The organism is Microbulbifer maximicatervae (SeqCode) (assembly GCF_052467825.1).
Genome location: NZ_CP174327.1, coordinates 63,622 through 294,307, shown reverse-complemented (window position 1 = coordinate 294,307; position 230,686 = coordinate 63,622). Strand labels below are relative to the sequence as shown.

The 230,686-nt window shown below is 49.5% G+C and carries 195 protein-coding genes, 4 tRNA genes and 1 other RNA gene (1 of these 200 cut by a window edge); 113 read left to right on the top strand and 87 right to left on the bottom strand.

Annotated elements, in window-relative coordinates:
* The first annotated feature begins 18 nt into the window (after positions 1-18).
* From pgl to ACJJII_RS01325, 6 genes are all read left to right on the top strand, one after another.
* On the top strand, positions 19-729 hold the full coding sequence (pgl, locus tag ACJJII_RS01350; protein ID WP_444915690.1) for a 6-phosphogluconolactonase: 711 nt from the start codon (positions 19-21) through the stop codon (positions 727-729).
* A 21-nt stretch (positions 730-750) separates the two neighbouring features.
* Positions 751-1,377 carry a bifunctional 4-hydroxy-2-oxoglutarate aldolase/2-dehydro-3-deoxy-phosphogluconate aldolase gene (locus ACJJII_RS01345; RefSeq protein WP_444915691.1) on the top strand — a complete coding sequence of 209 codons (627 nt, stop codon included), beginning with the start codon at positions 751-753 and terminating at the stop codon, positions 1,375-1,377.
* Between the two features lie 75 nt (positions 1,378-1,452).
* Positions 1,453-2,487 carry a type I glyceraldehyde-3-phosphate dehydrogenase gene (gene gap, locus ACJJII_RS01340; protein WP_444915692.1) on the top strand — a complete coding sequence of 345 codons (1,035 nt, stop codon included), beginning with the start codon at positions 1,453-1,455 and terminating at the stop codon, positions 2,485-2,487.
* A 118-nt stretch (positions 2,488-2,605) separates the two neighbouring features.
* Positions 2,606-4,042: a pyruvate kinase gene (gene pyk, locus ACJJII_RS01335; protein WP_444907446.1), complete on the top strand. Its 1,437-nt coding sequence runs from the start codon at positions 2,606-2,608 to the stop codon at positions 4,040-4,042.
* Between the two features lie 879 nt (positions 4,043-4,921).
* Complete coding sequence (locus ACJJII_RS01330; RefSeq protein ID WP_444918048.1) at positions 4,922-9,796, top strand: RHS repeat-associated core domain-containing protein; 4,875 nt, start codon at positions 4,922-4,924, stop codon at positions 9,794-9,796.
* Between the two features lie 15 nt (positions 9,797-9,811).
* Positions 9,812-10,837: a hypothetical protein gene (locus ACJJII_RS01325; RefSeq protein ID WP_444918047.1), complete on the top strand. Its 1,026-nt coding sequence runs from the start codon at positions 9,812-9,814 to the stop codon at positions 10,835-10,837.
* A gap of 1,030 nt (positions 10,838-11,867) precedes the next feature.
* Here the strand turns inward: ACJJII_RS01325 and ACJJII_RS01320 are convergent.
* Positions 11,868-12,077: a hypothetical protein gene (locus tag ACJJII_RS01320; protein WP_444918046.1), complete on the bottom strand. Its 210-nt coding sequence runs from the start codon at positions 12,075-12,077 to the stop codon at positions 11,868-11,870.
* Positions 12,078-12,899: 822 nt separating this feature from the next.
* On the opposite strand from ACJJII_RS01320, the gene ACJJII_RS01315 reads away from it, so the two are divergent.
* The 3 genes from ACJJII_RS01315 (at position 12,900) to ACJJII_RS01305 (ending at position 15,352) form a co-directional block, all read left to right on the top strand.
* A complete protein-coding gene (locus tag ACJJII_RS01315; RefSeq protein WP_444918045.1) occupies positions 12,900-13,193 on the top strand; it encodes a hypothetical protein in 294 nt (97 codons plus the stop codon).
* 808 nt (positions 13,194-14,001) lie between these two features.
* A complete protein-coding gene (locus ACJJII_RS01310) occupies positions 14,002-14,916 on the top strand; it encodes a zinc metalloprotease (protein WP_444918044.1) in 915 nt (304 codons plus the stop codon).
* A 34-nt stretch (positions 14,917-14,950) separates the two neighbouring features.
* Complete coding sequence (locus ACJJII_RS01305; protein WP_444918043.1) at positions 14,951-15,352, top strand: hypothetical protein; 402 nt, start codon at positions 14,951-14,953, stop codon at positions 15,350-15,352.
* 78 nt (positions 15,353-15,430) lie between these two features.
* Here ACJJII_RS01305 and ACJJII_RS01300 read toward each other — a convergent pair whose 3' ends face one another.
* From ACJJII_RS01300 to ACJJII_RS01290, 3 genes are all read right to left on the bottom strand, one after another.
* Complete coding sequence (locus tag ACJJII_RS01300) at positions 15,431-16,294, bottom strand: DUF4396 domain-containing protein (RefSeq protein WP_444918042.1); 864 nt, start codon at positions 16,292-16,294, stop codon at positions 15,431-15,433.
* A gap of 47 nt (positions 16,295-16,341) precedes the next feature.
* On the bottom strand, positions 16,342-16,941 hold the full coding sequence (locus ACJJII_RS01295) for a class I SAM-dependent DNA methyltransferase (RefSeq protein ID WP_444918041.1): 600 nt from the start codon (positions 16,939-16,941) through the stop codon (positions 16,342-16,344).
* A 364-nt stretch (positions 16,942-17,305) separates the two neighbouring features.
* Entirely contained in the window at positions 17,306-18,319 is a 1,014-nt protein-coding gene (locus ACJJII_RS01290; RefSeq protein ID WP_444918040.1) for a Vgb family protein, read from the bottom strand.
* 409 nt (positions 18,320-18,728) lie between these two features.
* Here ACJJII_RS01290 and ACJJII_RS01285 point away from each other — a divergent pair, with 409 nt between their 5' ends.
* On the top strand, positions 18,729-19,910 hold the full coding sequence (locus tag ACJJII_RS01285; protein WP_444918039.1) for an MFS transporter: 1,182 nt from the start codon (positions 18,729-18,731) through the stop codon (positions 19,908-19,910).
* A gap of 197 nt (positions 19,911-20,107) precedes the next feature.
* Positions 20,108-20,182: transfer RNA gene (locus ACJJII_RS01280), tRNA-Cys, on the top strand.
* Positions 20,183-20,263: 81 nt separating this feature from the next.
* Here the strand turns inward: ACJJII_RS01280 and ACJJII_RS01275 are convergent.
* Together ACJJII_RS01275 and ACJJII_RS01270 are read right to left on the bottom strand one after the other, a co-directional pair.
* Positions 20,264-20,824 carry a disulfide bond formation protein B gene (locus tag ACJJII_RS01275; RefSeq protein ID WP_444918038.1) on the bottom strand — a complete coding sequence of 187 codons (561 nt, stop codon included), beginning with the start codon at positions 20,822-20,824 and terminating at the stop codon, positions 20,264-20,266.
* Between the two features lie 10 nt (positions 20,825-20,834).
* The gene (locus tag ACJJII_RS01270; protein WP_444919245.1) at positions 20,835-20,987 is read right to left on the bottom strand and encodes a DUF5993 family protein; all 153 of its coding nucleotides are present in this window, start codon (positions 20,985-20,987) and stop codon (positions 20,835-20,837) included.
* 431 nt (positions 20,988-21,418) lie between these two features.
* Between ACJJII_RS01270 and ACJJII_RS01265 the strand changes: the two genes are divergently transcribed.
* Both ACJJII_RS01265 and ACJJII_RS01260 read left to right on the top strand, forming a co-directional pair.
* The gene (locus tag ACJJII_RS01265; RefSeq protein ID WP_444918037.1) at positions 21,419-22,126 is read left to right on the top strand and encodes a SapC family protein; all 708 of its coding nucleotides are present in this window, start codon (positions 21,419-21,421) and stop codon (positions 22,124-22,126) included.
* 139 nt (positions 22,127-22,265) lie between these two features.
* Positions 22,266-23,348, top strand: a complete 1,083-nt coding sequence (locus ACJJII_RS01260; RefSeq protein WP_444918036.1) for a sulfite exporter TauE/SafE family protein — start codon at positions 22,266-22,268, stop codon at positions 23,346-23,348.
* A gap of 118 nt (positions 23,349-23,466) precedes the next feature.
* Here the strand turns inward: ACJJII_RS01260 and ACJJII_RS01255 are convergent.
* The 11 genes from ACJJII_RS01255 to ACJJII_RS01205 form a co-directional block, all read right to left on the bottom strand.
* Positions 23,467-23,541: transfer RNA gene (locus ACJJII_RS01255), tRNA-Gln, on the bottom strand.
* Positions 23,542-23,580: 39 nt separating this feature from the next.
* Positions 23,581-23,657, bottom strand: a tRNA-Met gene (locus ACJJII_RS01250).
* Between the two features lie 92 nt (positions 23,658-23,749).
* Complete coding sequence (locus ACJJII_RS01245) at positions 23,750-24,703, bottom strand: DMT family transporter (protein WP_444918035.1); 954 nt, start codon at positions 24,701-24,703, stop codon at positions 23,750-23,752.
* A gap of 58 nt (positions 24,704-24,761) precedes the next feature.
* Positions 24,762-25,853, bottom strand: coding sequence for a redox-regulated ATPase YchF (gene ychF / locus ACJJII_RS01240; protein WP_282933944.1), 1,092 nt, complete (start codon positions 25,851-25,853; stop codon positions 24,762-24,764).
* A gap of 207 nt (positions 25,854-26,060) precedes the next feature.
* Entirely contained in the window at positions 26,061-26,657 is a 597-nt protein-coding gene (pth, locus tag ACJJII_RS01235; protein WP_444892988.1) for an aminoacyl-tRNA hydrolase, read from the bottom strand.
* Positions 26,658-26,662: 5 nt separating this feature from the next.
* Positions 26,663-27,283, bottom strand: coding sequence for a 50S ribosomal protein L25/general stress protein Ctc (locus ACJJII_RS01230; protein ID WP_444915710.1), 621 nt, complete (start codon positions 27,281-27,283; stop codon positions 26,663-26,665).
* A 189-nt stretch (positions 27,284-27,472) separates the two neighbouring features.
* Entirely contained in the window at positions 27,473-28,402 is a 930-nt protein-coding gene (locus tag ACJJII_RS01225) for a ribose-phosphate pyrophosphokinase (protein ID WP_282934570.1), read from the bottom strand.
* A gap of 355 nt (positions 28,403-28,757) precedes the next feature.
* Positions 28,758-28,832: transfer RNA gene (locus ACJJII_RS01220), tRNA-Gln, on the bottom strand.
* Between the two features lie 11 nt (positions 28,833-28,843).
* Complete coding sequence (ispE, locus tag ACJJII_RS01215; RefSeq protein ID WP_444918034.1) at positions 28,844-29,767, bottom strand: 4-(cytidine 5'-diphospho)-2-C-methyl-D-erythritol kinase; 924 nt, start codon at positions 29,765-29,767, stop codon at positions 28,844-28,846.
* A 68-nt stretch (positions 29,768-29,835) separates the two neighbouring features.
* Positions 29,836-30,483 (bottom strand): lipoprotein insertase outer membrane protein LolB, encoded by a 648-nt coding sequence (gene lolB, locus ACJJII_RS01210; protein ID WP_444918033.1) that lies wholly within the window; start codon positions 30,481-30,483, stop codon positions 29,836-29,838.
* Positions 30,467-32,284, bottom strand: coding sequence for a tetratricopeptide repeat protein (locus tag ACJJII_RS01205; protein WP_444918031.1), 1,818 nt, complete (start codon positions 32,282-32,284; stop codon positions 30,467-30,469). The genes lolB and ACJJII_RS01205 overlap by 17 nt, the downstream gene beginning before the upstream one ends.
* A 237-nt stretch (positions 32,285-32,521) precedes the next feature.
* Between ACJJII_RS01205 and hemA the strand changes: the two genes are divergently transcribed.
* Genes hemA through ACJJII_RS01185 form a run of 4 tightly spaced genes read left to right on the top strand, consistent with a single transcriptional unit; the run spans position 32,522 to position 36,698 of the window.
* Positions 32,522-33,799 (top strand): glutamyl-tRNA reductase, encoded by a 1,278-nt coding sequence (hemA, locus tag ACJJII_RS01200; RefSeq protein ID WP_444918030.1) that lies wholly within the window; start codon positions 32,522-32,524, stop codon positions 33,797-33,799.
* The gene (prfA, locus tag ACJJII_RS01195) at positions 33,796-34,878 is read left to right on the top strand and encodes a peptide chain release factor 1 (protein ID WP_444918029.1); all 1,083 of its coding nucleotides are present in this window, start codon (positions 33,796-33,798) and stop codon (positions 34,876-34,878) included. The genes hemA and prfA overlap by 4 nt, the downstream gene beginning before the upstream one ends.
* A gap of 50 nt (positions 34,879-34,928) precedes the next feature.
* Positions 34,929-35,756: a peptide chain release factor N(5)-glutamine methyltransferase gene (prmC, locus tag ACJJII_RS01190; RefSeq protein ID WP_444918028.1), complete on the top strand. Its 828-nt coding sequence runs from the start codon at positions 34,929-34,931 to the stop codon at positions 35,754-35,756.
* A gap of 42 nt (positions 35,757-35,798) precedes the next feature.
* Positions 35,799-36,698: a cation diffusion facilitator family transporter gene (locus ACJJII_RS01185; RefSeq protein WP_444892994.1), complete on the top strand. Its 900-nt coding sequence runs from the start codon at positions 35,799-35,801 to the stop codon at positions 36,696-36,698.
* 11 nt (positions 36,699-36,709) lie between these two features.
* On the opposite strand, the gene ACJJII_RS01180 is transcribed toward ACJJII_RS01185, so the two are convergent.
* The 3 genes from ACJJII_RS01180 to ACJJII_RS01170 form a co-directional block, all read right to left on the bottom strand.
* Positions 36,710-38,176 (bottom strand): succinylglutamate desuccinylase, encoded by a 1,467-nt coding sequence (locus ACJJII_RS01180; RefSeq protein WP_444915717.1) that lies wholly within the window; start codon positions 38,174-38,176, stop codon positions 36,710-36,712.
* Between the two features lie 121 nt (positions 38,177-38,297).
* Positions 38,298-39,728 carry an MATE family efflux transporter gene (locus ACJJII_RS01175; protein WP_444918027.1) on the bottom strand — a complete coding sequence of 477 codons (1,431 nt, stop codon included), beginning with the start codon at positions 39,726-39,728 and terminating at the stop codon, positions 38,298-38,300.
* Positions 39,729-39,900: 172 nt separating this feature from the next.
* Positions 39,901-40,614, bottom strand: a complete 714-nt coding sequence (locus ACJJII_RS01170) for an alpha/beta fold hydrolase (protein WP_444918026.1) — start codon at positions 40,612-40,614, stop codon at positions 39,901-39,903.
* A 132-nt stretch (positions 40,615-40,746) separates the two neighbouring features.
* Here ACJJII_RS01170 and ACJJII_RS01165 point away from each other — a divergent pair, with 132 nt between their 5' ends.
* The 4 genes from ACJJII_RS01165 to ACJJII_RS01150 all read left to right on the top strand — a co-directional run bounded on the left by ACJJII_RS01165 (position 40,747) and on the right by ACJJII_RS01150 (position 46,192).
* The gene (locus ACJJII_RS01165; protein ID WP_444918025.1) at positions 40,747-41,376 is read left to right on the top strand and encodes an HvfX family Cu-binding RiPP maturation protein; all 630 of its coding nucleotides are present in this window, start codon (positions 40,747-40,749) and stop codon (positions 41,374-41,376) included.
* 47 nt (positions 41,377-41,423) lie between these two features.
* Entirely contained in the window at positions 41,424-42,938 is a 1,515-nt protein-coding gene (gene rhlB / locus ACJJII_RS01160; protein WP_444918024.1) for an ATP-dependent RNA helicase RhlB, read from the top strand.
* Positions 42,939-42,961: 23 nt separating this feature from the next.
* A complete protein-coding gene (locus ACJJII_RS01155) occupies positions 42,962-44,977 on the top strand; it encodes an acyltransferase family protein (protein WP_444918023.1) in 2,016 nt (671 codons plus the stop codon).
* 129 nt (positions 44,978-45,106) lie between these two features.
* Positions 45,107-46,192, top strand: coding sequence for a hypothetical protein (locus ACJJII_RS01150; RefSeq protein ID WP_444918022.1), 1,086 nt, complete (start codon positions 45,107-45,109; stop codon positions 46,190-46,192).
* A 53-nt stretch (positions 46,193-46,245) separates the two neighbouring features.
* Here the strand turns inward: ACJJII_RS01150 and cysZ are convergent, their stop codons facing one another.
* The 5 genes from cysZ to gatC all read right to left on the bottom strand — a co-directional run bounded on the left by cysZ (position 46,246) and on the right by gatC (position 50,750).
* Positions 46,246-47,076: a sulfate transporter CysZ gene (gene cysZ / locus ACJJII_RS01145; RefSeq protein WP_444918021.1), complete on the bottom strand. Its 831-nt coding sequence runs from the start codon at positions 47,074-47,076 to the stop codon at positions 46,246-46,248.
* Between the two features lie 43 nt (positions 47,077-47,119).
* The gene (locus ACJJII_RS01140) at positions 47,120-47,416 is read right to left on the bottom strand and encodes a PA4642 family protein (RefSeq protein WP_444918020.1); all 297 of its coding nucleotides are present in this window, start codon (positions 47,414-47,416) and stop codon (positions 47,120-47,122) included.
* A 66-nt stretch (positions 47,417-47,482) separates the two neighbouring features.
* Positions 47,483-48,934, bottom strand: coding sequence for an Asp-tRNA(Asn)/Glu-tRNA(Gln) amidotransferase subunit GatB (gene gatB, locus ACJJII_RS01135; protein ID WP_413663059.1), 1,452 nt, complete (start codon positions 48,932-48,934; stop codon positions 47,483-47,485).
* Between the two features lie 11 nt (positions 48,935-48,945).
* Positions 48,946-50,391 (bottom strand): Asp-tRNA(Asn)/Glu-tRNA(Gln) amidotransferase subunit GatA, encoded by a 1,446-nt coding sequence (gene gatA, locus ACJJII_RS01130; protein WP_444918019.1) that lies wholly within the window; start codon positions 50,389-50,391, stop codon positions 48,946-48,948.
* A gap of 71 nt (positions 50,392-50,462) precedes the next feature.
* The gene (gene gatC, locus ACJJII_RS01125) at positions 50,463-50,750 is read right to left on the bottom strand and encodes an Asp-tRNA(Asn)/Glu-tRNA(Gln) amidotransferase subunit GatC (protein WP_444896336.1); all 288 of its coding nucleotides are present in this window, start codon (positions 50,748-50,750) and stop codon (positions 50,463-50,465) included.
* Positions 50,751-51,107: 357 nt separating this feature from the next.
* Between gatC and ACJJII_RS01120 the strand changes: the two genes are divergently transcribed.
* The 7 genes from ACJJII_RS01120 (at position 51,108) to msrB (ending at position 60,640) form a co-directional block, all read left to right on the top strand.
* Entirely contained in the window at positions 51,108-52,142 is a 1,035-nt protein-coding gene (locus tag ACJJII_RS01120; protein ID WP_020412569.1) for a rod shape-determining protein, read from the top strand.
* Between the two features lie 140 nt (positions 52,143-52,282).
* Positions 52,283-53,125, top strand: coding sequence for a rod shape-determining protein MreC (gene mreC / locus ACJJII_RS01115; protein WP_413663056.1), 843 nt, complete (start codon positions 52,283-52,285; stop codon positions 53,123-53,125).
* Entirely contained in the window at positions 53,112-53,591 is a 480-nt protein-coding gene (mreD, locus tag ACJJII_RS01110; RefSeq protein ID WP_413663055.1) for a rod shape-determining protein MreD, read from the top strand. The genes mreC and mreD overlap by 14 nt, the downstream gene beginning before the upstream one ends.
* Positions 53,592-53,688: 97 nt before the next feature.
* Entirely contained in the window at positions 53,689-54,300 is a 612-nt protein-coding gene (locus ACJJII_RS01105) for a Maf family protein (RefSeq protein WP_444918018.1), read from the top strand.
* The gene (rng, locus tag ACJJII_RS01100; protein WP_413663053.1) at positions 54,297-55,784 is read left to right on the top strand and encodes a ribonuclease G; all 1,488 of its coding nucleotides are present in this window, start codon (positions 54,297-54,299) and stop codon (positions 55,782-55,784) included. Before ACJJII_RS01105 ends, rng begins: the two co-directional genes overlap by 4 nt.
* Before the next feature lie 36 nt (positions 55,785-55,820).
* Complete coding sequence (locus ACJJII_RS01095; RefSeq protein WP_444918017.1) at positions 55,821-60,023, top strand: YhdP family protein; 4,203 nt, start codon at positions 55,821-55,823, stop codon at positions 60,021-60,023.
* A gap of 74 nt (positions 60,024-60,097) precedes the next feature.
* Positions 60,098-60,640 (top strand): peptide-methionine (R)-S-oxide reductase MsrB, encoded by a 543-nt coding sequence (gene msrB, locus ACJJII_RS01090; RefSeq protein WP_444918016.1) that lies wholly within the window; start codon positions 60,098-60,100, stop codon positions 60,638-60,640.
* A 59-nt stretch (positions 60,641-60,699) separates the two neighbouring features.
* Here the strand turns inward: msrB and yjgA are convergent, their stop codons facing one another.
* From yjgA to ACJJII_RS01030, 12 genes are all read right to left on the bottom strand, one after another.
* Positions 60,700-61,215, bottom strand: a complete 516-nt coding sequence (yjgA, locus tag ACJJII_RS01085) for a ribosome biogenesis factor YjgA (protein WP_444918015.1) — start codon at positions 61,213-61,215, stop codon at positions 60,700-60,702.
* Positions 61,216-61,261: 46 nt separating this feature from the next.
* A complete protein-coding gene (mgtE, locus tag ACJJII_RS01080; protein ID WP_413663049.1) occupies positions 61,262-62,629 on the bottom strand; it encodes a magnesium transporter in 1,368 nt (455 codons plus the stop codon).
* A 99-nt stretch (positions 62,630-62,728) separates the two neighbouring features.
* The gene (locus tag ACJJII_RS01075; RefSeq protein WP_444918013.1) at positions 62,729-62,998 is read right to left on the bottom strand and encodes an HPr family phosphocarrier protein; all 270 of its coding nucleotides are present in this window, start codon (positions 62,996-62,998) and stop codon (positions 62,729-62,731) included.
* 19 nt (positions 62,999-63,017) lie between these two features.
* Positions 63,018-63,878: an RNase adapter RapZ gene (rapZ, locus tag ACJJII_RS01070; protein ID WP_444918012.1), complete on the bottom strand. Its 861-nt coding sequence runs from the start codon at positions 63,876-63,878 to the stop codon at positions 63,018-63,020.
* A gap of 105 nt (positions 63,879-63,983) precedes the next feature.
* Positions 63,984-64,445, bottom strand: coding sequence for a PTS IIA-like nitrogen regulatory protein PtsN (gene ptsN, locus ACJJII_RS01065; protein WP_444918011.1), 462 nt, complete (start codon positions 64,443-64,445; stop codon positions 63,984-63,986).
* 3 nt (positions 64,446-64,448) lie between these two features.
* Positions 64,449-64,739, bottom strand: coding sequence for a ribosome hibernation-promoting factor, HPF/YfiA family (hpf, locus tag ACJJII_RS01060; RefSeq protein ID WP_108734230.1), 291 nt, complete (start codon positions 64,737-64,739; stop codon positions 64,449-64,451).
* Between the two features lie 196 nt (positions 64,740-64,935).
* Positions 64,936-66,402, bottom strand: a complete 1,467-nt coding sequence (locus ACJJII_RS01055) for an RNA polymerase factor sigma-54 (protein ID WP_444918010.1) — start codon at positions 66,400-66,402, stop codon at positions 64,936-64,938.
* Positions 66,403-66,596: 194 nt separating this feature from the next.
* Positions 66,597-67,322: an LPS export ABC transporter ATP-binding protein gene (gene lptB / locus ACJJII_RS01050; protein ID WP_444918009.1), complete on the bottom strand. Its 726-nt coding sequence runs from the start codon at positions 67,320-67,322 to the stop codon at positions 66,597-66,599.
* A gap of 92 nt (positions 67,323-67,414) precedes the next feature.
* Complete coding sequence (gene lptA, locus ACJJII_RS01045) at positions 67,415-67,972, bottom strand: lipopolysaccharide transport periplasmic protein LptA (protein WP_444907486.1); 558 nt, start codon at positions 67,970-67,972, stop codon at positions 67,415-67,417.
* Positions 67,959-68,528: an LPS export ABC transporter periplasmic protein LptC gene (gene lptC / locus ACJJII_RS01040; RefSeq protein WP_444918008.1), complete on the bottom strand. Its 570-nt coding sequence runs from the start codon at positions 68,526-68,528 to the stop codon at positions 67,959-67,961. The genes lptA and lptC overlap by 14 nt, the downstream gene beginning before the upstream one ends.
* Entirely contained in the window at positions 68,525-69,061 is a 537-nt protein-coding gene (locus ACJJII_RS01035) for a KdsC family phosphatase (RefSeq protein WP_444918007.1), read from the bottom strand. Before ACJJII_RS01035 ends, lptC begins: the two co-directional genes overlap by 4 nt.
* A gap of 69 nt (positions 69,062-69,130) precedes the next feature.
* On the bottom strand, positions 69,131-70,102 hold the full coding sequence (locus tag ACJJII_RS01030; RefSeq protein ID WP_444915731.1) for a KpsF/GutQ family sugar-phosphate isomerase: 972 nt from the start codon (positions 70,100-70,102) through the stop codon (positions 69,131-69,133).
* Between the two features lie 408 nt (positions 70,103-70,510).
* Between ACJJII_RS01030 and ACJJII_RS01025 the strand changes: the two genes are divergently transcribed.
* The 5 genes from ACJJII_RS01025 (at position 70,511) to hisD (ending at position 74,806) form a co-directional block, all read left to right on the top strand.
* Entirely contained in the window at positions 70,511-71,164 is a 654-nt protein-coding gene (locus ACJJII_RS01025) for an MlaC/ttg2D family ABC transporter substrate-binding protein (RefSeq protein WP_444915732.1), read from the top strand.
* Between the two features lie 87 nt (positions 71,165-71,251).
* Positions 71,252-71,485 carry a BolA family protein gene (locus tag ACJJII_RS01020; protein ID WP_444896351.1) on the top strand — a complete coding sequence of 78 codons (234 nt, stop codon included), beginning with the start codon at positions 71,252-71,254 and terminating at the stop codon, positions 71,483-71,485.
* Positions 71,486-71,529: 44 nt separating this feature from the next.
* On the top strand, positions 71,530-72,792 hold the full coding sequence (gene murA / locus ACJJII_RS01015; protein WP_444896352.1) for a UDP-N-acetylglucosamine 1-carboxyvinyltransferase: 1,263 nt from the start codon (positions 71,530-71,532) through the stop codon (positions 72,790-72,792).
* 50 nt (positions 72,793-72,842) lie between these two features.
* The gene (gene hisG / locus ACJJII_RS01010) at positions 72,843-73,481 is read left to right on the top strand and encodes an ATP phosphoribosyltransferase (RefSeq protein WP_413663036.1); all 639 of its coding nucleotides are present in this window, start codon (positions 72,843-72,845) and stop codon (positions 73,479-73,481) included.
* A gap of 14 nt (positions 73,482-73,495) precedes the next feature.
* A complete protein-coding gene (gene hisD, locus ACJJII_RS01005; protein WP_444918006.1) occupies positions 73,496-74,806 on the top strand; it encodes a histidinol dehydrogenase in 1,311 nt (436 codons plus the stop codon).
* Positions 74,807-74,843: 37 nt separating this feature from the next.
* Here the strand turns inward: hisD and ACJJII_RS01000 are convergent, their stop codons facing one another.
* Entirely contained in the window at positions 74,844-75,278 is a 435-nt protein-coding gene (locus ACJJII_RS01000) for a nuclear transport factor 2 family protein (protein WP_444918004.1), read from the bottom strand.
* 20 nt (positions 75,279-75,298) lie between these two features.
* Positions 75,299-76,441 (bottom strand): S1C family serine protease, encoded by a 1,143-nt coding sequence (locus ACJJII_RS00995; protein WP_444918003.1) that lies wholly within the window; start codon positions 76,439-76,441, stop codon positions 75,299-75,301.
* A gap of 391 nt (positions 76,442-76,832) precedes the next feature.
* Here ACJJII_RS00995 and sat point away from each other — a divergent pair, with 391 nt between their 5' ends.
* A complete protein-coding gene (gene sat, locus ACJJII_RS00990; RefSeq protein WP_413663032.1) occupies positions 76,833-78,023 on the top strand; it encodes a sulfate adenylyltransferase in 1,191 nt (396 codons plus the stop codon).
* 86 nt (positions 78,024-78,109) lie between these two features.
* On the opposite strand, the gene ACJJII_RS00985 is transcribed toward sat, so the two are convergent.
* Positions 78,110-78,550, bottom strand: a complete 441-nt coding sequence (locus ACJJII_RS00985; protein WP_157954137.1) for a Z-ring associated ZapG family protein — start codon at positions 78,548-78,550, stop codon at positions 78,110-78,112.
* A 350-nt stretch (positions 78,551-78,900) separates the two neighbouring features.
* Between ACJJII_RS00985 and zapE the strand changes: the two genes are divergently transcribed.
* The 9 genes from zapE (at position 78,901) to ACJJII_RS00940 (ending at position 87,283) form a co-directional block, all read left to right on the top strand.
* Positions 78,901-80,025, top strand: coding sequence for a cell division protein ZapE (zapE, locus tag ACJJII_RS00980; RefSeq protein ID WP_444918002.1), 1,125 nt, complete (start codon positions 78,901-78,903; stop codon positions 80,023-80,025).
* Between the two features lie 114 nt (positions 80,026-80,139).
* Entirely contained in the window at positions 80,140-80,568 is a 429-nt protein-coding gene (gene rplM / locus ACJJII_RS00975) for a 50S ribosomal protein L13 (RefSeq protein WP_108734214.1), read from the top strand.
* A gap of 15 nt (positions 80,569-80,583) precedes the next feature.
* Positions 80,584-80,976, top strand: a complete 393-nt coding sequence (rpsI, locus tag ACJJII_RS00970; RefSeq protein WP_413663030.1) for a 30S ribosomal protein S9 — start codon at positions 80,584-80,586, stop codon at positions 80,974-80,976.
* A gap of 301 nt (positions 80,977-81,277) precedes the next feature.
* Positions 81,278-81,877: a ubiquinol-cytochrome c reductase iron-sulfur subunit gene (gene petA / locus ACJJII_RS00965; protein ID WP_444918001.1), complete on the top strand. Its 600-nt coding sequence runs from the start codon at positions 81,278-81,280 to the stop codon at positions 81,875-81,877.
* Positions 81,874-84,075 carry a ubiquinol-cytochrome c reductase gene (locus ACJJII_RS00960; protein WP_444918000.1) on the top strand — a complete coding sequence of 734 codons (2,202 nt, stop codon included), beginning with the start codon at positions 81,874-81,876 and terminating at the stop codon, positions 84,073-84,075. Before petA ends, ACJJII_RS00960 begins: the two co-directional genes overlap by 4 nt.
* A 107-nt stretch (positions 84,076-84,182) precedes the next feature.
* The gene (locus tag ACJJII_RS00955) at positions 84,183-84,809 is read left to right on the top strand and encodes a glutathione S-transferase N-terminal domain-containing protein (RefSeq protein WP_108734210.1); all 627 of its coding nucleotides are present in this window, start codon (positions 84,183-84,185) and stop codon (positions 84,807-84,809) included.
* Between the two features lie 25 nt (positions 84,810-84,834).
* Entirely contained in the window at positions 84,835-85,230 is a 396-nt protein-coding gene (locus ACJJII_RS00950) for a ClpXP protease specificity-enhancing factor (protein ID WP_108735312.1), read from the top strand.
* Positions 85,231-85,364: 134 nt separating this feature from the next.
* Entirely contained in the window at positions 85,365-86,552 is a 1,188-nt protein-coding gene (locus ACJJII_RS00945; protein ID WP_444917999.1) for a GGDEF domain-containing protein, read from the top strand.
* A gap of 107 nt (positions 86,553-86,659) precedes the next feature.
* Positions 86,660-87,283 carry a Yip1 family protein gene (locus ACJJII_RS00940; RefSeq protein WP_444917998.1) on the top strand — a complete coding sequence of 208 codons (624 nt, stop codon included), beginning with the start codon at positions 86,660-86,662 and terminating at the stop codon, positions 87,281-87,283.
* A gap of 39 nt (positions 87,284-87,322) precedes the next feature.
* Here the strand turns inward: ACJJII_RS00940 and ACJJII_RS00935 are convergent, their stop codons facing one another.
* A complete protein-coding gene (locus ACJJII_RS00935) occupies positions 87,323-89,230 on the bottom strand; it encodes a M48 family metallopeptidase (RefSeq protein WP_444917997.1) in 1,908 nt (635 codons plus the stop codon).
* 2 nt (positions 89,231-89,232) lie between these two features.
* Entirely contained in the window at positions 89,233-89,829 is a 597-nt protein-coding gene (locus ACJJII_RS00930) for a LemA family protein (RefSeq protein WP_444917996.1), read from the bottom strand.
* Between the two features lie 174 nt (positions 89,830-90,003).
* Between ACJJII_RS00930 and ACJJII_RS00925 the strand changes: the two genes are divergently transcribed.
* A complete protein-coding gene (locus ACJJII_RS00925) occupies positions 90,004-91,194 on the top strand; it encodes an acetyl-CoA C-acyltransferase (protein ID WP_444917995.1) in 1,191 nt (396 codons plus the stop codon).
* Between the two features lie 70 nt (positions 91,195-91,264).
* On the opposite strand, the gene ACJJII_RS00920 is transcribed toward ACJJII_RS00925, so the two are convergent.
* The 4 genes from ACJJII_RS00920 to ACJJII_RS00905 form a co-directional block, all read right to left on the bottom strand.
* Positions 91,265-91,855 carry a BON domain-containing protein gene (locus tag ACJJII_RS00920; protein WP_413663022.1) on the bottom strand — a complete coding sequence of 197 codons (591 nt, stop codon included), beginning with the start codon at positions 91,853-91,855 and terminating at the stop codon, positions 91,265-91,267.
* Between the two features lie 3 nt (positions 91,856-91,858).
* Positions 91,859-92,449 carry an SIS domain-containing protein gene (locus ACJJII_RS00915; protein WP_108734203.1) on the bottom strand — a complete coding sequence of 197 codons (591 nt, stop codon included), beginning with the start codon at positions 92,447-92,449 and terminating at the stop codon, positions 91,859-91,861.
* Between the two features lie 64 nt (positions 92,450-92,513).
* Positions 92,514-92,876 carry a YraN family protein gene (locus tag ACJJII_RS00910; RefSeq protein WP_413663021.1) on the bottom strand — a complete coding sequence of 121 codons (363 nt, stop codon included), beginning with the start codon at positions 92,874-92,876 and terminating at the stop codon, positions 92,514-92,516.
* Positions 92,863-94,776 carry a penicillin-binding protein activator gene (locus ACJJII_RS00905; protein ID WP_444917994.1) on the bottom strand — a complete coding sequence of 638 codons (1,914 nt, stop codon included), beginning with the start codon at positions 94,774-94,776 and terminating at the stop codon, positions 92,863-92,865. Before ACJJII_RS00905 ends, ACJJII_RS00910 begins: the two co-directional genes overlap by 14 nt.
* Before the next feature lie 39 nt (positions 94,777-94,815).
* Here ACJJII_RS00905 and rsmI point away from each other — a divergent pair, with 39 nt between their 5' ends.
* The 21 genes from rsmI to mutT all read left to right on the top strand — a co-directional run bounded on the left by rsmI (position 94,816) and on the right by mutT (position 119,992).
* Complete coding sequence (gene rsmI / locus ACJJII_RS00900) at positions 94,816-95,658, top strand: 16S rRNA (cytidine(1402)-2'-O)-methyltransferase (protein WP_444911383.1); 843 nt, start codon at positions 94,816-94,818, stop codon at positions 95,656-95,658.
* A 59-nt stretch (positions 95,659-95,717) separates the two neighbouring features.
* An RNA gene (gene rnpB, locus ACJJII_RS00895) (RNase P RNA component class A) lies at positions 95,718-96,074 on the top strand.
* Positions 96,075-96,529: 455 nt separating this feature from the next.
* Positions 96,530-96,973 (top strand): division/cell wall cluster transcriptional repressor MraZ, encoded by a 444-nt coding sequence (gene mraZ, locus ACJJII_RS00890; RefSeq protein WP_282933875.1) that lies wholly within the window; start codon positions 96,530-96,532, stop codon positions 96,971-96,973.
* A 12-nt stretch (positions 96,974-96,985) separates the two neighbouring features.
* Positions 96,986-97,918: a 16S rRNA (cytosine(1402)-N(4))-methyltransferase RsmH gene (rsmH, locus tag ACJJII_RS00885; RefSeq protein ID WP_444917993.1), complete on the top strand. Its 933-nt coding sequence runs from the start codon at positions 96,986-96,988 to the stop codon at positions 97,916-97,918.
* Between the two features lie 4 nt (positions 97,919-97,922).
* Positions 97,923-98,198 carry a cell division protein FtsL gene (gene ftsL, locus ACJJII_RS00880; RefSeq protein WP_413663017.1) on the top strand — a complete coding sequence of 92 codons (276 nt, stop codon included), beginning with the start codon at positions 97,923-97,925 and terminating at the stop codon, positions 98,196-98,198.
* Positions 98,199-98,386: 188 nt separating this feature from the next.
* On the top strand, positions 98,387-100,147 hold the full coding sequence (locus ACJJII_RS00875; RefSeq protein ID WP_444917992.1) for a peptidoglycan D,D-transpeptidase FtsI family protein: 1,761 nt from the start codon (positions 98,387-98,389) through the stop codon (positions 100,145-100,147).
* On the top strand, positions 100,144-101,676 hold the full coding sequence (locus ACJJII_RS00870) for a UDP-N-acetylmuramoyl-L-alanyl-D-glutamate--2,6-diaminopimelate ligase (RefSeq protein ID WP_444917991.1): 1,533 nt from the start codon (positions 100,144-100,146) through the stop codon (positions 101,674-101,676). Before ACJJII_RS00875 ends, ACJJII_RS00870 begins: the two co-directional genes overlap by 4 nt.
* Positions 101,669-103,048 carry a UDP-N-acetylmuramoyl-tripeptide--D-alanyl-D-alanine ligase gene (locus ACJJII_RS00865; RefSeq protein ID WP_444917990.1) on the top strand — a complete coding sequence of 460 codons (1,380 nt, stop codon included), beginning with the start codon at positions 101,669-101,671 and terminating at the stop codon, positions 103,046-103,048. The genes ACJJII_RS00870 and ACJJII_RS00865 overlap by 8 nt, the downstream gene beginning before the upstream one ends.
* Positions 103,048-104,133 (top strand): phospho-N-acetylmuramoyl-pentapeptide-transferase, encoded by a 1,086-nt coding sequence (mraY, locus tag ACJJII_RS00860; RefSeq protein WP_444893034.1) that lies wholly within the window; start codon positions 103,048-103,050, stop codon positions 104,131-104,133. The genes ACJJII_RS00865 and mraY overlap by 1 nt, the downstream gene beginning before the upstream one ends.
* A gap of 8 nt (positions 104,134-104,141) precedes the next feature.
* The gene (murD, locus tag ACJJII_RS00855) at positions 104,142-105,524 is read left to right on the top strand and encodes a UDP-N-acetylmuramoyl-L-alanine--D-glutamate ligase (RefSeq protein WP_444917989.1); all 1,383 of its coding nucleotides are present in this window, start codon (positions 104,142-104,144) and stop codon (positions 105,522-105,524) included.
* Complete coding sequence (ftsW, locus tag ACJJII_RS00850; protein ID WP_444917988.1) at positions 105,521-106,744, top strand: putative lipid II flippase FtsW; 1,224 nt, start codon at positions 105,521-105,523, stop codon at positions 106,742-106,744. The genes murD and ftsW overlap by 4 nt, the downstream gene beginning before the upstream one ends.
* Positions 106,744-107,841 (top strand): undecaprenyldiphospho-muramoylpentapeptide beta-N-acetylglucosaminyltransferase, encoded by a 1,098-nt coding sequence (murG, locus tag ACJJII_RS00845; protein WP_444917987.1) that lies wholly within the window; start codon positions 106,744-106,746, stop codon positions 107,839-107,841. The genes ftsW and murG overlap by 1 nt, the downstream gene beginning before the upstream one ends.
* Positions 107,842-107,870: 29 nt before the next feature.
* The gene (murC, locus tag ACJJII_RS00840; protein WP_444917986.1) at positions 107,871-109,334 is read left to right on the top strand and encodes a UDP-N-acetylmuramate--L-alanine ligase; all 1,464 of its coding nucleotides are present in this window, start codon (positions 107,871-107,873) and stop codon (positions 109,332-109,334) included.
* Positions 109,335-109,467: 133 nt separating this feature from the next.
* Positions 109,468-110,154 (top strand): cell division protein FtsQ/DivIB, encoded by a 687-nt coding sequence (locus ACJJII_RS00835; protein ID WP_444919244.1) that lies wholly within the window; start codon positions 109,468-109,470, stop codon positions 110,152-110,154.
* Positions 110,155-110,269: 115 nt separating this feature from the next.
* Positions 110,270-111,505 (top strand): cell division protein FtsA, encoded by a 1,236-nt coding sequence (ftsA, locus tag ACJJII_RS00830; RefSeq protein ID WP_282933862.1) that lies wholly within the window; start codon positions 110,270-110,272, stop codon positions 111,503-111,505.
* 88 nt (positions 111,506-111,593) lie between these two features.
* The gene (ftsZ, locus tag ACJJII_RS00825) at positions 111,594-112,835 is read left to right on the top strand and encodes a cell division protein FtsZ (protein ID WP_444917985.1); all 1,242 of its coding nucleotides are present in this window, start codon (positions 111,594-111,596) and stop codon (positions 112,833-112,835) included.
* A 394-nt stretch (positions 112,836-113,229) separates the two neighbouring features.
* A complete protein-coding gene (lpxC, locus tag ACJJII_RS00820) occupies positions 113,230-114,144 on the top strand; it encodes a UDP-3-O-acyl-N-acetylglucosamine deacetylase (RefSeq protein ID WP_282933860.1) in 915 nt (304 codons plus the stop codon).
* A 157-nt stretch (positions 114,145-114,301) separates the two neighbouring features.
* Entirely contained in the window at positions 114,302-115,237 is a 936-nt protein-coding gene (locus ACJJII_RS00815; protein WP_444917984.1) for a M23 family metallopeptidase, read from the top strand.
* A 163-nt stretch (positions 115,238-115,400) separates the two neighbouring features.
* Positions 115,401-118,151 (top strand): preprotein translocase subunit SecA, encoded by a 2,751-nt coding sequence (gene secA / locus ACJJII_RS00810; RefSeq protein WP_444917983.1) that lies wholly within the window; start codon positions 115,401-115,403, stop codon positions 118,149-118,151.
* 230 nt (positions 118,152-118,381) lie between these two features.
* Positions 118,382-119,584: a bifunctional glutamate N-acetyltransferase/amino-acid acetyltransferase ArgJ gene (gene argJ, locus ACJJII_RS00805; protein ID WP_444917982.1), complete on the top strand. Its 1,203-nt coding sequence runs from the start codon at positions 118,382-118,384 to the stop codon at positions 119,582-119,584.
* Between the two features lie 9 nt (positions 119,585-119,593).
* Complete coding sequence (gene mutT, locus ACJJII_RS00800; RefSeq protein WP_444917981.1) at positions 119,594-119,992, top strand: 8-oxo-dGTP diphosphatase MutT; 399 nt, start codon at positions 119,594-119,596, stop codon at positions 119,990-119,992.
* Positions 119,993-120,047: 55 nt separating this feature from the next.
* Here mutT and yacG read toward each other — a convergent pair whose 3' ends face one another.
* The 5 genes from yacG to pilB form a co-directional block, all read right to left on the bottom strand.
* Complete coding sequence (yacG, locus tag ACJJII_RS00795) at positions 120,048-120,263, bottom strand: DNA gyrase inhibitor YacG (RefSeq protein ID WP_108734183.1); 216 nt, start codon at positions 120,261-120,263, stop codon at positions 120,048-120,050.
* A gap of 52 nt (positions 120,264-120,315) precedes the next feature.
* Positions 120,316-120,924: a dephospho-CoA kinase gene (gene coaE, locus ACJJII_RS00790; RefSeq protein WP_444917980.1), complete on the bottom strand. Its 609-nt coding sequence runs from the start codon at positions 120,922-120,924 to the stop codon at positions 120,316-120,318.
* Positions 120,925-121,035: 111 nt separating this feature from the next.
* On the bottom strand, positions 121,036-121,920 hold the full coding sequence (locus ACJJII_RS00785) for a prepilin peptidase (protein ID WP_444917979.1): 885 nt from the start codon (positions 121,918-121,920) through the stop codon (positions 121,036-121,038).
* A gap of 3 nt (positions 121,921-121,923) precedes the next feature.
* Positions 121,924-123,138 (bottom strand): type II secretion system F family protein, encoded by a 1,215-nt coding sequence (locus ACJJII_RS00780; protein ID WP_444917978.1) that lies wholly within the window; start codon positions 123,136-123,138, stop codon positions 121,924-121,926.
* Between the two features lie 172 nt (positions 123,139-123,310).
* The gene (pilB, locus tag ACJJII_RS00775; RefSeq protein WP_444917977.1) at positions 123,311-125,017 is read right to left on the bottom strand and encodes a type IV-A pilus assembly ATPase PilB; all 1,707 of its coding nucleotides are present in this window, start codon (positions 125,015-125,017) and stop codon (positions 123,311-123,313) included.
* A 396-nt stretch (positions 125,018-125,413) separates the two neighbouring features.
* On the opposite strand from pilB, the gene ACJJII_RS00770 reads away from it, so the two are divergent.
* The 5 genes from ACJJII_RS00770 (at position 125,414) to ACJJII_RS00750 (ending at position 131,819) form a co-directional block, all read left to right on the top strand.
* A complete protein-coding gene (locus ACJJII_RS00770) occupies positions 125,414-125,905 on the top strand; it encodes a pilin (protein WP_444917976.1) in 492 nt (163 codons plus the stop codon).
* A 1,407-nt stretch (positions 125,906-127,312) separates the two neighbouring features.
* Positions 127,313-127,864, top strand: a complete 552-nt coding sequence (locus ACJJII_RS00765) for a hypothetical protein (protein ID WP_444917975.1) — start codon at positions 127,313-127,315, stop codon at positions 127,862-127,864.
* A 3-nt stretch (positions 127,865-127,867) separates the two neighbouring features.
* Positions 127,868-129,745, top strand: a complete 1,878-nt coding sequence (locus ACJJII_RS00760) for an AMP-binding protein (protein WP_444917974.1) — start codon at positions 127,868-127,870, stop codon at positions 129,743-129,745.
* The gene (locus tag ACJJII_RS00755) at positions 129,745-130,659 is read left to right on the top strand and encodes a sulfotransferase family protein (protein ID WP_444917973.1); all 915 of its coding nucleotides are present in this window, start codon (positions 129,745-129,747) and stop codon (positions 130,657-130,659) included. Before ACJJII_RS00760 ends, ACJJII_RS00755 begins: the two co-directional genes overlap by 1 nt.
* A complete protein-coding gene (locus ACJJII_RS00750) occupies positions 130,656-131,819 on the top strand; it encodes an MBOAT family O-acyltransferase (RefSeq protein ID WP_444917972.1) in 1,164 nt (387 codons plus the stop codon). The genes ACJJII_RS00755 and ACJJII_RS00750 overlap by 4 nt, the downstream gene beginning before the upstream one ends.
* A gap of 1,377 nt (positions 131,820-133,196) precedes the next feature.
* On the opposite strand, the gene ACJJII_RS00745 is transcribed toward ACJJII_RS00750, so the two are convergent.
* The 3 genes from ACJJII_RS00745 to imuA all read right to left on the bottom strand — a co-directional run bounded on the left by ACJJII_RS00745 (position 133,197) and on the right by imuA (position 138,681).
* Complete coding sequence (locus ACJJII_RS00745) at positions 133,197-136,364, bottom strand: error-prone DNA polymerase (RefSeq protein WP_444917971.1); 3,168 nt, start codon at positions 136,362-136,364, stop codon at positions 133,197-133,199.
* An 82-nt stretch (positions 136,365-136,446) separates the two neighbouring features.
* Positions 136,447-137,952, bottom strand: a complete 1,506-nt coding sequence (locus ACJJII_RS00740; protein ID WP_444917970.1) for a Y-family DNA polymerase — start codon at positions 137,950-137,952, stop codon at positions 136,447-136,449.
* Positions 137,953-137,973: 21 nt separating this feature from the next.
* Positions 137,974-138,681 (bottom strand): translesion DNA synthesis-associated protein ImuA, encoded by a 708-nt coding sequence (imuA, locus tag ACJJII_RS00735; RefSeq protein WP_444917969.1) that lies wholly within the window; start codon positions 138,679-138,681, stop codon positions 137,974-137,976.
* A 206-nt stretch (positions 138,682-138,887) separates the two neighbouring features.
* Between imuA and dcd the strand changes: the two genes are divergently transcribed.
* From dcd to ACJJII_RS00720, 3 genes are read left to right on the top strand one after another with little or no spacing between them, the layout of a single operon-like run.
* Positions 138,888-139,457, top strand: a complete 570-nt coding sequence (gene dcd / locus ACJJII_RS00730) for a dCTP deaminase (protein WP_282933840.1) — start codon at positions 138,888-138,890, stop codon at positions 139,455-139,457.
* 33 nt (positions 139,458-139,490) lie between these two features.
* The gene (locus ACJJII_RS00725) at positions 139,491-140,699 is read left to right on the top strand and encodes a BaiN/RdsA family NAD(P)/FAD-dependent oxidoreductase (protein ID WP_444917968.1); all 1,209 of its coding nucleotides are present in this window, start codon (positions 139,491-139,493) and stop codon (positions 140,697-140,699) included.
* Positions 140,699-140,884, top strand: coding sequence for a hypothetical protein (locus tag ACJJII_RS00720; protein WP_413662993.1), 186 nt, complete (start codon positions 140,699-140,701; stop codon positions 140,882-140,884). Before ACJJII_RS00725 ends, ACJJII_RS00720 begins: the two co-directional genes overlap by 1 nt.
* Positions 140,885-141,081: 197 nt before the next feature.
* Here the strand turns inward: ACJJII_RS00720 and ACJJII_RS00715 are convergent, their stop codons facing one another.
* Positions 141,082-143,364, bottom strand: a complete 2,283-nt coding sequence (locus tag ACJJII_RS00715) for a nitric-oxide reductase large subunit (protein WP_444917967.1) — start codon at positions 143,362-143,364, stop codon at positions 141,082-141,084.
* Positions 143,365-144,149: 785 nt separating this feature from the next.
* Here ACJJII_RS00715 and ACJJII_RS00710 point away from each other — a divergent pair.
* Positions 144,150-144,617: an RrF2 family transcriptional regulator gene (locus ACJJII_RS00710; RefSeq protein ID WP_413662991.1), complete on the top strand. Its 468-nt coding sequence runs from the start codon at positions 144,150-144,152 to the stop codon at positions 144,615-144,617.
* Between the two features lie 457 nt (positions 144,618-145,074).
* On the opposite strand, the gene ACJJII_RS00705 is transcribed toward ACJJII_RS00710, so the two are convergent.
* Entirely contained in the window at positions 145,075-145,344 is a 270-nt protein-coding gene (locus ACJJII_RS00705) for a YMGG-like glycine zipper-containing protein (RefSeq protein WP_108734168.1), read from the bottom strand.
* A 148-nt stretch (positions 145,345-145,492) separates the two neighbouring features.
* Here ACJJII_RS00705 and ACJJII_RS00700 point away from each other — a divergent pair, with 148 nt between their 5' ends.
* Positions 145,493-145,702, top strand: coding sequence for a DUF3820 family protein (locus ACJJII_RS00700; RefSeq protein WP_282933831.1), 210 nt, complete (start codon positions 145,493-145,495; stop codon positions 145,700-145,702).
* Positions 145,703-146,070: 368 nt separating this feature from the next.
* On the opposite strand, the gene ACJJII_RS00695 is transcribed toward ACJJII_RS00700, so the two are convergent.
* From ACJJII_RS00695 to gltA, 5 genes are all read right to left on the bottom strand, one after another.
* Entirely contained in the window at positions 146,071-146,619 is a 549-nt protein-coding gene (locus tag ACJJII_RS00695; protein WP_282933830.1) for a Tll0287-like domain-containing protein, read from the bottom strand.
* Between the two features lie 11 nt (positions 146,620-146,630).
* On the bottom strand, positions 146,631-147,983 hold the full coding sequence (locus tag ACJJII_RS00690; protein ID WP_444911362.1) for a cytochrome c3 family protein: 1,353 nt from the start codon (positions 147,981-147,983) through the stop codon (positions 146,631-146,633).
* Positions 147,984-150,011, bottom strand: a complete 2,028-nt coding sequence (locus tag ACJJII_RS00685; protein ID WP_444917966.1) for an FAD-dependent oxidoreductase — start codon at positions 150,009-150,011, stop codon at positions 147,984-147,986.
* Between the two features lie 489 nt (positions 150,012-150,500).
* Positions 150,501-151,037 carry a hemerythrin domain-containing protein gene (locus tag ACJJII_RS00680; protein ID WP_413662988.1) on the bottom strand — a complete coding sequence of 179 codons (537 nt, stop codon included), beginning with the start codon at positions 151,035-151,037 and terminating at the stop codon, positions 150,501-150,503.
* Between the two features lie 316 nt (positions 151,038-151,353).
* Positions 151,354-152,643, bottom strand: coding sequence for a citrate synthase (gltA, locus tag ACJJII_RS00675; protein ID WP_413662987.1), 1,290 nt, complete (start codon positions 152,641-152,643; stop codon positions 151,354-151,356).
* Between the two features lie 439 nt (positions 152,644-153,082).
* On the opposite strand from gltA, the gene sdhC reads away from it, so the two are divergent.
* The 16 genes from sdhC to ACJJII_RS00595 all read left to right on the top strand — a co-directional run bounded on the left by sdhC (position 153,083) and on the right by ACJJII_RS00595 (position 171,326).
* Positions 153,083-153,457, top strand: a complete 375-nt coding sequence (gene sdhC, locus ACJJII_RS00670) for a succinate dehydrogenase, cytochrome b556 subunit (protein ID WP_282933825.1) — start codon at positions 153,083-153,085, stop codon at positions 153,455-153,457.
* On the top strand, positions 153,451-153,819 hold the full coding sequence (gene sdhD, locus ACJJII_RS00665; RefSeq protein WP_444917965.1) for a succinate dehydrogenase, hydrophobic membrane anchor protein: 369 nt from the start codon (positions 153,451-153,453) through the stop codon (positions 153,817-153,819). Before sdhC ends, sdhD begins: the two co-directional genes overlap by 7 nt.
* A 3-nt stretch (positions 153,820-153,822) precedes the next feature.
* A complete protein-coding gene (gene sdhA / locus ACJJII_RS00660; RefSeq protein ID WP_282933823.1) occupies positions 153,823-155,595 on the top strand; it encodes a succinate dehydrogenase flavoprotein subunit in 1,773 nt (590 codons plus the stop codon).
* Between the two features lie 19 nt (positions 155,596-155,614).
* Entirely contained in the window at positions 155,615-156,319 is a 705-nt protein-coding gene (locus ACJJII_RS00655; RefSeq protein WP_444917964.1) for a succinate dehydrogenase iron-sulfur subunit, read from the top strand.
* A gap of 211 nt (positions 156,320-156,530) precedes the next feature.
* Positions 156,531-159,362 (top strand): 2-oxoglutarate dehydrogenase E1 component, encoded by a 2,832-nt coding sequence (locus tag ACJJII_RS00650; RefSeq protein WP_444917963.1) that lies wholly within the window; start codon positions 156,531-156,533, stop codon positions 159,360-159,362.
* 46 nt (positions 159,363-159,408) lie between these two features.
* Positions 159,409-160,608 (top strand): 2-oxoglutarate dehydrogenase complex dihydrolipoyllysine-residue succinyltransferase, encoded by a 1,200-nt coding sequence (odhB, locus tag ACJJII_RS00645; protein ID WP_282933820.1) that lies wholly within the window; start codon positions 159,409-159,411, stop codon positions 160,606-160,608.
* Between the two features lie 65 nt (positions 160,609-160,673).
* Positions 160,674-162,116, top strand: a complete 1,443-nt coding sequence (lpdA, locus tag ACJJII_RS00640) for a dihydrolipoyl dehydrogenase (RefSeq protein WP_020412682.1) — start codon at positions 160,674-160,676, stop codon at positions 162,114-162,116.
* A gap of 161 nt (positions 162,117-162,277) precedes the next feature.
* Entirely contained in the window at positions 162,278-163,444 is a 1,167-nt protein-coding gene (gene sucC / locus ACJJII_RS00635) for an ADP-forming succinate--CoA ligase subunit beta (protein ID WP_282933818.1), read from the top strand.
* A 2-nt stretch (positions 163,445-163,446) separates the two neighbouring features.
* On the top strand, positions 163,447-164,319 hold the full coding sequence (gene sucD / locus ACJJII_RS00630) for a succinate--CoA ligase subunit alpha (RefSeq protein WP_108734154.1): 873 nt from the start codon (positions 163,447-163,449) through the stop codon (positions 164,317-164,319).
* 479 nt (positions 164,320-164,798) lie between these two features.
* A complete protein-coding gene (locus tag ACJJII_RS00625) occupies positions 164,799-165,518 on the top strand; it encodes a M12 family metallopeptidase (protein WP_444917962.1) in 720 nt (239 codons plus the stop codon).
* A 436-nt stretch (positions 165,519-165,954) separates the two neighbouring features.
* Entirely contained in the window at positions 165,955-166,854 is a 900-nt protein-coding gene (gene mtnP, locus ACJJII_RS00620) for an S-methyl-5'-thioadenosine phosphorylase (protein ID WP_444917961.1), read from the top strand.
* A 5-nt stretch (positions 166,855-166,859) separates the two neighbouring features.
* Positions 166,860-167,807 (top strand): arsenosugar biosynthesis radical SAM (seleno)protein ArsS, encoded by a 948-nt coding sequence (gene arsS, locus ACJJII_RS00615; protein ID WP_444917960.1) that lies wholly within the window; start codon positions 166,860-166,862, stop codon positions 167,805-167,807.
* Between the two features lie 32 nt (positions 167,808-167,839).
* Positions 167,840-168,523: a TVP38/TMEM64 family protein gene (locus ACJJII_RS00610; protein ID WP_444917959.1), complete on the top strand. Its 684-nt coding sequence runs from the start codon at positions 167,840-167,842 to the stop codon at positions 168,521-168,523.
* A 7-nt stretch (positions 168,524-168,530) separates the two neighbouring features.
* Positions 168,531-170,006: a dihydrolipoyl dehydrogenase family protein gene (locus ACJJII_RS00605; RefSeq protein WP_444917958.1), complete on the top strand. Its 1,476-nt coding sequence runs from the start codon at positions 168,531-168,533 to the stop codon at positions 170,004-170,006.
* Complete coding sequence (locus ACJJII_RS00600) at positions 170,006-170,680, top strand: TIGR04283 family arsenosugar biosynthesis glycosyltransferase (RefSeq protein WP_444917957.1); 675 nt, start codon at positions 170,006-170,008, stop codon at positions 170,678-170,680. Before ACJJII_RS00605 ends, ACJJII_RS00600 begins: the two co-directional genes overlap by 1 nt.
* A complete protein-coding gene (locus tag ACJJII_RS00595; protein WP_444917956.1) occupies positions 170,673-171,326 on the top strand; it encodes a TIGR04282 family arsenosugar biosynthesis glycosyltransferase in 654 nt (217 codons plus the stop codon). Before ACJJII_RS00600 ends, ACJJII_RS00595 begins: the two co-directional genes overlap by 8 nt.
* A 25-nt stretch (positions 171,327-171,351) precedes the next feature.
* Here ACJJII_RS00595 and ACJJII_RS00590 read toward each other — a convergent pair whose 3' ends face one another.
* Both ACJJII_RS00590 and mltF read right to left on the bottom strand, forming a co-directional pair.
* Complete coding sequence (locus ACJJII_RS00590; protein WP_444917955.1) at positions 171,352-171,756, bottom strand: hypothetical protein; 405 nt, start codon at positions 171,754-171,756, stop codon at positions 171,352-171,354.
* 84 nt (positions 171,757-171,840) lie between these two features.
* On the bottom strand, positions 171,841-173,319 hold the full coding sequence (mltF, locus tag ACJJII_RS00585) for a membrane-bound lytic murein transglycosylase MltF (RefSeq protein ID WP_444917954.1): 1,479 nt from the start codon (positions 173,317-173,319) through the stop codon (positions 171,841-171,843).
* Positions 173,320-173,732: 413 nt separating this feature from the next.
* On the opposite strand from mltF, the gene purL reads away from it, so the two are divergent.
* The 3 genes from purL to ACJJII_RS00570 all read left to right on the top strand — a co-directional run bounded on the left by purL (position 173,733) and on the right by ACJJII_RS00570 (position 179,406).
* Positions 173,733-177,599: a phosphoribosylformylglycinamidine synthase gene (purL, locus tag ACJJII_RS00580; RefSeq protein ID WP_444917953.1), complete on the top strand. Its 3,867-nt coding sequence runs from the start codon at positions 173,733-173,735 to the stop codon at positions 177,597-177,599.
* A gap of 395 nt (positions 177,600-177,994) precedes the next feature.
* Positions 177,995-178,318 (top strand): TfoX/Sxy family protein, encoded by a 324-nt coding sequence (locus tag ACJJII_RS00575; RefSeq protein WP_282933807.1) that lies wholly within the window; start codon positions 177,995-177,997, stop codon positions 178,316-178,318.
* A 203-nt stretch (positions 178,319-178,521) separates the two neighbouring features.
* On the top strand, positions 178,522-179,406 hold the full coding sequence (locus tag ACJJII_RS00570; RefSeq protein WP_444917952.1) for an aldo/keto reductase: 885 nt from the start codon (positions 178,522-178,524) through the stop codon (positions 179,404-179,406).
* On the opposite strand, the gene ACJJII_RS00565 is transcribed toward ACJJII_RS00570, so the two are convergent.
* Both ACJJII_RS00565 and ACJJII_RS00560 read right to left on the bottom strand, forming a co-directional pair.
* Positions 179,403-179,903 carry a TrmH family RNA methyltransferase gene (locus ACJJII_RS00565; RefSeq protein WP_282933805.1) on the bottom strand — a complete coding sequence of 167 codons (501 nt, stop codon included), beginning with the start codon at positions 179,901-179,903 and terminating at the stop codon, positions 179,403-179,405. The genes ACJJII_RS00570 and ACJJII_RS00565 overlap by 4 nt on opposite strands.
* A gap of 74 nt (positions 179,904-179,977) precedes the next feature.
* Positions 179,978-180,574 carry an SLATT domain-containing protein gene (locus ACJJII_RS00560; protein WP_413662971.1) on the bottom strand — a complete coding sequence of 199 codons (597 nt, stop codon included), beginning with the start codon at positions 180,572-180,574 and terminating at the stop codon, positions 179,978-179,980.
* A 396-nt stretch (positions 180,575-180,970) separates the two neighbouring features.
* On the opposite strand from ACJJII_RS00560, the gene ACJJII_RS00555 reads away from it, so the two are divergent.
* The 3 genes from ACJJII_RS00555 to ACJJII_RS00545 all read left to right on the top strand — a co-directional run bounded on the left by ACJJII_RS00555 (position 180,971) and on the right by ACJJII_RS00545 (position 185,592).
* Positions 180,971-182,350, top strand: a complete 1,380-nt coding sequence (locus ACJJII_RS00555; protein ID WP_444917951.1) for an SLC13 family permease — start codon at positions 180,971-180,973, stop codon at positions 182,348-182,350.
* A gap of 84 nt (positions 182,351-182,434) precedes the next feature.
* A complete protein-coding gene (locus tag ACJJII_RS00550) occupies positions 182,435-184,618 on the top strand; it encodes a S9 family peptidase (RefSeq protein WP_444917950.1) in 2,184 nt (727 codons plus the stop codon).
* 305 nt (positions 184,619-184,923) lie between these two features.
* Positions 184,924-185,592: a DNA-3-methyladenine glycosylase I gene (locus tag ACJJII_RS00545; protein ID WP_444917949.1), complete on the top strand. Its 669-nt coding sequence runs from the start codon at positions 184,924-184,926 to the stop codon at positions 185,590-185,592.
* Positions 185,593-185,660: 68 nt separating this feature from the next.
* Here the strand turns inward: ACJJII_RS00545 and ACJJII_RS00540 are convergent, their stop codons facing one another.
* Entirely contained in the window at positions 185,661-186,449 is a 789-nt protein-coding gene (locus ACJJII_RS00540; RefSeq protein WP_444917948.1) for an SIMPL domain-containing protein, read from the bottom strand.
* 373 nt (positions 186,450-186,822) lie between these two features.
* On the opposite strand from ACJJII_RS00540, the gene ACJJII_RS00535 reads away from it, so the two are divergent.
* Positions 186,823-189,033: a hypothetical protein gene (locus tag ACJJII_RS00535; protein WP_444917947.1), complete on the top strand. Its 2,211-nt coding sequence runs from the start codon at positions 186,823-186,825 to the stop codon at positions 189,031-189,033.
* Between the two features lie 137 nt (positions 189,034-189,170).
* On the opposite strand, the gene ACJJII_RS00530 is transcribed toward ACJJII_RS00535, so the two are convergent.
* A complete protein-coding gene (locus ACJJII_RS00530; protein WP_444917946.1) occupies positions 189,171-189,779 on the bottom strand; it encodes a class I SAM-dependent methyltransferase in 609 nt (202 codons plus the stop codon).
* A gap of 639 nt (positions 189,780-190,418) precedes the next feature.
* On the opposite strand from ACJJII_RS00530, the gene ACJJII_RS00525 reads away from it, so the two are divergent.
* Positions 190,419-191,636 (top strand): hypothetical protein, encoded by a 1,218-nt coding sequence (locus tag ACJJII_RS00525; RefSeq protein ID WP_444907544.1) that lies wholly within the window; start codon positions 190,419-190,421, stop codon positions 191,634-191,636.
* Between the two features lie 86 nt (positions 191,637-191,722).
* Here the strand turns inward: ACJJII_RS00525 and ACJJII_RS00520 are convergent, their stop codons facing one another.
* Positions 191,723-192,649, bottom strand: a complete 927-nt coding sequence (locus ACJJII_RS00520) for an alpha/beta hydrolase (protein WP_444917945.1) — start codon at positions 192,647-192,649, stop codon at positions 191,723-191,725.
* A 72-nt stretch (positions 192,650-192,721) separates the two neighbouring features.
* On the opposite strand from ACJJII_RS00520, the gene ACJJII_RS00515 reads away from it, so the two are divergent.
* Entirely contained in the window at positions 192,722-193,252 is a 531-nt protein-coding gene (locus ACJJII_RS00515) for a redoxin domain-containing protein (RefSeq protein ID WP_444917944.1), read from the top strand.
* Between the two features lie 92 nt (positions 193,253-193,344).
* The gene (locus ACJJII_RS00510) at positions 193,345-193,677 is read left to right on the top strand and encodes a hypothetical protein (protein WP_444917943.1); all 333 of its coding nucleotides are present in this window, start codon (positions 193,345-193,347) and stop codon (positions 193,675-193,677) included.
* Between the two features lie 263 nt (positions 193,678-193,940).
* Here the strand turns inward: ACJJII_RS00510 and ACJJII_RS00505 are convergent, their stop codons facing one another.
* Positions 193,941-194,327, bottom strand: a complete 387-nt coding sequence (locus ACJJII_RS00505; protein ID WP_444917942.1) for a DUF2750 domain-containing protein — start codon at positions 194,325-194,327, stop codon at positions 193,941-193,943.
* Between the two features lie 436 nt (positions 194,328-194,763).
* Between ACJJII_RS00505 and ACJJII_RS00500 the strand changes: the two genes are divergently transcribed.
* From ACJJII_RS00500 to ACJJII_RS00490, 3 genes are read left to right on the top strand one after another with little or no spacing between them, the layout of a single operon-like run.
* Complete coding sequence (locus ACJJII_RS00500; protein WP_444917941.1) at positions 194,764-195,480, top strand: hypothetical protein; 717 nt, start codon at positions 194,764-194,766, stop codon at positions 195,478-195,480.
* Between the two features lie 13 nt (positions 195,481-195,493).
* Entirely contained in the window at positions 195,494-196,507 is a 1,014-nt protein-coding gene (locus ACJJII_RS00495) for a sensor histidine kinase (protein WP_444917940.1), read from the top strand.
* A 12-nt stretch (positions 196,508-196,519) separates the two neighbouring features.
* Positions 196,520-197,266 (top strand): LytR/AlgR family response regulator transcription factor, encoded by a 747-nt coding sequence (locus tag ACJJII_RS00490; RefSeq protein ID WP_444917939.1) that lies wholly within the window; start codon positions 196,520-196,522, stop codon positions 197,264-197,266.
* A 1,106-nt stretch (positions 197,267-198,372) separates the two neighbouring features.
* Here ACJJII_RS00490 and ACJJII_RS00485 read toward each other — a convergent pair.
* The 5 genes from ACJJII_RS00485 to ACJJII_RS00465 all read right to left on the bottom strand — a co-directional run bounded on the left by ACJJII_RS00485 (position 198,373) and on the right by ACJJII_RS00465 (position 204,493).
* Positions 198,373-198,621: a hypothetical protein gene (locus ACJJII_RS00485; RefSeq protein ID WP_444917938.1), complete on the bottom strand. Its 249-nt coding sequence runs from the start codon at positions 198,619-198,621 to the stop codon at positions 198,373-198,375.
* A gap of 163 nt (positions 198,622-198,784) precedes the next feature.
* Positions 198,785-199,357, bottom strand: a complete 573-nt coding sequence (locus tag ACJJII_RS00480; RefSeq protein ID WP_444917937.1) for a condensin complex protein MksE — start codon at positions 199,355-199,357, stop codon at positions 198,785-198,787.
* Positions 199,350-200,693, bottom strand: coding sequence for a hypothetical protein (locus tag ACJJII_RS00475; RefSeq protein WP_444917936.1), 1,344 nt, complete (start codon positions 200,691-200,693; stop codon positions 199,350-199,352). The genes ACJJII_RS00480 and ACJJII_RS00475 overlap by 8 nt, the downstream gene beginning before the upstream one ends.
* 103 nt (positions 200,694-200,796) lie before the next feature.
* On the bottom strand, positions 200,797-203,787 hold the full coding sequence (locus ACJJII_RS00470; RefSeq protein ID WP_444917935.1) for a hypothetical protein: 2,991 nt from the start codon (positions 203,785-203,787) through the stop codon (positions 200,797-200,799).
* Positions 203,780-204,493 (bottom strand): hypothetical protein, encoded by a 714-nt coding sequence (locus ACJJII_RS00465; protein WP_444917934.1) that lies wholly within the window; start codon positions 204,491-204,493, stop codon positions 203,780-203,782. Before ACJJII_RS00465 ends, ACJJII_RS00470 begins: the two co-directional genes overlap by 8 nt.
* A 231-nt stretch (positions 204,494-204,724) precedes the next feature.
* Between ACJJII_RS00465 and ACJJII_RS00460 the strand changes: the two genes are divergently transcribed.
* Positions 204,725-205,624: a BrxR family helix-turn-helix transcriptional regulator gene (locus tag ACJJII_RS00460; RefSeq protein ID WP_444917933.1), complete on the top strand. Its 900-nt coding sequence runs from the start codon at positions 204,725-204,727 to the stop codon at positions 205,622-205,624.
* A gap of 506 nt (positions 205,625-206,130) precedes the next feature.
* Here the strand turns inward: ACJJII_RS00460 and ACJJII_RS00455 are convergent.
* Together ACJJII_RS00455 and ACJJII_RS00450 are read right to left on the bottom strand one after the other, a co-directional pair.
* Positions 206,131-207,129: a hypothetical protein gene (locus ACJJII_RS00455; RefSeq protein WP_444917932.1), complete on the bottom strand. Its 999-nt coding sequence runs from the start codon at positions 207,127-207,129 to the stop codon at positions 206,131-206,133.
* A gap of 398 nt (positions 207,130-207,527) precedes the next feature.
* Positions 207,528-208,352 (bottom strand): metallophosphoesterase, encoded by an 825-nt coding sequence (locus ACJJII_RS00450; RefSeq protein WP_444917931.1) that lies wholly within the window; start codon positions 208,350-208,352, stop codon positions 207,528-207,530.
* 1,178 nt (positions 208,353-209,530) lie between these two features.
* Between ACJJII_RS00450 and ACJJII_RS00445 the strand changes: the two genes are divergently transcribed.
* The 4 genes from ACJJII_RS00445 (at position 209,531) to ACJJII_RS00430 (ending at position 211,917) form a co-directional block, all read left to right on the top strand.
* On the top strand, positions 209,531-210,460 hold the full coding sequence (locus tag ACJJII_RS00445; RefSeq protein ID WP_444917930.1) for a restriction endonuclease: 930 nt from the start codon (positions 209,531-209,533) through the stop codon (positions 210,458-210,460).
* 63 nt (positions 210,461-210,523) lie between these two features.
* Complete coding sequence (locus tag ACJJII_RS00440; RefSeq protein ID WP_444917929.1) at positions 210,524-210,910, top strand: hypothetical protein; 387 nt, start codon at positions 210,524-210,526, stop codon at positions 210,908-210,910.
* Positions 210,910-211,509 carry a hypothetical protein gene (locus ACJJII_RS00435; protein WP_444917928.1) on the top strand — a complete coding sequence of 200 codons (600 nt, stop codon included), beginning with the start codon at positions 210,910-210,912 and terminating at the stop codon, positions 211,507-211,509. Before ACJJII_RS00440 ends, ACJJII_RS00435 begins: the two co-directional genes overlap by 1 nt.
* Positions 211,510-211,608: 99 nt before the next feature.
* Positions 211,609-211,917, top strand: a complete 309-nt coding sequence (locus ACJJII_RS00430; protein WP_444917927.1) for a hypothetical protein — start codon at positions 211,609-211,611, stop codon at positions 211,915-211,917.
* A gap of 90 nt (positions 211,918-212,007) precedes the next feature.
* Here the strand turns inward: ACJJII_RS00430 and ACJJII_RS00425 are convergent, their stop codons facing one another.
* From ACJJII_RS00425 to ACJJII_RS00410, 4 genes are read right to left on the bottom strand one after another with little or no spacing between them, the layout of a single operon-like run.
* Positions 212,008-213,852 carry a TniQ family protein gene (locus tag ACJJII_RS00425; protein WP_444917926.1) on the bottom strand — a complete coding sequence of 615 codons (1,845 nt, stop codon included), beginning with the start codon at positions 213,850-213,852 and terminating at the stop codon, positions 212,008-212,010.
* On the bottom strand, positions 213,849-214,805 hold the full coding sequence (locus ACJJII_RS00420; protein ID WP_444917925.1) for an AAA family ATPase: 957 nt from the start codon (positions 214,803-214,805) through the stop codon (positions 213,849-213,851). Before ACJJII_RS00420 ends, ACJJII_RS00425 begins: the two co-directional genes overlap by 4 nt.
* A gap of 2 nt (positions 214,806-214,807) precedes the next feature.
* The gene (locus ACJJII_RS00415) at positions 214,808-216,880 is read right to left on the bottom strand and encodes a TnsB C-terminal domain-containing protein (RefSeq protein ID WP_444917924.1); all 2,073 of its coding nucleotides are present in this window, start codon (positions 216,878-216,880) and stop codon (positions 214,808-214,810) included.
* Positions 216,881-216,882: 2 nt separating this feature from the next.
* On the bottom strand, positions 216,883-217,680 hold the full coding sequence (locus ACJJII_RS00410) for a TnsA endonuclease N-terminal domain-containing protein (protein WP_444917923.1): 798 nt from the start codon (positions 217,678-217,680) through the stop codon (positions 216,883-216,885).
* 210 nt (positions 217,681-217,890) lie between these two features.
* Here ACJJII_RS00410 and ACJJII_RS00405 point away from each other — a divergent pair, with 210 nt between their 5' ends.
* A complete protein-coding gene (locus tag ACJJII_RS00405; RefSeq protein WP_444917922.1) occupies positions 217,891-218,637 on the top strand; it encodes a helix-turn-helix domain-containing protein in 747 nt (248 codons plus the stop codon).
* 278 nt (positions 218,638-218,915) lie between these two features.
* Here the strand turns inward: ACJJII_RS00405 and ACJJII_RS00400 are convergent, their stop codons facing one another.
* The 5 genes from ACJJII_RS00400 to ACJJII_RS00380 form a co-directional block, all read right to left on the bottom strand.
* Positions 218,916-220,160, bottom strand: a complete 1,245-nt coding sequence (locus ACJJII_RS00400; RefSeq protein WP_108734126.1) for a ribonucleotide-diphosphate reductase subunit beta — start codon at positions 220,158-220,160, stop codon at positions 218,916-218,918.
* Between the two features lie 71 nt (positions 220,161-220,231).
* The gene (locus ACJJII_RS00395) at positions 220,232-220,369 is read right to left on the bottom strand and encodes a hypothetical protein (RefSeq protein ID WP_444917921.1); all 138 of its coding nucleotides are present in this window, start codon (positions 220,367-220,369) and stop codon (positions 220,232-220,234) included.
* A 203-nt stretch (positions 220,370-220,572) separates the two neighbouring features.
* Complete coding sequence (locus tag ACJJII_RS00390) at positions 220,573-223,512, bottom strand: ribonucleoside-diphosphate reductase subunit alpha (protein WP_444917920.1); 2,940 nt, start codon at positions 223,510-223,512, stop codon at positions 220,573-220,575.
* An 805-nt stretch (positions 223,513-224,317) separates the two neighbouring features.
* Positions 224,318-225,232 (bottom strand): ornithine carbamoyltransferase, encoded by a 915-nt coding sequence (argF, locus tag ACJJII_RS00385; RefSeq protein ID WP_444917919.1) that lies wholly within the window; start codon positions 225,230-225,232, stop codon positions 224,318-224,320.
* Between the two features lie 22 nt (positions 225,233-225,254).
* The gene (locus tag ACJJII_RS00380) at positions 225,255-226,439 is read right to left on the bottom strand and encodes an aspartate aminotransferase family protein (RefSeq protein ID WP_444917918.1); all 1,185 of its coding nucleotides are present in this window, start codon (positions 226,437-226,439) and stop codon (positions 225,255-225,257) included.
* A gap of 317 nt (positions 226,440-226,756) precedes the next feature.
* On the opposite strand from ACJJII_RS00380, the gene grxD reads away from it, so the two are divergent.
* Entirely contained in the window at positions 226,757-227,089 is a 333-nt protein-coding gene (gene grxD / locus ACJJII_RS00375) for a Grx4 family monothiol glutaredoxin (protein WP_282933784.1), read from the top strand.
* 111 nt (positions 227,090-227,200) lie between these two features.
* Here grxD and bfr read toward each other — a convergent pair whose 3' ends face one another.
* Together bfr and ACJJII_RS00365 are read right to left on the bottom strand one after the other, a co-directional pair.
* Positions 227,201-227,692: a bacterioferritin gene (gene bfr / locus ACJJII_RS00370; RefSeq protein ID WP_020412720.1), complete on the bottom strand. Its 492-nt coding sequence runs from the start codon at positions 227,690-227,692 to the stop codon at positions 227,201-227,203.
* A 1,105-nt stretch (positions 227,693-228,797) separates the two neighbouring features.
* Entirely contained in the window at positions 228,798-229,028 is a 231-nt protein-coding gene (locus ACJJII_RS00365) for a bacterioferritin-associated ferredoxin (protein WP_413662956.1), read from the bottom strand.
* A 314-nt stretch (positions 229,029-229,342) separates the two neighbouring features.
* Between ACJJII_RS00365 and ACJJII_RS00360 the strand changes: the two genes are divergently transcribed.
* Positions 229,343-229,945 (top strand): peroxiredoxin, encoded by a 603-nt coding sequence (locus ACJJII_RS00360; RefSeq protein ID WP_444896448.1) that lies wholly within the window; start codon positions 229,343-229,345, stop codon positions 229,943-229,945.
* A 240-nt stretch (positions 229,946-230,185) separates the two neighbouring features.
* Positions 230,186-230,686 carry the beginning of a serine hydrolase domain-containing protein gene (locus tag ACJJII_RS00355; RefSeq protein WP_444917917.1) on the top strand. 702 nt of this gene lie beyond the right edge of the window, so the window shows 501 of its 1,203 coding nt (coding positions 1-501); its start codon is at positions 230,186-230,188; the stop codon falls past the right edge of the window.

Here is a 230,686-nt window from a genome sequence, read left to right as displayed (position 1 = left end):
AGAGAAATGGAAGAATCCATGGCTGAAGAAAAATTTTTCCAAGATCGCGAGCGTCTGGTGCAGGCTCTAGCCCACGATTGTGCTTGCGAACTGCAAAAAGGCATTAAAGAAAATAATCACGCAAGTTTCCTGGTATCTGGCGGCAGTACGCCGGAACCAGTATATCGCGAGCTATCCAAACGCCCGCTTCCGTGGTCACAAATTACAGCGGCTCTCGTTGATGAGCGCTGGGTAGAAAAAACCGAAAGCGGTAGTAACGCAGCTTTTATTGAAAAGTCGCTCTTACAGAACTTTGGAGCTGAAGCCAATTTCCTGGGTATGAAAAACTCACATGCAACAGCCTCTGAAGGTGAAGAAGCCTGTGAGCGCGCATATTGTGAGTTACAGAAACCGTTTGATGTTTGTCTGCTGGGTATGGGCAGTGACGGCCACACCGCATCACTATTCCCCCATGCACAGGGCTTACAGGATGCACTAAATCCTGAATCACAGAAGTTGTGCAAGGCAATTACTGCTAATCAAAGTGAAGTTACTGGCTCCAATACCGAGCGTATGACTTTGACTCTGAGTGCAATTTTGCAAGCGCGCAATATCAAGTTATTGATCACTGGCGAAGAGAAGCTAAAAGTTTATCGCGAGGCGTTGCTCGGCAGTGATGAGTTAGAAATGCCGGTGCGCAGTATTCTTAAGCAGGGGCTGAAACCAGTCACTGTTTACTGGGCGCCTTAACGAAAGATTTGGAATTATCTGATGCAGAAAAATATCGCCGAGATTTTGCAGGTAGCTGGCGTTGTCCCAGTACTGGTTGTAGATAAAGTTGAAGATGCCCTCCCTCTTGCCGGCGCTTTGATTGAAGGTGGCCTGAAAGTACTTGAGGTAACCCTGCGCACTGAGGCAGCCCTGGAAGTTGTTGAACAAATTGCAAAACACCTGCCGGAAGCCCATGTGGGAACTGGCACGGTGCTCAATGGTGATGATCTGCGTCGCTCTATCGAAGCCGGCGCCAGCTTTATGGTGAGCCCCGGCGCAACCGACCGTTTACTGGATGCTGCTGAAGGCAGTGAAGTACCGCTGCTGCCCGGTGCTGCCAGTGTTTCAGAAGTGATGCGCCTCTACGAGCGTGGTTATCGCTACCAGAAATTTTTCCCAGCCCAGGCGGCAGGGGGAGTGCCTATGCTGAAATCCATTGGCGGTCCGCTACAGGACGTTCGCTTTTGTCCCACCGGTGGTATAGGGCCTCAAAATGCCTCGGACTTTCTGGCTCTGAACAATGTGGTCTGTGTCGGTGGTTCCTGGATGGCGAGCAGCACTCTGGTTCGTGAAAAGAACTGGGCAGAGATTACTCGTCTGGCAAAACAAGCTGCGGAATTGAAATAACACACACTCGGTATGGTGCACTCGCAAGCGGGTGCCACTTGAAAAACCAGAAGCATATAAAGAGGGTAAAGCGAGATGAAAATTAAAATTGCCATTAATGGTTACGGTCGTATCGGTAGAAATGTCACCCGAGCTATCTATGAATCAGGCTACAGCGATCGTGTTCAATTGGTCGCGATTAATGATCTCGCTCCGGTAGCTTCTAATGCTCACCTTACTCGCTTCGATACTATTCACGGTCGCTTTGGTACAGACGTCAAAGTCGATGGTGATTCTCTGGTTATTGGTGGTGATCGAGTTCAGGTTTGCCAGGAGCGCGACCCTTCCAAATTGCCTTGGAAGCAATTGGGTGTGGATTTAGTCCTGGAGTGTACAGGCCGCTTTACCGATCGCGCTTCCGCTTCTGCCCATATTGAAGCCGGTGCCGCTGCAGTGCTGATTTCTGCACCCTCAAAAGATGCGGATCTCACAGTTGTTTACGGTGTAAACGACAGCAATCTCACTGCGGATCACCGTGTGGTATCCAATGCATCCTGCACTACCAACTGTCTGGCACCTGTAGCTCAAGCACTGCATCGTGAATTGGGTATTGAGCGCGGCTTTATGACCACCGTGCACGCCTATACCAACGACCAAAATACCCAAGATGCGGTGCACGCAGATATTTATCGTGCCCGTGCGGCGGCGGATAATATGATCCCTACCAAAACAGGTGCGGCTGCAGCGGTTGGTTTGGTATTGCCTGAGTTAAAAGGTCGCCTCGATGGTATGGCCGTCCGTGTACCGGTAAGCAATGTGTCTCTAGTGGACTGCCAGTTTATTGCCGGCCGTGACACCACCGCCGAAGAAGTTAACCGCATTATGCAGGAAGCTGCTCAGGCCAGTGGTGGTGTACTGACTTACTGCGATCAGCCCTTGGTATCTGTGGACTTCAATCACACCAGTGCCTCCAGTCACTTTGATGCGAATCACACCCGTGTGAATGGTAACTTGGTGAAGGTCATGGCCTGGTACGATAACGAGTGGGGCTTCTCCCACCGTATGTTGGATACCAGTCTGGCAATGGCTGAGTCACTTCAGTTGAAGCAGCCTGTTGCTGAATCCGCCTGATCCCCCCTCATTTACCATATTTTGGTAATTCAATTACTGAGGGCCATTAAATGGACATAGAATTCCTGTTTGATAGCCCTCTGAACCTCCTTCTCAAATTATTAGATGACGGGATCTTATGATTCGCCATACAAAAATCGTAGCAACCTTAGGCCCGGGTACGGACAAGCCTCGCGTAATTGATGAAATGATTCGCGCTGGGGTGAACGTTGTACGTCTGAACTTTTCTCACGGATCGGCGGAGGATCACCGACGCCGCGTTACAGAGGTGCGCAATGCCGCCGAAGCGCAGGGAAAAATTGTTGCGGTTTTGGGGGACTTGCAGGGGCCCAAAATCCGCATTGCCCGTTTTGCCAAGGGCAGTGTACAGCTTGAAAACAATGACGAATTTACCCTCGACCTGGATTGCCCGGTTGAAGGGGGAGATGAGCACCGCGTTGGAGTGGATTATCCAAGCCTGATCAGCGACTGCCAGTCCGGCAATATCCTGCTGTTGGATGACGGCAAGATTCGCCTTGAAGTAACGGGCACTACGCCAAGCAAGCTCTATTGCCGGGTTTTACAGGGCGGTAAGCTGTCGAATAACAAGGGCATCAACTTGTTGGGCGGCGGCCTGTCTGCACCGGCTCTGACAGAAAAAGACTACCGGGATATCAAGCTGGCAGCAGATCTCGAAGTGGATTTCCTCGCGGTCAGTTTTCCGCGCTGTGCAGAAGATCTGGATACGGCTCGCAAAGCCATGGCAGAGGCTGGTAGCCAAGCAGCGATTGTCGCCAAAGTTGAAAGGGCCGAAGCTGTTGCCGATGATGAGCAAATGGACAGCCTAATCCTGGCTTCCGATGCGATTATGGTAGCTAGAGGTGACCTGGGGGTAGAGATCGGTGATCCCGCTCTGGTCGGGGTGCAGAAAAAACTGATCAACCGCGCAAATGCTCTCAATCGTGCCGTAATCACTGCAACACAAATGATGGAGTCGATGATTACCAGCCCGACTCCCACCCGTGCTGAGGTGATGGATGTTGCCAATGCGGTGCTGGACGGTACCGATGCAGTTATGCTGTCGGCGGAAACAGCTGCAGGCGATTACCCGGTTGCCGCTGTGGAATCTATGAGTGAAGTGATTATCGGCGCTGAACAGTATTTGGGCAGTGTTCCCTACACTGCAGAGGACCACGGTTCTTCAGCTTTAATCGATACTGTAATTGCCCAGGCGGCGATTGATGTTGCAACGCGCGTGGAGAATCTCTGTGCTGTAGCCGCACTGACCGAGTCTGGCCGCACACCGAGAATGATGTCCCGTGCAAATACTCGCTTGCCGATCTATGCACTGACCCGGCACCCTAAGATCGCGCGCCAGCTGATGCTGTTAAGGGGAGTAGAGACAGTGAGCTTTGATCCGGCTTCAGTTCCCCTGGGACATTTAACTGAAGCGGTTATCGAGGTATTAAGCTCTAGAATCGATTTGCAGAAAGGGCAGCGGGTACTAATTACCCAGGGGGAGCGCCTCAATATGGGTGGGCATACCAACTCCATGCGGATCAAAGAGATCGAATAGGCTTTCTGAAAAAAGGCCCGGGCACCTGATAATGAGGTTACTGGGCCTACTTCAACCCATACGCGCTTTATTTGCAGTTAACGCTATTTTCCAGCTATTCATATTTGCTGATTTTCCCCTTTCCCTCAGTCTGTAACTGAATTATTTTGTGATAAGTGTCACAAATTTAAAAATTCAATTTCACGGTCCGCCAAACGCTATCTAATTAGATACTTTTATCAATAACGGAATATTGATACTCGCTGTTGGGAAATTATCCAATTACTGTAATCAACTGGACAATAATTGTTCATAGAAATTGTATTGCGGGATATTTTTCTAATACGCAGGTACTATATTTATTTGATTATCAAAAATTAATCGATGATAGTTTTGATCTAATTTTTCATTACTGAAGTTTTGATCACTGTTCCCGAAAGCTTCGCGACTCAGCTTAACACTTGCTATCTACCGTATTTACCTAATTTGCGGTAACCTCGCGAAGTAGATCTCAGCCCTATGTTTTATTCGGCGCCACCTGGGTTCTTAACCTCTTTAGATTGACAACGAAGATAAGAACCTAATCGTTAGTATTCTTCTAGCACGGTAGCCCTTAAGCTCCCTTTTTTGGATAGAGAATGTTCTTCTCAGCGGCTTCGTTGTGTAATGGCGTGGTATTGGCTGGTCTTTCAATTTCGATTTTAATCGACGCCGACAAAGCCCGGAGGAATTATCAGTTGAAGTCACGCTGGTTTCAGCTTAAGGGCATTTTGTTCGAAAAATAGACGGAATCGAAAGCTTACCGGAGTTCTTTGGGGCTTCCCTAATGTTCGCGGGTGAGAGTTAACTGAATTAGGTCCCGACTAGGTCCAGATAGGCGTAAGTGTTTAAAGGATTATCATGCAGCTACGTGTTGAAAATAAGCAAGGCATCCAGTACGAAGTGAGAGTAGGGTGGACGTACCCGCTGGGGATTCCGATGCAGGTCGATGCCGGCCACTTGCTTTCGATGTTCGACGATGCGGTTATTGAGAAAATTTACCAGCACTTTTTCAGCCTGGGAGGTAGCTCCTGCAATTTGCTCAGTACCAGTATTCAAGTGGGTACCTCGGGCACAATCTTCCTGGGGCCCCTATCTGAGCCGCCCGGCCATTTGTCCTCTTCTGAACGAGAGATTTATCGCGCTTTAATCCAGAATCGACTGATTATTGAAGAAGCGCCAACAGCAGCTACCGTAATTGCTGACAAACAGGCTGAGTTGATTGCCAAGATTCGTATCGGCCTACAGCAAATTATTGCCCAGGAGAGGGCAGAGGCGGCCCAAATCCAGCAGCAGCATGAGAAGCGCTCAACGCTGGAAAAAGTGGGTGCCTATATTGAAAGTGGCGCGACCGGTTTTGGCAATGCCGCCTGGGGCTTGGCGGTATGGACAAAAGATGTGCTTGAAGTGGCACAAATGCTTAATCCCATGCGCCAGTCTCAAAGGCTGGGTGTTGCCACAGCAAATTACTTCTGGAATGACAAAAGCTTTACAGAATCTGGCCAAGAATACGTCACAGACTTACAAAAGGAAGTGGTGGATGTACTCGGTTTTGACCCTTCAAAGATCACGAAACAGCAACTGGATTTGGCATTCGACGTTGCTCAAATTATTTACGATGATCCGGCCTTGCGCGAGATTATTTTCCGCTTTGCCCAGGATTATGTAAAAGCACAACACAGCCTGGAAATTACCGAAATAGCCGGTGGTGGTGCCTTTGAAATTATCCTCACTATCGTCCTAGCGGCGATTACTGGAGGCGTAGGCGCCGCTGTAGCTATGGCCAAAAATGCACGCTTGCTGAAGTCCTTTAAAAATGTCGGCGAGCTGATGTTGGACTGGGCCAAACTGAAGAAGCAGCAACAGTTAGTTTCCAAGAAAAAGGGTGGCAACGCTAAGGGAGGAGAAGGCGCTAACTTCTCCGATTTGAGTTCCTCTGAAGCGGCGGCACCCACCAGTTCTAGTGGTACATCTTCAAGCAGCTCTAGCACAAGTAACTCGGGCAATAGTTCAGCTTCAAACTCCAGCCAAAGCAGCAGTAACTCCAATAGTGATTCAAATGGAGCAGAGAATAACCAAGCGAACAATACTGACGAGCCCGATAATACCACTGAAGCAACGGGGCAGACCCCGGAAGGTGATGAGGCGCAATGTGAAGCGAATACCTGTTTCGGCGGTGAGCCAGTCAACTTAAAAACGGGGGAAGAGAACCTCTCCTTGGTAGATACGGTACTGGATGGCCCATTGCCGTTGACCTTAACCCGTACGTATCGCAGTAGTAACAGTAATGACTTTGGCTTGGGCCATGGTTGGACTTATACATTAAGTGAGCACTTACTCTGGCGTCCAGGCAAAGCGGTACAGTTTTACGATGCAGAAGGCCGGGTAATTAGTTTGCCTGCGCCAGGTAATAGTGGCCGAAGCCACAATGTGGTGGAAAAGTTATCGCTGACTCGCATCAATGATGAGCACTGGGTTGTAACTCCTTACGGTGTTCTAAATGGTATTCAGAAACACTTTAAGGCTACGGGTAATAATGCTGCCTTAAAGTTGTCCGAGATTCGCGATGGCTATGGTAACTATTACCTCTTCCACTATATCGATGAGCGTCTGATTTGTATCGAGAGCAGCCTTGGTGAAGCTCTGCATATCAGCCCGCCCGAAGGGCAGTCGAATAGTCTGCGCATTGGCGAACTGAAGAAAGAAACTCGCGATGGTCGCATTAAAATACTGGCTAAGTACGAATACAGTGATGAAGGCGATCTGATAAAAGCCACCGATGCGGATGGCTACAGTGAGCAATATGAATATCATCAGCATATTATTTCGAAGCGTACTTTAAAAACCGGTTACCGCTTCTACTTTGAATGGGATAGAGAGGGCCCTTCTGCCCGCTGTGTACGCCAATGGGGCGATTCTATTGATGGGCAGGCCACCTACAACTACGAGTTTGACTGGGATGAGGATGGTCACGGGGTTACCGTTACGGATACCCGTGGCGGACAGGAACGTTACCGCTTTAACGATCGAGCCCTACCGATTTATCACCGCGCCCCTGAAGGCGGAGAGACCCTCTACAGCTACAACGAGCTGGGCCAAGTTACCAAAGTACAATTGCCCAGCGATGATGGCAGTCGGCGTGAGGAGTTCTATAAATATGATGACCAGGGTCGCCTGATACAAAAGACCGATGCCGCCGGCAATAGCCACCGCATCGAATACAATAGTGAAGGCCTGCCAGCCAAAGTTACTGACCCCAGTGGTAACACCTGGCAACGTGAATACAACAAGAAAGGCCAGATCGTCACGACCAAAGACCCTCTTGGCAGTAGCACCCGATATAGCTATAACCCGGTAGGATTGATCGGCAGTGTTACCGATCCCTTGGGCAACGCCACCCGCTATCTATGGAACCCCGAAGGCAAGTTGGCAGCGGTCAAAGACCCCATGGGCCGCACTCAGCACTACCGCTACGATGGTGCCCGCCGTCTGGAAGAAGTGCAGCATGCCCCAGGCCAAATTACTCGCTATGAATACGACGCCCAAGACCGTATCCACGCGGTCATTACCCCGGATGGTGCCCGCACTCAATACAGCTACAACCCCCAAGGATTGCTCGCGGAAATTACTGACTCCGAAGGCCGTAGCACTTGTTACGCTTATGATGGTCTCAGCCAGGTTAAAACACGCACCAACCCGGATGGTAGCCGCCTGGAATACCACTATGATGGTGAGCGCAACTTAATCGGCCTCACCAATGAAAATGGTGAGCGGTACCAGCTGAAATACGACCTCAATGAACGCCTGATTGAAGAAGTGGGCTTCGACGGACGCGTGACTCGCTATGCGTATAACAACGCTGGGCACCTGATTAGTTCCAGGGCAGTCACTGATGCTGATACCGGCAAGGGTATTGATACCATCTTCGAGCGCGACCCCTTTGGCCGCCTGTTGGAAGAAGTCACCCCTGATGGTGCAACCAATTTCCGCTACAACCGCAGTGGCCAGCTGATCGAAGCGGAAAATACCCATCGCAAACTACGTTGGGAATATGATGCCAACGGCCGTGTAACTGCGGATTGGCAGGGCAAAGATAAACTTACCCATAACTACGATGCCGCAGGCAACCGCATCGCCACGACCTTGCCCGATGGTGAAGTCCTCAGCTTCGCCTTCAACCCCGCAGGCCAATTCCAAAGCCTGCACCGTCGGCCGGCAGGCAGCAACTTTGATCAGCTGATTACCTGTATTAATCACGATGAGCAGGGTAGAGAGAGTCAGCGCCAGCACGGCAATGGGCTGGAGAGCCAGCGAGATTATGATCCTCAGGGGCGCCTGCAAAAACTGTGTCTGGGTAAAGTCAGCGGTCCGGTATCAGATCCAACCCTAAGTACAAACTCAATTCTGGAGCGTAGCTACCAGTACAATAAAGCTGGTCAGATTGCCAAAATCGAGGACAGTCTCCGTGGTACGCGTAGCTACCACTACGATGCCCTGGATCGTCTAACCCAGGTTGATGGCCCCAACCCAGAGTATTTTGTGCACGACCCTGCACACAATATTCTTGCTGCCGCTAATTCGAGAGATGAAGCCAAACAGCAGGCCAATGCTACTCAGGTTAAAGGCAACCGGCTAGCTTTCCGTGGAGATATCCACTACCGCTACGATATCTACGGCAACCGTATCGCAGAGCTGCGTGGTAAAGGGCAGAAGCTACAGACCCGCTACCACTACAATGCTCGTCAACAGTTGGTGCGGATTGAAAAACTCAAACTAGAAGAAGGTGCTGAACAGCTTCAGCAAGAGATTCATTACCTATACGACCCTTTAGGGCGTCGCATTGGTAAAGCCACTAATAGCGAACAAGCTAGCTTCCTCTGGGATGGGGATGTCCTGCTTCGCGAAAACAAAATCGATATCCACACCCAACAAGATCTGAACACTCGGACATACTATTTCGAGCCGGGGACTTTCAAACCGTGTGCACTGAAACAAGATGAGCAAGTTTACCATTACCACCTGGATCATCTGGGAACGCCTGATATTCTTACCAATCCGGAAGGTGAAGTGGTATGGAGTGTTGCCTACAAGAGCTATGGCAGCATCGCCTTAGCCCATGAAAATCAGATAGAGCAGCCTATTCGCTTTCAGGGACAGTACTTCGATGAAGAAACTGGACTGCACTACAATCGCTTTAGGTACTATGATCCAAAGATTGGGGAGTTTATTCAGCAGGACCCGATTGGACTATTGGGGGGCTCGAACAATTATCAATATGTACCAAACCCTTTGGGATGGATAGATCCTTTTGGGCTCTCATGTAAGGAAGATGCAGAGAAACTGAGAGTTAATATGTTAGAAGAAGGGCAAGATGTGCCAGATTTTGAACATGCAGCGCACCACATTGTGCAATCTAATTCAACTGATTCTATCTCAGAAGCTACTAGGAAGCATTTAGCAGACTCTGAAGTTGACATAAATAACCCTGCAAATGGTGTATTTCTTCCAACGGGTACTAGCGTAAAGGTTGCTGCTGGTACAGATAGCTTGCCCCATTCGAGAATGCATTCAGATGCCATTAGAAAGACTATTAATGAGCGAGTAACATCTAAAGTTGGTAAAAAAGAGATTACTAAAGAGCTTAGAATTATTGGTGCGGAGATGGAGAGTGGAACATTTAAACCATATAAAAAATATATTACTGATCCAAAGCAAATGGAATATTGGCATGAATAGCGAGAAATTTTAAAAATGTTTGCAGTGAATAAAGATTTGGTTGAGGTGTTTGATAATGGCGATGCTCAATATGGGGCAATTGACAAATCTTTAGCCTCCGACATCGCATACGAACAGTATTCGAAAGGGCCGATATATAATGTAACTCCATTTTTCAATGAGATAAATGAAGTTTCACTGGGGGAGATAGTCCAAAAGCCTGACAAGACATTAGGGGGAGAGTATAAGTATGGATTTAACAGTAAAAATCAGATTGTTTGCATAACGGAATATACAAGAACTCCTGGAGTTTATTACAAAACTTTCTACATTCGACGTTTAGATCTTACTGAAATTAGAAAATACAGTTGCTCAAATCGTGACTTTGAATTAAGTATAGTTTCCTTCCTGTATGAGAAGGATGGTCTGCCAGATAAGGTGGAGACTTATTCTGAGGCGGCAGCTATGCTGCAAGAGTTTCAATATAAAAGAGGTCAGGTTTCAGAGGTTTTAGTTAAGAAAAGGGGAAACTATACAAAGAAAGAATCGGTAAATCTTTATTGCTTTAACTATAATGAAGGAGATCTATCTTCAATAGTAAAAAAAGATTTAAATGGGGTTGAGTTAAAAGTTATAGAGATTGATGGTTATAGAAATAAATTTTATGAATCTGAAAAATTAATAAAATTACTATATGAATCTGTTGTTTCAAAGCTATACTCTTTGCCTAAGGAGGAGGCTATAGCTGTTGTTGGATTAATTGATGACTGTGCAGCGAAAGATTTCCCCGTGCCCCTTCTGGCTATTGGAACAGTAGATGATATTAATGATGGCGTTTTTGATGTCAATAGCTTTAGGTATTATGATATTGAAGCTCTAGATTTGAATACGCCTGAAATTAGCGATATATATTGCTTAGCTAATAAGAGTAAGCTATCTAGTGAAGGGCTACAGGTGATATATAAGAAGTTGGTAAAGCAACTGAAAAATACTAATTTCATAGGTTTGTCTACTGCTGAATCTGGAGTGTACTTCTTTTGTAAAGATGTCAGTGAGCTTTAGTTAAGCAACTTTTACTAGAGGAAGTTAGCTATTATTTAGGGAGTCTCTGAAAGTGTAGCTGATTCATGGCGAGTTGGATTGGTGTGGAATAAATGGTCGTATCGTAACAAAAAAATTAGATTTTCTTAAAGTGGCTCTGAACTTTTACCCCAGGTTAGGTTGTTATAAATTTTCGTGTGCTCTCCTAAGGAAACCCAAAATTGTATCATTAATCTCGGGCATGTAAAAAATGGAGACGGGTATGAGCAATGTTACTGCTTTCAGTTATAAGGCTTACTTGCTTTCAGAGCTTACTAGACATCCGTAGTTTGAAAAGAGCTTCTGATTGTGCTGCCGGGATCAAAGCTAATGTGATTTCTATTCGATTTTGTGATTAAGGGTGGTAAAATACTTAAGAAATTATATCTTAGCTTTAAAGCCTATTATTTAGGGCAAAAACTTGAAGGGCTATATCGAGGGATGGTGTTGAAATTATTGGGGTGTGGCAGATAGAAAGTATCAATAATCGCTTACTCCATGTACTCAGTTTTCCTTGGGTTCAAGACAGGTCCGCTATTTCACCTCCACTAATCCTAGTAACTAGGTCGAGTGTATTCGGTAATATTTCCTCGTTTTTTTTGGTTCAAGTTTCGGCCACCCCAGCCCTCATGTCTCAAAAAGTGATCCGGTTGGAAGGGCAGCTCCTTATGCCTATTTAAGTGTTCAACGCCGGCGAATGGTAGAAGCTCTTTGGTCTGATAGGCTAAGATTGCCTCATGAATATGTTGTTGAATTGAAGTGTGTTCAAGCTTTTAGGGCGTGTTTACCATATTGTCAGGGAAAGGATTTAGATCGATATAGGTCATGCATGCAGTATGCATTCTTTCATCCGATAGGATCTGGAACTTGAAACGGCCTTCCCAAAAATGACCGGTGAAATTGTCTTTGCGAGCAATAGATTAGTTTAAACAAAAAATAAAGTAGCTAAGATCTGTCAGACGATCTCACCTAGAGCAATGACTTCTTTTAATCTTACCAACTTATAATGCTCCTAAGATTCCCCTTGAAGGTAATGGAGGGCTAGATATAAGGTGTTAAATAGATTTTGCCAGCGCAGAATTACCTGGTTGTCTGAACATTTCATCGCAACGTCTTTATTGGTATTAAACACAAGGTAGTAGAGGTCAATCATTACTACATATACAGCAATATTAATGGAAAAATCGAAGTTAAGATGCAATCCACTTACGGCGATCCCCATAGTTTTCGCTAGACTCTATCTTGAGTGCGCCGGGAGGCTCTTAGTATACGGGAAGAAGTGTAGGAGTAATAAGGTGTAACTATTAATTACATTTGAGGGCTGCGGGGAATCGTGATTAGTCACCCGAGGCTATTTATTTAGATAGTATTTGATCGCCCATTTTATGTGATTTCAATATAGGTGAGCTTGAGGTTACAAGTTTAATAGATGGCCAAGGTAAGAAGGGGCGACTTGAAACTACTTCTAGTATTTTTCGATATTCTTCAACATAGTTATCAGGTGAGTAAGGTGTCTCCTGTCTTTCACTCACAGAAAAGTGTACCTTCTCTCTATAGATGAAAGAGTATCTTAATCGTGCTAATCTGAATCTTGGCTTTAATATATCAGGGAGTTATCTTTTGTTTTTAAAGGAGCTTTCCTGTCATATGGAAGTTTAGCTTCCCTTAAAGCGTATGGTCATAAAATTACATGGTTGTTGATATAGTCTTCGATAAAATTTTAACCTTTTATCCATATTTTAAAATGTGCGTAAAAAACCCCTTAATTTAAATGCTGGAATTTTATTAGGTGTTTGAGTGGTATTTATTTTGATAGTGCATGTTTTTTATTTGTTCTTATTATGATTTTGCTTAGATGTAGCTTTAGAGCTGGCGACTAAATGATAGCTGCTTCCATGTTATTTACTTCCATTGATCTAAATCTGTTTATCTGCAACCATTAAAGACAGTTAAGCCTAGCTTGAAGCGAAGAATCTAAAATTTATGGCCGAGCCTTGGTGTTGCAGTCAAAAATTGGTTCTATAACCTTTGAACGATAGGAAATATGATAAAAACTGTTCAATTTGGGAAAGTAATAATTCATAAAAAAGAACAAGCCAGTGGTAATGAGGCGATCCTTTACGCACATGGTTCATTTGGTAACGGCTCTTTTGGTAAGGCTGAATTGCCAGAGAATTTGGCTCTATACCTCTATCCATTTCATGGTTCGGCATCTTATGATCATGCAGTCAGGGGTTTGATAAAAACAGGTAAGCCTGCCAGTGAGGAAAATGGTAAAGAGAAATTTGGAACTTTAGAGTTTCTAAACATGGGGGGTCAGGAAAGGTTCACTCTCTAGCTGGTGGCGCGAGCGTTTATAATTATAATCTTTCATATAATGAAAAAAGTCCTAGTTATATGGATAATATAATAAGGCATGTCAGAGTGGTCTTCATGATTTGATTTTGGTTGAAGATGGGGCTCATATTCATTTGGATGATGTCCTAAAAGCCATTGATGCAAATAAGCTAGGTTATAACAAACTTCACTACACTGCCTGCCGATCGTCGAGCAGCGGAAATGATCTTAGCTCTCAAAAACAGTGGGGTTAATTTAGAGTAGAGTGTTCACTCTAGTTTAAAAGCTGTAGAATTTATAAAGGCCACTTACCTCCATGGCTACAGGAGGTAAGTGGCCTTTGTTATTTGTGATTGGCCTTTTTAATCAGGTGCTCTAATGATTGGGATATCTTTTTATTGTTAACCCCAGTTGGTGTGAGCTGTTTTTATGATGATGTATCATAAAAATATTGTCGTCCGCTTTATTGGAATAAAATTCGGTATTTTTTATTGGAATTTTACCTGTCAGTAATTTCAGGTTCCGAGAATTTTCATTCGCATTTTTAAGTGAGTTGCACCCTGTTTTTTCCGTGAAAAAAATTTCATATGTAACTAATTTCAGAGAAAAATGTATCTGTATTTTATTTTTTTGAGTTTATATTTTTTTTGGATTTGCATTTTTTTGTTGAACGTTACGCCTTATTAAAGAGTTTGATGTCATTATCATCAATTTAAGAATTGGTGCTATTGACAAAAGTTTATGGAAGCGTGGAAAGTTGGCGGGCTCTTATGGGAGTGTAAATAAATAATAAAATTAAGGCTTAGGTTATGAGAAAGACTGTTTCCAAGATCTCGATAAAAACTGCTCTATCATTGTGCGTACTTGCGTCATCAACTATAGGTTTTGCTCAAAGTGTTTCTTCGGTTGAGGCTGCCAACAATGGTGTTGGGCTAAAGCGCTGCGGTACAGACCACCCATCAATTCAGGAAGCCGCATTAAAAGAGCAGCATTTTTCTACTCTGCGTGGTGTATCAAGTGATAGAAGTGTGGCGCACGCATTGCGCCCCGCAGGTTCTGTAGAAGTTGATGTTTACTTTCATGTAATTACTGACACAGCTAATAATGGAGCGCTTTCTAATAGTGAGATTAATGCGCAAATGGATGTGTTAAATGATGCTTACGCAAATACTCCATTTACCTTTAATTTAGTTTCAGCCACTGTTACAGCAAATAATTCTTGGTATAACGTTGGTTACAATTCTTCGGCTGAGCAGTCAATGAAATCTTCCTTGCGAGTTGGCGATGCAGGGGATTTGAATATCTATGTAGCTGAAATTAGTGATGGCCTACTTGGGTGGGCTACATTCCCAAGTAGTTACTCCTCTGATCCACTTGATGACGGCGTGGTAATTTTAACTGGTTCTGTACCTGGAGGTGATGCTGCGCCCTACAATGAGGGGGACACCTTAACTCACGAGGTTGGCCACTGGTTGGGTCTTTATCATACGTTCCAAGGAGGATGTTTTGGCCGGGGGGACTACGTCTCAGATACCCCTGCGGAGAGATCGGCTGCTTATGGCTGCCCTGTTGGTCGGGATACCTGTACCAGGGGAAGAAATGCTGAAGGGGAAGATCCGGTAACTAACTTTATGGATTACACTGACGATAGCTGTATGTACGAGTTCACTGAAGGTCAGGCCACTCGCGCAGATGAACAAAGCGCGACTTATCGTGGTCTTTAACAGTTAGGGGGGGCTTGTCCCCCCTTCTTTAATTATGAATAAAGAACATTATTTATTTTTAGTGCTGAGCTTATTTGTTTTTGCTAGCCCGAATCTTTTGGCTCAAAGGCTAGCTGTTCCAGAGTACGTAACTTGTGATCGAAACCAATTAACTTCATGGCAGGGGGAGATTACAAAACTTGTGCGGGTGAAAGATGGAGTTAAGCTTTGGGTTGCTACTGACCATGGAACAAATGAGTTTCTAAACCTGACTATGCCAAATTGGAAGGAGGTTCTCGGGCAGTTCCGCATCCATGGCCGTTCTTTTCATTCCAGCGATTGGGAAAAGCTCATTGATACTAAGGGGAAGCTTAAGGTTGGCATAAAAGCGATTGTTTGGTTATGTAATACTGAAGGAGTAAGCCCGGTAATCAATTGGCAACCAGCCTCAGAATGAAATCTTACTATAGGCGGAGAAAGAAATTTTTTGAATCTTATGCTTAAGCGATTATTTTGAGTGCATAAAGTTCTGAGATCAAAAGTATATTGGTGTGATTTTATCTGTGACATAAATTGCAAGAAAAAGAGCTATAAAAGTGCCCATTATCCATATACTCGATTCCATTAAAGATAAAGAATGCATCTCCATTTTAGGCGTTTCTGCTTGTGAGATAGCCTGGATGTGCGGTGCTGAATTTGAGGCGCATTCATGAGAGCAATGACCAAAATTGGGCGCGACTCCATCTTTTCCCGGGAGGGTCATACAGCCATGTTTTAAGTGATTTTTTACCAGCCAATAGTTAATAGGGTAAGCAATGATGCCCCCAACAATGGTTGCCAAGCTCATACGAAACCAAAAGGTAGCATTTGTTGGGTCTTCAGAATTTGGCCATATGGAAGTCAGTATTACCATAGCGGGTATCATGCCAGCCATAACTATATTCATAGATACAGTTTCAGCAAAGAAAGTTTTACCCACTGCTTTTAAGTAGTTTCCCTGATACATACTTCGCATCATCAATGCCTGAAAAATAAACAAACCACAAACAAAGCCAGCCAAGTACTCAATTATGGAGTCCCATCCATTGGTGAGGCCCAGTGTGGGTACAATAGATGCTGCGATAAGGATCCCAGTTGCATCACCTGCAAGACAATGCATTTCGCTATTTACACTTTGCTTCCATGTGGCCCTAGTGAATTGATCGTGGCCGCCAGGAAAAGGACGGCGACAGGTGAGCAGGTAGAAGATTAAGCCGATAACACCGGTATAAAGAATCACTAATATCCAAGCCAGGCGCTGAACCCAGCTGGTTGGCGCATTAGTGATTGAGTCCCAAATAACAAAAACTAGGCTGAGACAGGTAAGAATAAACCAAACAAGCATTGCTCCGGTTAACATATAGGCTACCCATGATTGAGGGGGCGGGGTCCGTGTATATAAAATAATTATATCTTCTGAGCAATCAAGTAGGCGTGTAATTCTGACGGTTGATCGTACTCCAGATGTCTACAAATACAACCAGATGAAATAAGGAGTTGTACAAATTTATTTGTGCCTAAGGTGGAGTAATATAATTCCGGTCCCATCGCATCATTCGTATGATATTCCTCTTTATCTGTTCCACCAAAGGAAAATATTAGAACGCCTTCCTTGTTTAAGTAAGACGCTAGATTCCTTATTGTTTCCTCTTGTTTTTCAATTGGTATATGCCAGATGCTATCCCACGCACTTATAAAGTCATATTTTCTTGTGGCTTTCCACTTACATATATCCTCTAGATAGAAGTTGACTTTAGGGTGCTTATCCCTGGCGATCTCTATCATTTTCTCAGAAACATCAATTCCCTCGGGAGAAAATCCTTCAGTTAGCAGAAGCTCGATATGCCTTCCTGTGCAGCCACACCCTACATCTAGTGCGGAGCCTCTATTTTTTACAAAGCCAAGTGCCCGCTTATACTGGCTAATACCGTTGTTCCTGTTGAACTCTTTACGTTCCCATAGATGTGTGATGGTATCGTATGCTATCCCGGTTTGTTTCGGTTCCATAATTGTAAATTCTGTTTATGAGCTTTATTTAATGATTGCTGCACGCTTTTTGTTTTGTAGATTCGTTAGAGTTTGATTTATTTGAGGCGAATACTTCAACACCTATAATTATAACGGTCGCCACGAGTATCCACACGAGCCACTTCATGCCATTTTAAGCTAGTGTAACTTGTAGTGGGTTGCCAATAAGGTAATCCATCAATGGTTGCCTCATTAGGGCGCCGTGAATGGCTGTTAGTAAAGCTGAAAAAATTAGAATTCTAAATGGAAGTCTGTATTTGAATAGTTTGTCCTGTATCAAGATATATAGAACTATTGCAGTGACGCCATACATCGATTGATATCAATAGAGCTATATATACTTCTATTTTGGTATTCCCTGGTCGATAAATCCAGAATCAACACCAAACCAAAAGCTTCCATCCATATTGTTAAAATACATATATCTTATATTTCCACCACTTGGAACTGGGGTCTTGCTTGTAAATTTCTCTTTTTCTGTGTTAAAGGCAAAAATGATATTTGGAATCTCTCCAGTATCAGCGAGCCAAAGTTGGTTATTGTTGTCCAGTGCTGTTCCGTAGGGGCGTGGATTCTTACTGGGTAGCTTCCACTCTTTAAACTCCTTGGTCGTCGGAGTATAACGCCCCAAATAGCCTTCTGGATAATCAACGTACCAAATATTGCCGGTAGGATCGATTTCCAGTCTGCGAGGGCGAGCATTTGGGCGTGGCAGGTTAACCTCATTTATGGTCATGGTTTTTGCGTCTACGCGAGCTAACTTATTGGTGCCGAATAGCGCTACCCAGGGGTTTCCCTGGGCATCAATCTTAATACCATAGGGGCGGGCATTAGCGATTGTTGGGGTGACACTTAGAACTTTGCCACTCTGTACATTTAGCAGGCCTATGCGGTTACTTTGCTGGGCTGTGAACCAGATATTTCCCTCTCGATTGAAGACTAGCGTATGTGGGTCTTTGATACCTTCAGGCATTGGATATTGTTTAATTTGTCCATTATTGGTGTCTAATCGCCCAATATGCGCATTTCGATTACCTGCATACCAAACAATATCGTTTGAATCCACAATCAGGTTATGAGGGTGAGTACCTTCAGGTATTTCATACTGCTTAAACTCTTCAGAGGTGGGTGTAAACTTCCCGATGTAGTTACCCGCTTGTCCACAGAACCAGATATTACCTCTACTGTCTACATGCGGGTCTCTGGGGAGTCCCTCCCAGGGCACCTTCCATTCGTTTAATTTAAGTTTGTCAGGTAAATTATCTTCTTGAGCAACGGCGTTCGCCAGTAGGAAAGGAAGTGTGGTAAATAGCATGACTAAGGGAAGATGATAAATTCGCCAGGAATGAATACGCATTTTTCTCTCCAAGAGTTATCTATGTCGGTAATCAGTCATGCTGTGGTATAAGGCGCCTAACTATATAGCAGTTAAAGCATAGGTGAATTTAGGTTAGAGTTGTCTGACTTCAGTCATTATATGTAGTGAGCTGAGCTTCCTCATCTCATTAAAAATACATGATTTGCGGGAATTTATACACAATTAGATTGCTTGCTAATCTGCCAATTGGTTCGTCTTGTTCACCGATTTTTCGGGTAGTTAAGCAAGTTGTTGGTCTGTGTTACCACTATTTAGCAGTTTAATTAGTATTTAATTTCATGAGCTGCAATATTCTCGAAAAAAAACTCATTCTTCAGTACTATTTTTATAATTTTACAGTTGGATATTGAGGGCGTATATTGCGGGCCTTAGCTATAGGAGGTCATTTATGCTACCGCGTCTTCGCCGGCCTGAAATTCTTTTGCTTATTCTGGCAGCTTCGATGCCGCTCTCATTTGCTGTTTGGAATACGTTACTTAATAACTTTGTTATTGAAAAGGCAGCATTTACCGGTGCAGATATTGGTTTGTTGCAAAGTGTGCGTGAGATACCTGGCTTTTTGGCCTTCCTAGTGGTCTTTGTATTACTTTTTGTCAGGGAGCAGAGACTGGCGATAATCTCCCTGGTAGCAACTGGCCTTGGGGTAATGCTAACGGGGCTGTATCCTTCATTGACCGGGTTGTTACTCACTACACTTTTAATGTCTACGGGATTTCATTTTTATGAGACCTTGCAGACTTCCCTGGCACTCCAGTGGTTTCCCAAACAAACAGCAGCAGTTTGGATGGGGCGTATGGCTGCCGCAGGTTCCTTTGCTGCGCTTCTGGCTTATGGTTTGGTATGGGGATTAATGAACTTCGCAGGCCTGGACTATTCCTGGGTTTATCTAATTGGTGGTGGCATGACAATAGTCATTGCCTTAGGAGCCTGGGCTCTTTTCCCTCAGTTTGCTCAGCCCCACAGCCAGCATAAGAAGCTTATTCTGCGGAAACGCTATTGGCTCTATTATGCGCTCACGATGATGAGTGGGGCTCGCAGGCAGATCTTTATAGTATTCGCTGGTTTTTTGATGGTGGAGAAATTTGGATACAGTGTGGGGGAGGTTGCTGCTCTCTATACGGTAAATCATTTACTTAATTTGTATATCGCACCGAAGATCGGACAGTTCATCGTTCGGTTTGGCGAGCGCCGTATCCTCACTTTGGAATATATTGGGCTGATACTGGTATTTGCGGGTTATGCGCTGGTAGAAAGTGCTGCGCTGGCAGCGGCATTATATATTATTGACCATTTGTTTTTTTCTATGGCAATTGCGATTAAAACCTACTTCCAGAAGATAGTCGATGAGCGGGATATCGCGGCTTCGGCTGGAGTCAGCTTTACTATTAATCATATTGCCGCAGTAGTTATCCCTGTAGTATTTGGCTTGCTGTGGCTTGTCTCTCCGCCAATGGTATTCTTTGCGGGGTCTTTAATGGCCTTAATTTCTCTTGGGTTGGCACAGCTGGTTCCAGAGCAGCCGTTGCCCGGTAATGAGGTTAGGGTTGGGCAGTATTCTGGGGCTACCTAGAAAGAGTTGAAATGGAGTTTTTGTTCCATTATCCTTGGCGGCAACTTAAACAAGACTGTTTACTATGAAATACGCGCAAGAACTTCTTTCTATATGTTGCTGCCAGGCAACCTGCGTGCTTCTGTAAATTTATTCGGAAGCGTTTTTTGCTTCCGTAGAGTCAAAGAACCCGGAGCGGAAGCGCCGGGTTTTTTTATGGCCAGGTGGCAGAGAGGAAATGCGACGGTCTGCAACACCGTTTTTCACCGGTTCGAATCCGGTCCTGGCCTCCATCTATTCTGTTGATCTATGGATATATGCTTGGCAAGCTGTCGTTTGTATAGCCATACCCCTTTTCTTTTCTCAGCTTGCTTTTAAATTCCGTCGATAGCGCCAAAGAGCCAATAGTTGTCTGGATTATCCGGGCAGACAGTAGGTCCACACTCTGCGAAAGTTATAAATATATTAAGTACGGTAATTGAAAATGCAGTTACTATGGCCATTTTTCCGAGAGCTCCCTGATCGCGGAAACTGATAAATATGGGTTTTCCATATTGCTTATCAAATGCACCGATAATCGCGATGCCAATAACTGTCATGTAGAAGATAATCAGTGCCCAAGTGTAATAGTGATATCCCATTAATGGATCGCCATAACCTGGTGTTCCGGGAATAACATGTAGGCTGACTTGGCGCAGTGCGGTAGCGGCGCCAAATAGCGCTGAGAATGTTGCCAGGCTGTAGTGTAGAGGGCGGTTGCCATAGAGTACATTTAGCATCAGGCCAAATAAGACTCCTGTGAGCCCAATTCGTTGAAGTAAACAGAGAGGGCAAGGCATTTCTCCATTCACTAATTGAAAGTACTCTGCGGCGACGAGTACGGCACATACGGCAAGTATGCCCAGTGCATTAAGCTCTCGAAATATTTGCCCCATTCACCCTCCCCTACAAGGCTAAGTTGAGATTGTCGCCGGTGTGATAGCCCAGCCAGGCGATGCTTGATATCAAGGCAAAAATGAATGTTGCGGTTGCTAGGGTGTGGTAATTCTTCACAGCTAGAGACATTGCTAGGAGGTAAAAAATGAATAGTAGGCTCATCATAGTGAGGCGCGCCTCGGTTTTGACATCAAACTCACTCCAACCACTTCTTCAATCGTATAAAAAAGCACCACTTGTTACGATAGCTGTAGAGGTGGGGGAGGGCTGATACAGGTAATGCGCTACCTGTCAGGGTTGGCTAACTAATACTCGATTCGTTGATTTTGAAGATTGCCGAGTCGTTTTTAGGGGGGAGCAGTGAATTTAATTGGTTCGACAGTCTTGAATTGTGTGAATTTAACCAAATAAATTTGTCTTTAGGCTGTTGTTGGTGGACTTTGTTTGCCAGTTGGGCTTCTTCCCTGTTTAATGCTGGCTTTGGTTTCCGGCGACTGTCGGGAAGCACTTGTCATCGTAGATGCGTAGAAGAGTGGTACGTTAGGGTATCTCTGAAAATTTAGTAACTATAAAAGTAGCTAGGAGTTGTACTTATGGCACAGATCAAAGCTTTGGATAAAAAGGCACATGCCAACCTGAAACTCACCCAGGACATTACTTTTGACCATGTAAGCGGTAATCACATTTTGCCGCTGGTGGTTCAGGAAATCGTACAGGCAGCCCAGAGCTACCCGATCCTGTTCGTTAAAGACCAGAATACTGACCAGTTTAAAGTTGTGGCGCTTACCGGTCTGCGCCCCGGTGAAAACCTGTTCTCTGGCGCTGATGGCTGGAATGGGAGCTACATTCCTGTACAAGTGCGCACTTACCCGTTTGTTTTGGTGAAGAATCCAGACAACGCTGATCAGGCTGTTCTGTGCATCGACGAAGACTCCAAGATGCTGAGCGACTCTGAAGGTGAAGCGCTGTTCGATGGGGAAGGCGAGCAAACTGACTTCCTGAAGAATCGCGCCCAGGCGGTGGTTGAAACTGCACAGCGTGTTGCAGTGACTGACTCTTTTATCGAGTTCCTGGTTTCCAAGGACTTGCTGACCCAGAAGAAACTGACTCTCCGTGTTAGCGAAGATGACAAGCCTTACGATCTGACAGGTTTCTTTGTTATCGATGAAGAGAAGCTTAACAAGCTGTCTGATGAAGACTTCTTGGAGCTGCGTAAGCGTGGCGCGCTGCCGGCAATCTACGCCTCTATGATGTCCTCTATGCAGGTTCAAAACCTGATTCGCAAGAAGCGCTTGAACTAATTGCGCTTTGCCCGGCAGCTGAGTCTGCCGGGCGACCCTTCTAGCAGTGACAGGCGAACTCGCCAAATCTTGTCTTGATCCCATCTCACACTCGTACCACTATTGTCTCCCTCTGACGCTTTAGCTCACAAATAATAAGATGAAAAACGTGGCGCGATTCTCTCTTCGCTATTGGTTCGCTTGGTTGGTTCTGTTTTACGGTGTTTGGTTTTTCCTGATTTTACAGGGCGAGAACCTGGCCCAGGCGCTCGAGCATTGGTCCATGGCCCTGGCGATGGCGCTGGGTAGCTATGCCGCAGGTTCTACGCCGATGGGCGGCGGGACAGTTGGGTTTCCCGTGTTGGTGCTGTTTTTTGATATGCCGGCAAGTCTGGGTCGCGACTTTAGTTTTGCGGTTCAGTCGATAGGTATGGTCAGTGCCAGCTTGTTTATTCTCTGCCGACGCCAGCAGTTGGCTTGGTCGATGTTGCGGGGGGCACTGCTGGGATCTCTTCTGGCGACTCCCGCCGGTATCCTGCTGTTTGCCCCTCTGATACCCGAACTCTGGGTGAAGCTTTCCTTTGCCGTCCTCTGGGGCAGTTTTGGCATTTTTCATTTGTATCGCCTCAGCGAAATTACTGATTGTGAGCACGCGGGGGACCCCCAGTGTCCGACTGATTTTCGTGTCGGCTTGCTATTGGGTGCTTTTGCCGGCTTTTGCGTGGTGGCAGTTACCGGTGTGGGTGTGGACATGCTGGTGTATGCGGCTCTTGTGCTATTGAGCAGGGTGGACCTCAAGGTAGCGATCCCCACATCCGTGGTGATCATGGCATTTTGTTCGGTACTCGGAGTAATAGTGAAGTCGCTGGCGGGAGATTGGCAGCCTGGGGTGTTTGGGAATTGGCTGGCGGCAGCACCAGTAGTAGCCCTGGGGGCGCCTCTGGGCGTTTTTGTCGTTAGCTTGCTGGGACGCAAGCCGACCCTGCTGATTGTGGCCTTCCTGTGCGTTGTGCAGCTTGTGTGGACTTGTATGTCCGAGAGTGAGGCTATGAAGGGATATGGTGGTCCGCTAGTGCTGCTGGCATTGCTGTGCTGCCTGGCGGGGTTCGAGTGGCTGCGAGCCCTGGGTTTGCGCAGGGAACAAGTGCGAACGCTTGTATCAACTTCAGGAACTGCTGACCTGGAGCCCGATAGCGCCGAAGTGACAGTTATGGAAGCTAATGGTGTGGTGCTGCCGGAGTAGTTGATTTTTGGATAGCGTTCGCGGACGAGTTCTGGCGAGCTATTCGCAGAATCAGATAAAAAACGGTTGCGTTTTTGATTGCTGCCCAGATTTGGGCCTGCTAGATAATTTGGGAAGATGGCTGGGGCGGAAGGATTCGAACCTTCGCATGACGGGATCAAAACCCGCTGCCTTACCGCTTGGCTACGCCCCAGTTTCAAGATTCACAAAGAATAGTCTCTGTGATTTGAAATGGTAGCAAGGGGGAGACTCGAACTCCCGACCTCAGCATTATGAGTGCTGCGCTCTAACCGGCTGAGCTACCTTGCCATTTCTTTTGTTGTCTCGGCTGTCCCGAGGGCGCGCATTATTAAACGATGGGCCGGGGGTGTCAACACTTTTTTTGTATTCTTTTCAGATAGTTAGCGATTTTTTTCATCTGATGCCCGGGACTGCTCAGAACCGGGCCTGGAACTGATTGCGGCGAGGGCGGAACCGAGTACTACGGCGCCGGCGCCGGCCCAGCTGATCCAGTTGAGCGGCTCAACTGCAATATAGTCGGGCCAGATAGAGCTGATCAGCGTACTGAACAATAGGGTGATGACTGGCACTAATGACAGGGTTGCGCTGACACTGGATGCCTCCCAGTGCGCTAGTGCCTTGCTAAAAGCCCCATAGGCGATCAGCGTATTGGCGGTGAGAAACGCTAAAAGCGCCCACTCGAGCCAGCCCAGGTGGGAAACCTTCATTGGCTCCGCCATGGGCAGGAAGAACAGGGTCCCTGCGATATAAATCACTACCAGTAAATCCTGGGGTGTTGCGCGGCTCAATATTTTCTTCTGGAAAAAACCGTAAATCGCCCAGGTGACAGCGGCGATCAGGATATAGCCGAGCCCCAGCAGGTATTCGCCGCCGGCGCCACTGGTCAGCTCTTCCAGGCGCTGGTTAAAAAATAACAGCAGCCCAATTACTACCAGTACTACGCCGCTCCACTGGCGCGGCGAGAAGCGCTCTCCCAGCCAAAGTACGCTGGATATCAGTAGAAGCAGGGGAGCCAGCTGGATCACAACCTGGGCGGCACCAGGGGTGATGTAATTGAGTCCACTGGCGTAGGCGAGGTAGTTCACCAGGAGGCCGGCAACGGCGAGGAAGGTGAAAAGCAGCAAGCCGCGACTGAATAGTGGCTTGAGCTGTAGTTTACGCGCCTGTCCGTAGTAGACGCCCGCTAACAGTGCTGCACCGGCAAAGCGATACCAGGTGGCGGTACCGGGACTGATGTATTCGAGAAGCCCTTTAAGGGCAATGGGCAGGGTTGCCCACATAAATACGGTAATCAGTGCCAGCGGCAGGCCGACTTTCCAGTTTGATTGAGCCATGGAATTTACACGGGTGGGCGCGCCTCCCCGGGGTGGGGAGGCAAAAAAGGAGAGGTGGTTAGACGTTAAAACGGAAGTGGATTACGTCGCCGTCGGCGACAATGTAGTCCTTGCCTTCCAGGCGCCACTTACCCGCGTCTTTAGCGCCGGCCTCACCATTGTTATCAATGTAATCGCTGTAGCTGATCACTTCTGCGCGAATAAAACCCTTTTCAAAGTCGGTGTGGATTTTGCCGGCAGCGTTGGGAGCGGTAGCGCCCAGTGGGATGGTCCAGGCGCGCACTTCCTTCACGCCAGCGGTGAAGTAGGTGTGCAGGCCCAGCAGTTGGTAGCCGGCGCGGATCACGCGGTTCAACCCCGGCTCTTCCATACCCAGTTCTTCCAGGAACTCCTGCTTCTCTTCGTCGTCCAGCTCGGCAATTTCCGCTTCGAGCTTGTTGCAGATAGGTACCAGTACCGCGTTTTCTTCAGCGGCGATGGCAGCTACAGCATCCAGGTGCGGATTGTTCTCGAAGCCATCTTCGTCCACGTTGGCGATATACATGGTGGGCTTGATAGTGAGCAGGCTCAGTTCGCGCAGGTCCGCCAGTTCGTCTTCTGAAAGCTCGAAAGAGCGCAGCGGTTTGGCTTCATCCAGGTGTGGCTGGATTTTTTCCAGCAGCGCTTTCATCTTGATCGCGTGCTTGTCCTGTCCCTTAGCGGCGCGGGTAAAGCGCTGTAAGGCCTTTTCCACAGTGTCCAGATCGGCCAGGGCCAGCTCGGTGTTGATCACCTCGATATCCGCTACCGGGTGTACCTTGTTGGCGACGTGGATAACGTTATCGTCTTCGAAGCAGCGCACAACGTGGGCGATAGCGTCGGTCTCGCGGATATTGGCGAGGAACTTGTTACCCAGACCTTCCCCCTTGGAGGCGCCCGCAACCAGACCGGCGATATCGGTAAATTCCATGGTGGTGGGAATGACCTTTTCCGGCTTGACGATCTCAGCCAGTTTGTCGATGCGGGGATCTGGTACCGGCACGACCCCAGCATTGGGCTCGATGGTGCAGAAGGGGAAGTTTTCCGCATCGATACCCGCTTTGGTCAATGCGTTGAATAGGGTGGATTTGCCCACATTAGGTAGGCCGACAATACCGCAAGTAAAACCCATGGTGATATTTTTTTCCGTTTGCCCGAGGCGCATACAGCGCGCTCTGCTAATTGCGTTTGAGGTCCGGTAGTGGTTGCGCTGGCGGGATTTTGGATGGGCGGGATGTCTCGGCCACCACAGGGTCCGGGCCAGCCGGGAAAATACCGGCAATTTAGCGCAGCACACTATCGAGATTTCCGCGGCAAAAGGCAAGCCGGCGGGTGGGATCTATTTGTTGGTGTGCAGCGTTTTCATGGCTGCGCCCCAATCGCCGGAAGCGGCGGTGGGCAGAACGTCGATCGAGCGATCGATCGCATCAGCCAGTGTTTCCTGTTCCGCCCTGGGGGCTCGCTGGAGCACAAACCGGGCCACTTCGCTCGAGCTGCCGGGGTGGCCAATGCCGAGTCGCAGGCGCATAAAGTTTCGGTTGTTGCCCAGTGCGGCAATGATATCCCGCAGGCCGTTGTGTCCACCGTGACCGCCGCCGGCTTTCAGGCGCGCGATACCGGGGGCCAGGTCCAGCTCATCGTGAGCGACCAGAATGGCTTCCGGGGGAATCTTGAAGAAGTTCGCCAGTGGGCCGACAGATTGGCCACTGCGATTCATATAGGTGGTGGGAATCAGCAGCCGGATATCCTGGCTGCCGACCCGCACACGGCCAGTGAGGCCGTGGTACTTGCTGTCGAGGCTGAGCTGGGTGCCTTGTTGGCGGGCCAGCTCGACAACAAAGTCGGCACCGGCGTTGTGTCGCGTCCGATCGTATTCCGGTCCGGGGTTTCCCAGGCCGACAATCAACTGGATCGGAGTATCCGGTGCCGCAGCCAAGGCGATTACTCTTCGCCTTCGCCAGTTTCGGCTTCAGCTTCCACAGCGCCGCGAGGCTTGTGGATAGAAGCTACAACCAGATCGTGGTCTGCACCGTGGCTCAGTGCCACAGACTCAACACCTTCCGGCAGTTTCAGGTCGGAGATGTGCAGTACGCCGTCCATTTCCAGGTCGGCCAGGTCCACTTCGATGAACTCAGGCAGCTTGCCGGCAGGAGCGTTAACTTCCAGCTCGGTCAGGGTGTGAGAAACGATACCGCCAGCCTTAACACCTTTGCTGCTCTCTTCGTTCAGGAAGTGCAGAGGTACTTTAACGTGTACTTTGGTGTTGGCAGATACGCGCTGGAAGTCGATGTGCAGCAGCAGGGCTTTAGCCGGGTGACGCTGCAGGTCGCGCAGGATAACTTTCTCTTCTTTGCCGTCTACGTCAACAGTCAGCATGGAGGAGAAGAAAGCTTCGTTTTCCAGAGCTTTGGTCAGGTCTTTGTGCAGCACGGAGATAGAAGCAGGCTCTGCTTCACCGCCGTAGATGATGCCGGGTACACGGCCTTCCAGGCGACGCAGGCGGCGGCTCGCACCTTTCCCTTCATCGCTGCGGGCAATGGCGTTCAATTTAATATCAGACATGGGATAAACCTCGGGTTGTCTGTCCAGAGTGACCTGCGACCGGACCGCTCTGGCATGGATGTTAAATGGGCACTGGGCCCAAAAGTAATCGCCCGGCAGTGCCGGGCGGGCGCGTATTCTACGGGAATCAGCGCTAAAGGCAAAGTGCCCCGGCATGCGGGGCGCGGGGATACCTTGATCGGCAAGTTCCTAGCGGAACATTGCGGACAGGGATTCCTCATTGCTGATACGGCGCATGGACTCGGCCAGCATTGCAGACAGGGTCAGCTGGCGAATTTTTGGTGCCTTCTCCATTTTGTCACCCAGGGGGATGGAGTCGGTAACCACCAGCTCATCCAGAACGGAGTTGTTCAGGTTGGTGATGGCGTTGCCAGACAGTACCGGGTGGGTACAGTAGGCGACAACTTTCTCGGCGCCGTGCTCTTTCAGGGCGTTGGCGGCGTTACACAGGGTGCCGGCGGTGTCGACCATATCGTCTACCAGCAGGCAGGTGCGGCCGCTGACTTCACCGATAATGTTCATGACTTCGGCAACATTGGCCGCCGGACGGCGTTTGTCGATGATAGCCAGTTCGCAGTCGAGGCTCTTGGCCACAGCGCGGGCGCGTACAACACCGCCGATGTCCGGGGATACCACCACCAGGTTCTGGTATTTTTGGCGCTCGATATCGTCGAGCAGGACCGAGGAGCCGTAAACGTTATCCACAGGAACGTCGAAGAAGCCCTGGATCTGTTCCGCGTGCAGGTCGACGGTTAATACGCGGTCGATACCTACGCTCACCATCATATCGGCAACCACTTTTGCGGAAATCGGCACGCGCTGGGATCTTACGCGGCGATCCTGGCGGGCGTAGCCAAAGTAGGGGACTACAGCGGTGACGCGGCCGGCGGAGGCGCGGCGGAGGGCGTCTACCAGCAGGATCAGTTCCATCAGGTTGCGGTTGGTAGGTTGGCAGGTGGATTGCACCACGAAAACGTCGCGGCCGCGTACGTTATCGGTAATTTCTACTGCAATCTCGCCGTCGGAGAAGCGCTTGACCGTGGCTTCACCCAGGGGGATCGCCATATGGTCGACAACCTTCTGTGCCAGTTCCGGGTTTGCGTTGCCGGTAAAGACCATTAAGTCAGCCACTGCGAGTTCCTTTAATTCTGTCTTGAAGTGAATTGAAGTGTAGATGCCTGCATATTTGCTAGCAGTCAGGGTTTTTGCTGCAACACTTTTGCGTTGAGCGGCGCACTGTTGCGCGGATAAAAACAGGGTTTTGGCCACAGTTTTTTTCCTTGCTCAGCGGGTTGCTCTGGGTGCGTGCTCGCACAACCATCGGGCGCTTGCATTCAAGCCTGCCTTCAGGATTCTTTAAAAATTGGGGAGTGGCTCTGTAAAGCCCTGTGCGAATGGCCTGGGCCGGCTGGATCAGCGTAGACTGAATCATGTCGGAACCGGTTTTTGACTGTGCCATTGCATATAAAGAAAGTGGCTGGGGCGGAAGGATTCGAACCTTCGCATGACGGGATCAAAACCCGCTGCCTTACCGCTTGGCTACGCCCCAGTAATGTTTCCTCAAAAATCTGAGGAGATTTTCGCTAGCGCTTGATGTGTCGGTGAAACCAATACACCCGCTGCCGTAAAACCCTGCCACGCCTCAGGCAGTTTGGTGTGTGCCTCAGTGGCCGCCTCTGCCGTAGGGAATGCCGCAAAAACGCAGCCCCCGGTGCCGGTGAGTTGTGCCGGAGCAAATTGCTCGAGCCATTCTCTGGCATCGCGTATTTCAGGGTAGAGCTTCTCAACTAATGACTGGCAGTCATTGCCGGAAAATGTTTCCAGTTTTTCGCTGCCGAGTCGCATCTCGTTGGCCTGCTCCTCGCGAAGGGCCGCTAATGTAATTGCGACTGAATCTCTTGTCAAACGTGAATCGCGAAAAATTTTTGCAGTGCTCACTTCGCAACCAGTTGAGACAACCAGGTAGTGGCGTTGCTCGGTGGTTATTGGGGTTAATTTTTCACCAACCCCTTCCGCCCAAGCGGTGCGCCCGCACACAAAAACTGGAACATCGGCTCCTAATTGTCGTCCCAGCTCTGCCAGTTTATCGATCGATAAATTGCACTGCCATAAGTGGTTGAGCCCGAGCAAAGTGGTGGCGGCATCGCTACTGCCTCCACCGATGCCGCCGCCGTGAGGCAACTTCTTTATCAACCGGATAGAGGCGCCGAGAGAATTTTGTCGGTCAGGCTCAGCTTGTTTGCGCAGTAATTGGGCTGCGCGATAAACCAGGTTGTCCTCTTCAGCTACATCCAGCTGGCCGGCATCGACACTGACAATGCCGTCGCTGCGCTCACTGAATTCCAATAAGTCGCCGAAATCGAGCAGTTGGAACAGGGTTTGTAACTCGTGGTAGCCATCCGGGCGACGGCCGAGAATGCGCAGAATCAGGTTGAGTTTTGCAGGGGCGGGCAGGGTTAGCAGCATGAGGCAAAAAGAGGTCAATCAATTACAAGATCGCCATAATACCTGCATGCTGCGCTTTGGGCATTGATAGAGTTATGCAAAACCCCCTACAAACCCCAGTCTTTAATCACCAGGGTGACGGATACCGGGCCAGTGGGACTGTTGGTTTGTGCTTTGATCCGTGTTGGCAGCATAAAGGGGCCTTCGCTGCGATATTCACTAAAACTCAAGGCCCAGCCGGATTGTCGCAAGCTTTGCAGCTGGCCCTGGGCGTTGCGCTGCTCACCACTCTTGGCGCCGGGCGCAGGAAGACCGCGCACCCAGTAGAACATCTCGCGGGCGGGCAGAGGCCAGCCCAGTGCTTCCTGGGTTAGCTGTGCCGGGTTGCGCGCATAAATTGGCGGCTCGCTACCGCGTACCAAACTGACGCCACCGGCTGAGCCGGTGATGACGGTAGTGCCCGCTCCGAGCGGACCGCTGAGATGAAGGCGAAAATTCTCTGCACCGCCCTGTAGCCAGGCCAGGTTGGCACTGCCGTTTTCTTTGGGGGAGCGAACACCCAGTTTGCCCTTGAGATTCCACTGGGTAAATTCAGCTACTGTTTGCGGTGTTGGATTTTGATTTTCAGTGGGGGAATCTGGCTCCGGTTCCTGTTTGGTTTTTTGTCCGGCACAGGCGGAAATCATTATTGCCAGACATGCCAGCAATAACAGATAGAATCTTCGCGCGGTTGTCTTGTCAGCTATCTGATGCATGTTGTTCCAGTGACTCTTTGATTTGTAGGCGCTTCATGGCAGCCGGAATAATTTTGCTGTGGGGATTCAGCAGAAGGCCTTTTCTCCACATATTCATGGCGGCTTCTCTGTTTCCCTGAACCCAGAGTACTTCACCGAGGTGTGCGGCAATTTCGTGGTCGGGCAACTTTTCCATCGCCTGCCGCAGATACTTTTCCGCAGCTTCGTGATTGCCGAGACGGTACTCTATCCACCCCATGCTGTCGATTATTGCCGGGTCCTCAGGCTCGAGTTCCAAAGCGCGGCTGATCAATTGGTAGGCTTCTGTCTGCCGGGATTTATCTTCAATCAGTTTATAGCCGAGCGCGTTGAGAACTGTGGCGTTATCGGGATTTCTTTCCAGCAGGTTTCTCAAGTCCTTTTCGAATTGTTGTGCGTTGCCGAGTTGGTCATGCAGCAGCGCGCGGGTGTACATCAAGCGACCGCTGGTGCTGTTGGTTTGTAATGCCTCGTCTACTCGCTGTAAAGCCATACTGGCTTCACCACTTTTGCGAAGTAATTCGACCTCCATCAGGTAAAAATGTTCTTCCTGAGTGGGGTGTTTTTTTCTCAGTTCAGCAAACCATTTCCGGTTAGTGCTGTACTGTCCGAGGCTCGCCAGCAATTCCGTACCGCGAGTAATGGCTTCTACGTAATCACTGCCGGGCCCCACTTCGCGGAAATATTTAATTGCATGGGAAAAATCCCCGGATTTTTCTGCAATGCTGCCCAGGTAAAAATAAGCAGCGGATTCGTGCTGCTGTAGTTCAAGTAGTTGGGTAAAGAGGACTTTGGCCTCGTCAGTTTGCTCGGTCTCGTACTGAATTAGGGCCAACGACAAAATCAGGTTGCCATCTTCAGGGCGCTGCTTAACCAGTTCAGCAAACTGCTTGCGTGCCAGGGCCAGGTCCTCCCGAATCAACAGGCGGGCGTATTGAAGGCGCAAGCGACTCTCGGAGGGATGGATGCCGACGAGTCGTTCGAGTAGGGAAATGGCTTCCTTGCGCTTGCCCTGATCAACCAATAGGTGACTTTCCAGGAGTGGTGCATCCAGTTGGTCTGGATGGTGCTCTTGGACGCGGCGCACCAGGGACAGGGCGCGGGCGAATTCTCTTTCGGTGCGCAGTACCATGGCGTAGGCGAGCACGACCTCGTCATCGAGGGGGTAGACTTTTGCCAGCCGGGCAAACTCTCGCTTGGCTTGTTCCGTGAGTTGCTCGTGCCCGATTGCGGTTGCCGCGAGAGATTGCATGGGCGGGTTGCCGCCGAGTTCCAGGGTTTTACTGGCGTGAATCAGGGCTGTGTGCAAGTCGCCGGACAAAGTCAGCTCGGCTGTGAGGGCCAGCTGTGCATCGGCGTTTTGTGGCTCAAGCTCTACCCATAGCCGGGCCGAATCCAAGGCGGCCTGGCGGGCATTTAAAAAGCGGGCAATGCGTGTAGCGCGGGCGGCAACCCCGGGATCTTTGGTGACCTCCGCCTGGTGGTAGTAGTTGGCCAGTGCGACATCGTACTGCTCGCGGATACCAGCGACTTCGGCTACCAGAAGGGTGTAGAAGGTATCAATAGGGAAGGTTTTTGCTTCCGGCTCGTCTGACTCAGTGGTTTCCTTACCCTTAAGGTTGCTCGGCTCCAGTGCTGTGCTCGCGATCTCTGCAGAGGGAGCCGCCGGCGTCTGGTGCTGGGTACAAGAAGCAAGTATTACGGATACGGCAAGGAATGCGGCAAGCTTGAGCTGGTGGCTGGAAATTCGGGCTGGAAGCTGATGTGCGCGAGGTGGGAGCATAGATCGTGTCCATACGTTACGTTGTCGCTGAAAGCGGGGTATTACTGGCGTGTTTTAAACGATTATCGCCATATAATTCTAGTCGTGAATCGGGTTTGGAACGGTGGTGGGCAGTGGCTCTCGCCAAATCGGCGGGCAATTTTACTGCCTCTTGCGCTTGCAAGGGAGACGGCTGCCTATGAAAATGCGCTCCCAGTGCGGTTTCCGCCTTTTAAGATTTAATGCTAACGGAAGTCTATGCCAATTCTTACCCTGGGTATCAACCACGATAGCGCGTCGGTCGAAGTGCGCGAGCGGGTGGCCTTTGCCCCCGAGGTGATGCCCGGCGCACTGGGAGATGCGCGAAAAGCACTGGGGTGCCGCGAGCTGGCCATCCTGTCTACCTGCAATCGCACCGAAATATACGGAAATGTGGAGTCAGAAGCCTTGTTGCAGTGGCTATCTGAATACCACCAAGTGCCCCTAGAGCAGCTCAAGGGCTGTGCCTATGTGTACAGCGATGAAGAAGCGATACGCCATATGATGCGCGTTGCCTGTGGTCTCGATTCCCTGGTGCTGGGTGAGCCGCAGATCCTCGGCCAGATCAAGTCCGCCTATGCGGTGGCGCGGGAATCCGGCAGTGTTGGCAGTGAACTGCACCGGGTTTTCCAGCGGGTGTTTACCGTTGCCAAGAAGGTTCGCACCGAAACTGCAATCGGTGAAAACCCGGTTTCTGTTGCCTACGCCGCTGTTTCTCTGGCTTCGCGAATCTTCACCGACCTGAAAAAGCAGACTGCCCTGTTGATCGGTGCGGGAGAGACTGTGGAGCTGGTTGCCCGCCATTTGCTTGATCAGGGAATCAAGCAGGTCATTGTTGCCAACCGCACATTGAGCCGGGCCCAGTTGCTCGCAGAGAGCTTTGGTGCCGAGGCAATCCTGCTTGCGGATATCCCTGAGCATCTGGCGCGCGCGGATATCGTTATCAGTTCCACCGCGAGCCAGCTGCCGATTCTGGGTAAGGGAGCGGTCGAATCGGCGCTGCGCAAGCGTCGGCACAGCCCCATGTTTATGGTGGATATTGCGGTACCCCGTGATATCGAATCGGAAGTTGGCGAGCTGGATGATGTTTATCTGTATACGGTGGACGATCTGCGCGGGGTTATTGATGAGGGCAAGCGCTCCCGTGAGAAAGCGGCGGAGGCAGCCCAGGAAATCGTAAATGCTGCTGCGGCTGAATTTACCAAAGAGAGCCGCTCTTTGGAGGCTGTGGATAGTATTCGCAGCTACCGGCAGCGAGCCCAGGAAGTGAGTACTTCCGAACTTGAACGGGTACTGTTACAGCTGGAAAAAGGCGAGGACCCTCGTCGACTGATGGAGCAGCTCGCTCGCTCTCTCACCAATAAATTAATTCATGCACCCACCGTCAGTCTGAAAAAAGCCACGGCGGAGGGTGATATTGAGCGTTTGCGTATCGCTCGCGAGGTCGTTGGGTTGGATGATCTCACCGATATCGATTTAGAGAAAAAGCATCAATGAAAGAATCGTTACTGAATAAACTGGAAACCCTGCTTGAGCGCCACGAGGAAGTATCTGCGCTGTTGGGCGACGCCGACGTAATTGCTGATCAGGATCAATTCCGCGATCTTTCCCGCGAGTATTCTGAGCTGGAAGAAGTGGTTAAATGCTACGGCGCTTACAAACAGTTGCAGGAAGATATGGTCGCGGCTCGGGAGATGCTGGGGGAAGATGACCCGGAAATGCGCGAAATGGCTCAGGAAGAGCTGCGCGAGGCTGAAGGTCAAGTGGAGCCGCTGGAGCGAGAGCTACAGACTTTGCTGTTGCCGCGCGATCCTAACGACAGAAAAAATGTCTTTCTGGAAATTCGCGCAGGAACCGGTGGTGATGAAGCAGCTATTTTCTCCGGTGATCTGTTCCGCATGTACTCTCGCTATGCGGAGAAGCAGGGATGGCGAATAGAAATTGTCAGCGAAAATTTCGGTGAGCACGGCGGTTACAAGGAAATTATCACTCGCGTCGCCGGTGAAGATGTCTACGCAAAATTAAAATTTGAGTCCGGTGCGCACCGGGTACAAAGGGTTCCTGAAACAGAATCCCAGGGTCGTATTCACACTTCGGCTTGTACGGTAGCGGTGATGCCGGAGCCGGATGAGCGCGATGCGATTGAAATTAATAAAGCGGATTTGCGTGTGGATACCTACCGTGCATCCGGTGCCGGTGGTCAGCACGTTAACAAAACCGATTCCGCTGTGCGCTTAACCCATATTCCCACGGGAATTGTGGTGGAGTGTCAGGATGAGCGCTCCCAGCATAAGAACAAAGCCAAGGCAATGGCACTGTTGCAAGCGAAGCTCAATACTGCGCAGGAAACGGCGGCGGCCCAGGAAATTTCCGATGCCCGCCGCAGCCTGGTGGGCAGCGGTGATCGCTCTGAGCGAATCCGTACCTACAACTATCCCCAAGGTCGGGTTACCGATCACCGTATCGGCCTCACCCTCTACAAACTCGATGAGATTATGCAGGGGGCTCTGGGGGAGGTGATCGGGCCATTGCGCACGGAATACCAGGCCGACCAGTTGGCGGCCCTGGCCCAATAAATCCAGATTTTTTACGCCGCCTCGAGCGGCGTTTTTATAGGTTTTTCTCCATGACCAGCGTCAAGGAAAATATCGCACGCTGCGCCCAATTAACCGATAGCGACAGCGCGCGCCTGGATGCAGAGCTTCTGCTCGGCAGTGTGTTGGGGCGCGAGCGCACCTGGCTCTATACCTGGCCGGAATACGAATTGAATGAAGCTGAGCAAATGCGCTATGAGCAGTTGCTCCAGCGCCGGCAAGCGGGAGAGCCGGTGGCACACCTTATCGGTGAGCGCGAATTTTGGTCCCTGCCGCTAAAGGTGGATTCCTCCACCCTGATCCCCCGCCCGGACACTGAATTATTGGTGGAGACCGCGCTGGAGTTTTTCCCCCAGGGCAGGTTGCGAGCATTGGACCTGGGCACTGGCACTGGTGCTATTGCACTGGCTCTGGCATCGGAGCGACCGGGGTGGGAAATTATTGCAGCGGAGAAATCACCCGCTGCGTTAGCACTGGCAGAGGAAAACCGGCGCTCCCTCAAGCTGCAAAATGTGCAAGTTATCCAGAGCGATTGGTTTTCCAGTTTGGAGCCACAGCCGTTTTCCCTGATCGTCAGCAACCCTCCCTATATCGATGCATCTGACCCGCACTTGGTGCAGGGCGATGTGCGCTTTGAGCCCCGCACTGCGTTGGTGGCAGAGCGACAGGGTTTGGCAGATATTGAGCATATCGCCACAACCGCTAGTGATTACCTGGAAAACGATGGCTGGCTAATGGTGGAGCACGGTTGGCAGCAAGCCGAGAGCGTGCGGGATATTTTTTCTGCGGCGGGATTGAATAAAGTTTCAAGTCGCAGGGATTATTCCGGTTGGGAGCGAATTACCTTAGGGCAAAAATAGTGATACCTGCGGAGCTGCCACAGGGATTTGAGGAGGGAGCCTATGCATGATCATGTCCACCACCGAACCGGCAATGGGGCTTTGCGCCCATTAATTATTGCACTGGTTCTCACTCTCAGTTTTTCCATAGTTGAAGCCATAGGTGGTTGGCTATCTGGCTCCCTGGCATTGCTCGGCGATGCTGCCCATATGCTTACCGATACTTTTGCCTTGGCACTGGGGGCTATTGCCGCAGTACTGGCGAAAAAACCCGCTGATCGGGAATTGTCGTTTGGCTGGGGGCGAGCGGAGGTCTTAGCTGCGGTAACCAACGGCCTGATTATGCTTCTGATTGTGGTCGGTATTTCTTTTATGGCCATTGATAGGTTGCGCAATCCCCAGCCGGTGCATGGCAGTACGGTGATGTTGATTGCAGCCATGGGGTTGCTGATTAATATTCTGGCGGCCTGGGTTTTATTAAAAGGCGAGCGCACGCTCAATATTCGCGGTGCGCTTTTGCATGTGATGGGCGATATGCTGGGCTCTGTCGCAGCACTGGCTTCCGGAGCTGTGATTTATTTTACCGGCTGGGTACCCATCGACCCCCTGCTTTCATTGCTTATTTGCCTGTTAATCCTGGTTTCCTGCGTGCGACTGCTCAGGGATGCGATCGATGTATTGATGGAGCGGGTACCCAGGGAATTGAGCCTTCCGGTTGTGGGCGAGACACTGGCGGCGGTAACCGGGGTACGCTCTGTGCACGATCTTCATATTTGGCGCTTGGATTCCAGCACTATTTCCCTATCGGCCCATATTGTGGTGGATGACTTACAGGCTTGGCCCAGCGTACTGGAGCGCTTGCGGGAAACCCTGGTCAAGCGCTTCGATATCGACCATATAACCCTTCAACCGGAACCTTTGGCAATGCCCGAAGTGACGGTGATCGATAAGGTCAGTGATTAATAGGTGAGGATTTACTCCTCACCTTCTGTCGGCGGCTGGCGGTTTTCTGGGGTGGCTGGTACTTTACTCTCTGATTTGTCAGCGACCGATTCTTCCGCTACTACTTCCTGGGGCTGGCTGATTTGTTCCTGGGGAGCCTGGATACCGATATGGTAGGCGGCAAACCCCGGTTGCACGACCTGGTTTAATGCCATGCCGAGAATGCGGCCGTTGTGCTCGGAGCGAATTTCTGTGCGTACATTGGTAATAGGGTTGGTTACTGTTCCCAGTAAGTCGCCTTTACGCACAAACTCGCCAAGCTGGACTTCACTAAAGATAACCCCGCCAGTCGATGTCCGCTGCCAGGTGGAGGTGTAGTAAACCGGTTCGGGATCGCCCCAGAGGCGGAATTTACTCACCATACCCAGCTGGTTGAGCAGAGTGCGTATACCTTTCACACTGTGACTTACCGATAGCTCATCCAGCACCATCGGTGCTCCGGCTTCCAGAGTGACGGTGGGGATACCTGCCTCCACAGCGGCGCGGCGCAGGGTACCCTTGGCTCCGGCGCTGTGCAGCACCACAGTGGAGCCAAAACCCTGGGTCATTTTCACTACCTTGGGATTGGTTAAGTCGCCGCGCAACTGTGGCAAGTTGGTGCGATAAAAAGAACCCGTATGTAAGTCCACCACGGCGTTACAGTGGCTGATCACTTCGTGGAAAAATGAATTGGCAATTCGCGAGGCCGAAGAGCCATTGGGATCGCCGGGGAAGTGCCGGTTCAGGTCGCGTCGATCAGTCAGGTAGCGGGAGCCTCGATGGAAGCCTTGCAGATTGACGATGGGTACGCCAATTACCGCACCGCTCAAATGGTCTGCGTCCAGGTCGTACATAACCCGCCGCACGGTTTCCACACCGTTCAGCTCATCACCGTGCACTGCCGCAGTAAGGCAGAGAACCGGCCCTGGCTTGGCGCCGTTAACCACCAACACAGCGGTGGGGCTATAGACCCCTTCAAAGTGTTGGCTGGGAGACCAGGCTAGGCGCGTAGAGGTCGCAGGGGGAACCTCTGAGCCTAATAATCGCAGAGGCTTGGCCGTCTCTCCCGGAACCAGGGAAATGGTGCCGGGCTCCGGTAATTCGGGTTGAGGTTTAACTGTTTCAGTTTCTTTATCGGCAGTGGGAGCAGTCTCGGTGGGAGCTGCCGGTTTATCCAGTTCCTGAATAGGTTGGTCCAGCTCCAGATTTTCCGCTTGGGGCAGGGAAATTTCTTCAGAACCAGCATCTGTCGACTGGGATTGCTCTTCAGTAGGGGCAGCGTTGGTGGGTGGCCCCAGCTCTGTGATCACCGGTTGGTCCAGCTGCATATTGGCAGCTTGAGGGACCGCTTCTGTCTCTTCGCCAGTGCTGTCATCGGCGCTCAGGGCCTGGGTGGATGAAAGTAGTAAAGCCAGGCTTAGCAGGTGTCGGGTCCTTCGGGAGGATTGGCGCGGGATCATTCGGCACTCCGGTCAACTTCGTATATCTGGGTGTGCCGGAGAGCCTTGTGTCCGGCACAGATTGGGACTTTGGAGCGCCAGTATAGTCAATACGTTCCCGAGGAATGTGATACGCGCCGAATTACGCGTATCCGTAGGTTCGCTCGATGGCTCTGCGGCTGGTTCGCCAAAAGCGAATTCCCAGCAGGATTGAAGCCGTTCCCAAGCCGATACAGACACCGGTCCAATAACCGTATACCCCCCAGAAGCTCTCTCCCAGCCAGTAGGCGGTAGAAAGCCCCACCAGCCAGTAGGAAAATAGCTGTATAAACATGGGCGCACTGGTGTCCTTATATCCGCGCAATGCGCCCCAGGTCATTGCCTGGGTGACATCCACCAGTTGGAATGCGGCACACAGCAATAGCAGGTTGGTGGCCACCGCGATAATTTCTTCATTGCTGGTGTAGGCCTGAACAAACAGGGTGCGCAGGGTAATCAAGAGTACACCGGTGCCCAGTGCGTAGATTAGGCCGCTACTGATGCCCACTTTGCCACAGAAGCGCGCGCGCTTTGGCCGTCCCTGACCGAGTAGTTGGGCGGTGCGGATACTTAGGGCCTGGGCCAGTGCCAGTGCGACCAAGTAAAAAATCGATCCCACATTCATGCTTATTTGATGGGCGGCGACAATGGCTGCACCATAAGGGGCAAGCAAAATGGTAAGGCTGGCAAAAAAAGTAACTTCACTGGCCGCACCTACACAAATTGGCAGGCCAACTGCGAGCAAGTGGCGCAGGGTTGGCCAGTGGGGGCGAGGTGGCAGCAGCCTAAGTTTAAGCTTGTGATAAACCGGGTCGGTATTTGCGTGCCAGAAGAGTGCCAGTGCGATCAGGCAGCTGACCGCTGCGGTCGCCCACCCACATCCTGCTCCTCCCATTGCCGGTATGGGGCCGGCACCAAACACCAAAAGAATATCCAGGGGAATATTTAAAATTGCGGCAGTGATATAGATGCGCATTACCGGGCGCACTTGTCCCATACCCTCACAGTAACCGCGCAACGCCGTGCCGAGTGCAAAAGGCAGGGTGCCGACAGTCAGGGCCAGTACATAGCCCTCCATCACCTTGCGGACAGGCTCTTCCGTGTCTATCCAGTGGCTCCAGATAGGAACCGCAAGCAGGGCGGAAAACACCAGAATGCCACCGATCAGTGCGATCCACAGCGCCTGGTGTAATTGCCTGGCGCAGCCGGCTTCATCGCGACCACCGCGCAAGTGTGCAACAACCGGGGAGAGAGCAGCGAGCAGGCCGATTAGTGTCACTGCGCAAACAGCCCAAATACTGGCTCCCAAGGCGAGCCCGGCGAGACTTACTTCTCCAGCGCGTCCTGCTACCAGAGTATCGACAACTCCCATGCTCACCACAGCCAGGTTACTGACCACCAGAGGGCCTCCCAAGGTGGTTAGGTGCGACAGTTCGGTTTTAGTGGCATTTCGGTAAAGCTTGAACAAAGAAAAACCTGAGCTCTTGTTACTGGTCTCGATAGAGGGTTCTGGGGTCTGGGCTAATTTTGACAAAAAATTAATCCTGCGGGGGGTTGTTAACAGGCCCTGACCTTCGCAAATACATCTGAAAACGGGCGGCGGGCCAAAATTCGGAGAGGCTTTCAGTCTGCCGGGGGAAGGCGGGGCGGTACTGCAAAAAGGTCCGACATTCTACGGTACAAACGGCGCCTGCGCCCAGTGCTGATTACGGACTTTCCTCAAGTAGTTTGGCCACAATTTCTGCCTTATTAATGATGCAGTCGTGGTTTATTGCTGCCTCCCGATAAACCCACCCGCTTATCCGCTTTGCTTTGCGGCTACTGTAGATGGCTGGCGGGTACTCGGGTTGGGTACAGTGAATAAAAGTGCATGGAGGGCCCTGTTCTGGGGGGCGTTGCAAATGGATCGGGTCCAGTAGTGTTTTGATGGGATGTGGGGTCATACGGCGGTTTAGCCAGCGAATATCATCGGGGTGGGTTATCCCCAGGTCTTCTGGTGGCGGCGGCATAATGCACAGAGTGCCGTCAATATTCTGCGCTTGTTTTAGTCGCTGCTCCTCTATACCGCTGGGGAGCTGTCTACTAAATGGACGCCCCAGCTCAGGAACAGCGCCATCCAGGTAGATTAATCGGTGTACCCGCTCGGGTAGAGCGTCGGCGGCACCGGTTGCGGCCATTCCCCCAAAGCTGTGGCCCACAAGGGTGACTTGCTGCAACTCCTCCCAAAGGATTGTATTGATCAGGTCTTGGATAAAAGTATCCAGGCCAACGGAGGGTGAGAGTAGGTGTTTACGCTCCCCCAGACCACTGTGGGTGGGGGTGAATACTCGATGCCCATTACGCTGCAGGAGGTTGGCGACCCTGCTCCAGCACCAGCCTCCATGAAATAGCCCGTGGACCAGTACGTAAGTTTTCCCCACCAGGTTGCTCTCAAGTTACTTGGGTTCTGCAAGCATAGATGTGCTTTGTGGGGCGCTGAGATAGGGCTGTGTAAGAGTTGGCGAGATCACTCGACTAAAGTGAACAAAGACACTGATAAGAGAGTGAGCTAAATGAGTGGAGCTATGAATAGCCTGAGCGGTTGGTACAACTGCTTTGTACATTATGTACGCAAAATAGACTGGCTGGGGCCATTATTACTACGGATTTATTTGGCGCCAATTTTTATCCTGGCCGGTATGAATAAGATGAATAATATCGAAGATGTCGCTGCCTGGTTTGGCAATCCCGATTGGGGCTTGGGGCTTCCAGCGCCGATGTTGATGGCGTGGATAGCTGCCTTGGTGGAATTCTTTGGTGGTATCGCCATCTTGCTGGGCGTAGCGACTCGGTTGGTAGCGATTCCCCTGATGTTTGTGATGGCAGTGGCAGCATTTACGGCCCACTGGGAGAACGGTTGGTCAGCGTTACCGGATAAAACACTGAGTGTGCCCTGGGAATGGCGCAAGGACCTTATTGACGAAGCCTCGGTGCGTAAAGAGAAGATTGTCGGCTTGCTCAAGGAGCACGGCAACTATGAGTGGTTGGTGGAAACTGGAGGAGTGACCATCCTGAAAAATGGTATTGAGTTCGCTGCTACCTACTTCATTATGTTGCTAGCGCTATTTTGTAGTGGGGCAGGGCGGTTTTTCAGTGTGGATTACTGGCTGTGCCGTCACTATAGCGGGCCGAGTGCCACCTAGAGATGGTATACTCGCCGATTATTTGAACATTTGAGCGAGTATTTCACTTGATAGGAAAGTTGTTCCGCCGTTCCTCCTCCAAAGAGGATAAGGGCTCCCGCCGGGGAGAAGAAAGCTCAGGGCGCCGTAAAGAAGGGCAAGAACCTTCTGGTAAGGCTGCCAAGGGACGCACAAAGTCCGCACAGGCGGAGGGGAAGTCGCGAAAGAGCGGCGGCCGTGGCGCCCAGAAAGGGCGCCAGCGCAGCAGAAAGCCAAAAGCTCCGGCAGCTGCGCCTTGGTCACTGGATGAATTCCAAGTTCCCGAGCACGAGGACAAGGTCCGCTTCCACGACCTGGGCTTGCCTAATGAGTTGATGCACGCAATTCACGACCTGGGCTTCCAGTACTGCTCGCCAATTCAGGGGCGCTCTCTGCCCCATACCCTCAACGGCCATGATTTGGTGGGCAAGGCACAGACCGGTACTGGTAAAACAGCCGCCTTCCTGATTACAGTGATTGATGACTTGCTCAAGCATCCGTTTGAGGGGGAGCGCTATGCAGGCGAGGCCCGCTCCCTGATTATCGCTCCGACCCGCGAGCTAGTGATGCAGATTGCCGATGACGCCAAGGCTCTGTGTAAGCATACCGACCTGGAAATTCACACTCTGGTGGGCGGTATGGATTATGACAAGCAGCAGAGAAACTTGAATGAGCGGTTGGTGGATATCCTGGTGGCGACACCGGGTCGCCTGCTGGACTTTGTCAGCAATCGGGATTGTTTCCTGGATCAGGTGGAAGTCCTGGTGATCGATGAGGCGGATCGCATGTTGGATATGGGCTTTATCCCCCAAGTGCGCCGTATTGTTCGTCAGACGCCGCGTAAAACCCATCGCCAAACCATGTTCTTCTCCGCCACATTTACTCCCGAAGTGGATGATCTGGTGGAGCAGTGGACAGATGATCCGGTAGTTGTGGAGATTGAGCCGGAGAGGGTTGCCACGGATACCGTAGAGCAACATGTTTACCTGTCCGCCAGCGAAGAAAAGTACACCTTGCTTTACAATATTGTGCAGCGGGAAGAGGTAGATAGCCTGATTGTATTTGCCAACCGCCGCGACCAATGCCGCCGCTTGCACGAGCAGCTTCTCGCTCACGGCATTTCTGCGGGCCTGCTGTCCGGTGAAGTGGCACAAAACAAGCGGGTGCGTACCCTTGATGACTTTAAGTCTGGCAAAACCAAAGTACTGGTAGCTACAGATGTCGCCGGGCGTGGTATTCATATCGACGGCATCAGCCACGTGGTGAATTTCACCTTGCCTGAAGAGCCGGAGGATTACGTTCACCGCATTGGCCGAACTGGTCGGGCGGGTAAAACGGGCACCTCTATCAGTTTCGCTTGTGAAGATGACGCCATGCGTCTGGAGCCCATTGAGCAATTGCTCGGTGGTAAGCTCAAGTGCGAAGTACCCCCCGAAGAGCTTTTGCTTGAGCCACCCAAGGTGAAAGTTCAGCGCAGTCACGGTGATCGCGATGGGCGTCGCGGTGGCTCTGGAGGCCACCACCGTCGTCCCCGCAGACATTAAGTTTGGGGTTACGGTTACACACTATGAGCAGTATTGGGTACCGCCGAGATATTGACGGGTTGCGTGCATTAGCAGTTCTTCCTGTTGTTTTGGCCCATGCAGGGTTGCCGGGCTTCTCCGGCGGCTTTGTTGGGGTCGATATTTTTTTTGTTATTTCCGGTTACCTGATTACCAGTATCCTGGTGAAGGAAATTGGTGAACATCGCTTCTCCCTGGCTAATTTTTATGAGCGTCGAGCTCGCCGTATCTTGCCAGCATTATTCTTTGTTCTGGCGACTTCGATTGTTGCAGGGTGGTTTGTATTACCACCAGACCCCTTTAAAGAACTGGGGCAGTCCGCATTGGCGACGCTATTGTTCGCATCTAACTTCTGGTTTTGGCAAAGTACCGAGGACTATTTTGGCTCGGGAGCAGACTGGCAACCTCTGCTACACACTTGGTCGTTATCTGTTGAAGAGCAGTTTTATCTGTTTTTCCCGCTGTTGCTTTGCCTGCTAGCTTCTCGTAGCCGGCGCTCGAAATTGCTGGTTGTGGCTGGGTTATCGATACTCTCTCTCGTTTACTCAGTTTGGGCAACTAAAGCCCAGCCTTTCGCCAATTATTTCCTGACGCCTTCGCGGGTTTGGGAGTTGGGGCTTGGGGCTCTACTAGCCTTAGGAGCTTTTCCACAAGTGCGCAAAGCTTGGTTGCTGGAGTTGGTGGCGGCTGCTGGAATCGCAATGATTCTTTATAGCGTCTTTGTTTATGACTCCTCCACGCCCTTCCCTGGAATTGCCGCACTATTACCTTGTATCGGAGCTGCGGTGCTCATTTGGACTGGAGGGAATCGGGAAACAATTATTGCTCGGTTGTTGCGGCTGCGGATCATCGTAGCAATAGGCTTGATTTCCTACTCTTTGTATCTATGGCACTGGCCAGTTCTGGTTTTACTCCGCCTTCTCAATGGATCAGCTGAGCTCCCCCTGGCAATGGCATTGGTCGCGATTGCGCTCTCTTTCATTCTCGCTTGGTTCAGCTGGCGATTCGTAGAGGCGCCATTTCGCCGTGCATCTGAGAGGGGACTTTCCCGTCGAAATCTTGCTTTGACATTGGGTTTTGTGGGAACTCTTATCATGAGTGTCTCTCTGGTTATCAATGTTAAAAAAGGAGTACCTTCACGCTTACCTGAGCCGATATATGCAGCCTATGAAAGCGCTAAAAAGCGCACATCTAAAGAGCGCCGCTGCATGAAACTTGCGCCCTCTGAAGGGCTTTGTGAGCTGGGGAAGGTGGAGGATGAGCCCACGGCAAATTATCTGCTTTGGGGAGACTCCCATGCCGGTGCCTTTATCCCAGGCTTTGAGCGCTGGCTCGAAGCTGTCGGACAGAGTGGTATTGTGGCTGCTAAATCTGCCTGCGCACCATTACTGGGGGTAGTCCGGCTGGAGATGGGGGCAAGTCATGGCTGCGATCGTTTCAACAATGAAGTTATTGAAATCCTGGAGCGGCGCAAGGATATCGAGACAGTCGTTTTGGTGGCGCGTTGGGCGCTGCTTGTCGAAGGTGATCGCCCGTTGGGAGAAGGTGGTTCCCCCGCTGTACTCGGAATAGCGAAGGGAGCAGTTGATTCACCCAAAAGCAGTGATCCATCTAGACGTAACTTTGATTTGGTTAGTTATGGGCTTAGGGAGACAGTAGCAAGAATCCGTGAAACGGGTCGAAAAGTTGTGATTGTTGAAGGTGTACCTGAAATTCCTTTTTCAGTACCTCTAGCCATTGCCAGTGCAGAGTTTATCGGGGCTAAAGTCCAATCGGCGCCAACACTAAAAGAGGTTGAGGAGCGTAACCGTCGAGCTGGAATAATATTTGAGGTTTTGTCCCAGGAGTTTGAGATTCAGAGAGGATCTTTGGTGTCCCAGCTTTGCCCCGCTGAGTGCCAAATACAGCTGAAGGGAAAATCTCTATATCGGGATGGTGATCATTTGAGCACTTTCGGCTCTGAAAAGCTTGTTCCCGAACTGATGAATCGAATCTTGCTTGCTAATTCAGCAATGAAGTAAGGAACTGTATCCTTAGCTTCCTTTAAACGATTCATTGCATATGTAATAACGACAGTAACCATTGAGATGCGCACCCTTTACTTGCATATTGGATTTCATAAAACTGGCTCTAGTTCCCTCCAGCTAGCGATGAAAGAGCAAGCCCAGGCTTTGAATGACGCCGGATTTGAGTTTTTGTCCTTGGGAAAAAAGGGTAACTCCTCGGGATGTGTGGAAGTCTCACGTTGTAGAGATCAGCTCAATTTTCAGCTTAATATGAGACTGGATGCATTACTGGCATCAAGTAGCGGTGAAAAAGCGATAGTGTCGGCGGAGCATCTTTGTTTTTTAGATCAACGCGAAAGTATTGAATTAGTTCAGCGTGTCTGTGCGAAATATTTCGATAAAGTTAACGTGATTGTATATTTGCGTAGACAGGATTTGCAGGCGATTTCTTTTAAAAAACAAGGGGCGAGAGGTGTAGCTGCTAATCGGAGTTCTTCCAGTAAATTATTAGGCCATAGTGAAGGTGCTTTCCCAGCTTTCACTAAGGATATCGAGACTTACTATGATTATTTCTCCAAGTTAATTCTGTGGGAGTCTATATTCGGCAGGGCTGCTTTAAGCGTTCGCTCTTTTACCCGTGAGGCCCTTCAGGGGGGAGATATTGTCAGTGACTTTCTCGCATTGCTGGGAGGTGACATAGACATTTCAGGACGGCGGGTCAATGAGGGGGTGGGAAGAAAGGAATTCCTATTGACTCACAAGTTATTGGAATTGGGAGTGGCTGAGTCGGAGCTGCTTAAGCTGAAACCAATGATGTTGGAAGAAAATACTCAGTTGGTACCTTCAGAAGTGGATGCCAAGAGTTTCTTTATGCACTTTAGCGATTCAAATCGCCAATTGAATGATCACTTTTTGAAGAATCAATCTGGCTTGGCATTTGATAGTGATTTTTCAGAGTATCCTGAGTGGGGAAATGACCGGATTACAGCGCAGGATTTGTTCACTTGGAGCCCACAAATCTTGGCGTCTGGAATTCAAAAGCCAGAGGGTTTACGCGATGCATTACTGGCTGACAGGATTCGACAAATACGGAGCAAGAGTCTCTCGGGCGAGGTGCTTAACAGTGAGCTGGAGTACTTGGAAAAATGCTTGTCGGCTACAGCTTGTGTTTCTAAGGGTAAGCAACCTTGGTATCGCCGGCTAAAAAAGAAAAAAGCTACAGGCCGCTAATATAAAGAGCCCTCTATTCCTGAGGGCTTTTTTGGGGGGTATTTGAAGTTAGATTACTGAAGAATAGGAGTCCCAGTTCCCGGATCCCCTTCAATACGCAGTCGCTCAATCCACAGAGCCGTACCGCCAGCAACTGCCGCAGGCATAATAAAGATATTTAAAATTGGTACCATCTTCGCGAGCATCACGGTCCCACCAAAGGTAAGGCTAGTGAGTTTACGGCGGCGCAGTACCGTTTTTAATTCATCGAATGGCCGCTGGTGGTTATCCAGTGGGTAGTCAACGTATTGAATAGCCATACACCAAGCGCCCCAAACTGCGGTGAGCACTGCGGGGATAATAATGGTCCAGCTGGTGATGGTGGCAATTATAAATACGATCAAACCCCAAAATATAAAGTAACCCAGCTTACGCAATTCCCGGCCCAGGGTACGCCATACCATTTGCATTATCGGCTCGGCAGGAGGAGCTTTACCGGTTAGCAGTTCCTCTACTTTCTCAGCGAGCAAACCGTTAAAGGGGGCGGCAATAATGTTGGTGATAACGCTAAATAAATAGCCGTAAGCAAGGAAAAATAGGAAAAGCACTATTAGTGCAATAATCCAGGCCAGCCAGCGAAAAACACTGGCGGTCCATGCTGCACCCTTGGCCATAATGGCTTCCCACCAGGACATATTCTCCGTATTTACCGGCGTGTGGGAAAGCAGGCTACTTATATAATCGGTAAGCCCTCCGAGCTGTGAAATCATTATGCTACTGATAATAATAAACAGCACCAGATTTATTAGTAATGGCACCAGGATAAATGGGCGTAACTCACGCCGGGTAATCAAGTGGATACCGCGCACCAATGCGTCGATACCGTGAACGGGATTTGAAGTCATACTCTCACCTTTCGCTGGTACGATGCCTAAATTTCCAGAGTTCTCAGTTGGCGCCAGCGGCTTTTAAAATCTCGCTATATTCTGCGCCCTGGCGGTGTTCAGCAATACGTGCCAGCAGGGTTTTTCCATCGGGGCCAGGGCTGTTCAGATCCATGCCTTCAGCGAGAAACAACTTAACAAATGTGGCAAAACTCTCTGCTTTCATGCTTCGGTAGGCGCGCTCGAGCAGGTGAAAATCCCGGTTTACGCCTGCGGGGGCTTCACCAATCAAGAATCCAGCAATACGTTCCTCGTCAAAAACTTCTCCGAGTACTTTCTGTTTGTCTTTTTTCAGGCTCAAAACTATATCCTTGCTACATAAATAGGGGGCGGGCGAAGCCCGACCCAGGTCTTGAAATGTTGAGGGTTAAAGCAGTGCGTCCAATTTTTGCTTGAGGATTTTATTAATCATCTGTGGGTTTGCCTGCCCTTTGGACGCTTTCATGATTTGCCCGACGAAATACCCCATCATTTTGGGGCGTTTTGATTCATCGGCCTTGCGGTAGTTTTCTACTTGGGCATCGCTTGCAGCGATCACCTCATCCACCATTTTTTCGATAGCGCCGGTATCGGAAACCTGTTTCAGCCCACGCTTTTCGATGACTTCGTCGGCACTGCCCTCTCCGTCGGCAATAGCCTCGAATACCTGTTTGGCGATTTTGCTGGAAATGGTGTTGTCTTTGATGCGCGAGATTAGTCCAGCTAGTTGGTCGGCAGAAACCGGCGATTGTGAAATAGTTAGTTCACGACGGTTGAGCAGCGCTGCCAGTTCACCGTTAATCCAGTTGGCGGCAAGCTTGGATTCGCCACAGGATTTACTCACAGTTTCAAAATAGTCTGCACTGGCACGCTCCTGTGTCAGCTGGTCTGCATCATAAGCAGATAGCTGGTATTCCGCTTGGAAGCGGGCTGCTTTTGCATCAGGCAGTTCTGGCAGGATGCTGCGCAGTTGCTCGACATATTCATCGGTGAGTACAACTGGCAGAAGGTCAGGGCAGGGGAAGTAGCGGTAATCATTGGCCACTTCTTTACTGCGCATAGAGCGGGTTTCATTTTTGTCCGCGTCGTAGAGGCGGGTTTCCTGGGTAATGGTGCCGCCGTCTTCCAAGATATCGATCTGACGTTCAGCTTCGACTTTAATTGCGCGCTCGACAAAACGGAAAGAATTGATGTTTTTTAATTCTGTACGGGTGCCGAGTTTTTCTTCGCCTTTCAAACGCACGGATACATTGGCATCACAGCGCAGTGAGCCCTGGGACATATCACCATCGGAAATGCCCAGGTAGGTTACGATGCTGTGAATTTTTTTCAGGTAGGCCACAGCCTCGGCGGCACTGCGCATATCCGGTTCAGAGACAATCTCGATCAGCGGCGTACCTGCGCGGTTCAGGTCGATACCAGACATCCCGTGGAAATCTTCATGCAGGGATTTACCGGCATCTTCCTCCAGGTGAGCGTGGTGTAAACGCACTTTCTTACTGCTGCCATCTTCCAGGTGAATTTCCACTTCACCTGGGCCGACAATAGGTTGTTCCAATTGAGTGGTTTGATAGCCTTTGGGCAAGTCGGGATAGAAGTAATTCTTGCGTTCAAAAACGGAGCGCTTGCCGATCTCCGCGTTCATCGCCAGGCCGAACATTACCGCAAAGCGAAATGCTTCTTCATTCGGTACCGGCAAGGTGCCCGGCATAGCCAGGTCCACAGCGCAAGCCTGGGTATTCGGCTCGGCGCCAAAGCGGATGCTAGCGCCGGAAAAGAGTTTTGACTGGGTGGAGAGCTGGACGTGAATTTCCAACCCGATAACGATTTCCCATTCCACAATTTATCTCCTTATACGGCGCTGGCTTTGTGCCAGTCGGTTACCTGTTGGTATTGGTGGGCGATATTGAGCATGCGCGCCTCTTCCAGGTAATTACCGGTTATTTGCAGGCCCACTGGCATATTGTCCACCAAGCCACAGGGTACAGACATGCCAGGTAGTCCGGCCAGGTTGGTGGCGATGGTGTAGATATCCTCCAGGTACATAGCTACCGGGTCAGCGCTCTTTGCACCAAGCTCGAAAGCGGGGGAGGGGGTCGTGGGGCCCATAATCACATCCACTTTTTCGAATGCTTCGACAAAGTCCTGCTTGATCAGGCGTCTGGCCTGCTGGGCTTTGTTGTAATAAGCATCGTAATAACCGGCGGACAGGGCGTAGGTGCCTACCAGGATGCGACGCTGTACCTCTTCGCCGAAGCCTTCACCACGGGAGCGCATATAGAGATCGCGCAGGTCATTGGGCTCTTCACAGCGGTAGCCGTAGCGCACCCCATCGAATCGAGATAGGTTGGCAGAGGCTTCAGCGGGGGCGATCACATAGTAAGCAGGTATCGCTAACTCGGTATGTGGCAGGCTGATATCGACCAGTTGCGCACCCAGCTTTTCAAACTCTCTCAAAGCCTCCTGAACCCGGCTTGCGGTTTCAGGGTTAAGGCCTTCCCCAAAGTACTCCCGGGGTACTCCGATCCGCAGCCCGGCAATCGGGTTATTCAGTTCGGCGGTAAAATCAGAGGGCTGCTGCTTCAGGCTGGTGGAATCTTTCGGGTCGTGGCTGGCCATCGCGGACAGCAAATAAGCCGCATCTTCGGCGTTGCGGGCGATGGGGCCAGCCTGGTCCAGGCTGGAGGCGTAGGCCACGATGCCATAGCGGGAAATACGCCCGTAGGTGGGCTTCAGCCCGGTGGTGTTTGTCAACGCCGCCGGCTGGCGAATAGAGCCGCCGGTATCGGTAGCTGTGGCGCCGGGTATCAGTTGTGCAGTAACTGCCGCAGCTGAGCCACCGGAGGAACCGCCGGGCACACAGCGGGTATTCCAAGGGTTTTTTACTGGGCCGTAAAAGCTGCTTTCGTTGGATGAGCCCATGGCGAATTCATCCATATTGGTCTTGCCCAGGGAGACGGTTCCGGCAGCGTTGAGGTTATCTACCACCGTGGCATCGTAGGGAGGGATAAAATTATCTAGCATTTTTGAGGCACAGCTGGTGCGCACGCCGTTAGTGCAAATAATATCTTTGTGGGCGATGGGCACACCGCACAGTGCCGGTGCCTCCCCGTTGGCCAGGCGTTGGTCGGCGGCCGCGGCTTGCGCTAGGGCGCTCTCTTCAGTGACGGTAATAAAACTGTTGTAGTTGCTGTCCAGTTGCTGGATGCGGCCGAGTAAATGGCGGGTTAGCTCTGTACTTGAGAACTCTTTGTTCCGCAATCCACGGATGATCTCGGCGATAGTAAGCTGATGCATGTTATTCCCTTAAAGGCTCTAGACGGGCTGAGGGCTGGGTATTTAGGTGAACTTAGTCAGTGTTGGGCCGGCTAATCAATTACTTTGGGAACCAGGTAGAGGCCTTCTTCGGTTTGGGGAGCCAGTTCTAGGAAGTCTTTGCGCTTGTCAGTCTCTGTCACTGCGTCGGTACGCAGTTCCTGGACTTCGTCCAGTGGGTGCGCCATCGGGGCGATACCATCGGTATTAGTGGATTGCAGCTGGTCGACCAGTTGCAATACATCGCCGAGGCGGTTGCTGACTTCTTCGATGGTTTCTTTGGATATGGCGATACGGGCCAGTTCCGCCAGTTTTTCTACAGTTTGCGTATCCACTGCCATGGTGATGGACTCCTCCAGCTTGAGTTGCGAGTCGAAAACTGCCCGGATTATTTGCGGCGGGCAGAACCGGCAAATTTAGCACATTGGGGTTATATTCTCACCGGCTCCGGCAGTAATGGATAGTGGGCCTCAAATGACCTCCCTTCAGCCTTGCCCTGATGCCTAGCGGTTGTTAGAGTTTGCCGAATCCTGCCGAGTGATGAGAGACTCCGGTATTTTGCGTAGAATCCGATTCGAAATGCGGCTCGGAACTCAGAATTATTTTTGCGGACTAATTAGGATTTGTATCCATAAAAGAAGCCGCGCCCGCAGTGCCCGACCTGGGGGCTGATAATTAGTACAAGGTAATCGAATTCCATGTTTAAACGTTTGCGGGGTATGTTTTCCAGTGATCTCTCCATCGACCTGGGAACTGCCAACACGCTGATTTACGTTCGCGATCGCGGCGTAGTACTCGACGAACCCTCTGTCGTCGCAATCCGTCACTACAATGGCCAGAAAATCGTTGAGGCTGTCGGAGTAGAAGCCAAACGCATGCTCGGCCGGACTCCTGGCAATATTACCGCTATTCGCCCGCTGAAGGACGGTGTTATCGCCGACTTCCAAGTGACCGAGAAAATGTTGCAGCACTTTATCAAGAAAGTGCATGAAAATAGCTGGATGCGCCCGAGTCCGAGAGTGCTGGTGTGTGTTCCCTGCCAGTCCACAGAAGTGGAGCGCCGCGCGATTCGCGAGTCGGCCCTGGGTGCAGGTGCTCGCGAAGTGTCACTGATCGAAGAGCCCATGGCCGCTGCCATAGGCGCAGGCTTGAATGTCGAGGAAGCGAGCGGCTCCATGGTGGTGGATATCGGTGGGGGCACCACTGAGATCGCCATTATCTCCCTGAATGGTGTGGTTTATTCCGATTCGGTGCGTATCGGCGGTGACCGTTTTGATGAAGCTATCGTCAATTACGTGCGTCGCAACTACGGCAGTGTGATTGGTGATGCAACTGCTGAACGGATCAAAGAGGAAATTGGCTGTGCTTATGCAGGCAGTGAAGTTCGCGAAATCGATGTGCGCGGACGCAATCTGGCCGAGGGCGTGCCTCGCAGCTTTACCTTGAACTCCGACGAAATTCTCGAAGCCCTGCAAGAGCCTCTGACAGGTATTGTGCAGGCTGTCAAAAGTGCGCTGGAACAATCCCCTCCCGAGTTGGCTTCTGATATCGCTGAGCGCGGTATGGTGCTGACTGGTGGTGGTGCTCTGTTACGCGATCTGGACCGCCTGTTGATGGAAGAATCGGGCTTACCGGTAATTGTTGCCGATGACCCGCTGACCTGTGTGGCGCGGGGGGGCGGTAAAGCGCTGGATATGTTGGATCGCAGCCGCCTCTACCTGATGTCTAACTAGTAGACATCGGTATTATGTGACCTGCGAGGGAGCTTGTGGCTATATCCGCAAGCTCCTTGTAATTAAAAAAATGCAAGTCATCTTTTATGGCTTGTACTGTTCTCACCATCTTTGATTGACCTGTTAAGAGGGGATTGCCTGTGAAACCGCTATTTACCCGCGGTCCCTCTGCCGAATACCGCCTGGGCTTTCTCATCATACTCGCGATCTCGCTGATCGTTTCCGATCATTACACCAATTGGTTTCAGCCTGTCAGAGAACGCTTATCAGGGGTTATTGCTCCACTGTACTGGGTTACAGGAGCCCCCGAGCGTGTGGGTGATTGGGCCGATGAGCAGTTTCGCTCACGCGAAGAACTGCAGGAGGAAAATAGCCGCCTCAAGCGCCAGGTTTTACTGCTGGAGCAGCGCAGCCAGCTATTGGCGGCCGTAAAAGCGGAAAACACTCAGCTCAAAGAACTGATGAACTCAGCAGAAATGGTCGATGACCGAGTACTGGTGGCTCAGGTGATTGGCGTTACCCCGGACCCTTTGGAGCATGTGCTGCTGATTGACAAAGGCCGCGATGACGGTATTGATATCGGTACCCCGGTAATGGATGCCAGTGGATTGCTGGGGCAGGTGATTGAAGCTGGCGACTCCTACAGTCGTATCCTGCTGATAACTGATTCCAGTCATGCCATTCCCGTCCAGGTTCTGCGCAACAGTATGCGCACCGTCGCCGAGGGTACAGGTGACCTGTATCGCCTGAAGTTACGTCATCTTGCTAATACCAGTGATATTCGGGAGGGCGATTTGCTGCTCAGCTCCGGCTTGGGTAGCCGCTTTCCCGCAGGTTATCCGGTTGGGGAGGTCATCTCGGTGCAGAGAGATCCGGGTAAGCCTTTTGCGGAGGCTGAAGTGTTGCCGAGGGGGCGGATGAATCGCAGCCGCTTTGTATTGGCGGTCATTGGCAGTGGAGGACATTCTGTTGCAAGCGAATAACCGCTGGTTTATCGCGGTCACTATTCTGCTGTCACTGCTTCTCTCGGTTATGCCCCTGCCACAGCAGTGGCTCTGGTTTCGGCCGGCATTTCCGGCTTTGCTGGTGATATTCTGGATTACCCGAATGCCCCAGACCTTTGGGGTCGGGTTCGCTTGGATGATCGGTATTGCCCAGGATTTGGCTACGGGGGCGAGCTTGGGAACCCATGCCCTGGCCCTATCGGTACTCGCCTATTTCAGCTTACTGACTTACCAGCGCACCCGGGCATTTAATCCGGCCCAGCAATTGTTGTGGGTATTTGTTCTGGTGGGCATTCATCAAGTGGTGGGCAACTGGGTGCACGGCCTTGAGGGGAAATCGGTACCCGGGCTGACCTTCCTGTGGCCCGCCTTGACTACAGCCCTGCTCTGGCCCTGGGTGACCCCGTGGCTCAGGGGGCTTTCCGGGCGTTTACACGTTCGTTGACCGTCTCGTCGGCACTGTAAATCAGTGTAAAAAATCGATCATTTTTCGAACAGTGCCGCTATAATCAGCCGCTGACCCACAGGGAATATGTAATAGAGTGACAACAAGCGCTTCAGAAAATCGACTTCTTTTGGCCTCTGGTTCGCCGCGCCGCGCCGAACTGTTGGCCCAGATTGGGGTGCCTTTCTCCCAATTGTCCCCCGCTGTTGTAGAACAGCGCCAACCTGCTGAAAGCCCTCTTGAGTACATAGAACGCTTGGCCCACGACAAGGCTGTCGCCGGGTTTCAAGCCGCTGACAGCCCGCAGGGACTCTGGTCTTTGGGAGCGGATACGGTGGTTATGGCAGGTGAGAGGCTGCTGGAAAAACCCCAAGATTTTGCTGACTTTGAGTCCATGATGCTGGCGCTATCGGGAGTAGAGCACTCTGTTTTCACGGCAGTGTGCTTGCGTTCACAGGATCGACAGTTTAGCCGTGTAGTGGAAACTCGAGTCAGGTTCCGCCACTTGTCCAAAGTTCAAATAGCGGATTACTGGAGTACTGGAGAGCCTGTCGATAAAGCTGGCGGTTACGGTATTCAGGGTTTTGGTGCCGCCTTGGTAGAAGCTTTTAGTGGCAGTTACAGCAATGTTGTAGGGCTCCCATTGGAAGCTGTAGTCCCCATGCTGGATCATGCGGGCATTCCCTATTGGCAGGAGGGCCAATCTTGAGCGAAGAGCTGTTAATTAATGTTGCGCCGACTGAAACCCGGGTTGCGCTGGTAGAAAATGGTGTGCTTCAGGAAGTCTACCTGGAGCGGAGTGCCCGGCGAGGGATTGTAGGAAATATCTATAAGGGAAAGGTGATTCGCGTACTGCCCGGAATGCAGGCCGCTTTTGTCGATATAGGCCTCGAGCGCGCGGGTTTTATCCATGCCTCGGATATTGCGCCTCTCGACGAAGAGGGTATGGAGGCGCGGGATGCCGAGGTGGCGGATATCCGCGCGCTAGTCAGAGAGGGGCAGTCACTGATCGTGCAAGTAGTGAAGGACCCTATAAGCAGTAAAGGTGCCCGGCTGACTACCCATCTGTCGGTTTCTGCACGTTACCTGGTGTATATGCCGCAGACGCGCCATATCGGTATCTCTAATCGAATTGAAGACGAGAACGAACGCGAGCGATTGCGCCAGTTGGTTGAAGCAGCTTCTCTGCGCCTTGCAGAGGATGGTTTGTCGGCCGATGGAGGCTTCATTTTGCGTACCGTTGCCGAGGGGGTGAGTGAGGAAGAGCTGCTGAGAGATATCCCCTTTCTGTACAAATTATGGGGGGAGCTGGATGAGCGCATTAAGGAGCGTCCAGTGCCTTCGGTTATCTATGAGGACCTTCCACTATTTATGCGCGCATTGCGTGACCTTGCGCGCCCTTATACCGAAAAGATTCGTATAGACTCCCGAGAGGCCCACGGTCGTGCGGCAGAATTTGCCGGTAAATATGCGCCGGAAATTGCCGGTCGCCTGGAACACTATCCCGGTGAGCGCCCACTGTTTGACTTATACGGTGTTGAAGAGGAAATAAGACGGGCACTACACAACAAAGTCACCTTGAAGTCTGGCGGCTACTTGATCGTAGAGCAGACAGAGGCGATGAGTACAATTGATGTCAATACGGGTGCTTTTGTTGGGCATCGAAACCTTGAAGAGACTATCTTCAAGACCAACCTGGAGGCCGCTACAGCGATTGCCCGCCAGCTGCGTTTGAGGAATCTGGGTGGGATTATAATTATTGATTTTATCGATATGAAAGACCCTGAGCACCAGCGGCAAGTCTTGCGCACCTTGGAAAAGACCCTGGAGCGCGATCATGCCAAGTCCAGTATCACCGGGGTCTCCGAACTGGGGTTGGTGGAAATGACTCGCAAACGCACCCGTGAGTCACTGGGGCAGATTTTATGTGAGCCTTGCTCTGTTTGCAGTGGGAGGGGCACCTTAAAGAGTGCGGAGACAGTTTGCTTCGAGATTTTCCGCGAGATTATTCGAGAGGCGCGCTCTTACGATAGTGAAAAAATTATGGTACTGGCCAGTCAGGTGGTAATAGATCTTTTACTGGATGAAGAGTCGGCTAATGTCGCCGATCTTGAAGAATTTATTGGTCGGCCGATTCAGTTCCAGGTAGAGCCCATTTACAACCAGGAGCAATATGACATTGTTCTTGTGTAATCCATTATTCACTCGCCAGCAAGCTAAGAGAGCTTATTGTCAGCGCTCGGTCCATGCCTGTTTGGTGGTGAGGGTATAGCGATGGTTGTAATACGCTGGATTGCAAGAAAGTTCTGGTTACTGTCGGTAAGTTTGGTGATTGCTCTGGCAATCATCGTGCAAACAGGCCGACTGCTGTCCCCGCAGGTAGAGAACTATCGTCCCCAGATTAGTCATTGGCTTAGTGAGCAGCTAGGCGTTCCTGTACAGATGGATCGTATTTCCCTGCGTTGGGAGGCCCTTGAAGTTGCATTGCAGCTGGATGGGTTGCGTCTGGGGGAACACGGTGAGCTGAGAATGGGGCACGGCCTATTCCAGCTGGATCTACTTTCCAGTCTCTGGAACCGGGAATTGGTCTGGAAAGACCTGCAAATGAATCAGTTTTCGGCCGGGCTCACTCGAGATGAAAATGGCCTCTGGTATCTACAGGGGTTTCCCGATGCCCCGCTTAAGCTTGAAGGCAGCACTGCACCCAATTCCGAAGCGGCAGATCCGGCCCGCCTATTCCAGTTGAGCCCCAAAATCCAAATCAGTGATGCAGCGATCACTGTGCGCCTTCCCGATGAGCAGCTGGCAGAAATCAATTTGCCTGAAATCCAGCTGGAAAATAGCGGAGATTTTCACCGACTGACTGCACGGGCTTTTATTTCCCGTGAAGGGGAGAGTAGCCAGGTTGATGAAGAGACCCTACGGGTTGTGTTAGAAGGGCGGGGCAATCCCAAAGATAAAGAGCACTTCTCACTGCGCGGCTATATGCAGCTTAATGAGTTGCTACTGGATGAAGACATTGTCAGCTTGCTTCACGAACTCACCCCGTTACCTGACCGGTTTCACTGGCAGGGGAAGAAGTGGGCAGACGGCCGCTTGTGGCTGCATAGTGATGCCGTAAGTGGGTATCGCATAGTGGGCCAGGTGGACTTGGCCCAAGTAGAAAGCCTGACCGATATGCAAAGGGCAGGAGATGATATAGAAGAGCATACACTGGCTCCGTTACGCGCTTTTTCTGGCAACTTGTCGGGCCGCTGGTTGCCGGGAGAGCACTGGCGATTAGCGCTGCAGGATATTGAAATCGATTGGCAGGGCTTGAAAATGCCGTCGCTGAACCTGCAGGTTAACAGTGGCCAAGAGGGTATAGCCCTGATGGCAGATCTGGTCGATCTCGCTGGTTGGAGCAGTATCTTAAATCGCTTGTCGTTACTAGAGGGAGCTGCAGATGAATGGTTGCGTGCACTAAAACCCCAAGGTCAGTTGCGCAGCCTGCGTCTGCGAGTTGGTGCGGACCGGCAGTTAGAGATCAGCGCAAACTTGGAAGATATTGCGGTCGAGGCGTTTCGAGGAGCCCCGGCAATTACTCAGTTGAGTGGATATCTTCAGGTTGAGGGCGCCAGTGGCCGGGTTGAACTCGACGGTACCTCCCTCGGGGCGCACTTTCCCAGTCTGTATAAGAATGCTTTTGGGTTTGAGCAAGCCAGCGGCACCATAGCTTGGGATGTCGATAAGGCGTTGAACGAAGTCAACGTATTGTCGGGCCCGCTGATGCTTGGCGGTGAACTTGGTCAGGTCGGTGGTCAGTTTATGCTGTCGCTACCCTTCCACGCCCAAACACGACCTGTGGATCTGGTGCTTTCCCTATCGATAAAAGATGCTGGGGTTATTACCCAGGAAGAGCTGGTGCCATTTGTGGTTAGCGATGATTTGCGCAGCTGGTTGAAAACTGGCCTGGGTAAGAACAATCAAGGGCGCGTTGAGAGTGCGGCCTTTATCTATCGCGGCAGCAGTTATAGCAAAGAGGGTAAAGAAGAATTCCTTAGAGCATTCGCGACTCACCAGAAGCGCAGAACGATTCAGTTGGCGCTCGACTTTTCAAATGCGAGCCTGGACTACGCCAGTGAGTGGCCTGAGGTCAAGGATGTGGATGGCCGTTTGTTGCTCGATGATGAAATTGTGCGGGTCAATGCCGATAAAGCCAAGCTCTGGAATATGGATGCTGGAAATATTCTGGTTGCGGTAACCCCTCAGAAGGGTGGAGGCTCACGCCTTGATGTACAAACTGAGGTGGTTGGACCCGCTGCCGATGGGTTGCGACTATTGCGTGAATCACCACTCAGAGATCACCTTGGAAGTGCCTTTGATGATTGGAGCCTGACGGGGAATTTGGATGGCGTTGTATCCTTAACTCTACCCTTGGGACAGTCATCCGTAGTTCCCGAGCAACAGGTTGAAGTCAACCTGAAGCACGGTGACCTTCAACTGAAAGGGCTCCGCCTCGATGCGACTGCGTTGAATGGTTTGGTGAAATACGATAGTGCGACAGGCCTTGAAGGGACCCAGCTGAATGGCAAATTGTGGGGCCGCCCGCTGACTGCTCGTATCCAACATATTGGCGAGGGAGATGCACGGGATACCCAGGTGGTTATCGACGGCAATGCATTGGTTGAGTCGGTACACGCTTGGAGTTCGCGGCCAGAACTGCAATGGCTGGAAGGAGAAATGGATTATCAAGCCCTGGTGACCATTCCTGCAAAATCAGCGGAAACCCCTTACTCCGCAGTATTTGAGCTCACTTCCAACCTGGCCGGTGTGGCTGTAAACCTACCTGACCCACTTGGTAAGACGGCGGAAACAGAAACCAATTTTGTATTGCGAGTGCCGATTGGAGAGCAGGGCAGCTTGTTCCACTTGGACTATGGAGAACATTTACAGGGGCAATTCTGGCTGATTGATGGAGAGTTAGATCGAGCTGCAATCGCCTTGAATGCTGAGGCAAATTTGCCCTCCAAACGGGAGTTGACGGTCACTGGAGATATTTCCACTGTTGACTTGTCTCGCTGGCAGTCTCTGCTAGATATTTACCAGTTGTCTGAACCAGCGAAACCAAGCGCTGCCAGTTCTGTTGCAAGTACCGCAGAAAACCCAGGAGAGGCTGCGGAGAGTGGCAGTGAGCCACTTCCGATACGCCTGGATCTCAGTACAGACCAGCTTCAGTTGGGCTCTGCAGAAATTGAGCATATCCATGTTACCGGTGAGGGAGTGGGGACAGATTGGAAGCTCAAATTTGACAGTGAAATGATTGCAGGAAATCTAACCGGCTTACTGGATGGCAGTACACCGTTACGCCTCAAACTGGCTCATTTGCGTCTGCCTCAGCCAGAGAAACCGGCTGAAGTCAGTGATGAAGCTTTTCCCTCAGACCCCTTTGCGGAGGAGGTAGTAGCGGATCCTTTGGCGCAGTTTGATTTTACTAGTTTGCCACAAATCGATTTTAGTACTGATAACCTGCAAATAGGTGAAGAGGCCTTGGGGCCTTGGTCTTTTAAGTTGAGGACAGCTGCAGATCGTTTGGTGGTGAGTGATATCCACGGCACGGTGAGAGGGTTCCGCATCGAGGGACAGGGCAAACACAGTGGTGAGCTAGGTGCAGAATTGGTGTGGATGAGGGATGCCGAGGGGCAGCAGTCATCACAGTTTATCGGCCGATTGGTGGCGGATGATCTTGCAGATATCCAGCGCAAGATGGGCCATGAGCCGTTGATTGAGAGTAAATCGGCGATCTTTGAAACTGCTTTGAAGTGGGAGGGGGCCCCGACTCAGGTGAAAGGAAGCCTTCTCTCCGGAGAGCTTAAGGTTGATATTCGCGATGGCCGATTCCTGCGATCAACCGGTGCGACAGGCTCTACCGTGTTGCGTCTATTGTCACTGTTTAATTTTGATACCTGGGCGCGACGTTTGCGTCTTGATTTCACTGACCTTTACAAGAGTGGTATGGCTTTTGATAGGGTGCGTGGCGAAGTAGTCTTTGAAGGCGATGGTCAGCTTTTAATCGCTGTACCCATCCAGGTAGAGGGACCCACCAGTGAACTGCAGATGGCGGGGCGGGTTAATTTAGTCCGCGAAGATCTGGATTTAACGTTGGTGGCTACTTTGCCAGTTGGGAATAACCTGGCTTTGGTTGCAGCTCTAGCCGGTGGCTTGCCTGCAGCTGCGGGTGTCTACCTGATCAGTAAGGCATTTAAAAAGCAGGTGAAAAAGGTCGCCAGTGTCAGTTACCGAATTAGTGGTGGCTGGTCAGACCCACAAATGCGATTTGAGAAATTGTTTGATGGAGATGGCGCCAAGCGAGAGGGCGCGGTTCTGGACCACGAGGGGAACAAGACACAGGTTGGGGTCGGCTCTGAAGAGAGGTCTCCTCCTGCAGCTTGAGTTTTAATATCCAGAGGCAGTGTGCAATAGCCATCTAATCTTAGTGAGGATCCCCTGTAAAAGGAGCACTCTAGATGGCGTTGCATTCATTATTGCCCCTCCTTCTTTTTACAGCCGTCACTCTTTCGGCGTGTTCTGAGGCAGATGACCATCAGCGCGACCAGAATATGACGGTCGCTCAAGCTGAAAAGCATATTGCAGAGGGGACTGATCTCGATCAGATCCCTAAGTCTGTGTGGAAGCAGATCCTGCCAGAGGATCGCTATAAGGTTCTCTGGAAAAAAGGCACCGAGCCCGCTTTTAGTGGCAAGCTTCTGAATAACAAAGAGAACGGGATTTATGTCACAGCGGGTTGCCGTTTACCGGTTTTCAGCTCTGAGCAGAAGTTTGAATCGGGCACTGGTTGGCCCAGCTTTTGGGATGTTGCCTACCCACAAAATATTGTCTTAAAGGACGATTACAGCTGGGGCTTGAAGCGGACTGAGGTGTTATCAAAGTGCGGGGAACACTTGGGGCATGTTTTTAAAGATGGCCCGGAGCCCACTGGTTTACGCTACTGCCTAAATTCTCTCGCCCTGGACTTTGTGCCGGCTTCTGGGGATAAGAAAGCGCAATAACTTCAGGTGTCTAGTTTGTGGGCGCTGCCAGCCAGTTAACTCTGGAGCGCCCGGAGTCCTTATTCCGCTTTCTGGATAAAGAAGTCGCGAAGATAGCGGAATAATTTTCGTTGATTGGTTGGTGGCTTATTGTTTTTGATTTCTCGATGGGAGTCCCTAATCAGTTGGCGCAGCTGTTGATGGTCGACACCGGGATGCTGGTCAAAGAACTCACCCTGGGCACTATTGCCTTCTTCCAGTAGTCGTTTGCGCCAGTCCTCAGCCATTTTATCGAAACGCAGGTGTTGTTGGTCGCGCTCTTTAAAGCGGCTCAGCACTGTTTCTATCGCCTCTTGGTCGGCACTGCGCATCAACTTGCCGATGTACTGCATCTGGCGCCGGCGAGCTTCATTGGATTTGATCCGATGTAGCGTAGCAATAGCCTCCTGCAAGTCCTCATCTATGGGGACTTCAGCCAGTTGGGCCTTGGAGAGCTCGGTTAGTTGCTTGCCGAGATCCTGCAGCTCGTGCATTTCTTTTTTGACCTGAGTTTTGCTTTTCGGCAGGTCGTCATCGTAATCGTCGTATTCGTACATCTTTGATTCGCTTTCGGTAAATAAGGGGGCTTGGTCCAGAGGTGATTTAGCTAAAGTACCAAGTGGCCAAGCCCAGAAAAGACATAAAGCCTACTACATCGGTGACTGTAGTAAGCGCTACCCCGCCGGCCAGTGCCGGGTCTATATTCATGGCACGCAATGCTACTGGTAATATCGCTCCGGCGAGTGCGGCGGTTAATAGGTTGATTATCATGGCGGCAAGGATAATGACCGCAATCCATATATCGCCAAACCACATGGCGGTTATCAAGCCCATCACAAGCGCCCACAAAAGAGCATTGAGTGCCGCTGAACCCAGCTCACGGGAAAGTAGCCAGCTCAAATTACTGCGTCCTATCTGGCCTAAGGCCATACCGCGAATGACCACTGTCAGCGTTTGGCTACCGGCCACGCCTCCCATGCTGGCGACGATGGGCATTAGGACTGCTAGGGCTACCACCTTGTCCAGGGTATTTTGGAACAAACTGATCACCCAGGAGGCAAGCAGAGCTGTGAGCAGATTAATACCCAGCCAAACGGCCCGACGCCGCGCAGTGCGCCCTACTGGGGCAAAGGTGTCTTCCTCCTCATCGAGGCCGGCAAGGCTCATCAGGGAGTGGTCTGCATCCTCTCGGATAACATCTACTACATCGTCAATGGTGATTCGCCCCAGCAGGCGGTTATCCTCATCGACTACCGGTGCGGTAATCCAGTCATATTTCTCAAATAAGCGCGCGACTTCTGTGTCGGGCATATCTGCGGGTATTGGTTCCACATCGGTATTGACCACTTCGCGAACTGTCACCGATGGATCTGTGGTGAGAAGTTTGGATAGTGGCAAGAGACCGATATATTGGCCCCTCCGGTTAATCACAAAAAGGCTGTCGGTAGATTCCGGTAGTTGTTCATGGCGCCTAAGGTAGCGAAGTACCACATCGAGAGTCAGGTTGGGGCGGACAGAGATGGTGTCTGTATCCATTAAACCGCCGGCCGTGTTCTCATCATAGGCGAGAACACTTTCAACCCGGAGGCGGTCGGTTTCCGTCATCGATGAGAGCACTTCGGCAACAACTCGCTCCGGCAGCTGCTGAAGTATATCGGCGATGTCGTCGGCATCCAGGCCTTCCATCACCTCCACCATCTCCTCGGTATCCATAGTTGCGAGGATCTGGCTGCGCACATCGTCGGTGAGTTCCTGCAGGACCTCACCCTCTATTTCCCTATCCACCAAATTCCAAAGTACCTGGCGGATACGCGGTGGAGAGCTCTCCAGCAATTGCGCAACACTCTGGGGAGTCAGGGTCTTGAGCATGCGCCGGACTTCTTGTCCCGTACCGCTATCCAGCGCGGCATACAGCTCACCCAGCTGATTCTGTGCGCGGAATTTGATTTCGGCTTGGGGAGAGCTGGGCACAACAAGTCCTTACTGCTAGTGGTGGATTTGGGAGGCGATGTAAAAGCTTAGCGATTTAATGTTTAGAGTGAGCTTTTCGTGGCAATAGTATACTGGCCTCTATTCAGCTTCGCCGAATCGATTGGAGATCAGTGTGCTGATAGCTTCCAGGGCGGCACTTTCATCTGTCCCCTCTATTTCCAGTTCCAGCTCCGTGCCTTTGCCTGCAGCTAGTAACATTAGGGCCATCACACTTTTTCCATCTACGGCTTTACCCTGGCAATGCACTTTAATATTGGAGCAGAACTTGGAGGAAGTCTGTGCGAACTTGCTTGCAGCGCGGGCGTGCAAGCCGAGTTTATTGATGATGGTCAGTTGGTGTTTCTGCATTGCGCTGCTCGACAAAAATCTATTTTTGTTGCTCCCTGTGGCGTATCTGGACGTTATCAAACTCTTTGGAAAATTTCTTTACCAGCTGTTCAACCATATAAACTGATCGATGTCGGCCCCCAGTGCAGCCGATAGAGACACAGGTGTAGCTGCGATTACTTTTCTGGTAGGAGGGCAGCCAGTTTTCCAAAAAGTTGGTGATGTCAGCCTCCATCTTTGCGGTCTCTGGGTGAGAGCGCAAGAATTCAGCGACCTCGATATCCTTACCGGTTTTTTCTCTTAGAGCTGGTTCCCAGTAGGGATTGGGTAGACAGCGTAAGTCAAAAATCAAGTCTGAATCCACAGGCACGCCATACTTGAACCCGAAGGACTGGAAGAGAATCGCCATGCTGTTTGATTGTTCTCCAACAACACGATTTTTAATCAGTTCGCGCAGTTGGTGCAAGCTCAGGGTGCTGGTATCAATAACCATATCCGCAATGGTTGAGATAGGGGTGAGCAGCTCTTTTTCCTGATTGAGAGCTTCTAGCAAATGGGTGCAATCATTGCTGAGAGGGTGCTTCCGTCTGGTCTCACTGAATCGCTGTACTAAAACCGGCTCGCGGGCATCGAGATAGATAACATCACATTGAACCCCTGCCTCGCGCAAGGACTCAATAACACTGGGAGCCTGTCTTATGTCTTGCCAGAGGTTGCGGGCATCGACGCCCAGGGCCAGGGGTGTGTTTTCTTTTGGCGGTTGTGCCTTGACCCTCTTAACCAGCTCCGGGAGCAGGCTGGTGGGAAGGTTGTCGATACAATTGAAGCCGACATCTTCCAGTAATTGCAGTGCAGAACTTTTTCCGGAGCCGGAGCGTCCACTAATTATCACCAAGCGCATGGAGAGCCCTTTTCTTTGATCAAGTCTTTATTATTTCGCTTGTTGCACTACCTGAACAATGAGGCGAATGTCAGCTCTGAGACTCAGTTACTAACAAAACCTCCTCTAGGCGGCTGCGGTACTATCAATAGCGAGGGCATATAGCTCATCACTACTTTGTGCTTGCCTTAGCTTATCTCTAACCTGGCTGTTGGAAAACAGAGCGGCGATTTCGGCTAGTGTATCCAGATGTTCCTGCTCAGCATCTTCGGGGACCAGAAGAGTAAATAGCAAATCGACAGGCTGGCGGTCGACAGAGTCAAAATCAATGGCAGGCTGGGTGGTACAGAGAACCCCAATGGGGTTATCACAGCCGGGTAACCTGCAATGGGGAATGGCAACACCATCGCCGATACCGGTGGAACCAAGGCGCTCACGGGCGATCAGTTGGTTAAAAACTGTATCGGAGTCGTGTTGGGGATATTGTTCGGCGATGGCCTGGGCAATATTGAGCAGTAGCTTTTTTTTGCTGCTCCCCGCCAGATGGCAAAGGCTAAGGCGGGGAGAGAGTAATGCTTCCAGTGTCATAGTTCAGCGATGGTTCTGCAACTTCTCTTTGTGTTTTTTCAGTTGGCGGTCCAGCTTATCGGTGAGCGCATCAATTGCCGCGTACATATCTCTGTCTTCGGATCCAGCGCAGAGGTCGTGACCGTTTATATGTACCGTCGCCTCAGCTTTTTGGATCAGTTTTTCGACGGATAAAATTACTTGCGCGTTGGTGATGTTGTCGTAATGTCTGGACAGCTTCTCCATTTTGCTTTCGCAGTAGCTGCGCATAGGTGAGGTAACGTCGACGTGGTGGCCACTAATATTGATCTGCATGGATTTCTCCTTAAAGGTGCATCACAAGCCGGCGCTCACCCCCTATCGGGTCGCAACCCTACTAGGAAGTGGGCCAGAATGGAAGGATACACTCAAATTTTGGATTTTGGTTGCAAGTTGGGGGCGGAAGGCGCCAGTAGCGTATGACTGGAGGTGGGTTAGGGGTCAGATTAATTGGCTGTGTTTGGGTTGTAACTTAAATGAGCCTCTTTCTCTCACTTGAGGAGGGGATACCCATAGATTCGCGGTATTTCGCTACCGTTCGGCGCGCAACCTTGATGCCTTGCTTGTCCAGCTCCTGAGTGATCTTGTTATCTGATAGCGGCTTTCGAGGTACTTCTGTGTCAATCAGCTTGCGAATCAGAGCTCGAATGGCGGTGGATGACGCATCCTCACCGGAATCTGTACTGACGTGGCTTGAGAAGAAATATTTGAGTTCGAAAACTCCCCGTGGAGTCAGCATATATTTTTGAGTGGTCACTCGGGATATGGTGGATTCATGCATGCCAATGGTTTCAGCAATATCTGCCAGAACCATTGGTCGCATTGCCTCTGGGCCTTCCTCAAAAAAGCCTTGCTGTTTATCCACAATGGACGTGGCGACCTTTAGCAGGGTGTCGTGGCGGCTTTGTAGACTCTTCAAGAACCAGCGGGCCTCCTGCAAGTGATCCCGCATGAAATTGTTTTCCCGGGAGTTATCCGCCCGTTTTACCAAGGAGGCGTAGTGGCCATTAATCCGGATCTTTGGAGTGATTTCTGGATTAAGTTCGACCAGCCAGCGGTGATCCTTGCGGGACACAATAATGTCGGGAATGACATAAGCGGGCTGTTCCCCGCTGAACTCCTCACCTGGGTTGGGGGTTAGTGTCTGGATAAGGCGGATCACTTCGCCGAGCTGGGCTTCGTTGAGGCGTGTGCGTCGGGTGAGTTGCCTGAAATCCCTTTTACCAAGTAATTCCAGGTGGCGCTCAATAATGGTCTGCGCCTCCTTTAGCCACAGAGTTTCCGCTGGTAGCTGCTTGAGCTGGAGTAGAAGGCACTCTTGGAGGTTTCTGGCCCCACAGCCAGCTGGTTCGAATTGTTGTACAGCTTTAAGGACTGCAACTACCTCATCTTCTTCGAGCTGAAGGGAGGTGGCTACGTCATCAGCGGTGGTATTGAGAAGACCGTTTGGGTCGATGGCGTCAATAAGGTGCTCGCCGATCCATTTATCGTGACTGGAAAGTGCTGTCAGGTTTAATTGCCAGCGCAAGTGGTCTTGAAGTGTGTCGGTGGAAGAGTTGCGCTCAAAACTGGGGTCGTCGCCCTCGGCGGGGCCACTGTAGCTGTTGTAAATGTCGTCCCAATGAGAATCAACCGGCAGCTCTGTTGGAATATCCTGGTTCCATTCAGAATCACCAAGCTCTTTTTCCTCAGTGGCTGTGTGGGTTAAATCCTCCCCTACAGCGGCTGGTGGCTCTTGTTGTGCGTTGCTCTCGGTATTGGCTGTTACTTGTTGAGCCAGATCTTCACCCTCAGTCTCTAGCATTGGATTGCTGTCGAGGGCTGCCTGGACTTCTTGCTGTAAATCTAGTGTGGAGAGCTGCAGGAGGCGTATAGCCTGCTGCAACTGGGGGGTCATGGTTAGCTGTGCGCCGAGCTTGAGCTGGAGAGACTGCTTCATAATTTAAAGTTGAAGGCCAGTGCGACAAAAGGTTCGTCAAAATTAACCCGAGATGGCGCAGACTACCTTGGCCCTCAAACTATTACAAGCAATAAGCGTGCCGACTATTGCCTGCTAAGAGGTCGTTTCTGGGTTGATGTATGATAAGTTTCTCGAAATTTTTATTATTAAGTTGCATCTGTCATCATTTGCCATTAAATCGTGAACTCATGTCCCAAATAGACTTCGCGTACCTGCTGGTTAGCGAGGACATCATCGGGCGTGCCAGAGGCAATAATATGTCCCTCGCTGACGATATAAGCAGTTTCACAGATATCCAGGGTTTCTCTCACGTTGTGATCTGTGATCAAAACGCCGATATCCCTGTCCCGCAAGTGGCGAATAATGTGTTTGATGTCGTTCACTGAAATAGGGTCGACACCAGCAAAGGGCTCATCGAGCAAGACAAAGCTTGGGTCTGTAGCCAGGGCTCGTGCAATCTCTACCCTGCGTCGCTCTCCGCCGGATAGAGCCATTCCTAGGCTGTTTTCGATGTGTGTAATGTTGAACTCTTCGAGCAACTCCTGGGCTTGCTCTTCCCGCTCTTTACGATTGAGTCCTTTTCGGGTTTCGAGGATTGCGAGAATATTGTCACGCACTGACAGGCGTCGAAAAACAGAGGCCTCCTGGGGCAGGTAGCCGATTCCTTTACGGGCGCGCCCGTGCATTGATAGACGGGTAATATCTTCGTTGTCGATCAGGACTTGCCCGGCATCGGCCTGCACCAGCCCAGCGATCATATAGAAGCAGGTGGTTTTCCCTGCTCCGTTGGGGCCAAGTAAGCCAACGACCTGTCCACTTGAGACGCTGACAGAGACATCTTGGACAACTTTTCTTTTCTTATATTGTTTGGCGAGGTGTAACGCTTGTAGCGTTGGCATAATGAGTCCTGAAATCTAACCGCGGCCGAGAGGGGCAGCGGATTACATCATTGTAAATAGCGCTGTTTTACAGGCATTGAAACTTGGGTGAACTACTGGTCTGTGTCGGTATTAGCTTCAGCGGGCTCGCTGGCTTCTGTGCTCTCAGGTTTCCAGATCATCTCAACTCTGCCTTGGCCAGGCTGGCTGCGAGCGCTCATTTGCTCAGTGGCGAGATCGTAGTCGATTTTCTCCGCAGTTAGGGTGTTGCCATCGCGATCGATATAAGCTTGCCCGGTGAGCTGTAGCTCTTCAGAGCTGATGACATACTCTATGCGCTCAGCGCGGGCTTTAACTGGTTCCTCGCTCTCCAGTATCTTTTGCTGGAAGTGCGCGGGGCGGCCCACAGCAATGACCCGGCTGATTTCATCGCTGGCCGTAAAGTACACTTCCACGCGATCTGCCCTGATTTGGAGTGAGCCCTGTGTGATGACCACATTGTCACTATATACCACTAAGTTATTGGCGCGGTCGGCTGACATAGATTCCGAGCCCACAGAGATTCTCTGGGTTCTATCATCAGGTAAAGCCTGTGCTACGGTGGTAATAGCTGCCAGCGTAATCGCAGTGAAGGTCTTAAGCATAGAGGGATAGCGGTTATTGGGTGTCATAGCTGCTCTTCACGTCGGATAGAATTTCCATCCGGTTTTCTTTCAGGTAGGCGCGCATCCCCGTTCCTTCAGTGCGGTTGGGGCCGGAGCTAATAATAACAACTTTGTCGGTCTCGGCGAATTCCCTGTCAGGGAAGATTGTGATTCGCGGTGTCTCCAATTGGATGCCATTCGGGCCAGGGAGTTCATCAATTTGAACGTCACCACTAAGTACGATACGTTTTCCTCGGTTGAAGGCCACCCCCCTTTTGGAGCGAGTTGCCCACTTGGGCTGGTCGTCCGTATAGAACAGCATGCGCGGTTCTTTTAGGTTGGCTCGATCTCTACGTTTAAACTGAAAGTAGGTGATTTGCTCTGCATCCACTCGATAAGCTAGGTTGCCTGCCTGGTCAAAATGGCGAGTTTCAGCCCCTTTGATAATAAGGTCCGCAGCCCGATTTTGTTGCTGAGGAGTGGGCCTTTTGCCTAGGAGCTGTTCTGGCGGACTCTCGGAAAACCAGAGCCCGGCACTTATAAGCAGAATGACCAGTATGAGAGGCAACCACGAGCGCATCATTTTTCTCCGATATAGGGGGCGAGCGCCGCGTCAAAGGTCCCTTGTGCAATCATAATGCGGTCGCAGATTTCGCGTACAGCACCCTCGCCGCCACGAGCCTCTGTGATCCAAAGGGCTCGCTCCCGTACGGGGGGGGCTGCATTAGGTGGTGCGATGGGGCACCCGATCTTGGTCATTACCAGTAGATCGGGATAATCATCCCCGACATAGGCGATATCTTCCAGGCGGCATGGCTCTTCAGAAAGTAGCTCCTGTAGTGCGGCAAACTTGTCCTCCCGGCCCTGAATCAATTTATTGATACCCAAGTCGTGCGCTCGGCGCTCTACAACATTACTGCGCCGGCCGGTAATGATTGCTACACGTACTCCAGAGTTTTGCAGCATTTTAATGCCGTGCCCATCCAGGGTGTGGAAGGTTTTGAGCTCGTTGCCGCTATTGTCAAAATAAAGCTTGCCATCTGTCAGAACACCGTCCACATCCAGAACAAGCCAGCGGATATTTTTCAGGGAGTCATTTAATTTTTGTTCGGGCATCACCGGAGTAATCTCTCTTCGCCTTTGATTGTGAGGGCAAAACCTGCGTATTAATTGTCCGGTATTATCTCAGATAACTCCGGCGCGCAGAATATCGTGCATATGGAGTACGCCGACAGGGTGGTGAGCTTCATCTTCTACCACTAATGCAGTGATTTTGTAGTCCTCCATAATTCTTAGGGACTCTGCAGCGAGAGTGTCAGCAGAAACCGTTTTAGGGCGGCGACTCATCACCTCCTCCATGAGTGCTTTGTCGAGTTCGATTTTTTGATCAATTACTCGGCGCAAATCACCGTCGGTGAAAACGCCTAGTAATTCATCGTCGCTATTTACAATAGTTGTCATGCCGAACCCTTTGCTGGTCATCTCTAGCAGGGCTTTTGATAGCAGCGTCTCTGGAGTTACCTGAGGGAGTTCATCGCCCGCGTGCATCACGTCCTCAACCTTCAGTAGAAGCCTGCGCCCGAGGGCACCGCCGGGGTGAGAGAAGGCAAAATCTTCGGCAGTAAAACCCCTGGCCTCGAGCAGGGCGACTGCAAGTGCATCTCCCATCACCAGAGTAACTGTTGTTGATGAGGTGGGGGCCAAGTTGAGGGGGCAGGCCTCTGTGGCTACCGATATATCCAAATTGACTTCCGCAGCTTGAGCCAGAGGGGAGTCGGTTTTTCCTGCCATGCTAATTAGTGGAATGCCCAGGCGTTTTAGCAGAGGTAGTAGAGTGAGGACTTCAGCGGATGAGCCAGAATTGGATATGGCTATGACAACATCATCTCGAGTGATCATGCCGAGATCACCGTGGCTCGCTTCGCCGGGGTGAACAAAAAAGCTCGGTGTGCCAGTGCTGGCAAGGGTGGCGGCGATCTTTCGGCCAATATGCCCAGATTTCCCCATGCCGGTAACAATGGTGCGACCGCGACATTGCATGATCATTTCACAGGCTCGCTGGAATTCGCCATTAACTCTGTGTTCCAGTGCTGCCACCGCTTCAGTTTCCATGCGGACGGTGCGGCGCCCAGCTTCCAAAATTAAATCCTGTGTCATCAACTGCCTCAATCGCTTACTAGTGCTCTGACAAGTTCTCGTAAAACTGCCTTATTATGCGACAGTTTCGATATTTACTTATGCGACAGCGTGGATAATTTTTGTCATATGAGTCCAATATTTAAAGGCGACTCGATCTTTTGCTGTCGTGCTAATCTATATTAGCGGGCTGCTGGCGGCGGAAAAAGCCAGTGCGCACTTTAGATGTGTCAAATGACACGCTCGTACACCGCCACATTGCCGGGTGTGGCCATGGTATAGTTTGCCGTCTCCGCTGTCAGCTATGTCACTCAATGGATGATCGACACACTCTCAGTTGGGCTGCGGGAAGGTTGATATGTGGTATTGCTATGGCACTAAATTCTGTCATATGCGTCCAAGGAATGATTTGCTAACTGGAGATAATTTGTGAACGCATCATTTTGGCTTGGCCGAAACGGTTTGTCGCGGTGGATTAGATTTGCGCTTTGTGTTGTTTTTGCTTCTGCAGTGATGCCTGCAGCCAATGCGGCCCAAAATCCATATGTAATGATTAAAGGGGTTTCCGATGAGCTTTTGGGGGTAATTCGTACCAACGCTCAGTATGCAAATTCAGACCCACAAAGATACTACAATGCTGTTGAAGGGGTGCTGACCCCGGTTGTTGATTTTGACTTTATCGCTCGCGGTGTAATGGGGCGCTATGCCAAGCAGGCGACTGCCGACCAACGCTCTCGCTTTACGGATGCTTTTCGTCGCGATCTTGTAGCGACATTTGCTCGCGGCGTGGCAAATTTTGGCGACCTGGATGTAAAAGTGGTCAATCCCGGCACCACACCTCAAGGTAATCGTGTAAATGTGCTGCAGGAAGTTCGCAGCAAAGAGGGTATAACAAAAGTTTCGTATACCTTGGTGCGCAATCGGGCAGGCCAGTGGAAGTTGATCAATGTGATTCTGAATGGGGTCAACCTGGGTAAGACTTTCCGCAGTCAGTTCTCGCAGTCAATGCAGACTTATGGGGACATCGACAAGGTGATTTCTAATTGGTCAGCGGCAGACGATGCCGCAAATAAAGTGAGTTGATCCGCGAACTTTGGAGTGCGTAGCTGCGCACTCCGCTTGATTCAAGTACACTTGCGTGCTGTTTTTAACCAATCGCAAGTCCCTCCTATGCAACCAGACGAAATCAAGGCCCTAATCGAAGGGCAAATTCCCGATAGTACTGTTGAAGTGGCTTTTGAAGGTAGTCACCTGATGGTCACTGTAGTGAGCAGTTCCTTTGAGGGTCTGAGTCGTTTAAAAAAGCAACAGCTTGTCTATGCCGCTCTTGGTGAAAAAATCGCCGATGGCACCTTGCATGCCGTGCAAATGCAGACTCTGACTCCAGAAGAAGCCAGTCGTTAACTTGCCATTGCCACTGAGGTGTTGGCTATCTAGAAAGAGATTGAATGGATAAGTTGATAATAGAGGGCGGCAGCCCAATTTCCGGGACTCTGCGGATTTCTGGAGCTAAGAATTCAGCCTTGCCGATATTGGCTGCTGCTTTATTGGCTGACGGGCCTGTGCAAATCGATAATTTGCCGCATCTCAATGATATTACCACCATGATCACCTTGCTCCGGTGTATGGGGTGTGATGTCACTATTGATGAAAAGTTGGGTGTTGAGATTGACCCTCGCTCAGTCAATGACCTGACCGCTCCCTATGAGCTGGTTAAAACGATGCGGGCCTCAATCTTGGTTCTTGGGCCCCTGTTGGCTAGGCATGGGGTTGCGAATGTCTCCTTTCCAGGTGGTTGTGCAATTGGTAGCCGCCCAGTCGATATTCACCTGAAGGGCCTTGAGGCAATGGGTGCTGAGATAACCATCGATGGTGGTTTCATTCGGGCGCGCTCCAATGGTCGTCTTAAGGGAGCCAATATTGTCATGGAGAAAGTGACAGTTGGCGGCACTGAAAATCTGTTGATGGCAGCGGCACTGGCAGAGGGAACTACGACTCTGCACAACGCCGCTCGCGAGCCTGAAATCGTCGATTTGGCAGAGTTCCTTATTGCTATGGGGGCTCAGATTGAAGGGGTTGGCACTGACACCCTGCGTGTTCACGGTGTACCTAAGCTTACCCCCTGCAAGTTCACTGTTATGCCGGACCGTATTGAAACCGGAACCTTCCTTGCGGCAGCTGCAGCGGCGAGGGGCAAAGTGCGCCTGCTCAATACTCGTGCCGATATCCTCGATGCGGTTATGGTTAAGTTTGAAGAGGCTGGAGCTCATATCAGTTGTGGCGACGATTGGATTGAGCTGGATATGAAAGGCAATCGCCCTAAAGCGGTGAGCTTCCGTACAGCGCCTTACCCAGCCTTCCCTACAGATATGCAGTCCCAGTTCACAGCAATGAATGCTGTAGCCGAAGGAAAGGGGACTGTAGTTGAGACAATCTTTGAAAACCGCTTAATCCAGGTTCATGAGCTGAATCGAATGGGAGCAGATATCACCCTGGAAGGCAATACGGCAATTGTTACCGGGGTGGAGAAGCTTAAGGGCGCTCCAGTAATGGCTTCAGATCTGCGCGCGTCAGCTAGCTTGGTTATTGCTGGTATGGTGGCAGAGGGCACTACTATGGTGGATCGTATTTACCATATTGACCGCGGCTACGAGTGTATTGAAGAGAAGCTCCGACAGCTGGGCGCGAATATTCGGCGTGTTCCCGGCTGATTGCTACGAAGTTAATCCCAAGAGCCAATGACGGACTGGCGTAAATCGAAATGACTGCACAAATTACAATCGCACTGACAAAAGGGCGGATTCTTCAGGAGACCCTACCGCTTCTTAAGGCGGCAGGGTTGGAGCCTGCTGAAGACCTAACTAAAAGTCGAAAGTTGATATTTCCGACGAATCGCGAAGGGGTGCATCTCCTCCTCCTGAGGGGAGTGGATGTGCCCACTTATGTGCAGCATGGAGCCGCAGATATTGGTGTGGCGGGGAAAGACACCCTACTCGAGCATAGTTCTGATGGTATATACGAGCCTCTCGATTTGGGCATTGCCCGCTGCCGCCTGATGACCGCTGGTGTTAAGGGGGGGCAATTGCCCAGTGGCCGAATTAAGGTCGCTACCAAGTTTGTACAGAGTGCCAAAAAGCACTATGCCTCGATTGGCCGTCAGGTTGACATTATTAAGCTGTATGGGGCTATGGAGCTTGCTCCGCTAATGAATTTGGCCGACGAGATTGTCGATATTGTAGATAGTGGCAATACGCTAAAGGCCAATGGCCTTGAAGCCCGAGAGACTATTGCGCAAATCAGCAGTCGATTGATCGTCAACAAGGCAGCCATGAAGATGAAATATGCGCCAATCAATAGTTTGATTGAGAAGTTGGCATCGGCTGTAGCACAAACCAAATAGATACCCGAAGCATTATGACGAGCAAAGTAATTCGTCGGCTAAATACGGTCGATAGAGATTTCGATGGCCAATTGAAGCAGTTATTGGCTTGGGAGGCAGTGGCAAATCAAGAGGTTGAAAGTATCGTTGCAGAAATATTGCAGCGTGTTCGCGCTCATGGTGATAAGGCTGTTATCGAGTTCACCAACCGCTTTGATCATCGGCACCTGGAAAGGGCGAAAGACTTTGCTCTGCCGGCTGCTGAGCTTACCGCGGCTCTAGGTCGTATAAGTACCGAGGAGCGCGAGGCCCTGGAGGAAGCTGCTAATAGAGTGAGGCGTTACCACGAGCATCAAAGACAGGAGTCCTGGCGCTATACGGAGGCCGATGGGACTGTGCTTGGGCAGCAGATTACCCCAATGCAAAGTGTCGGCATTTATGTTCCTGGAGGTAAGGCGAGTTACCCTTCTTCCGTGCTTATGAATGCAATTCCTGCAAAAGTTGCTGGGGTTGACGCCGTAAATATGGTGGTGCCGGCTCCGAAAGGGGCGCTGAACGACCTGGTGTTGGCGGCAGCGGCAATAGCAGGGGTGGACCGGGTGTTTACGATTGGTGGTGCCCAGGCAGTAGCGGCACTAGCCTATGGTACTGAGTCTATTCCTGCGGTGGATAAAATTGTTGGTCCGGGGAATATCTTTGTGGCCAGTGCCAAGCGTGCTGTTTTTGGTCATGTTGCTATCGACATGATTGCGGGCCCTTCTGAAATTCTGGTTATTTGCGATGGGCAAACAGATCCCGACTGGATTGCCATGGATCTGCTGTCACAGGCTGAACACGATGAGCAGGCGCAGTCAATTCTGTTGTGCCCTGATGCTGAGTATCTAGATCGGGTTGAGAGTTCGCTGCAAAGGCTTTTGGTCGAGTTGCCCCGAGCTGAAATTGCCTCCCGCTCCCTTGCTGATCGTGGAGCGTTGATCCAAGTGGAGTCCATACAGCAGGCGATAGAAATCTCTAATCAGATTGCACCGGAGCACCTGGAAGTTTCAGTAGATAATCCTGAGGCTTACCTTCCTGGGATCCGGAATGCCGGAGCCATTTTCCTCGGGCGCTATACGGCAGAGGCATTGGGGGACTACTGTGCTGGCCCCAATCATGTCCTTCCTACCAGTGGCACTGCCCGTTTTTCCTCACCGCTGGGAGTTTACGACTTCCAGAAGCGCAGTTCGGTGATCTACTGTTCTGAAAAAGGCGCTGATACCTTGGGGCGCGTAGCGCATACTCTTGCTCTGGGTGAGGGCTTAGATGCTCATGCTCGCTCTGCCGGGTATCGAGTCAAAGATTCTTGAATGTTGCACCCGGTAGGTTTCTTTCTGCGGGGCTATTTCAGTATTGGTCTATCAAGGGGATATGGGTAGCCTGCCAAGCAAGGGCGCGCCACTCCCCCTTCCGTTTTACAAATGTGCCGGTATTAAAATAATAACGTTGCTCATCCTTACTGCTATCGTTTGCAGATAACTTAAATGCAACAATAGCGGTATCGCCCAGTAGTCGGATGTCAATTTCCTCGGCGGCATAGCTCATCGTTATGGGCTCTGTACGGGGTGTTTGCATCCCTTGCATAATTTCGCTTTTTCCAAAGCGCTTTCCCCCAGAGCTGGTGTATATCAGGTCCTCAGCCCAGAATCGTTGGTGGGCCTGGGAATCAGTGGCGGCTTTTCCGATAAAGTTTGTCAGCAATTGGTGCAAGTCCTCTCTATCCCCAGCCATTGCGGGCGCAGTAGAGGTAATAAAGAGCAAGGCTAATACCAGTGAGCGCATAGAGACATTTCCTTATGAATTTATTCTATCGTCGTCTTTGTTTGGGGTTCTTCTGAAACAGTTGCTTCAACTGTGTAGGGTGCCCCATCGCGAATAAAAGTAATGGAGATAGTGTCGCCGGGACGCAGGGTGGCCATAGTTGCCTCCCCTTGCTTGCCATCGCCGATGGGTAAGCCATCTAGTTGCGTAATGACATCTCCTGGTTGAAGGCCGGCAATATGTGCGGGGCCTTCGTTGTAGATAGCTGTCACCAATACACCACCAGTGGAATTTAAATTGAACTCCTTGGCCATTTGGGGACTTATGCCGGTGGCCTCAATACCCAGCCAGCCGGGTACGACGCGGCCATAAGCAATAATATCCTGCATGACTTTGAAGGCAATATTGGCGGGAATGGCGAAGCTGATCCCGCCTGAATAGCCGGATTGATTGAGAATTGAGGTGTTGATGCCTAGCAGGCGCCCTTGAGAGTCAACCAGTGCGCCACCAGAGTTTCCAGGGTTGACCGCAGCATCTGTCTGCAAAAAGTTCTGTAAGTAGCTGCCGGTGCCTGAGTTTTCAAGGTGACGGCCTTTCGCACTGATAATGCCTTGAGTCACAGTTTGCCCAACTCCAAAAGGGTTGCCGATTGCTAGGACGACGTCGCCCACCTGTGCCCTGTCGGGTTCACCGACAGAAATGGAGGTCAGGCCGTCGAGGTCAATTTTGAGGACGGCCAAGTCAAAATCTGTATCGCTTCCGACGAGCCTTGCTTGCGCTTCCCGTCCATCAGCTAAAAGAATAACAATGGCATCGGCCTGGTCGACCACATGATGGTTGGTCAGGATATAACCGTTATCACTGGCAATGACACCTGAGCCAAGATTGGATTGCATCCTCTGTCTTTGCGGGACATCCATGTTGTCGAACAGGCGCCTAAAAAGGGGGTCATTGAACAGAGGGTGCTGGCGCTGCGGCATAGCCATTCGGGTGTAGATATTGACTACAGCAGGGCCTGCCACATTGACGGCATGGGCATAGGAAACCGGACCTTGGGTATTATTTCCATTGGCCTCAGGGGCGATACCACGCAGTTGTGGGAATATAACCAAGAGCAGGGCAGCCATGGCAAGGCCTACCAGGGTTGGTAGGATCCAATCTTGTAAAAATCGGTTTTGGGACACTCGTGACTCCTCTTTGCGCTGATTATACACACGTCTCCAGGCGGAATCGCTGTACATGGACTTTGTTAGAGGAAATAGTTTCTTTTGGCTGGGTGGTTGTTCACGGCACAACAATTAGCACATAGGGGCTCTACAAAATGGCTTGGACAGAGGGACAGTTTGTGAGCCTAATTGGAGGGCGCTTGTATTTCTCACTCTACTGTATAGCGATTGCCCAGTGTCCGGGTCTGCTTGTTTGGTTTTTGAGACGCTGGAGTTGCTCAGGGAGTGGAATTTGGGAGGTATAATCTAACTCCTGTATGGCAATGACATTGGTCGCTTACGATAGATGCGTATAATGGCCAATCGAAATTTTAAGACTAACCGGTAACTACTGTTTTTGGAGACCTAAATGTCCCTAGTTCGCCCCCATGGCAGCGTTGAACTTCAGCCACGCTTTGTATATGACAGTGAGAGGCATCACCAGTTGATGCATGAAGCGGAGTCCCTGCCGTCAATCGTGGTCAGTTCGGCAGCCGCCGCTAACGCGGTGATGCTCGGGGCGGGATACTTCAATCCGTTGCACGGCTATATGAATCTGGCAGATGCCATGAGTGTTGCTGAAACCTTGCGCACAGTAGACGGCCTGTTCTGGCCGGTGCCGGTTGTTAATGTTGTTAAAGACGCTAGTGAAATTGAGGGTGCCTCCCGTATTGCCCTGCGTGACCCGAATGTCGAGGGTAATCCGGTTCTCGCCGTGATGGATGTTGAGGCGATCGAAACCATTTCAGAAGAGCAAATGGACACCATGGCTGAGCAGGTGTTTGGCACTCTGGATGAGAAACACCCCGGTGTCGCAACTTTTAAGTCTGCGGGTCGAACTCTAGTATCGGGCCCGATCGAAGTGCTGAACTTTAGCTACTTCCAGAATGACTTCCCGGATACTTTCCGCACTGCGGTAGAGATTCGCAATGAATTCAAGGAGCGTGGCTGGAATAAGGTTGTAGCCTTCCAGACTCGCAACCCGATGCACCGCGCGCACGAAGAGCTGTGCAAGATGGCCCTCGACGGGGTAGAGGCCGATGGTGTGCTGATTCATATGCTGCTTGGCCAGCTGAAGCCCGGTGATATCCCCGCTCCGGTGCGCGATGCTTCCATTCGCAAGATGGTAGAGCTGTACTTCCCGGCGAATACTGTGATGGTGACCGGCTACGGCTTCGATATGCTGTATGCGGGCCCGCGCGAAGCGGTATTGCATGCGGTATTCCGCCAGAACTGTGGCTGTAGTCACCTGATTGTCGGTCGCGATCACGCCGGCGTTGGCGATTACTACGGCGCTTTCGATGCTCAGACAATCTTCGATGAAAAGGTGCCTGAAGGCGCTCTAGAGATTGAGATTTTCCGTGCTGACCACACTGCTTATTCCAAAAAACTGAATAAGGTGGTGATGATGCGTGATGTTCCTGATCACACGAAAGAAGACTTTATTCTGCTTTCAGGTACTAAAGTGCGTGAAATGTTGGGTGATGGTATTGCGCCGCCTCCTGAGTTTTCTCGCCCTGAAGTGGCGCAGATTTTGATGGATTACTATCAGAGTCTGTAAATGCCGAATAAAAAAGGCGGGTGATTACCCGCCTTTTTTATTGCTTGGAAAGCTGCGTTTCATCATCTCGTACAGCTTATTAATTATTAGCTGCTCTCATGGGCCTCTTTTTCGAGCCCGTAGTCCTCAGCAAGCGTGCCTTTGGCGCCAGGTTCCTTGGGGGCCCAGTCGCGAGGTGGCTCTATATCCTGCAATTTCTCATCGTTGTCTTTTAATTTTCCACTGCCGGCTTTTAGCATCTGGCGGCCAATATCCTGGCTGGATAAGCGCAGCGCGCTATTAGACAGGTATTCGTGAACCTCTTTGTAGCTCTCGGTGAGGTTGTGAACAAGTTGTGACGTTTGGTCGAAGTGATCGTTGACCTGCAACTGGAAGTCTTCGAGTTTGTTGTTGGCCTCGCGGAGTCTCTGCTCCAGTTCCTCTGAGCGCTCCACACTGGTACGCCCGCGCACAGCTAGGAATGCGAGGAATGCACCCAGGGTCATACCGAGGACGCCGACTAGAATTAATACCGATGTAGAGTGCACTTACTACCTCCTCAACTTGCTTTTTTATTGTACAGATCGCCTCGCGGAGAGATGAGGCTGCCAATCTTGGCCCAGCCGGTTTCTGCACTTTGGGTAGCCCGCGTTCGTGGCTATTGCCCCTCATAATAGAGAGGCCAGTATACGCGATTATTACGCTGACAATTAATGTTGTCGGTCAATTGCGGCAGAATGGTTAGTGCCTGGTTCCAGTTTGCGGGGAGGGCTGGCTATTTCGGGTAGTTGCACTGTTGTAAAGGGTGCCAACCATGTCTCTCTGCGGTCTATGCGTAGATTGGTTGAATTTGATAGAGTGCGCGCCAGTTATTCAGTAGTCGAAGAAATTTTCCTCTATGTTGCCCGCCAAACCACTATTTTCTTCCCCTCTTGAGCGTTATGAGAGTGATCTTCAGCGCCCGGACTTCGTTGAGGATCAATCCCAGCGTCAGGCAGTTGAGGAGTTGCAGGATCTTCATCGGCGCCTGGTGGCTCGGTCTGAGCGCGGTGCGATCGTCAGTTTTTTGTCCCGTATTCGCAGTGGTGCTAATGAGCCCGAGAAGGGTCTCTACTTTTGGGGTGGGGTAGGCCGTGGAAAAACCTACCTAATGGATGCGTTTTTTGAGTCCCTGCCGTTCGCGGAAAAACAGCGCACCCATTTCCATCGCTTTATGCGTCGAGTTCATCAGGATCTAAAGGAGTACGCAGGGGAGAAGAATCCGCTGGAGAAGGTGGCGGATAAGATTGCCCGCCGCGCTCGGGTGCTCTGCTTTGATGAGTTTTTCGTCTCAGATATTGCCGATGCCATGATATTGGCCGGTCTGTTGGATGCGCTGTTCCGCCGGGGGGTGGCCCTGGTGGCGACCTCGAATATTGTGCCCAAGGGCTTATATAAAGATGGGTTGCAGAGGGTACGGTTTCTCCCGGCCATCGATCTGCTGGAGAAGTACACCAAGGTGGTTAATGTCGATAGCGGTACCGATTACCGGCTGCGCACCCTGGAGATATTGGAACTATATCATTCTCCGCTGGGACCTGAGGCGGATAGCAGTCTGGAGCAGAGTTTTTCGCAGCTGAGTGTCAGTGGCTGCGAAGCCCGTAGCGAGGTTCAGCTGCAAGTGGAGGGGCGTCCAATTCGAGCCTTGAAAGTAGCGGATGATGTTGCGTGGTTTGATTTTGTGGATTTGTGCGATGGGCCGCGATCGCAAAATGACTATATCGAATTGGCCAGGGAGTTCCACACGGTGCTTCTGGGGTCGGTAGTCAAGTTTGATGAGCGTATGGATGCCCAGGCGCGTCGCTTCATTAATCTAGTGGATGAATTTTACGACCGGTGCGTGAAGTTGGTAATTTCTGCGGAGGTTCCAGCTGAGGAGTTGTACGTCGGCCGGAATCTTAAGTTTGAGTTTGAGCGCACGGTGAGTCGGCTTTTGGAGATGCAGTCCCGCGAATATCTGGAGCGGCCCCATCGCCCCGAATAAGTCTGTCGAGTCGGGGTAAATTCCGCTTGAAAAGCATACACTCCTTTTGTACTATCCGCGCTCTTTTGTGGGACGGCCCCTAATTCTGGGGGTCATATTACAGGTGTTTATAACATGAAGACTTACAGTGCCAAGCCAGAGGCGGTAAAACGCGACTGGTACATTGTTGACGCTGCGGACAAGACCCTCGGCCGTATTGCTGCCGAGATCGCAACCCGCCTGCGCGGCAAGCACAAGCCTGAATACACGCCCCACGTGGACACTGGCGATTACATCATTGTAATCAACGCAGAAAAGGTTCGCGTGACCGGTAACAAGGCCAAAGACAAGATCTACCACAGCCACTCCGGCTACCCTGGTGGTCTTAAATCCATCAGCTTCGAAAAGCTGATCGAAAAAGCGCCCGAGCGCACCGTTCAAAGCGCCGTTAAAGGCATGCTGCCGAAAGGTCCTTTGGGTCGTGCCATGTTCAAGAAGCTGAAAGTATACAGCGGCAGTGAACATCCTCATGTGGCTCAACAGCCGATTGAACTGGCGATCTAAACGGGAATAAATCTGATGGCAACTACTCAATACTACGGTACCGGCCGCCGCAAGACCTCTACTGCTCGTGTATTCCTCACAGCAGGCGAAGGTAAGATCACCGTAAACGGTCGTACCCTGGACGAATACTTTGGCCGTGAAGTGGCTCGCATGATCGTGCGTCAGCCGCTGGAAAAGGTTGAAATGGTCGAGAAATTCGACATCACTGTTACTGTTAAAGGTGGCGGTTCCTTTGGTCAGGCGGGTGCTATCCGTCACGGCCTGACCCGTGCCCTGATGCAGTATGATGAAGCGCTGCGTCAACCGCTGCGCGCCGCTGGTTATGTTACCCGCGACGCCCGTGAGGTTGAGCGTAAGAAAGTGGGTCTGCGCAAAGCGCGTAAGAAGCCGCAGTTCTCCAAGCGATAAGCTTTCTTTTTGGCCCGGCTTTTGCCGGGCTTTTTTATATTCCCGTATCTGTGGTTATCCAGTGCTCTTATGACTTTTGCTGGATATATCGCGGTTTCGCCGCGTGATTCCCGACGTTCCCCGTAGCATTGCCTTGTATCAAATTGGCATTTTCTTTAACATTGCGCCGATTTGTATCCGCTTGATTTGTGGGGTTTATTCGCGCGGGCAATCTGCCGGGCGGGACTTCTTTCAAGACTTTTTGGGTTTGGGCCAGCGAATCTCCGGGCTATCGGGGTCGCTGTGATGGGAGAACTACGTCATGAGTGATGACGGTGTAAATGTAGGACGGCGCCGTTTTCTAACCGCAGCCACCTCAGTTGTTGGTGGCGCGGGTGCGGTGGGGGTTGCCGTTCCCTTCGTCGCTTCCTGGAAGCCGAGTGCCAAGGCGAAAGCTGCGGGCGCTCCGGTTAAATACAATGTTAGCAAAGTTGAACCGGGCCAAATGGTCACCGTAGAGTGGCGAGGCAAGCCGGTCTATGTTGTGCGCCGTACCGATGAAATACTGCAAGACCTGGAGAAAGTGGAGCCTCTACTGCGCGACCCTAACTCCGAGGAGTCTATCCAGCCAGCTTATGTAGATCCGGAAAACCGCTCTATCAAGCCAAAGCTGTTGGTGTTGGTTGGTCTGTGTACGCACCTTGGCTGCGCGCCTATGTACCGCCCGGAAGTGGGTGCTGCCGATTTGGGTGGCGATGAGTGGATGGGTGGCTTCTTCTGTCCCTGTCACGGTTCCAAATACGATATGGCTGGCCGTGTTTATACCGGTGTTCCCGCGCCTACCAACCTGGAGGTGCCGCCTTATTCCTATGAAAACGACGATGTAATCGTGATTGGCGTAGACCAGGAGGGCACCGCATGAAATGGCTCGCAGATTTCGGTGATTGGGTAGATCAGAGACTACCCATTTACCAGGCCTGGGATAAGCACATGGGCAAGTACTATGCGCCCAAAAACTTTAACCTGTGGTATTTCTTCGGCGTTTTCTCCCTATTGGTCCTGGTCAACCAGCTGTTGACCGGTATTTGGCTCGTTATGAGCTACAACCCCTCTGCCGAGGAGGCATTTGCCTCGGTTGAGTACATCATGCGTGATGTGGAGTGGGGTTGGTTGATACGATATCTCCACTCCACAGGTGCGTCTGCCTTCTTCGTGGTGGTGTACCTGCATATGTTCCGCGGTTTGATGTACGGCTCTTATAAGCCGCCCCGCGAGCTGGTGTGGATCTTCGGTATGTGTATCTACCTGGTGCTGATGGCAGAAGCCTTTATGGGTTACGTGCTGCCCTGGGGCCAGATGTCCTACTGGGGTGCCCAGGTAATTGTTTCCCTGTTTGGAGCAATTCCCGGTATTGGGGATAGCCTGGTTGAGTGGATTCGCGGAGACTACCTGATCTCTGGTATTACCCTGACCCGCTTCTTCTCCCTGCACGTTATTGCACTGCCACTGGTATTGGTACTGCTGGTAGTTCTGCATATCCTGGCGTTGCACGAAGTGGGTTCCAACAACCCAGACGGTATCGAGATCAAGAAGAACAAGGATGAGAACGGCATTCCCAAAGACGGTATTGCTTTCCACCCTTACTACTCTGTTCACGATTTGGTAGGTATCGCGGTATTCCTGTTTATCTTCGCAACGGTTGTGTTCTTCTTCCCGGAAATGGGCGGTTTCTTCCTGGAGCACGCTAACTTCGAAGAAGCGAACCCGCTGAAGACACCACCGCATATTGCTCCGGTTTGGTACTTCACACCGTTCTACGCAATCCTGCGCGCGGTGACTATGGATATTGGTCCTTTACCGGCTAAGTTCTTGGGCACGGTTGCAATGGGTGCCGCTATCGCTGTGCTGTTTGTACTGCCTTGGCTGGACAAGAGCCCGGTTCGCTCGATCCGTTACAAGGGCTGGCTACCTAAGGGCCTGCTGCTTCTGTTTGCTGCAGTATTTATTATTCTTGGTTACCTGGGTGTTAAATCCCCGACTCCGGATCGTAACTTCCTGTCTCAGGTAGCGACCCTGTTCTATTTCGCCTTCTTCCTGACTATGCCGGTTTGGACGAATCCGAAGAGTAAGAAAGGCGTTGGTTCCTGGGTTGTTTGTGTCGTCTTCGGCGTGCTGTTCCTGTGGATGGCGGTAGCTAATTTCTCTGTGAATACTTTCATGGGGGTTGTAACTCTACTGTTCGCTGCCTTCTTTGCTTTGCTGCCCTGGATTACCAATCGCGATGAGGTCTACCCTGAGCCCGAGCGTGTAACCAGCCCGTCTGGTGGTAAAACTTTCGGCATCCTGTTTATCGGTATTATCGTTGTCGGCCTGCTGACCTTTATTCCGATTAAAGCGGTGGGTGCGGAATCCGAAGTGGAGCTGGATCACATCAATATCGATCTGCGGGACAAGCCGTCCCTGCAGCGCGGTGCCAAGTACTTCGTCAACTACTGCATGGGTTGTCACAGTGCCAATTACTCCCGTTGGGAGCGCGTGGCCACTGACCTGGATATCCCGGTTGAGTTGATGATGGAGAACCTGGTTTTGGGTGACGACAAGATCGGCAGCCTGATGACGATCTCCATGCGTCCAGATGATTCCAAAGTATGGTTCGGCGCCGCGCCGCCGGACCTGACGCTGGTTGCTCGTTCTCGCTCACCGGAATGGCTCTACACTTACCTCCGCAGCTTCTATAAGGACGACAGTCGTGCTACCGGGGTAAACAACAAGGTCTTCCCGAGTGTGGCCATGCCTCACGTTCTGATGGAGCTGCAAGGCTTGCAGGAGTGTGCCCCTGGTCCCAAGCGCGACCACGGTAAAGTTGTCCGCGATGAGCTGGGCAACCCGATTATGGATGCCGCCTGTGGTAGCTTGGAAGTCGGTAAGGTGAAAGGCTCTATGACACCGGAAGAGTTTGATGGGGCAATGTATGACCTCGTCAACTTTATGGAGTACATTGCTGAGCCGATGGCTGAAGATCGCAAGCGTGTTGGCTTCTATGTGCTGGCGTTTATTTTTGTGTTCTTTATCTTCGCCTGGTTGCTGAACCGCGAATACTGGAAAGACGTGCACCACTAAAGCCGTCGCTAGTTTGTCTCTAATGGGTGGTGGGTTTACTCACTGCCCTTTTATATTTTGAATAAAAGGTCGGCTCTAGCCGGCTTAAAGTTTGAGGTAGTTTGAACATGGGTGTGCCTACCAACAAGCGCTCCTCGATGACCTTCTTCTCCGATGGTCGCAGCCACTATAGCCACCGAGTACGTATCGTACTTGCAGAGAAAGGGGTTTCCGTCGATATCACCGATGTGGACGCCGATGATAAACCAGCTGAACTCGCTGACCTCAATCCTTACAACTCCCTGCCAACCCTGGTAGATCGCGACTTGGTTCTGTTCGAGACCAAAGTGATGATGGAGTATCTGGACGAGCGTTTCCCGCATCCGCCGCTGCTGCCGGTTTACCCGGTTGCCCGCGCGCAGAGCCGCCAGATCATGCATCGTATCGAGCGCGACTGGTGTCCTCTGGTGGACAAGATCCTTGCCGGTGGTAAGGACGCGGCCTCCGCTCGCAAAGAACTGCGCGACAACCTGGTTGGCATCGCTCCGATGTTTACCGACCTGCCGTACTTCTTTAATGAAGAGTTTTCTCTGGTAGATTGCTGCATGGCTCCGCTGTTGTGGCGCCTCGAGCAGTTTGAAATCAGCCTCCCGAAAACAAAGCAGGTTAAGCCGTTGCTGGACTATATGGACCGCCTGTTTGCCCGCGAGGCATTCCAGCAGAGTCTGACCGAATACGAACGGGAAATGCGTTGAGGGGATACTGGTGAGCAAGCCGGCCATGACATCCAATCGTCCCTACATTCTGCGGGCGTTTTACGAGTGGATAACCGATAACCGGTGCACTCCTTATATTCTGGTTGATACGCACCTCCCCGGTGTTTTGGTGCCGCAACAACATGTGAACGACGATGGTCAGATAGTGCTGAACATCTCGGAATCAGCGGTTGCCAGTCTGACTATGGATAATTACGCCATCAGGTTTAACGCCCGTTTTGGCGGGGTTCCGACAGATATCCAAGTTCCAGTGGGGTCTGTGGTCGGAATCTACGCGCGGGAAAACGGGCAGGGGATGGTATTTGAGGCTGAGGAAACTCCAGAGCCGCCCGAACCGACGCCACCCACCAGTTTGGGTAAAAAATCGGTGAAAAAACCGGCTCTGCGTGTCGTTAAATAGTGCTCCTTTTCGCTGGTAGGGCAAATTTCTGAAGCCCTGCCAGTTCCCTTCCTCCACTTTTGTGACCCGGTTCCGGGTATACGCTTGTCCCAAGTCCGTATAATGTCGCGTTATCTTTTATTGCCGCGAATGTCATGCCGCCGTACCTTCAATGGCTGCGCTTTATTTGGCTGCCAGGGATGCTTCTGGTGCTTCTCGTTGCGCAGTATCTTCCCTGGATCGATCTGACCCACTTATACAGTCCGCAGCTGCCTGTGTTGCTATTGGCTATGGCGGCATTGCTCAGTTTTGGTTTTCGCTCAAGCCGGGTTGCGCTTTCAGCGCTGCTTATCATGACCCTATACATCGCGGCTCACTCCCAGTTGCTCCCCAGCTTGCACAGGGATCTCCCGCTATATCTCTCACTGGTTGCGGTAAATCTTGTTTTGTTTACTTGCAGTCGTGATCGCAGTGTCTTCAGTATTTTTGGGCTGCTGTGGGGCCTGTTTTTGCTGGCTGAGGGGGTGGGTTTTGTCTTGCTCTACGATTGCTGTGCGCCGCTGAGGCTGGCATTTCCGGTCGAGAATTTGCCCAGCGGGTTGTCCGGGTTTTTACCCGACGCATTTTCGTTGCCACAATTGATTGGCGCTGTCTCCGCTCTCGGTGCTTTTGCCTTACTTTTTCTCTACCCTGGCCCGACCGCTATGGGTCTGTTTAGCTGTTCTATTTTGCTGTTGTGCAGTGTTTGGTTGAGCCTTCCTCTCGAGTTTACCGGCTCTGTAGCCGGAATATTATTGGTCGCTTCGCTGCTTGGGGCCAGTTATGAATTGGCGTTTCGCGATGAGCTGACTGGGCTTCATTCCAGGCGGGCCTTCCGCTATCAGATGCTGACGCCAGCATGGAATTACAGCCTTGCCATGGTTGATATTGATTATTTTAAAAAGCTGAATGATCGCTATGGCCATCAGGTGGGTGATCAGGCTTTGCAAATGGTTGCGGCTCAACTCGCGCGCCACTCTCACGGTACAGTGTTTCGCTATGGAGGCGAGGAGTTTGTTATTTATCTTCCGGGCCGCAGTCGCCAGGCGAAAGAAGCTTTATTGGAAAAAATCAGGGAGAAAATCTCAAGTTACCCACTGCGCCTAAGGTCATCGGGGCGTCTTTCCGCAGGGGCTTCGCTCAGGGGGAAGGGTGGGGGGAAGCCAGTAAAAGTTACCGTGAGTATTGGCGTTGCCCACCGCAATAAAAAACTAAAGAAACCCGAGAGTATCCTTAAAGCGGCTGATCAAGCGCTTTATAAAGCAAAGCGCAGCGGGCGAAATTGCCTGTCTGTCCACAGCTGATATAAATCAAGTAAATTTGAAAGTGACGCTTAATTCCCTTTTGGCATTGGTCAATCTGTTGTGCGCCACCGATACTGCAAGGCAGGGTATTAGAAGGGAGATTTGGTGTGCGGATACTCAGTCATACAATAGGTATTCTTACCAACCCGGAAAAAGAGTGGAAAGCGATACGCGCTGATAGACATTCTTTTTTTGAGGTGTTTGTAACTCATGTGCCGCTTCTGGCGTTGATTCCTACGGTGGCCGGTTACTTTGGGGTTACCCGGGTAGGCTTTCAGGTTGGGGGGCATCTGGCAAAGCTGACACCTGAAAGTGCAGCTGTTCTGTCGGTTGTTACTTATTTTGCATTGCTGGTTGGCGTCTATTGCCTCGGAGAGTTTATTAACTGGATGGCGCGATCCTACGGGGTTGAGGGCGATGAGCCCACGCGTCATTATGAAGGCACGGCACTTGCGGTGTTTATTACTACGCCAATCTTCCTGGCGAGTATCGTCGTCCTTTATCCGCACCCCTGGCTCACGATGGCGTCCGTAGGCATTGCCGGGATGTACTCTATTTACCTGGTCTTTGCCGGTATTCCGATCCTGATGAAAATGAATAAGGATCGAGCATTTCTGTATGCCTGTGCAGTATTAACCGTTGCCCTGGTAATGATGGTTACAGTGCTTATTGGCTCCGTCATTTTGTGGAGTGTGGGTATCGGACCGGTTTATCAGCACCACGCCCATTAAGGGTTCACAACGCCAGCATTTGTGCTGGCGTTGTGTGGCTTACCTAGACTTATCGATAACCGGCGGCATAGGGCAGTCCAGGCTGTCAGCGACGGCCCTTAACAATTCAATCTCCTCCGCTTTAATTACCCCATTGTGATTCAAGGTGATCACAATCGCTTTCAGTAAGTCGGGTTTCTCCAGGGGCGGGATAAGGCTGGCGATTGCAATGGCCTTGTCCAGTCGTGGCAGGGTGATATCAGCGATGCCGGGTAGCGGGGTTATTTCAAGGTTGAGGGCATTGAGACCCTTCTCATAAGCACGTTTTGCTGGAAGGTATTGGCTGTTTCCCGCATGGGCGATGGCTGCAATGATAAATCGTGAAGCATCCTTGTTGGCATGTTTGCTGTGGGACAGGCGCTGTCGATCTGGAGCGCCGTCGAGTGCGTGCATTAATACCCGGTACAGGGCCCATTCCCAAACTTCAACTTTCCCATCGCTGTGTAGAAGCTTGATAAGATTTCGTTTAAAGATCTGGTACTGCTGGGGGACTAAGGCGCGTAAGGCAGGGATACACAGGTCAATCAGTGCGAGGCGAGCGTTGCTCGGCAGTGATTCCATATGTGGTGTGAGTTTTTTCATCTCGCGGATAACAGCGGGATGGGCAATTTTCTCCAAGAGGTTTAGCTGTTTGTCTCGCTCGGTTTTATCCTTGTGCAGAAGAAGGTAGTAAACCAGTGCCCGGGCGGTAAAAGGTTCGTGTGCAGCCTGTTGGATCAGAGGTGGAATAGAACCCAGCAGTTGATATCCAAGCTCAACTTGATGTGTATCTGGTTTGGCAATGCTGTTGTCCACCGCATCCAGAGCAGCCTGGAAAGGCGTCGTAGGAGCGGCCATGGCGAGCTGCGGATTTTGCAATTCACTGGGTTTTAAAGTCTGGGTTTCACTTTTTACCTGTTCTTCCGTATTGGCGAATAGGCCGTTCCAGGCGGGCTCTAACCTCTTTATGCGCACTGGCAGTGGAGGGTGAGTGGCAAAAAGGCTGAGCAGGGAGCGTTTTACCCCAACCGCGAACAACATATGGTTAAACTCTGCTGCGTTGGGGCTGCTGAGTTCTGAGCCTAAATCGCGGCCACCGATCTTTTTCAGTGCGTTGGCAATACCGAGGTTGTTGCGAGTAAATTGTACTGCGGAGGCATCGGCAAGAAACTCCCGTTGCCGACTGACAGCGGCCTTGATCAGATTGCCGATCAGCGTACCGGCGTAGCCGAGGATAATCAGAGTTATTCCCAGGCCTAGTAGCGGATATCTTATGGGAGTTACGCGCCTGTGGGGTGCCGGGCTTCTGACAAAGAGCTGCCCCAAAAGTCCAATAATTAAGATTCCGTGCAGCAGCCCGGTGATTTGGATGTTTAGACGGATGTCTCCATTGAGAATATGACTGAACTCGTGGGCAACAACTCCTTGTAGCTCCTCCCGGGTTAGCTTTTCCAAGGAGCCCCGCGTCAGGCCAATAACGGCATCGGTAGGGTTTTGGCCAGCGGCAAAGGCATTGATGGTGCTGTCCTCAATGATGTAGACATCGGGTACCGGAATACCTGTTGCAATAGCGATCTCTTCCACAACATTGAGTGCTCTCTTTTCCCGCTCAGTCCGCGCGGAAGTATTAAGTTTGTGCCCTCCCAGGGATTCCGCCACAGCCTTTCCCCCTGGGGATAATTGATGGAACTTGTACAGACTGCCCAGAATAACGACGGTACCGATGACAAAGGCTATTGAGCCAAGGGTCTCCCAGCCCAGAAGTTGTACAACTTCAAAGGGAGTAAATGGTTGGCCGCGGGACAGTGACACCATGGCTGCCGTAGCCAGGGTGCTCAAACTGATTAGGGTAATGACGGCCAGGCTGAACAGGAAAACCAGCAAACGACTGCTGTGCTTGGCTTTGTCCTGGTGAACGTAAAAGTTCATATTTAAAACTCGATACGTGGCGCGACTTGAAAGGTTTCTGAGTCTGCAAACTCAAGCAGTTGGGCGTTGGCCCTGTGGCCAAAAAAGCCGGCCAGAAATACTGGGGGGAAGCTTTGCTTGTAGATGTTGTAGCTGGTGACGCAGTCGTTAAAAGCTTGGCGTGCAAATGCCACGCGGTTTTCGGTGCTGTTTAACTCCTCGTTGAGTTCGCGGAGGGTCTGGTCGGCTTTCAGTTCCGGGTAGGCCTCAATCACCATATTCAGGCGGCCGAGGGCGCTGTTGAGAAGACCTTCAGTGCGACCGAGTTTATCGATTGCGGCGGCATTAGTGGGGTTTTTAGCGGCAGATTTGAGGTCTGAAATTGCGGTATTGCGCGCACTGATTACCGCTTCCAGGGTTTCCCTCTCGTGATTCAGGTATGCCCTGGTGCTCTCTACCAGATTTGGTACCAGGTCGTGGCGTCGCTTTAACTGTATGTCGATCTGCGCAAAAGCATTTTCACTGTGGTTTTTCAGTGAAACCAGTTTGTTAAAGATACTGATGATGAAAAAGAACAGTGCGATGACCACCGCCAGCACAATAAGTCCCGTAGACCCCATAACACTTCCCTATTTATCCCTGTTGGTGGCGTAAATAGTAACACGATGGGCTGATACTGCTGCGCACCGGTCGCACCCCTGGCGGAGCGGGGTGGGGCTTCGGCTATAATGCGGCGACATTAAAACAATTGCCGCCACCACAGTGATGGCGGCACAGAACTTGGAGCAGCCAGAATGAGTGATGTAACTTCGGACCCTGTAGTGATTGTCGGAATGTCGCGTACGCCAATGGGCGCTATGCAGGGCAGCCTTTCAGCCCTCACTGCCCCGCAGTTGGGTGCCGCGGCGATTCGCGCAGCCCTTAAGGACGCGGGTGTGGCACCTGCCGATGTGGATGAAGTACTGATGGGTTGTGTGCTCCCGGCAGGAGTTGGTCAGGCTCCGGCACGTCAGGCATCACTGGGTGCCGGCATCCCTGTCGGCACTCCTTGCACCACTGTTAACAAGGTGTGCGGCTCCGGGATGAAGACTGTAATGATGGCCCGTGATGCCCTGCTGATGGGTGAGGGTAAGGTTATCGTTGCCGGCGGTATGGAAAGCATGAGCAATGCCCCCTACCTGCTGGCCAAGGCCCGCTCTGGTATGCGCCTCGGTCATGGAGAGGTCAAAGATTCCATGTTCCTGGATGGTCTGGAAAATGCTGCGGATGGCAAGCTGATGGGCACTTTCGCCGAATCTACTGCCGATAAGTACGATTTCACCCGCGAGGAGCAGGATGCTTTTGCCCTGGAATCTCTGGCGCGTGCCCAGGCTGCGATTGAGAGTGGAGATTTTACCCGTGAAATTGCCCCGGTCACGATTGCCTCTCGCAAAGGTGAGATTGAGGTGAGTGTCGACGAGGCCCCAGGTAATGCCCGTCCAGACAAAATCCCTCAACTGAAGCCAGCGTTCCGTAAAGACGGCACTGTAACCGCAGCGAACTCCAGCTCTATTTCTGACGGTGCTGCGGCGCTGGTGTTGATGCGCAAAAGTGAAGCTGAGAAGCGCGGCTTGAAAGCTCTGGCTGTTCTCAAGGGGCAATCCCAGTTTGCCCGTGAGCCCGAGTGGTTCACTACGGCTCCGGTCGGCGCTATGCACAAGCTGCTGGAAAATGCCGGTTGGTCTGCGGCGGATGTGGACCTATTCGAGATTAATGAGGCATTTGCGGTAGTGGCTATGGCTGCAATGCGTGAGCTCGATTTGCCTTGGGAGAAGGTCAATGTTAACGGTGGTGCCTGTGCCCTCGGCCACCCGTTAGGTGCTAGCGGTGCCCGTATCCTGGTTACCCTGTTGGCAGCGATGGAAAAGCGCGATGCCAAGAAGGGTGTGGCAAGCCTGTGCATTGGTGGCGGTGAGGCTACAGCGGTTGCTATAGAGCGCGTATAAGTTACAGACTTGAGCGCTAACAAAAACGGAGGCAGTTGCCTCCGTTTTTGTTTGTGTAGTGCGGGAAATATTAGTTGATGTATTCCACTGCTTTCACAACCTTCTGTACCCCGCCTACCGAGCGGGTCACTTCGGCTGCCCGCTCCGCTTCGGCAGGAGTTAGCAGTCCCATCAAATAAACAACTCCATTCTCGGTCACGATTTTGATGCGACCACTGTCTACTTCCTTATTGGCAAACAAGTTGCTTTTCACCTTGGTGGTTAGCCAGGTATCGCTGGTGCTAGCCAGTAAAGTGACTTTACCGCGCACCTGAATTTCGTTGTAGACCTGGCGAACATTCTGTACTTGTTCCGCCGTGCGCCCGGCAAGCAGGCGCAGTTCCTGGCTGGGTACCTGGCCGGTGAGTAGTACAACACCATTAAAAGAATTGATATTGATATTCGAGGTTTTCAGGTCCGGGTGAGCTTTGTTGATATTGACTGTGGTCACCGTCTCGATGCGCTGGTCGTCAATATAGGTGCCAAAAGATCGCTCGCCGGGGTCCTGTTGTATGGGGCCGTCATGGGTGGCCTCCAATACAGTGCTGCATCCCGCTAACAAAGTGGTTGCCGCGAGGGCAGCCAGGAGATATTTCCCCAGGGTCAACTTTTTGTTGTTCATCGTTTATTCCTCGTAGCCACCAAACAAACTACTGTCGATTAGGTCGCACAGGCAAAAAATTGTCAGAAGATGTACTTGGTGTACCTCTGCTGCGACATCGGAAGGCACCCGTAGTTCAATATCATGGGTATCGAGCAGGGCGGCGCAGTCGCCGCCATCACCGCCGGTCAGTGCGAGTATGCCCATATCCCGGTCCCGAGCCGCACGCATGGCCTGAACCAGGTTTGAGTCGCGCCCATCGCTGCTGATAATTACGAGAAGGTCACCGGGCTGCCCCAGGGCGCGAACCGGGTGTGCGAAGGTGTCTGCACCGCCGTGGTTCGAGGCAACGGTGCCCATGGAGACGCCGTCGCTGTTGAGGGCCATAGCCGGTAGGCCGGGGCGTTCGCGCTGGAAGCCGCCGGTCAGTTGCGAGCTAAAACTTTGCGCCAATGCGCCACTGACACCATTGCCACAGAGCAGGACTTTGCTCTCTGCCAAGAGTGTATGCACCACCATTTCGCTGGCTTCTGCAATCAGCGGGGCCAGTATCTCGCCAGCGTTCATTGTGGCTTCAAGGCTGTGGTGAAAAAGGGTTACGACTCGCTGTTCCATTGTGTCCTTAATTCAGGTGAGCTCGAACTCACCATAACTTGACGGGGTAAATCTCGGTTTTGCCTCAGGCTTCGAAGGCGCTTTTAATCCACTGGATGTTTTGTGCATCGCCATCTATGGCAAGGACATCGAAGCGGCACGGACAGTCCAGTTTATGTTGCTGCAAATAGCGGCTGGCAGTGGCCAGTAGCTTAGCTTGCTTGCGTGAATCCACGCTGGCTGCGGCCCCGCCGAATTGGCTCTTGCGGCGGAAGCGCACCTCCACGAACACGACAGTATCGCTTTCACGAGCGATAAGGTCTATCTCTCCGTGTGAACTGCGATAATTGCGCTCCAGTAAGGTGAGCCCCGCGCGCTGCAAATAGCGGGCTGCGGCAGCCTCCATTTGGCTGCCGACAGTGCCGCTTGAGCCCTTAAAAAGCCTCACGATTCCCACTTAATTCAATCGGCTCCCGCTGCGGCAACTGGGGCTCGACGGTAGTGATGGGCACCGGCACCCCTTTGTCGATTCGCGCCCACATTTGTTCGCGCACTATGCGGCCATCGGCGCTCAGGCTCAATGCGCCGGTGAGACCGTGTACTTTCTGTTCCGGGAACTGGCGCAGCATCGGCAAGCGCGGGTAGAGGCGGAAGGCATCGGCACCTAGGGCATAGAGTCTGGCAAAAGCCGGTGCGGGCGACGCCTGCTCCTCGATATCCTGCTTGGTTTGATTGCTTTCAAACAGCCAGGGCAGGGCGGTAAAGCGAATACCGTTCATGTCCCTGTCGCGATTGCGGTTGATGCTGCCACCAAAAACATGGGAAGTGGCGTATACGGGCAGGTCACTGGCGTAGTAGTAGGTCAGCATAGGGTTGAGCTGGCGCGCCTGCTGGGGTTGTGCTGCCAGGAATACCATATCGACATCGTCACGGCGTCTGGGGGTAAATTCCAGCTTTGCCGCCAGGCGACTCTGCAATTCCTTCTTGCGCGCGTTGCTGGCGGGAATTAACAAGGCATCGCTGACCAGGGCTGAGAACTTGCTGTTGTCCTTAAATGTCCGGCGAATGCTGACTGAGCCACCGAGGCGCAGCCACTCTTCTTCAAATGCTTCAGCGCCGCGCTGCCCCCAGCTATTGTCAGCGGTGAGGACCATTGCCTGTCGCTTGCCCTGCCGGTAAGCGTGCTGGGCAATTTGCCGCGCTTCATCTTCAATTGCCAGTCCAAACTGGACCAGGTCTGTGGTCAGGCGCCCCTCATCGCCGTAGTTGAGGGCGAGAGTAGGCACTGGCAGTTTTTCTGTGGCAAGCAGGTTGGCTACCTTGCTCTTATCCAGTGGGCCAACAATCATCTGCGCACCGGCATCTACGGCGCTCTGGTAAATTTCCTCAAATGGCTGCTCGGTACCGGTGTCGTAAACCATCACTTTCGGAGTTGCGCCGCCAGCATTCAGAGCGGTGTAGTGGGCGGCCATAAAGCCATCCCGGATTGCCCTGCCGGCGTTGCCCAGGGGGCCGGACAGTGGCAGGAGCAGCGCCACGCGGTCTGCCCGCTGGGCGGCCAAGCGCTCTAACAGCTGCAATGCCTGTGGCGGATGGGAATTGGCACTATGGGCGGGCCAGCGCTCGCGCCAGCGGCTGAGGGCGGTCAGCTGTGAGCTGATATCCGTCTGGGTGTCGCGGCCCAGCAGGGCGAGTTGATACCAGGCGCGCATCTGGGTGTCATTGCTTTGGGTGGCGCGAGCCTGCAATTCACTGGAGGGCAGCTGGGTCAAGAGATGCCAAAAGCCGTTGTTATTCTCTGTGATCGCTTCGTCGGACTGGGCGATATAGGAGATTTCGCGCCGCTCACTAATTGCGCTGTCGAGATTTCCCAGAAGTCCCCATAGGTCAGCGCGCAGGCTGCGTAGAGGTAAGGCAGTCTTCTGTGGTAACTCCGGCCACACATTTTCCAGGCGTGGAGAGGCTGCCAGGTCGAGGGCCTCAAAGAAGTCGTCGTCTGCGGCAAGTAGGCTGCCATAGACCTGTGCATAGCTGGCGAAGAGGTTGTCGTCCAGCTGTTCGGGCGTAATTTTGATTACCGCCTCTTTTGCCGTCTCTTTATCTCCCAGCTCGTATAGAATAGCGGCCGCTTGCAGGCGCTGTTGATCCCGCGCCGGTGCCGGCAGGGTGTCGGCACTGCGCAGCATACGTACAGCTTCACTGCGGCTTGCGGTGTGGCCGGCCGAATAATCCGGCTGGTAAACGTTTGGCCGGGAAGCCGGTGTCTGGCAAGCAGCCAGTGCGACTGCCAGTGAGGCAGCTGCCATTCTGGTGATTACAGTAGAGGTGCGCCGGGAAGAGGCGGACATAATCTTCTCCCGCAATATTTATATTTGGAGTGAACAGCTATGGGGCCGGATCAGGCGCTGCTTTATATTGTCGCTACGCCCATTGGTAATTTGGCCGATATGGTACCGCGAGCGATCGAAGTTCTACAATGTGCCGATCTGGTTGCGGCGGAGGACACACGTCACAGTCAGCGATTATTTTCCCATTTTAATATCGATACGCCACTGATGGCATATCACGATCACTCGGATGACAAGCGCACAGAGCAGATTTTGCAGCGCTTGGAGCAGGGCCAGACCATTGCCCTGATTTCCGATGCGGGCACCCCACTGATCTCAGATCCCGGTTATCGCCTGGTACGTGAAGCCCGGGAGCGAGGAATCAAAGTTTCTCCGATACCGGGGGCTTGTGCTTTTGTCTCTGCACTGAGTGCCGCCGGACTCCCCAGTGACAAGTTTAGTTTCGAGGGATTTCTGCCGGCTAAGTCCGGTGCCCGTGAGCGAGCCCTGCAGGAATTGGCCAGTGATACCCGTACCCTGGTGTTCTACGAGGCCCCGCACCGGGTTGCTGACACTCTGGAAGCAATGGCGGTCGTGTTCGGCGGTAATCGAGAGGCGGTGATAGCCCGCGAGGTCAGCAAGGCCTTTGAAACTTTTCAGTTGATGCCTCTGGCAGAGTTGGTTGAGTGGGTCCGCGCTGATAGCAATCAGCAGCGCGGTGAGATTGTTTTGATGGTGCGTGGTGCAGAGCGCTCTCGTGAAAGCGAGCTGGATGGGGAGGCACAGCGTGTAATGTCGCTGCTGCTGGCGGAGTTGCCGCCGAAAAAGGCGGCGGCGATCGCTGCCGAAATTACCGGAGTGAAAAAGAAAGTCCTGTACAACTGGAGTCTGGAGCAAAAATAAGGCGTCGATTGCTGCAATTGCCTGTTGCAATCCGCCTGTCGCCTCTTTAATCTTCGCGCCGAGCTGGCCGGGCAATCGCTGTCGCCTTGTGCGATGGAGGAAAGTCCGGGCTCCATAGGGTGGAACGCCAGGTAACGCCTGGGGGGTGCGAGCCTACGGAAAGTGCAGCAGAGAGTAGACCGCCGATGGCTCCTTTTTTGGGAGTACAGGTAAGGGTGAAAGGGTGCGGTAAGAGCGCACCGCGCGGCTGGTAACAGTCCGCGGCACGGTAAACCCCGTTCGGAGCAAGACCAAATAGGCCCTCTACAGGTGTGACCCGCACTGAGGGCGGGTAGGTCGCTTGAGGTGTCTGGTGACAGGCATCCCAGATGAATGATTGTCCTCGACAGAACCCGGCTTACAGGCCAGCTCAACAATTTCAAAAGCCCGGCATTCGCCGGGCTTTTTTGTTTGCCTGATGTGGTGGTCCTGGCTCCGGTAGCCCTCTTTGTGTTCGCCTATTTCTTCTCGTTTAATTTCGGCTAAAGCCTCTTCTTGGCGTAAAAAAATTGATTAACTGTTAAGGGGGCGATCGTGCCAGATAGGGCTGTTCCGACTAGTTTCAATGTGCCAATATGCGCCACTTCTCTGGAGGCCGCGATTTTACAAGGGGTTATGGGGACTTTGGGGTCGAATTCCTTGACTTTGTGTCGACCAGTTTTATAGTGTCGAGAGTGGGAAAAAGTGGAAAATCGTGGAAATTTGTGGTTTATTCGCGATAAGTAAGTGGGTGTTCACACCGCCAGGTTAAAGTCGAACATCTTTCTCCATTGACCTGCCATATGGGAGTGAGTCGCGAGAGGCGCGATCTCCAAAGCGAGAACCACTAAACGTGTATTTGGGCAGCCACGCAATCAATATGGACGCCAAGGGGCGTCTGGCAATACCGGCACGCGTCCGCGATAGGCTGTTGGATGAGTGTGCGGGGTGCTTGGTGGTGACTGCCCATACAGAGGAACGCTGTTTGTTGGTGTATCCGTCGCCTCAATGGCAGCAAATTCTCCCGAAGATTGAAGCATTGCCCAGCTTTAACAAAGTGGCTCGGCGCGCTCAGCGCCTGCTGATCGGGTATGCCTGTGAGCTGCAGGTGGATGGCAATGGCAGGGTATTGATTCCGCCAACTCTGCGTGAGTACGCGGGGCTGGAAAAGAAATTGATGTTAGTGGGCCAGGGGAAAAAGCTGGAGCTCTGGAGTGAGGAGCGCTGGATGTCCTGGCTCGATGATAGTGAAGACGAAGAGGGTATGCCTGAGGAAATGGCATCCCTCTCTTTATAAGGGGAGTACCGGGTGTCTCAAGAATTGCATCGCAGTGTGTTGTTACGCGAGGCCGTAGACGCTCTGGTGACTGAGCCGGATGGGTTTTATATCGATGGCACCTTTGGCCGGGGTGGGCACAGCGCCTCAATCCTTGAGCACTTGGGGCCCAATGGCCAGTTGGTAGGGGTGGATAAAGATCCCCAGGCTGTTGAATTTGCAGAGCAGCGGTTTGCCGGTGAATCCCGTTTTTCCATTTGGCATGGGTCTTTTGCCGATATGGATAAGGCTGCCGGGCAAGCTGCCGGTAAGGTCAGTGGAATATTGCTCGATCTGGGGGTGTCTTCGCCGCAACTGGATCAGGCCGAGCGCGGTTTCAGTTTTATGCAGGATGGCCCCCTGGATATGCGTATGGATACCAGTCGGGGTATCAGTGCAGCGGAGTGGGTCAACACTGAGGCTGAGGCCGAAATGGCCCGGGTGTTTAAAGAGTACGGCGAGGAGCGTTTTGCCCGTCGAATGGCCGCTGCCATTGTAAAGCGCCGGCTGGAAAAACCATTTGAGCGCACCCTCGATTTTGCCGAGGTTGTGAAAGAGGCGAATCCGGCTTGGGAAAAAGGTAAACATCCCGCTACTCGAGTCTTTCAGGCTATTCGTATTCATATTAATGGCGAGTTGGATGATCTGCAGAGTGCGTTGGATAAATCCCTGCAGTTGCTGGCACCGGGTGGGCGCCTGGTGATTATCAGTTTCCACTCTCTTGAAGACCGAATGGTGAAGCGTTTTATTCGGGAAAAAGAGCGCGGTCCCCAGTTGCCTCGTGGCCTTCCGATTATGGATAGTCAGATAGCCAAGTCACTGCGTTCGGTGGGCAAGGCAGTGAAAGCCAACACGGTTGAAGTGGATGAAAATCAGCGGTCCCGCAGTGCAGTAATGCGGGTGGCAGAAAAGCTGGCGGGAAGCTGAGTTTATGTCTGGCAAGGCTCTACTTGGGGTGGGGGTAATGTGGATAGCGGTAATACTGTCGTCGCTATCTGTTATTCATACCACCCAACAAAGCCGAGAGTTAACTGCTGAGCTCGGTAAGGCACAAAAAGCCCACGATGAATTGCGCTATGAGCAGGAGCGTCTCCTTTTGGAGAAAAGTGCCTGGTCTGCCTATAGCCGGGTCGAACAGGTCGCCCGAGAAAAATTAAAAATGCATATGCCAGCACCTTCGGAACAGGTATTGGTAGTGGCGGATTAAGTTTTAACCGCCTTGGATGAAGACGTAAGTACCCCACTGCTTGCCCGGTGGGGTTTCTGCGTTTGGGGGCTTTGGCCTTTAAATAATTATAAAGAATTTTGCGTTAATTGAGTTTTGGAGTTCAGGCCCTGGAGAGTGGCATGCTCAGCCGGGATGCAAAATAAATAGATAACGCCAACTGGGAAAACATGGGCGCAGTCAAAAAAAAGGATATTCAGCCGGGTATAGCCCGCTGGCGCTTTGCGCTGGTGGCGGTCCTGCTGTGCCTGCTCGCTCTTGCCCTTGTGTTCCACTTGGCCAAACTGCAGGTAGTGCCTGCTGCTGAGCGCGGATATCGTTTCCTGCAAGACCAGGGTCGGGCCCGCACCTTGCGCACCGAAGAGATTGCTGCCTATCGGGGCTCAATAGTCGATCGAAACGGTGAGCTTCTCGCTGTCAGTACACCGGTACACAGCCTGTGGGCCAATCCCAAGCTGTTGAGTGAAATAAGCGATGCGAATTTAGTGCGCCTGGCTCGCGCGCTGGATTTACCGTCATCCAAACTTGGCACTCGCCTGAAGAAATACCGCAATAAAGAATTTATGTACCTGCGCCGGCACTTGTCTCCAGAAGAGGCTGAGAAAGTGCTGGACCTGGGTATTACAGGTGTTTTCAGTAAAAAAGAGTATCGGCGCTTCTATCCTGCCGGGGAGGTCGTAGCCCAACTTCTCGGTTTTACCAATATCGATGATCGCGGCCAGGAAGGAATGGAATTGGCCTACGACGATTGGCTGTCCGGACAGCCGGGATCACGTCAGGTAATTAAAGATCTGAAAGGGCGCACGGTAAGGGATTTGGCAATTCGTCAGGAAGCGCAACCGGGCAGGGATCTGCGTTTGTCTATCGATATGCGCCTGCAATATTTGGCTTACCGGGAATTAAAGCGGGCGGTGTCGGAAAACGGCGCCGCTTCCGGCTTTATGGTGATTCTCGATACTCACAGTGGCGATGTGTTGGCCATGGCCAACCAGCCTTCATTTAATCCCAATGATCGCAAAGGGGTTAAATCGGCGGCTATGCGCAACCGTGCGCTGATCGACCAGTTTGAGCCGGGTTCTACAGTGAAACCCTTAACGGTATTGGCGGCTTTGGAAACCGGGCGCTACACCCCAAGAACAGAAATTAACACCAGCCCTGGATATATTCGCGTTCCGGGAAAAACCCTGGTGGATCCGGTTAATTACGGAAAAATAGACCTCACCAAGATTATTACCAAGTCGAGCCAGGTGGGAATTACAAAAATTGCTCTCGATTTGGAACCAAATTCTCTGCGGGGACTCTTTTATCGCTTGGGTCTAGGCGAGGCAGTGGGCAGCGGCTTCCCCGGTGAAGCACAGGGGATCTTGCCCAGTCGCAGCCGCTGGCACCCAATCGAGCGGGCTAATTTCGCCTTCGGCTACGGTTTAACAGTTAACGCTGTGCAACTGGCACAAGCCTACAGCGTACTGGCGAATGAAGGGGTTAAGCGTCCTGTTTCCCTGGTTTTATCCGGTAACAAAGTTCCGGGCGAGCCTGAGCAGGTTATTGAGCAATCCTTGGCCGGGCAGGTTACTGCGATGTTGGAGACGGTGATTGGTGCTAAGGGTACCGGACGCCTTGCCGCTGTAGAAGGTTATCGTGTCGCCGGCAAGACCGGTACTGTGCACAAAGTTGGCAGTAGTGGCTATGCGGATAATCGCTATCGCTCAGTATTTGCGGGCTTTATTCCCGCTGATAATCCGCGCCTTGCCGCGGTAGTTGTTATTGATGATCCCAGTCACGCCAAATATTACGGTGGTGAAGTTGCTGCACCGGTATTCGGTGCGGTGATGACTGGTGCTATGCGCCTGTTGCAGGTTCCGCCGGAAAAAATTGAATCGGCGGAGGGGCAATTGGCCGCGCAGTTAAGCGAGAGGGGTTCAAAATCGTGAGTCAGCGCGAAAAACATTCTGTTTCTATCAAAGAATTAGTGCCGGGTTACGCCGGTATTCCCGATATTTCTGTCACTGGTATTGCCCTGGATAGCCGCAAGATAAAAGCGGGCGATGCATTTATGGCCTTGCGCGGTTCTGTGGTCGATGGTCGGGAATTTATCGATGCGGCAATTACTGCAGGTGCTGCGGTAGTGCTTGCCGACGGCGACAAGTTGGAATGTAAAAGCCGTGGTGATATCCAGGTGGTCAGTGTTCCCGGTCTGGCAAAGCGGGTAGGGGAAATTGCCGCGCGCTTCCACGGTAATCCCAGTGGTGAAATGCACTTGGTTGGAGTGACTGGCACCAACGGTAAAACCACTTGCGCCTATTTGACTTCCCAATTACTGGCTCGCCACTTTGGCAGTGCAGCATTGATAGGCACCATTGGTAATGGTGTCTGGAAAGATAACCAAATCGAATTGCAGGAAACGGGTTTAACAACGCCTGACCCGGTGAGTTTACAAGCGGACTTTGCAAATTATCGCGATAGTGGCGTTGCCGCTGCCGCAATGGAAGTTTCTTCGCATTCCCTTTCTCAGGGACGTGTGCATGGGCTGATTTTTGATACGGCAATTTTTACCAATTTGAGCCGCGATCATTTGGATTATCACGGCAATATGGCCGCTTACGGCGCAGCCAAAGAGAAACTTTTCGGACTGCCAAAATTGAAGCGAGGAGTCATTAACCTGGATGATCCGTTTGGCGCCCAGTTGGCAGAGCGCTGCAAATTGCGTGGCCTGCGCGTTATTACTTATGGGCTGCAGGCGGGTGATTTATATGTTGCTGACCTGCGTCGCCATGAGCGCGGTTTTTCTGTAAAGCTTAATTCCCCCTGGGGCAGCGGTGAACTGCACGCACCCTTAATCGGCGATTTCAATATTCACAATGCTCTGGCTGTGGTAGCTGCTGCAGCGGCAGAGGGCATGCCTTTTGAAGATATTCTTGCCGCTTTCCCCACTATTAAAGCGGTGCCGGGGCGTATGGAGCGTGTCCTGGTTGAGGGTTCCGATGATGTGGGTGTATTGGTGGATTATGCCCATACACCAGATGCTCTTCGCGCGGCTTTAGCAGCAGCGCGCCCTTACTGTCGCGGTAATTTGTGGTGTGTTTTTGGTTGTGGCGGTGACCGGGATACGGGTAAGCGTGCGGCGATGGGGCGTATTGCCTCCGAGATGGCGGACCGTGCCATTGTGACTAGCGATAATCCGCGCAGCGAGGAACCACAAAAAATTATCGACGATATTCTCGAAGGGGCTGCCAGTAATATCGAAGTTGAAATTGATCGCGCGACAGCGATATCTCAGGCGGTATCTGCAGCGCAACCGGGGGATATTGTATTGATCGCCGGTAAAGGGCACGAGAATTACCAAATTATCGGCAGTGAAAAAATTCACTTCTGCGATCGTGAGCAAGCTGCTGCAGCTCTCAAAGCCCGCGTGGATGAACCGGGCCAGTCAAGTGAAGACAAGGAGAGCCAAGGTGATTAATTCCCTTACGTTGCAGCAACTGCAAAGCCGTTTTGGTGGTGAGTTAATCAATGGCTCTGTGGAGTTTGAACTGGTTTGTACGGATACCCGCAAGCTGGACCCCAAATCTTTATTTGTTGCTCTGGTTGGCGAAAATTTTGATGCTCACGACTTTGTCGGTGAGCTGGATGGCCAGGTATTGGGGTTGGTCGTCGATCGTGAAGTACCCAGTTGCAGTTTACCGCAGTGGCGCGTTGAAGATACGACGGTCGCATTAGGACAAATTGGCTTACTGTGCCGTGAGCAGTTTGACGGTCCGGTTATGGCGATCACAGGGTCCTGCGGAAAAACCACCGTTAAGGAAATGCTGTCTGCAATTTTTTCCCGGAGCCATACACCCTGTGTAACTGAGGGAAACCTGAACAACCAGTTCGGTTTGCCTATGACTTTGTTTGGGCTGACAGTGCAACACGATGTGTTGATTCTCGAAATGGGAGCTAACGGCCCTGACGATATTGGCTACCTGTGTAGTATCGGCAAGCCGCAGGTGACGGCGGTAAATAACGTAATGCCAGCGCATGTCGAGGGCTTTGGTTCTGTTGATGCTATCGCAAAAGCCAAGGGCCAAATTTACACCAGTTTGGATGTATCGGCGACGGCGGTGATCAATACCGATGATGGCTATGCGAATTACTGGTTGGAGAATATGCCCGAAGGGGTAAAGACTCTGGGTATTGGTTTATCTAATGAGTGTGCTATCCATGCGGATAATATTGTATTAAATCCTAATGGTTGCCCTTCATTTGACTTGGTAATTGAAGGCGTTGCCCACCCTGTTAGCCTGAAATTGCTTGGTGAGCACAACGTTCACAACGCCCTGGTTGCTGCTGGCTGTGCTTTTGCTGCGGGAATACCTGCGGTTGAAATTATCAGCGGACTTAACACGGTGACCGGGGTTGCTGGGCGCTTGCAGGAGCAGGCAGGTATAGCCGGTGCAACCGTTATTGATGACAGTTACAACGCGAACCCGGGTTCAGTAGGTGCGGCCATTGAATTGCTGTCACAGCGTTCAGGTAAAAAAATCCTGGTGCTGGGGGATATGGCCGAGTTGGGGCCGGACGCGGAGGAGATGCATAGAAGCGTTGGAGCTTTGGCACGAGAGCGAGGCTTGGATGCGCTGTTTACATTGGGGCCGCTGGGTACTGCCGCCAGCATGGCCTTTTCTGCGGGGAGGCAAGAGTCGCTGCGCAATTATCGCGAGAGAGAACCCCTGGTTACTGCTCTCACTCAACAATTGGATGAACAAACCACAGTTTTGGTTAAAGGATCACGCAGCGCCCGTATGGAATTGGTAGCGCAGGCACTGCTTGGCAATAGCAGAGGGGAGAAGTAATGCTGCTTTGGCTAGCGGAGCTATTACAACAACATGTCAGCGGTTTTTCGGTATTTAACTACCTGACAGTGCGCGCAATTCTTGCTGCGTTGACGGCTCTGGGTATTTCACTACTTGTGGGTCCGCGCATGATTCATTGGTTGAATCATTTACAGGTGGGACAGGCTGTTCGCGATGATGGTCCGCAAAGCCATTTGAGTAAATCTGGCACCCCGACTATGGGCGGCACCTTGATTCTCGCCTCAATTTTTGCCTCAGCCCTACTCTGGTCTGATCTCAGCAATCGTTACGTGTGGGTTACTTTATTAGTTACCTTTGTTTTCGGTGCTGTGGGCTTCGTGGATGACTACAAAAAAGTCGTTTACAAAAATCCCCGTGGCCTTATTGCTCGCTGGAAATATTTTTGGCAATCCGTTGCCGGGTTGGGTGCAGCTATTTATCTGTATATGAGTGCTTCAAGCCCGGCAGAGACCCAGTTTTTTGTTCCCTTTTTTAAAGATGTTGCGATAAACCTGGGACCGGTATCTTTTATATTGCTGACCTATTTTGTTGTTGTTGGCTCCAGTAATGCGGTTAACCTGACTGATGGCCTCGATGGCTTGGCGATTATGCCTACTGTGATGGTGGGTGGAGCACTTGGGGTGATTGCTTATCTATCCGGCCATATGGAGTTTGCTGACTACCTGCATATTCCCGCAATTCCAGGAGCCGGGGAGTTGGCGGTGTTCTGCGCTGCCCTCGGTGGTGCCGGACTCGGATTCTTATGGTTTAACACTTATCCGGCCCAAGTGTTTATGGGGGATGTGGGCGCTCTGGCACTGGGGGCGGCGCTGGGAATTATTGCGGTAATTACCCGTCATGAAATTATTCTGTTCATTATGGGCGGTGTGTTTGTGATGGAAACAGTTTCCGTAATTTTGCAGGTGGCATCCTTTAAATTAACGGGGAAGAGAATTTTTCGTATGGCGCCTCTGCACCACCACTTTGAGTTAAAAGGGTGGCCGGAGCCCCGAGTCATTGTGCGCTTTTGGATTATTACCGTCATTCTGGTCTTGGCTGGTTTGGCAACACTGAAAATTCGATAAATAGATAAATGAGCCTGATCGCGACTTCTTCACAGCAGAAAGTGGTAATAGGTCTTGGTGCTACCGGAAAGTCGGTGGTGCGCTACCTGCTGCGTCACGGCCATACGCCGGTCGTGGCAGACAGTCGCGATAACCCGCCGGGGCTCGAAGCTTTTCGTCAGGATTTCCCAGAGGTTGCGGTGGAAACAGGTCCATTGCGCCCGGGGACAATACTCGCGGCGAGCTTGATTATTGCCAGCCCCGGAGTTGCGCTTGCTGAACCCGTATTGCAGCAGGCGATTGCGGATGGGATTCCTGTGGTTGGGGATATTGAGTTATTTGCCCAGGCCCTGACTCGGATGCAATCGACAGCGAAGCTCGCCGCGATTACCGGTTCCAACGGAAAGAGTACAGTGACCACACTCCTGGGGGAGATGGTTGAAGAGGCAGGGCTGACAGTTGGTGTGGGCGGCAATATCGGTGTGCCGGTGCTGGATTTACTTGAGAAACCTCTGCCGGACATCTTTGTTTTGGAGCTTTCCAGTTTTCAATTGGAAACCACCTACTCGTTGGCACCTACTGTAGCCACCATTTTAAATATGAGTGCGGACCATATGGACCGCTACCCCAGTATGGTGGAGTACCACCGGGCCAAGCAGCGCATTTATCGCGGAGCGGATCAGTTCGTGATAAATCGCGCGGACCCCTTATCCCAGGGGCCTCTTTCCCGAGAGAGACGGGAGTGGACTTTTGGGCTTGATCAGCCGGATCTCAATCAGTTTGGCCTGCGCTTGCATGAGGGGCAGAACTGGTTGGCTCGAGGCACAGAAGTTTTAATGCCTGTGGCCGATTTGGCTATGGTGGGTAAGCATAATATTGCCAATGGTTTGGCAGCCCTGGCAATGGGTTATGCACTGGGCCTACCCACTGAAGCGATGCTAAAAGTTTTACGCAACTTTCGCGGGTTGAAACATCGCTGTGAGCGCGTGGCTGATTTTGAAGACGTTGTTTATGTTAACGATTCAAAAGGCACCAATGTAGGAGCAACCCAGGCGGCATTGGATGGCTTGGCTACGGTAACCAGTAAAATAGTGCTTATTGCTGGAGGGGATGGCAAGGGTGCTGATTTTGCTCCCTTACGAAAAAGTGCAGGAGCACTCCGGGCCCTGGTTTGTATTGGTGTAGATGGAAAGAAAATAGCAGGTGTCTTTGATGGCCTGTGCGAGATTCGCAGGGCTAGCACAATGGTAGAGGCCGTCGCTGAGGCCAGACAATTAGCCAATGGCGGTGACTATGTATTGTTATCACCGGCATGTGCCAGCTTTGATATGTATAAGAATTTTGAAGCCCGCGGTGATGATTTTCGCCAGGCCGTTCTGGAATTATGCGATACCGCTGGTGACTCCCAGTGAGTGCCCAGGTAATCAAGGCTCAAGGTAGTGAATGGCAGGATGGGCTGCTGCTACTCAGTGTTCTGGTTCTGGCTAGCATTGGTGTGGTGATGGTTGCTTCAGCATCTATCGCCTTTGCTACGGATATTTATGGTGACCCCTGGTATTTCCTCAGGCGTCATTTGGCTTTTTTGATGGTTGGCGGATTAGCTGGATTTGTCGTTAGTCAGATTCCCCTGTCAATTTGGTCGCGACTGTCCTGGCCATTATTACTGTTTGCTTGCCTGTTATTGATTGCAGTGCTTGTGCCGGGGATTGGACGGGAGGTGAACGGTAGCCGGCGTTGGCTGGTATTTGCAGGCATAACTGTGCAACCCGCGGAAGTGGCTAAGTTCTGTCTGTTAGTTTTTTTTGCCAGTTTTTTAACTCGTCGAAATAAGCAACTACGCCACTGGACCAGCTTTATGGTGCCAGTGGTGATTCTCGCAACGGTTGCTCTGTTATTGCTTTTACAGCCGGACTTCGGTTCTGTGGTTGTAATTTCAGGCACCGTGTTGGCAATGGTTTTTTTGGCGGGAGCCCGTCTTCCCCATACTTTTTTATTGGTAGCTGCGGCTGCGAGTGGACTGGCGCTAATGGCACTGATGAGCCCCTATCGCTTACAGCGATTGCTGACGTTTCTGGATCCTTGGGGGGATCAGTTTGCCAGTGGCTACCAACTTACCCAGTCCCTGATTGCATTTGGTCGCGGAGAGTGGTTTGGAGTTGGTTTGGGCAATAGTGTGCAGAAGCTGTTTTACCTGCCTGAGGCCCATACGGATTTTATTTTCGCCATTCTGGCAGAGGAATGGGGAATGTTGGGTGGCGTAGTACTGGTAGGGCTTTTTGTTGTTCTCACCTACTCACTGCTCCGCCTGGTAAAGGAGGCCCTGGTGCAGGAGAAATTTTTCGCTGCACTTCTAGCTTTTGGTATGGCAGTGCTATTGGCTGGACAAGCTTTCGTGAATATGGGCGTTGCTTCAGGCCTGTTGCCGACTAAAGGGCTAACGCTGCCATTTGTCAGCTCTGGTGGCAGCAGCCTGATTGTATGTTGTGCATTACTCGGCTTGGCGATGCGGATTCGGGCTGAACTAAAAGGGCCTGCTGAAAACGGAAGCGGGGGGCTTGAGCTTTTGCGTCAGCTGCCAATATTCCATTCACCCAAGTCCAGTGTGAAGGGCAGCAACGGAGAAACGGTTTGATGTCTGAAGTAAATAAGCGTTTTTCTGGAAAGAAGTTTTTGCTGATGGCCGGTGGTACCGGCGGTCATGTGTTTCCAGCGTTGGCTGTGGCTAAAGCGTTGCAAGAGCAGGGGGCTGTTGTCGAGTGGTTAGGTACTGCCCGTGGGATTGAATCCCGATTAATACCTGCGGCGAATATTCCTTTGCACTGCATTAAAGTGGAGGGTATTCGGGGGAAGGGAAAGTTGGCCTTACTTAAAGCCCCGTTGCAAATTTTGCGGGCAATTGCTCAGGCCAGAACCGTTGTTAAGCAAGTACAACCTGATGCAGTACTCGGCTTTGGCGGCTTTGCGACCGGCCCAGGGGGCGTTGCAGCCCGTCTCGGGGGGATACCGTTGATTATTCACGAGCAAAATGCTGTTGCCGGAACGACAAACCGCTTGTTAGCGCGGATTTCCAGCCAGGTGCTTGAAGCATTTCCCAGTGGGTTACCCGGTGCCAGGCAAGTGGGCAATCCAGTGCGCAAAGAGATTGCAGAATTGCCTGAGCCAGAAACACGAATTGGCAGCCAGTCGTCTCTGCGCCTTTTGGTATTGGGCGGTAGCCTCGGTGCTGTAGCAATTAATGAACTGGTTCCTAAGGCAATCGCATTGCTGAAACCCTCCCTGCGCCCGGCGGTGGTCCACCAGGCGGGAGAGCGCCACCTTCAGGCTGCCAAAGAAGCCTATAAAGAGGCGGCAGTAGAAGCTGAGGTGGTCCCTTTTATTGCGGATATGGCTGAGGCCTACCGCTCTGCGGACCTGATTATTTGCCGTTCCGGGGCTTTGACTGTTTCTGAAATTTCAGCGGCGGGAGTCGGTGCAATCATGGTGCCTTTCCCCTTTGCAATTGATGATCATCAAACGCGTAATGGCGAGTGGTTGCAAAATGCTGGCGGAGCGATTGTTATGCAGCAGCGGGAAATGGACGAGCAGAAGTTATCCGGCTTGTTACAAAGCCTGTTAGAAGATCGTCAGAAACTATTGCAAATGGCGACCTCCGCGCGGCGCGCGGCAAAAACTGATGCGACTGAGCAAGTGGTTAACGCTTGCAGAGAAGAGCTGGCCTCGGCCAGGTAACACAGAATAAGTGGACGAAGGTTAAAGTAATGTCTTCAGTGCGGACAAACGAAGATAAAAGTTATGCGGTACCGGCCATGCGTCGTATCCGCCGTATCCACTTTATTGGTATCGGTGGTGCCGGTATGAGTGGCATTGCAGAGGTACTGCAGAACCAGGGCTACGAAGTCTCAGGTTCTGACCTGCGTGAATCTGCGGTTACTGATAGATTGCGCAAATTGGGCGTTAAGGTCCAAATCGGGCACAGCGAGGAAAATGTTCGCGGCGTTGATGTTGTGGTTAATTCCTCTGCCGTACATGGCGATAACCCGGAGCTGATTGAAGCGAGAGAAAAGAGAATCCCTATTGTACGCCGTGCCGAAATGCTCGGTGAACTGATGCGCTATCGCTATGGCATTGCTGTGGCAGGAACTCACGGAAAGACCACCACGACCAGCTTAATCGCCTCAATCTTTGCGGCAGACAAAAAAGATCCGACCTTTGTTATCGGTGGCCTGGTCAACGCTGCAGGTGCCAATGCTGCCTTGGGCGAAAGTCGTTATTTAGTGGCTGAAGCAGATGAGAGCGATGCGTCTTTTATTCACTTACAGCCGATGGTGACGGTGATTACCAATATCGATGCGGACCATATGGAAACTTATGGTGGCGACTTCGAAAAGGTGAAACAAATCTTTATTGATTTTGTTCACAACCTGCCGTTTTACGGTTTGGCGGTAGTTTGCGGGGATGACGCCAATGTTCAGGAAGTCATCCCCAAGTTTTCCCGCCCGGTTCTGACCTATGGATTTGATGAGGGTAATGACTACCGCATCGTTGAAGTAAAGCAGGAACCTCTGCGCAGCCATTTCACGGTACAGAGACCCAAGGGTGATCTATTGCAGGTTTCTGTGAATACACCGGGTGTTCACAATGTTCTCAATGCGACTGCAGCAATTGCTGTAGCTAGTGATGAAGGCGTTAGTGATGAAGCAATTCGCCTAGGCCTGATAGGCTTCCAGGGCGTTGGTCGTCGATTCCAGATCTACGGTGATTATGCCGTTAGCGATGATGCCGAAGCTGATAAGGTGATGTTGGTAGATGACTACGGTCACCACCCACGCGAGGTAGCGGCTACCGTAAAGACAGTTCGAGATGGCTGGCCGGATCGTCGCTTGGTAATGATTTATCAGCCCCACCGTTATACCCGTACACGGGACTTGTTTGAAGACTTTGTTCAGGTCCTGTCTGAGGTGGATAAGTTAATTTTGCTGGATGTATACAGTGCGGGTGAAGCGCCAATTGCCGGTGCCGATGGCAGAACGCTTGCGCGAAGTTTACGCAACAGAGGACAGGTAGATCCGATTTTTATGGAAACTATCGATCAGGTTCCCCCGGTATTAGCTGATCTGTTGGAGCCAGGTGATATTGTCCTGACCCAGGGAGCTGGCAACGTCGGAGCACTTTCGCAAAGGTTGGCTGATTGGCGCTTGGGCGAGCGCAGCGGCGAGGGCTAAGTAGCTAGTGAAAGGAGCTGGAACGAAATCAGCCGGGAGAAAAAAAAAGACAGCTCGCGGAGCGAGCCCTCTTGGAACCGATAATCCCGAGAAGCTTCGTCTGAACTGGAAGCGGTGTTTTTTTTTATTGGTGATGTTCGCAGGCTTTAGTGCTTTGCTCTATGGTGCAGTTTGGTTATGGCGATGGGTGCCATCGGTTGAGTTGAGTAATGTTGATGCCCTGGAGCAAGTTGAAGTACGCGGGGCTTTTAATGCGGTAACTGAAGAAGAGTTAAGAGAGGTGCTTCTTCCTCACTTGAAAGCGGGCTTTTTTTCAGCGGACATTCAGGCGATGCAGCAGACATTACTGTCTAACCCCTGGATTACTTCCGCCTCGGTGAGCAGGCGTTGGCCGAAGGGCGTTGAGGTTGATATCACTGAAGCGCAACCTCTCGCCACCTGGGGTAAAGATAAATTGTTGGTAGCGAATGGGGATCTGCTGCCGCGTCCGTCACATATGGGGGTTCAGTCCCTGCCCGAGCTTGCCGGGGATGAAGAGTTGGTAGAGCGGATTATGCTGCAATACCGCGCGCTTGCGGGGTTGCTGACCACGCGGGATATGGAGGTTAAACGGTTGTCATTTGACGACCTAAGCGGTTGGCATCTGGAGTTAGTGTCGGGAATTGAATTAAAACTTGGCCATGATGCTTTATTGGAGCGAGTACACCGTTTTTTGTATTTGAGTCGAGGTGTACTGGCGCCGCACTTGCAAAAAGTTGTCAGCGTCGATACGCGCTACAGCAATGCGGTAGCGGTTCAGTGGAAAGACGAAGAAAAGTAAAAATCGAGGCAGCCCGGGTGGCTGTTTTATAGATAAAAGTTTAAAAGCGAATGCTGTGTTCTGGTCCGATAGCAGAACCTGAAACGGAATGCAGCTCAGCGAGGTTGGCACGAAAATGACACAGGTATCCGATCAGCGCATGATTGTTGGACTGGATATAGGCACCTCTAAAGTAGTCGCTATTGTCGGTGAAGCTTCCGGTGATGGGGAACTTAATATTGTCGGTATCGGCTCTCATCGTTCCACTGGAATGAAAAAGGGCGTAGTGGTTAATATTGAATCAACCGTGCAATCTATACAGCGCGCTGTGGAAGAAGCTGAGTTGATGGCGGGTTGTGAAATTCACTCTGTGTACGCAGGGATTGCGGGAAGTCACATTCGCAGCTTGAACTCTCACGGTATAGTTGCGATTAAGGATCGAGAGGTTACCCAGCAGGATCTCGATCGTGTTATTGATGCTGCCAGGGCTGTCGCTATTCCTGCGGACCAGAAGATTTTGCACACGCTTCCGCAGGAATACCTGATTGATAATCAGGAAGGGGTAAAAGAACCTCTCGGAATGTCTGGTGTTCGCCTCGAAGCAAAGGTCCATTTGGTCAGCGGTGCAGTGAATGCTGCACAGAATATTGAAAAGTGTATTCGTCGATGTGGTCTGGAAGTAGAAGATGTCATTCTTGAACAATTGGCTTCAAGTTACGCAGTCCTGACCGAAGATGAAAAAGAGTTGGGAGTATGCATGGTAGATATTGGTGGGGGAACTACCGATATTGCTGTGTTTACTGGTGGATCTATTCGGCATACCGGTGTGATACCGATTGCTGGAGACCAGGTTACCAATGATATTGCCATGGCTTTGCGCACACCGACACCGCACGCAGAAGATTTGAAAATCAAATATGCGTGCGCGTTGGCAAAACTCGCTCGCGAAGGTGAGACCATTAAGGTACCGAGCGTTGGTGATCGCGCGCCTAGGGATTTATCCCGACAGGCATTGGCCGAGGTCGTTGAGCCGCGCTACGACGAATTGTTTACATTAGTACAGGCGGAGTTACGTCGCAGCGGCTTCGAAGATTTGTGTGCGGCGGGTGTAGTACTTACCGGCGGCTCTTCAAAAATGGAGGGCGCGGTTGAACTGGCTGAGGAAATTTTTCATATGCCGGTTCGCCTAGCAGTGCCTCAGGGTATTGCAGGTTTGACGGATATCGTCAGCAACCCAATTTATTCCACTGGAGTTGGATTATTGATGTATGCGATGCAGCAGGAAGAGGCTCGAGAGGGCAAAATACAGCCTGTGCGCAACGATAATCAGTGGTGGGACAAGGTAAAACACTGGTTTCGCGGAAATTTGTAATAGAGTGCAACCAGATTTAGCCATCCGGTGAAGGATTTTTTTTAGGCATGGCTGTAAAATTCGACATGAGCAAGAAAGGGGAACAGCAATGTTCGAACTAGTTGATAGCGTACAGGATAAGCCTGTCATCAAGGTGATTGGTGTCGGCGGTGGTGGTGGTAATGCTGTTAAGCATATGATCGCCAATGATGTTGAGGGTGTAGATTTTATCTGTGCAAATACAGATGCACAGGCCCTCAAAGATGTTGAGGCCCGCACTATCCTGCAACTGGGTAACACAATTACACGCGGTTTGGGCGCAGGGGCAAACCCGGATATTGGCCGTCAGTCCGCACTTGAAGATCGCGATCGCATTGCTGAGGTATTAACCGGTGCGGATATGGTATTCATCACTGCCGGTATGGGCGGTGGTACCGGTACCGGTGGTGCGCCGATTGTCGCTGAGATTGCAAAAGAACTGGGCATCCTTACCGTTGCGGTAGTTACTCGCCCATTTAAGATCGAAGGGCGCAAACGCACAGTTGTAGCTGAAGAGGGTATCCTCGAGCTGCGCGATAAAGTTGATTCTCTGATTACTATCCCCAACGATCGTTTGCTGGAAGTACTCGGTAGCAAGATCACAATGAAATCTGCTTACAAAGAGGCAGATAACGTTTTATTGGGTGCTGTACAAGGCATTGCCGACCTGATGATTCGTCCGGGCATCATGAACGTGGACTTCGCCGATGTGCGCACCGTAATGTCTGAAATGGGCATGGCGATGATGGGGTCCGGTTCTGCCGTCGGTGAAAACCGTGCGCGCGAAGCGGCTGAGAAAGCCGTGCGAAGCCCGCTACTGGATAACGTCAACCTGGCAGGTGCTCGCGGTATCCTGGTGAATATCATCACCGGTAGCGAAGAGGCGGGCTGTCAGGAACTGACCCTGGGTGAGTACTCTGAAGTAGGTGAGATTGTCCAGGAAATCGCCTCCGATGAAGCTACTGTGGTTATCGGTACAGCGGTAGATGATAAGCTCGGTGATGAGATGCGGGTTACCGTTGTGGCCGCAGGTCTTGGCGAGGGTACTCCGGTAGCGCGTCCGGCGAAGGTGGTGGATAACACCCGCCGCCCAGAGCCTCGCGAGCCTGTTCGTGAAACCCGTGAGGTTCGCGATAATCACAGCGCTCACGCTGGCCACAGCTCTGCGGGACTGGCAAGCCGCGAGGCCATTGATCCGCGCCCTCGCGCTGAAGCGGAGCGCCCCAAGCGCCCGGCTCCTGCCCTGAATCCCGCTGATGCGGATATGGAGTACCTGGATATTCCAGCCTTCCTGCGCCGTCAGGCAGACTAGGAAACGGTACCGCAGAGGCAGAACACCGCTCATGTCTGCCCGGCTCCGGCTGGGTATTGCCGCTGCGGTGCGGCTTTTGCTCGGGTCTACCTTGTCGAATGGGTGGGCCCTTGCCCCGTTTGTGTAGATTTTGATCAGAACTGGTGAGTCGCAATAACTATCTAAAATAATTAACAATTATTAACAGCGCTTGCGGAGCTTAGGATCTTAGAATGCTGTCATAGCGACATGCGTTGGCGCTGCAATCTTTGCTTGATCTATCCTCATATAGGTAGGTGGTGCACAGTTGTGGTGACCACTCGCCCAGAATTGGTATTGGCGTCGCAATTGTGCTAGTATCGATGGCTTGCTGCGCCTTAGGGGCGTAGTCCACCGACGGGGAAAAGATAGTTTCATGATCAAACAGCGCACGCTTAAGAATGCTATTCGCGCCACTGGCGTAGGTCTGCACACTGGCAAGAAAGTTGTACTTACCCTTAAACCAGCGCCCGTAGACACCGGTATTGTGTTCCGTAGAACCGATTTGGACCCGGTAGTTGAAATCGAGGCTCGTGCGGAAAATGTCGGCGACACTCTCCTTTCAACCACCCTGGAAAAGGGTGATGTTCGCATTGCTACGGTAGAGCACCTGCTCTCGGCAATGGCGGGCCTTGGCATTGATAATGCGGTTGTCGAGTTATCCGCGCAAGAAGTGCCCATTATGGATGGCAGTGCCGGCCCATTTGTATTTCTAATTCAATCTGCAGGTATCCAAGAGCAAGCAGCTCCGAAGAAGTTCCTGCGAATCAAGAAGCCAGTAACTGTAGAGGATGGCGATAAGGTTGCCAGCTTCCTGCCTTTTAATGGCTTTAAAGTATCTTTCACAATCGACTTTGACCACCCGGTTTTCCAGGGGCGTAACCTGAGTTCATCCGTGGACTTCTCCAGCACCTCTTTTGTTAAGGAAGTGAGTCGCGCCCGTACCTTTGGCTTTATGCATGAGATCGAGTACCTGCGCTCCAAAGGCCTGGTTCAGGGTGGTTCCGTTGATAACGCAATTGTGATTGATCAGTACCGCATTCTGAATGAAGGCGGGTTGCGTTATGAAGACGAATTTGTGAAACATAAAATTCTGGATGCGATTGGCGATCTCTATCTTCTGGGGACCAGCCTGATTGGTGAGTTCAAGGCCTTTAAGTCTGGCCATGCGCTGAACAATAAATCCCTTCGCAACCTCATGGCTCAGGAGGATGCTTGGGAAATGGTCACCTTTGAAGGTGAGCAAGAAGAAGCACCGATCTCTTATATTAAGCCTATTTTGGCAGTTTGATACTTTCGCAAGAAGCCGGCATTATAGTGCCGGCTTTTTTGTATGATTGTTTCACAGAGAAAGCCTATAGATTTTTGGTATCCTTATTGGTTTGGCACCTCGGCTTGTGAGCTGGGGACTAACGAAAATTAAAAATGTCGAACTCCTCACAGTTCCTATGAAAGTAATCCTGGTTAATGAGCGCGGTGCGACTCGCAGCTTTAATTTTGGCAGTTTGAGCAAAGCCCTGTTGGGGTTGTGCTTGCTGAGCCTCCCTGTGGGTGCATTTCTGCTGGGGGCGAATTTACCGGTTACTAAAACTGACCTATTTGATTCCCGAACGGCCAAGGCCTGGAGTCGCGCACTGCGCAAACAGCAGGAAGAAATTGCTGAAGCAGATAGAGAGGCGCGGGAGCAACTGGCAGCTCTTACCGTTAAGCTTGCAGAGTTGCAGGCGCGTTTAACTCGCCTTGATGCACTGGGTGAGCGTTTAACCTCTGTTGCCAATCTCGATGAAGGAGAGTTTGAGTTTGGCAGTACACCTGCTATCGGTGGGCCAGAAGACCCCGGAATCGCAGGTGCATCCGAGTTGCCGTATCAGCCACCGGAATTCCTGGATGTTATTGGAGATCTCTCTCATCAGATTGAAGATCGCCAAATGCAGCTGAACACACTTGAATCCCTGATGGCGAACCTCAAGCTTGAGGACGAGCAGTTTTTAGCGGGCCGCCCGATCAGCAAGGGGTGGATGTCTTCCCGTTATGGTTATCGCACCGATCCATTCACTGGCCGTAGGACCTGGCATAAGGGTGTGGATTTTGCTGGCAAGATGGGCTCCGATGTTGTTTCAGTAGCCGCAGGTGTCGTCACCTGGGCTGATGAGCGCCATGGTTATGGTCAGTTGGTAGAAATCAATCACGGCAATGGTTATTCAACCCGCTATGGGCACAATAGTGAGCTGAAAGTGGGATTGGGTGACGTGGTCAAGAGGGGGCAGACTATTGCCCTGATGGGTTCCAGTGGTCGTTCTACCGGGCCCCATGTTCACTTTGAGATTTATAAGAACAACCGCACGGTTGATCCAGCTAGCTATATCCGCCGCACAGGCAGATAAGAACTATCCTTCCTTTACGCGTAATTGTTGGTAGCTTGGCATAAGAGTTGCCAGCGCTTGCGCCTTCCTGTTTACTTGCACCCCTCGCATAAAGGAGCGTCGGTGCATCGATCTGCCCGATATTAGCGCCGACAGCGCAAATAAGATAAGTGGTTTCTAGATAATGATTGGCAAACTGATTAAATCGGTCTTTGGTTCAAAAAATGACCGCGAGCTGAAGCGCATGCGACGCGTCGTGGGAAAGATCAACGCTTTGGAAGAGGATTTCCAGAAGCTTGACGATGCAGGCCTGCGGGCTAAAACGGATGAGTTCAGGCAGCGACTCGCTGACGGGGAAAAGCTCGATCAAATTCTGCCTGAGGCGTTTGCTGCAGTACGTGAAGCGGGTCGCCGGGCCATGGGCATGCGCCACTTCGACGTTCAGCTGATCGGTGGTATGACCCTGCATGAAGGGCGTATTGCAGAAATGCGTACTGGTGAAGGTAAAACCCTGGTTGCAACCCTGCCGGCCTATCTGAATGCGCTTGAAGGTAAGGGCGTTCATATTGTTACGGTGAACGATTACCTCGCTTCGCGGGATGCCAATTGGATGCGCCCGGTATATGAATTCCTGGGCATGACGGTGGGAGTTATTGTTTCCCAGCAGCCACCAGAAGAAAAGAAAGCGGCCTATGAGGCTGATATTACTTACGGCACTAATAACGAATTCGGTTTTGATTACCTGCGTGACAACATGGTGTTGCGCAAAGAGGACCGCACCCAGCGCCCTCAGAACTTCGCTATTGTCGATGAGGTGGATTCCATCCTGATCGATGAGGCGCGTACTCCGCTGATTATTTCTGGAGCCGCCGAAGACTCTTCTCACCTTTATACGGCAATGAATAAGTTGGTTCCCCAGCTGGAGCGTGCCGAAGAAGGTGGGGAGGGGCACTACACCGTTGATGAAAAGACTCGCCAGGTTGAGCTGACCGAGCAGGGTCACTTATTGATCGAAGACCTGCTGTCACGCAGCGGATTGATGAAGGAAGACCAGTCCCTTTACGCCCCTGGGAACCTGGGCCTGTTGCACCATGTGCACGCCGCCCTGCGCGCGCATGTGCTGTTTAACCGCGATGTGGATTACATCGTGCAGAACGGCCAGGTGGTGTTAATTGATGAGCACACCGGTCGGACCATGCCCGGTCGCCGTCTCTCCGAAGGCCTGCACCAGGCGCTGGAAGCAAAAGAGAGTGTGCAGATTCAGAGTGAGAGCCAGACTCTCGCTTCTACAACATTCCAGAACCTGTTCCGCTTCTACCCCAAACTTGCGGGAATGACCGGTACAGCGGATACAGAAGCGTTTGAATTTCAGCAAATTTATGGCCTGGACGTGGTGGTGATCCCCACCAATAAGCAAATTCAACGTGAAGATCTCAATGACCTGGTTTACCTGAGCCAGGAAGAGAAGATGGAAGCGATTATTGAGGATGTGAAGCACTGCCGTGAAAAGCAGGCTCCGATCCTTGTAGGTACTGCTTCTATCGAGACCTCAGAGGAAATGTCCCGCAAGTTGCAAAAGGCGGGCATTAAGCACCAGGTTCTCAATGCGAAATACCACGAGCGCGAAGCACAGATTATCGCCCAGGCGGGTCGCCCGGGTGCAGTGACTATCGCTACCAATATGGCCGGTCGCGGTACCGACATTGTGCTCGGTGGTAACTGGGAGGCTGAAGCGGCAGCCCTGGCCCAGGAGAAGGGTAGTGAGCTGACCGAAGCGGAGCTTGCGCAAGTTAAGGAAGATTGGGGTAAGCGCCACGAGCAGGTGATCGCTGCGGGCGGTCTACATATTATCGGTACTGAGCGTCATGAGTCCCGCCGTATTGATAACCAGCTACGAGGCCGTGCAGGTCGCCAGGGTGACCCAGGTGTTACTCGTTTCTATCTGTCCCTGGAAGATAACCTTATGCGCATCTTCGCCTCTGACCGGGTGAAGAATTTTATGCAGATGCTGGGTATGGAGCGCGGTGAGGCGATTGAGCACCGTATGGTTTCCAACGCTATCGAAAAAGCCCAGCGCCGTGTTGAAGGTCGCAACTTCGATATTCGCAAGCAGTTGCTGGAATACGACGATGTGGCCAATGACCAACGCCAGGTGATTTATGGCCAGCGCAATGAGCTGCTGGAAGCTGAAAGTATCAGCGACACCATCTCCGCCATTCGTGAAGATGTGGTCGATGGTATTGTCTCCGGCTCTATTCCGCCGCAGAGTGTGGAAGAGCAGTGGGATATTCCAGCCCTTGAGCAGCAGCTCTCCGGCGAATTGGGTATCCAGTTGCCGGTTCAGCAGTGGCTCGATGAAGATCGCACTCTGCACGAAGAGAGCTTGCGGAAAAAGATTACTGTTGCCGCGCAGGAAGCCTATGCTGCAAAAGTTTCCCGCATTGGTGAGTCTTCTGGTGATGCCAACCTGATGCCGACTATCGAGCGTCAGATTATGCTGCAAGTGTTGGATCAGTTGTGGAAAGAGCATCTTTCCAGCATGGACCACCTGCGTGCGGGTATTGGATTGCGGGCTTACGCCAACAAAAACCCCAAGCAGGAATTCAAGCGCGAGTCTTTCCACCTGTTCCAGAGCATGCTGGAGAACCTCAAGCATGAAGTGGTGCGTATTCTTGCCCACGTAGAGCCGATGACTCGTGAGCAAGCGGAAGAGATGGAGCAGCGTCGCCTGGAAGAGCAGCGCAGGCAGCAGCTTGAGCTGCAACACGCTCAAGCTTCGGCGCTTCCAGAAAGTGAGCCCAAGGAGCAGCAGCCGGCTACCCCGGCACCGGAGCGTCGCGGTCCTAAAGTCGGGCGCAATGATCCCTGCCCCTGTGGTTCCGGGAAAAAGTACAAGCAGTGTCACGGTAAGCTGGCTTCCTCTACCCAGAGCTAATTATCTGCTGCTTGAATTCAGTAAGTGCCCCGCTTAGCGGGGTATTTTTTTAACCAGCAAAAGAATTATCTGCGGAAAAAGATTTCCATTCCGCAGATAAGTCTATTTTGGCTTGCCTTACTGAGGTTCGGCTTTGATAATGTCGACCGCTCATTTATTTCCGCTAATCCGTTTGGGTGGACCGGGGTCTAGGTTTGCCTGCGCTGTGATAGCCCAAAGTCGTTATTCTTATGCCTGAATTATCCATACCCGTTGTCGAAGGGGTTCGCCTCGCCAGTGTGCCTGCCAGGATCAAAGACTGGGAGCGCAATGACCTGTTGTTGGTTGAGCTTGCTGAAGGAACTTCAGTTGCAGCCACTTTTACCCAGAATACTTTTTGTGCGGCTCCAGTAACGGTTGCTAAAGAGCATATCGCCAAAGGAGAAGTGCGAGCCCTGGTCGTTAATGCCGGCAATGCCAATGCCGCTACTGGGGTAAGGGGGCTGGCGGATGCCCGGGCTACTTGCGAGGCGGTGGCAGATGCACTGAAGATTTCTGCTGAACAAGTATTACCTTTTAGTACTGGTGTCATTGGTGAGCACTTACCGATGGAGAAGTTACTCACTGCTATTCCGGGGTCTGCTGGACAGCTTGCTTCCGCCGGATGGGAGTTGGCGGCCGAGTCCATTATGACTACCGACACCCGGCCAAAGATTGCGAGCCGCAAGTTAATGATTAATGGTGAAGAGATTGCCGTTGTTGGTATAGCTAAAGGTTCCGGCATGATCCAGCCGAACATGGCTACCATGCTCGCCTATGTCGCCACTGATGCCGGTGTGACGCAGCCCCTGCTAGATCAAATGGTGCGGGAAGTTGTCGGGGCTTCATTTAATCGAATTAGCGTAGATGGAGATACCTCGACGAATGATGCTTGTGTTTTGATGGCCACAGGTGCGCGGGGGGAGATGATCAGCAGCTCTGAGAATACTGGCTACCTGGAGCTGTATAGGGCAATTTCGGAAATACATATAGAGCTGGCCCAGGCCATTGTCAGGGACGGTGAGGGGGCGACCAAGTTTGTTACCGTACAAGTGGATGGCGCGCTCAGCAGTGAAGAGGCCTTGGCAGTAGCTTTTGAAGTCGGTGATTCTCCGCTGGTGAAAACTGCACTTTATGCCTCAGACCCTAACTGGGGTCGGCTGGTGATGGCGATCGGCAATGCTATCCAAGGCGAATTAGACACCGATAAGGTTGAGGTCTTCCTCGATGATGTACAGGTGGTCAGTGCCGGTGGGCGCGCATCTGGATATCAAGAGCAGGCTGGAGAGCAGGTATTTTCAAAACCCGAATTTACAATCCGTATAGAGCTGGGTCGCGGTGCCAGCAGTGAGCACATCTGGACCTGTGACTTCTCTCACGAGTATGTCACCATCAACGCAGAATATCGGACCTGAGGTAGTAGAGTGAGTAAGGTTGTCCATGTTGCTGTCGGTGTAGTAACCCGAGGGGATGGCAAGATCCTGATTGCCCGCCGTCCCGACCATTTGCATATGGGAGGGCGCTGGGAATTTCCCGGTGGCAAGGTGGAAGCTGGTGAGTCTGTGCAGGAGGCGCTCTATAGGGAGCTACTTGAAGAGGTGGCCATTGAAGTACAGGAGTTGCAGCCTCTGGTAGAAATTCGTCACGATTACCCTGAAAAAACCGTGCTGCTGGATACTTGGCAGGTAACGCAGTTCACGGGTGAGGCTCTTGGACGAGAGCAGCAGGAAATCAAGTGGGTGTCTGCTGGGGAGCTGGATAACTTCCACTTCCCCGACGCCAATCAGGCAATTATTGAAGCGGTAAAAGGGAGTTTCTCCTAAGCTTCACCTTGAACAGCTGCTTGCAGGCAGCTGTTCAAAAGTGGGTTGGATGGCCTTAATGGCGGGGCTTGTTCGGGTCCAGGTCATCACTCAGCACATCGTCATACACTGACTCCCCGGGAATCTTGTGTCCCTCACTAGCCCATTCGCCGAGATCAATCAGCTTGCAACGTTCGCTACAAAAAGGTTTGAAGGGAAACTTATCGCTCCATTCAATGGGCTTTTTGCAGGTAGGGCAGTTGAGTGTCGGCGTTACGCTGGATTTAGGCATAAGTTAGCTTGGGCTCTAAAGTGATCTGAATCGGAATTGTACTCTAATTAACTTAGCTCGACTGTTCCGGCCGAGCAATCCGTAAGTATTCCCGGTGGAGCTGCTCTACTTGAGCTTTGAGTGAGGTTAAGTCACTAGCGTTATCCAAAACATCATCCGCCTTCTCTAGTCGTTGCTCCCTTGTCAGTTGGGCCGTCATGATTTTGCGAATCTGTTCCTGGTGGCTGTTATCACGCGCGCTGGCGCGCTCAAGCTGCAAAGCCTCGGGTAGATCGACCACACAAATCCTGTTAACGAGCTCATATTGGCCTGACTCAATCAGGAGGGGGGATTCCAATATTGCGTAGGGCCCCTGACTTGCGTTCAGTGAGGAAGTTATTTCTTCTCTAATCAGTGGATGTAAAAGGCTTTCCAGCCATTGCCGTTCGCCTGGGCCGTCAAATATCAGTGTGCGCAGTTTGCTCCGGTTTAATTCGCCACTTTCCAGTAAGACATCGGCCCCGAAGTGTCGGGCTATCTGTTCCAGGGCGGGCTTTCCCGGTTGGACCACAACCCTTGCCGCCCAGTCTGCATCTACTACATTAATGCCCAGGCCACGGAAATACCCGGCTGCTGCTGACTTTCCGCTACCGATCCCGCCGGTTAAGCCTACGGTAAACAATGGCTGTCCTCCCCAAAAATAAACAAGGTTGCGGTATAAATAAAAACCCCGGCCAGATGGCTGGCCGGGGTCATAGTAAAGCAAATAGTCGGAGAATGGTGAGTTGGTCGTTTAGCTGCTAAGACCAGAGATATTGAAATACCAGCTCATGATTTGATCACCCCAAAGCATAGCGATCCAGCCGGCTCCGGCAAGGTAGGGGCCAAAAGCGATGGGCAAGTTGCGATCCCGCCCTACGGCGATACTCCAAGATATTCCCGCAATAGCCCCTACGATAGCGGAGAGTAGGATGACCATCGGTAGCACCTGCCAGCCAAACCAAGCTCCGATAGCTGCCAGGATTTTAAAGTCACCAGCCCCCATACCTTCTTTGCCGGTAACAATCTTAAAGATGTGGAACACCAGCCAAAGAGATAGGTAGCCGGCAATAGCACCGATTACTGCGTCCTGTAGAGAAGCAAATGCTCCCCAAATATTGATTAGCAAACCGGCCCAGAGTAGAGGAAGGGTGATATTGTCGGGGAGTAACTGTTTGTCAAAATCAATACCAGTTAGAGCAATCAGGGCCCAGGTAAAGAAACATCCGGCTAATGCCTGCCAAGTGAACCCCAGCTGCCAGACAACAACCGCTGTTAAAATTCCTGTGGCCAACTCCACCAATGGGTACCGCTTGGAGATTGCTGTACCACAATTGGCACATTTGCCTCCTAACAGCAGATAGCTTACTACTGGGATATTTTGCCAGGGTTTGATCTCTGCTTTGCATTTGGGGCAGTGAGAGTGGGGTAATACTAGATTAAAAGGTTTGTTCAGCTCTTCTTGCTCAGTAGGGCTGGGGTGAGTATCGAAGTAACTGTGAAAATCCCGCTTATATTCGCGCTCCATTATAACGGGAAGGCGCAGTATAACTACATTAAGGAAACTGCCAATCAGCAGCCCTAAAATAAAAGCGCTGCCTAGGAGCAGCGCCGGGAAGTAAGTGATTGTTTCGAGCATTTTTTATACAACTTGACCAAGCTGGAAGATGGGGAGGTACATAGCGATCAAAAGTCCGCCCACAAGTATACCTAGCACAGCCATAATCATGGGTTCGAGTAAGGTTGTTAAGTTATCTACTGTATTATCGACGGCTTCTTCATAAAAATCGGCAGCCTTGCTGAGCATATCATCCAACGCCCCGGACTCCTCTCCAATGGCAGTCATTTGCACAAGCATTATTGGGTAAAGTCCAGACTGCCTCATGGCCACATTAAGAGGGATGCCGGTCGAGACCTGGTCTTTTATTTGCAGTGTAGCCGTCTCATAAATAGAGTTTCCTGTTGCTCCGGCTACTGACTTCAGTGCGTCAATTAAGGGAACTCCGGCAGCAAAAGTTGTTGACAAAGTACGAGCAAATCGCGCGGCAATAGAGTTATAAATAATTAGCCCTATGATGGGTAATTTTAAAAGGATTCGATCTAAAAAGGCTGACACATTTTTGTTGCGCTTTTTGGCTTCTATTGTCCCGCCGATAGTGCCGACGACTCCCACAAGGGCAAGTAGCCAATACTGTTGCATCCAGTCAGACAGGCCAACCACAAATAGTGTAAATGCCGGTAGATCTGCACCAAAACTCGAGAAAGTCTCAGCGAACTGCGGTACAACTTTGATAAGCAGGATAGAGGTAACAATAATAGCCACGACGATTACCGCAAGGGGGTAGGTCATCGCTTTTTTAATTTTGGCTTTTAGGGACTCTGTTTTTTCTTTATAGGTTGCGATCCTGTCCAGCATGGTTTCCAGTGCACCGGCCTGCTCACCGGATGCTACCAGGTTGCAGAAAAGATCATCAAAGTGGAGTGGGTGTTTGCGCAGGGCATCAGCAAACAGGGTGCCGGAAGCGACATCGTTTTTAATTTGGAAAATAAGATCTTTCAAGCCCTCGTTTTCAAATCCGTCAGCAACGATCTCGAAACTCTGAACCAATGGCACGCCGGCCTTGATCATGGTGGCGAGTTGACGCGTTAAAAGGGCAATGTCGGCAGGCTTAACTTTTTGCTTGCCGGTGCCAAACAAGGGTTTTGCTTTTTTTTGTACTCGGTTGGCAATAATTCCCTGCTTGCGCAGCTGAGCTTTTACGAGAGCGGGGCTGGAGCCATTGATTTCCCCCTGAACTTTAGAGCCTCTGCTATCTACGCCCTTGTAGATATAGGTGATGGCCGTGGCATTGCTCATAAACGGATTTCCTGCTTTTTTATTCTCAGTGACGCTGAGTTACTGCTAAGAAAAGTAGCTCGATATTTGTTCAAAGTTAACTCAGGGGCTTGAGTTCGTATAGCTTAGTCATCAACAAGTTAAATTTTCTATCTAAAACGCAGTTTAATGAAATAGAGTATTTAACGGAAAGTTAATCCTTGGTAACCCTGTTGGCTTCCTCAAGGCTTATAATGCCCATTGCGACTTTGCGGAGTGCGGAAGTTCTTAAATTATTGAATCCCTCCTCACGGGCTTTGTCGGCAATCTGAATAGAGTTGCCTCCCTCCATTATAATTCTAGAGATGCTGTTGGTGATGCGAACTACTTCATACACGCCTATACGGCCTTTATAGCCTTTGGAGCAGTGTTCACAGCCAGCAGGCTGAAAGATAGTCAGCTCATTCTGGGGGATAGTTAAGCTGCTAAACCCTTCACTCTCGAGTACTTCGCTGGGCAAATTAACAGGTGTCTTGCACTCGTTGCACAGGCGCCGCGCTAGGCGCTGGGCGATAATGACACTGACTGAAGTTGCGATGTTAAAAGTGGGGACCCCCATATTCATTAAGCGCGTCAGTGTTTCTGGTGCGGAGTTGGTGTGTAGGGTGGAGAGCACCAAGTGCCCTGTCTGAGCAGCCTTGATAGCAATTTCAGCGGTTTCCAAGTCCCTGATCTCCCCGACCATAACGATGTCAGGGTCTTGTCGGAGGAAAGATCTCAGTGCCTCGGCAAAATTAAGCCCGACCTTATTGGAAACGTTAACCTGATTAATACCTTCCAGGTTGATTTCCACCGGGTCCTCAGCGGTAGAGATATTGCGCTCCGCGGTATTGAGGATATTGAGGCCTGTGTATAGGGAGACCGTTTTACCGGAGCCTGTGGGTCCTGTTACAAGAATCATGCCCTGGGGCTGGGCCAGAGCGTCCATATAGATTTTCTTCTGATCATCCTCGTAGCCTAGGGCATCAATCCCCAGTTTGGCTGAGGAGGGGTCAAGAATTCGCAGTACAATCTTTTCCCCCCAGAGCGTTGGCAAGCTGTTCACGCGGAAATCGATAGCCTTGGTTTTGGAGAGCTTCAATTTAATGCGGCCATCTTGGGGAATACGCTTTTCGGAAATATCCATTCGGGACATTACTTTCAGCCGGGCAGAGAGTCTCGCTGAAAGCTGGATAGGAGGTTTGGCAATTTCATGCAATACGCCATCGGTGCGAAACCGAACCCGATAGGTTTTTTCGTAAGGTTCAAAGTGGATATCGGAAGCGCCGGTGCGAATAGCGTCCAGCAGCACTTTGTTGACAAAGCGGACAACAGGGGCCTCATCGCCTCCAGGCTCTTCGTCTTCCTCTTTATCATCACCGCCGATATTTAGAGCATCCAGCTCCTCGTTATCCATATCCGCCAGGCCGGCGCCGATATCGCCATTGTCAGAGAGGTAGCTCTCGATAGCTTTTGCCAGCTTGTCAGCCTCAACCACAACCGCATCCGCGTTGAGGCCAGTATTAAAGTTGATCTCATCTAAGGCTGCGAGATTGGTGGGGTCCGCCATGGCGATAAATAGGCGATTGCCACGTTTGTAGAGCGGTAAGACAAAGTGTTTGCTGATTAGTTTCTCATCAACAATTTTTTGGGGAACCAGTTCAAAATTATAACTGCCCAAATCAAATAGCGGGGTGCCAAAAGCTTGGGAGGCAATATCTGCAAGCTCTCGGCTTTTGACCAGTTTTGCCTCTACGGCATGCTGGGCAAAAGTTTGCTGTTCCCTTTGGGCGGCCTTGAGGGCGGATACAGCCGTCGCTTCGTCGATAACTTGGTCTGCAACCAGGCGTTTGGCCAAGCCGCTAAGAGAAGTAGTGCTCATTGCTTATTTTACTGTACTGAGGCGGTGAAGAGTTAATCCTCACAGGCTCTGAGTGAGTTGTGTTTTCTTCTCGGGAATCATACCAGAGTGTGGCGTGGATTCAGCGTTTTAGCTGAATCCTGTGAATTTAGTCGTCACGATAGGGAAAGTCGTCGACTGGTACAGAAAGTGACAAAGCTGGGACATGCTGACATATTTTGTCAGTCGGTGAAAAAAATTGTCAGAAATGAGGGGGGCACTAGGCCTGGTTATCCAAGAAAATTACCCGAAATTCATATGCTGAGAGGGTTTGCCAAAGTTGGCATAAAGCTTGTATCTTAAATGGCGACTTCCTCGCGGGATGTCCTCCCTAAACGGGAATGAAAAATTGATAATGTCTGTATGGAGACGGTTACAATGAAAAAGCAAAAGGGTTTTACTCTGATCGAATTGATGATCGTGGTTGCGATTATCGGTATTCTCGCGGCTATCGCTATTCCTCAGTATAAGGACTACGTATCGCGCACCAAGTGGACCGACAGCTTGGCACAAATTCACCCCGTTCAGGTGGCTATTGCATCCTGTGTCAATATTGAAGGTGTTATGACTTCCTGTGATACCATCGATAAGCTGACCAGTCAGGGTTATATTGCCTCGGGCTATACGCTGACTAAGGGTGAGTATATGAGTGCTGCTCCCTCAATTGCTGCAGGTACTGGTGCTATTACTCTCGCTGGTGCTGATGAGCTGAATAATTGTGGCTTGTCAATGACACCAAATGTTGCTACCAATGCAATTACTTGGACTATTACAGCCACCGGTGATACCGATAAATGTGGCGCTGCTAGCACTGGTTTTGCTCAGGATGCTGCCTCTGGCGGCACCGCTAGCTCAGGATCTACCACTTAAGTCACATAGTTTGAGCGCTAGTTTTGCTAAAAAAGGACACCTTCAGGTGTCCTTTTTTGTTGGGGGTTGAGGGGGAATAAAAGGGTTGGTGGTGTACTCCCTATTTTGTGCTGGTAATTCACTGGAAGACTTCAAGGCGTGAAGGGGTTTTTATGCCTCCTAGAGCGCGCGGGCAATATACTCTATGCAATGCAATGAACTGTCTCCTTGGATTAAACAAGCGCTTGAGTGTGTTATCAGTAAGGGGTGAGTCCTCTCAAATCAACTTGGGTTTTTTAAGCTTGAGGGTAGGCTTTACCATTATGAGAGTGGCTGGATCGGCTCATTTTTCCTCTGTGCACTACTGGAGATGCACGCTTTCATTACGTTGGTCTTACCAAAGTTCCTGCAATTGATAGTGTCTAGCAGCATGCAAATACAAAGAAGCATGAAATTAATGATCGGATGGCGGAGCTTTTTAAGCTTACCTAAAAATATTAGCGATACAAGTTGGCTGAGATTATTGTGGAGTAGTTGGTGAGCTATTCTGCCATATCTGATCGAGAAGTGACCTGAAGCCTACATCAGTCATAGTTGCTCAAAGAAGTTCCGATTGGCTTAATGCCAGATGTAAGGCTGAACGCTATTTCTAGTATGGGCTGTTGTCTTTTAGGTCTGTATATGAACATTTATGTGGATGCTCTTATAAAGATCTTCTTATAATTTGGGGTTAAGGGGGTGCACTTTGTGAGCACTACCCAAATGAAGTAAAATATAATTTTTGCAATAGCTTCGTTTTTGGCGGGAGTCATATCAATTTATTTGAGTTTAATATAATGCGTTCCTTGGTGGGGCGACTACTTTGGTGGTTTCGGTGGCTGTAATACGGGCTGTTTAACTTGCTGGTGGCTCCTATATTGATGGCTGTGACTTTTATACAGGCACCTTGCCCGTTGCTGCGAAAGAGGGAGAGTTGACCTTCTGTTTTTTGCAAGAAGTTTTTAAATTTTAATCAGTTTATGGAAATGCTACAGTTAAGATAATTTTTGAAGGGGTTAAAATGAATGTTTTTATTTTAAGCGCTCCAAACGTTTTGTTTTAACTCTTGCTGTTGGGTAAATGTTTATCAATTCCAATAAAAGTGTAGTCCCTTTTTCTGTCTGGGTAACCTCTTTAGCTCTTCTTTTTTTTCCTGCAATTTACTTGTACCTGGAATTAATATCTGATGTTCCACCCATCCCCGAGTTTACTGAGTACAACCTGCCGCGAGTGAGCGATTTTCAGGAGGGTGTAGGCCCCATCAAAGTGGTAATAATGGGGGATTCTCGGATGCGTTACGCTACTCCGTTGAGTGCAGATTTCTCAAAGATGCTTACTGAGAAATTTCAAAGGCCGGTTCAGGTTCTAAGGATAACCAGGGACTTGGCGGTGTTAAATGATTTTAGCGGTCTATTTCAAGAGCTTTATAAAAGTAAACCCGATCTTGTGGTATTGCAGCAGGAAATGCTGACTAAGGCCAGGGTATTGCGGGCAAGATGGTTTTTTTCCCGAAGATATATCGAGTCAAAATATTTTAGCCCGCTAACAGGTGAGGCTGTTTTTGATCAGGAAAAGCACCAAGTGTCTATGGAGTGTAGTGTATTAAAAAAAGGGGAGACGGCAGAGGGGCGAAGAGATTATTTTCTGAAATGGGCATATTTTACCAGCATCCCGGAGAGGCCAAAAGTAGCCGTAGATTTTCTTGAGCATTTAGATAATTTAAAGGTACCTATTCTTGCCGTGTCTGTTCCGGTAGCCCCAAAAGGGGCTTCTGTGTACCCAGTTCCACCCAAAGAACCGATACTGCAGGTTGTTGCGCCAGAATATTCCTTCAATGACTCCCAGTACTGCGATGTAGTACATATGAACTCCGAAGGGAGAGAAATATATTCATCTTGGTTGATGGAAGTGCTGAGAGATAAGTTAGAGATAGGAGTCTAAAGTATGTCTACAGGTATTGAAAACCCACTAGTAAATCTAATAGAAAAGAGTTTTCTGGAGACGGGTAAAACCAACTACTTCTATAAAGGACAGGATACTTCTTTAAAGTATGGCCAGCTCTGGGATCAGGTGTGTAAGACTCGCGGGCTTTTGCGTCGCATAGGAGTATTTCAGGGTGATAGGGCGTTAATTGTTAGCAGAGAAAAACATGTTGTCGCGGTACTCTATATTGCGGCTTTATTGGAGGGCATTGCCGCGGTTATCTTAGATCCCGATGGATCTGATTCTGAAATAAATGTGCTGGCCGAAAGAAGTAACCCGGCTGTAATCTTTATTGATAGCTCAAAGTTTGTACAGGCAAAGAGGGTTCGTAAGGAGGAGTCGATAAAAGTCATTGAAATTGATGCCTCCGTTAGAAAATCTAAATACTCAGCCCTTTTTATTAGTAAGGATAAAAAAAATTCTCTAAAGAAGAATTATCCTGCGATGCTCGATTTTGAATCTGGCATTTCTGAATTTTTAGATCTTCCCTTAGATACTGTCGGTCTGATTCTTTTTACTTCCGGGACTACTGCGAAGCCAAAAGGAGTCGTCCATACTCACGGAAGCCTCTCCGCTCAGATGATAGCTTTCATTCGTCATTTTGAGCTTTCTGGCGGGGAGATTATTGCTAATCACCTCCCTCTACATCATTCAGATGGGCTCAACCAGGGAGTTTTATTAACATTAATTGCAAAGAGTCAGTGGCTGGTTCCCCCGTCACCTAATATGCAGAATATAAGTTCAGTGTTGGATCTATTATATCGTGAGAGAGTAACGCACTTTATTACAGTGCCTGCTGTCTTGAAGATGATAGAGCGCACACCAAAAGAATTTGATGATAGTTTTTCCTCCGCCGAATTTAAATTTATTGAATCAACCGCGGGTCCCCTGGATAAAGATCTTTGGGAGCAAATTGAGAATCGCTTTGGTGTCAAAATTGTAAATTGTTACGGGCTGACCGAAACAGTTTGTGAGTCTATTTACTGCGGGCCAGATGAGGCTTATAGGAGAGTGGGGAGTGTCGGTAAGCCTGTACAAGGTGATATTAAGATAGTTGATCCGTCTGGCTGTGAGGTGGGATCTGGTGAGAGTGGTGAATTATGTATTCGCAGTCCTGCAATGATGCAGGGATATCTAGATGATCCTGATGCGACTAATGCAGTTTTAAAAAATGGATGGTTCCATACAGGTGATCTTGCAAGACTGGATGAAGATGGTTTTGTATATATCGTTGGCCGAATAAAAAATATAATTATACGAGGTGGGGTCAACATTATTCCGGAGGAAATTGCTGAAGTCTTAAAGACTATTGATGGAGTCGATGAGGCTGTTGTTATCGGTTTGCCTGATGATTTTCTGGGAGAGAAAGTTGTTGCTTGCATTTATTCTCACTCAAATCAATTTCTAGAAATTGATGATTTGTTTGAGCAATGTCGAGAATTGATGGCTAGGGAAAAAATTCCCAATAATATTATTCAGGTAAAAAATCTTCCATTGGGCCCCTCTGGTAAGGTGGATCTACCCGCATTGAAGCAGCAGGTTAGAGATATTGAGCATAATAAAGATGCAGCTTTTTCGGAGCTGGGTGAGGGTGTGTCTAGTCGTGTAATGCAGTTAAGTGCCTCCGTATTTCGAGTCCCGGTGGAGCGTGTGTCAATAAACTCTAGCCCGGATAATATGCGGGAATGGGATTCATTGGCCTTCCTAGAGCTATTGATGGCCGTAGAGCGGGAGTTTCAGATAAAACTAAAGGCTTCTGATGTAATAAAGATTTCCTCTTTGGCGGATATTGTGGGTCTATTAGAAGAGAGTGTTAATGCAGAGGGTGTTGAGTTGTGATGAATAATAAGCAAGGTATCACGATTTTGGGACACCCTCGTTCTGGAACCACGCTTTTACGGAGAATTTTAAATTCACATCCACATATAGCTTCACCGCCCGAGACTCACTTGTTTAGTTCGTGCGCTCGTTTTATCGATGCAGACCTGACTGCAGATGGTGTTGATATGGGGGTTTTATCGGGGCTAAATTTTGCTGGTTTTAACGATGATGATGTGCTTGAGGAGCTAAGAGAGTTTGCATTTGGTTTTTTAAATAGATTTTCCCGTCGCCAAGGGAAGAGGCGATGGGCTGAAAAAACAGCATTTGATATCTTTTATTTGGATGCGATCGAAAAAATACTTAATGATAAGGTTTTTTATCTCGGGATAATACGTCATCCTTTAGATGTGGCTGCAAGCTCTGTTGAATTTTGTAATGCTGCCGGGGTGTATCCAGATGTAATGCACAGATATATTAAGAATTTCCCAAGGCCCGTTGAGGCGTTTGTAAACTCTTGGGTGGATACGACTGAATCGCTTCTCTCACTAGGAGAGCGGCAGGAAGGGAACTGCCTAATTGTGCGTTATGAGGATTTAGTGACAGATACTGAGGAGGTTCTGAGGCAGATCCTGGAGGTGCTTGGAGAGCCGTATGATGCAACTATTATGAGTGGCGGGTTAAGCAAGTCAGATATTATTGGTTTTAGTGATCATAAATCCTATCAAAGAAGTACTATTGATGGGGCTAGTATAACTAAGTGGAAGAATTTACCTTCACCGCTAGTATCGGAATTGGCTGACAAGTTAAATCCCCTACTAGAATTGTGTGGTTATGCCTCTCTAGAGGTTGGCGATTTAATATCCCCAGAATCCGCTCGTAGACGATATGTTCATAGCCTAATGGTGCATGCAGCGGGCAATGATCATTCATGAAAGATTTTAGTTTTGTTTCTCTGTATTGGTTGGCTTGGGCTGTTTCGGCAGTTGCTATTTTTTGGTTGTCTCCCCCTAGATATCGCAGTTTAGTTTTATCCGCAATTACCTTCCTCTTTCTATTTTGGGTAGATCAGTATTCATGTGCAATTTTGGTGGCAATGACACTTTCATGTTATTTGGTTGTTAGTGCCAGGGAGGTAAGCAGGCTTAGGGTCGGACTTACTCTATGTCTGATTTTATTTATATTGCTTGTCTATAAGGCTGCTGGGTCAGGCTTTGTTTCAAATGGAGATTTCTTTACCGCTGGTGTGATACCATTAGGTCTAGCATTCTATTCTCTTAGATGTATGCACGTTATTTTTGAACGGCAAAGGGGGAATTTGAAAAGGGTTCAGCTTTCATCCCTTGTGCCTTATCTTTTTTTCTTGCCAACTATGTGGATAGGGCCAATTCACCGATTTGGTGAGTTCGAGCGAGATCGTCGCAGGCATCGTTGGGACTATGAGCTTTTCTCTCGAGGCATAGAGAGAATCATTTATGGTTATGTGAAGGTCGTAATAATTTCAGGTTTTTTTCTGTCGATTGCCTGGCCTTATGGGCTATCTGATTCTGTTATTGAGGGTACGTGGTTATGGCAATATCTTGAGTTGGTGAGAGGCGGGCTTAATCTATATATCTTGTTTTCTGGGTACTCTGATATTGCAATTGGTCTTGGTTGTACCCTTGGCTATAGAATAGGTGAGAACTTTTCTATGCCGTATTTGGCTAGAAATATATCTGACTTTTGGCGTCGATGGCATATTTCGTTAACTCGGTGGAGCAATGAATATATCTATAAATATTTTATGGCTAATACACGAAGCGCGAGTGCAGGTGTGCTAGTTTCATTATTGGCTATTGGTGTTTGGCATGAACTCTCTTTAAGATATTTTGCTTGGGGGATATACCACTGGTTGGGTATTGTTTGTTGGCAGGGGTATACGCAGATTAAGGCTAAATTACCTAGTATTCAATCCCCTTTTATAAGTAGAGCTTGGGAGGTGTGTTGTATTCTTATGACGGTTCATTTTGTTTGGTTAGGGTTTCTATTAGTGGGGCAGGAATCCTTTGCGGATATGCTAACTGTGTTGAGTTTGCTTTTTAGGGGTGGGGAGTAGTGAGAGTTTATCATTTTTTTCTTGCTTGGTTTCCAGTTTGGATTTCCGTTGCTTTAACCGCAATATGGTTTAGTTTTTTAATATGCTCTATCTTGTTTTTCTCTATTGTATTTGATGTCGATTTTAAATACGGGGAGCTTTAGGGTTCGATAAGTTGGGCGTGTTTGTTATGTGGGGCTTTCTGTTTTATTGTTGGTGTTTTAGGCTGCTGAATTTTGTTGGAAGTCTCTGAAAATTATCTGGATTTTAATTGGTTCCAGCTAAATGGGTTGTGCTTTAGTAGGCAGGAAGAATGTTTAATGTTAGGTATGCGTCCTATTTTAAAATTTCGCCAAATCCGAAGAAATTTAGACGGCAATTTAATTGCTAAAAATAGAGATGCCTGACGAGTGCTAGTCCTGGCTCTTTGCCTCTGTATTTAAATTATATATCGCTTACCTAGTTAGAGGTTAGGACGATTCAGCTTAAGTATCCCATTGAACAGCCGTTTAGGTCAAGCAGCTAGTGGCTGGGCATAGCATAGATATTCTTGTAAATAAATTTTTATTATGGAAGCTGGAAAGTTAGAGGCTTTAAAGACTTATCAAGCGTCTATAGGGGGGGGTACCCCAAAATCACTAATTTCTTGATGTCTGGTGAGATGAAGTGTGCGGTTTGATAGGTCGAGTTAGTGAGCCGTTTATTTGTTTCGATCATGCTTCTACAAATAAACGAAAAATAGTAGCTCCGTTGATATATCCAGTATGACTTTATTGAGGTCTTCGAATACAACTGTTGCCCTGTAGAGAGCCTAACAATCGTTACAAATGTTAACTAAGAACGGCTGATCCTTAGATTTGCTGAATAAATTTAATTGAGTTTAGTATGGATGTAGTATTTGTATTGGTGCTGATTTAAATTGACGTATTTAGCTGCCGTTCTGGGGTTAGATGCTTGCTGTATTATTTTCAGGGTGCCTAGGTAATACGCTAATGATAAAAAGTAAAATGACCTGAGGTGATGGAGGGAATCCCGTGAAGTCTTGTTCCACTCGGATCAAGGTTATCTGTATACGAGGCCTACTCCTATTAGTGCGCTTATTGAGTGTTGAATGTAAAGCTGTAGGTAAAATATAATTTACTTTCCGGAATGATCGATTGCTACATCTATAATAGGTAAACCGGTAGATGGCAATACAGTCACTTGCAGAGTTGCGGGTTTTAAAAAATGTCAGTGAGTTTAAAGTAGAGTTCTATGTTTGCTGTATTAATATTGTAATTTGTTTTGCTGTGATTGTGGTTCGATCAAGGTATTTTTACATTCGATAGTCTTACACTTTTTCATCTTATTGAGTAGTTAGAGTTTAGCTAATCATTCGGCAGGGTATAGTATGTGGGTTCATTGAAAGTTCCTAGAGGCCTGTAGAGTTTTATAATTATGGCATACTATCTTTTTCGCAATTATATGGTAGGTTTTACAGTAAGAGTCTTTGGTAGTCTCAAATGTTCCATAAACACCCAAAATACTTCCCTGAGTAATCTCTAGTTTGTATAAAGTTTGGCAGGCTTCGTAGATTATTATATTTATACTGCCTGTTTCATCTTCCAAGGTTAAAAACATAACCCCGGATGCGCTTCCTGGTCGTTGTCGGCAGGTTGTTAGTCCAACGACTTTAACATTTTTACGGTTATTGCAGTAGGTCAGGTCTATTGCTTTGGTATAACCCTGAAACTTTTTTTGTTTTCTTAATAGAGCAATAGGGTGTTCACCAAGAGTTAGCCCGATTTTGCTATAGTCGAGATGGCTATCATCTTTTAGAGAATTTCTCGGTATGAAGTTCGCTTGTTTTTTACTTGAATTGATTGCTATAGAGTTCCAGTTGTCTTGATGGCGGTTTTTAGTTAGGCTGATAAATGCATTGGCTTCAGCTAAATGTGAGAGTTGTTCATTGTTGATTTTTGATTGTTCCTGAAAATGTGCTAGTGAATGAATTTTTATTTTAGCTCGAGTTTTTTGGACTGCTGTTCCTGTGGCTTTTGCTAGACCTTTAATTAGGCGCATGCCCAAGCGTAGAGCTGGGGCCTTATGGTTGGATATTGGATTTTCCCAAAGTGGAATTGCTAATTTAATAGCTGGTGGTTTCTCTGTAATGTCGTGATTTGTAGGTGAAGTATTTTCTTGAGGTAAGTTCTTCTCCCGTACTTCTAAGCTGTGATCCCAATAGCTATAAAGTACATCAATAGGCAAAATCTTAACTCCGTGGCGCTGAGCATCATAAACTAGCTGTGCCGGTGCATAGAATCCCATCGGTTGGCTATTGAGCAGCCCACAGTAAAAGGCCGCTGGGTGATGGTATTTAATCCAAGCAGAAAAATAGGCTAAAAGCGCAAAGCTTGCGGAGTGTGATTCGGGGAAGCCATAGGAGCCGAATCCCTTCATTTGGTTGAAGAGTTGCTCAGCAAAACTATCCCTGTAGCCATTACTTTGCATTCCCTGCACAAGCTTATCCCTGAATTTATACAAATCTCCATTTTTTCCCCAGCTGGCCATGGCTCGGCGAAGCTCATCCGCTTCACCGCCGCTAAACCCTGCTGCGACCATCGAAAGTTGAATAACTTGTTCTTGAAATATAGGAACACCGAGAGTGCGCTCAAGCACTGGGCGTAAATTGTTATGAGGATAGCGCACGGTCTCCAACCCCTGCTTGCGTTTCAAATAGGGGTGTACCATGCCGCCTTGAATTGGCCCAGGGCGGACAATGGCGATTTCTATAGTAAGCTCATAAAAATTTCGAGGTTGTAATCTTGGCAGCATGCTCATTTGAGCGCGAGATTCAATTTGAAAGACTCCAACGGTATCGGCCTTGCACATCATTTCGTAGACTTGTGGATCTTCGGCGGGAATATCCTGCAATCGCAATTTGGGGCCGTATAGAGCAATATAATTCAGGGATTTACGCAGTGCAGTCAGCATACCCAGGGCGAGCACATCGACCTTCATTAGTTTTAAATCTTCGATATCCTCTTTGTCCCATTGGATTAGGGTGCGATCCTCCATAGCGGCATTTTCAATTGGAACCAGCTGGTGTAATGGTTGTTCTGTAATAACAAAACCGCCTACATGTTGCGATAGATGTCTTGGAAAACCATATATTTGCTGCAGTAACTGTGGGAACATTTTTCCTATTGCACTGCTCGGATCTATTCCCACTTTTTGCATTTGTTGGGGGAAGCTATCTAGAGTGTCCCACCAGGCGCGTTCAGCAATAAGTTGTTCTATTGTGGCAGCGTTGATACCAAGGGCTTTGCCGATATCCCTTACGGCGCTTTTAAAGCGGTAGGTGATCTTACTAGCGGTAAGTCCAGCTCTTTCGCGGCTATATTTTGTGTAAATATACTGAATAACTTCTTCACGTCGTTCGTGCTCAAAGTCTACATCAATATCTGGGGGTTCATTGCGTTCCCGTGAGATAAACCGTTCAAATAGCAATCCAATTTTATGAGGATCTATCTCTGTGATGAATAGGCAGTAGCAAACTACTGAATTGGCTGCGGAGCCACGGCCCTGGTACAAGATATGATTTTCGCGGGCAAACTGGACTATATCGTAAATGGTTAGAAAGTAATGTTCATATTGCAGTTCTGCTATTATTGCGAGTTCTTTATTGATAATCTCATCAATTCTCTTTTCAGGACCCTGTGGCCAGCGGGCAGCCCTTCCTATTTGTACTAGTTTTTTTAAATAGCTGCTCGCATTACTTTCTTGAGGGATAACTTCTGATGGGTATTCGTAACTGAGTTCGCTCAAGCAAAAAGTACATTGTTTGGCAATGAGGTTGGTATTGTCTATAGACTCTTTGGAGTGTAACGACTGGATATCACCTAAGCTGCGAAGATAACGTTCAGCATTTTGCTCAATACGATACCCTAGATTATCCAGGGTACAGTTATGGTAATTTGCGTTGAGTACATCTTGTAGTGGCTTTCGGCTATAGCAGTGCATCAAGACATGATTGGTTGCAACCAAGGAAATATTCTCTCTTCTTGCAAGCTCAGTAACTCTATTGGACTTAAGGCTTTCCTCTGCGTGTAGGTGATTATTGATGGCAATGTAAAGCCGTTCGCTGAAGGTTTTCTTGATTTCTTCAGGTATTTCTATCTCATTAAAATTTGGAATCCAGATGGCAATTAGGTTTTTACATAACTCTACCAAGTCACTTTGATAAGTAATGTAGGTTCCTTTTTTTGCCCTTAAGCGTGATTTTGAAATTAACTGGCACAGCTCGCTGTAGGCAGTTTTGTCCGGAGCTAGTAGAACTATTTCTATGCTGTTATGGAGCCGGAAATAACTGCCAAAAATTAGTTTAAACTCGGGATTTTTAGAGTCTGTAGACTTGATGGTTTCAAGTTCTTTATAGGCTCTAACGGCTCCGGAAAGAGAGCATTCATCGGTGATAGCAAGGGCTGTATATTGCAATTTGTAAGCAGTGTGGACTAATTCCTGCGGATGCGATGCCCCCTGCAGAAAAGAAAAATTGCTTTGACAAAAGAGTTCGGCGTACCTCATGCTGATTCTCTCGGCGTCTATCTGTTGATTGTGATAGGGTTGGGATTTTGGTGAAGATCAGTATTAAGAGGGGGGTTTAGGTTTAGCTATAGACGCCATGTAAAAACCACTCTTCGGTTGTAAGATCCTGAAAGACCCAGTAGAACTCATCTCTTTTATTTCTTGCGATATAGTAATCCCGCCCATGACGCCCGTGCTGCCACCAATAGCCATCAATTCGCTCTGGCCCCTGTAATAGTTGTAGCTCCCCCTGATAAAATAATTTGTGCTCGCTACTTTCCAGTTTGGTTGGATGAGCTAATAGCCAGTTGGGGCGCGGTGCTTGGATGGGCTTAATTTGCTGTCCCTTAGCGTTACTTTTAATTATCAGAGTATCTGTATTTTGCCAGGCCTGCTCTGGTAGGTAGCTTTCTTTTAGGGCAATTCCCGAGAGTGCTTGATGACCGAGGCGGGCTTTTAATTTGTCTAATAGCTGTTGATTGCGTTTATGTTGGCTGCCTTCACCAAATAAATCTTCATCCAGTGATTCCTGCTCCAAGGGGAGTAAATGCTTGCAATTTAAGCTGATGGACTGCACTGGCTGATCAAGAGTTACTCTTTCCATTTGCAGCTTGGTTAGTGCTATTAGGCGTTGAGGGTCCAACTGCGGAGTGGAGACTTCTACGGTTATTTCCTGATATTTATTTTGGCCGAAATTCATATGCCAATTTAATTGTTGTGTGAAGAGCTGGCGTCGATGCAACTGGGAGCATAATTCCCTTAGTAGGCGACCGATAGGAAATAGCAGCTGTTCGCTATTATCCAAGGGGCTGGGGAAAAATAGCTCGCTACGGAATTGTGCTGGGGGCTGATAACTACAGACTGGATCTTGGCGAGTTCCGTTCAGGCGTGCCAGGTAGTCCACAAATGGGCGACCAAAACGAGAGCCTACCTCAGAGAGTGGAATAGCGAGCAGCTGGCTTACTCGCTTGATACCACATGCGTAGAGCTTGGAAATAGTTTTGTTGTCGCAATTAAGGAGCTTGGATGGGGCAAAGCTAATCCACTGTCTCCACTGCTGAGGGCTGGGCGGAGAATCTGATTGCGTAAGCCAGTGCCGGTGTTCTGTCAGTTGGCTTAGCATATGAGCTGCACTGGGGCTGTGGCCGAGGCCCATCAGGCTGTGGATTCCCATCTGCTCAAGCTCTTCGCTCAGCTGCTGTATCAATGCCTTGAAGCCACCGCTGGCCTTTAGGCAGCCGCCCAGCTCCAGGAAGAGGTGGGCGGAAGTGCTCTCACCATTGCTCATAGGCCCTGAGGACTGAGGTGATACAAGTGGTGTAAAGCTGTATGCCCACTGGGCCAGTTGCTGTAATTCTAGTTGTTCCCGCTGGGAATCACGTTGTAGCAGCTGTAGGTCTGCACAGAGAGCAGACGCAGTGGCAATACTGAGCCCGACCTCAACGCCGCATTGGGATGCCGCTGGGTTTCTATCAATCACCAACTGTTTTTCAACCACAACTTGGGGTAGAGCCTCTTCTCCTTGTTGCTGAGCGCGGGTCAGAACTTCTAACGGAAGCCTGGGGAATTGAATACAAAGCCAGAGCATGGAGCTATCCCTCGAAACCGTTCAGTGCATTGGTTGGTCCCGTCGGACCAGTTTTGCTGCTCTTGCCAAATAGAGGTTTTGGCCTGAATTTCCACCCAATTGCTTTAAAAGCCTTAGTGCCAGCTCTCCCCCCTTAGGTGTGAGCAGTAGGCGCAAGCTCGCGGGTGAGGGGTTTGCTGTTTCACACTGAGGGCGAAAGTGGAAGTGCAGACAGTCCCCATTGCGGGCAGCGAGTTGCAGGCGACGAAGATCTTTATGGCTCAGGGATTGTTGCCCCTGCCAGCTGAGTAAGGCACCACAGCTTCCGGATTGTAGGGACTGCTCGATCGCCCAGAGAGTATCCTTGGGGCCTCGGGGGTGCAGGATCAGCAGGTTCTCAAGGCGGATACCACTGTTGGCCAATGAGGGCGCATAGGGAATATGGGGTGGATTGACCAGTATGACCATTTGCCCCCTCTGAGTGAGATTTGCCAAGGCCGGTAGTATTAGGGTGAGTTCACCGATACCCATCTGGTCCATGAGTAGCTCAGTAGTGGCCCCTCTTGGCCAGCCGTGGTTCGCTAGGAGGGCATCGAGGCTTGGATAACCACTGGCGATGCCGTTTCGCTGCCGTCGGGGTTCATTTGCTGCTTGCCAGATATCGGCTCTGGTGAGTAGCTGTGCCAGTTTCTGGTGTTTTTCCTGGCTGTCTAACTGATTGTTTTCTATGAAGTTTTCTGCGCTGCCCACGATTCCACCACTGAATTTTAGTCCGATCCGGCCACTATCTTCGTCTTGAGCTGTATGTGTATACAGTGATACTGTTAATTTATACAGTATCTATCCAGTGGCAACAAGTGAGAATTCATTGGATAGGCACTTTTTTGCACAGCCTAAACCGGCTATGATTCCGCCTCTTTAATTGAGCACTAATTATTCTATTCAGGGGGGACGGAGTGAGTATCAAGTCCGACAAGTGGATTCGCCGCATGGCAGAGCAGCACGGTATGATTGAGCCTTTTGAGGCCGGTCAGGTGCGTCATAACGATAATGGCGATCGACTCATCTCCTATGGCACCTCCAGCTATGGCTACGATGTTCGCTGTGCTCGTGAATTTAAGATTTTCACCAATGTTCACTCAGCGACAGTTGACCCCAAGACCTTCGATGAAAACAGCTTTGTGGATGTTGAAGGCGATCACTGCATTATTCCGCCAAACTCCTTTGCCTTGGCGCGTACAGTGGAGTATTTCCGTATCCCGCGCTCTGTATTGACGGTTTGCCTGGGTAAATCCACTTATGCCCGTTGCGGTATTATCGTCAATGTGACGCCACTGGAGCCGGAGTGGGAAGGTCATGTGACTTTGGAGTTCTCCAACACCACTAACTTGCCCGCGAAGATCTATGCCAACGAGGGAGTGGCACAGATGCTGTTCTTCGAATCCGATGAAGTTTGTGATGTGTCCTATGCCGATCGCGGTGGCAAATACCAGGGCCAGCGCGGCGTTACCCTGCCTCGCACCTGATCACCGGTCTTACTGCAGTACTATTTCCTACCTATGACAGAGGTTTCTACCAGCCAGCTACCTGAAAGCGTCGATGTATTGGTCATTGGCGCTGGGGCAGCTGGACTAATGTGCGCGGCTACAGCGGGCCAGCGCGGGCGCAACGTGTTGGTCCTGGACCACGCCAACAAAGTCGGAAAGAAAATCTTGATGTCTGGTGGTGGCCGCTGCAACTTTACCAATCTCTACACCAGTGCAGAGAACTTCTACAGTAATAACCCCCATTTTTGTAAGTCCGCCTTGGCTCGCTATAGCCAGTGGGACTTTATTGCACTGGTGGAGAAGCACGGAGTTGCCTATCACGAGAAAACTCTCGGTCAGCTCTTTTGCGACAATAAATCAAGGGATATTGTCGACTTGTTACTAGCGGAATGCCGTGCGGCCAAGGCACAGATCCGCACGCGCTGCAGCATTACTCAAATTCAAGCTCTGGGGCAGGGGTATAAGGTCGAAACGAGTATGGGGACGGTTACCTGTGAATCCTTGGTCGTGGCTACTGGAGGCCTTTCTATTCCCACCATGGGGGCGAGCGGGTTTGGCTATGAGATCGCTGAGCAGTTTGGGCTTGATTTAGTCCCAACTCGAGCAGCGCTAGTGCCATTCACCCAGCATAAACGGCAATTGGAGCGTCAGGGTACCTTGCCTGGAACTTCCCTTTCAGTGACTGCTTCTTGCGCTGAAGGTAGTTTCCAGGAGCAGATGCTGTTCACTCACAGGGGACTGAGTGGGCCAGCGGTTTTGCAAATTTCCAGCCACTGGCGAGAAGGTCAAACGGTAATATTTGACTTGGCTCCAGAGAAAAATCTGGCAGAGTGGTTACCGCTGCGCCGACAACAGAGCCCGGATAGCCACTTACACAGCGTTTTGGCTGAGGTTTGGAGCAAAAAGTTAGTACAGTTTTTCCTGCAGCGAGCGCAAATTGTTAGCCGCCCCCTAAAACAGTTTGGGGAGGGGGAGTTACAGCAAGCTGGGGAAAAGTTACAAAGCTGGAAATTGGTACCGGCGGGCACTGAGGGATATCGCACTGCTGAGGTAACATTAGGTGGAGTCGATACTGCACAGGTCTCTTCCCGTACTATGGAATGTAAAACCCGGCAGGGGCTTTATTTTATTGGTGAGGTTCTCGATGTAACCGGCTGGCTCGGCGGGTTTAATTTCCAATGGGCTTGGGCTTCAGGTCATGCTGCAGGAGAGGTGGCTTAATGGGAGATGTTATTCCTTTCAAAAGAAAAACCGCTTGGCAAAAGCACAAGGGCAGCACCCTGTGCAGGGAAGGTTTTCATAAATGGAAAGTGGTCACCGAGCGCAAGTTTGACGTAAAGCAGGGAAAGTTGGTTACTGAATATCGCTGTGAACGCTGTGGAAAAACGAAAATTAAACACTTGTAAATTTTCTCTCTCCAAATCCGATATTCATGGGGCAGTTCAATTAATAGTTAGGAAATTTACTCTCCCCTGTTAAGAAAATTGTCAAAACTCAGTGTCTTTAATACGGGTGATTACTGAGAAAAGATATTTTGGGGGCAGCAAATAATGCAACGTTACTGTTGAGTTACGCAGTAACGTTGCATAGGTTTATAAGTAGATTAAGAGACTGATTTGGTTTGCCCTGATAGATAGTCTACTGAACTGTGCCTCTTTAGGTTCAGCACGCCTTGTGCTACTTGCCATGTGATAGCCAGTGCACCGACGATAAACACCACATCACCAATAGTTCGTATCCATCTTAGAGTAACTAGCGTTCCACTTTGCATTAGGGTTTCACTGCGGGCATACCAAAGGCCTTCTGAAGCGCTCGCCATAAACTGGATAATACCGACCGGCAAAAGGCTGGTGAACAACATTAAAGCCAAACCTATATTCATCCACCAGAATGCCGTTTTCATCAATTTCTCGCTAAATATAAACTGGGGACGAATATATCTAAGAACGAGTAAACTAAAGCCCAATGCCAAGAACCCATATACTCCAAACAATGCACCATGGGCATGTGTGGCTGTGGTATTTAAGCCCTGAAGATAATATAACGCTATCGGTGGATTAATGGTAAAGCCAAGTACGCCTGCTCCTAACATATTCCAGAAAGCAACAGCTACAAAAAACATCAAAGGCCATTTGATTTTCACCATCCAGGGTGCACGATTTTTTAAGCTATAATGATCCCAGGCTTCATAACCCAACAAGATAAGTGGGACCACTTCGAGTGCACTAAATGTGGCCCCTACCGCCATAACTGGTGTTGTCGTCCCTGAGAAATATAGGTGGTGAAAAGTTCCCGGTACACCCCCTAATAGGAATAATGACGCTGATGCTAGAGAAGTCACAGTCGCCATGCGTTTAGATACAAGGCCCATATTGAAGAAGATAAATGCAAGCGCAGTTGTAGCAAAAACTTCAAAGAAACCTTCTACCCATAAGTGCACTATCCACCAGCGCCAAAACTCCATGACCGATATGTGTGTGCGCTCGCCATAAAAGAAGCCTGCACCATAAAATAATCCTATGGCAATTACGGAGGCGGCAAACAGGGCTAGCAGGTTTTTATCACCCTTTTGCTTTAATGCTGGAACAATACCGCGCAGCATTAATGCCAACCATAGTACGATGCCGGTAAATTTACCGATTTGCCATAGTCTACCAAGATCTACAAATTCATATCCTTGATGGCCCAGCCAAAAGCTGAGCTCTGGTGGCAGAGTTTGTGCAATGGCTAGATAATTGCCGACAAATGATCCAATAACGACTGCTATCAATGCCCAAAACAATATATCAACACCAAGTTTCTGGAACTTAGGATCTTTACCACCGTTGATAATTGGAGCAAGAAATAGCCCGGCAGCTAAAAATCCTGTAGCTATCCAAAATAGAGCAGCCTGTATATGCCAAGTGCGTACCAGGCTGTATGGAAACCACTCGGATGTCTCTATCCCATAGAATCCCTGTCCTTCGACAGTATAGTGGGCAGTAAAACCACCTAAAAAAACTTGGAAAGTAAATAGTCCTACTATAGCTAGTAAGTATTTTCCAAGAGCTTTCTGTGAGGGAGTTAATTTGAAGGTGCTGATTGGATCTTGCTTGGGGGCAGCTGGGTGTTTGTCTTCAGTGCGTAGGAACGCCCATGCCCAAACTAGGGCGCCAATACCGGCAATCAATAAGACCACACTAATAATAGACCAAATAATATTTTCGCTAGTTGGCTTATTATCAATTAATGGTTCGTGGGGCCAATTGTTAGTGTAGGTTGCGCCACCTGTTGAACGCTCAGTTGAAGCTACCCAGGATGTCCAAAAGAAGAACTCAGTAAGTCGTGCTCGTCGATCCGCATCGGGCAGTGTAACCTCTTTCATTGCGTAATTTGAGCGGGTTGGCTGTAAAGCGGGGTCGCCTCCAAAAAGTGCATCATAATATCTTGCGGTTTGCTCTATAGCTATGACTCTTCGCTTAGATAAAGTGGCAATTCCAGATTCGCTGCTATAGGTGTTGGTTCTATAATCTAATTTAAGGTCATACAGAAGTTTGTGTTTTTCCCTTTTGGATAAAGATTTATATGGGAGGCCAAATTCCTCTTTTGCCGCTATTGATAACCAATTAATTAGCTCTCGATGTAACCAATCAGCGGTCCAGTCTGGGGCTTGGTAGGCACCATGCCCCCAAATAGATCCCAGTTGCATTCCTCCAATGGATTGCCAAGAAGTTTGACCATCTAAAATTTTATCTTTAGTGGTCAGTATTTTGCCATTTTCTGAGACAAAGGCGTCAGGTATCGGAGGTGCCTTCCGATATATTTCACTGCCAAAATATCCGAGTATTGAAAAGGTTACAGTTAAAACGCCGATCAATGTCCACCAAAGAGATTTGTAAGTTCTCATCAGAGTTATCCTTGCCAATATAAATTGGCTTTTTTAGCAATATGCTATTTAAACTATTAATTTTCGTATATCTCCCTAGGCTGCTTGTAAAATAAAACATCGTAAACATCGTAAACATCGTAAACATCGGGTATCTCTAATTTTTTGGAGTGGATCTATGATGCCTGATTGAGTGTTAATAGGTTTTAAGCCTGACTTTTCGCGTTCTTGCTTAGCTGCGTTGATCTTATGAGATTGGCCTCCAGTAGAGGCGTTAACTTGCAACAGAAAAAACATAAACTCTCCTTTTCCTTGTGTTGCTTGAATAAATTAAATTGAGAATGGGCTTCTCAAAATAATATTTGGTCTTGTAAGACATTGAATTTTTAGGTGACCGATACCTTGTATTTGGGTAGTGAAAAATGGCCAATAATCGTTGTTAACCTGCCGCCCCTGGGTAGAGTTTGTGTAAGCGAATATATCGAAGTTCACTTCTTGGCCTCCTGAATTAATTAGCGGCCTTAAATTCAGGAAAGCAGCCCCTGACTTCAGAGCGCTTTCGCTCGAAATTCCTCTAATAGCTTTTGGGGCAGTCATAAATAGCACATTCGGCTGTAACCGTAGCCTAAGGGCTAGGTTGAACGAGCATTTGAGACTGAGCATTCTCTACCCTTTTATCTATACATGTATATGAGATGCATCTTTTGCGTGGCAATTTACACCTAAATTCCAATGATGTAAACTAGATGCATCTTTAAATTTTCAAGGGATGAAAATTCTTGGCTTCACAATGAGGGACTTTGCCAATGAAGATCACGCAATTTACCGACTACTCTTTGCGAGTGTTGATGTACCTTGCTATACAGGATCGAGAGTTAGTAACCATCAGAGAAGTTGCTGAGCGCTACCAAATATCTAAAAACCACCTAATGAAGGTGGTGCAAGAGTTGAATCTCAAAGGCTACTTGATTGCAACCCGGGGTAAGTATGGTGGCATTCGGCTAAGCCGAGCTCCTGAAGACATTAATGTTGGAGAGCTAGTTCGATTATTGGAGCAAGATACCGTGCTAGTAGAATGCTTTGGGACAAATAATCAATGTGTCATAACTCCTGCGTGTAGGTTGAAGAAAATGTTCGCCGAGGCTATGGAAAGTTTTTTTATTTGTTTGGAGCAATACACCTTGGAAGACCTGGTATCCGGCCCGAGTCAGACTGACCTTATCAATATACTAGCTTTTCCTGCGAAAATTGAGAGGGCGCAGCAAGGTCCCTAGGTTAGGCTTATCTTATATTTGCTTGAGGGAGAAAAAGTACAGTTTTCCATTCAAAGCCTGGAAGATTCATACTCTAGGGCCTTTATTACATAAGGGGCTTTGTATCCCGCCAGATGAAAAGCCTATCTTCAATTTCCTCTCACCCTATATCAGGATAGCCACTCAATGCACGTTGGTCTGACTTTTAGGTTTTAGGGGGGTATTGGGAGTGCTTCCTGGAGTAGGGAAATACTCAGCGCACAAATTTATTGCTCCTGCACAAGCGCAACTCCTTGTTCTGGGAGATGGTTACTGAATATTGTTATGAGTGCTGTGGCAAAACGAAAGCGAGGATTGTGTCAATTTGTCTTAAAGGAATCAGTTTAATCGGGAGTTGGCTTCCCTGCCTGAGTAGTGCGAGTATCGAAGTACTATGAACCCGCACGATACTGATTAACAACTTAAAAGCAGCAGCAAATTAATAACGATAGTAGCGACCGCGATAACGATAGTAATCTCTGCGCTTTCTTTCCCTATCATAGAGGTAGCCTGCACCGGCACCAATAACCGCACCTGCGGCAGTGCCACCAGGGCGCCCGCCACTGATCAAGGCACCTGTTACTGCGCCTATACCGACACCGGTGCCGATTCGGCGGTCGGTATCACTCATATTGGCGCAGCCCGTACCTCCAAGGCTTGCAGTCAATACTGCGGCCAAGCTGAGATATTTGATAGCTTTGATACGCATAGACACCTCTGTTACTGGAAGGTTGAGGTATAAAGAATCGGCGCAGGCCGACTATTTCGGAGCCAGTGTAGAGTCCGCATGAACTGGCAACAAATCCAAATTGGGAGTTTCATTCCCTTTTTTTGTCGATATTTAGGTGGTTGTTAAGGTGTTCGAAAAACAAGACTTGGTAGAACTGGCTCGACTCAAAATGCCATTTGGAAAATACTCGGGCCGGGTTTTAATAGATTTGCCTGAGGAGTACCTGCTTTGGTTCGCAAAAAAGGGGTTTCCAGAGGGGCGTCTAGGACAGTTAATGGCATTAGCCTTGGAGATAAAAGTAGAGGGATTGCAGGGGCTTATTGATCCTCTGCGCTGACCTTTTAGCAGGTTTTCCCAGTATTGCAATCACCTTGGTCGGTTTGCTCTGCGGGACTTTGACATTAATATAGTAATGCCTAGGTGTGCTTTGTGGAGCGAAGCCCAAGAAAAAGCGGGCCGTAATGGAGACTGGACTGACCCGGAAATAGGCCCACAGCGGGTAACCACTGGTCTGAATGATTTCAGCGAGGTAGTAGCGGGAGTAGAGCCAGTCAGCTTAAAAGAGGGAGCGGTCGAAACGAATTCGGCCGCCACTCTTTTAAATTATTCTAAACTCAGTTCTCACCGACTAATATCCGCCGGCAACATTTTGTGAGAGAGTCGCCCGACTCGAAAGTCGGACGCAGCTATCTACTAACTAACTGATCAGAGTGGGATTCGGATAACAACACCACCCATAGTGTGGCCCAGCTCAAAGTCAGTGCGCGGGCTGTCTACGTGATCGTTGTGACAGCTCACACAAGCAGGTGAAACACCTACATCCGCATATACTGCAGTGAAGTACTCGGTATCACCTAGTTTTTCGCGGCCGTAAAAGTTTTTCCCTGGGTTGTCGATTACGTACTGCAAGCCTTCTTTTTCCATCTCAGTGCGCGGTTTGTTTTGCTTGTTGATTGGCCACAGAGAGAGCAGGGCATAGTTAAAGCCAGACTCATTTTCGGCAACACGCTCAGCTCCCATACGCATCATCTGCGCGGGGAGTGGTAGCAATTTCTTATCTTGCCAGTGCTCATCAGCGTCGAGGATTTTCTCCTCGTTCTGCAGGCGGTTTACAACCTTGTTGGTGTAGTTGGCCCTGTCTGCCTCGATAACGGCAAAGATGGCATCCGCCATTCGCTCCGGAGCAACTCCCTGGTTTTTCTCACAGCCGGTGAGCAGTGCCAGTCCAGCGATAATACAAGCGGCAATACGCATATTTTCCCCTCCTATTGGGATTGATTTTGCTTGTTTTTGCTTTTGGTAATCCTTGCAATACGCTCGCGGATCAGCTCGAAGGTTTCATGCTTCTCTGCGGGTTTATGCTTGAAATTATTGTTAATCAGAGTTTTGTCAGCCAGGGCAGCAAGGGAGAATTCGGCTCCATGACAGCTCAGGCAAACGGGCATCATTTTTTCATTGGGGCGAAGGTTATGATTTTGATTATGGTTAACTACAACCTGTTCGCCATGGGTTTCCCGTGGTAAATGGCAGCTGGCACAGCTTACGCCACCCTCTGGGTTTGAATTCCAGGTATCGAAGTGAGGGGACTCTTTGTAAGAGAGACTGTGCTCATCACTGTGGCAACCCAGGCAAGCCTCTACAGCGGCAAATTGCAGATTTACTTCATGGGGCCCGTGACAACTGACACAGCTCAATTCATCCGTTGCGCTGGTATTCATGGGAAGGCGGGCCTGTTGTGGGGAGATGGCGCCGACCTGCTGGATAAAGCCCTCTTCCAGCTTGTTGGACATGCGCATTCCATGTTTTCCTTGAGTGAAGGATTCTTTTTGATCGCTGTGGCAACTAGCACATTGCTCGACAATCTCAACACTACTGAATTGCATTTGCCCATCGACGTGACAGCTGCTGCAGTTCACCTCTGTTTGTGCGTGAATACTCTGTGCCCAGACTGTTGCGATTTCTGCAGTCTGGCTAGAGCTGCTAATGTCTGCTTCGCTAACTTTTAAAGGGGCTTTATCTGAATGCTCATTTAGCCAGGACTGAACTGCTGTACGAGCAGGTAGCTTGGCAGTTTCCAATAGATCAGGTTGATCAACATGGGCGATAAGGAAGTCTTCATAGAGGGAGCCATTATCGTGATAGTTGTGGCAGCCCGCACTCGCGCAGGTTTCAAATCCCAGGTCTTTGTGACTACTGCGCTCTTCGGCAATATCGCTGTGGCAGTGAAAGCAAAAGTCGCCCGCCAGGGTTACGCCCATCTCTCCTGTGATCTGTGGTTTGTGTTCAGTGTGACAACTTACACATAGCCGTGCGTCAAGAGTTTCCAGAAGTACAGCATTGCGCGGATCTAAAAATTTCTGCCGGGGGTGTGAGTCGTCTACAAGCTCCAGTTCTTCCGCATGGCAATTCAGGCAAGCTTGCTGAACAGCATCCTCACCGGCAAAGCCATCGGTATGGCAGGAAGTACAAGCCAGCTCAATTTGATGGTGACCGTGCGTGGCATCTCCACTGATAAATAGAGATTTATCGTCAACGTTAAGGTTGTATGCCACCGCAGAGCCGATAGCCAGCGTTAGCAATACACCGTAATGCCAGAATTTAAATTGATATGATTTCATCTAGAAGTAATAAACCGCAAAAATATGGTAGGCGAGAAGGACCGGTAAGGCCCAGAGCAGGGCATAGTGAACTCGGGACCACCATTTTCGGTGTTCGCGAAGTTTCAGGTCAGTCCAATGGTGGTTGCGCGCCATAAAAACGCCGACGAGAGAACCAGTTGCGGTTGCAGTTAGAAATACCAGCATCAATGCTAAATTCAGGTTTTCACCAAGGCGGAAGCCTGAATGTACAGCGAGTGCAAGTAGAGCGATTAAACCTGTAACGCTGTGTGCATAGCGCCAGTGATCGACATGCCCAAGGCTAAGTTTATTCCAACGTTTCCTGATACTGAGAGCGGCAGTAAACAGGCACATAGCGAGAATGGTATAGCCCGTAACCTGCTTCCAAAAATTGTCGTACCAGAGCTTTTCCCAAAAAAGTGCAGTCTGTACTGAGGGGGAAACTGGAGCTGGCGGCATCAGGAAAGCCAGAGCTATCAGGATTAATGACAGAACAGAAGTTATCAATATCCCCTTGGAGTGCCGCATTACCAAGTTGGGAGCTGGCACATCCAGAAGCTCAGCCATTAGTGGGCGGCAACTACCACAAACAGATCCGGCTGTTGTCGCTTGTTGCAGCTCATTTAAATTGCGCTTCCCAGCGGAAATAGCCTTGCATAATTCCCCTTTGGTGACAGAGTTACACTGGCAGACTAGATAACTATCGGGAAAATCTTTAATGCTATTGCCGCTTTTTTTGGCAAACACTCGCCCTTCGCTTTCAAAGTCTTTCAGTGTGCGCAGAGAGATTTTTTGCTCCTGTGCTACGGTCTGGCGCAATTCATTGGCTTCATCCCAGCTGCCAATATAAATGGCCCCAACGATGTATTCACCTTTGATAAATAAGCGTCTATAGATCCCCTTAAAACGATTGCGATAGACATGGCTCTCAACGCCCTCTTGCTGATTGAGGTTTTCCGGGGTTACCTCTCCCATTATTCCGCAGGGAATATGGGCAATTTTCAGCTGAATATCGGTATAAGTGCCGGAGTAGGGCTGCGAGAGAGATTTACCGCTATGGTTGCGACGAATATGTGAGCAGCAGCTTTCAGCTTGTTCGTAGCCCGGTCGGACCAATTGGTAGACTTTCTTGTCAAACTCAGCGCACTCGCCTACGGCGTAAATATCCGGGTCGGAAGTTTGCATCCATTCATTGACTACGATTCCGCGTTTAGTTGAAAGTCCGCTCTGTTCGGCCAGGCTAATTTCCGGCTTAATCCCAGTGCACAACACGATAGCGTCGACGGGAATTTTTTCGCCACTTTCAAAAGTGAGTAGGCGCTTGCTATCGCTCTCTTCAATGGATGTTAGGGAGTCCGAAATTTTTAACTCTACACCCAGTGCAGTGAGTGCGGACTTTAGGAACTCCTCTCCTTCTTCACCCAGGAGCCCGCTGAGCAAGTGTCCTCTGGATTGTAAAGTGATGTTGTTTTTAGGTGTTTTTAACGCGGTTGCAGCTTCAAGGCCCAGAGCACCAGCACCGATAACACAGATGTCTGCATTCTGCTCCCTTAACTCCAGTAAATCATTGGTGTTACGCAGACTTCGAAAAGGGTAAACACCAGGTAGATCCGCACCCGGAATCTTCGGAATAATAGGATTTGATCCAGTCGCTATTATTAGCTTGGAATAAGGTTGTATATTCCCTGCAGCATCGGTGACTGTTTTTTTGGAGCGATCAATAGAGACTATTTTACGGTCAATATATTCTGCTAGGCGGTGGTCACTTTGACTGAGAATAGGGTTATCAAGCTCCTCCAACTCTACATGGCTTGATAGATATTGAGAAAGTTTAACCCGGTTGTAGGGAGACTCTGTTTCTGCTCCATAGATAACAATTTGAGCTTCATCACAGAACTCTAATAATTTTTGTGCACAACGCACACCCACCGGACCAGTACCGATAATTACATAAATTGGGTAACTGTTATCATTAGTATGGATGCCGCTTGGTAATTGCTCGACAAGTGTGTCGTCTAGCTCAGTCATACCTCCCCCCGACTGCTTTGATTTTCTATTAGTCTTTGTATTTTTAATTTGTCTGCCAGATGGCCTGCTATTTTTCTTAGACTAATATCCCACTCTTTGGTGTTTTTTTGAATTCTAATCCCTATATGTTTAAACAAAATTAAATAAACGTCTAGTACCGATTAGAACATGACGATAGAGAATTGGGTGTAAAGTAAGGTCAGGTCGGAAAATAAGGCTGGATTTAACTGATGCGCACAGTTTTTTTGGGGAGCTAAATGTATCTTGCCCAAATTCGGTGCTTAAATTTAATTTGGCTGTGAAAAATTGGCGGGGTAAGGGGAGTGCTTTCCAGTTACTTTGTGACCGCTGAGCGGCCAAAAAATATGCGGCCCCGTCCTTGTGGGCTGCGGACTGTAAAATAGTATGCCTATTGTAAAGATTTGTTTCTTATCGGCATTCCTAGGTTAAATATCTCACTACTCCTGATAAAAAAACTAAACGTTGCTTTTAGGAGGGTTGGTAAAGGACGTAGAGTTCTTTTTCTTCTAGGGCAGTACGGCGAGTTAGCGCTTCACCGATTTTCTGATAATCCATTTTGAAGTCGCGAACCATTTCAGGAGTGAAGGCTTCGTGGTTATAGCGCTTGCAAAATTGCACAACAGCATTTGCAATTTCATTCATATCGGTGCGGAAATCTTTAACTACTTGCAGTGTGTGGGCATCGCCAGCCAGTGCTTGCTCCAGGTATACGTAAAAACGTACATTTTCTTTGATTAGATGGGCCTGGAAGCCAGATTTAAATTGGGTCAGTAGCTGCGACAGCTGGCGGTAGTTCTGCTTCTCATAACCCTCTGACCACATGCGCTGAAAAATACTGATCAGGGTGCGGTGATCGTCTTCAAGGGCTTTAATTAGAGTGGGATCGTAAGAGATTGTGCGGGCACCTTTAGCTCCTGCATAAGAGCTGCGAGTATATTTTTCCTCAAGGTCCGCCGCGTCTTCTGTTTTGTTACTTCGGAACATTCCAGAAATAAAACTAAGCATGAATTTAGTCTCAGTAAATTTAAAGGTTTGTTATTAGGTCTGATAGCGCCGCGAAGTTGGGGGTAACTTAAAGAAAGCAAAGCTGTTTGGGTCCCGGCGGGCGTGGCGGATTTTACATTGGATGACAGTTGGTTTAACTGTTATGGAAGGGGCGAGTAAAGCAAAATTTCCAAAGTGGGACTTGTGTCACATTTCAGACCTTTGCTTTTTAATTTTTATCGAAATGTAGTTGATTATCGCCAGTGGAATCAAAATAAATTCAAATATTCAATTAATAAAAAACCCGGCATAGCCGGGTTTTTTTGATTGCTTGAGCTTAGCGCTGCTCGAGCGGTACATAATCGCGCTGCGGGTAGCCGGTATACAGCTGGCGAGGACGACCAATTTTGTACGGATTGGAAATCATTTCATTCCAGTGTGCAATCCAGCCTGAAGTACGGCCGGTGGCGAAAATTACGGTGAACATATCGGTGGGGATACCGATAGCCTTCATAATAATGCCGGAGTAGAAATCTACGTTCGGGTAGAGCTTCTTCTCTACGAAGTAATCGTCCTCAAGGGCGATTTTCTCCAGCTTCTTGGCGATCTTCAGCAGAGGATCATTTTCTGCTCCCATGGCACCCAGAACTTCATCACAGATGCCCTGCATTACGCGGGAGCGTGGATCGAAGTTCTTGTAGACGCGGTGACCAAAGCCCATCAGGCGGAAGGGGTCATTCTTATCTTTGGCGCGCTTCACGAATTCGTCGATACGGCTTTCGTCGCCAATTTCCTGCAGCATGTTCAATACCGCTTCATTGGCACCGCCGTGAGCGGGTCCCCACAAAGTGGCAATGCCGGAAGAAATACAGGCGAACGGATTGGCACCAGAAGAGCCAGCCAGGCGAACAGTGGAGGTGGACGCATTCTGCTCGTGGTCTGCGTGTAGCAGGAAGATGATGTCCATTGCCTTGGCGACAACCGGGTCTATCTTGCTGGGCTCGCAGGGGTTGCCAAACATCATGTGCAGGAAGTTCTCGGAATAGCTGCGGCTATTGTCCGGGTACATGAAGGGCATGCCCTGGGAGTGCTTGTAGCACATCGCTGCCAGGGTTGGCATCTTGGCAATCAGGCGGTGGGCGGAAATCTCGCGGTGCTCCGGATTAGTGATATCCAGGGAGTCGTGATAGAAGGAAGCGAGGGCACCGACTACGCCACACATCATCGCCATTGGGTGGGCATCGTAACGGAAGCCTTTAAAGAAGCTCACCAGGGATTCGTGAACCATGGTGTGAGACATAATGGTGTCTACATACTTCTTCTTTTCTTCTGCGTTGGGCAGTTCGCCATTCATCAGCAGGTAGCAGGTTTCCAGGTAATCGGATTTTTCTGCCAGTTGCTCGATGGGGTAGCCGCGGTGCAGCAGTTGGCCCTTGCCGCCATCAATAAAGGTGATCTTGGAATCACATGAGGCGGTAGATACGAAGCCCGGGTCGTAAGTAAATAAGCCTTTACTGGTCAGACCGCCGACATCAATAACATCGGGGCCGAGGGTGCCGGAGCGAACTGGCATCTCAAGGGCGCCGTCGATACCATCGACTGTGAGGTGCGCTTTTTTATCGGACATTGCGGACTCCTAAAAATGTTCTTATGCCGGCCTTTTCCCGCTGTTTTCGGGAGCTAGCGGCCTTTTGAGCGGGGCCAAACTTAAGTGCCGCGCCGCAAATTGTCAAACCAAAAGGAATGGACGACCAGTCTATTGGCGACAGGATATCCGGTTCCGCTCCATACTCGTAGAGTATTTGTCTAGATAATGCACAGGAAAGTCTGAGGAAATCCCGCGATTCCCGATTTACTGCGCGATACTGGTGGGAACCCGGCGTAATCGCAGGCGTTCGTTGTGTTTTGACTAGTGAATGCCTATAATCCGCGCGGCTTGCGCCATGGTACGGCTACTTTGTATAAGGCTTCATCAGGTCGAGTGCAAAGTAATCAGCAAGCAGCTCGTCCCTCCATTGAAAAGCTAACGGGCGCCCGGTCGTTCAGGGCAACAAGGTGTTTTTCCTGTGAACAAAAACAGACCTGTCAATTTAGACATTTCCACTATAAAGCTTCCCGCTACCGCTGTGGTTTCCATTTTGCATCGTATTTCCGGTGTAGTGCTCTTCGTTGTTGTTGCACTACTACTGTGGATGCTCGATGTCAGTTTGGAATCCGAGCAGGGATTCGCCGAAATTGCAGCGGTATTTAACAGTATCCCTGCCAAGCTCATTCTCTGGGCATCGCTGGCGGCACTTATTTACCACATTCTGGCAGGTGTTCGTCATCTGTTTATGGATATGGGAGTAGGTGAAAGTCTCGAAGGCGGCCGTCGCAGCGCTGTATCAGTGCTGGTGCTGGCTGTAATCCTTATTCTTCTGGCGGGAGTATGGTTGTGGTAAAAACAGTAACAAGCTTTGGCCGTAGCGGTACTTTCGATTGGCTCTACCAGAGAGTCACTGCGGTAATATTGCTCGCCTATGCCCTCTTTATAGTGGGTTTTATCTTTTTTAGTAAAGACTTCGGCTACCAGGCCTGGTCCGAACTGTTCGCCCAGCGCTGGATGCGTGTTTTCAGCCTGGTTGCCTTGCTGTCCACCATTATTCACGCCTGGATTGGCCTCTGGTCCGTGGTAACTGACTACATCACCAACCGGATGATGGGCGGTAAAGCCACTGTTCTGCGCTTGTTCGTAGAAGTGATTCTGGCTGCCGTTGCCGTGTTGTACGCGGTGTGGGGCATTGAAATTCTTTGGGGTGTATAAGCAATGGCGAACATGCGTACTATTTCATTTGACGGGATTGTAATTGGTGGAGGCGGTGCCGGTATGCGCGCTGCCCTGCAGATGGCCCAGTCCGGCTATAAAACTGCGGTTATTACCAAGGTATTCCCGACTCGTTCTCACACAGTATCTGCCCAGGGTGGCATTACCTGTGCAATTGCCAGTTCAGATCCCAACGATGATTGGCGCTGGCATATGTACGATACCGTTAAGGGTTCCGACTATATCGGTGACCAGGACGCTATTGAATATATGTGTTCCGTAGGTCCAGAAGCGGTATTTGAGCTGGAGCACATGGGCCTGCCTTTCTCCCGTACTGAGGAAGGACGTATTTATCAGCGCCCCTTCGGCGGTCAGTCTAAAGATTTCGGCCGCGGTGGCCAGGCTGCACGTACTTGTGCTGCTGCTGACCGTACCGGCCACGCACTGCTGCACACCCTCTATCAAAACAACGTTAAGCACAAAACCGAATTCCTGAACGAATGGTTTGCGATTGACCTGGTGAAGAACCAGGACGGTGCTGTTGTGGGTGTGATCGCCATGTGCATCGAAGATGGCGAAGTGGTTTATATCAAATCCAAAGCGACTGTATTCGCTACCGGCGGTGCCGGTCGTATCTTCGCTTCCACCACCAACGCACACATCAATACCGGTGACGGTGTCGGTATGGCCCTGCGTGCTGGCATGCCGGTCCAGGATATTGAGATGTGGCAGTTCCATCCCACTGGTATTTACGGTGCCGGTGTACTCGTGACCGAAGGTTGTCGCGGTGAGGGTGGCTACCTGATCAATAAAGATGGTGAGCGTTTTATGGAGCGCTATGCGCCCAACGCCAAAGATCTCGCTTCCCGCGACGTTGTGGCTCGCTCTATGGTTCTCGAGATTCTCGACGGCCGCGGCTGTGGCCCGGAAGGCGATCACGTATTCCTGAAGCTTGATCACCTGGGTGAAGAGCTGCTCAACAGCCGTCTGCCCGGTATCTGTGAGCTGTCCAAGACCTTCGCCCACGCCGACCCAGTTAAGGTGCCGATCCCGGTAGTGCCTACCTGTCACTATATGATGGGTGGTATTCCCACCAACGTTCACGGTCAGGCTCTGACCCAGGACGCTGCGGGTAACGATCAGATTGTTGATGGCTTCTACGCCTGTGGCGAAGTTGCCTGTGTGTCCGTACACGGAGCCAACCGCTTAGGCGGTAACTCCCTGCTGGACCTGGTGGTATTCGGTCGCGCTTCCGGCCTGTTTATTGAGAAGTCCCTGCGCGAAGGTATCGAGCACCGCGAAGCTTCCGAGTCTGATCTCGAAGCCGCTATGGCTCGCCTGAATCACCTGGAAACTAATGAGAAGGGTGAGAAGGCTGCCGACCTGCGCAAAGAGCTGCAGGGCGTGATGCAGAACCACTTCGGCGTATTCCGTCGCGGCGACTTTATGGCTGAAGGTGTGAAGAAGCTTGCAGATCTGCGCGAGCGTATTGAAAATGTGCGCCTCGAAGACAAGAGCCGCGCGTTTAACACCGCCCGTGTTGAAGCGCTGGAGCTGCAAAACTTACTGGAAGTTGCCGAGGCCACTGCAGTTGCTGCAGAGACCCGTACTGAGAGCCGCGGTGCTCACGCCCGTGAGGACTTTCAGGAGCGTGATGATGAAAACTGGTTGTGCCACTCTATGTATTTCCCCACGGAAAAACGTGTTGGCAAGCGTGCAGTAAACTTCGCGCCTAACACTATGGAAGCCTTTGAACCGAAAGCTCGGACTTACTGATTCGGGAGCGGAATAGAGTATGTTGAAAGTAAGCATTTACCGTTACAACCCGGAAACCGACAAAGCGCCTTATATGCAGGACTATGAACTGGACACCCAGGGCAAGGACCTGATGGTGTTGGACGTTCTGGAACTGCTGAAAGCCGAAGATCAGACCTTGTCTTTCCGTCGTTCCTGCCGTGAGGGCGTTTGTGGCTCCGACGGTATGAACATTTCCGGTCGCAATGGTCTGGCGTGCACTACGCCACTGTCTGAAGCTGCCCCCAAGGGTAAACTGGTTCTGCGTCCGCTGCCGGGCCTGCCTGTTATCCGCGACCTGGTTGTGGATATGGAGCAGTTCTACGAGCAGTACAAGAAGATTGAACCGTACCTGCAAAACGATACTCCGGCTCCGGCCATCGAGCGTCTGCAGTCTCCGGAAGATCGCGAAAAGCTCGACGGTCTGTACGAGTGTATCCTGTGCGCCTGCTGTTCCACTTCCTGTCCGTCTTTCTGGTGGAATCCGGACAAGTTTATCGGCCCAGCTGGTTTGTTGCAGGCTTACCGCTTCCTGGCAGATAGCCGCGACCTGGCTACTGATGAGCGCCTGTCAAATCTGGATGACCCCTTCAGCGTATTCCGTTGTCACGGTATTCAAAACTGTGTCAATGTTTGCCCGAAAGGACTGAATCCGACGCGCGCGATCGGCCATATCCGCAATATGCTGCTGACCCGCGCCGTGTAGGGGATGCTGCGGCCGGTTATCGGCCCGCTGGGGTTCGCGCTCTGCGAATCCGGTGCCAGGTAGGGTGCCAAGCAAACGACAAAAAGCCGGTTCTAACCGGTAAAAAACTGAAAAGGGGAGGTGGCTTTGTGCGCCTCCCCTTTTGTGAGTGAAAGGAAAGCGCAGTGGCTCAAGAGAAGATAAGCACACTGCAATTGAGGTAGGCATCAACATGCACGAAAGTACCATGGAGCAGCTATGGCGTAGCTCCCATATCTCCGGGGGCAATGCTGCCTACGTGGAGGAGCTTTACGAGACCTATCTGCACGACCCCAACGGTGTCCCCGAGGAGTGGCGCAATTATTTCGATAGCCTCCCCCGCGTTGAGGGCAGCAGCGATGTTTCCCACGCCGCTGTTCGCCAGCACTTTGAGCTGCTCAGCAAACACCGCGCGCGTCCGGTGGCCGCTCCCGGTGCGGCCGGCTCTGCCAATATTGAGCACGAGCGCAAGCAGATTAAAGTTCTGCAACTGATCGATTCCTACCGCCATCGCGGCCATAAAAAAGCGACCCTCGACCCCCTGGGCTTGATGGCTCGCGAACAAGTGCCCGACCTGCAACTGAGCTACCACGGCCTGACTGAGGGTGATTTCGATACCACCTTCAATACCGGTAGCCTGTTCCTCGGTAAAGAAGAGGCGACCCTGCGTGAAATCATCGAGGGTCTGGAGAATACCTACTGTGGCAATCTGGGTGCGGAGATCATGCATCTCTCCAACCTGGAAGAGCAGCAGTGGTTCCAGCAGCGCCTTGAGCGCAGCCAGTCTAAAGCCAACTTCGGCACCGACATCCAGATTGAAATCCTGCAGCGCCTTTCCGCCGCTGAAGGCCTGGAGCGCCACCTGGACTCCAAGTACCCCGGCACCAAGCGCTTCGGTGTAGAGGGTGGTGAGAGCCTGATCCCGATGATGGACGCTCTGATCCGTCGCTCCGGCACCTACGGGGTGAAGGAAGTGGTGATCGGTATGGCCCACCGCGGCCGCCTGAATACCCTGGTCAATATCCTCGGTAAAAACCCTGCGGATCTGTTCCAGGAGTTTGAAGGCAAGAAGACCCTCGATACTTCCGGTGACGTGAAATACCACCAGGGCTTCTCCTCTAACGTGATGACTCCCGGTGGTGAAGTGCATCTGGCCCTGGCCTTTAACCCGTCGCACCTGGAAATCAGTGCGCCCGTGGTAGTGGGTTCCGTGCGCGCCCGCCAGGATCGCCGCAAAGATGCGACCGGTGAGAAAGTAATGCCGATCAACATCCATGGTGACGCGGCTTTTGCCGGCCAGGGTGTGGTGCAGGAAACCCTGCAGATGTCCCAGACCCGCGGTTACTACACCGGCGGTACTGTGCACATCGTACTGAACAACCAGGTGGGCTTTACCACCAGCAAGCGTGAAGATGCCCGCTCCACCGAGTACTCCACCGATCCCGCTAAGATGATCGATGCGCCGGTGCTGCACGTGAATGGCGACGATCCGGAAATGGTCGTATTGGCCGCGCTGCTGGCGGTGGACTACCGCTACGAATTTAAGAAAGATATCGTTATCGACCTGGTCTGCTACCGTCGTCGCGGCCATAACGAGACCGATGACCCCTCTGGTACCCAGCCGCTGATGTACCAGACTATCCGCAAGCACAAGACTACCCGCACGCTCTATTCCGAGAAGCTGGTGGGCGAGGGCATCCTGGACAAGGTTGCCGCAGACAAGCTGGCCAACGACTACCGCGACAAACTGGATGCCGGTGAAGACGTTGCTACCGGTCTTGTGAAGAAGCCGGACTCCTCCATGTTTGTTGACTGGAGCCCCTACCTGGGCCACGACTGGCAGGTGCCTGCAGATACCGGCTATGCGCTGCCGAAGCTGCAGGATGTCGCTACTCGCATGACCAACGTGCCCGATGGCGTGGTAATGCAGCGCCAGGTCTCCAAAATTTATGAAGACCGCCGCAAAATGGCCGGTGGCGCCCTGCCTCTGAACTGGGGCATGGCGGAAACTTTGGCTTACGGCACTCTGCTGGAAGAGGGCTTTATGGTCCGCTTTACCGGTGAAGACGTGGGTCGCGGTACCTTCTCCCACCGTCACGCGGTGGTTCACAGCCAGAAAGACGGTCAGAGCTATGTGCCTTTGCAGCATATGTTTGAAGACCAGCCGCCTTTCTATATCTACGACTCGCTGCTGTCCGAAGAGGCGGTGTTGGCGTTTGAATACGGCTACGCCACCACAACACCAAAGTCCCTGGTGGTGTGGGAAGCCCAGTTTGGTGACTTCGCCAACGGTGCCCAGGTTGTGATCGACCAGTTCATCACTTCCGGTGAGCATAAGTGGGGCCGTATGTGCGGCCTGGTAATGCTGTTGCCGCACGGCTATGAAGGTCAGGGCCCAGAGCACTCCTCTGCGCGCCTTGAGCGCTTTATGCAGCTGTGTGCGGAGCACAATATCCAGGTGTGTAACGCCACTACCCCGGCACAGATCTTCCATCTGCTGCGTCGCCAGGCGGTGCGCCCCATGCGCCGTCCTCTGGTGATTATGAGTCCAAAGTGGATTCTGCGTCACAAGCTGGCCACTTCCAGCCTGGAAGAGCTGGCAGAAGGTCGCTTCCACAACGTGATCCAGGACCAGGGCGTAGATCCAGACAAAGTGAAGCGTGTGGTTCTGTGTTCCGGCAAGGTTTACTACCACCTGCTGGAAGCCCGTATGGAGCGCGAACAGGAAGATGTGGCGTTCGTGCGAATCGAGCAGCTGTACCCATTCCCGGACGAAGAGTTTGTGGAAGCGGTTTCCGCATTCAAGAAGATCAAGAGTGTTGCCTGGTGTCAGGAGGAGCCCATGAACCAGGGCGCCTGGTACTCCAGCCAGCACCACTTGCGTCGCCTGTTGTCGGAAACCCATCCGAAGCTGGATCTGGAATATGTGGGCCGCGCCCCATCCGCAGCACCTGCGGCGGGCTATATGTCCACGCACCTTGAAGAACAGAATAAGTTCATCAACGAGGCGCTGACCGTCAAATAACCGGCGGCAGTAATAAGTGAAGAGTCAATCTCAGGAAACAGAAAAAATGACGATCGAGATTAAAGCGCCAACTTTCCCTGAATCAGTTCAGGACGGAACTGTCGCCACCTGGCATAAACAACCTGGTGAAGCTGTGTCCCGCGATGAACTGATCGTGGATATCGAAACCGATAAAGTTGTGCTGGAAGTTGTTGCACCTGCCGATGGTGCCCTGACTGAAATCATCAAGGGTGAGGGCGATACCGTTCTCTCCAATGAAGTGATTGCCAAGTTTGAAGCGGGCGCTGGCGCAGCTGCTGCCCCGGCGGAAGAAAAAGCAGAAGCTCCGGCTGCCGAAGCCGCAGCTCCTGCGGCTGGCGACAAAATTGCTATGCCATCTGCCAAGAAAATGGCTGCTGAGAAGGGCGTAGACCTGGCCGGTGTTGAAGGCACTGGCAAGGGTGGCCGCGTTCTTAAGGAAGACGTAATGAAAGCGGGCACTGCGCCGGCTGCCGCTGCTGCACCTGCCGCCGCTGTTGCTGAAGTTGCGGTTGCTCCGGGTGAGCGCGTAGAGAAGCGTGTTCCCATGACCCGTATGCGCAAGCGTATCGCTGAGCGCCTGCTGGATGCTTCCCAGTCCACCGCCATGCTCACCACCTTTAACGAGGTGAACATGAAGCCGATTATGGACCTGCGCAAGAACTATAAAGACCTGTTCGAGAAGACCCACAACGGCACTCGCCTGGGCTTTATGGGCTTCTTCGTAAAAGCTGCAGTAGAAGCGCTGAAGCGCTACACCGCAGTGAATGCGTCTATCGACGGCAACGATATCGTTTACCACGGTTACCAGGATATCGGTGTAGCGGTTTCCTCGCCGAAAGGCCTGGTTGTGCCGATTCTGCGCAATGCGGAGAACATGGGCCTGGCGGATATGGAAAACAATATCCGCGATCTGGGTGTTCGCGCCCGCGATGGCAAACTGTCTATCGAAGAGATGACTGGCGGTACCTTCACCATCACCAACGGTGGTGTATTCGGTTCCCTGCTGTCCACTCCGATTTTGAACCCACCGCAAACTGCAATTCTGGGTATGCACAAAATCCAGGAGCGCCCGATGGCGGTAAATGGCAAGGTGGAAATCCTGCCGATGATGTACCTGGCGCTGTCCTATGACCACCGTCTGATCGACGGTAAGGAAGCAGTTGGCTTCCTGGTAGCGATCAAGGAAATGATCGAAGATCCAGCGCGTATCTTGCTCGAAGTTTAAACAATAAATCTTGGGGCCTGCGGGCCCCCTCGATCACACTGCATTAGAAATATCTGGAACTGATCATGTCCGAAAAATTTGACGTAATCGTAATTGGCTCCGGTCCTGGTGGTTATGTCGCTGCCATCCGTGCCGCTCAGTTGGGCTTGAAAACGGCTTGTATCGAAAAGTGGAAAAACAAGGAAGGTAAATACGTAAATGGCGGTACCTGCCTGAACGTTGGCTGTATTCCTTCCAAGGCACTGCTGGACAGCTCCTGGAAATACCACGAAGCCAAAGATGCTCTCGACGTGCACGGCATTGAAGTCGGCAAGGTCAAAATGGATGTGAGCAAGATGATCGAGCGCAAAGGCGAGATCGTTAAGAAGCTGACCGGTGGTGTAGCAGGTCTGTTCACCGCCAATAAAGTAACCTCCATTTTCGGCACCGGCAAATTGCTGGCGAACAAGAAAGTGGAAGTAACCGACGACGAAGGCAACAGCACCGTCTACGAAGCTGAAAACGTCATTCTGGCTTCCGGTTCTGTACCGGTAAATATTCCGCCCGCTCCGGTAGACAACAAAATTATTGTCGATTCCACTGGTGCTCTGGAATTCACTGAAACTCCAAAGCGTTTGGGTGTTATCGGTGCCGGTGTTATCGGTCTGGAGCTGGGTTCTGTATGGAACCGCCTGGGCTCCGAAGTGGTTGTTCTTGAAGCGATGGACAAGTTCCTGGCGATCATGGACCAACAGGTTGCCAAAGAGTCCCAGAAGATCTTCAAGAAGCAGGGCCTGGATATCCGCCTCGCTTGCCGCGTAACCGGCTCCGAAGTGAAAGGCGAAGAAGTGGTTGTTACTTACCAGGACAAAGATGGTAAAGAGCACCAGGAAACTTTCGACAAGCTGATCGTTTGCGTTGGTCGTCGCCCTTACACCGAAGGCCTTCTGTCTGAAGATGCCGGTGTGAAGATGGACGAGCGTGGATTCATCTATGTCAACGACCTGTGCATGACTTCTGCACCGGGCGTATGGGCGATTGGTGACGTGGTACGCGGCCCAATGCTGGCACACAAGGCCTCAGAAGAAGGTGTTGTGGTTGCCGAGCGCATTGCTGGCCAGAAGCCGATGATGAACTACGACGTGATCCCCAACGTTATTTACACTCACCCGGAAATCGCTGCGGTTGGTCGCACCGAAGAGCAGGTGAAGGCCGATGGCGAGCCCTACAACGTAGGCAGCTTCCCGTTTGCTATCAACGGCCGCGCTATGGCCGCCAACGATACCCAGGGCTTTGTGAAAATCATTGCTCACGCGGAAACTGACCGCGTACTGGGTGCCCATATTGTTGGCCCGTCTGCCGCAGACTTGGTTCAGCAAGTGGCGATCGCGATGGAATTCGGCTCCAGTGCTGAAGACATCGGTATGACGGTATTTGCGCACCCGACTCTTTCCGAAACTGTGAAAGAAGCGGCGCTGGGCGTGAACGGCCATGCGATTCACACCGTAAATCGCAAGAAGCGCAAGTAAGAATATTTTTCGATTTCGGGGCACTAATTATTGATTAATTAGCGCCCCGGTTTCATTTGTGGAATTTGAAATTTGCAACGACGGAAATTTTAAATTTCTCTTTCAGGTGCAGAGTGATCTGCAATTAGTAAACACATTTTATATGTGAATTGGTATTGACTATGAACTTGCATGAGTATCAGGGCAAACAACTGTTTGCGGAATACGGATTGCCGGTTTCCAAAGGCATTGCAGCGGAAACCCCGGCAGCGGCAGCAGCAGCGGCTGACGAAATTGGCGGTGATAAGTGGGTAGTAAAGGCCCAGGTACACGCTGGTGGCCGCGGTAAGGCTGGCGGTGTAAAGCTGGTAGATTCCAAGGCAGAGATTGAAGAGTTTGCCAAGAAGTGGCTGGGCGAGCGTCTGGTAACTTATCAAACAGACGAAAATGGCCAGCCGGTTTCCCGTATCCTGGTTGAAAGCTGCACTGACATCGACCAAGAACTGTACCTTGGCGCCGTTGTTGACCGCTCCACCCGTCGTATCGTTTTCATGGCTTCCACCGAAGGCGGCGTTGAGATCGAGAAAGTAGCGGAAGAGACCCCAGAAAAAATCCTGAAAGCCACCATCGATCCACTGGTAGGCGCTCAGCCTTACCAAGCGCGCGAGCTGGCTTTCAAACTGGGCCTGAACCCGACTCAGGTTAAGCAGTTCACCAAGATCTTCCTCGGCCTGGCAAAAATGTTCCAGGAAAAAGATCTGGCCCTGCTGGAAATCAACCCGCTGGTAATCACCACCGAAGGCAACCTGCACTGCCTGGACGCCAAAGTGGTAATCGACAGCAACGCGCTGTACCGCCACGCTGACCTGCGCGAAATGCACGATCCTTCCCAGGAAGATTCCCGTGAAGCGCACGCTGCCAAGTTCGACCTGAACTACGTAGCTCTCGACGGCAACATCGGCTGCATGGTAAACGGTGCTGGTCTGGCCATGGGTACCATGGACATCGTAAACCTGCACGGCGGCAAGCCAGCTAACTTCCTGGACGTTGGCGGCGGCGCGACCAAAGAGCGCGTTGTTGAAGCGTTCAAGATCATCCTGTCTGACGAGAACGTAAAAGCCGTACTGATCAACATCTTCGGTGGTATCGTTCGCTGTGACATGATCGCCGAAGGCGTTGTGGGCGCAGTAAAAGAAGTTGGCGTTAAAGTACCGGTTGTTGTACGCCTGGAAGGTAACAACGCAGATCTGGGCGCCAAGGTTCTGAGCGACAGTGGCCTGAACATTATCGCGGCTACCAGTCTGACCGATGCGGCTCAGCAAGTGGTTAAAGCTGCGGAGGGTAAATAATCATGTCAGTATTGATTAACAAAGACACTAAAGTAATCTGCCAGGGCTTCACCGGCTCCCAGGGTACTTTCCACTCCGAGCAAGCGATTGCTTACGGCACCAAGATGGTTGGTGGTGTAACTCCGGGTAAAGGCGGCCAGACTCACCTGGGCCTGCCAGTATTCGACACCGTTAAAGAAGCGGTAGAGAAGACCGGCGCTGAAGCTTCCGTAATCTACGTACCTGCGCCTTTCTGTAAGGATTCCATCCTGGAAGCGGCCAACGCTGGTATCAAGCTGATTGTTTGTATCACCGAAGGTATTCCGACTCTGGATATGCTCGACGCTAAAGTGAAGTGCGACGAGCTGGGCGTGCGCCTGATCGGCCCGAACTGCCCGGGTGTTATCACTCCGGGTGAGTGCAAGATCGGTATTATGCCAGGTCACATCCACAAGCCGGGTAAAGTGGGCATCGTTTCCCGTTCCGGTACCCTGACCTATGAAGCGGTTAAGCAAACCACCGACTACGGCTTCGGCCAGTCCACCTGTGTGGGCATCGGTGGCGACCCCATCCCGGGTTCCAACTTCATCGATATCCTGGAAATGTTCCAGAACGATCCGCAGACCGAAGCAATCGTTATGATCGGTGAGATCGGTGGCACTGCTGAAGAAGAAGCAGCTGCTTACATCAAGGAAAATGTTACCAAGCCTGTAGTTTCCTACATCGCTGGTGTAACTGCTCCTCCCGGCAAGCGTATGGGTCACGCGGGCGCGATCATCTCTGGTGGTAAAGGCACCGCCGATGAGAAATTTGCTGCTCTGGAAGACGCTGGTGTTAAAACCGTGCGCTCCCTGGCTCAGATCGGCGACGCTCTGAAGGAAATTACTGGCTGGTAAGTAATTGCCAACTTTTAGTTTTCAAAAAAGCCACCCATTGGGTGGCTTTTTTTATGGTTGTATAAAGTCGGGTCAGATTAGGCAGAGTTGCGCTGGGCTCCCCCAGTAAATAGTTTTACCTATCTTTACATTTTCATGGTGTTTACAGTTTTATCTGTTGTTAAGTTTTCTTTTTATCGCTGAAAGTTGATTTTCATTCTCTCTTCATTTTTGTACTTCTATCTATAGGTCACGTAAGTCTGCGTTTTGTAAGGCTTTTCTTGTGGTTCCTAGTTCTTTTGGTTGCTTGCTGAAAATATTTGAATATTTTTTATTACAGGAATCGATTTTGGTTTTGGTGTTTGGGAAAGGTTTTTTGTGATCTCTTCCCTCTTTTTGTTTTCTATTTCTGTCGGGTGAATTTTGACTTGCCGAATTTGGTGCGGCAGTGTTGGTTCTCGTTATGGCAGCGAAAATAACTTTTCAGGAGGTGCGTCAGCATGGGGCTAGCTATAGATAAAAATATTCGAAAAATATCCTATAAGATAGACTTTGGTGGATTTTCTTTGGATAGGAATGAAGAGGTAGGTGGGGTTTGGCCGAATGGTGTGGTGAAATATTATGTGCCCTCCAATTTAGATTCCGGTTATGTTAATTCGGTAAAAAAGGCTATGTCTCATTGGGAAATTTGCATTTATCGAAAGTTCAGATTTGCAGCGATTAAGTTCCTGCAGGTTGGAGCGGCAGGCCGTGGAGTGGTTACAATTAAGGACGACCGCAGTAGTGCGACGGTAGGGTTTACCAATAAAACCGATCAATATTGTGGTGTAGATTGGAAAACTAATAGAGCAGCGATTGCCTCCCTTCCCCATGAAATCGGTCATACACTGGGTTTGGCCCACGAACACATGCGTGCCGACGCCCCTCTGTCAGTGAAGAACACACTGGACTCCCTGCAGCAGCAAACTCGGGTGCAAACCCTCACCAGGTTTTTAACACACAATTCTGCTTTTGATGGAAACTCCATCATGATGTATGACGACCAGGCAAGGGCACTGGGGATTGTTAAAAACACTCGTGAGGGAGGCTGTAAAATATCGGCCAATCAGGTGAATAGTTCTACCTGGAATCCCAGTGCTGGGGATCTGGATATGCTTTCATATCTCTATGATGGCAATCGTCAGACGCTGCCGAGATCTTTTGCTGGGCCTTTGATGTAGCCAAAAGAACTAGGGTGCGATGCGGTTATTTTTATTGGAGTAAAAATAAGGGAGTTTTTTACTCCCTTATTTATGTTGCTACATAGTGTCGGGCTGAGCTGTAGTGGCCTCTTTAAAATTCAATTTCATATCTATCAATTAAGAAAAGGATTTTCTGGGTTTTGCTAGGAGAATATTGCCTTTTCTGTGTCGATGATTATTAACTGTCAGCTCTTAATGTGGCGAATAAAAATTCATTATCGTAAGCTGTAAATCGTGGCGTCCTATTGATCTAAATTCTGAAGAGTAACTCTAGCTTACCTGTCAAATTTTAGCGGCCAGGGGTATAGGTAATATAGATGCCACTGCTTTTCTAATTTTCCTTTCTCGTAGCTGGTGATATACACGACTTGCCCCCACTCCTATACTGCCGAAAACCAATTGTTTAGGAGCGAATATGACCAGGGCATTGATTGGGGTGATTGGAGGAAGTGGCCTTTACGATATGCCGGGGCTGACTGAGGTGGAGGAGGTCCATATCGACACTCCCTTTGGCAGGACTTCGGACGCCATTGTCTGCGGTAAGCTCGCAGGTGTGCCAGTAGCTTTCCTGGCCCGTCATGGTCGCAATCATCACCTGATCCCCTCTCAAGTGCCTTATCGGGCAAATATCCATGCCCTGCGCCAGCTCGGCGTGCGCTACATCCTGTCTCTCTCAGCTGTGGGCTCCCTACAGGAAGAGGTACGGCCGCTGGATATGTTAATCCCCGATCAGTTCATTGATATGACTCGCCGGCGGCAGAGTACCTTTTTTGGAGATGGTGCGGTTGCCCATGTGTCCATGGCCGATCCTGTATGCCCTGCTGTCGCTGATAGTTTGGCGCGTGCTTTCACGCTGACCCAGGCAGAGCAGCCAATTGAGTTACACCGGGGCGGCAGTTATATCTGTATCGAGGGCCCACAGTTTTCCACCCGTGCCGAGTCCCACTGGTATCGCAGTATGGGGGCGTCGGTTATCGGCATGACCAATATGCCTGAGGCCAAGTTGGCCCGGGAGGCACAAATTGCCTACGCCACGCTGGCTATGGCTACTGACTATGATTGTTGGCACCCTCGTGAGGAAGCGGTAACCGCAGAGGTAGCGATTGCGAATCTTCAACAAAATGCCACGCGCGCGCAGCAGATTGCGATGGAAGCCATACGTATTTTAGGTGCTGAGCAACCGGAGTCCTCCGCTCATACAGCACTGTTGAGTGGTCTGGTGACTCCCCTCGAAGCTATGCCTGAGGAAACACAAGCTGTAATAAAACCACTGCTCGCTCCGACAGAACCAGAGCTTGAAGAAATGGAGCAGTAATATCGATGCGTGAGACCTTACCCCTGCTGGAGCTATCGGATTTCCCCTCCCTGCACCGAGGGGCCATTGAGACCTTGCAGGTCAATATTGGCTACCGTTGTAATCAGCGCTGTTTACACTGCCACGTTAATGCTGGACCTAATCGAACCGAGATGATGTCGGACGACAATTTGGCGCTATTATTGGAAGTTCTTACGGTCCGTAAACCCCGTGTGCTGGATGTGACTGGTGGGGCCCCGGAATTGCACTGGGGTTTTCGATCCCTTGTAAGAGGGGCGCGAGAGCGCGGAGTGCATGTAATAGATCGTTGTAACCTGACAGTTCTTTTTGAGCCGGGCCAGGAAGATACTGCTGAATTCCTCGCTGAAAACCAGGTTGAGGTCGTTGCCTCCCTGCCGTGTTACTCAATCGATAATGTCGATAAGCAACGAGGTAAAGGGGTATTCGATAAGAGCATTGCGGCGTTACAAAAATTAAATGCATTGGGCTATGGCAAGCCCGGCAGTGGCTTAGAGCTCAACTTGGTCTATAACCCCCAGGGACCCTTTTTACCCCCGGAGCAAAGTGCCTTGGAGGCGGACTACCGAAGAGAGTTGGCGAACCACTTCTCCATTAAATTTAATCATTTGTTCGCTCTCACCAATATGCCAATCAAGCGTTTTGGTTCGATGCTGATTTCCAAGGGGCAGTTTCACGATTATATGGCGCTACTCAAAGACAGTTACAGTGCGGATAATCTCGCTGATGTTATGTGTCGTAGCTTGGTTAGCGTCGATTGGCAGGGAAATCTATTTGATTGCGATTTTAACCAACAACTCAACATGCCTATTCCCGGCCGATTACATTTGCGAGATTTAATCGAGATAGATCTAAAGGGCGCGGCAATTTGCGTTGCAGATCACTGTTATGGTTGTACAGCCGGGCAGGGAAGTAGTTGTGGTGGGGCTCTCTAGCTTTCTGTTAAGGCAGATGGAACCTGAAAACGATGAGTAAAAAAATCCTGCTGGTAGCCGCTATTGTCGTATTGGTGGCGGCTTTCTACGTGCTTGATCTGCACCACTGGTTGAGCCTGGAAAAGTTAAAGGATGGAGCGGAGGACTTTAAACGCTGGCAGATGTCGTCGCCGCTTTTAGTCGGGTTTTTGTTTCTGGTCTTCTATATTTTGGTGACTGGCTTATCACTTCCCGGGGCAGCAATTCTAACTATTGCAGCCGGCGCATTGTTCGGTCTTTTCTGGGGTACTGTAATCGTTTCTTTTGCTTCCAGTATCGGTGCCACCCTGGCCTTTTTAATGGCTCGATATTTATTCCGGGACTATATTCAGGGGCGTTTCTCCGAGCGGCTTCAAGTCGTCAATAAGGGAATTGAGCGGGAGGGGGCATTTTACCTTTTTGCGCTGCGATTGGTGCCGGCTTTCCCTTTTTTCCTAATTAATATCCTGATGGGGCTCACCCATATTAAAGCCTGGACTTTCTACTGGGTTAGTCAGCTCGGAATGCTGGCGGGTACGATAGTTTACGTAAATGCCGGCACCCAGTTGATGAGAGTGGAAAATCTCAAGGATATTTTATCTTTGCCACTGTTATTGTCTTTTGTTCTATTGGGTGTGTTTCCCTTAATTGCAAAATATGCGCTCAACTGGCTTAAGCGCAGGCGTCAGGCCGGGTGATCGATTTATGCAGAAACCTAAGAAATTTGATCGTAACTTAATTGTAATTGGTGCTGGTGCGGCGGGCTTGGTCACGGCTTATATCTCTGCGGCGGTTAAAGCAAAAGTTACTCTGATCGAAGCGGGTAAAATGGGTGGTGATTGTCTCAATACCGGCTGTGTACCCAGCAAAGCATTAATTATGTGTGCGCGGCAGGCCCATAGGGCGCGATGTGCAAGTGAGTTTGGCGTTATTCTTCAAGAGCCCGTAATTGATTTTCCCCGGGTTATGCAGCATGTCAGAGAATCTATTCAAGCAATCGAACCCAACGACAGTGTTGAGCGCTATACCGAGCTTGGGGTTGAAGTACTACAGGGAAGCGCAGAGTTGGTAGACCCCTGGACGGTGAAGACCTGTCTAAACGATGGGGGAGAGCAAATACTGACGGCGAGAGCTATTGTATTGGCTACCGGCGCTGAGCCGAGTGCCCCGCCGTTTCCCGGACTCGATCAAGTGAATTACCTCACAAGCGATACCTTGTGGGATCGCTTTACCCAGCTACAAGCCCCGCCCCGCCGACTGGTGTTATTAGGTGGCGGGGCAATAGGTTGTGAGCTGGCACAAGCATTGGTCCGGCTCGGTTCGCAAGTCGTCTTGGTGGAAAGATCCGACACTATATTACCGGAGCTTGATACGGAAGTATCTGCAGCTGTAGCTGAGGCGCTCACCCGCGATGGTGTAGAAATATTAACAGATCATGAAGCCGTTGAATTTGAGGGTAGTCCCGAACGAAAGGGTGGAACCCTAATTGTTCAGAATAAGGGCAATAAGGTTAGGTTGGAGTTTGATGAAGTAATTCTGGCGCTGGGTAGAAAAGCGAAATTGGCAGGTCTTGGGCTTGAAAACTTGGGTTTGCAGGAATGTGGCAGGCTTCAATTGGATGGATACCTGCGTACAACCTATCCCCATATTCTTGCTGCAGGAGATGTTGCTGGACCTTATCAATTTACCCATATGGCCTCCCACCAGGCCTGGTATGCGGCGGTGAATGCACTTTTTGGTGATCTCAAAAAATTTGCCGTAGATTATTCATTAGTTCCCAGTGCTGTATTTGTTGATCCTGAGGTGGCCAGTGTTGGCCTTTCTGAGGAGGCCGCTCGTAAACAGAATGTTAATTACGAGATAACCCGCTACGATCTCGAACATTTAGATCGAGCGATTGTCGATGGTGCGCGCCGAGGTTTTGTGAAAGTACTCACGGTGCCGGGGAAAGATAAAATACTCGGTGTTTCCATTGTCGGAGAAAATGCAGCGGAATTAATTGCGGAGTTTATTTTGGCGATGAAACATGGGCTGGGATTGAATAAGATACTCTCAACGATTCATATCTATCCCACGATGAGTGAAGCCAATAAATTTGTCGCGGGCAATTGGAAACGTGCTCACGCACCAGCAGCTATTTTACGTTTCTTAGAGGTTTTTAACCGCTGGAGGCGCAACTAATGCAGTTCAGTGTGATAGTCCCTCTATTAAATGAAAAGGAACAAATAGCCTCTTTACTGGATCACTTGCAGCAATTGAACGCGCAGGAAGATTGTGAGGTTATTGTCGTAGATGGCGGCAGTACCGATGGTAGTGTTGAGATTCTAGAGCAGTCTGGTTTGCAGCTGGTCCACGCCACTCGGGGTAGGGCGGTTCAGATGAATGCTGGTGCGTTAATGGCTAAAGGTCAGTGGTTAGTGTTTTTGCATGCCGATAGCCGTCTACCCGCAGATGCCCACAAGTCCATCGCAAACCTCGAAAAGGAGAATGCCCACTGGGGGCGTTTTAATATTCAAATTGTCGGACACAGTTTTTGGTTTCCCTTGATTGCGACTTTGGTTAATTTACGCTCTCGTTTTAGTGGTATTGCTACAGGGGATCAGGCCATTTTTGTGCGCCGTGGTTTGTTCGAAGCTATCGGTGGATTCCCTGTGCAGCCGTTGATGGAAGATATTGAGCTGAGTCGTCGTTTGCGTAGTTATTACTGGCCCTATTGTTCTCGGGAAAAAGTAGAAACCTCAGGGCGTCGCTGGGAAAAGTACGGCGTATTGAGAACTATTTTATTGATGTGGCGATTGCGTTTTGATTACTGGCGGGGCGTATCAGCAGAGAGTTTGGCAAAGCGCTATGAGTAGTTTTCTATTGCCGCCCATGCGTCTTGTAGTGATGGCTAAGGCTCCGTTGCCAGGGTATGCAAAAACTCGGCTAATTCCTACTTTGGGAGAGAAGGGCGCAGCCGCTCTCGCATTACAGTTATTGCAGGATACATTGGCAGAAGCGGTGAAGGCGGGTCTGGGCCCTGTCGAGCTGCATGCTGCGCCCAACTCCCGGCATCCTTTCTGGCAGGAGTTCAAGTTGCCTCAGGGGGTAACGCTTTACAGCCAGTCAGAAGGTGATCTCGGTCAGCGCTTGTGGCGGGCTGCGAAAAGTTCTTATGCCGCTGGCCAGGGGCTCTTTTTGTTGGGGACAGATTGCCCTGCATTAAATGCAGAAAGACTCCGAGCCGCAGCTATGGCACTAGTGCATACAGACTCCGTTATGTATCCCGCAAATGATGGTGGCTACACCCTATTGGGCTTGAGGCAGCTGCATTCTCGCTTGTTTGAAGATATATGTTGGAGTACTGAAGTCGTTGCCCAGCAAACCCTGGAGCGATTACAGGAATGTGATATGCAGTGTCAGCAATTGGATGTGCTTGTAGATATTGATGACCCTGAGGATTTGCAGTTTTTACCTAGAACTCTTTCGAGGAGTCTGGCAGATTTTCGGGAAGCAGATTAAAAGCAATCGAGAGTAAGGGGTATTTCTAGCTTGAACCAGGAAGTGCTGGCTCTAGGAATATAACTTCCCGCGTGACCTGCCAGCGCCCATCTTCATACACCAAATCGATCGCCAGTTTTAACAGTTGCTCCTGGCCAGCCAAATTGTTTTTTCGCGAGAAGATCACTAAAGCACTGTTTTCATTTGCCACTATGTGGTGAATTTTTTTCCAGCCGTTGAGAGGTAGTTCACCCGCGTCACGCTTGGCTTTAAACATATTGATGAAGGCCGTTTTGTCTGCCACCGTGACCCGGTCCGAAGGATCTAGTATGAAGACCTCCATTTCCCGGTGGTAGACACTTTCCAGTTCGTCTTCTCTGCAGTACACCCCGGCCTGCACGAGGTAGTCAATAAACTGCTCGATCTCTCTTACCGTATCTGGATTATCCATCGCTCAGGCACTCCAACCGGGACCAGATGAATATAGATTAAGGTGGAGATATTTGGGGCTTTCTTCGGCCAGGTTAAGCGGGGATTAGAGAGCGGGGGCGGCGCTGGCTTCGGAATTCACTGCGCTGTTCTCAGCAAGGATCCCACCGTTTTCATCATTGGCTGCGGCCAGTCGTTGTTCCTCGATGCGGCTACTCCAGCTCAGCAGGGCTTGATAGTGGCGGATATTCTGTACATAAGTCACCGGCTCCCAGCCTCGGGCATAGCCGTGTTTGGTGGTCTTGTAATACTGGCGCTTGGCCAGAAGGGGCAGGTGTTCGCGCACATCGGGCCAAAGATCTGGATTGCCGCCCATTCGTTCTGTCAGTACCCGGGCATCCTCAAGGTGGCCATAGCCTACGTTGTAGGCAGCCAGTGCCATCCAGGTTCTGTCGGGCTCGCGAATGCGATCCGGCAGTTTGTTGCGGATTTGTACGATATAGCGGGCACCACCCTCAATGCTCTCTTCGGGGTTCAGGCGGTTTACACCGAGATCTTTTGCGGTGTTCAGAGTCAGCATCATCAGGCCGCGTACACCGGTGCGAGAGCGGGCACGCGGATTCCAATAGGATTCCTGGTAGCTGAGGGCCGCGAGTAAGTGCCAGTCGAGGTCATATTGGTCGGCAACCTTTTGCATGGTGCCGCGCCACTGGGGCAGGCGCTCGCGGCTGCGCTTGGCAAAGGCCTTGGCGCCGCCCACATTTAGGTCGCTGACGTGGCCAAAAAACTCTTCCCGCAACTGGGCAATCATGCCATTGGTATTGGCGCGCAACATAAAGCGGCGTGCACTGCGATAGAGGCTGTCGTCATCACTTTGTGGGAAGGCCCAGGAAACCGGCTGGAACTGGGTGAGGTTGAACGCAACCGCGGTGTTTGGGTAAAGGCCGCGATGAACTGCATAGGCGTTGGAATCGACAATTGCATAATTGTATTTTCCTTCCTGCACCATCTCTACCAATTCCATGGCGTCCACGTCGGAAACTTCCTCCCAATCCAACTCGGTATAGCGGGCGGAGAGTTTCTTCATTTCTTCTGCGTGAGCGCTACCCGCGATGACAGCGACCTTTTTTCCTTCGAGATCGCTAGTTTTGCGCGGCCGCTGTTCGCCAACTCGGTAGATAACCTGTTGGCGAATCTCAAAATAGGATGGGGTAAAGCGGACTTGTTCGCGACGCTCTGGAGTTACCGTGAGGCCGGCAGCCGCGAAGTGCGCACCACCCTCCGGGTCGCGCAGCTGATTGAACATTTCGTCCAAATCGTGCACGTCGCGAATTACCAATTTCACCCCCAGCTCCTCAGCAAATGCACGCAGCATGCCGTATTCAAAGCCCGTCGGGTTGCCGGAGGCGTCTTCGTAATAAGTGGTGGGGCCGTTTTGTGACAGGACAACCAATTCACCGGTGGCTTTGACACGCTCGAGCGTATTAGGTGCTTTACTGGCAACCAGCAGGGAGGCGCAGCAGGACAGGGCGATCCCTTTGCACACACGGCGGACGTAGCGCAGCATACGGCTTTTCATCATCATAGGCTGTCCCCTCTAGCTAGTCCGTTGGTTTATTTGCTGTTGTGCCTAAGGCCCTGTATGTCGATTTCGCTCTCAAATACGAGGGCAAAATTTGACGCAGTCCGCCAATTTTACATTATTTGACGACAATCTGCCCAGTTTGTCTTTTGAACACTGTGATCTGCGCGCTTGCAAAGCATTACAGACTTAGGTATGCGAACCTGGCTTTGATACAAAGTTGGTTTATTTACAGCCAAGCTTGCTGGTCTTTTGAACATTCAGGTTACTAATTAGTTCATGTGTACCCAAGTGTCGGGCGGGTGTGTTGGAGTGGCGATGCTTCAGGTACAATTGCGCCTCTCAAATTTCCGGGGCCTTGTGCGAAATCCCATTCGCGCAATCTTTCTCATTTAGACAAGAGGCTATCTCCCGCAATGTTAGTTCTGCGTGGTGCTCCTGCACTGTCGAAATTCCGCCATAAAAACCTGCTCAATCAACTGCGCGCGCTGCAACCGACCATCGACGATCTCTACGCTGAGTTCGTTCACTTTGCAGACAGCGACTCACTGGATAACCAGGAGATGGCCCTGCTGGAGCGACTGCTCCAATATGGCCCAACCGAGGAAAAGCACGAGCCGAAAGGCGAGTTGATCCTGGTAGTGCCGCGTCCGGGCACAATTTCTCCCTGGTCTTCCAAGGCTACTGACATTGCTCATAACACTGGCCTGAACAAAGTTCATCGCCTGGAGCGTGGCATCGCCTACTACGTTACCGGTGTCGAGTTAACTGAAGCTGAACGCCTTGTGCTGGCCTCCCGCTTACACGATCGTATGGTTGAAGCGGTATTCACCGATTTTGCTCAAGCTGAGCAATTATTTGTGGAAGAAGCGCCGCGCCCGTTGCGCGGTGTGGATATTCTCGAGGGCGGTCGCGAAGCTCTGGAAGATGCCAATGTCACCTTGGGCTTGGCCTTGGCTGAGGATGAGATTGATTACCTGCTCACCAGTTTCCAAGAGCTGGAGCGCAATCCCACAGATGTAGAGCTGATGATGTTTGCCCAGGCAAACTCCGAGCACTGCCGCCATAAGATCTTTAATGCCTCCTGGACCATCGACGGCGAAGAAATGCCGCACTCCCTGTTCGGCATGATTAAGAATACGTACCAGAAGGGTGGTGACAATGTGTTGTCCGCCTATGCGGATAATGCAGCCGTCGTTACTGGTAGCGAAGCGGGGCGTTTCTACCCGGATCCTGACAGCAAGGAATACGGTTTCAGCACTGAAGCCATTCATCTGCTGATGAAAGTGGAAACCCACAACCACCCAACCGCGATTGCTCCTTTCTCCGGTGCTGGTACCGGGGCCGGTGGTGAAATTCGTGATGAAGGTGCAGTTGGCCGTGGCTCCAAACCAAAAGTGGGCCTGACCGGTTTTACGGTTTCCAATTTGCGCATTCCCGGCTGGGAGCAGCCTTGGGAAGCCAACTACGGCAAGCCTGAGCGTATTGTTACCGCTCTGGATATTATGATCGAAGGCCCGATCGGTGGTGCAGCATTTAACAATGAGTTTGGCCGCCCGAATATCTGCGGTTACTTCCGTACCTTTGAAGAAAATTTCGATGGCGAGCGTCGTGGCTATCACAAGCCGATCATGTTGGCTGGTGGTTACGGCAATATCCGCGAAGAGCATGTAGAGAAGCCCGAGTTTTCCCCCGGTGCCAAGCTGGTAGTGCTGGGTGGCCCGGCCATGTTGATTGGCCTCGGTGGTGGTGCAGCCTCCAGTATGGCCAGCGGCTCCAGCTCTGAAGATCTGGATTTCGCTTCAGTACAGCGCCAAAACCCGGAAATCGAGCGTCGCTGCCAAGAGGTGATCGACCAGTGCTGGCAGCTGGGTGAGAGCAATCCCATTGCCTTTATCCACGATGTGGGTGCGGGCGGTTTGTCCAATGCTTTCCCCGAGTTGGTGAAAGATGGTGGTACTGGCGGTAATTTTGAACTGCGTAATGTGCCCTGTGATGAGCCGGGTATGAGCCCGCTGGAAATCTGGTGTAACGAATCCCAGGAACGCTATGTACTGGCAGTGATGCCGGAAGACCTGGAGCGCTTTGAGCAAATCTGTGAGCGTGAGCGCGCGCCTTACGCCGTTGTCGGTGAAGCTACCGAAGACAAGCACCTGCTGTTAAATGACAAGCAATTCGAATCCAAGCCTGTGGACCTGCCGATGTCGGTGTTGTTCGGCAAGCCGCCGCGCATGCACCGTGAAGCAGAAACTCGCCAGGTGGAAAGTAAGGCATTTTCCACAGCAGATATCGACCTGAATGAAGCGGCTGAGCGGGTGCTGCGCCTGCCCACAGTGGCTAGCAAGAGCTTCCTGATCACTATCGGTGACCGCACTGTAACCGGTCAGGTTTCCCGCGATCAGATGGTCGGTCCCTGGCAGGTGCCGGTGGCCGATTGCGCGGTAACTACCGTTGCCTATGACAGCTACGCCGGCGAAGCCATGTCTATGGGTGAGCGCACCCCGGTGGCATTGCTGGATGCACCGGCCTCGGGCCGTCTGGCAGTGGGTGAGGCAATTACCAATATCGCCTGTACCCCAGTGAAGCAACTGTCCGATATCAAACTCTCCGCCAACTGGATGTGTGCAGCGGGCCATCCGGGTGAAGAGGAAAAACTTTATCGAACCGTAGAAGCGGTGGGTATGGAGTTGTGTCCTGAATTGGGCATTACCATCCCGGTGGGCAAGGACTCCATGTCTATGCGCACTGCCTGGGAGGAAGAGGGTGAGCAGAAATCGGTTACTGCACCGCTGTCTCTGGTAATTTCTGCCTTTACTCCGGTAACTGATGTCCGCAAGACAGTGACACCGCAGCTGCGCACCGATAAAGGTGAGAGTGAGTTGCTGTTTATCGATCTGGGTGCCGGCAAAAATCGCTTGGGCGGTTCCTGTCTGGCGCAGGTCTACAACGAGCTGGGTGACAAGCCCGCAGACCTGGACGATGCCAAGAAGCTGAAAGGTTTCTTCGAGGTGGTACAGCAGGCTCTGAATGAAGACCTGATCATGGCCTACCACGACCGCGCTGACGGCGGTCTGTTTACAACCCTGGCGGAAATGGGCTTTGCCGGCCGCGTGGGTATGGATGTGGAAATCTACGAATTGGGTGAAGACCCGATTGCGGCGCTGTTCAGTGAAGAGCTGGGTGCGGTATTGCAGGTTCCCGCCTGTGAAGCGGATATGCTGGTACAGCGCTTTGCCGCTGTGGGTGTACCCACCCACAAGATCGGTTACCTGAACAATAACGAACACCTGTGCATCACCAATAACGGTGTTGAAATCTTCAAGCGCTCTCGTGCTGAATTGCAGCAGATCTGGTCGGAAACCAGCTACCGTATCCAGTCCCTGCGTGATAACGCCGAGTGTGCCGAGCAGGAATTCGCTGCAATTGCCAAGGAAGACCCGGGCCTGACAGTAAACCTCACTTTCGATATCAACGACGATATCAGCGCACCCTATATCGCTAAAGGTGTTCGCCCGAAAGTTGCTGTACTGCGAGAGCAGGGTGTGAATAGCCAAGTGGAAATGGCGCACTCTTTCCACCGCGCTGGCTTTAACGCTGTCGACGTACATATGAGTGACATCCTGTCTGGCCGTGTAGCGTTGGATGAGTTCAAAGGCTTGGTGGGCTGTGGTGGCTTCTCTTACGGCGACGTACTGGGTGCCGGTGAGGGGTGGGCTAAAACCATCCTCTTTAACGATCGTGCCCGCGATCAGTTTGAGGGCTTCTTCAATCGCAACGAAACCTTCGGCTTGGGGGTGTGTAACGGTTGCCAGATGTTCTCGGTGATCAAAGAGCTGATTCCAGGTGCTGATCACTGGCCGCGCTTTGTGCGCAACCTCTCTGAGCAGTATGAAGCGCGCTTCGCACTGGTAGGCATTGAAGACTCACCTTCCGTGTTGTTTAAAGGTATGGCGGGTACTTACATGCCGGTTGCCGTTGCTCACGGTGAGGGGCGCGTAGAGTTTGCTGACCAGCAGGCGCTGGAGAAGTGTGAAGCTTCCGGCACTATCGCGATGCGCTACCTGAATAACAAAGGGGAAATCACCCAAACTTATCCGGCCAACCCCAACGGCTCGGTAAATGGTATTACCTCCCTGAGTTCTGAAGATGGCCGCGTGACTATTATGATGCCGCATCCTGAGCGTGTTGCTCGAGCTGTCAGCAATAGCTGGCATCCAGATGAGTGGAAAGAAGATTCCGGCTGGATGCGCTTGTTCCGCAACGCGCGGGTGTTTGTCGACTAAGACAAGTCATTCCCTCGGTTTTTTGCCTGCCGAGGTACGCGTAAAGATTGTGGTGGCCGTTTCAGGTCACCACAATCTTTAGTAAAAATAGAAATATTTTTGTAATATTTTTCAGCCCTTTCATTTCTTGGCGTATTTTTTCCCTTCCTTAAAGTAGAAACTTCAGCTACTGCTATACTTAAACGATTATTCGAAATAACGTTTTTGCTATGGTGCAGTTATCTGTTGTATTTGCAGTTTACTTGCTCATTGCTCCATCCAATGTCTTGCTGGGATTAGGGTTCACATTTAATTCCGCTCGATTCTTTTCAAATTTCATCGTTTTTAACCTTTTCAGAAAAAAGCAGTTTCTGAGGGGGTATTCCTGCCTGGTAAAAGTGATTAAGGAGAAAACTATGGCGTACAGCGAAACTCTGGCTGAAAAAGTGCGCAAATTACTTCAGGGAAATGAAGGCCTCAGTGAAAAGCAGATGTTTGGAGGTCTCGCTTTTATGTTGAATGGCAATATGGCCTGTGGGGTTGTTGGAGAGGAGTTGATGGTCCGGGTTGGGCCTGATGAGTATCAAACTGCGTTGGCCGAACGCTATACCCGGCCTATGGATTACACCGGGCGCCCCTTAAAAGGCATGGTGTATGTGGAAGAAGATGCTGTCGCAGAGGATTTGGATAACTGGGTCAGTCGTGGAGCGGTATTTGCGGGCTCACTTCCTCCAAAATAATCGCTTATATTCACTGAACTTAGCAAATTAGTTTCTTTTTATTGCATGGTGAGTGATTAGCAGTCAGGAGTTGGCGTGAGTTCGCTGTTTTCTACGCGTTGACTTCTGTACGGCCTACACTCAGCGAAATAAATGTGACCCCGGTTCTATTCCCTCTTGGTCCTTGCTGATTTACCGCTCAGTAGTCTGAAAGGATATTGATTATGTATTTTCTCGAATTGAATAACGGTGTAGAGATACCTCAGCTCGGCATGGGAATGGCTGCGATTGGCAGCTGGCAGCAGGATGATGAGTATGTAACAGAAGTTATTTTGAAAGCCATGTCTGTGGGATATCGTCATTTTGACACAGGATCGGTCTATGGAAATGAGCGAGCTCTGGGAAGAGCGATCAAAGAATCCGGCTTAGCGAGGGAAGAGCTTTTTATTACCAGTAAAGTTTGGGATACGGAGCAGGGAACCAATAAAACTCACGATGCATTTGCCCGTAGCCTTGAGCGATTGCAGCTGGAATACCTGGACCTATATCTGATCCATTGGCCTATGCCGGCCTATACCCGGGAGACCTGGGGTGCAATGGAGGCGCTTTACCAGCAGAAAAAAGTGCGGGCCCTGGGAGTGTCAAACTTTCGTAAATCTGATATTGAACAACTGGCGACTTTCTCGGAAGTGCGCCCTGTTTGTAATCAAATTGAACTGCATCCCTATTTCACTCAGCAGCCTTTAGTAGATTATTGCCAGTTCCATAAAATTGCGATTTGCAGCTGGTCTCCTTTGGGGTCGGGATCTACATGGAGCGGTGTCGAGGCTCATGAAAAACCTCTCATAGATCCAGTAATTGTGGATATTGCGAAAAATCACGGGGTGACTTCGGGGCAGGTTATCCTTAAGTGGAATATCCAGCAGCATCGCATAGTTATTCCCAAGGCGGAAAGCCTGGATCACATTCGCAATAACTTCTTATTATCTGATTTTAATTTGAGCAATGCGGAGATCCAGGCAATTAATGGATTGAACTGCAATAAAAGGTTGGGCGGTGATCCCGACTATGTTAATCAGAAAAACATAATGGTCAAAGTGCCCGACTAAATTTTTTCCAGCAAAGCATAGGTCGCTATAGCACAGGCGGAAGTAACATTCATTGAGGAATTGATACCCTGCATAGGTATGTGTACCACAGCATCTGCCAGCTCCAGAAGTTCAGGGTTGACCCCATCTTTTTCAGAACCCAATACCAAACATATTTTATTCCCTTTGGAAACGGGGGTATCTTTGAGTTCGACGCTATTTGAGGCAATCTCCAGGCAAATTAATCGATAGCCCTTATTTTTTAAGGTTTGCGCGATATTGACTGCAGATGAGTGATATTCGTAGGGAACGTACTTTTCTGTAGACCGGGAAACTTTCCGAATTTTGGAATTAGGTGGAACCAGGCTTTCACCAGTTAAATAAATTTTCTCTACGCCGAGTGCATCTGCGATACGAAATAGGCCGCCGACATTGCTCGGTGTACCGATATCGGTGGCTAAATAGCATAATGGGTAAGTGTCTGTGCTGGGTTGATGACTACTGTGATCTGTCTGCATTTTTTGGTTTGTTACTATAGGAAGTGGGGAAGTTACCACTTCCCCAGGAAAGTACTGCGGTATTGATGGGGGAGTTAGTGGCTGCTCTCTGCGATTTCGAGAGCCTCCTCGGCGACTCTTTGCGCAGCAGCCTGGCGATTACGCATCTGCTCTACCAGAGAGGGCTCCCGGTTGGCCTTTTGATTCTGGATATGCACCGCTTGCCTGTATACCTTATCTGACACAATAAACTCTTCCGCTCGCTGGTTGATTTCGCTGTAGCGTGTATTCAGTTCTGAGATCTTCTTGGATAGATGTTCAAGATCCAGGATATCGTCGAAGTAAAGGGCGATCAGCCGCTCGCACTCCCTGGCGATTGCAAGGTACTCGTTGCCTACCTGCCGGTGTCCCTCATAGTTCTTTTTAAAATTGAAGAAAGTTTGCACACCGCCCAATAGCGCGGCCAGCAGGGCCAGCGCCGCACCACTCCACTTGGTCCAATCAGGCAGCTCCGCATTGATCAAGGAGAAGAAAAGCGAACCGAGGAATAAGTTGACGACAACGATGGGCACCCCGCAAAGCACATGCAAATTGCGCCCCTTCATAGAGGCTCGAAAGTGGCTGTGTTTGCACAGGTGAGCATTCCAGCGGAGCTTCTCCAGGACTTCCACGGTATTGGGTATAGTGCTCATGATTCCTTTCCGACCTCATTCTACTTCTAGCTATTGTGGGCGATAGTTTGACGGATGCCAGCGAGATGTACAAAAGTGATGGTTCAAAGGGCTACTTTTTCAGTCTTGATAGTCAGGTATGTCCATATTTTTGGGTGCGCGTAAGTGATTACATACCCTACTGCTCGCAATGCCTTCAGTTACATAGATTGCTATTTGATCACTGAACATCAGTTATTTAAGGGATTCAACGGTGTAACACCCAATTCCATGAGGGAATTTTACTTTAGGAATAAAAAGAGCTGCGCAAAAGGACCAGTTTCTTGTATTTTTATCGGCCATCTTGACCGAGGAGTTTATACCCCTCCCAAGATTCAAACTTATAAAAATTAAACCCTTGAGTAGTTGGGGGCACGTATGTCGATTGCGCGGCAGCGCTTTATAGTTTTGGGGCCTCTTTTTGCTGTGGCCTTCTATTTCTTTTTATCAGCGTTGGGAATGCAGTATCTACCGGCAGTAACTGCTGCAATTACCTTGTTAACCGTGATTTGGTGGATAACAGAGGCACTGCCAATCCCCGCAACGTCACTGGTGCCTTTTGTCCTCTTGCCTCTATTTGGAGTGGCGGATCATCGGGAGGTCGCAGCTTCCTTGGGAAGTCATGTCATTCTGTTGTTGATGGGGGCCTTTATTTTATCCAAGGCCCTAGAGAAAAGTGGGGCTCACGAGCGCCTTGCCCTGTACATGTTGCGTCTTGTGGGGGTCTCCAGCGGCCGCAGGCTGGTGCTCGGATTTATGTTGGCGGCAGGCTTCTTGAGTATGTGGATTTCCAATACTGCTACCACATTGATGATGCTGCCTATAGCCCTGGCGATTCTCAGTAAGATCGACAACGAGCGCTTAAGTATTGCCCTGATCCTGGGTATTGCCTATGCCGCAAGCCTGGGTGGGGTAGGTACTCCTCTGGGCACGCCACCCAATGTTATTTTTATGGGAATATACGAGGAAGTAACCGGACGAGAGTTTAGCTTCCTGGGCTGGATGAAAATAGGAGTCCCAGTTGCTTTGGTGACGCTGCCTATAATGGCCCTCTGGCTGACCCGTCATGTGCATCTGAAAAATGATATTGAGCCCCCTCAAGTGGGAGAGTGGAGGCAAGAGGAAAAGCGAACCTTAATGGTTTTCGGTGTGGCGATTCTCCTATGGGTTACTCGCAATGCACCGTTTGGTGGTTGGAGTGAATTGATAGGTATTGATGCTGCCGGTGATGGAACCGTGGCTCTAGCAGCCGTAGTCGCTATGTTTCTAGTGCCTAACGGTAAGGGAGGGCGGCTGCTCGATTGGCAGACGGCAGAGACGATCCCCTGGGGAATGCTATTACTGTTTGCCGGTGGTATAGCGCTAGCAAAAGGTTTCTCCAGTTCCGGACTGAGCGATATGCTCGGCAACGGTCTTTCTTTCCTGACGGCGATGCCACTGTGGTTGTTGTTGGTAATTCTATGCCTTAGTGTGACCTTCTTGACAGAGATAACCAGCAATACAGCTACGGCAACTCTACTTATGCCAATTTTAGCTGTAGCCGCCACTTCAGCGGGTTTTGAGCCCATGGTGCTGATGATACCTGCGGCGATGAGTGCCAGTTGCGCATTCATGCTGCCTGTAGCTACAGCGCCTAATGCGATTGCGTATGGAACCGGTAAAGTACGTATACAGGATATGGTTCGAGAGGGCGCGATACTTAGTGTGACGGCATCGCTGATAATAGCGGGGATGAGCTGGTTGATCCTGGCTGGTTAGTGTTTGTCTATATCATAGCCAGCGTGAGATGTGCATAAGCAGGCGAATGGATAAAAGAAAAATAGATAGGGGAGATAGAGTTCGATGAATAAAACCACAGCAACACTGTTGCTCACCCTTGGTTTAGTAGGGTGTGGCGAGACAGAAAATAACCAAGTAGCAGAGAACAAAACCTTTTTTAGCGAACAGGCTTCCGCTCCTGTAGCCAAGAAGGTGCCCCATAAAATGGTTATGCATGGCCATGAGCGCATCGATAATTACTACTGGATGCGCGACGATGAACGTAAGGCGCCAGATGTTATTGCTCATCTGGAAGCAGAAAATGCTTATACCGATTCGGTAATGCACCACACCAAAGAGTTACAGGAATTACTCTTTGAGGAAATGACTGGCCGTCTGGAGAAAGATAAATCAACGGTCCCCGTTTATTATAATGGTTATTGGTATTACAGCCGCTATCTTCCCGAGAAAGAATACGCGATCCACGCGCGACGTAAAGGGACCCAGGAAGCACCTGAAGAGGTTTTGCTGGATGTGAATATGCTGGCTGAAGACCACGGCTACTTTAGTGTAGGGCGCCTGGCGGTTTCTCCCAGTAATCAATTGGTAGCATATCCTGAAGATAGTGTTGGGCGCCGTGTTTACACGATTCGCTTCAAGGACTTAAAGACCGGTGAGATGCTGCCAGATAAATTGGAGAATGCTTCACCAGTTGCCGTTTGGGCAAACGATAACCAAACTGTCTTCTATATCAATAAAGACCATCAAACTCTGCTCGGCTATCAGGTAATGCGCCATAAGTTGGGCACGCCGCAGAGTGAAGATGTTGTTGTTTACGAAGAGATGGATAAGGCTTTTTATACGTGGATTTCCAAATCCCGGGATGGGGAGCTGATACGCATTCACCACAGCTCTACAACTAGCAGTGGCCAGTCAATCCTGGACGCAAACACCCCTCTCGCGGATTTTGCTCCCTTATACCCCCGGGAAGAGGATCATGAGTATTCAGCGCTAAAGTTAGGGAATGATTTTTATATCATGACTAACTGGCAAGCTGAAAACTTCCGACTTATGAAGGTTGCCATCGAGGATGCAGCAGATAAGTCTAATTGGCAGGAAGTCATACCTCATAGTAGTGAGGTTTTGTTGGAAGATTTCACTTTATTTGATCATCATCTGGCAGTAATAGAACGAAAAGCGGGGCAAACGGGTCTCCGAATTATCAATTTAGAGAATAATAAAGACTTTCAAGTCGGGTTTAATGATCCAGTATATAGGCTGGGCTTGAGTTCAAATCCAAACTTGGACTCAGAGAGTGTTCGAGTATCTTATTCGAGTTTAACGACACCAAATAGTGTCTATGAAGCCAAGCTAGATAGTGGCGATTTGGAATTGCTTAAACAAGACAAGGTTCTGGGTGGTTTTGACCCAGAGCACTATCAGAGCGAAGGAATCCTGGTAGCTGCACGCGATGGTGTTAAGGTGCCAGTATCTTTGGTTTATCGTAAAGATAAATTTAAGAAAGATGGCTCTAATCCATTACTGCAATATGCCTATGGCTCATACGGTAGTACCGTTGACCCCTGGTTCCGCTCTTCAGTAGTGTCTTTGCTTGATCGTGGTTTTGTATTTGCTATTGCCCATATTCGTGGCGGCCAAAAGTTGGGGCGTGCCTGGTACGAAGATGGAAAGATGTTCAATAAAAAGAATACTTTCACTGATTTTGTCGACGTTACCAAGGCGTTGGGGAAATTAAAATATGGCGCCTCTGATAAGATCTTTGCTTCAGGCGGCAGTGCTGGCGGGCTGTTGATGGGCGCGGTAGTCAATATGGAACCGGGTTTGTACCGGGGTGTTACTGCTGCGGTGCCATTTGTTGATGTAGTTACTACCATGCTGGATGAGTCAATTCCCCTGACCGTCAATGAATATGATGAGTGGGGCAACCCAAATAACAAGGATAGCTATGAATATATGCTTTCCTATTCTCCCTATGACCAGGTTAAAGCTCAGGATTACCCCAATATGTTGGTAACCACTGGGCTACATGATTCCCAGGTGCAATACTTTGAGCCAATGAAATGGGTGGCAAAGTTACGCGAGTTGAAGACTGATGAAAATCAGTTGCTATTCAATACCAATATGGAAGCAGGTCACGGTGGCTCTTCGGGTCGTTTCCGTCGCTATAAGGAGACCGCTTTACAGTATGCATTTTACCTCGATTTGCTTGGGTACAAAAATGTAGAGACTGATAAGAAGGTTAAGTAATAAATAGGTTATGCTTATTTTAGAGATATAGGTCTGATTATGGGTGGCTAATTATTCTTTATACCTCTGCTTAAGTATCATGTAAATAAAGGGGAGCTAGCTCCCCTTTATTTGTTGGGGAAATTGAAGTGTCCTTTTCTTTTTCAGCCTCCTGAAATATTAACTTCTAGAGCCAGCTGGCTTTTCGTGTTGTTTGGGCAGGATAAACACGCACCACCTTTTTAGTATTCCGCTAAAACTCCAAATGCTTTGAATTTCTATTTATAGGCGTAGAATGGAGATAGATTTACTGGAAGGTCTGAATTATGCGTGAGTTCTCCGCCATTGAGGCACCTGTGATTGATCGATTTGGAGGGTTAGACGGACTTCAGTCGAAGCTGGTTAAGCCAAAGCCTGCGCAGCTCTTGAGAGAGATACATGATAGTCAGTGGTTGTCATCGGCATCCCGGGCTGTTTTTCAAGCCGGTTTTAGTTGGAAGGTTGTTGAAAAAAAGTGGCCGGATATAGAGAGGATCTTTTATGGCTTTGATGTTTCATTCTGTCGTTACTTACCGGAAGAGGCGTTAGATGACCTAATGCGGCAGGAAGGTATGATCAAGCACTGGACTAAAACTCGCTCCATTCAGAGAAATGCAGACTTCTTTTGGCATTTATCTAATGAGCATGGAAGTTTGGGAGCGTATTTCTCTAGCTGGAATACAGACAACTATATTGAGAATCTTCTGTACTTGCGTAAAGGTGGTGATCGACTCGGCGGTAAGACTGCCCAAGTATTTCTAAGACGAATGGGAGTTGATACTTTGGTTTTTGCAAGTGATACCATTCGAGCCCTAATTCGAGAAGGGGTTGTCGACAAGTCTCCCTCCTCCAAGAAAGACTGGGCTGCACTAAAAGCAGCCATTGAAACTTGGCAGTCCCAGTCAAATCGTAGTTTGAATGAGATTAGCCAGATATTATCACTTTCGGTAGGTTAAACAGCTGGGGTATTTAGTTGGTAGAAGTATCTATTTCACTCCTACCAACCTGAATGCTTGATCGAAAGTTAATCGGTTGTAGCTGACGGCACAACCTGAAAATCCACGGACAACGAAGCCTCATACTGAACTTCGTCGAAGGAACTAACCTCTGTTTCTATATATGCTTCTGAAAAGCTATCTTCAAATTTACTTTTTCGAGTTCTGGAAGCAGTAACGATAACCTCTTCTATTGCTCCAGCTCCCGCTGTCCCATGATAGTCGATATTATTTGTACGGACATTAACTGGTGTTAACTGAATGCTCAGGGTTCTCTCATAGTCAGCTTTTTGTTCCATGATTTTGGCTAGTGCCTTAGATCGGACCTTTTTTGTATATTCAGATACTTCTGAATGCTCAAAAGAAGTACTCACTATTTCTATTTCTTTATTTTCATCGGTTAGCCTTGCGATAGACTGTAAATGTCCCTCCTTGTTAATAGTTATTGCAACCCTGTTAATAACTTTATAGCTGGAAGGATTTCTGCCTAGCCAACCAAATTGTGGGGAAGATGAAAATTTTGAATTTTTAATCTTAGCTCGGTCTATGCCAGCCTTTATTAAGCTCTCGGTTAATTGTTCACGCAAAGAACTATTGCTGGCAATGGCGTCTGATAGGAGAGGCTCTTCAGTGGTGACAATAATATTGACTATAGCTTGGTCTGAATAAGCCGTTTCTTTTGCACTGCCGTGGAGAGTCAAAACTCTTGATATTGGGTAAATTAGGTCGCGTAAGTCCTGGGGGGAGCCTTTAATCTCTGGGGTTGCCATTGAAAGGCTGGGAATGATTAGCGAAGCTAAAAGAGCAAGTCTTTTCATATTGACACTTCCAAACTGTGAATAAATGACAATCTATCAGGAAACTGGCTTATTGCCGATCAATGGCACTATATCGACTTTCCTAGTTTCCTTCCAATAGTTGCAGCTGAAACAGTTCGTTGTAGCTGTATATTCGCAAAGTATCGCCCAATTACCATTCATGATACGACTATTACTACTTTGGTATTTTAGTACCGTTTATCGCTGCAAAATTACCACTTATCGGTCTCAGCCAGGTTCTAAAACCAGTTCACAGACAATCGATTGCATCACTTTAAAGTGCGCACTTGGTCATCAATTGAGGATAAAAATTCAATGGATGACAGCAAGCAATAACAAATTATCTTAGTGACATACGAGTTGGGCAGAGCTGATGGGTTTACTGGTAAATAAGAAGTTAATAGCGCTTTCTTTGACGGCATTGCTGGCCGCGTGTGGAGGTGGTGGAGGGAGCTCCTCTTCGGATTCGGATAACCCCTCTTCAGATAGTAGCGGTAGTGGTAATAATAGTGGCGGTAGCGGTAGCGGTAGCGATCAGGGTTCGTCCGGCAGCGATGATAATCCGATCTCGGATAATGTGGGCACTACAGTTGTAGTGGGGGACGTAGAGCATACAGATTTAGGCTTCGCCTCTTTGACTGCCATTGACGTAACGTTGCCAGAAGGTATGAACAATGCTCGTGAGGTTTACCAAATGGCGCACTATATAGCGCGCACTGACGGGGAGCAGGATGAAGAGGATATTGATATCCCGATTCGTAGTTATACTGCGACCTGTGCAACAGATACTGATACTCCGAGAATGTTTGTTTCCACTACTTTGTCAGAGGGGGACACTGCTGCGGATACAACTCACGGTTCTATTTATGAGCTGCAGTATGATCCGGATACTTCCAGTTTTGAGCCAACAGGTAATGCAACGCTGTTAAATCAGTGTTATGAATCCCACGGTGTGGCTGTAAGCTCTGATTGCTCCACAGTAGCAGTTCTATGCAATACAGATTATCAAGCCAATGAGCGTTATGAGGTTGAAGCTGACCTTGTTGAGCAATACGGTTCAACGTGGATGAAAATGGAAGATAACATTGACACCATTGAATCCCGTATTGCGAATGAAATTGGTCTTCTGGTTGCGACCAATCACGGTAAATATATCGACTTCTTTACTGAACACCCTACGCTGACGTTTGACGATTTCCTTGCCGGTTTGGAGGCAAACTTCCCGGATACTGATTTTGGGGATTCGCCATCCTTTACCACTATTAAAGGGTCCGATATGCAAGAGGAGATGGAGTATATTATTTCCAGTCTTTCCTCTGGCGACTATGACGATTTACTGCAGCACATTCGAGATGCCAGTTACAGCTATAACGAGCAAATTTGGCTGCTAGAGTGGGAAAATCAGCCTTTAAGTGAAGTTCCTGATGCTTACGTAGTAAATAAAATGCACGGTGGAACTCATCTTGGCGCACAAGAGCTGATTTATGTTGAGGATGACAGCCAGGGTCGTAGTAGCTATGGTTTCTCAGTTTCTGCACGGGTATTTGATGGAAATGGGAGTTCTCACTATTCGGCAGGCTTAACGGTTATTGACCGTAATAATTGGTCCCTGGATATGAGCAGCTCAGATAATCGCGGTTGGTATTGGGCCTGCGGCGATGGTCATGTAGTAAACATTCGCTCATTCTATAATCCAGACAATGAGATGTTTGGTGCAATTTGTACCAGTGATTGGAACGACTGGATAGGTAGCACTCATGGGCAACTCGGAACCATTGCAGTGAAAATGGAAACTTCCAGTTCGTCTACAGAAGGGCGCTTTAATCACTTCGTACCATCAACGTCTGCGATGGTATCAAATGGTGGCGGTCATACTGTTGTACCAGTGGATGCCAATACGAACCTTTCTTTGATTGTCTCGCCTAAATATATTGAAGATGCGGATATGGATCGCTTTCTTCAGGACGAAGTCGGTATTGATCCATCTGGGGAAGGCCCGTTTGATGATGGTTGTGCAGATTACGACACCACAAACTGTTTCCTGTCCTACATGAGTTATAACTATTGGGAAGATGACGATAGTTTCTCCACAATAACAAGGCAGGGACTTTATTCCGGTGATGCATTAGACTCCAGCTCTTTAACCCGTATTGGTATCGCCAAAGTCAGCTCTACCGGTAGTATGGAAGGCCAGGGTTTTAATTGGTTGGTTGAGGATGATGATTGCCAAATTAGTGATCCACAACTTATTGATTTAAAAAATGGACGTTACTTATTTGGGTATGCAAAGTTCCAGTGTATTTCTGATAACCTGGCCTATAACCGTATTTATGCCGACAGCGGCTCTAAAAGATTATTAGTGCCAAAAGCCTATTATGTAATGGAAGTCGATGCAGATCTAAACGTACTTGAAGGGCCAATCGAGTTACCTAATTATGGATGGGGTGGTTTGGATGAGCCTATGTACTTAGGTGATGGAAAAGTAGCTTGGACTTATATTAAAAACCCCACCTACGATAACTATGTGAGCGGTCAGCAAAATGTTTGGCAGGCGATGATTTACCACTCAAATAGCGTTAATTAATTTTTTCTCCTGAACTGTTGTAATGATACTGGGAGATAAATTTGGTAAGGGGGCTCCCCCTTACCGCTCTCCTGCTTTTTTTAATGGAATTCGTCCTGATTTCTGAAATGTGGCCGCTTATATGGGGAATGAAGAACTTACTTTTTTGCTATCAAAAAAATTGATTCCTTACTAGGTTGCCACTCCTGATCAATAAGAAAACCAACTCGTGTAAGCTTGTCTAAAAGCTCCTGTCTGTCAATTTTGTGGACATAAGGGGCCAGGTTTATGCGTTGCATCACTGGGATCAGGAATCGCCAATTGCTTTTTTTAATTAATGCAGTACTTGATACAAATATGCCCCCCGGTTTTAATAAATTGTAAACCCGCGCGATAGCACCATCTATATCCTCCAGAAGATGTAATATATTTAGCCCTAAGATGGCGTTAAAACTATCTGGTTCGAATTTTAGTGAACCTAAGGTGCCTTGTTGAAAACTTATATTTTTAATAGCGGCACTTTTTACTTTTTGCTTGGCAATATCCAGCATCTTCTCGGAAATATCAGTGGCAGTTATACTTTTTACATAGGATGAGTGATGAATGGCGGTGCTACCGGTGCCGCATCCGAATTCCAATACAGACCAGTCTGCCTGAAAATATTCTTGTGTTATAGCCAGTTTTCTCTTGTAACTTTTTAAGTCTTTTATAGGGCTTTTGGCATAGCGCGCTGCAGTTTTATCCCAAAACCTTTTTGGCTCTATCATTTTTCCCTTCCTATCGTAGATGTTCAATGAGTATGCATTCGATCGGTGGATAACCTACTACTAGATGATTATCTTTTGATTTTAAGTGTATGTAGTATATTTCCCGAGTAGTTAGTCTCTAAAAATTATCTCCGTAGAGGTGCTCATATATTTATACCTTGTAATTCTTGCTGCATGTTTTAATTTAGTGCCACAATTTTTTATGGAAAGGGTGCATAACGTGTCATAGGTATATCGATAGAAAAGGGGCTACGATACTTGTGTACTACGATAGGGGTTGATTAAAATTTAAACGATTTCAACCTTTTCTTTACGTAAGTTATTTCTTCGAAAAGATAGCTTGCTCCAAAAGTTTTTTGGAAGTGCTCACTCACCTTTAGCTTCATTAATACTGTGACCTAGAGCGAAGTCACGGTTCTGAGTTTTTGCGAACTTTGTCACATTCAGCTAGGCCTCCTTCTCTTTATGACTATAAGGTCATACTGCTTGTCGCCCTAAGATTCTGTTTGGCGCTATTAGTCATATTCTTGGCACTTATTAACCGGATACCTTTCGCAAGCCATAAAACAGTCTCGGCAATATAAAAAGACAATTTAAAAAATTGGGACCAAGCCCGAGCAAAAATAAAAGGACATCACAATGACACTTTATCAACGATTGGGTGCGAGCTTCTCCTTACTATTAGCGGGGCTTTTGGGATCAGCCTCTGCAAGTGCGGATAACTGCTACATCCTGGTTCATGGCCATGGTACTGAGGGCCATATCAAGCAGCGTACTAACTCCCAGGGTAATCTTGAGCAGCCGGCTTTAGATTATTGGAGTGAGGCCTACTTCGATGAATACGCGGGTAGTGACTTTATTGAACAGTTGCGTGTAAATGGCGGCAATTACGGTGTGGTTGGTTACAACTCCACCGATGAGGGCGAGATGCCCTACTGGCATGACGGCACAGCAGGTGAAATCGCTCGGCAGATAATCGCTATTCGCAATGGCGAAGGCGATGATTATGAGCATGAAAACCAGTGTGCTGCCGATGATACTTTCTACGTGATTGCCCACAGTCAGGGCGCTACCCAGATGATGTACCTCGCAGGCAATGCCGTACCGGGGTCCCCTTACTATAACCGTGCTTACAACCAGCTGGATTCCAATACTGTGACCGAAACCTCGAAGGTTTGTACTGGCTCCTGGTTCTGGAAAAGCTGTAAGACGAAAACCGAAACCGTTAATGTCGCAGGCCTGAATGATAGCTACGCAGTTGAAGTGGACTTTGATACTGCCATTAGCGGTATCGCGGCAATCTTTACTACTGGTGGTGCAATCACCGGTACTGAGGGGGTCGATCGACTGTGTAACGGTAGCTGGATCGAAGATTTGATCAACGATTGGTTTATAGGTCGCGAGTGCGCAGCAGTACGTTACCTGCAGACTAATGATGTCTATGCTGTACGCAACTATGTCGGCACCAACCTGGCTGCACCGGTTTATACCATTGGAGGCTACGCCGGTTTCCCAGGTATTGAGAGTGCTAGCTCTTTGCTGTTGGGCGGTGAGGACGATGGTTACATCAATCTGGCTTCCCAGATGAACTGCTCTGGTTCTGCTAAGCGCAACTTGTGGTCAAATCTGAAGGAATACAAGACCTTCCTGGGCATCGCTTACGGTAGTGCTATCTTCTCCTGCGATAATGACAACAAAGGGACAGCGCGTTCCTATAACCTGGCGAGCATTTATACCGACCATGATGCTCAGCGTAATGGCGGTATCATGGCCCCAGACTACACCGGTATCCCCGATGGCCTGAACTGTGGTGCCGGTAAAAATACGGCTGGTCGTATTGCTGCCTGTACAGAGTAATAGGCTCATCGTTTTAAAAAAGCCCGCTTTTAAGCGGGCTTTTTAGTTTGCGGGAATCACATATTTACTTCTATTAATTTTTAGCTCTAGTGATCCTCTACCACTTGCAAATTGTTCTCTGCTTTCACACGAGATATTTCGATCTCTTCCGCAAAAATCTCATGGATGCCGAAACGGTAACTGTCAGTACTATTTGCCGCATGGGTACCGCCTGGAATCGTTGTAAATGCAATGCGCCAGGGAGTGTTCTCTTGTTCTTTCCAGTGCTGATGCCAGGAGAGTGCATCTTTGCGCAGGTTTGGCATGTCTTTGGAGCCACTGGTTACTACCAGAGTCAGATCCTCTCTTGTCGCTTGTACAGGTTCCCTGTAGAAAAATTCCTGTTGTGGTAAGAAGGTGGCATTGCTGGCTATCAATCCTTTAAACAAGTCGGGCTTAGAAAATGCCGTGTAAAGCACAAAATATCCCCCTCGACTTTGACCGAAGAGAACTCGCTGCTGAGGGTCTACCGCGTAGCGGCTTTCAACTGCTGGTAAGAGCTCCTGCTCTAGAAAGTTGAGAAACTGAGGTGCACCGCCATACTTAAGTGTGTCACTGTCACTGTCATTGTCACCGGGTAGTGAAAAGTCAAAACTGCGATGATTGATCTCGGGTTTAAATGAGCCGTAAGCAATACCAACGATAATCGACTCGGGGGCGTAATCATCGTAATGCATAAACAAGTGATTAGTAGCCAAAATTGGGAACAGGGAATCCCCATCAAGGAGATAGATGACCGGGTAAGTTGTATCCTCGTTTGGATTATAGCCCTCAGGCAGGCGAGTATAGATATGGTAGGGGCGCCCAATAATCGCTGAATCCAGCTTAAAGTAGTCCCCTTTCAGGGCAGGCAAAAACTCAAGAGGCTGGGAATGACTTTCAGGAGAAGAGTTACTTTGGTGGTTAGCAGGGCAGCCACTTAGCAGTCCGGCTGCTAATAGCGTTGATAGAAAACGAATAAGGGGCTTTTTCATCGAGTCTCCTATACTAACGGTGGGATTCATTGGTTGACTAAGTCTCTTCTTATATTCTCAAGTGGGGTGCTAATGAGCAATATAAAGCTTGCTGCTGGTATCGATTTTCCTGCAATAGAAGTAAAGCGACTTGGTGGAGGTGAGTTGGTACTGGGGAAGCCCGAAGGTAGTTTCCTTTGGCAGATGGTAGTCGTTTACCGAGGTAAGCACTGCCCGCTTTGTACCAAGTATTTACGTGTATTGAGTGTGCTACTACCCCGCTATCACGCGGAAGGTATTGATGTGGTCGCTGTCTCTGCCGATACAGAGGAAAAAGCTTCTCTGCATATGGAAACAATCCAGCCGGGATTTACTATCGGTTACGGTTTATCAATACCCCAAATGCAGCAGCTTGGGCTCTATATTTCAAAACCCCGCTCCCCTGAAGAAACAGATAGGCCCTTTGCTGAACCGGGTGTTTTTGTCATCAACGAATCTGGAAGGCTGCAAATAGTCGACATTTCCAATGCACCTTTTGCGAGGCCTGACTTGCAAACACTATTGGTGGGTATCGAGTTTATCCGAAATCCTGATAACCATTACCCAATTAGGGGAAGATATTAAGATTTTTTAAATACCCTGCTAATTCAGGGAGCTATATTTTGGATTAAAAGTTTGTAATAAAGTTAGAGGTCTGGAATTTAAGGGGTAGGGTAGTGACGAACGCTTTTCTCTCTGAGGTGAATAACTTCAAGCTTAATCCAATTGATAATAGTAAAGTCGTATTAATTGATGGCCCCAACCAAAGAGCTATACCCGTTTATGGTAGAGAGATTGTTGCTCAATACCAATTTCTCGATAAAGTGTTAGTTATCTTACATGATTGGTGGTCTCTGGATCAGGGAGTTAATATCTACCTACTCTCTAGAGGAAGAGTTTTGGATTTTGCTTTGAGTTCGGATATCGACTTATGGGGAGATTTAGATGACGTGAAAGTTATCCAACCGGATACTATTTGCTTTTCTTTTCCGAATGCTTTGCACTGGTGACTGCGCTGCTATAAGCGGGCAAGGCCGGCTTTATATCTTTCTCTTCCTTATAGTTTTTGGTGGCGTCGAAACTTATTTCATTCCTGGTTTTCATTGCAACGCCTCAAGTGAATAGTATATATAAATATCAGGCGGCGAATCTGTAATTGTATATTACCCAAGTAAGATAGCAGGTGTTCACCCTGTTATCTCACTTTTATTCAATAGAGCTGAACTTTCTTTGTCGGATTTTTGAAGCGATAGCTTCAACGTGAATAGCTTATTTAGAAATTGTTCAGCTCTTCCCGTAGATCGATCTCTAGTTCCTCTGAGCTAGTAATCCATACGCTTTTATCCGGCGCAGGAAACACACCTATTTCAATGCCGTCACCTTTTAAGCCAGAAAGCCACTTCTTTAAAAACTGTGGTAAAGGAATGCTTTTAGGGGTGAGACCCGCTTCATTTTCAGCATAGGCTTGTGCAAATTCAGCGCTTGGCCATACTGGCAGATATTCAAAGCCACCGTCTTCATCGGTGTGTATTTTAAGAAAGCAATTTTGGCTATCGATCAGTATCCAGATCTCCCGCTCTTCTCCGGCTATGCTCAGAAAATACTCGTAGCGATCTTCGCAGCTCAAGGTGGCAATGTCATTCAAATCAAGGGTACTCATAGAGAATTCACAATCATAAATTTAAGACGGGCGGCTACAACAGGCAACGCCTTCTTGGGGGGCGAGTGTAGCTAATGTGAGTTATTATGCGCCAATTCTGAATCTTGTCCAAACTGTTTAACCTATTGATAGGCGTCAATGGTGATCTATAAGGGCTTTAGTGGAACATAAGTCTAGTTTGAGGGAAGTAGCAAGAATAGGGGCTCATTATATGCTGTACTCCCAAAGTCACTATCTAAAACGATGATTGCTATTGTTATCTGACTGTACATATCTCAAAAACAATCCTCTCGATGTTGCATAAGGATCTCGTGAGCATATCTTATTTGGCTTTTCCCCCTGTTTATTTAGGTTCTCCCCCTGTTTACAACTTTTCTCTAGAACACTTTCCTTCTACCCCCTAACTTTGAGGTTCTATTTGGGTGAGGTGGTCAACATGGAAAATCAAAGGCAAGTATCAAGTCATCAAAGCAAAATTAATGTACTACTAGCATTGAGCGTAATTTTTTTTGGCGGCTTAACGGGGCTTAAGAGAGACACCGTTGAGTTTGAAGAAATTTTTGTCGAGCGAATCAATATTGTAGAAAAGAACGGCATGAATCGTATGGTTCTAGCTAACTCAGATAAGGCGCCAGGGGTCGAAAGGTATGGGCGAGAGGTATTTCGATCAGAGTCGTCTAGGCCTGGGATGATTTTTTACAATGATGAAGGGACTGAAAATGGGGGATTTATATTTCGAGGAAGTCAGGACGATGGTATAACTAACCATGGGTTACACCTATCTTTTGATAGATATAATCAAGATCAAACTCTAATGGTGCAACACATTGAAAGTTCTGATTATATGGTCACGGGCCTTACAGTAATGGACCGTCCTGATCAGGATATGGATTTTGATCTGTCTAAGGAGTTTAGTGAGGCTAAAAGGCTTGGCGATAAAGAGCGAATAGAACGGCTAGCAAAACTGTATAAAGAAGAAAAGCTTGGTGGGACTAGAAGGGCTTTTTACGGTACCTTAAATGGGGATTCGAAGCTTCAGCTAAATGATATTGATGGAAACAAACGTATTCAGCTAATGGTTACCAAAGATGGTGAGGCAAAATTAGAGTTTCTCGATATCAATGGTCAGGTTATTATGCGCCTTCCGCAATAAATAAAGTATAAAGATGAGCAAGGCAGCCATTATTTTTTTGACGACATGTTTCTCAATTTTGGTTGTCTTGTACTCTGCTACAATAAAAGCTACTCCGGGAAGTGCCGTTGTTATACATTATGATGCACCAATTTGGATTGTATTACAGTGCTTTCTCTCTCAATGGTTGTCGCTGAAAGTATATGGCACGTTAATGCCAAGTAAAAAAGAGGAAAATATATCTATCCAATCCTTCCTTGCAGTTTTTGTAATTAGCGGCTTTATCTACTTTTTCCTAGCAATATTTCTTACTTTGTCTTTGGAGCTGTTCTTTGGTATCCAGGAGATAGATAGACGACATGTGTCCTTACTTGCATTGAGTTTGATTTTTTTACATGTTTTAAACTGTGGTGCAGTTATTTCCTTCAGACTAATTAAAGGAGTTAATGAGCAGCGTCTAGATTTGGAGAGGGTACAAAAGTTACTTTTGGAGAAGCAGCTTGAAGCTATGCAGCAGAAGCTGGATCCCCATTTCTTATTTAATAATCTAAATGTTCTGTCGGCACTTATAGGTTCCAATCCTGAGGTGGCTGATGAGTTTCTAGATAAGTTTACAAATATCTATCGCTATGTCTTAGAATGTCAAGATTTTAAAACGATAAGTCTTGAACGTGAAATTAATTTTGCAATGGATTACATGTCATTGGTGGAGCAAAGGTTTTCTCATGCGTACAAATTAGATGTTGAATGTAGAAGAAATACTTTATATCAACATGTAACTTTACCTTGCTCTCTTCAGTTGGCGTTGGAAAATGTAATCAAACATAACCAGGGGGATAGGGAGAATCCTTTGTGGATTAAAGTAATAGTGACTGATCACTGGCTTGAGGTGAGAAATAAAATAAGGCCAAAAGTTACAACGGTTCCTTCAGGAAAATTAGGGCTAATAAACCTGAGGAAAAGATCGGAGATGATCCTAGGTAGGTCAATAGAAGTCATGCAAGAGGATGGTGAATTCATGCTGCGCCTTCCACTAACCTGTAACTAATGTAATCATTCGATGAATATTCTATTGATTGAGGATGAGCCGTTAACGGCCGAGAAGCTAAAGAACTATATACTGAAGTATAACTCTCAAGCCAAAATTTTGGGTCCGTTGGATAAAGTTGAAAAGGTTAGGCGATTTTTCCTGGAGAAAATCGAGTTAGATCTCATATTCTCAGATATAGAGCTGCTCGATGGGCCGGTGTTTCACGTGTTGAATGAGATTGATTTACCTTGCCCAATTATATATACCACCGCCCATGACTCCTATTGGATGAATGCTTTTCAAAATATGGGAATTGAATATTTGCTTAAGCCATATTCTTACAAGCGTTTTACCGGTGCTATGCTGTCTTTCGAGCAGTTAAAGAGTAGTTTTTCGAATAAAACTTATGCGAAGGAAGAACCGGCTGGCGGCGCTGGATTTAGATATAGATTTCTATTGAGAAAGGGAGGAGGTGTAGAGGTTTTATGGGTAGAAGATATTATTTGCCTAAGAGCTGGGGAAGGAATTATTGTTGCTCACGATAAAAAAGGGATGACTCACTCGTTAGTGCAACAGTCGGTGACGGATCTTGAGTCCCAGCTGAACCCTCAAAAATTTATTCGAATCAATCGTAGCGATATTGTCAATATCCAGTATGTGCAGCGCTTTGAGGCTTATGGTAAAGACACTCTCGCCATTCATCTCTCTGGTTTGAACGAACCTCTCATAACTAGTAAAACAAGAAGTTCTGCTTTTCGGCGCTGGCTTGATAGTTAAAGTTAGGCAGTAGTATTTGTGGGGTGAGTACTAAGGAGGACCTTCAGCAAGCTATTATTAGAATAAAAAAAACGGGCATTAAGCCCGTTTTCAATACTTCTCTTCCTGTGAGCGACTACTTTCTCCTTTTTAGTAATTCGCTAACCAGGAAGCGCTGTGAATAACGTCATTCAGTGACCTTGAAATCACTGTAAAATCAATAAGTTACGTGTCTATCACACCATCAAGTGACTCTTAGATTGATAGCATCTGGCGACTCTGGTGTAGGAAAAGGACACTATCTGATTACTCAACCTGTATTGAAGCTCATCCATACGGAGTGGGGACGGCTTCTCATCTCGGTTGGCCACAGGAAGAGTTCATAAAACGGCAATTTCCTACATCTACTCCGATAGGTATGAAGCTGTAGCTAAGAAGGGGTGATACTCTCAATCAGAAGAGTAAGGTTTATAAGGTCGGCTGAGCGTATTTGACCATCTGGTCACAAAGAGTCTCTTATGCTCGTTCACTGTAAGCCTCACGTAGACCATGGCGTTAGTATAGATAGAGATGCTTTGAAACCCTTGCAATCATCTTCTTCTATTCGGTTTATAGGCTCCATTAATTGCAGCTAAGGCACGCTGAGCTATGGTCAGCTAGTGCTGAGGGAGTTTGTGTAAGTCAGACGAACACGCTGACCATTAAAATCGAACTCTATCGCTCAATGCTAGAACTGAGCTTGGCTCACAAAATATTGATGATCTACCCCCTCGTCTTGTAGAACTGTTTATTGTTGTTGCTGTGTTCTTGGCACTGTCTTAAGGTTTCAAATCTGAGTGGCCGAGGCTGTTGTGAAGATCTGATAGAGGCTGCAGAAGGTGGTATCTTGGTCACAGTGGTGCCCAAAGTTGCTTAAATATAATTGAGATGTTTTACGTGTAGTAGTTCAGACTTGACCTGGCAGAGCACCTCCTGAAAAACCGGTAACTGTCAGATCATGTCTGAACTACTACAAATTAATCTTCCCTCAGGAAAATTCAAGAGGCTCCGAAATTTGTAGCATTTTATGTATTTCTTTGGCTATATGCTTTCCATTATTATCCTAACTAAGATAGGGCGGTTTCGCTTTACTTTCCCTGGCCTACTAATTGGATTTTCATTTCTAGCTGAGCAAGCTCTCTATTATGCTCTATAGTATTCATTGTCTTAATTATACTGGCTTTAATACCTGTCTTCCTGTGTGTGGTTTTTCTTGTTGTAAATCCTTTGCTACAGTCAGCTATTAATGCTTCTGCATAACAAATCGCTTCTTTTAGTATCAATAATCTTTTTTCTTCGCGATTTGGTCCATGGATAGTAGTTGAGAAGTATTTCAAAAATTAATTGATACAGTGATTTACAAGTGCTTGAGAGGACCATTATGTACTGATTTTTGTCATTAAAGTCAGGGGACATAGCATTCTTCTGGATCTTTTGGGAACTCTCAAATTCACAGGACCTGCCGATATGATGGCTGTCACTAGATATCTAAATTTATTTCTATAGTGTTCCGTCAATCTCCTCCAAAGCCTTTGTGGCTTCGATTTCGAGCTGCATACGATCGAGTAATGAAACACCACCAGAGGTCAATACTAGTCGGTCTCTGTGGTTCCAATAGGCAAGTTTGCGTGTAATCAATATTTTTTCTACTTCCTTTTCGAAACAGTCCTTCAGGCCTACTGCACGCATTATTTGGTGGTATTCGTCATTGGTGCCTATCTTCTCTACTTGGTCCCGAGTAAGGCCTGCTTGATGGGTTGTGACCACACTTGTTAGCAGTGGTAATTGAGTTGTTCCGCGTACCAGAATGACTAGCATTGCCTGTATCCGCATTGTTGCGATGGAAAGGACATCACTTTTACTCAATTCATTCAGGAAAAAGCATCCCCCCATTTCTTTCAGCTCATAGCCAATGTAGCTGTAGAGCTGTTCGTAATGTTCGCGATTTAGTGATGATGACAGCTCATCATAAAGTGGGTTTGGTACCATCAAGTCACCATCCATCATCAGCTTATTGATGACCCAACCGTTGATTAGTTCTTGGTAGATCAGTCGACTGAGTTCTTTATTCATGCGTTATGTCCTTGATGGGGGGTTCCTTAGGGGTGTATGTCCGGACTTGATAGATAAGCGTTTGCCCTGCGTAGTCGATTTCCAATTCCGGTAAGGGCGGAGTAAGGGCAATGTCACCGTGCCCCTGTACGAAGGGGATGGCATCGAAGATGTCTTTAAGGGTGTATCCTGGCATTGACCTCACAAGGTGTTCATGCAGCGTTTTATAAATGTCGGCCGAATTGGTGCCATATGGAAAGTTGTTCATTGCCGCCAGTACCCGATCTATATTGTAACGACGAGCAATCTCTTCCTCACTAAGGCCGCCAGAGATCGCTACCATTTTAGGTCTAGGGATATGTTCTTCAGTCTCCAAGCGTACTCGCAAGTGCTCGTCCAGTAATGCGTGGCCGTCTTCATCCAACCAGTTGATCTTGCTGTTCTGGCTGCGGTTGAAGCTTTTTAGAGTACCCAGTGCGTGTATAGGGCGGAATACTTCGTCATCTGGACGTAACTGCCAATCTCTAAGCTGTCCGGTTTGCCGCTCCTGCACGGCACTGCGTAGTGAGTTATACAAATCCTCAGTGCGGTTGTAGCGGCGTCGCTCGTCCTCAGCATATTTAATGTAAGTGTCTAGACTTTTGGCTATGTCCGCGACCTCTTGTGCGTTACTTAAGATGTGCAGCTGCAATCGAGTTAGTCTGCTGACGTGATCGGTGAGTTTGCGCTCTTGGAACCGATTGATGATCTTGCGGACGAGTGCCATAGGTGCCTGACTACCATCTAGCTCCGTATCTTCCCTTCGTATATCTAACCTTTCATCTAGAAACTGTAGAGTGGGAGTTACATGCCGGTCGTGGATGTGAAGTATTGACTTTAGAGTCTTACGCACCTGGTTGGTTTGTTGTAAGTCTGTAAATGCTCGCTCATCGACCATAGCTGCCAACCGCTCAGCCTGTCCCCGTAAAGCTCTCAATGCAATTTGCAGTCGTGAATCGACATGCTGCAGCGTGTAGTACACAGCTTCTACCATTTCTTCGAATTGTGGTTCCCCGGGGGCCCACTCAATGTGGTAGTTACTGACCTGTTTGTAGCACTCCTCCAGTTGTGCCATTAGCTGATTTAGTTCTGCCGACGAGAGTTCGCGCATGCGTTTGCTGTCTAAGTGTCGTAGCATCTCCAGTACGAAGTCTTGTAGCCGGAAGCGACCGGAGCGGCTGTCTTGGTAGTTGAGTAGGCCATTTTGCTCAAGATTGTTTAGCGACAGGGTTTCGAGCTGTTTCTGCTGATTTTTCTTTTCAAGGCGGGCCGTGTACTGCAATAGCAACTGGTTGTAATCACTAATGGTGAATTCCATCGATGGGTTGCTATGCTGCTGCTCGACTTTGTCTATGAGGGTAAAAAAAAGCCGCTTATGCTCTAGGATCGTGATGAGTGTAAGGTCGGTTCTGACTGGCATTTCAGATCCCGTCCTCTAGGGTTACTACCGGTTCTCTATCGGTATTTTGGGAGCTTGGGAGTACGACATCTCCACTTAGCCTTTCTTGACGAATGATATGAACAGCTTGACACTTGCCCACCGCAAGCCCCTCGCTGAGTTTACGGGTATATAATTCGTGCCAGCGACCGATATGTTGCATGATATAGCCGTTGTTGTGGGGGTTGGCGACTAGTAGCACCATCTTGCTGCTTTCCACTACCCGGCGTAACTCTGGTAGATTCTTCTCGTCAAGGCTGCCCACCTCGTCAAACACCACTGGCAAACTGAACACTACGTCTTCTGGGACCAGCTTTTTCATCAGAATAGAAAGTAACACCGCATTGATCATTCCATTGGTGCCATGCGACTGAGAAGTGTCTTCTTCCTGTCCGCTGATTTCATAGATGAAACGCACGCCGGTGATAATTTTTTCCAGGTTTAGCTTGGTTGAACCGCGCACACTACTGAGATACTTTTCGCTGAAGTCCATTAACCTTCGGTGAAATGACTCGCTCATTAGTTCGGTGGTGCCCCGGCCATACTCTTGCAACTCTTTTCGAAGCTCAATGAAAGCGGGCAACGTCTTAATGTGGATGTTTACACTAGATAAATTAGAGATTTTGATACCGCCTAGGGTTTCATTGATGCGTGTTTGAAAGCTATCAATGGCTACCCCCATGCTTTCTAGCATGCTCATTTCGATGCTAGTGCGGTGATTGTGGTTGGCTATTTGTGATTTGTGATCCCGTTCTCTGCTCCCGATGTTTTCGAACTCTGAGCGGATCTGTTCGTAAATGGCCTGGAAATCGGTGCTGTCGAGCACGGGCTGATGGGTAATTTCTGGTGGTACTTCCATAATGCCAGCGCTGGCCAGCACTCGGAACTTGCGCTGCGCGACCTGATTGGCATTGGTGGTTGCATTTAGCGAATTTTCTAGGGGTTCGAAATATGTGCTGAGAGCTCCTGGGTCAGTTACGAGTTGTTGGTCAATACTTGCAGGCCGTGGACTTTTGTTCAATTCTGGTAGGGTCCGCACAGCATGATGCAACTCCTGTTCCGTTCTCTTAATCGCGTAACGTAGATTATCTAATTCTTTCAGTGACTCATTAATCTGCTCTTGTTGTGATCGCAGTAGGCTCAAACGCTCATTCGCGCCGTTGAGATCTACCTCCAACTCATCACGCTCTACGCCCAAAGTTTCATGTTCTGCGAGCTTCTCTTCAAGGTCGCTCTCAATTCCCGGTAGACGATGTAGGAGAGCGATTTCTCCCTTTAACTCTTTAATTTCTGTCTTTTTCTTACTGAGAATTTCTTTTGAAAGGTGCTCATTGGCGGAGATTATTCGGTTAAGTTCACCGATATTCCTGTCGTAATCTGCAATCTCATCGTGTCGCTTATCCAGCTCCTTTATAGATTCTTCACGGCTGGTTTCTTTATCGTATTGAGTTACGGTGGCAGTGAGCAGGGACTCACCGCAGAGAGTCAGGCTACCGTCCTCCTCGAGGGTGAATAGCGCAGCAAAATTACGGATAGCTTTAATTTCACTCTCCATAGGAGTGATTGTCAGGCGCCGAAAATCCCCGTGGAGGCTGTTGAGTACCTTGGCACTTTTAGTGTCTAGATGGTTTAGGAAGCATTTCTCGTAATTGGCAATTAGCGCTTCTAGCTTAGTGACTTTTTGTTTAGCGGACTTTCTCTTATTCAGCAGGCATTGAATTTCGTTAGTCGCCCGTTCCTTGGACTCCATTTTTTCTAGTGTATCCTCAGATTCCTGAAGGATTTCCTTCAGATATTCCACTACCTTCAGCGGGTCTTCGGATTCGCAAACCAGCTTGTTTTGTTGAATGATTTCAGTAGCTATCCGTATTTTTTCTTTATTGCTTTCAATGTGCTTTTGGATCTGCTTTAGTCGCCCTCTGACCTCCCCAAGTTCACGGTTGGAGGTTCTGCGAATATCTTCGGCGCAGTTAACTTGTCCCTGGATACTTTGTTTCTGTCCGTTCAGATCCTCCAATCTCGGTTCCAAACCTTTCTTTAACGGCTCAAGTGATGCACGAAGTGTCCAGTATCCCTTGTTTGCTCTGATTTTTTCTTTGTGGAATGTATTAAAGGCATTATTGAGTTCCTTCCAATCATCACTGTGGTTCTTAATAGCCTGAATTTGCTCAGCATTTTTTCTGAGGCTCTCACGATCGTCACTGATCTGTTTGAGATCGATATTGACTGGTTTCTTGGTGAGAGTGATATCGCTGTCTATAATACTGGCAATCGCAAGAGGAAGGTTCGTACCACTAGCGCCCTTGATGTCGAAAGAAAGTTGTAGAAGAGCTTTAATCGACTTCAGCAAGGCTCCGCTTGGGGGTTGTACAGTTGGCATGATACAAAATCGGGTTTCTGGTCGACCCGGTGTGTATCTCGTGTACATTGCATTCCGAATGCGTTCTTGATCATTAAAAACTTCTCCTCCCATCTGCAGCAGCGTCTGCTGAATATCACTTAGTGTTAATCCTTCCGGGGATTGACCTAGACCGTTATTAGCGGCAGAGCTCTTATCCCAGAACAGGTGGCGAATCGCCTCGTATGGCTTGCCAACCATGATTCGCGCGTAGCCTAGTTCTTCCTTGCTACGGTGGAGTACCACGCAGAATTCTCCAATGATGTTCTCAGCTTCCAATATTAGGAAGGAGTTGGGGGAAGGAAAGTAATAATTGAAGCTCTTAATTCCTGAATACACTTCAGCTCCGGACTTGAATTCGAACTTCTGTTCACAATTCCGGAAATTCACTTCGGGTAGCAATACTAGTTTTAGAGCGTTCAGCCCTGAGGTTTTCCCTTCGTTGTTTCTAGATAGCAGAGCGGCAGTTTCGTGGAGTGGAATTTCAACATAGGCAGCGTTGCCTGAGTTCACCATGATGAGTGTTTTCAGGTGGTATTTATCGCCGTCCATGAGCGAGGTTTGTGAATTATCCATAAATTCGGTCCAGATAGGTCTCTTGTTCTAGTTTTTTTCCGCTTGTGTATAGGCATTGGAGCAAAGGGGAGAGTTCGGGGTGCTTGATGCCTGCATGGTATATGGAGGTCCGTTCTTCATTGTTAAGCATCCATTGGGAGCGTTCGAGATAGGCTTCTATGTTCTTCGGGGCCAGAAAATTGGGCTGCATGCCATCTTCGGCCAGCATTATTTTGATGTTACCGTAGGTATTTATCCCACCTGGATCGAGATCGAAGAGGGTATATACTTCCGAGTATTGCCTAAACAAGGTGCGGTTACAGGTTTTTGCTGCTGCATTGCCCGAGCCAAAGAGTAAAGTGACCTCTTCGGGAGTGGCAGCTAATCCGCAGTCTTCAATTACAAGAGAGAGAGTTTCTTCATAGAAAATAAAGTTCTGTAAATTTTCCACAATGACCAGCAGCTCTCCCACAATTTCATCTGACTGCCAGTGGCTGCCATCCTTACTAAAGGCTACGCGTGGTTTTTCCCAGTTTATGTGCTGGATCATCAGAGCATTTCCCTCCACTACCTGGCTATGTGACCTCCCTTGGTGCGATGCAGCCACTCGGCTGTCAACTAGGGTGGAGTCGGGAAACCTAGTCTCTATCTCAGCAAGCATGTTGCTGTTCAGCACCTTAATGACACAAACTTTTACTTGTTTTGCTTGAGGCTCCAAGCAAGCCATTAGGGTGCTCGGGTTTACCTCATGCCGGCCCATTATCCGCAGGAATCGAGACCAATTTATTGGTCTGCCACTTCTTATCGCCTGGAAGAATTCATGAGGTCTGTTCATATTTTATACAGGTTTTCAGAGCTTCATTTGAGTCAATCATCCTATATGCTAATCAAATTAGGCGCTAGTAATCAGATATACAGTTCAATATGATTAGGGTGATCAATATATTATGTGGTTCTTATGTCTACTCCTCCCACTCAAGCTCAAAAACGTCTTGCGTTAATTGATTTATATCTAGCCTTCTTTGGACGGTGCTCCCGTGCTGATTTATGGGCTCACTTTGATGCAGCACCGGCGACGGCTACTCGAGCATTTAAGGATTACCGGAATGCCTTTCCGGGAAAGCTAGCCTATTCAGTTAGCGACCGATGTTATATGGCCTCGTCTGAGTTTGTGCCGGCCTTTGAGCATGATGTGATGAAGGGGCTGACGCTGTTTGCGTATGGGCTAGATAGCAACAAAATTTCTGGAAAGTTTTTTGGTACGGATAGCCCAGAACTGTTGACAGCTCCCTTGGCGATATCTGTTGTTGCTCCAATTACGCGTGCCATCGTATCTGGGACAGGGGTAGACGTTGAGTATTCGTCTGGTTCATCTGGGGCAACGGTGCGCACTCTTTTCCCAACTTCGGTATTTCAGGGGGGAGGAGCTTGGTATTTTCGTGCGCTTGATATACTGCATTCGGAATACCGCAGCTTTCGCTTTAGCCGTGTAGGGTCTGCCAGCCCTACTGTCTGTAAAAGAAGAAAAGAACAGCTCTTTTCAGATCCTGATTGGGATATTCCAATAACAGTGACAGTTGCGCCACACCCCAATCGAGCAAACCATGCGGCACTTAAGGAGGATCTAGGTCTCTCAGACAAACCGGTAAAGAATATCTCGGTAAAACCAGCTATTTGCGGATTTGTGCTTACAGACCTGAGGGTGGATTGTTCACCTAGTGGTGATATGAACCCCTTCGAATACCCTCTACGTTTAATGAACCGTCATGAGCTCTTAGGTATTTCGAGTATGGTTATTGCACCAGGATTTAAGCCTGCTCCCAGGGTTGCTGTTAGCCATCCTGATACTGAGACATAGAGTTTCTGATCGTAGCTATAGTTTGAGGATTGCCTATCACGAGTGACGAGAGCTTGGGAAAGTGTATTTGGTCTGAAGGGATATTGTTCTGGTTATTCAAGCATTGAGGCCTAATCTATGATCAGCAGTCTGGGCTTAATGAACCTCCTTCATGGTATATGTCAGTTTCAATAAAGACCTGATTTGATCTTGGATCTGGATGAATATGAGCATATAAGATGAGAGTCTGAAAGATTCGTCTGATCGGTTAGAAAAAGCTGCCTTCGCTCGGCTAGCATCTTCTTTGAGACCTCTACTTCTCTTTTTTGAATCTTTCCACTTCGTGTCACTCCCCAGAGGGGCTGAGATAGTAGATATTATCTCAGCCTTAGAGCAAACCATACTTTAAATAGGGAGTAGACATGAGTGATGAAGAGCTTGACCTTTGGTCAGACGTTAACAACCCAAACAATGAAGCCGATATGGATGATTGGGCTGATGCCCATAATCCAAATAATGAAAACTATTTAGGTTAACCTAGCTTGCGCCTGCTTCCAGTTAGTAGGCGTAACTACTCCAATGCTGCTCTTCCAATAGGTTATAAACCCCTGATAGGTCTCCCGCATTGATTTTTCAAAACCTAACTCAATAATTTTATGCTTTTCCCCAGCAGAGACAACAAGCTTGATCAGCCTAAAAATTTCAGCTAAATAGAAATCGAGAAATAAGAAGCTGCCTTTATCATCACTCACTAAGCATTGAAGATTTTGGAGTGTCTCCTGGCTTAAATTGTGATCACCGGCACTTATACGCCTAAGTGTCCTCTGCCAGCTCTCAACATCACCTCCTAATTTAACCGCTAAAGACCTAGCCATTTCATTTGTTGATGTTAACTCTGTTTTCTCCTGAAAGTGCTTAAAAAATTGCCTCCTTGGCGACTCGTCAATCTCTAGGTAATGTTCATACTCTAGAGCTCGCCCGAACGAGGTTTCTAGCTCAACCTCCAAGCACGCTATTAAATACAGTAATGTCTTCATTCTTGCTGTTGCTAATTTCGCGCGAACATATTTTCTTTTCTTTGTCCCATAAAAATTTGGGTAACCATCCTCAAAAAACCAAGATATACTACTTTGAGATAATTTATGTAAGATTTTATCAGTATTTTTGTAGTGAAATTCCAGTTCTTCGTCCAACTTACCTAAATTAAGTATCTCGCCTTGAAGGTGCGGTAAAAAACTTTCAGGCATGCCCGCATGCCTCAACCCTTCCACATGGCAAATCCACTCATTCTTTCTTGCAAATGATCTCCCCTCCATCAAACTCTGCGGAACCCAAAAGCCGATGTCCGACAAATATTCTAAAACCTTATTTTTAGTTCTCTTGGAAGGAGATATACGCTTGTTAAATACATCAAGTAAAGTCCTCCCTGAAACATCAATTTTCTTGCCTACTTCATTGAAGATTCTTCTTTTAAAACCCTTATCAATTTCAAAAATAAAAGGCTCGATCGGAGGAAGTATCATCATAGAAAAAAACTCAGGTGTAGTGGTACACGAAGAGTATCTTTATATTAATCAAAATTATCAATGCCAACGTTTCGTCTAATGGGGATGTGAAAGACCACTGAAGCCATAGTCTATTGGAGCGATTTTGGGAGGTTGATAGTAGATTCAACTGGCGAAGATTCCCGAAATCTTCGGGAGTTTGGCCAGCAAAGAAAGTTCTCAATTTAGAAAAGTATGATACCTTATTGTCACGTTTTTTAAGATGAACGTACATACCTCAAACGGAAAGTATGATTCTTCAACTTTTTCACGACAAACATACCCTTGTAAAATCAATAAGTTAGTTTGGTAAAAGCATGAAACATTATTGTTAACTTACATTTGACCTCGGATCACTAGCTGCTATGAAGGAATCTCGGTCAATATTGGAGTTCATTTAGGCAGACTAGAGTCAGTTCCTCGTCTGACCCTCCGCGGTATGAGTCCATAAAGTGGCAGTCCCCTACTGTTACGCCTTTGGGAACGAAGTTGTGACCAAGGAAGAGGGCATCGATACCCTCAATCTTGAAAGGAGCAAGGCTTTTTAGGTTGGTTGAGGGGATCGTGTCCAAGCGCTCTAGAAAAAGTCGCTTGTATTCGGCCATTGTACGCTTCGCGCCGCCCATACCGAGCAGATGCTGGTATAGCTGCTTAGCCAGGGAGCGGTCCCATAAGAAATGCTTTAAAGCCCTTGCAATCGCCTCCCCCTCTTCTAGCGATACATCAGTGGACCAGGCTTTATCAATAGCGGCTAGGGTGCTTAGCGTGAGTGACCAGCTATTGTTGAGGACGTTCGCGTGAATCAGGCCAACACGCAAGTCACCAGCATCTAACTCTATAGCCCAAGGCCAGCGTCTAACTTGGTTCACTAAATACTGACGCTCTTCCACCCTCAGCTTGTAGAACCACCCACCACCATTGGATTTGTGCCTGGGTGCTGTTTCAGGATTCTCATGTCCGGAAATCATCATTGCTTCATGGTTGCCTAAAACACTGAAATAGGTTTGTTGGTCAATAAGTGAGAGTAAAGAGTCGCTGAGAGGGCCTCTATCGATCAGATCTCCAAGGCAAAACAGGCGGTCGCAGAATGGATCGAAAGCAACCTTTTGCAGCTGCTTATCTAATTGATGTAAATGTCCGTGGACATCTCCGACAACGAAATCCCGACCAAGTTGGTTTCTTCCGATTTTTAGATAAATGCCCATAAAATTTGCGAGTTCGTTGCAAGTAGGTTCTTGAGTAGTTTAAAGCTATGCCCCGGTTTTGGTTATAGGGGGTGATTTACATAAATAGCCTAGATGAGATTGGTATTCATCACTTGTCTATTCAGGGCTCCATCTTAAGCTGTATGCGGTCAAATAATGAACACCATCATTGGTCGGACTGGGAAGTCACTGTATTTCCGGTAAGCGATTTATATCTTCTCTACTTCTTTTTTGCAGCTGTACTTCAACCACACCCTGTGTATGATCTGCTGATACGTATAGGTTGTACCAATCTTCTCTGATGAATCCCTGGTAAGGCCTTGTCAGCAGCAACAGCTGGGTGGCACCACGTTACAGGGTGATGAGCTAGCCGTAGTTCTCCGGACTGCTTCGAAGGGTGCATGCCTCATACTCAATTCGTTCAAGAAAAAGCACCCGTCTATCTCCTTTTACTCATGACCCAAACATTCGTGAAGTTGGTCTTATTACTTGCGGTTCAGTGCCGGTGAAAGACCATCACACAGCAGATTGGCTACCGTAAGGCCTCCATGCATCATCTGCTTGTTGATGACCCGCTAACGTAGTTACGATAGGTTCTAATCTGGATTCTACGCCCATAATTGATGACAGGATGGAATCGCCGCTGTATATGTTTGGGGAAGCCTAGAGCTGGATACACTCGGTACTGATCACCGATATTAAACCCAGCGGCACCGAGCGGGTGAGTATGACGGCGGTGAATTATGACGAGTAGGTTTATGTGGATGGTGATAATGGGCCGGCTTGATTGCAGAGGCGGCACACAGCCTAGCCGGCAAAGTTCTATTGCGGCCATAGCTATATTACGAGTGGGTGATACTGGCTTCGGTTTTCAGTAGTGGAGAGAGCGTGTCGCCGGTGCGAAGGCTCGAATTATTGAGCCATGGCTTACATCTACAGAAATATTACCTCTAACTTATTGATTTAATTATGGGTAAAATGTGTTAAAGAGCGGTAAGTTGAACCAGACGATTTGTGCCAATGGCTCATCATCTCTGGTTATTGTTTAGACAGTAGTTTATAGCCTGCTTTAAATAAAGGCTTATTTGCGGAGCTTGAAGGCTCCATCCCAGAAATAGTAGCCAAATGGATAGTGAGCCACTGGCTCTTTAATAAACTGTTAGATTTTAGGAGGGACTGTGAGTAAGAAAAGGAAGATATTTATTTCTCACAACTATCAAGCTAAGTCCCTAGCAAACCTTCTTAAGGCATCATTTAAAAATACGGACTATTTGGAGGCTGATTGGTTGAGTGATGTCTCAACTGGGAGAGAGATACAGGAAGTTATTGCGTCGAAAATATCTAACTCTTCAACTGTAATCGCTCTCATAGGTGATGACTGGAGTAGATGGCAAGAGTTTGAAACGCAAAAAGCATATGAGTCTGGAAAGCCAATTTTAGGGATATTAAAACCAGGCACTGAACAAATTCCATCATCTATAATTCAAGAGAGAAAAATTCCCATTGTAAGGTGGAACTATAATGAGATTGGAGCCTATCTTACAGGGAGTAAGCCGAGCCTAGAGTTTCAGGAGGGAAATGCTGAACTAGTAGAAAGCCCCATAATAAAAACTAATTTCTCAGATATCTATCAAGAATTGACGGAATATCTCATACGAAACCCTAAAGCAATGTATGAGCTTGAACCAAGAAAATTTGAAGAGCTAGTTGCACATATAATGCAGCAGTATGGATACGAAGTTGAGCTAACTCAACAAACAAGAGATGGAGGGGTTGATCTTTATGCTTTGCAACACAATGATTTTGGTAGTTTCCTGACCATTGTTGACTGTAAAAGATATGCGGAAGAGCACCCTGTTGGGGTTTCTTTAGTACGAGAAATGATTGGTACCATGCATCTGGAAAATGCCTCACACTCAATGATTGTTACAACTTCGCGATTCACAAAGGACTCATCAGCACTTGCTGAACAGTATAAATACAAAATGTCACTAAAAGCTCACGCTGATATATTGCAGTGGATGAGAGGTATTAAACCTAACAAGGGAATAAACTTCGCGCCTGCGGCGCCGGACGCAACAAAGCTGCGCCGGTTATTGAAGCCTTAAGCCATGAGTGGTCCTGCGAGATAATCGTCTGCAAAGAATAAAGATTAAGGAGATTTATAATAAATGTATGCGGTTCTTATTTACGGGTTTCCTTTAACCCTGCTAGGTTTTGAGTGGGGACTAAGAACTATGCTGTCTGTTGATGCGTCTGGCTTTACTGGGCCGACTCTTGCTGCGGCAGGCCTTTCTTTTTTAATGCCTTTAGTTAAGCCAAAACTGAAAAAGCTTAACGGCCATGAAGACTACGTTGCGATTTCAAAGACAGAAATTGCGTTTATGCCTTTTTTATGGCTATTTGTTCTGCTGTTTTTATTTGCTTGGTCATGGTCTTGTTACGTTTCCCTTAAGTTGCCACTCGACACAACACTAGGCTTCCGGAGTCATTTAGCAATCGGTGGGGCTGTTTACACTATTAGCCTGATACTTACCGCAATAAAGGAGAAGGTTTAATGGATGATATGATTGTTGCGTTAGCGGCTGGAGCACTAATTCCATTAGTCGCAATAGCTGTCAAATCCATTGTCCTTGACCGTTTTTTTGAGCGGACAATGAAAGAGCTGATTTTGAAAAGTTCTGATGGAAAGATAAAAAAATTCATGGTTAAAGCCAATGCCTCTGAGAGTGAAGTAAAAGAGATTCTAGATTCTGAGCTTTATTATGAAGAGATGGTTAAGAAATCAATAAATAAATACATAAACAGCCACAAGAAACTTAATTTATGTCTTCATGAGGGGAAGCATATTGATTTCCTTCTTGAAAATCGCGATTCTAAAATTGGAATTGAAGCAAAGGCTAGCATTGAAAACTTTAAGTCTGAATGGCTTAAGAAGTATTTTGAAGAAAACAAAGCAATAGATGAGTTAATATTTATAGCTAATTCCAAGATATCTGAATCTTTGATTCAGGAAATGGATAGTCTACAAAAAGATTATAGATTGAAATTTATATCATCTCCTAACGGAAAGGACTTAAATAAGTCCATAGAAAATGTTCTTAACATTGAGTTCTATAAGAAAGGGCTTAACAAAGCAAGCAAAGGGCCGCAGTAAACAGCGCCCTTCTTGTGACGTTATACATAAAGCACTATGGAAGAGCGAGATAGACAATTAGCTGAATCAGTCATAAATAGACTATTCAAAGAAAGCTCCGTGAACGGATTACGCTTCTTTACTCCGCAACTGCTCCTGGATGGGCCCAGAGATATTCGGCAATATGGCTACATCAATCTAACATCGGAGTGGGAAGTATTCGAGTCTGTCCCATCTCAGTATCCTGATAGCTTCAAAGAGTTATCTCAAGAGGAAGAAGAACTCGAAATTCACAAGTTGCGTGGACAAAAAGTAGAGAAAGTTGAAATTCTTTCTCCATGGTCTCATTGGTTGTCCACTTTAAAAGCGGCAAATTTTTATACATGCACGGCAAGGGCGAACAATACGAACCATGGACTGCCGGGCTAACTAGCTATGGCAAGGATAGTGATGAATGGTTGGTAGTGGCATGTCCAGGTGGTGGTAGGTAGGATCATGTTTGAAAATCAAGTCCCTGCCCTAAGACGAAAGGTAATCAATTGATTGGTTAAAGTGGCCTTTTTCGAGACCACATCGTTTCTCCATCCGTTGGGCTGCGAGAACCCCAAAAGATTTTTTACCTCGCATGATGAGTGAAAGTGTTCCAGGAGAGTAACCAAACTTCCTGCAAAAACTCGACGAGCCTCCATGGTTTTCAACTAACTCGATAAGTTTTTTCACTGCCGGATTGTCTATCCTTTTTGTATCCACTGTAGATTTTCGACCTGCTAGTGTGGTGTAGCTTTCTAAATTTTTTACTGCCTTTATATCTATGTGTTCAATATCCGTACGTTGGTATATTGTTACCAGCGCATTAAAGGGAGCTGGAGTGATACCAAGGCTGGCTAATTTTTCAGCGAGATTTGTACAATTTATATCGTATTTTTTTGCGATGGTACCAACCAAAATATATTGCTTGTGGAAATCAATAACTGACACCTTACGAATCAATAGCCGGCGTTTATTAGAATTAGGATGTATCTTGAGGATTCCACGTGCCACAAAATCAGCAATCACTGCATGGTAGGTGCCGAGTATTTTGGCCGCTTCTGCTGATGTCATTGTGTCGCTAGGTTTTCTTTTTCTTCTGACACTAGTTTTGGTTTCATTAAATTTTACCATCAGGTCAGATAGGGCATTACTTTCTGTAGAAAATATTGACATCTTACCGGTACACACGCCTCGAATGACTTCGTGTAGCGGGAACATTAGGATGCTGCTAAGTCCTTTTTGATCTTCTACCCGAATGGCTTTGGAATACAGTTCTTCAATGAGGGTGTGCCAGCTGTGTAAATCAACCATTCGAAATTTATGTCGCTTGCTATTCACACCAACGTCGCTGAATAGTCGGGATTTAATTATTTTTTTATCAATTATCTGTTGAATAATATGATCAGAGATACCTGCTGCAGTAGCTGCTACAGACTGTGGTACCCACCATGGATCATTATCTCGAAGTAGATTGATTTTTTTCTTAGTAAGCTCTTTGTTTGGGAGTGTTGCGCCCGCTGTTAGTGCACGACTGACCAACATATTCGAAATAAGGGGCAGGTGAGGCCAACGGTCGGATAAGTATTCTTTCTGGGTTTCGATAGCACTTGCGAGATGTGTTGGTTCATTGGCCGCTGGCCAAAGCTGAATAACATGTGTCCGCATTTCATCAATGGTTCGCAGTTGAGGACTGAATCGATAATGAGGGCGAAGAGCTTCGCTGGTGCTCAGATACCAGGCCGTCATTAAACGATCCAGAATGGTTTTGAGCTTTCGTTTGCTATCTATATTTTCAATAAGCACATGGCTGCATTCAAGCTCATGAGGATGTGCTAAGACGATTTTGGCGAATGCTTGGCAGTTGCCACAATATGGAAGAAGGGGCAGGCTTACAGAGTGACAGTGGCCACACCTATGGCAAGAGTCCACTATCTCGCATTTGTGGTTAGGACATGCTGTAACGAAAGGTAATAGCCAAGCCTTTTGATGGGAAATTCCTTGTTTTATACAAAGCGGGCAATAGCGCCAGCGACGGATACTAATGTACTCATCGTATCGGCCTCCGGGACATGGTGAGCCAAGCTGCAACGCCGCTTGTTTAATCTGGTAAGAGGTATGTTCAGTAAATATTGCTAACTGGTCAATATCCAGTTTGCCCATAGCTAAGTAGCGCATGTAATTAATATCTATGCCAGCTGAGGATGCTGAAACTCCAAACCATTTTGAAAGGGAACTGAGGCCGCCATAGTGATTACTGATGACGGCCCTGGAGAATAATCCAGGGAGTGATTCACCGGGCTGCAGCTTACAGGGAATGGGTAAGCGCGTTTTCATGTAGATAAGATGCCATCCAAGGATCGTTTCGTTGGTGCAAGCTTGCGAGTTGTATGCGCTTCTCGGTTGAAGCTCGCTATCGTTTCCAGATCTATATCAAAGGCATTTGGCAGCCCATCACGTTTGTCAATCTGCTTTTGGGCTGCTTGTCGTAGATGTTCGATTGTGATGGTAGTGGTGCCCTCCTTACAGGCCATTGTCACTGCTGTAGTTAGGATCAGCACTAATGGGCGCATAGCCCCTTTACTGGCCGCATAGCAGCGATCTTCCAATTCGGGGCAATTCAATATCATCCCATATTGTTCAATGGTTTCGATATATTTTCGTATGATGCCACGCCATGCTGGACGATCTTTTGGGTAGATTAAGACGTCTAGAAAATATGTCGCTTGAAACCGACTGCGAATCTGTTGATCTGCTGCCCAGAGCTGCATGATGTCGTCCATACCGACGAGCATGAGGGAGACTCCTGTTTCGTCTAGAATCTTGAATGCATTTAGAACGTTGTCGATCAGAGTCTTAGAAGGTTTTCCCCCTGGAATTAAATGCTGAGTTTCATCAATAATGATTAACCGGCATCTACGCGCACGAATTGTATCTTTTAATCGTATGGATAACGCCTGCGCTGTACCATAGTTCGAACGAGGGTCACCAAATCCGAGAAGTAAGCTAGAAATTACCCCTTTGATGGTTGCCCCAGAAACGAGTTGAGTTCGAATTACTGAATCTGGTCCGTAATTCTTCAGTCCGTACTCCATCAACGCGTAGGTTAATGTGGTCTTCCCAACTCCTGAGCTACCGTGAACCATAATACCGCTACCAGGCATACCGAGGTCTGGTAATTTAAATAGCTCTTTTCCACGTTCGAAGGCCGCTTTGAAGTTCCCATGGGGGATTCGGCGAGCAAAGATAGCTTTGTTTAACTTCTCTATATCGATTTTAATTTTTCTCATGTTTATATCTCCAAGTCATCTGGAAAGACTTCTAGATCATCTTCTTGAGGTTTGGAGTATGTGCTTTTGGTTATAGTTGATATTGAATCAGTGCTGAGGTTTTTGTTAATGGGTATATCTTCTGGGTGAGTATTTACCTCCTGGATTGTTCTGTTTGAATCTAAAGTTTTCGGTGGGTTAGATTTATCTATATGAGGAGCTTTTGGTCTACCTTTCAGATAGCGGAGAACCTTTGAACCCAGCCTTTTATTTTTTGTTTTCTTATTTTCCACTATTTCATTGACGGCTTGATCGACTGCGAGCACTGCATCTAAGTATTTGTCGTCAGATAGTTTTTCTTTGCTACGTTGACGTTTCTCTCTGAGAACCACTCGGTGGTTATAGAGAGATCGGCCGTGGGCATATTCTTCTTTACTATGAACTGGAAAATACTCATGGGTATTTGGGTCTAATACCCAGATAAGACCTACGTCTGAAGCGCTCCACTTGAATTTCGCAGTAGGTTTGTCGGCTTTATTCTTAGCGGTTAATTTGTTGCGAAGGCGTGAAAGCCACTCATTGTTGAAAACCAAGGAATTGAAATGGATACCATTGGGGTGGACGACTCGTTCTTGCCCAGATTTAGATAGACACATCTCGATATAATCGGATGAAAGGCCAGCACCGGGTACGCCATACTTTTGTACGGAATCAAGCCAAAGTTCCTCTGGCGTATTGCCATCCTTATTTGGTGTTCGATGTAATACTGTAGTGACCCATTGGAGAAAAATTTTTTTGAGATCTTCAAAATTTAGGTGAGGGTAATCAATTCCATGCTTCTCAGGTTCATATTTGAAGACTTGGCCTGTAAGCTTGGCTAGCAGTGATCGATTAATTTCACCAAATTTACGTTCTACCTGAGCTTTGAAGTAAGGTTTGCGTGGCGGCGTGAAGGTAAGTGTTATTCCGAGTTCGGCTGCTGCCATCTCCAGGTCTCTACCGTGGAATTCTTTACCGTTATCGAGTGTCAGTTCGGAAGGGATCCCATGCATTGGCCATTGCCAGGCCGGATCGCCACCCATAGCCACCAAATCCTTAGGCATGACAGCCGTACACAGCGCTTGCATGACGCTCTCAGCGGAGGGAGGTTCTGGAGTTAGCCAATAACCTAATACTGCTTTGCTATAGCTATCGAGTAGGAGTGTTAACCATGGCCGTGCAAGGATGTTCCCTCCAAAATCGACATACACATCGAGCTGTGTATGGTCGGCCTGCATACGCTCGAGGTGGCGATTTACTGGAGGGGTGATGCTATATTGCCGGGTTACTTTCAGTGCGTACTGGGCGTTGTAACGAGCTTTAAGTTGATCGAATAAGTCTACTCGCTTGATGTGGGTCAGTAGTGTGTTGTAGTGAGGAGTGGCAATTGCTTGTCGACCATCCATCTTCCTTGCTCGGTTTTCAATATTGATTTTAGCCTTCAGTAGTGTGTGGACGTGTTTGGCCGTCATACGACGTTTATCAAGGTAATCTTCCTCAATAGCAGCTTCTAGCAACTCTAGCTGTCTTCGTGAGAGCTTACTGTGGCTATTGCCTCTTGCATCGTGCACTAAACTTTTGGTATTAAATCCACTTTTTCTCCAGGCGCGAAACCAGCGTCTTAGAGCCGCAGCACTCATGGGTTTTATGGGGGCTTCTTGCTCCTTCATTTTACATTGCGCCACATAGGCCTGATGAGTACGACGCGCAAAGTCATTGAGAGCGAAATCTGATAGTTTTCCACCTTTATCGCGGTAGTCTATTAGCCTCTGCATGTAGAAATGCCTCATCATCACTTTCTCACGCTCTTTGGTTTCGAGTGCTGTGAGGTCAAAGTGACTATCAGGCAAGGGTTCACCGTGATATTCGACATCCTCAAGTATCTTGAGGTGATTATTTTGGATCTGGTCGAATAGAGATTCTGGCTTAAGGTAAAGATTGCCTCGTCCCTGATGAGGTGCAAAGAGGTAGCTTCCACCAGGCCCGCGGCCTACACATGTATATCTGCGGTTCTTAATTTCAACTACTGCCTCTTTTTCAATGTGTAGTCCGGGCATATCTACCCCCCGACTTTAATGTCAGTACAGACATGCTGCTCTCTCAAAGGTTGGTTCCAATCAATATTGAGATGACCGTCAAGAGCTAGGCAAGCGAGCACGCTGCGTACTTGGGGATAGGGTGCGGTTAGTTTGAATAGATCTCCAAATGTCATTTGACCCAGACTACAAATCCATCGCCAAATCGTAGAAGTTAGCAATGTCGGAGCTTTGCCATGTGATAGGCTTAATAGCCACTGAGCGTTTAAAAGCCTTTGTCCTCTTATATTTCTCTCGGTTAGTAAAATGTAATCCATACCTTGTTGCTCTGCGAAGAACTCCAATGCTTCACAACGTTGGCGAAAAAGAGGATTGCGAGTGTTCTTTTCATACTTGATGTCTACAAGGATTTTTTTAGTCAGCAAAGTGATTTCAAAATCTGGATAAACGGTGCGACTCTTTCCAGCATAGAGCAAGCGAACTGCATATGGCTGAGAGCGGTAGGACTGAATTTTGTGGTAGCTCTCAAAGGTGGTACATGCTTGCTTTTCCAAAGTAGATTCAAATGGAATCATTGCCTGGTTTAAGCGACTAGCAAATAATCCCACGTGGTGATTACGATCTCCTTTTCGGATAACTTTGCGAGCTGTCGCTTGCCGTAGATATGTGACAGGTATTAACTGACAAAGCTCTGGCCTTTGCGTGAGGAGTTGCTCAACAGCCTCCTTGAGTGCTGCCATGCTTCTATCTCTGCTGGACGTGGGCGAGAGGGAATTTACTGGCTCTCTTATTTGATCTAATGTTTGTTGGCTGTCGGACATTTCGTATTTCCTTTCTAATAAGCCGCCCCTTGGGCGAAAACAGAGTTGCTCGGATATTTTCCTGAGCCCAAATCTTTTGGAGATGCAGTTATTTGCGGTCTCGTGGGAATGGTAATGAGGTGTCATTTACTGTCCCAGCAAACTGGGACAAAAAGTTGGAGGTATGCCAGAATTAGTAGGTTTTACAAGGACTTATGAGGAGCCATTCGAATGAATCACCAGTTAACGAAAACAGAGAAATCTCTTATGGTGAAATTTGGTGAGATTTTGCGGATGGTGCGTAAACCGGATGAGGCTGAGTATCGTAATTTAGCAGCACGTGATTATTGGCAAAAATTAACTCAGGAGTCACTTCCTCCTGGTAAGCAGAGTTCAAAACCTGAAGCTTTTCAGACATTCGAAGAATTGCTCGTCTTGCCGCAAAATTTTAGGGACTATCAGCGGCATGCAAGGCGTCTAGGGTTAAAAATGATGTCTATTCGAGAAGTTGCCAATCAGCTTGGTATTAGTAAAAACACTCTCCATGACTATGAGAAGGGTAATCGATACCCCCCGGCAGAGTTTCTATTCGAGTATTGCTCGCTATTAGAGCTAAGTCCGGAGTTCTTGATGAACTATTGGATCAGGTGCCATCCAAATTCCAAGGTTCGAGAGAATAAAAGGTTGCTAAGAGTTCAAGGGTATTTCGGGGGTATGTCCGAAGATATCAACTCTCCTGAAAGAAGAGCTGCGATTGATTTCTTTAGTGGGGCTATTCGGTATGCAATATATCTGACAAATGCTAATTTCATTTTAGGAGAAAAAGCGAATGAGGTTGCCTACTGTTCAGCATTAGTTGTCGAAAGAACTTTTTCTAAAGGGTTAGCTTTAGATCCTAAATCGATTAAGACTGATAAGGCTTATTACGAGGAACAACTAAAGCATTTTGAAGAGGATTATAGGGACGATGATCTCTAATGTAGATTAGTTTAGATCAAATCTATCACTTCCAATTAGGTATAAAAAAAGCGGGCATTATGCCCGCTTCAATACATCACTTCCTGTGAGTGACTCTTTTTGTAGTAATTCCATTTCTACAGCCTGTGGTGCGAGGTTTCGTTAGAACGAAACCTCGCAATTAGTATTTATAAACCTTTTTTATATATTTCTAAACGCTTAACCTGGCAAATAAGAAATATTCTCAAAGTCACCAGATGCTGTGATTTGAGTCACTTAATGCTGTGACTCACAAGCGCTTACCACTGCAGTGCGCCGCCGGTTTGGTATTCGATAACGCGGGTTTCAAAGAAGTTTTTCTCTTTGCGCAGGTCCATAATTTCAGACATCCACGGGAATGGGTTCTGAGCGCCAGGGAACTGCTCTTTCAGGCCCAGCTGGCTAAGGCGGCGGTTGGCGATAAACTGGAGGTACTCCTCCATCATATTCGCATTCATGCCGAGTACGCCGCGGGGCATAGTGTCGCGGGCATAAGCTACTTCAAGCTCCATACCCTCGAGAATCATCTGGGTCACTTCCTGCTGGAATTCCGCTGTCCACAAGTGTGGATTTTCCAGCTTAATCTGGTTGATGACGTCAATGCCGAAGTTCAGGTGCATAGACTCGTCGCGCAGGATGTACTGGAACTGCTCGGCAACACCGGTCATTTTGTTGCGGCGACCCATGGACAGGATTTGGCTGAAGCCACAGTAGAAGAAGATACCTTCAGTGACAGCGTAGAAGGCGATCAGGTTGCGCAGCAGCTCCTGGTCGGATTCAACGGTGCCGGTTTTGAAGTTGGGATCACCGATGGCCTGGGTGTGGGATAGGCTCCAGGCCGCTTTTTTGGCAACCGCAGGCACTTCGCGGTACATATTGAAGACTTCACCTTCGTCCATACCCAGGGATTCTACACAGTACTGGTAGGCGTGGGTGTGAATGGCTTCTTCAAAAGACTGGCGCAGCAGGTACTGGCGGCACTCAGGGTTGGTGATATGGCGGTAGATCGCCAATACCAGGTTGTTAGCAACCAGGGAGTCTGCGGTGGAGAAATAGCCCAGGGAGTATTCCACGATGCGACGCTCGTCCTCGGTCAGACCGTTGGGGTCTTTCCACATGGACACGTCTTTGTTCATGTTGATTTCCTGGGGCATCCAGTGGTTGGCGCAGCCGTCCAGGTATTTTTGCCATGCCCAGTCGTATTTAAAGGGAACCAACTGGTTGAGGTCAGCGCGGCAATTAATAATGCGTTTTTCATCTACCTGGATACGGGCCGCACCCATTTCCAGTTCTTCCAGGCCGGGAGCCGGGTCCATATTAGCAACTGCGGCACGGGCGGCATCAACGGCAGTGGAGCCGCTTTGGGCCGCAGGCGACGCCGGAGCGGCTGTGTAGGAAGCGCTGGGCTCCTGCACGGATTTTGCCTGGGCCTCCGGCGTCGGTCGCGGTTCGGTTGCTTTTTCAGGTTGTTGGGGCTTGGTGTCGATGTCGTCCCAGCTCAGCATAGTTGGCCCTTTTGATCGGTCTCACTATCGAAAGTTCGATAAAAAATTCTTAAATCTTCCTGGTGTATTACTCACAAATTGTGAGCAACCAGGGATGACATACCGGTGATATTTTTTACCGGTAATAATTCATTACAGGCTCGTATTTTTAACTCGCCTGGGCACAGAAAATCCTGTGCCAGATCAATTTTTGCTGCGCTTTTGTGCATTTATTTGCACTGAATTTTCGCTGGCAATTGCACTGGGTTTTCTCGGGAAAATAAGCCGCAGCCGATCCCCGGTCCCTATGGTATTACCCACTATTAAAATAATGGGTGGACCGGGGTCGCTGCGCATGGTCATGCCCGCACTTGCGGTTACGACGCTCTCCCCCGAGAGTCAGTGCAGCCCCTATAAAAAAGGGGCTTAAATTTTACTGGCAGGCCTCGCAATCCGGGTCGTCCAGTGAGCAGGCCTGAGGCACTGCGGCCGGTGCAGGTGCAGCTTGCTCAGCAGGTGCTGCCGCAGCCACTCCGTTGCTACCGCCATGTGCACTTACCGCGTTCAGGGTGCCGCTATTTACCGTAGATTTCTCTGTGGTGGTGGCAGCCAGTGCGCGCAGGTAGTAAGTGGTTTTCAGGCCACGGAACCAAGCCATGCGATAGGTCAGGTCCAGCTTCTTGCCGTCGGCGCCGGCAATATACAGGTTCAGGGACTGGGCCTGGTCGATCCACTTCTGGCGACGGCTGGCAGCGTCCACGATCCAGCGCGGCTCCACTTCAAACGCGGTGCGGTATTTCGCTTTCAGGTCTTCCGGTACGCGATCGATTTTCTGTACAGAACCCTCGTAGTATTTCAGGTCGTTAACCATGACCTGATCCCACAGGCCGCGATCTTTCAGATCGTGTACCAGGTAGGGGTTTACTACGGTGAATTCGCCGGACAGGTTCGATTTCACATACAGGTTTTGGTAGGTCGGTTCGATCGACTGGGAAACCCCGGTGATATTGGCAATGGTCGCAGTAGGAGCGATCGCCATTACGTTGGAGTTGCGCATACCTTGGGCTTTTACTTTCTCGCGCAGGCCGTCCCAGTCCAGAGTGGAGCTGGTGTCCTGTTCGATAAACTGCTGGCCGCGCTGTTCAGCCAGGATCTGGATGGAATCCAGTGGCAGAACACCTTTGCTCCACAGGGAGCCTTCGTAGGTCTGGTACTTGCCGCGCTCGGCAGCCAGGTCGCTGGAAGCGGAGATGGCTTCGAAGCTGATCGCTTCCATGGTGTTGTCGGCAAAGGCGACGGCTTCGTCGCTGGCGTAGGCGATGCCGGCTTTGTACAGCGCGTCCTGGAAGCCCATCAGGCCCATGCCCACAGGGCGGTGACGCATGTTGGACTGACGTGCACTTTCAACTGCGTAGTAGTTGATATCGATAACGTTATCGAGCATACGCACCGCAGTTTTTACGGTATTGGCCAGCTTGGTGCGGTCGAGTTCACCGTTCTCACCAATGTGTTGAGCCAGGTTCACGGAGCCCAGGTTACACACGGCGATTTCGTCGTCGGCCTTGGTGTTGAGAGTGATCTCGGTGCACAGGTTGGAGCTGTGAACCACACCGGTGTGTTGCTGCGGGCTGCGCAGGTTGCAGCTGTCTTTAAAGGTGATCCAGGGGTGGCCGGTTTCGAACAGCATGCCCAGCATCTTGCGCCACAGGTCTAGTGCGCGGATCTTCTTGAACAGACGCAGCTTGCCTTCGGCAGCCAGTTGCTCGTAGTGGTTGTAGCGCTCTTCGAATGCGGTGCCGAACAGGTCGTGCAAGTCCGGGCAATCGGCCGGGGAGAACAGGGTCCACTCTTTGTCTTCGAACACGCGCTTCATAAACAGGTCGGGGACCCAATTGGCGGTGTTCATATCATGGGTGCGTCGGCGGTCGTCACCAGTATTTTTGCGCAGCTCGAGGAATTCCTCGATATCTAGGTGCCAGGTTTCCAGGTAGGCACAGACAGCGCCTTTGCGCTTACCGCCCTGGTTGACGGCCACTGCGGTGTCATTGGCCACTTTCAGGAAGGGCACAACACCTTGGGACTTGCCGTTGGTGCCTTTGATATAGGAACCCAGGGAGCGCACCGGCGTCCAGTCATTGCCGAGACCGCCTGCCCACTTGGACAGCATGGCGTTATCGCGGATCGCGCCGTAAATGCCGTGCAGGTCGTCCGGTACCGTGGTCAAGTAGCAGGAGGACAGCTGCGGGCGCAGGGTGCCGGCGTTGAACAGGGTCGGGGTGGAACTCATGTAGTCGAAAGAGCTCAACAGGTTGTAGAACTCTACCGCGCGCTCGTTTTTGTTCTCTTCATTAATGCTGAGGCCCATGGCGACGCGCATAAAGAAGATCTGCGGCAGCTCGAAACGAATATCGTCGCTGTGCAGGAAGTAGCGGTCGTACAGAGTCTGCAGGCCCAGATAAGTGAACTGGTGATCGCGCTCGCCTTTTAGAGCTTCGCCGAGTTTTTCCAGGTCGAAGGTGGCCAGCGCAGGGTCCAGCAGGTCCAGCTCGATACCCTTTTTCACGTAAGTGGGCAGGGTAGAGGCGTACAGCTTTTCCATCTCGTGCTGGGTGGCGCGCTCGGCAACACCGAGGAAGCGCAGAGCTTCGGAGCGCAGCTTGTCCAGCAGCAGGCTGGCGGTAGCGAAGGTGTAATTGGGCTCCTGCTCAACCAAGGTGCGCGCAGTGATTACCAGCGCGGTATTGATATCGTTTTCGGAAACACCGTCGTACAGGTTTTTCAGGGCTTCGTTAAGAATTGCCGCGCTGTCGACATCTTTCAGGCCTTCACAGGCTTCTTTGACAACGGTGCGCAGGCGTTCCATATCCAGGGGTGCAAGGCTGTCATCGTCCTGCTTTACACGGATGCTGGGGTGGGCATCGACAGCTTGCTCGGCAATTTGAGCGGTTTTTTCTTTCTCTGCGCGCAGGCGGGCGTGTTCTTCACGGTAGAGTACGTAGTCGCGGGCAACCTTTTGTTCACCGGCGCGCATCAGGGCCAGCTCTACCTGGTCCTGGATCTCTTCAATGTGGATAGTGCCGCCAGAGGGCATGCGGCGTTTGAAAGTGGCACTGATCTGGCCGACCAGTTCTTCAACTTGCTCGTGGACACGGCTGGAAGCAGCGGCGGTGCCGCCTTCAACAGCGAGGAAGGCTTTAGTTACGGCGACGGCGATTTTGCTGTCGTCGTAGGGTACAACGGTGCCATTGCGCTTGATTACGCGGATCTGGCCCGGTGCAGTAGCGGCCAGAGTCGTGCCGCCAGTCGCCTGGTCGCTGGAGGTGCCTGATTTTTCCGCAGGCACGGCTTGAGAGCGCCCTGTCTCTGTGTGCATGTAAATCTCCGAAAGGTTTGTTCTGTTGTCTGTCCGCGTGCGTTCAAAAGAACGGCGGCCACATGACTGTGTGGCATGGCGGAGCGTGTCCTTCGCTTTGCCAGTGTTTATCCACAGCTGTGGACACTGGAAACAGGCGGCTTGTCACCGGCTATCTGAAAAGGTTTGCCAGCTGCTGCCTGTGGCGGAAATTCCATTCCGCCCGCTTACCTCTGATTCTGCTTTGAAAAAAGCAGCGCCTGACGCCCACCGCCAAAAAGTGTGGTGGTGCGCCGGAATTTGCCCCACATAATGGGGGTGCTCTTGAGCCTCTACCCCAATATATAGGGGGTCGGCCTCGAGTGCGCTACAAGATAATGCGGTAGGCGGGTCAGTTCAAGGCGAATAACTATGTAGTTGTTTGTGGATAAATTGTGGGTAGAGGTGCTGAGTCAGTAGCCACTTTCGCGGCAGAGCCCGCCAGCCCTGGGCTGCAAAGGAGTGGGTGCCGGGAAAGAACGCTGGGTACAGTGTCTTACAATTTTTTTTAATAGCTAGAGCGCTGTAAATTAACAACGGCAATAACCATTTGCAAATGGCTGCTCTTTGAGCAAAGTGGTACTCAATTGCTCAATTTACTGACGCTTATTTAATTCTGACATCTTGGCTGGCTGTAAATTAGTCGTTGGCGCCGATTGCTAAATTTAGCGATCTCTTGGATTTTTTGTCGCCAATCGCATCTTTTATACATTGTAGGGGAAAGGCGCGGGAGAGTGGGTACAGGTAGCAGGGTACAACCGTAGGAGTGGCTGTACCCTTTCAGGGGTTAGCGACTGTGGTCTTGGAGGAATTCCATCAGGGCTTTTTGCGCGTGAAGGCGGTTTTCAGCCTCATCCCATACCACCGAGATGTTGCCATCCTCTAAAAGTTCGGCACTCACCTCCTCTCCACGGTGGGCGGGCAAGCAGTGCATAAAGATGGCATCGCTATTGGCGTGGCTCATCAGCTCATGGTCCACCAGGAAGCTCTCGAAGGCTTTCAGGCGGATCTGTTGTTCAGTTTCCTGTCCCATGGAAGCCCACACATCGGTGGCCACCCAATCGGCCCCTTTAACAGCCTCCACCGGATCGTGTACTACGGTGACCCGATCACTTGCCGAAGCGAGGATATTGGCGTTGGGCTCGTAGCCGGGCGGGCAGGCTATACGCAGCTCAAAATTGCACAGGCGGGCAGCATTAATATAGGAGTGGCACATATTGTTGCCATCGCCGACCCAGGCGACCACCTTGCCCTCAGGGCTGCCGCGGTGCTCCACAAAGGTTTGGATATCTGCGAGCAGCTGGCAGGGGTGGTAGCTGTCGGAGAGGGCATTAATCACCGGTACCTTTGAATATTCTGAGAAGCGCTCCAGTACCTGGTGGCCAAAGGTGCGAATCATCACCATATCCACCATGCTGGAAATTACTCGGGCGCTGTCTTCAACGGGCTCCCCGCGGCCTAACTGAGTATCGCGGGGAGATAGGAAGAGGGCGCTGCCTCCCATCTGTGCCATACCGGCCTCAAATGAAACGCGGGTACGAGTAGAGGATTTTTCAAAAATCATCCCCAGCACTTTGCCGCGAAAAAGGTCAGTATTTATTCCTTGAGTGCGCAGTGTTTTGAGTTCGATCGCGCGCTCAATAATTTGCTTGAGCTCTTCCGAGGACAAGTCTGTCAGGGTGAGAAAATGTCTGATCGCCATAAGCTGTTCTCCTTTTTTTGCATCAGACTGCTTGCAGTGCAAACTGGTGAATCAGTGAGCTGACATCGTTTGCCAATTGATGGCACTCGTCGTCGCTGAGTGTGAGTGGGGGGAGCAGGCGTACTACATTGCCGGCGGTAACATTAATCAGCAGTCCGCGCTCGCGGGCTATGTCCACCAGTTTGGCACAGGGCTGCTGCAATTCTATTCCGATCATCAGCCCCAAGCCCCGCACCTCTTTGACCTGGTCGCAATCGGATAACTGTTGTTTGAGTTGATGCAGCAGGCGTTGCCCCAATGCCTCGGCGCGCTCTAACAGCCATTCACTTTCCAGCGTATCGATCACTGCCAGTGCGGCACTGCAGGCTAGAGGGTTGCCGCCAAAAGTGGAGCCGTGGGTGCCCGCAGAAAATAATTGTGCGGCAACTCCCCTGGCCAGGCAGGCTCCGATAGGGACACCGTTACCCAGTCCTTTGGCAGTGGTCACCACGTCGGGCAATATGTCTGCATGCTGGTAGGCAAACATTTTGCCACTGCGCCCGTTTCCGGTTTGCACTTCATCCAGCATCAGGAGCCAGTTATATTGATCGCAGAGTTCGCGTAATTGCCCCAGGTAGTTGGAAGTGGGCACGCGTACACCGCCCTCTCCCTGAACCGGCTCAACCAGCACTGCGACAATATCGTTGCGCTCACCTGCGAGCTTTTCGATGGCTGCGGTATCGTTAAACGGCACACGCAAAAAACCCTCGGGCAGAGGGCCGAAGCCCTCTTGGATTTTTTCATTGCCGGTTGCTGTCAGGGTAGCCAGGGTGCGGCCGTGGAAAGCGCTTTCCATTACCAGGATTTGAGGGGTTTCAATGTTGCGGCTATTGCCTAGCCGCCGCGCTAATTTAATCGCTGCTTCATTGGCCTCAGCTCCAGAATTGGAGAAAAACACATTGTCCATACCGGATAGTTGTACCAGCTTGTCTGCCAGTTTCTCCTGCGCAGGGATATTGTAGAGATTGGATACATGTAACAGGGTCCGAATCTGCTCGTGCAGGGCCAGGGTCACTTTGGGGTGGCAGTGGCCAAGGCCGCAGACGGCGATTCCAGAGATTGCATCCAGGTATCGTCGGCCCTGATCATCCCATACATAATTGCCTTCACCCCGCACCAGTGTGAGGGTTCGATCGCCATAGTTTTGCATGAGTGTCGGGGTGGCCACCGGGGCATCTCCTTAAATATTGACTATTTGGACTGTTTATTTTCCGCAGAAAATTCTGTTTAAGCTTTTTAATCTGCACTTTATATCGATTGGAGCAATGGTAACACAGCCTTTATAAGCTGTGTGCTATCTGGCTGGCTGAATTTTCAACATGGTATCCGGTATTGCAGATCTGCGGTTTTTGCTTTCATCGAGGGGATGGTGTACTTATTGCCGGCCCCACTGGGGTACAATGGATGCCGGCGCGCTATACCAGATGATGGTATGGTGCCTGTACACTTACTTTTTGCTTCGACCACCTGAGGTTTTTCACGCTTATGGATACACTGGAGAACATCAAGCAGCAGATCGCTGATAACACCATTCTGCTTTATATGAAAGGTAGCCCTAATGCCCCCCAGTGCGGCTTTTCCATGCGGGCCTCCCAGGCGATGATGGCTTGCGGTAAGCGCTTTGCCTACGTTGATATTCTGGCTAACCCGGACATCCGCGCTGAGCTGCCTAAGTATGCGAACTGGCCGACCTTCCCCCAGCTGTGGGTTAAGGGCGAGCTGATCGGTGGCTGTGACATCATTATGGAAATGCATGAGAACGGTGAGCTGAAAACCTTGATTGATGAGGCATCAGCGGAGAGCGAAGGCGAGGATTAATTTCCGCTTTTGCTCCAATATGTCTGCTGCTATAGGTAGTAGGCATACTGTAGAAACAAAAAAAACCGCAGCGGAAGCTGCGGTTTTTTTATGCCTGTGAGAGGACTTAAACTACTTGCCAGAGTGGCCGGCTGCAGTTTCCATTTGAGTTTGCAGGTAGTTTTGAATGCCAACTTTGTCGATCAGCTCCAGCTGGGTTTCCAGCCAATCTACATGCTCTTCCTCAGACTCGAGGATTTTCTCCAGCAATTCACGACTGCCGTAATCCCGAACGGACTCGCAATAGGCGATGGCTTCACGCAAGTCGGGAATGGCCTTGGATTCAATTTTCAGGTCGCACTTGAGCATCTCTTCGGTATTTTCGCCGATCAGAAGTTTGCCCAGGTGCTGCAGGTTGGGAATACCTTCGAGGAAAAGAATGCGCTCGATCAGCCAATCGGCGTGCTTCATTTCATCAATGGATTCGTGATATTCCTGTTTGCCCAGCTCTTTTAAACCCCAATTGTCGTACATGCGGGCGTGTAGGAAATACTGGTTAATAGCTACCAGTTCATTACCCAGTACTTTATTTAAATGCTCAATTACCTTGGGGTCGCCTTTCATAGCCTGTGCTCCTGAAGCCCTGCCAACTCAATAAGGTTTGCAGAGAGTTCCTATTTGTTAGTCGCTAGAGATTAGTTGATATTTTTAGTTACTAAAGTTTATTAGTCACTAAAGTCTGCGGCTGCCTGATTTACCTAATTTTATTTTAGGGTTTAAGCTGCAATCGGGGCTGAGTTTGCGTTGCGATTTGCGGCAAGTCAAGAAATAATTTTTCTTGCGGAATGCAGGAAAAACAAGGGTTTTAACGCAAATTTAGCCGAAAATGGCAACGAAAATAATTATCATTTAGGTTGTGTGAGCAATACAACAATAAGTCATTTATTTCGAATATTAACCCTTGTTATTGGTGGGTTGTGCATTTCAGTTGAGGTTAATGTTTTCATGTTTGGTATTAATAATGCTTCTTATTTATATATACGGGTGAAACGCTTGCAGTTATAAGATGAGCCGAAACCTTTTCTAGTATTCGAATGGCGCTTGAATAATTGATTTTTTTCTAAATTAAATGATCCCACCTTTTGATAGTTTGCCATCTAACCGACTCATTGAATGGTTACCTGGAATATAAAAGCGATTGAGTTGATATTTTGTTGATGGACTCATGCCCTGAATTGATGTTGACCACTGTCGAATGTCACGTGGATTACGAAGGGGTTAACAAAGCGGTGTCTGAATAAATCCGTAATACTTTCGGGCTCCTGAAGTCAGCAGATTTTAGGTACGTCGCTGCGAGTGCCTTGCCTAACAGGATCGATCCTACAGGCTTTCATGGCAGATTCACGCTCTGCGCTGTAAAAACCAAAAATATCACGGAATTGTTTTGAGGCTTTCTAAAACAGATTTTCTCAATATCCAACTTTTCCGATCCAAGGGGTATTGCAGTGAGATTGGAGAGGTAAGTAAATCGGAGGGCTAGAGTTTGGCCGGTATGTAAAGCTGGGAGACGCGCTTGCAGGTTGAGAGCGGAGATAAAGACAGTGGAGGCACGCTAGTTCGACTTGGAAGGGAGTCTTATACAGGTTTTTAAGGTTTTACGAAGAGCTGGAGGGCTGGGTAGATAAAAGTGGTATAGAGGCCACCAGAGGAGGGTGGCCATATTGGACGGTCAGCTGGCGGAGTAGAAGAGGCCGTTGTTGGCAGAGGATACCATCCCACCGCTCATGGTCTCATCGATGATCTCCTTGGTCTGCTCGGCACAGCGTCCACATTGAGATGAAACGCCCAGCTGGCGTCTCAACGCCTTCACCGAAGTGGAGCCATCATAGATCGCCTCTTTAATCTGGCGGTCAGTTATGCCCTTACAAATACATACATACATGGCGGTGGCTCTGTTCAACTCTTACTCAATAGTAGTCAGGTAGGAATCCTATTGCAATTGAGAATGAGTGTCAATAAGATTCCGGAATGGTCGCATTTCACCCTCTTTGTTTGCTATTTGTACATTTTTGCGGGTAGGTCATCCTATTTTGGGTGTTAGTTCACGCATAGCCGTTCTGCTATCAGCCTGATTTAAAAAATTTATGGGCCTGAAATAAGTGGGTGTGTATCATAGCGGCCCACTATTAATTCCCATTCGATTTATAGCTATTGCTCATAAATTGAACACTCTACGTATCATCAACAACCCATCATTGGATTGAGGAGGTTTTCATGGCAGTTCTGGTAGGCAAGCCGGCTCCGGATTTCACCGCTGCAGCGGTATTGGGTAACGGCGAGATCGTCGATACTTTTAACCTGAAAGAAGCAATCAAAGGTAAGAAGGCTGTAGTTTTCTTCTACCCGCTGGACTTCACCTTCGTATGTCCTTCTGAGCTGATCGCTTTCGACCACCGTTTCGCTGAGTTTGAAAAGCGCGGTGTTGAGGTAATCGGTGTATCCATCGATTCCCAGTTCTCTCACAACGCATGGCGTAACACCTCCGTCAACGACGGTGGTATCGGCCCGGTTAAGTACACCCTGGTTGCAGACGTAAAGCACGAAATCTGCCAGGCGTACGACGTAGAAGCTGACGCTGGTGTTGCTTTCCGCGGCTCCTTCCTGATCGACGAAGAAGGCACTGTACGTCACCAGGTAGTTAACGATCTGCCGCTGGGCCGTAACGTTGACGAAATGCTGCGCATGGTTGACGCTCTGGCGTTCCACCAGGAGCACGGTGAAGTTTGCCCCGCCGGCTGGCAGGAAGGCGACAAAGGTATGAACGCTTCTCCGGAAGGTGTAGCGGCTTACCTGAGTGAGAACGCTGAGAAGCTGTAAGACGCTTTTTGCGTTGGGGTCTCCGGACCCCAAAAGAAGAACCGCCGCAAGGCGGTTTTTTTGTTTGTACAAGCCTTGTTGCGCTGATCTGCGCTGATTGGCATGGCCGTCCCCGCGCCGGAGAAAAGTGCAGACTAGAATTCAGCGGTCAGTCCTGCGTGGCGCCTAAATAGAGTTTTTGCCCGCTGGCTGCTAGTCTTATCTGCAACTACCGGATTGCTTTGGCGGCTCGATTTGCTTATGAGACCTGCAATTCTTTCAAATATTGTCTACGGCACGCGCGCTTTTATGGCACGTTTTTTCCTCTCCCTGATGATTCTGGGGAGTCTGTCCCTGCCTGCGCAAGCGGCTGATATAGACGACAGGGCCAAACAGTTTGGCCGATACTTCAAACAGATGATGGCGGGTAAATCTATACCCGGCGGCGCCTATGTCATCGTGGATGGCAACCGGGTGGTCGCGATGGACACCTATGGCGTCAGGGTCAGGGGTAAATCCGGCAAGGTGGATCAGGACACGGTGTTCCGTCTGGCATCGGTATCCAAGACCTTCGCTGCCAGTATGGCCACTATGTTGGAGCATGAAGATCGCTTCAAATGGGATGACAAGGTGGTCAACTATGTGCCGGACCTGAGCTTTAAGACGCCCTCGTTGTCTCGCCAGCTTCAGGTGGAACACTTGCTCAGCCATTCCTCGGGTCTGACCCCCAACGCCTACGACAACTACCTTGAGGACAACAAG

Excerpts from the sequence above, each read along its gene's own strand:
- pgl (WP_444915690.1), top strand. The coding sequence starts at position 19 with ATGGCTGAAGAAAAATTTTTCCAAGATCGCGAGCGTCTGGTGCAGGCT.
- ACJJII_RS01345 (WP_444915691.1), top strand. The coding sequence starts at position 751 with ATGCAGAAAAATATCGCCGAGATTTTGCAGGTAGCTGGCGTTGTCCCA.
- gap (WP_444915692.1), top strand. The coding sequence starts at position 1,453 with ATGAAAATTAAAATTGCCATTAATGGTTACGGTCGTATCGGTAGAAAT.
- pyk (WP_444907446.1), top strand. The coding sequence starts at position 2,606 with ATGATTCGCCATACAAAAATCGTAGCAACCTTAGGCCCGGGTACGGAC.
- ACJJII_RS01330 (WP_444918048.1), top strand. The coding sequence starts at position 4,922 with ATGCAGCTACGTGTTGAAAATAAGCAAGGCATCCAGTACGAAGTGAGA.
- ACJJII_RS01325 (WP_444918047.1), top strand. The coding sequence starts at position 9,812 with ATGTTTGCAGTGAATAAAGATTTGGTTGAGGTGTTTGATAATGGCGAT.
- ACJJII_RS01320 (WP_444918046.1), bottom strand. The coding sequence starts at position 12,077 with ATGGGGATCGCCGTAAGTGGATTGCATCTTAACTTCGATTTTTCCATT.
- ACJJII_RS01315 (WP_444918045.1), top strand. The coding sequence starts at position 12,900 with ATGATAAAAACTGTTCAATTTGGGAAAGTAATAATTCATAAAAAAGAA.
- ACJJII_RS01310 (WP_444918044.1), top strand. The coding sequence starts at position 14,002 with ATGAGAAAGACTGTTTCCAAGATCTCGATAAAAACTGCTCTATCATTG.
- ACJJII_RS01305 (WP_444918043.1), top strand. The coding sequence starts at position 14,951 with ATGAATAAAGAACATTATTTATTTTTAGTGCTGAGCTTATTTGTTTTT.
- ACJJII_RS01300 (WP_444918042.1), bottom strand. The coding sequence starts at position 16,294 with ATGTTAACCGGAGCAATGCTTGTTTGGTTTATTCTTACCTGTCTCAGC.
- ACJJII_RS01295 (WP_444918041.1), bottom strand. The coding sequence starts at position 16,941 with ATGGAACCGAAACAAACCGGGATAGCATACGATACCATCACACATCTA.
- ACJJII_RS01290 (WP_444918040.1), bottom strand. The coding sequence starts at position 18,319 with ATGCGTATTCATTCCTGGCGAATTTATCATCTTCCCTTAGTCATGCTA.
- ACJJII_RS01285 (WP_444918039.1), top strand. The coding sequence starts at position 18,729 with ATGCTACCGCGTCTTCGCCGGCCTGAAATTCTTTTGCTTATTCTGGCA.
- ACJJII_RS01275 (WP_444918038.1), bottom strand. The coding sequence starts at position 20,824 with ATGGGGCAAATATTTCGAGAGCTTAATGCACTGGGCATACTTGCCGTA.
- ACJJII_RS01270 (WP_444919245.1), bottom strand. The coding sequence starts at position 20,987 with ATGAGCCTACTATTCATTTTTTACCTCCTAGCAATGTCTCTAGCTGTG.
- ACJJII_RS01265 (WP_444918037.1), top strand. The coding sequence starts at position 21,419 with ATGGCACAGATCAAAGCTTTGGATAAAAAGGCACATGCCAACCTGAAA.
- ACJJII_RS01260 (WP_444918036.1), top strand. The coding sequence starts at position 22,266 with ATGAAAAACGTGGCGCGATTCTCTCTTCGCTATTGGTTCGCTTGGTTG.
- ACJJII_RS01245 (WP_444918035.1), bottom strand. The coding sequence starts at position 24,703 with ATGGCTCAATCAAACTGGAAAGTCGGCCTGCCGCTGGCACTGATTACC.
- ychF (WP_282933944.1), bottom strand. The coding sequence starts at position 25,853 with ATGGGTTTTACTTGCGGTATTGTCGGCCTACCTAATGTGGGCAAATCC.
- ACJJII_RS01230 (WP_444915710.1), bottom strand. The coding sequence starts at position 27,283 with ATGTCTGATATTAAATTGAACGCCATTGCCCGCAGCGATGAAGGGAAA.
- ACJJII_RS01225 (WP_282934570.1), bottom strand. The coding sequence starts at position 28,402 with ATGGTCTTTACCGGCAACGCAAACCCGGAACTGGCACAGAAGGTTGTC.
- lolB (WP_444918033.1), bottom strand. The coding sequence starts at position 30,483 with ATGCATCAGATAGCTGACAAGACAACCGCGCGAAGATTCTATCTGTTA.
- ACJJII_RS01205 (WP_444918031.1), bottom strand. The coding sequence starts at position 32,284 with ATGCTCCCACCTCGCGCACATCAGCTTCCAGCCCGAATTTCCAGCCAC.
- hemA (WP_444918030.1), top strand. The coding sequence starts at position 32,522 with ATGCCAATTCTTACCCTGGGTATCAACCACGATAGCGCGTCGGTCGAA.
- prfA (WP_444918029.1), top strand. The coding sequence starts at position 33,796 with ATGAAAGAATCGTTACTGAATAAACTGGAAACCCTGCTTGAGCGCCAC.
- prmC (WP_444918028.1), top strand. The coding sequence starts at position 34,929 with ATGACCAGCGTCAAGGAAAATATCGCACGCTGCGCCCAATTAACCGAT.
- ACJJII_RS01185 (WP_444892994.1), top strand. The coding sequence starts at position 35,799 with ATGCATGATCATGTCCACCACCGAACCGGCAATGGGGCTTTGCGCCCA.
- ACJJII_RS01180 (WP_444915717.1), bottom strand. The coding sequence starts at position 38,176 with ATGATCCCGCGCCAATCCTCCCGAAGGACCCGACACCTGCTAAGCCTG.
- ACJJII_RS01165 (WP_444918025.1), top strand. The coding sequence starts at position 40,747 with ATGAGTGGAGCTATGAATAGCCTGAGCGGTTGGTACAACTGCTTTGTA.
- ACJJII_RS01155 (WP_444918023.1), top strand. The coding sequence starts at position 42,962 with ATGAGCAGTATTGGGTACCGCCGAGATATTGACGGGTTGCGTGCATTA.
- ACJJII_RS01150 (WP_444918022.1), top strand. The coding sequence starts at position 45,107 with ATGAAAGAGCAAGCCCAGGCTTTGAATGACGCCGGATTTGAGTTTTTG.
- cysZ (WP_444918021.1), bottom strand. The coding sequence starts at position 47,076 with ATGACTTCAAATCCCGTTCACGGTATCGACGCATTGGTGCGCGGTATC.
- gatA (WP_444918019.1), bottom strand. The coding sequence starts at position 50,391 with ATGCATCAGCTTACTATCGCCGAGATCATCCGTGGATTGCGGAACAAA.
- gatC (WP_444896336.1), bottom strand. The coding sequence starts at position 50,750 with ATGGCAGTGGATACGCAAACTGTAGAAAAACTGGCGGAACTGGCCCGT.
- ACJJII_RS01120 (WP_020412569.1), top strand. The coding sequence starts at position 51,108 with ATGTTTAAACGTTTGCGGGGTATGTTTTCCAGTGATCTCTCCATCGAC.
- msrB (WP_444918016.1), top strand. The coding sequence starts at position 60,098 with ATGGCGTTGCATTCATTATTGCCCCTCCTTCTTTTTACAGCCGTCACT.
- yjgA (WP_444918015.1), bottom strand. The coding sequence starts at position 61,215 with ATGTACGAATACGACGATTACGATGACGACCTGCCGAAAAGCAAAACT.
- ACJJII_RS01075 (WP_444918013.1), bottom strand. The coding sequence starts at position 62,998 with ATGCAGAAACACCAACTGACCATCATCAATAAACTCGGCTTGCACGCC.
- rapZ (WP_444918012.1), bottom strand. The coding sequence starts at position 63,878 with ATGCGCTTGGTGATAATTAGTGGACGCTCCGGCTCCGGAAAAAGTTCT.
- ptsN (WP_444918011.1), bottom strand. The coding sequence starts at position 64,445 with ATGACACTGGAAGCATTACTCTCTCCCCGCCTTAGCCTTTGCCATCTG.
- hpf (WP_108734230.1), bottom strand. The coding sequence starts at position 64,739 with ATGCAGATCAATATTAGTGGCCACCACGTCGACGTTACCTCACCTATG.
- ACJJII_RS01055 (WP_444918010.1), bottom strand. The coding sequence starts at position 66,402 with ATGAAGCAGTCTCTCCAGCTCAAGCTCGGCGCACAGCTAACCATGACC.
- lptB (WP_444918009.1), bottom strand. The coding sequence starts at position 67,322 with ATGCCAACGCTACAAGCGTTACACCTCGCCAAACAATATAAGAAAAGA.
- lptA (WP_444907486.1), bottom strand. The coding sequence starts at position 67,972 with ATGACACCCAATAACCGCTATCCCTCTATGCTTAAGACCTTCACTGCG.
- lptC (WP_444918008.1), bottom strand. The coding sequence starts at position 68,528 with ATGATGCGCTCGTGGTTGCCTCTCATACTGGTCATTCTGCTTATAAGT.
- ACJJII_RS01035 (WP_444918007.1), bottom strand. The coding sequence starts at position 69,061 with ATGCCCGAACAAAAATTAAATGACTCCCTGAAAAATATCCGCTGGCTT.
- ACJJII_RS01030 (WP_444915731.1), bottom strand. The coding sequence starts at position 70,102 with ATGACACAGGATTTAATTTTGGAAGCTGGGCGCCGCACCGTCCGCATG.
- ACJJII_RS01020 (WP_444896351.1), top strand. The coding sequence starts at position 71,252 with ATGCAACCAGACGAAATCAAGGCCCTAATCGAAGGGCAAATTCCCGAT.
- murA (WP_444896352.1), top strand. The coding sequence starts at position 71,530 with ATGGATAAGTTGATAATAGAGGGCGGCAGCCCAATTTCCGGGACTCTG.
- hisG (WP_413663036.1), top strand. The coding sequence starts at position 72,843 with ATGACTGCACAAATTACAATCGCACTGACAAAAGGGCGGATTCTTCAG.
- hisD (WP_444918006.1), top strand. The coding sequence starts at position 73,496 with ATGACGAGCAAAGTAATTCGTCGGCTAAATACGGTCGATAGAGATTTC.
- ACJJII_RS01000 (WP_444918004.1), bottom strand. The coding sequence starts at position 75,278 with ATGCGCTCACTGGTATTAGCCTTGCTCTTTATTACCTCTACTGCGCCC.
- sat (WP_413663032.1), top strand. The coding sequence starts at position 76,833 with ATGTCCCTAGTTCGCCCCCATGGCAGCGTTGAACTTCAGCCACGCTTT.
- zapE (WP_444918002.1), top strand. The coding sequence starts at position 78,901 with ATGTTGCCCGCCAAACCACTATTTTCTTCCCCTCTTGAGCGTTATGAG.
- rplM (WP_108734214.1), top strand. The coding sequence starts at position 80,140 with ATGAAGACTTACAGTGCCAAGCCAGAGGCGGTAAAACGCGACTGGTAC.
- rpsI (WP_413663030.1), top strand. The coding sequence starts at position 80,584 with ATGGCAACTACTCAATACTACGGTACCGGCCGCCGCAAGACCTCTACT.
- petA (WP_444918001.1), top strand. The coding sequence starts at position 81,278 with ATGAGTGATGACGGTGTAAATGTAGGACGGCGCCGTTTTCTAACCGCA.
- ACJJII_RS00960 (WP_444918000.1), top strand. The coding sequence starts at position 81,874 with ATGAAATGGCTCGCAGATTTCGGTGATTGGGTAGATCAGAGACTACCC.
- ACJJII_RS00955 (WP_108734210.1), top strand. The coding sequence starts at position 84,183 with ATGGGTGTGCCTACCAACAAGCGCTCCTCGATGACCTTCTTCTCCGAT.
- ACJJII_RS00950 (WP_108735312.1), top strand. The coding sequence starts at position 84,835 with ATGACATCCAATCGTCCCTACATTCTGCGGGCGTTTTACGAGTGGATA.
- ACJJII_RS00945 (WP_444917999.1), top strand. The coding sequence starts at position 85,365 with ATGCCGCCGTACCTTCAATGGCTGCGCTTTATTTGGCTGCCAGGGATG.
- ACJJII_RS00935 (WP_444917997.1), bottom strand. The coding sequence starts at position 89,230 with ATGAACTTTTACGTTCACCAGGACAAAGCCAAGCACAGCAGTCGTTTG.
- ACJJII_RS00930 (WP_444917996.1), bottom strand. The coding sequence starts at position 89,829 with ATGGGGTCTACGGGACTTATTGTGCTGGCGGTGGTCATCGCACTGTTC.
- ACJJII_RS00925 (WP_444917995.1), top strand. The coding sequence starts at position 90,004 with ATGAGTGATGTAACTTCGGACCCTGTAGTGATTGTCGGAATGTCGCGT.
- ACJJII_RS00920 (WP_413663022.1), bottom strand. The coding sequence starts at position 91,855 with ATGAACAACAAAAAGTTGACCCTGGGGAAATATCTCCTGGCTGCCCTC.
- ACJJII_RS00915 (WP_108734203.1), bottom strand. The coding sequence starts at position 92,449 with ATGGAACAGCGAGTCGTAACCCTTTTTCACCACAGCCTTGAAGCCACA.
- ACJJII_RS00905 (WP_444917994.1), bottom strand. The coding sequence starts at position 94,776 with ATGTCCGCCTCTTCCCGGCGCACCTCTACTGTAATCACCAGAATGGCA.
- rsmI (WP_444911383.1), top strand. The coding sequence starts at position 94,816 with ATGGGGCCGGATCAGGCGCTGCTTTATATTGTCGCTACGCCCATTGGT.
- ftsL (WP_413663017.1), top strand. The coding sequence starts at position 97,923 with ATGTCTGGCAAGGCTCTACTTGGGGTGGGGGTAATGTGGATAGCGGTA.
- ACJJII_RS00875 (WP_444917992.1), top strand. The coding sequence starts at position 98,387 with ATGGGCGCAGTCAAAAAAAAGGATATTCAGCCGGGTATAGCCCGCTGG.
- mraY (WP_444893034.1), top strand. The coding sequence starts at position 103,048 with ATGCTGCTTTGGCTAGCGGAGCTATTACAACAACATGTCAGCGGTTTT.
- murD (WP_444917989.1), top strand. The coding sequence starts at position 104,142 with ATGAGCCTGATCGCGACTTCTTCACAGCAGAAAGTGGTAATAGGTCTT.
- murG (WP_444917987.1), top strand. The coding sequence starts at position 106,744 with ATGTCTGAAGTAAATAAGCGTTTTTCTGGAAAGAAGTTTTTGCTGATG.
- murC (WP_444917986.1), top strand. The coding sequence starts at position 107,871 with ATGTCTTCAGTGCGGACAAACGAAGATAAAAGTTATGCGGTACCGGCC.
- ACJJII_RS00835 (WP_444919244.1), top strand. The coding sequence starts at position 109,468 with ATGTTCGCAGGCTTTAGTGCTTTGCTCTATGGTGCAGTTTGGTTATGG.
- ftsA (WP_282933862.1), top strand. The coding sequence starts at position 110,270 with ATGACACAGGTATCCGATCAGCGCATGATTGTTGGACTGGATATAGGC.
- ftsZ (WP_444917985.1), top strand. The coding sequence starts at position 111,594 with ATGTTCGAACTAGTTGATAGCGTACAGGATAAGCCTGTCATCAAGGTG.
- lpxC (WP_282933860.1), top strand. The coding sequence starts at position 113,230 with ATGATCAAACAGCGCACGCTTAAGAATGCTATTCGCGCCACTGGCGTA.
- ACJJII_RS00815 (WP_444917984.1), top strand. The coding sequence starts at position 114,302 with ATGAAAGTAATCCTGGTTAATGAGCGCGGTGCGACTCGCAGCTTTAAT.
- secA (WP_444917983.1), top strand. The coding sequence starts at position 115,401 with ATGATTGGCAAACTGATTAAATCGGTCTTTGGTTCAAAAAATGACCGC.
- argJ (WP_444917982.1), top strand. The coding sequence starts at position 118,382 with ATGCCTGAATTATCCATACCCGTTGTCGAAGGGGTTCGCCTCGCCAGT.
- yacG (WP_108734183.1), bottom strand. The coding sequence starts at position 120,263 with ATGCCTAAATCCAGCGTAACGCCGACACTCAACTGCCCTACCTGCAAA.
- ACJJII_RS00785 (WP_444917979.1), bottom strand. The coding sequence starts at position 121,920 with ATGCTCGAAACAATCACTTACTTCCCGGCGCTGCTCCTAGGCAGCGCT.
- ACJJII_RS00780 (WP_444917978.1), bottom strand. The coding sequence starts at position 123,138 with ATGAGCAATGCCACGGCCATCACCTATATCTACAAGGGCGTAGATAGC.
- pilB (WP_444917977.1), bottom strand. The coding sequence starts at position 125,017 with ATGAGCACTACTTCTCTTAGCGGCTTGGCCAAACGCCTGGTTGCAGAC.
- ACJJII_RS00770 (WP_444917976.1), top strand. The coding sequence starts at position 125,414 with ATGAAAAAGCAAAAGGGTTTTACTCTGATCGAATTGATGATCGTGGTT.
- ACJJII_RS00760 (WP_444917974.1), top strand. The coding sequence starts at position 127,868 with ATGTCTACAGGTATTGAAAACCCACTAGTAAATCTAATAGAAAAGAGT.
- ACJJII_RS00755 (WP_444917973.1), top strand. The coding sequence starts at position 129,745 with ATGAATAATAAGCAAGGTATCACGATTTTGGGACACCCTCGTTCTGGA.
- ACJJII_RS00750 (WP_444917972.1), top strand. The coding sequence starts at position 130,656 with ATGAAAGATTTTAGTTTTGTTTCTCTGTATTGGTTGGCTTGGGCTGTT.
- ACJJII_RS00745 (WP_444917971.1), bottom strand. The coding sequence starts at position 136,364 with ATGAGGTACGCCGAACTCTTTTGTCAAAGCAATTTTTCTTTTCTGCAG.
- ACJJII_RS00740 (WP_444917970.1), bottom strand. The coding sequence starts at position 137,952 with ATGCTCTGGCTTTGTATTCAATTCCCCAGGCTTCCGTTAGAAGTTCTG.
- ACJJII_RS00725 (WP_444917968.1), top strand. The coding sequence starts at position 139,491 with ATGACAGAGGTTTCTACCAGCCAGCTACCTGAAAGCGTCGATGTATTG.
- ACJJII_RS00720 (WP_413662993.1), top strand. The coding sequence starts at position 140,699 with ATGGGAGATGTTATTCCTTTCAAAAGAAAAACCGCTTGGCAAAAGCAC.
- ACJJII_RS00715 (WP_444917967.1), bottom strand. The coding sequence starts at position 143,364 with ATGAGAACTTACAAATCTCTTTGGTGGACATTGATCGGCGTTTTAACT.
- ACJJII_RS00710 (WP_413662991.1), top strand. The coding sequence starts at position 144,150 with ATGAAGATCACGCAATTTACCGACTACTCTTTGCGAGTGTTGATGTAC.
- ACJJII_RS00705 (WP_108734168.1), bottom strand. The coding sequence starts at position 145,344 with ATGCGTATCAAAGCTATCAAATATCTCAGCTTGGCCGCAGTATTGACT.
- ACJJII_RS00695 (WP_282933830.1), bottom strand. The coding sequence starts at position 146,619 with ATGCGTATTGCCGCTTGTATTATCGCTGGACTGGCACTGCTCACCGGC.
- ACJJII_RS00690 (WP_444911362.1), bottom strand. The coding sequence starts at position 147,983 with ATGAAATCATATCAATTTAAATTCTGGCATTACGGTGTATTGCTAACG.
- ACJJII_RS00685 (WP_444917966.1), bottom strand. The coding sequence starts at position 150,011 with ATGACTGAGCTAGACGACACACTTGTCGAGCAATTACCAAGCGGCATC.
- ACJJII_RS00680 (WP_413662988.1), bottom strand. The coding sequence starts at position 151,037 with ATGCTTAGTTTTATTTCTGGAATGTTCCGAAGTAACAAAACAGAAGAC.
- gltA (WP_413662987.1), bottom strand. The coding sequence starts at position 152,643 with ATGTCCGATAAAAAAGCGCACCTCACAGTCGATGGTATCGACGGCGCC.
- sdhA (WP_282933823.1), top strand. The coding sequence starts at position 153,823 with ATGGCGAACATGCGTACTATTTCATTTGACGGGATTGTAATTGGTGGA.
- ACJJII_RS00655 (WP_444917964.1), top strand. The coding sequence starts at position 155,615 with ATGTTGAAAGTAAGCATTTACCGTTACAACCCGGAAACCGACAAAGCG.
- ACJJII_RS00650 (WP_444917963.1), top strand. The coding sequence starts at position 156,531 with ATGCACGAAAGTACCATGGAGCAGCTATGGCGTAGCTCCCATATCTCC.
- odhB (WP_282933820.1), top strand. The coding sequence starts at position 159,409 with ATGACGATCGAGATTAAAGCGCCAACTTTCCCTGAATCAGTTCAGGAC.
- lpdA (WP_020412682.1), top strand. The coding sequence starts at position 160,674 with ATGTCCGAAAAATTTGACGTAATCGTAATTGGCTCCGGTCCTGGTGGT.
- sucC (WP_282933818.1), top strand. The coding sequence starts at position 162,278 with ATGAACTTGCATGAGTATCAGGGCAAACAACTGTTTGCGGAATACGGA.
- sucD (WP_108734154.1), top strand. The coding sequence starts at position 163,447 with ATGTCAGTATTGATTAACAAAGACACTAAAGTAATCTGCCAGGGCTTC.
- ACJJII_RS00625 (WP_444917962.1), top strand. The coding sequence starts at position 164,799 with ATGGGGCTAGCTATAGATAAAAATATTCGAAAAATATCCTATAAGATA.
- mtnP (WP_444917961.1), top strand. The coding sequence starts at position 165,955 with ATGACCAGGGCATTGATTGGGGTGATTGGAGGAAGTGGCCTTTACGAT.
- arsS (WP_444917960.1), top strand. The coding sequence starts at position 166,860 with ATGCGTGAGACCTTACCCCTGCTGGAGCTATCGGATTTCCCCTCCCTG.
- ACJJII_RS00610 (WP_444917959.1), top strand. The coding sequence starts at position 167,840 with ATGAGTAAAAAAATCCTGCTGGTAGCCGCTATTGTCGTATTGGTGGCG.
- ACJJII_RS00605 (WP_444917958.1), top strand. The coding sequence starts at position 168,531 with ATGCAGAAACCTAAGAAATTTGATCGTAACTTAATTGTAATTGGTGCT.
- ACJJII_RS00600 (WP_444917957.1), top strand. The coding sequence starts at position 170,006 with ATGCAGTTCAGTGTGATAGTCCCTCTATTAAATGAAAAGGAACAAATA.
- ACJJII_RS00595 (WP_444917956.1), top strand. The coding sequence starts at position 170,673 with ATGAGTAGTTTTCTATTGCCGCCCATGCGTCTTGTAGTGATGGCTAAG.
- ACJJII_RS00590 (WP_444917955.1), bottom strand. The coding sequence starts at position 171,756 with ATGGATAATCCAGATACGGTAAGAGAGATCGAGCAGTTTATTGACTAC.
- mltF (WP_444917954.1), bottom strand. The coding sequence starts at position 173,319 with ATGATGATGAAAAGCCGTATGCTGCGCTACGTCCGCCGTGTGTGCAAA.
- purL (WP_444917953.1), top strand. The coding sequence starts at position 173,733 with ATGTTAGTTCTGCGTGGTGCTCCTGCACTGTCGAAATTCCGCCATAAA.
- ACJJII_RS00575 (WP_282933807.1), top strand. The coding sequence starts at position 177,995 with ATGGCGTACAGCGAAACTCTGGCTGAAAAAGTGCGCAAATTACTTCAG.
- ACJJII_RS00570 (WP_444917952.1), top strand. The coding sequence starts at position 178,522 with ATGTATTTTCTCGAATTGAATAACGGTGTAGAGATACCTCAGCTCGGC.
- ACJJII_RS00565 (WP_282933805.1), bottom strand. The coding sequence starts at position 179,903 with ATGCAGACAGATCACAGTAGTCATCAACCCAGCACAGACACTTACCCA.
- ACJJII_RS00560 (WP_413662971.1), bottom strand. The coding sequence starts at position 180,574 with ATGAGCACTATACCCAATACCGTGGAAGTCCTGGAGAAGCTCCGCTGG.
- ACJJII_RS00555 (WP_444917951.1), top strand. The coding sequence starts at position 180,971 with ATGTCGATTGCGCGGCAGCGCTTTATAGTTTTGGGGCCTCTTTTTGCT.
- ACJJII_RS00550 (WP_444917950.1), top strand. The coding sequence starts at position 182,435 with ATGAATAAAACCACAGCAACACTGTTGCTCACCCTTGGTTTAGTAGGG.
- ACJJII_RS00545 (WP_444917949.1), top strand. The coding sequence starts at position 184,924 with ATGCGTGAGTTCTCCGCCATTGAGGCACCTGTGATTGATCGATTTGGA.
- ACJJII_RS00540 (WP_444917948.1), bottom strand. The coding sequence starts at position 186,449 with ATGAAAAGACTTGCTCTTTTAGCTTCGCTAATCATTCCCAGCCTTTCA.
- ACJJII_RS00535 (WP_444917947.1), top strand. The coding sequence starts at position 186,823 with ATGGGTTTACTGGTAAATAAGAAGTTAATAGCGCTTTCTTTGACGGCA.
- ACJJII_RS00530 (WP_444917946.1), bottom strand. The coding sequence starts at position 189,779 with ATGATAGAGCCAAAAAGGTTTTGGGATAAAACTGCAGCGCGCTATGCC.
- ACJJII_RS00525 (WP_444907544.1), top strand. The coding sequence starts at position 190,419 with ATGACACTTTATCAACGATTGGGTGCGAGCTTCTCCTTACTATTAGCG.
- ACJJII_RS00520 (WP_444917945.1), bottom strand. The coding sequence starts at position 192,649 with ATGAAAAAGCCCCTTATTCGTTTTCTATCAACGCTATTAGCAGCCGGA.
- ACJJII_RS00515 (WP_444917944.1), top strand. The coding sequence starts at position 192,722 with ATGAGCAATATAAAGCTTGCTGCTGGTATCGATTTTCCTGCAATAGAA.
- ACJJII_RS00505 (WP_444917942.1), bottom strand. The coding sequence starts at position 194,327 with ATGAGTACCCTTGATTTGAATGACATTGCCACCTTGAGCTGCGAAGAT.
- ACJJII_RS00500 (WP_444917941.1), top strand. The coding sequence starts at position 194,764 with ATGGAAAATCAAAGGCAAGTATCAAGTCATCAAAGCAAAATTAATGTA.
- ACJJII_RS00495 (WP_444917940.1), top strand. The coding sequence starts at position 195,494 with ATGAGCAAGGCAGCCATTATTTTTTTGACGACATGTTTCTCAATTTTG.
- ACJJII_RS00490 (WP_444917939.1), top strand. The coding sequence starts at position 196,520 with ATGAATATTCTATTGATTGAGGATGAGCCGTTAACGGCCGAGAAGCTA.
- ACJJII_RS00480 (WP_444917937.1), bottom strand. The coding sequence starts at position 199,357 with ATGAATAAAGAACTCAGTCGACTGATCTACCAAGAACTAATCAACGGT.
- ACJJII_RS00475 (WP_444917936.1), bottom strand. The coding sequence starts at position 200,693 with ATGGAATTCACCATTAGTGATTACAACCAGTTGCTATTGCAGTACACG.
- ACJJII_RS00470 (WP_444917935.1), bottom strand. The coding sequence starts at position 203,787 with ATGGATAATTCACAAACCTCGCTCATGGACGGCGATAAATACCACCTG.
- ACJJII_RS00465 (WP_444917934.1), bottom strand. The coding sequence starts at position 204,493 with ATGGCTTGCTTGGAGCCTCAAGCAAAACAAGTAAAAGTTTGTGTCATT.
- ACJJII_RS00460 (WP_444917933.1), top strand. The coding sequence starts at position 204,725 with ATGTCTACTCCTCCCACTCAAGCTCAAAAACGTCTTGCGTTAATTGAT.
- ACJJII_RS00455 (WP_444917932.1), bottom strand. The coding sequence starts at position 207,129 with ATGATGATACTTCCTCCGATCGAGCCTTTTATTTTTGAAATTGATAAG.
- ACJJII_RS00450 (WP_444917931.1), bottom strand. The coding sequence starts at position 208,352 with ATGGGCATTTATCTAAAAATCGGAAGAAACCAACTTGGTCGGGATTTC.
- ACJJII_RS00440 (WP_444917929.1), top strand. The coding sequence starts at position 210,524 with ATGTATGCGGTTCTTATTTACGGGTTTCCTTTAACCCTGCTAGGTTTT.
- ACJJII_RS00435 (WP_444917928.1), top strand. The coding sequence starts at position 210,910 with ATGGATGATATGATTGTTGCGTTAGCGGCTGGAGCACTAATTCCATTA.
- ACJJII_RS00425 (WP_444917926.1), bottom strand. The coding sequence starts at position 213,852 with ATGAAAACGCGCTTACCCATTCCCTGTAAGCTGCAGCCCGGTGAATCA.
- ACJJII_RS00420 (WP_444917925.1), bottom strand. The coding sequence starts at position 214,805 with ATGAGAAAAATTAAAATCGATATAGAGAAGTTAAACAAAGCTATCTTT.
- ACJJII_RS00415 (WP_444917924.1), bottom strand. The coding sequence starts at position 216,880 with ATGCCCGGACTACACATTGAAAAAGAGGCAGTAGTTGAAATTAAGAAC.
- ACJJII_RS00410 (WP_444917923.1), bottom strand. The coding sequence starts at position 217,680 with ATGTCCGACAGCCAACAAACATTAGATCAAATAAGAGAGCCAGTAAAT.
- ACJJII_RS00405 (WP_444917922.1), top strand. The coding sequence starts at position 217,891 with ATGAATCACCAGTTAACGAAAACAGAGAAATCTCTTATGGTGAAATTT.
- ACJJII_RS00400 (WP_108734126.1), bottom strand. The coding sequence starts at position 220,160 with ATGCTGAGCTGGGACGACATCGACACCAAGCCCCAACAACCTGAAAAA.
- ACJJII_RS00395 (WP_444917921.1), bottom strand. The coding sequence starts at position 220,369 with ATGCACAAAAGCGCAGCAAAAATTGATCTGGCACAGGATTTTCTGTGC.
- ACJJII_RS00390 (WP_444917920.1), bottom strand. The coding sequence starts at position 223,512 with ATGCACACAGAGACAGGGCGCTCTCAAGCCGTGCCTGCGGAAAAATCA.
- argF (WP_444917919.1), bottom strand. The coding sequence starts at position 225,232 with ATGGCGATCAGACATTTTCTCACCCTGACAGACTTGTCCTCGGAAGAG.
- grxD (WP_282933784.1), top strand. The coding sequence starts at position 226,757 with ATGGATACACTGGAGAACATCAAGCAGCAGATCGCTGATAACACCATT.
- bfr (WP_020412720.1), bottom strand. The coding sequence starts at position 227,692 with ATGAAAGGCGACCCCAAGGTAATTGAGCATTTAAATAAAGTACTGGGT.
- ACJJII_RS00360 (WP_444896448.1), top strand. The coding sequence starts at position 229,343 with ATGGCAGTTCTGGTAGGCAAGCCGGCTCCGGATTTCACCGCTGCAGCG.